This is a genomic window from Acinetobacter calcoaceticus (assembly GCF_900520355.1).
GTDB classification, from domain to species: Bacteria; Pseudomonadota; Gammaproteobacteria; order Pseudomonadales; family Moraxellaceae; genus Acinetobacter; species Acinetobacter calcoaceticus_C.
In genome coordinates, this window is the sequence record NZ_LS999521.1 from 749,434 (window position 1) to 980,119 (window position 230,686).

The window sequence follows — 230,686 nt, forward strand, 5'->3', positions numbered from 1 at the left end:
TGAGTTCTTCATTAATACTTTGTTGACCCATAATATTAATAGTTTGATCAAGCAATCCCCACATATTAGCTGGGCGATTCCCTGCTGGACGCGCTGAAATATCAACTGCAATCACAATATCTGCACCCATATCACGAGCGGTTTTTACAGGGATTGGACTGACTAATCCGCCATCTATATATTTTTGTTTACCGATTGTGGCAGGTACAAATACATTTGGAATACTGCATGAAGCACGTACGGCTTGGCCTGCATTACCTTTAATAAAGTCTGCTTTTTGTCCATTATCAAGACGAGTTGCCACGGCTGCAAAACGGATTGGAAATTTTTCAATAGGTTTATTGCCAACGTTACGGTTCACGTAGTCTTGTAACTTTTGTCCGAGAATAATGCCCTGACGATTAAGGGTTAAATCACGGATATCAGACTCTTGTAATTTCAGAGCCAGACTTTGCAATTGATAAGGTGTTTGCCCACTCGCGTAGATACTTCCAACAAAGCTACCAGCGCTGGTACCCGTTACAATTTTAGGTTTAATTCCATGAGACTCTAAAACCTTGATCACACCAATATGTGAAAATCCTTTTGCTCCACCGCCACCTAAAGCAAGTGCAATGACAGGTTCACGGGCTTTAATTGAGGTAGTCGGCGTTGGTGTTTTGCTAAATTTATCACAGCCAAATAGTGCTAGAGAGATAAATCCAATACTGGCAAATTGAGCAATTTTCATCTTTAAAAATAATCTATGTCGAGATAAATTAAGAAGGGCAATAAGACCAGATTCGCTCAATTTTTGCTAGGTTTTTTTCACTAGATTTTGTAAAGGTTCAGCAAGCCAATTACGATTTTTGGGTGAAATTTTTCCTTCATAGCGGTCAAAAATCTTTTGTAGATCTTCATCATAGTTTCCACTTGGGTCTAAGTGACCTAAGCAGTGAATCGTCTTATGGTCATAATCAAAAGAAAACATCACAATTGGAATATTGGCTTTTGCTGCAATGTGGTAAAAACCACTTTTCATTTTTTTTGCTTTTTTACGAGTACCTTCAGGGGCCATCCCAATCCAGATTTTGTCATATTTTTGAATAGTGGTAACAACTTGCTCAGTAAGACCATTTGCTGTGTCACGTTTAACGGGAATGACTCCGGCCCAATCTAAAGCTCGCTTAAAAGGTGGTTTAAAAAGAGCATCTTTACCTAAAACAGTAATTTGAATACCCAACCCGAAAATAGCAAGAAAACCATACCACCCATCAATATTAGACGTATGGGGTGAAATAATGGCAACAGCTTTTGGATAATTAGGAATTTCACCTTCAATTGTCCAACCTTGCGCTAAAAATAGTTTTTTAAATAGTGCTCGGCTTAAAGCAGTACCACGCTGGGGAACCAAATGAGGTAGATTAGGGAAATGTTGATCCATGTTTTTTTAAATTTTAACTTGTCCTTGTTTTATCTTAGTCTTTTGAAATATATGCTTCATTGGCAAAATGTAAGAACAACATAACATTTGATGTTATTCCTCATTAAAGAAATAAAAAGTAGGTATCTATGTGGCGGCAGCAAAATCTGTATCTTCTGCTATTTTCCTTATATTGGGCACAAGGGCTGCCTGTCGGTTTTATGACCCATGCCTTACCCGTTATTTTAAGGGCGCAAGGTGTTTCACTGGCTCACATTGGTGGTTTTGGCTTACTCATGTTGCCTTGGTCAATCAAGATATTTTGGGCGCCGTGGGTTGATCGACATGCACTTTCGCGTTTAGGACATTATCGTAGTTGGATTCTACCCGCTCAGTTTTTGACTGTGGGTGTACTTTGCATTTTGTCTTTTTTCCCTATTCAAACTTTAGACCAGCCTCTTTATTTATTTGCCTTTTTCATTTCACTACTCTTAATGAACTTAACTGGAGCGACACAAGATATTGCAACCGATGCTTTAGCAGTTAATTTGCTGCAACATGACCAGCAACATTGGGGCAATACATTTCAGGTGATTGGTTCCCGACTAGGTTTTATTGTCGGGGGAGGAGCCGTACTCTGGTGCTTAGACTGGTTGACGTGGCAACCCACTTTTTTGCTATTAGCGGCTTTGGTGTTTTTAAATACTTTACCCGTTTTATTATTTAAAGAACCTAAACACAATTCTCATTCAAATAATGAACCTCAACTTAACCAACAAAACTTAGTCATAAAGATTAAGGCCTACTTGAGTTATTTCTCTCAAAATAAAGAGCTTCGTTCTTGGTTGGTTGTACTCATTACTTTTAAAGTAGCAGATGGTTTAGCTGGACCATTACTTAAACCTTTAATGGTTGATATGGGCTTAAGTTTTACTCAAATTGGTGTTTATATCACGATGCTCGGTGCGGTAGCTGCCCTGACAGGGGCGACAATAGCAGGTGGAGTGCTTAAATACTTTTCAAGACCCACGGCTTTAATTGTTTTTTCAGTATTTAAAATTATGAGCTTAGCGGCTTATAGCTATTTAGCTTATGCCTACGAACAGAAAATACCCCTCAATGTTTGGGGCGTTTATGCCGTAAATGCTTTAGAAGATGCATTCTCGGCAATGTTGTTGGTTGTTATGTTGACCTTAGTTATGCATTACAGTCGAAAAGAATATGCGGGTACAGATTTTACCTTTCAGGTTTCAGTCATGGCGACTGTGAGTGGTGTTCTTTATAGTTTCAGTGGAGTGCTTGGAGATGCCTTCGGTTATTTCCATTATTTGATAGCTATTGTCATTATTGGCGTTGTTACTTTGCTTCCTATTTATCTCTGGAAACATGCAAAACTACATGAAAAATAATGTTAACTAAATGAAATAAAGAAATTTAATATCGCTTAAGGAGTGATCTAAGCTTTATCTAATACCTTGGTCTATATTTGTAAAAATGTATGTTTTTAGCTATTTAAATGCTCTATTAATTATGCCATCTTGTTTGGGTAGCAAATGGAAGCTAAAAGGAGAAAAAATGGATCTCGTTAACAAGAAAAATCATGTGAATCAATCAAAATGGATAGAAAAGTGTTCAATTAGATTGGATGTTAGCCTAAAGTCTAAAAAAGAATAATGAAATAACGATTTAATCATTCTATAAGATAAGAGAGTTGTGTAGGATTCGTTACAACATGAAGTTAAGGTAAAAATCTGTAACTCAAAGTAGGTTTTTTATGTCTTTGGTTATTAGGTTTTGGTCTTGCACAGCGTTGAAATTGGTTTTGGTTGCGGTAATAAAATTAATGTAACCAAAGTGGAGGAGAGTTGATTTTTTAGCCCCTAATTTAATGGCGTAAATCAACTTGGCATGGATAGGCAACATAAAATATATTTTTAGGAGTTTTTGATGGATCTATTCCTTAATCGTAAATCTTTCGTTATTAAAAGTTTAGCTCTTACAGTTACAGCTTTAATGATGAGTGGGGCACATGCTGCGACTTCCGACAAAGCGGAAATTCAACAGCTTCGTAAAGAAGTTGAAGCTTTAAAAGCTTTAATTCAACAACAAAGCCAAGTACAGCAACAACAACAGCAAGTACAGCAACAACAGCAAGTTCAATTGGCTGAAGTTAAGGCACAACCTGTTGCTGCACCAGTTTCACCTTTAGCATCATTAAAATCTAAAGCGGGCGCTGATGTGAACCTATATGGTTTTGTTCGTGGGGATGCTAACTATATTATCGAAGGTGCAGACAACGACTTTAATGATGTAAGCAAGTCAACTGGTGAAGCGAAAGATAAAATCCGTGCAACAGCTAAAACGACACGTCTTGGTTTAGATTTTACTGCTCCAGTAAATGACGCTAAAGTTGGTGGTAAAATCGAAGTCGACTTTGCGGGTACAAATGATGGCTTACGTATTCGTCATGCTTACTTGACTTATAACAACTGGTTATTCGGTCAAACAACTTCAAACTTCTTATCTAACCATGCACCAGAAATGATCGACTTCTCGACAAACATTGGTGGTGGTACAAAACGTGTTCCACAAGTGCGTTATAACTTTAAACTTGCTCCAGCAACACAACTATTAGTTTCTGCTGAAGAAGGTGATAGTTCAGGTAATGCTAAAGATAAAGATGATAAGTGGGCAACTGATGGTGTCAAATATAGCTTACCTGTATTAACAGCTAAATTAACCCAAGGGTATGCAGGCGGCAAAGGTTCGGCTTCCGCTCGTGTTTTAGTTGAAAATTATAAATCACAAACTACGGGTGACGACAAAACAGGTTGGGGTGTTGCTGCTGGTACCGACTTTAAAGTATCTGATCCTTTAAAACTATTTGCTGATGCTTCATATGTTGTAGGTAATAATACTTACTTATATGGTAGTAACAGTGCTTATGCAGTAGTAAATAACGATATTGAACAAAATGAATTTGTAGCGGTACAAGTGGGTGGAACTTATAAAATTTTACCTAACTTACGTTCTACTCTAGCGTATGGTGCACAATTCGCTGATGACGGCACTGACTACGCTAAAGCAAATACATCTGCGAATGAAAAAGTTCAACAAGCATGGCTTAATGTGATTTATACACCAGTAAAACCAATTGATTTAGGTCTGGAGTATGTAAACGGTAAGCGTGATACCTTTGCTGGTAAGTCTTACAAAGATAACCGTGTTGGTTTAATGGCTAAATACAGCTTCTAAACCTAGCAAAAAAATTATGTTTTGAAGAGTCGAGGTTCATGTGAATCTCGACTTTTTTCTTTTTATATAGAATTTAACAATGAGTATTTCTAAAAGCAGCCATTTAGGACTGCTTTTTTATTTAAGTGATTTTTAAGTTTTAATTTCTAAAGTGAAGCATCATAAAAAGATTGTAGTCGTCCGAGATGCTTAATTTTTTTTCTAAATTAAGGAATAAACAGATTTCACTGTTTATGTTTAATCTAATTTTAGCTATTTGGTTAGGAGCCATTCTCAATATTGGTTTCTTCCATAGCATTAATCTTTTAACTCCATATTTTGGAGTAAAGGCTATTCTGTTCTTGGCTGCTACAGTCATTATTCTTGTCACTGCTTATTATGCTGTTTTACAAATTTTAAATTGGAAATGGACTGCTAAATTTATTGCCATTATTTTGGTGATTGTTGGGGGATTTAGCGCATATTTTGTAAATACACTCGGAATAGTGATTTCACCAGATCAAATTCAAAATATGGTACAGACCGATGCAGCTGAGATTTCTGACTTAATCTCATTGCGTTTTGGGTGTTGGATAGTTTTTTTAGTAGTTTTACCTATCATTTTCATTTCTCAAGTAAAGCTTAAAAAAGAAAAAGCATCTCATTTATTGATTAAAAAAGTCGGTTCAATTGTTGCTTCTTTTGCGATTGTCTGTATTTTGCTTTTTACATACTATATTGATTTTGCATCTATCTTTCGTGAACATCGTGATTTAAAAGGAATGGTTTCACCACAAAATAGTATTTCATCTTTAATGTCTTACTATCACAAGATGGCACCTAAGAAGAACTTACCATTAATCCATTATGGTGAAGATGCTCATCAAGTTCAGCAAGTACAAAATAACTTACCTAAATTGATGGTACTCGTTGTGGGTGAGACAGCCCGCGCTGAAAGTTTTGCATTAAATGGCTATGCCAAAAATACAAATCCAGAGCTTTCTAAACAAGATGTTTTAAATTTTTCTCAGGTAAGTTCTTGTGGTACGGCCACAGCTGTATCTGTGCCATGTATGTTCTCTGGCATGCCACGTGTTGGCTATGATGAGCAGTTAGCAAGTCATCGTGAAGGTTTATTAGACATCGCAAAGCGTGCAGGTTATCAAGTGACTTGGATTGATAATAATTCTGGTTGTAAAGGAACTTGTGATCGTGTCGAGCAGTACCAAATACCAGAAAAGTTAAAGCAAAAATGGTGTAAAGATGGCGAATGCTATGATGATATTTTAATTGATAGCTTAAAACAGTATTTGGCTACGATTCCCAAAGAAGACATGCGCCCACGTCTGATTGTTTTACACCAAGTTGGAAGCCATGGTCCAGCTTATTACAAGCGTGCACCAGCTACATATCAACCATTTAAACCGACTTGTGATACTAATGCCATACAGGGTTGTTCTCGAACAGAATTACTCAATAGTTATGATGACACGATTGTGTATACAGACCATGTTTTAAGTCAGATGATTAATACTTTAAAAGAAGTATCGAATTATCAAACTGGTTTATGGTATTTGTCTGATCACGGCGAATCTACAGGTGAACATGGTTTATATTTACATGGTTCACCTTATGCAATCGCACCAAGCCAACAGACACATGTACCAATGATGATGTGGTTCTCTGATAGTTGGAAAAGACATAATCTTACTCAAGTGAGTTGTTTAGGCCAACAGACTAAACAAGCCCTAAGTCAGGATAATTTATTCCCAAGCTTATTAAGTTTGCTAGATGTAAAAACTCAAGTCATCAACCCCCAACTGGATATGTTGCACTCTTGTGCCCATGTAAATTAAAGCGAGCCTGAAATATGACAAAAATCTTGATGATTGAAGATGATTTTATGATTGCCGAGTCAACAATAACGTTGCTGCAATATCATCAATTTGAGGTGGAATGGGTCAATAATGGCTTAGATGGTCTGGCTCAATTGGCTAAAAATAAATTCGATTTAATTCTTTTGGACTTAGGCCTCCCTATGATGGATGGCATGCAGGTCTTAAAGCAAATTCGTCAAAGAGCTGCAACGCCAGTGTTAATTATTTCAGCACGAGATCAATTACAAAACCGTGTTGATGGATTAAACAACGGAGCAGATGATTACCTGATAAAACCTTACGAATTTGATGAGCTATTGGCTCGTATCCATGCTTTATTACGCCGTAGTGGAGTAGAGGCTCAGCTTGCGAATCAGGACCAGTTATTACAGAGTGGTGACTTGGTTTTAAATGTTGAACTACATATTGCAACCTTTAAAGGTCAACGGATTGATTTGTCGAACCGTGAATGGGCGATTCTTATTCCTTTGATGAACCACCCAAATAAAATCTTTTCTAAAGCAAATCTTGAAGATAAGTTATATGATTTCGATAGTGATGTGACTAGTAATACCATCGAAGTATATGTGCATCACTTGAGAGCTAAACTTGGGAAAGACTTTATTCGAACTATTCGGGGATTGGGTTACCGTTTAGGACAATCATAGCTTAAGTTGTGGAACTTTATAAAAGTGCATTATTCATTAAAAAAACGACTGATTTGGGGCACCTCAATTTTCAGTATCATTTTAGGTTGTATATTAATTTTTAGTGCCTATAAGGTTGCGCTTCAAGAAGTTGACGAAATTTTAGATACTCAAATGCGTTATTTGGCAGAAAGAACAGCTGAATATCCCTTAAAAACGGTAAGTAGTAAGTTTGATTTTCATAAAACCTATCATGAAGAAGATTTATTTGTAGATATCTGGGCGTATAAAGATCAAGCTCATTTATCGCACCATTTACATTTATTGGTTCCACCTGTTGCACAAGCTGGCTTTTATTCGCATAAAACCAACCAAGGTTTAATTCGTACCTATGTTCTGCCTTTAAAAGATTATCAGATCCAGATTAGCCAACAAGAAAAGGTCCGTGAGGCTTTTGCTTGGGAACTTGCGGGGAGTATGTTTGTTCCCTATTTAATTATTTTGCCATTTGCCATTTTTGCTTTAGCCGCGATTATTCGTCGAGGTCTCAAGCCGATTGATGATTTTAAAAATGAACTGACACACCGCGATTCAGAAGAACTGACGCCTATTGAAGTTGCGGACTATCCTCAAGAGTTATTGCCAACCATTGATGAAATGAACCGTTTATTTGAGCGTATATCTAAGGCTCAAATGGAGCAAAAACAGTTTATTGCAGATGCTGCACATGAACTCCGAACTCCTGTCACAGCTCTAAATTTACAAACTAAAATTTTAATCAGTCAACTTCCTGAACATGAGTCTTTGCAAAATCTGAGTAAAGGGTTGGCGCGTATTCAGCATCTGGTCACTCAGCTTTTAGCTTTGGCAAAGCAAGATGTGTCCTTGAGTGTGATTGAACCAACCAAATATTTTCAGCTTAATGATGTCGCTTTGAACTGTGTTGAACAGCTTGTTAATTTAGCCATGCAAAAAGAGATTGATTTAGGACTGGTTCGTAATGAACCTATTGAAATGCATAGTGTTGAACCGACAGTACATTCTATTATTTTTAATTTAATTGATAATGCAATCAAATATACGCCCCACCAAGGTGTAATTAATATTTCAGTTTTTACAGATATAGATGGCTATGCGTGTATTCAAATTGAAGATAGCGGTGCGGGGATTGACCCTGAACAGTACGATAAAGTGTTAAAACGTTTTTATCGTGTACATCACCATCTGGAAGTGGGGAGTGGTTTAGGTTTATCTATTGTTGATCGTGCAACTCAACGTTTAGGTGGAACTTTGTCGCTAGATCGAAGTTTAGAGCTTGGTGGACTTTCGGTTTTGGTTAAACTACCTAAGATTCTACATATTCATGAAACAAGAACTTGATTTATACAAGTTCTTGTTTGATTCGTTTTTCAAATTCCAAGCGATGAATAAAAATCGCATAAAGTAAGATATTTACTGCCCAAATGACCCAAGCTGTCCATAAATTATGGCTAAGAAAATGAGCTCCACGCATCATTTGTCCCCAACCCATCAGAAAGCCTAAGATGATGCCTGCGATAAGATAAAAATAGGCATGTTTAGGTCGCTCAAGACGATAAACAAAATAACCTGTCATTAAGATGAAACCAGCACTTGCATGACCGCCCGGAAAACAGTGTCCATGCTTGGCGGTAAAATCCCATACATATCCTAAATTGGTAGGATGAACCATATTCCAAGGGCAAGCATACGCAGTTTGTGATTTTAATATGCCGACAATACTGCTACCTAACATACTCACAAAAACCATATAGCCATATTGCCAGCGATAAAGCTTCAATTTTTCTACTTTGAATGACGCAATCCACAGACCTAAAAAGATGACATAAACAGTGGTAATGATTTGTTTTACGATTTCATGGTTAAGGCGTACAAGATACCAATTGTCCCGATTGAAAAAATGACCTGTTGAATCCATCCAAGGCTGGATAAGGTACATATCAATTTTTCCGCCGACTGGAAAAACGATTAAAAGCAGAAAAAAACTTAAAAAAAGCAAGATAAGATTAATTTGGAAAAAACGTTTTTGCTTAGTCATTCTGATGAAATATCAATCGACAATGGATGCGACTAATTACATAAAATTAAGCTTAAATTGCTCTTAAACTTAATTTAATTTCGTGACAAAAATGATGAATGGGTGTGTCCATTCACAACCTGTTGAGCATAAGAAGTTTAAAGTTTTTGCAATTTGTTTGGATGATAATAAATAGGGAACAGGTTTTGTGAATGGAAATGGTTTTGGTCTTGCGTAGCTTTAGACGCTACTCATGCCGAAACAAAAGTAACGTAATTGGCTGATGTTATTTGTTATTACAGAAGAAAAGACTCTGTCGTGCCTACACAGAATTAAAACATACCTTCTTCTGAGTTAGCAGAAATTTTATGAATGGATAAATCTGCACCACGGAACTCATCTTCTTGCGATAAACGAATGCCAATGGTCGCTTTAAGTAAGCCGTACACAATAAAGCCGCCAGCAAGTGCAATGGCAATTGCAAGTGTTGTACCAATGAGTTGCGAGATGAAAGACACACCGCCTAAACCACCAAGCCATTGTTGACCAAATAGACCTACTGCAATGCCACCAAATGCACCACACACGCCATGTAAAGGCCATACCCCAAGCACATCATCAACTTTAAGTTTGTTTTGAGTATAGGTAAATAAATACACAAACATCGCACCAGCTGCACCACCAATAACAAGCGCGCTGATTGGATGAACAATGTCAGATCCTGCACAAATTGCCACTAAACCTGCAAGTGGGCCGTTGTGTAAGAAACCCGGGTCATTTTTTCCAATCGCATTTGCTGTAATGGTTCCGCCGACCATTGCCATGAGTGAGTTAATTGCGACTAGACCAGAAATAGCATCAACACGCTGAGCACTCATCACATTAAAGCCAAACCAGCCTACAATTAAAATCCATGAACCGAGCGCCAAAAATGGAATAGAAGATGGCGGATGAGCACTTACGCGACCATCTTTCTTATAACGACCAGAACGCGCACCCAATAAAATTACGGCAGCAAGTGCAATCCAACCACCCATGGCGTGGACAACGACTGAACCAGCAAAGTCATGAAAAGCTGCGCCAAAGGTTATTTCTAACCATTTTTGTAGGCCGTAGTTACCGTTCCAAACCATGCCTTCGAAAAATGGATAAACCAGTGCAACTAAAGCGAGTGTTGCAATGGCTTGAGAACGCATTTTTGCGCGCTCCGCAATGCCACCTGAAATAATGGCAGGAATTGCAGCAGCAAAAGTGAGTAAAAAGAAACAACGCATGAGGTTGTAGCCATGATCACCAGATAAAACCGTACTATCATGGAAGAAATGCTGGCCATAAGAAATGTAGTAGCCAACAAAGAAATATGCGATTGCAGAAAGGGCAAAGTCAGTCAGAATCTTACTCAGTGCATTCACCTGATTTTTATGGCGAACTGTACCAAGTTCCAAGAATGCAAAACCTGCGTGCATGGCAAGAACCAAAACAGCACCAAGTAATAAGAAAAATAGATCTACATTTTGCATAGCATGCTCGAAAAAAGTGCTAAATTCCATTTTGGAACAAATCTGGGTCTGTAAATTGCACCAAAATAGATTTAAGGAATCTAAAAACCTAAGTTTGTCGAAACAAACTCAATTGCATAAAAGTGAATATGCAATAAGCGCACCAATTTAGATGTGGTAATAGTTTTTTGGCGACAAATGGTGCGTTGATTTAATCAAGATAGAGCAGTTATGGCTCTTTTTATGTTACAAGTCATCTAATACGCTCGCAAATTGACCTGAAATAGTTCGTTATTAAAATTTAAAAGAGTGGTTTGTATTTGAATTAATGATCTGACCAGACCGATTGAGCAACTTCAATAAATGCTTTCACGGCTGGACTCATATGCTTTTTATTTTTCACTGCGAGTCCAATAGAACGTTTAAGGTTCGGTTTAAAAGGGCGCTTCACTACATTTGGATAGAGTGAGAGCAATTCTTTGGTAATCACCATATCAGACACAATCGAAACGCCTAACTGGTTATGTACCATGCTAACGATACTTAGAATTTGTGAAACATAAAATTTGATGTCTGGTTTCACATTAAAGTTTTTTAAAATTAATTCGACCTGATGTCTACTACCTGCCATTGTCATGATAAAAGGGCAGTTTTCTAGCTGTGCTGGATCAATATAGAGTTGTTGTGCGAGCGGATATTGGTTGGGAATTAAGGCCACGAAACGGTCTTCAATTAAAGGGAAAGTATCGAATCGCTCATCTGGCATAATCAACAAACCAACCTCGATGCGCCGTTCTAATAACCACTGAGCAACTTCTTTATCCTCACCTTCATCAATATAAATTTCGATTTTAGGGTAGCGCTGCCGAAAGCTTTCTAAAATTTCAGGCAATAGATAAATAGATGATGATGCCCCAAAAGACCCAATGCGTAATGTGCCTTCATTTAACCCATGGATCGCAGCCACTTCTTTTTCTAAAGTGTTTGAAATACTCAATAGCTCTTTTACATGAGTCAATAACTGCTGACCTGTTGTAGTCAGCTCAATATCACTTTGGTTTCTTGAAATGAGGTTAATGCCCCATTGTTGTTCTAATGACTTAAGCGCATGAGAAACTGCCGATTGTGAAATTCCCAGCTTTTCTGCTGTTGCAGTAAAACTTTTTAGTTCAGCAATGAGTGCAAAAATTTCAAGCTGGGTAAATGTCATGTTGTACTTATTATGAGTAAAAACTCATTTTATCATGAGTTTTCATTATCTTTAATATATGAGTAAGCCAAGGTAATTGTCAACACAGCAAGCCCTTCAACCAAACTCGAGTAAAGAAATGAATAGCATTGTTTTATCTCTATTTCCTTTAGTTGCATTAATTGCATCGGGATACCTGTTTAAAAAATATCGTTTTTTTAGTGAGGAGTTTTGGGCTGGGGCAGAGAAGCTCAATTATTATATTTTATTTCCCGCTTTGCTTTTTAGTACGCTGTCGACCGCGAAAATTAACTTACAAAGTTTGGGTACAGCCATTATTGCCATGTTGATTGTAGTTTTGGCAGTCACCATTTTCTTGTACATACTTCGCGTGTTTTGGCACATACCATCTGCACGTTTTGGTGTGCACGTACAAAGTATAGTTCGCTTTAATACCTATATTGGTTTGGCTTTAGTGACTTCGCTTTTTAAAAGTGAAGGAATGGCAATTCTGGCAATTTTATTAGCGCTTTGCATTCCACTTGTGAACGTTATTTCGGTGCTTGCTTTAACTTCTAAAGAACACATGGTAATTAAACCTGTTTTGATTGCGCTTCTTAAAAACCCTTTAATTGCATCGTGTGTGGTCGGGGCAGCAGTCAATGCACTTCACATCCCGATTTGGGAAGGCTTTTCTAGCTTTATTAAGCTTTTTTCAGCATCAAGTTTGCCACTGGGGTTGTTATGCGTAGGTGCAGCTTTACAGTTTATGCAAATTAAAAAAGATATTGTGGTATTGGCAGCAGACACTTTTGCACGACTTTTAGCAGTGCCTGCTTTAGCCTATGTGGTCTGCATGTGGTTTGGTTTACCAAGCCTACAAACACAAATTTTAGTCATTTTCTTTGCATTACCGACTGCGTCTGCATCATACATTTTAACCAAGGTATTGGGTGGCGACAGTCAACTCATGGCAGCCGTGATTAGCTTTCAAACCTTATGTGCAGCTGTGACGTTGCCAGTGGTGATTTGGTGGATCTCTTAAGATATAAACATTTAGGTAAGTCATATTCTATTCTCTAAAAATTAATAGGCTGGTTCTTATTTAAAGAATGCTTTGCTACCTTCCTCATCTGATTATTGCTACACTTTTTTCTTTTTCAGGTGGATGAGTATGTCCTTTGATCTCAAAGTGAGCTTGCAGCAAAGGTCTGAACCGTCTGCACAGCAGAAAAAACTGAATCGCCTGATTGATAAAATAGAACAGCAAAAAGTTAGCCTTAGCACATGGCAAAATGCGCAAGCTGAGATTCAACAGCACATACGTCAAAAACTGATGCCTGTGTATAGCGATTTGCATGAAGTGCTATTTCAGCAGTTAGAGCAGCTTTGGAATATGTTGCATAGCCACGAGTTTTCCAAAGCGGATATGCAACAATTAGATGAAAAAATTGCCCAGTTTGCACAAATGTTGAAGCGCTCAAAAATGCTGTCTGCTAAACAGTTGGAGTTAGTAAAGCAGGTTGATACCTTCTATCAGCAACATGCGAGGGAAGCGGTAAAAAAGAATAAAAAAGCTCAGTCAATAAAATCCGAATACGGTGAAAATACTGATCAAAGTGCAGAATTTGATGAAGACTTTGAACAGTATGCTGCCGAGCAACAACAAGCGCGAGAACAAGCCAAACAGCAAAGGCAGCAACAAAAACGTGAACAAGCAGAGCAAATGGCAGCGCAGTCGTTAAAAACAGTTTATTTAAAAATTGCCGCGATGATTCACCCAGACCGTGAGCAAGATGAAACAAAGAAAGTAGAAAAAACTGAGTTGTTCCAACAGGCAAGTCAGGCCTATGAAAAGCAGGACTTGTTCTATTTACTCAAACTCCAGTTACAGCTCGAACAGAATAAAGGGGTAGGGGCTAAAGAATTATCTGCTGAGCAATTGCGGTTTTATAAACTGGCTTTGGATGCACAAAGTCAGCAGCTTGAAAACCAAATTGCTGAGATTTTGGATTCTTTTCAGTTAGCGAAGAATGTGAAAGCAGAGCATGTACATATCAGCGATGTTTATAAAGCCATAGATGCCGACTGTGCTGAGTTAAAGCAGCAGGTGAAATGGGAAAAGGAACGTTTAAAGCACATGAAAAAAGTGAGTGGGGTAGAGATGTTGTTGGGTGGTGGGGGGGTATAAATTTTGACTTAGTTCGCTTCTGGTATGAGAAGGCTATAGATGACTTGAAAATTAATTAAATAACCTTATAAAAGTCTAATATTTAAAATTAAATTGAGTAGATTAAAAATGTCAGATAAAAAAACGGAAGCTATAAAACTTTTAAATGATTCTTTAAATGAGCTTGAATCAGCAAAAGGCAGTGTGACAGTTGCAGTTCAAAAGATGTCACGTGCTTCGTTATTACTAGATGAAAAAAATATATATGTTTGGTCCGAAATTCAGCTAGGAAATCAAAAGTATGTTTTTTATGTAAAGGAGCTTTTGACATTAATTAATCAAGAATATGAAAAAAAACAAAAACCAGTTAGCCTTACCTCTTCTGTTTTTAAAGCAAAAGTTCAAGAATTAAAAGATAAGGGGATTGATACTGATTTTATATTCTCTTCACAGTTCGTAAATATAAAAAATTTAACCTCTACAGGAGGTTTAGACCATTCAATTAATATATTGGAAGATCAATTACCATATTTAAAAAAGAATGGAAATGACAAAACTCTTTATTTAAAAAATGTACAGGATCATATTGATTATATAAAGAAAAAAGCCCATGAATATTGTGTTAAGTTAAGCAATAAATATAAGTATTCAGATACCTCAAGTAGCTGTTTTGATTTACTAAAGAATGCTGTTGATGATAAATTGCTTGATTTAGAGCCTGAGCTGGCACAACAATTAATGCTTGCATTCAAAGGAATATCATCAAAAAGTTCAGAAGAGTGGTCACAAGCATTAACATCGTGTCGTAGATTACTAGAAGCTTTAGCCGATAAGCTCTATCCACCAAATGATAAGATTATTAATAAAAGAATATTTAAAGCTAATCAATATATTAATCGTCTTTGGCAATTTATGTCTGAATCAATTGAATCGGAAAGTAATAGAGATTTAGCTAAAATACATGTTGATTATTTAGGTTCATGGCTAGAAAAAAACTACAAAATGACCAATAAAGGTGTTCATGCTGATGTTAGTCAATTGGAAGCAACTCGTGTTGTTTTTCATCTATATTTAATGCTTTCTGATATTTTAGATTATTTAGATTCTTCACAAGTAAGCACTAACTCTAAGCCTTCATTGAAGACAGCAACATTGGATGATTTTGAAGTACGATTGAATATTAAACGTGAAATTGCTAAAGCTATATATAAGCTCAGAATTGAAAACAATGGTTTAGTTACTTTCGATGATTTAAAAACTATTCGAGGGATAGGACCTAAAACTTTACAATTAGCACAAGAGCAATTTTCTGAATAAAAAATCCCCTCACTAAGAGGGGATTTTTTGAATCAAATCACAGCATTAAAGCGCAGCAATTTGCTCCATATTCGCTTTAACTTTCTCTAACTGAGCAGCAAACTCAGCAAGCTTCGCTTTTTCACCTTCAACAACTGCTGCTGGTGCTTTAGATACAAAGCCTTCATTTGCAAGTTTACCCGCAATTTGGTCGTGTTGCTTTTGGATTTTATCCAAGTCTTTTTGCAAACGAGCAAGCTCAGCTTTAGGGTCAATTAAGCCTTTCATTGGTACAAATACCGATGCATGGCTAACAACGCTAGAGCAAGATAATGGCGGTTCTTGGTCTTTATTCAAGAATTCAATGCTTTCAACTTTAGCCAATGCTTTGAACAACGCTTCAATACGAATAATTTGTTCACGTTCTGCGTCAGACGTATTTTGAAGTAATACTGGCAATAAACGCGCATTACCTAAGCCCAACTCACCACGAATGTTACGTACCGCACCAATTAAACCTTGAAGCCATTGCATGTCTGCTTCAGCTTGTTCATTGATTTTTGCTTGCTCAGGAATAGGGTATTGAGCAGTCATAATCGTTGGGCCGCCTTGACCAAGCATTGGTGCAAGAGTCTGCCAGATTTCTTCTGTCAAATACGGCATTAACGGATGAGCCAAACGTAAGGAAGCTTCCATCACTGCAAGCAATACACGACGTACTTCAGCTTTACGCTCTTCTGCAACTTCTGCATCGTTCAGAACTGGTTTTGTTAATTCAACGTACCAGTCACAGTATTCATTCCAAATAAAGTCATAAATCGCTTGTGCAGCAAGGTCTAAACGATACGTTGCAAACGCTTGGTGTACGGCAGCTTCTGCTTTTTGCAGACGGCTCATAATCCATTGTTCTGGAAGTTCCCAAAGATCAGGACGAGCTTCTTGACCAACAGTTTGACCTTCAACATTCATCAGAACGAAACGAGTCGCGTTCCAAATTTTGTTACAGAAGTTACGGTAACCTTCAACACGTTTTAAGTCGAACTTGATGTCACGACCAGTGTTTGCAAGGGCACAGAACGTGAAACGAACTGCGTCAGTACCGTAAGCATTGATACCTTCTGGGAACTCTTTGCGCGTTGATTTTTCAATCTTCGCTGCATCTTTCGGGTTCATTAGGCCAGTAGTACGTTTTGCAACCAAGCTTTCTAAATCAATACCATCAATCAAGTCTAATGGGTCAAGTACGTTACCTTTAGACTTAGACATTTTTTGACCTTCACCATCACGTACCAAGCCGTGAACGTAAACAGTCTTAAATGGAACTTGAGATGAACCATCTTCATTTTTCATGAAGTGTAAGGTCATCATGATCATGCGGGCAACCCAGAAGAAAATGATGTCAAAACCAGTCACCAAAACATCTGTTGGGTGGAAAGTTTTTAAGAAATCATTTACTTCATCTTGCTTCGCATCGCCAGTCCAACCTAAAGTTGAGAATGTCCAAAGCGCAGAAGAGAACCATGTATCAAGAACGTCTTCATCTTGTTTAAGTTCAACGTCAGCAGCGATATTGTTCTTCGCGCGTACTTCTTCTTCATTACGACCCACATAGATGTTGCCATTCGCATCGTACCAAGCTGGAATACGGTGACCCCACCAAAGCTGACGTGAAATACACCAGTCTTGAATGTCACGCATCCACGCCATGTACATGTTGCTGTACTGTTCTGGAACAAACTTAATACGGCCATCTTGAACTGCTTCAATTGCAGGTTCAGCAAGCGGAGCAATTTTTACATACCATTGGTCAGTCAATAATGGCTCAATGATCACGCCTGAACGGTCGCCACGTGGCGCTTTTAAGTCATATGGTTGGATTTGGTCTAACCAACCTTCGGCTTCAGCTTGAGCAACTAATTTTTTACGTGCTACGAAACGTTCTAAACCAGCGTATTCCGCAGGTGCAGTAATGGTTTTAGAAATTTGTTCACCAGCTTTTGCAATATATTCAAACTCACCTAAAACTTCGGCGTTTTTGTTGAAGATATTAATGATTGGCAAGCTATTGCGTTTACCTAGGTCATAGTCGTTAAAGTCGTGAGCAGGCGTGATTTTTACACAGCCAGTACCGAAGTCTTTTTCAACGTAGTCGTCAGCAACGATCGGAATTAAACGACCAGTAATTGGCAATACAATATTTTTACCAACAAGGTGTGCATAACGCTCATCTTCAGGGTGAACAGCAACTGCAGTATCACCGAGTAAAGTTTCAGGACGAGTCGTTGCAACGACTAAATAGTCTTTACCATCTTGAGTTTTAACTGATTTGTCTTCAAAGAAATATTTAAAGTGCCAAAGTGAGCCTTTTTCTTCTTTGCTTTCTACTTCAAGGTCAGAAAGAGCAGTTTGAAGTTTAGGGTCCCAGTTTACAAGGCGCTTACCACGGTAAATTAAACCGTCTTCGTGTAAACGAACGAATACTTCTTTAACTGCGTTTGATAAACCTTCATCCATCGTAAAGCGTTCGCGAGACCAGTCTACAGATGAACCTAAGCGACGAATTTGTTTCGTAATTGTGCCGCCAGATTGTTCTTTCCATTCCCAAACTTTTTCGATGAACTTATCACGGCCCAAGTCATGACGAGTCACACCTTGCAAGCCAAGTTGACGCTCAACAACCATTTGAGTTGCAATACCCGCATGGTCAGTACCTGGTTGCCACAAGGTGTTTTTACCCATCATACGGTTATAACGGGTGAGGGCATCCATAATGGCATTGTTAAAGCCATGGCCCATGTGCAAACTACCAGTGACGTTTGGTGGCGGAATCATGATACAGAATGATTCACCGTGACCAGAAGGTTTGAAGTAACCTTGTTCTTCCCACGTTTGGTACCACTTCTTTTCGATCTCGGTTGGATCGTATGTGGTCGCAATATTTTGAGCGGTTTGAGCGTCAGTCATAGTAGCTTAGATCGAATATGCATAAAAAATTGCACCTATTGTAGCAAAAAAATGCCTCGAAATTAATGTGCTGAAAACAGATAAACGGTTTTGTATTTTTTTCAAAAAACGGTAGATTTATGAAAGATGGATCACAATTTAATCGTGTAGGCACACGGCACAAAAATTACAAAAGAATTGAAAAAGGATGCTGCTCATGAGTTATGAAGTTTTTTTGAAAATTTCCGATTCAACTTATACCCAATTCGAGACCATTCGGCAGAAACTGCATGATGGGGTAAGTCAAAGTCAGGCAAAACCCTTAGGGGATGTATTGTCTGACCTTTCTTGTGAAATTATTGAGCAGGTTTTTTCTGTACTCTTACAGTCAGGGAATACAACCATGTCCCCAAAACAGCAAGCTGAGTCTGAAAAAGTAGTTCAGCAAGTTTTAGAGACTTTTCGAAAATACATGCCATGGTCGGTTTCATTCTTTGGCAATGAACGTCTTTTACCTTTAGTCGATTACATGACATCTCTAATGAAAGAGCAGGGACAGCAGGTCTATATTACCTATCCAGTTACGCTTCAACTCGTGCAACAAGCTGAAACTCTGACTCAGCAAATTCGTGATGGGAACATGCAGAGTGTTGCAGCTGCTTTTGATACTCTCATTCAAATTGTAGATTTAGGCGTAACAAGCCTAGTACGTGAACCTAAAAAGCGTTTAAAATTTAATTTAGTTGTCGATAAAACCCTGAATGGGGTGATCAACATGACGACGCATTTAGGCTATAAACGTTTGGAAAAGTTAGGTACACAGGTCGATCAGACCACAGCAACTCATTATATCAACCACTTTTTGGCCTTCATGCATCAAGCAGCATAATTTAAAAAGATAATAGGAACATAAAGCATGGCCAAACTTGATACTTTAAAAAATAAGGTGGTATGGATTACGGGTGCATCTTCTGGTTTAGGTAAGGCCTTGGCAGGGGAATTAGCCTTGCAAGGGGCAGAAGTGATTTTGACCTCCCGTCGTTTTGAAGAGTTAGAAGAAGTTCGAGTTGGTTTGTTAAATCCAGAGCAACATTTGTCTGTGGTTGCAGATATTACCAATGAAAAACAAGTTCAAGAGGCCTATGAGCAGATTTTAAAAGCGAAAGGACGAATTGACTGGCTCATTAATAATGCAGGTTTGAGCCAACGTGCATTAATCGAAGACACGACCATGGCAACCGAACGGGCCATTATGGAAGTTGATTATTTCTCGCAAGTAGCTTTAACCAAAATCGTATTACCTACCATGCTAAAACAAAAGTCTGGCCGAGTTGTATTTGTGTCGAGTGTGGCGGGTTTATTAGGAACACAGTACCGGGCAAGTTATTCGGCTGCTAAAGCGGCAATTCATATGTGGGCTAATAGTTTACGTGCTGAGGTCGCTGATCAGGGCATTGAAGTTTCCGTTATTTTCCCTGGTTTTGTAAAAACAAACGTTTCTTTTAATGCGTTAAATGGTGCAGGGCAGCCTCAAGGCCATCAAGATGAAGCAATTGAAAATGGTTTAGAGGCAGATACTTTTGCAGAAAAGTCGGTTAAAGCTTTAATGCATGGCCAAGAATATATTGTTGTTGGGGGAACAAAAGAAAAACTTGGAGTAATGGTTTCTCGGATGTCACCAAAACTTCTCTATAAAATGATTCGGAAAACAAAAGTAAAATAAAAAAGAGATTTCGCCGTGCTAAATTGGTGAAAAACCTGCATAGAAGGTTCACCATGGATCAAGATTATCACCGTGTTTTAGAGGTCATCACACGTTTTCAATTGGTCTTTGACCAGAAAAATTGGGACGCTTTTGATGAGTTATTGGCCGATCAACTTGAGGTGGACTATTTCCAGTTTAGGGGAGAGCCTTTATGTGTTGTGACTTGTCATGAATATAAAGGTTCTCGGCAGCAAGCTTTATCGCATTTACGACTACAGCACAATTTGAGTAATCCCATTATCCGCATTGAACAAGATCGGGCATGGTTAGAATGCAATTATCAAATTTATCGTTTTTCAGAAAATGATTATTTTCATTCATTTGGTCGTTATTATTTTACTTTGGAAAAACAACAGGGCAATTGGAAAATTACCGGAATTTGCCAACATTTAACTAAAAATATTGGCAATCCACGGATACATTTTTCTAGCGTGGGGCAGTGTTAATCTTTTACTGCGGTACCGTAGGCAAAGACTTCGACCATTCCACCCTGCATTCCTAGTTCGGTTGTACTCAGCCGAACTCCCATAATATGGTTAGCGCCTGCGGTATGGGCTTGTTGCTTTAAGCGGACAATCGCTTCACGGCGAGCACGTTCAACAATACTTTCATAACTGGTCAGCCGACCGCCTAAAATATTTTTGATTGATGCCAGCACATATTTAAAGTAGTCATTAGAAATCACGACATTACTGCTAATAAATTGGCCTAATTGATCACTCGTCGCAAAACGATTCGTATCAATTCTGATATGGGCCAGCCGTTGCTCTTTTTCTAGAAGTTCTTTCAAATGTTTTTGTTCAATATGGCGCCCAAAACCCCAACCAATACTGAAAAGAATCAGAAAAATAACAAGCTGAAAAATAAGATTTTCCATTTTCTACCTATGCACTAAATGGATCTGGTAGATGGGGTGCTTGAGGTTGTACGACCACAGCTGTGCCATAGACAAATAGTTCGGAAGCACCTTGAGCAATATTTGAAGTTGAAAAACGAATACCAACAATTGCATTCGCACCCAGTTGCTGGGCTTTGGCAATCATACGATTCATGGCTTCTTGGCGGGATTCTTCTAATAATTCGGTATAACCTGTAAGTTCACCACCCACAATATTTTTTAAACTCGCCATCAAGTCACGGCCAACATGCTTACTTCGGACTGTACTTCCATAAACAACATCAAGCTGTTTTAAAATCTGGTGGCCCGGAACGCTTTCTAAATTACTCAGTAACATTATTTTTTATCAATCTAAATCTTTTAAGGTTTCAAGATAAGAAATATTCACATGAGATGCAATAAAAAAGCCCACCGAAGTGAGCTTTTATAGATAAGTTATTTAAAACTTATTGCTTTTTAAGTTCAGCACTTGATGGTTGATTAACTACTGTATCTGAAGAATTTGCTTTTAAACCGCCACCTAGAGTTTTGTATAACTCAATTTGGTTGTTTAAGTTAGCTTGTTGAAGCAAGAGTAGACCTTGTTCTGCTGAATAAGATGAACGCTGTGCATCAAGAACGGTCAAGTAACTATCAATACCTGCACGGAAGCGGGCATTTGAAAGTGTGTAGTTGCGGTCAGTCGCTTCTACTAGACGTTGTTGAGCTGTTAAACGTTCACCAATATTGGCACGCGTTGCAAGCGCATCATTAACTTCGCGGAATGCAGACTGAACTGATTTTTCATAATCAGATAATGCAATTTTCTGATCAGTTTCAGAAATTTTTACATTGGCACGACGCGTACCCCAGTCAAAGATTGGTAAATCTAGGCTTGGTCCAACTGACCACACAAATCCACCAGACTTAAATAGATCACTTAAGTCAGTCGATGCGTAACCTGCAGAACCCGTTAAGCTAATTGTTGGGAATAAACGTGCTTTTGCAGCACCAATATTCGCACCAGCAGCGCTTAAGTTATATTCAGCAGCTTTTACATCTGGACGGTTGTTAAGCAAGTCGCTTGGTAAACCAGCTGTATATACATTCTGTTGAGTAATACGTTTTACAGGTTGGTTTGGCAACAAGTTTTGCGGAATCGATTGACCTGCTAACAAGTTCAACAAGTTTTGTGCTTGAGCCATCTGAGTTTTGTAGTTCGCTACATCGTTACGCGCAGTTTCTACAGAAATCTGTGCCTGACGTAGTGGAACTTCGCTGTCGATACCCACATCAAAACGTTTTTTGTTGAGGTTGTAAGAGTCTTGCTGTGCTTTTAGAGTTTGCTCTGCAAGCTTTAGATTCGCCGATGCAAAAGAATAGTTCAACCATGCTTGAGCAACCTGACTAATCAGACTGATTTGTGTCGAATCACGTGCACTTTGCGTTGAAAGATAACTATCTAATGCAGCATCTTTCAAGCTACGAACGCGGCCCCAAAAATCAAGCTCATAGGCAGTTACACCCAAACCCACCTGATAGGTAGAGTAGGGGTTATTCGGATCACGGCTTTGAGAAACCTGACGAATTGCACTACCACTTGCTCCGATGGTTGGAAGCTGGTTGTTTTGAGTAATTCGATATTGCTGTTGAGCACGTTCAATATTGAGCGTTGCTGTACGTAAGTCACGGTTGTTGGCAAGAGCCAAATCAATCACTTCGAGCAAACGAGGGTCAGAAAAGAACTGTTTATAACCCTGTTCTGCAATAGACGTACCAGAAGCGCTGTTATATCCATAGCTTTGTGGTATATCGGTTTTCACGACTGGTTCTGGGCCGCGCATGCTTTGACAAGCTGTCAAAGCAAGCGCAAGTGCAGATACCGCAATGCTACGACCTGAAATAGACCATACTTTTTGCATCACGATTTATGCTCCTGAGTGTTTATGGTTTTTGGTTTGTACTTAAAGATACTACGAATCCACACATAGAATACAGGGATAAAGAAGATACCTAAGAACGTTGCACTGAGTACGCCACCGAGTACACCGTAACCGACAGAGTGCTGACTTCCTGCACCTGCACCTGTTGAAAGAGCAAGTGGAAGTACACCAAAACCGAAGGCAAGGGTGGTCATAATAATTGGACGTAAACGCATTTTTGAAGCATGTAAAGTTGCATCAATGAGGTCTTCACCTTTTTCCTGCAGCTCTTTTGCGAACTCAACAATCAAGATCGCATTTTTTGCAGAAAGGCCGATGACTGCGATCATCGCTACCTGGAAGTAAATGTTATTTGAGAGATTTGGATCTCCTTTAATAATCATACCCAAGTAAGTCAATATGATTGCACCAATAATACCGAGTGGTACTACAAGTAAAACCGAGAACGGAATAGACCAGCTTTCATATAATGCAGCTAAGCAAAGGAAAACGATTAACAATGAAAGAGCATAAAGGAATGGAGCTTGAGCACCAGACTCACGTTCTTCAAGTGATAAACCTGTCCATTCATAGTCGAAACCTTGTAAGCCCATAGATGGTAACTTAGCAATAATTTCTTCCATTGCTTTCATAGAATCACCAGAACTTACGCCTGGTGCAGGTGTACCTTGAATGTTAACCGATGACACGCCGTTATAACGTTCAAGACGAGGAGAACCATATGTCCATTCGCCAGTAGCAAATGCAGAGAACGGTACCATTTCGCCTTTGCTATTACGCACATACCACTTGTTTAAGTCTTCAGGCATCATACGGCTACCCGAATCACCTTGAACATAAACTTTTTTCACACGACCACGGTCAACGAAGTCATTAATGTATGAACCACCCCATGCAATACGCATAGTGTTGTTAATGTCAGCAATGCTCACGCCCATAGCGCCAGCTTGAGCCTGATCTACATTAATTTGATACTGAGGTGTATCTTCTTGACCATTAGGACGTACTCCTACAAGACGCTTATCTTGTGAAGCCAAACCTAAAATTGTGTTACGTGCGGCAATCAGTTTCTCATGGCCTTGACCACTTGAATCTTTAAGCTGCAAGTTAAAACCAGCTGTTACGCCTAATTCAGGCATTGCTGGAAGCTGTAATGGCATGATGTAAGATGCGTCTTTAACGATCATGTTTAATGCCATACCACGTTGAATTAACGCGCCAATCTGAGACTCTGGTGAAGTACGTTCACTCCAGTCTTTCAATTTAACGAAGCCAATACCAGCATTTTGACCAACACCTGTGAATGAGAAGCCTGAAACGGTGAAAATAGATTCCACTGTATCTTTTTCATTCATGAAGAAATTCGTCATGGTATCAACGACTTTATTGGTACGATCAAGCGTTGCATTTGGTGGTAATTGTACAAGTGTCATGACCACACCCTGATCTTCTTCTGGTAAGAATGAAGATGGGAGTTTTTGGAACAAGAACACTAATAAGCCAATCACTACAGCGTAAAGTACGCCAGAGAAGATTTTGCCTTTAAGCATGCGGCTAACACCATTTTGGTAGCTATGCGACATGCGGTCAAAACCGTTGTTAAATCCTCTGAAGAAACGAGCAAAAATATTATTGCTTGGCTCTTTGTTCGGATCATGCTGTTTCAAAATTGTTGCACAAAGTGCAGGGGTAAAGGTTAACGCCACAATTAACGATAAAACCATTGCTGTTACAAGGGTAATCGAGAATTGACGGTAAATTACACCAGTCGTACCACCAAAGAATGCCATTGGTACGAATACCGCTGTCAATACGCTTGTAATACCGATTAACGCACCAGAAATCTGTTCCATTGATCGTGAAGTCGCCGTGACCGGATCGGTATGTTCTTCACTCATCACACGTTCAACGTTTTCTACTACAACAATGGCATCATCGACCAGAAGACCAATTGCCAATACCATAGCGAACATGGTCAAGGTGTTAATTGAGAAGCCAAAAATATTGATGACTGCAAATGTACCTAATACAACAACAGGTACAGCAAGTGTTGGAATAATCGTTGCACGCCAGTTCTGCAAGAACAGGAACATGACAATAAATACCAAAACTACGGCTTCAATTAATGTGTGTACAACACTCTCAATTGAAAGACGAATAAATGGGGTAGTGTCATAAGCCAGTTTATCTGCAAGGCCTGTTGGATAGTTCTTACGTAATTCGGTTAAACGATGTTCAACAGCATCAGCGGTATCAAGTGCGTTGGCACCCGTTGCAATTTTAATTGCAAGACCACCAGCAGGTTTACCATTAAACTTCGAATCGAATTGATAGTTATCAGAACCTAATTCAACACGAGCAACATCTTTTAAACGAACCTCAGCACCTGATGCTGTGTTCTTTAAGAAGATATTTTTAAACTGCTCAGGTGTTTGCAACAAACTTTGTGCATTCACTGTTGCGTTAAGGACCTGACCTTGTACGGCTGGTGCTCCGCCTAACTGACCTACAGCAACTTGTGAGTTTTGCGCTTGCAAAGCAGTCGCAATATCACTTGGTGTTAACTGGTAATTAGTCAATTTTGCAGGGTCGAGCCAGATACGCATTGCGTATGAACCACCAAAAACTTGTACTTCACCTACACCAGCCACACGGCTAAGTGGTTCTTTAATTGATGAGTTTACATAGTCTTTAATGTCTGAGTCTGAAAGGGTGTTATCTGGTGAATAAAATGCAATAACTTGTAAGAAGCTTGCACCAGATTTTGTAACAGTCACACCTTGACGTTGAACATCTTCAGGTAAAAGAGCAGTTGCAGATTGCAGTTTGTTTTGAACCTGAACCTGTGCAATATCTGGATCAATACCTTGTTCAAAGTTTAATTGAATAGAGGCCTGACCGTTACCCGCACTGTTAGATGAAATATAACGTAAACCATCTAGACCATTCATTTGTTGTTCAATGATCTGGGTTACGGTATTTTCAACAGTCTCAGCCGATGCACCAGGATAAGTTGCAGCAATTGTAACTGTCGGCGGTGCAATCGTCGGATACTGAGCAATAGGCATTTTTGTAAGCGTGAGAATACCCGCCAACATAATGACTAATGCAATCACCCAAGCAAAAATGGGGCGATGAATAAAAAATTGTGCCATTCAATCTACCCCTTATGCATTTGAAGATGCTTTCTGTTCTGCTTGAGGTTTACCTGATTGAGCCGGTTTTGTCGCATTTGGCGCTGCACCTTGAGGAGCTGCTGGTTGAGCTTGGTAAGGTTTTGCTGACACTTCTTGCCCTTCTTTAACTTTGGCAACACCGTCAACAATTACTTTATCACCAGCTTTAAGACCATTGGTCACAATCCAGTTTTGTCCTTGAACACCAGAAGTTTCAACAGGACGACTCTCAACAGCACCTTTTGCATTTACAGTCATCGCCATGGCTTGACCTGTCGGTAAACGTGTAATTGCAGCTTGAGGAATCAGATAAGCATTTGGAACTACACCTTGAACAATCTGCGCAGTTGTATACATACCAGGAAGTAACAGATGATTCGGGTTTGAGAATACGGCACGTAAAGTAACGGTACCTGTATCTTGATTTACAGAAGCATCAGAGAAAGCAAGTTGTCCTTCGATAGGATAGGTTGAACCATCTTCGAGCTTCAATTTCACTTTCGTGTTGTTACTATTATTTAAACTGCCTTTACTGAGTTGTTGACGTAAACGTAATAACTCGGCACTAGACTGGTTAATATCAACATAGATTGGATCTAATTGTTGAATCGTCACTAAAGGATCAGTTTGGTTTGCAGTAACTAAAGCACCAGCTGTTACAGAAGAACGTCCAGACTGACCAGAAATTGGTGAGCGAATTGTAGAATAACCAAGATCTACATTTGCATTCGTTACTTGCGCTTTCGCAGCAGAAACTTGTGCTTCTGCAACATTAACCTGACCAAGTAAGTCGTCATATTCTTGTCTAGATACAGCATTACTCGAAACAAGTTGCTTATAACGGTTGAGCTTGGTACGCAGTGAAGCTAGATTTGCCTGTTGTTGTAAAAGTGATGCTTTTGCATTTTCAAGCGTTGCACGGTTAGTTCGAGAGTCCAGTTCATAAAGAGCCTGACCTTCACGAACATAACTTCCTTCAGCAAACAAGCGTTTTAAAATTACGCCACTTGTTTGAGGGCGAACTTCAGAAATTTGATATGCTGAAGTACGGCCGGAAAGCTCAACGCTTTGTTCAACACTTTGTGGTTGAGCAACAATAACACCTACTTCAGCAGGCGGCATTTTCTGAGCAGCAGCAGCTTGCTGTTTCTCATCGGAGCCTTTGCCACAACCAACAAGTGCGATACTTGTTGCTAATGCGCAAGCAGTAAGGGCAGGAGCCCAAAGCTTAGCCGACATCATTGTTCCACCTCGTTAGATAAAATCTAAAAATATATTTGTTTTTTACTTAACCTACTTTGTGTTTGTAATAACCAGAGCCAAAGCAGTGCAATCCAAATAAAACCTATGCCCCAACCGGCGAGTACATCTGTTGGAAAATGAACTCCAGCATATATTCTTGAAAGCCCCATGCAGATAAACCAAAGACAGGAAATCAAAATGATATAAGGAGAGTTAGTGTTGGGCTTATGGCATAACATTATCATTGCGAAACAAGCCAGTGTTGATGCATAAACACTGTGTGCACTTGGGAACGATGCACCATAACTTTCGACAATATGATATACCTGTGGGGGTCTTGGGCGGTCAACACACCACTTGAGCAGCCAACCCATGGTGATACTGCCAATAACTCCCACGCTAATGAAAATAACAGTAATATATTTTTTATACCATGCCTGATGTACACACACCAGAAAGGATAAAAAACATACAAAAGGCATACCACCTACACGAGCCAGAAAGATCGTAATAAAGTTAAGATAATCTAATCGGTGTTCACTCAATATTTGAACGCTCAGGAGATCCATAGATTGAAGTCTTGGTACAAAAAGACCAAGCACACCTAATCCGAAAAAAATACAACCAATAAAAAGCAACATATAGGGCATGTATATACCTTTGCTTATTCAAGCAGTGTCCACTACTGAAAGCCGTTAAAAGTGTACTTGTCAGTACACTTTTTTTCAAGCCTGATAGATCATCGTAAATTCATTTTGAAAATTTTTTAACATTTGGAAAAACAATCACAACAAAATTGACGGAATTCACATTTTGTGTACAAAGCAAAATTGTTAGTGTTCTGTCTTTTTTCCATTATTTGTAGTGGTATTTTCTTCAAGTTCTAGAGGTTGTTTTGGTGGCCAGAAAAAATCGCTTGGACGAGTCAGAAAATGGGTCATTACCAGTTTAGCTAAAGGTTTCCATTGTTCGAAGCGAACTCGACGTGCCCGTAGTGCCACAATAATGGTTAAGGTGAAACTAACGAATAAGTTAGTGAGACCAATACATAACACACCTAGGAAGGACACAATAATCAGTCCGATATCTGGGCTACCGTTAATGGTCATTAAACCTTGAATAAAGTTAGCTGATGCAAAGGCAATATGGCGAATATCTAAAGGTAAACCTAAAATAAAGCCTATGGTGCCCATACTTCCTAACATAATCCCGAATAAGAAGTTACCCGCTAAGGCTCCTAAGTTACGCTCAATATATTCAGCAAAACGGTTTAAGCGATCTTGCCCAAACCAGTTTGCTAAGCGGTGATGTGCTCTTAGGCGTGGACCGACTTTCCGATAAACAGCCATGTTGTCGAAATATCCCGCAATGAGACCTGACAAAAATAAGCAAACTCCGGCTACGGCTGCATGTGGAACAGCCAAAGAGGTGAAGGGATTTAAGCTGTGCAACAAATAAGTCGCTTTAGTATGAGTTAATAAAGGCTCATCAAGATAGAATTGCCAAGCAAAAGTAATGAGTGCGGCTGTAGGAATCGCAATTGAAATATTGCCTAAAATAGCAATAAATTGTGTTCGAATAATATTAATAATAAGAGCTGCTAACTCTGCAATTTGAGCTGTTTTAGAGCCTTTACGCTGTTGTACTGTTGCAGCAAGAGCCGCAGCAGTCATCGCAGGTTGTTTGGTTGCAACTGTGAAATGTAGAACATGGATCAGAATGAACCCTAGGGAATAATTCATACTGAAAGTAAAGGCTTGCATGAGCGGAGCCATAGTCATTCTTGCTGCAAGAATTTTTAAAGATGCCATACAAGCGATAATAACGCCCGCTCCAGCGGCAGCTTTATACATGCCCCAGAAACCTTTGGTATCAGTACTTACATAATGTTCACCTGTTCGGCTGGCATTTTCAGTCACTTGAAAGGCAATAAGTTCACTTGTCGTACTTAATAAAGAACGAACACTTTTTTCACTGTAGTGCGCCTTGGTTAAATCGGAAATAAGATGCCCTAAAGAGACATATTTTCCTTTACTGTTATCTACAACCAAATAAAGCAGTAATTCAATTCGGTCGAGGCACTGCTCAAGTAACGACAATAAATAAGTTAAGCTTAAGCTGACACCGATTCTTTTTGTGGCACGACGAATCTTTAAAACAACATCCCGGCATTGTTCCAACATCACAAATGCTTGTGATGCATCGGGAGGAGAAATAACCGCAATTTCATGTTCAGAAAGTTCTTGTTTTTTGTACTTTTCGATAAACTCAATAATTTCACGGTTCTGAACTAAAAATGGTGATTCATATTCAGTTAATTCGGGTTGAGCATTAATAAATTCAGGGTAAAGACCAATTCCACTAATTCGATAAGTTAAGACGGTGATTGCTTTAATCATTTCACTTTGAATGACAAGCTTTTCGTCTACATTACTTTGGCTTTGTCCAATAAGGCTAAATAAGTTTGCCCAATCTTCATCATCAATATTATTAAGCCAGATTTTGTCACTTTCTAAATAGAAAATTCGACCAATTAATATTTTGAGTTGGCTTGCATCTTCGATTAACGGTAAAAAATGTGCTCCGAGTCTTTGTCCCAGTTGGTTCCAGAAACCATCTAAAGACAAAATTCCACTATCTGCATATAAACTTACTTGCTTATAGCGATTAATTAAACGTAATAAAAAAGTTTGTAGTAGGAGGGGAGCTGTAGGTGTACGTAATAGACTTTCAATGAAAGCCTGTATTTTTTGCTTGATCTCAATCGTATCATTAGGATCGGATGGACGAATGGCATTGACTAATTCAATGAGTGAATTTTCATCAATAACAGCTTGAGTATCCTCAAGCTGTTTCTGTATTTTTAAAAAATGATCTGAAAAATTTATATGCATAGGCAAAATAATATCTATTGTATTCGATGTAACGCAAGCTGAGTTAAGTTAATCAAAGCCTGACGATATGGTGTATCGGGAAGGTTTGATAAAGCTTGCAGTGCTGCTTCTGTTTCTTCTTGGGCACGTTGGTGGCAGTAATCTAAAGCACCAGACTTCTGTACAATTTCAATAACCTGAGGTAATTGGTCCACACCACCAGTTGCAATACTGCGACGAATAATCGCATGTTCTTCACCAGTTGAATGGGCTAATGCAGAAATTAACGGTAAAGTTGGCTTACCTTCCATTAAATCATCACCAATATTTTTACCTAATGTTTCAGCATCTGAAGTGTAGTCTAAAATATCATCAATAATTTGGAATGCATTACCAAAATGACCAGCAAACAATCTCAATGGTTCACGATACGCTTCTTGTCCAGCTAAAATAGCAGCGCCTTCTGTAGCGAGTTCAAACAGGCGAGAAGTTTTACCGTGAATAATTTTTAAATAAGTTTCTTCTGTTGTATCGGGTTGATGCTGCGATTGAAGTTGTAATACTTCACCTTCAGCAATTTCACATGTACCTGTTGAAAAATCTTTCAATAAAGTCATGTTATTTAAATCGACTAGTAAATCGAAAGCACGGGCAATGAGGAAGTCACCGACTAATACGGCTGTCTGATTGTTCCATGTCGCATTTGCTGTAGGTCGACCACGACGAAGCCCAGATTCATCTACCACATCATCATGGACTAATGTCGCGGTATGCAACATTTCAATGATTGCGGCCAGACGCTGTGCGTTTGCCATATTATCTAAACCACATGCACGAGCAGCGAGTAAGCACATGATTGGGCGCATACGTTTTCCGCCAGCTTCAACAACATGTTTGCTGACAGACATGACTAAACCGACTTTTGAGCTAATTCCTTCATTAATCAAGTGATCCATCGCAGCAAAGTCTGAGGCAACAGGCGCAAGAATATCTTGCTTGAAATCGATGACCATATGAAGAAAAACCCCGTATTGGTAGATAAGTCGCGTTAGTGTATCAATTAAAGATGTGTTGCACAGGTGAACAAGTGGCTGATATTAATCATTTCTATTGTCTTTATGCGTTCTTTGTTCTTTATTTAAGCAAAACATGATATTTCCGGCAAAACAATAAATTTAATGACATCAGCATTAATACAACTTGTTCTTGTCGCAATTTGTGTCTGGAACTGTATTTTAATTTTCATTCAGAATCAATGAAAACTGATAAATTCCAATCTAAGCTGCTTGTCGATTTTGTAAAAATAGGAGAATAGGCATCACTGATAAATAGAAAATACTTGTCGTTTGATCAAATTTCACTTAAAATCTGTCGCCTTATATGATCCCAGTGGCGTTCGTTTTAAGCTCGGTATATCCCTTTATCGACACGACGACACGGGCTGATTGGAGTACATTATGTACGCAGTAATCCAAAGCGGTGGTAAACAGCACCGTGTAGTTGAGGGTGAAACCCTTAAAGTTGAATTATTGAAAGCTGAATCTGGCGCGACTATTACATTTGATGATGTATTAATGGTTGTAAACGGTGACAGCATTCAAATCGGTGCTCCAGTTGTAGCTGGCGCTAAAGTAACTGCAGAAGTGGTTGGTCATGGTCGTCACGACAAAATCCGCATTATCAAAATGCGTCGTCGTAAACATTACCGTAAACAACAAGGTCACCGTCAATGGTTCACTGAGTTGAAAATTACTGGTATTTCAGGCTAATCACGAGGAGTAAGAGACATGGCAACTAAAAAAGCCGGTGGATCGACGAAGAACGGTCGTGATTCAAACCCAAAAATGTTAGGTGTTAAAATTTACGGCGGTCAAGCTGTAACTGCTGGTAACATCATCGTTCGTCAACGTGGTACAGAGTTCCACGCTGGTGCAAATGTTGGTATGGGCCGTGACCATACTTTATTTGCTACTGCTGACGGCGTAGTAAAATTCGAAGTGAAAGGTCAATTTGGCCGTCGCTACGTAAAAGTTGAAACTGTTTAAGTTTTAGCTTCAAAAAAAGCCCACATTTTGTGGGCTTTTTTTATGGAATCTAATCTGGTTTATCTTCATCATGATGAATGAAATTCTACAAACAACATGAATAACATAACAAAATATCTTATTTTCTCAATGATTAGCACAGAGTTTGTCGGTTAATATGAGTCTTGAATTAAGAGCTTGCTAATTTTTCATAACTTTGAAAGATGGCAAGTTGTCTTACAGCAACTAAAAAGGTGATGACATGAATATGCTTCGTAAAACTATGTGTGCTATTACACTCAGCGCGTCAGTGCTTGCTCCTGTAATGAGTACTACAGTGTTTGCTGCGCCTGTAGCAGCACCGGAGCAACAGGCAATTGGGAACCTGGTAAATCAGTTATCAGGATTACAGCGTTTGACTGCCGATTTTGAACAAACCACTAAAGCCAATACAAAAACTGTGGCACAGAAAAAGAGTTTAAGTGCCCAGCATATGAACCAGACATTTAAAGGTTCAATGAAAGTTGAACGTCCGGGGAAGTTTTATTGGGAAACTGTGAGTCCGTCTAAACAGACGATTGTAACGAGCGGGAAAACAGTTTGGATTTACGATCCAGATTTACAACAAGCTGTACGCCAAAGCTTAGATGATCAGGTTGCAGATACGCCAGCGTTATTGCTCTCTGGTAATACCAATCAAATCATGAAGTCTTATCGTGTAACACAGCCAGATAAATCAAAACTCTATTTCACATTATTTCCTAAAAAAGAAGATGGTGCTTTCCAAAGCTTAACGATTAGTTTCGGAGCAAATAAAGCGCCTACACTTATGGTGTTACAAGACTCATTAGGTCAAACCACCTATGTGCGTTTCAAAAATGTGAAAGTGAATGCTTCAATTCCAGCATCGGTATTTAACTTTACACCACCAAAAGGCACAGATGTTATTGACCAATAATTAATGCCTTCTCAAAAAAGCTACCTTACACGGTAGCTTTTTTTATATATGAGAGATAGATACATTTTTTAACCCCGTCTTATTCTTACGCTTTGTATAGTGATAGGGGTAAATTCATGGGGATTATTATGCGACTTTACGATAAAAAAATTATTTGTATTCTTCCATTAATGGCTGCAATGGCAATTGTGAGTGGTTGCCAACCGAAATCGGCAGCTAAAGAGGAGCAAGCCGCTTCGACTGCAAAAGTTAAAGAAACAAAAGAGGCAGGTGTTCCTGTAATTCAGGCAAAAGTAATCCCAGTAAAATTGCCGAAATCAAAAGTTTGTTTAGAAGATGGTTGTACAGAGTATGACTTTCAAACAGTACAAACCAATCAAAAGTGGATTAATGATTACTTTACTAATCGTATAAAGAAAGCAGATCCAAATGCTTTTGCAAATTTAGCTGATCAGCCAGTCGATGTACCTGAAAGTGAGCTTCGTTCGAGTCAAAGTGCAATTTATGTCCGTTATTTAGGGCAAAATTATAACCTTGCAACTTTTGCATTACAGACTTATTCGTACTCAGCTGGTGCAGCACATGGAATGTCTCATCAAGAATTTGTGAATTTTGATTTATTAAGTAAAAAGCATATTACTGTTGCCGAACTCATTCAGCCAGATGTTGAAAAAAAATTAGTTGATGCACTTTTTGATGCGAATACAAACTGGCTTCAAGAGCACAATATCAGCCGTGAAAAACTGCAACTCAGTGATAATTTTTACTATGGCGCAAATGGTATTGTTTTTGTCTATCCGATCTATGAATTGGCTTCTTATGCCGAAGGGATGAGTGAATTAACATTGCCATATTCTGAAGCAGCTAAGTTCATTAAACCTGAGTATTTGCCAAGTGTGCCAAACTATAACTTGTAAAATAGGTGATCTCTTCTAACAATTGTGTGAAAGCTATTCGTTATGAAGATGATCACTATATTTTTTAGTGTGAAGGCCTTACACTATAGCCAGTTTTTTACCCATATTATGATTGATTATGATCGACCCTAAGTTACTCAGAAATAATATTGAAGCCGTTAATGCGGCTTTGGCAAAACGTGGTGTTCAATTAGATGTTCAAGAATGGGCTTCTTTAGAAACTCGCCGTAAAGACTTGCAATCAAAAACTGAAAAATTGCAGGCAGAACGGAATGCCGGTGCAAAACAAGTGGGTCAGATTAAAAAATCCGGTGGTGATGCTTCTGAAACCATGGCGCGTATGCAAGCGATTGGTGATGAAATCAAAGCTGCTGAAGTTGCTTTGTCAGAGCTACAAAATGAAATTGAGCAAAAAGCGCTTAGCATCCCTAACTTACCAGATGAATCTGTTCCTGCTGGTAAAAATGAAGATGATAACGTTGAAATCTCAAAATGGGGTACACCTCGTCAGTTTGATTTTGAAATCAAAGATCATACCGATTTAGGCGAGTGGATGGGTGGACTCGAGTTTGAAACTGCAACTAAATTGACCGGTTCACGTTTTAGCGTGTTGAAGGGCTCTTTAGCGCGTCTACAACGTGCTTTAACGCAGTTCATGCTTGATACCCATACTTTAAAGAATGGCTATACAGAGGCTTATGTGCCTTATTTGGTAAATGCTGATTCACTGCGTGGTACGGGTCAGTTACCAAAATTTGAAGAAGATTTATTTAAACTTCAAGGCGAAAAAGAATATTACCTCATCCCTACAGCAGAAGTTCCAGTTACTAACTTCGTTCGTGATGAAATTATTGATGCAGATCGCTTGCCATTAAAATACGCTGCGCATACACCATGTTTCCGTAGTGAAGCAGGATCTTATGGCCGTGATACGCGTGGTTTAATTCGTCAGCACCAGTTTGACAAGGTTGAAATGGTGCAAATCGTTAAACCTGAAACTTCTATGCAGGCACTTGAAGACCTTACTGCACATGCAGAGGGCATTTTGCAGGCACTTGGTTTGCCATACCGCAAAATTTTGCTCTGTGGTGGTGATATGGGGTTCGGCGCGACTAAAACTTACGATTTAGAAGTTTGGGTTCCAAGCCAAAATACTTACCGTGAAATCTCAAGCTGCTCTAATATGGGCGATTTTCAAGCACGCCGTATGAAAGCACGCTACAGAATGGATCAAAAGAAGACCGAATTGGTGCACACTCTAAATGGTTCAGGTCTTGCCGTTGGCCGTACTTTGCTTGCCGTGATGGAAAATTACCAACGTGAAGATGGTTCTATCGAGATTCCAGAAGTATTACGCCCATATATGGGTGGTTTAACATTTATTGATTAAGCTTTGCATCTAAATTGTGCACGGTTTTTGCTTAACCAAAATCAGATAATTAATGTAGAGGTTTAAGGTGGATATTTTTCCAATCTCTTTAAAGTTGCAACAGCAACGTTGTCTGATTGTGGGTGGTGGGCATATTGCTTTGCGCAAAGCAAATCTTTTAGCCAAAGCTGGAGCAGTAATTGATATTATTGCTCCAGCAATTGAAGATCAGCTTTTACCGTTGATTCAGGCGACTGGAGGACGGTATTTTGCTGAGACCTTTGTCGAAAAAATATTAAATACACCTTATCGCTTAGTGATTGCTGCGACTAATGATGCGCAAGTGAACAAAGCCGTTTTTGAACAATGTGAAGTGCGTAATTTGCTGGTTAATAGTGTCGATGATATTCCGCACTGCCGTTTTATGGTTCCAGCGATTATTGACCGTTCTCCATTGATCATTTCTGTTGCCTCAAATGGTGCATCGCCAGTCTTATCTAGACAACTTCGTACTCAAATAGAAACAATAGTTCCACATGGTATGGGTAAGTTGGCTGAATTTTCAGGTCAATGGCGTAAGCAGGTAAAAGAAAAGATTACTAACCCCGATGAGCGCCGAATCTTTTGGGAAAACCTATATGCTAGTCCATTAAAAGAACAAGTTTTTAATGACAATCTAGATGTAGCAAATGATTTGATTCAGCAAGCCTTAACAGAGTGGACAGCGCCTAAAGGCGAGGTTTATTTGGTAGGTGCTGGACCGGGTGATCCTGAGCTACTGACATTAAAAGCACTACGTCTTATGCAACAAGCAGATGTTGTGATTTATGACCGTTTGGTGTCTGAACCCATCTTAGAGCTTTGTCGCCGTGATGCCACTAAAATTTATGTTGGTAAAGCCCGTTCAAACCACTCGGTTCCCCAAGATGGTATTAATGCTCTACTGGTTGAATATGCTCAACAGGGAAAACGCGTTTGTCGTTTGAAAGGTGGTGATCCCTTTATCTTTGGCCGTGGTGGCGAAGAGATTCAAGAGTTAGTTGAAGCAAATGTCACTTTCCAAGTAGTACCAGGTATTACTGCAGCATCAGGCTGTTCGGCTTATGCGGGGATTCCACTTACACACCGAGACTATGCACAAAGTGTTCGTTTTTTAACTGGACATTTAAAGGAAGGTTCTCCTGAACTACCTTGGAATGAACTGGTTTATGAAAATCAAACTTTAGTTTTATATATGGGATTGGTTGGATTGGAACGTATTTGTGAGCAACTTATTGCTCATGGTCAGCGTGCAGACATGCCAGTGGCTTTAATCTCTAAAGGAACTACACCAGAACAGAAAGTTATCGTTGGAACATTAGCCGATATTGCGACTAAAGTGTCTGAACATCATATCGTAGCGCCGACTTTAACCATTATTGGTGAAGTAGTGAGTTTACGTGAACAGTTAAAATGGCAATAAGTTCATCTGAATTTATTGTTTGTTATTAAAGTCGAGAAAATTTGTGATTCATGTTGTCCTTTACGAGCCTGAAATTCCTGCCAATACAGGCAATATCATTCGTTTATGTGCTAATACGGGTGCACAGTTACATTTAGTTAAACCCTTGGGTTTCGAGCTAGATGATAAAAAGCTTAAGCGTGCAGGCCTTGATTATCATGAATGGGCACGTATGCAGATTTGGGACAATATTGAATTGTGTCTTGCAGATTTAAAAGCTAAAGGTGTTGAGCATGTTTTTCCTTTAACCACTAAAGGTTCTGCAACTCCTCACACGGTTGATTTAAACCGACCTGTGGCTTTATTGATGGGGCCAGAAACACGTGGTTTGCCTGAGCATGTTCGCTTAATGTTTCCACAAGAGCAGTGGATTCGTTTACCAATGGCTGAAAATTCAAGAAGTTTAAATTTATCGAATGCAACGGCTGTGATTGTTTATGAAGCATGGCGTCAGCAAGGTTTCAAAAATCTAGGATAATTAGTTAAATTTTTAAAATAAAAATAAGGCCATCATTGTGGCCTTATTTGTTTTTGGATTTCTTATTTAGGGAAAATAACCCCACTTGCTAAATCATAGTTAGTCGGTGAGTTGGTATAGACCGATCCAAGTTTAACCGCAAAGAACCATCCTAACTTACCTTGATCTTGAATACGGTTTTCAACGATATAAGGCTCATCTAATTGAGATGCTGCATCTTCAATAAATACTTTATATTCAATAGGCCCTGTATTTTCACTGTCACGTTCAAATAAATAACCATCAACATTAAAGAAGCCAATATTATTACTTGCATCGACAAGTCTATAGCCTTCGGTTGCTTGTTCTTTTAGAAGTTTTTCAAGTTTTATTGCATCATCTTTGTTAAATGGAATATGTTTTGGAACTTCGAAAAAACGATAAGCATAGGTCCCGTTATGTGTACTACTATTTACACATGTTGGAACATAGAATGTGCCATTTGTTGTACCGTTATTGGTAAATGTCGAGTTTGCGTAGAGTAATTTGCACCCTTGAGCTCCAAGTTCATTGAAGGCATTTAAGATACTAGTCCGAGATGTATTTGTTAAGAATCGGTTGGAGTAGGCGTAGGTTGCTGGTTTTTTATCATTTTTTACAAATAAATATTTGTTTGTATTTGATGCTACTTCTCCAAATGAGAGTTTATATATATAGCCTAAGCTACCTTGTTTATTTAATTCACTGACCCATAGTAAATAACGGTTAGCTACTGAAGTGGTTTTTACATCAACCGTTTTATAGGTATATGTGTCAGTGGATTTGTTGTTTTTTACATACAGATTTTTATACAGCGCAAAGCTACCGTCAGGGTTATCTAAACTGACTGATGGCGCAAGAAGGGCATAGCCTTGGCGTCCTTGATCATTAAGTTGATTTAATACGTCTGCCCAAGATTCTTTATTATCTGCAAGTCTATAACTTGCTGTTGCGAGTACTTGGGTTGGTTTTTGCATGCTTGCTGATGGTGTAGTTTTGGTGAAACATGTATTTATGAGATCGAAATTTGCTTGCTGTAGATAATTATGAATCGCACTAGGTTGATCTGTAGGTACTAAACAGAACTGATTTGCATTTTTAAAGCCCAAAATAGCTGGTTGTTTTTGATTTAGTTTTCCAGCTACTACAAGTTGCCAATCTACTTTGTTGTAACTTGAAGTTTGTACAGTTTGTGGGGCTCCAATATTTGAAACCAGACTAAAATCTTCAGCTTGGCGATAGCTCGCCACAATGTTACCTGTACAGTTTTCTTCATTTTCATAGCGTACCGTTTCGCTAGTGAAACGCACACTGTTATCTGACACCTTAATCACATTCATTTTTAGAGCAGAGCCGTTAATACATGCTCCTTTACCTGCTAACCAACTTCCAACGAAGCGATCCGCTACAGTTGTTGGTGTTGGTGTTGGTGTTGGTGTTGGTGTTGGTGTTGGTGTTGGTGTTGGTGTTGGTGTTGGTGTTGGTGTTGGTGTTGGTGTTGGTGTTGGTGTCGGTGTCGGTGTTGGTGTTGGTGTTGGTGTTGGTGTCGGTGTCGGTGTTGGTGTCGAATCATTATCATCGGAACCACAACCACTTAATGCTATGAAAATCAAAGCAATACTGCTTCCTTTTACTATATTATTCATCACATGAGCCCTTTTTTTATAAAAATGTGAAAATTTAACATTTTTAAAATAGATCAATTATAATGCAGTTGTAAAGATCAAATTTGAAAAAAGGTTCAACATGGCAGCTTATAATCAAATTGAAATATTCCAACAAAGCCAAAAATGGTTTGACCAGTTGCCATTTGAATGGAAAAAATGGCTTGAAGAAAATATAGAAAAAGGGTGTGCGATCGAGCAATTAGTCGATGTTTTAAAAGAAAATGGATTTGGGCTAACTTTTCAAACGAGTGAGCCGAATTTCCTAAGCTTATCTGATCAAGATCAAGAATGGATCATCGAACAAATTTTGAATGAGGTACCATCTGCGGAAATAGTAAAAAGATTAGTAGAGCAGGGGCTTCATCGGCAAAAAGTAGAAGAATATTTAGGTAATTTAGAAAATAATCAGTTATATAAAATTCTTAAGAAAAAGCACCACAAATTTAAGAAACGTGAGTGGCTAATAGAAACTTTAGATCAATTGGCCCAGCTAGATTCTAATTACTGTAAAGAAATACCTTTAATCACGGCTCCAGTTTTCTCAGACTTTATTAAAGATTATTACAGTCAGCATCGTCCTGTGATTTTGAAAAAAGGAGTAGATCACTGGCCAGCTCTACATAAATGGTCACCTCAATATTTTGCAACTCGATTTGGCCAGCATTTAGTTGAAGTTCAAATGAATAGAAATAAAGATGAGCAATTTGAAAGGCATTCACCTTTGTTAAGGCAGACTATGAAAATGTCAGAGTTTGTATCAAAAATCATGTCTGTCGAAGCAAGCAACGATTTCTATATGACTGCAAATAATGCGACCAATAGCCATCAAATGCTTCAGGAATTATTTTTAGATATAGGCGATTTTGCAGAAGGTTATTGTAACTTGGACCTAAAAGATGAACGTAGTTTTTTATGGTTTGGCCCCAAAGGAACCTTTACGCCTTTGCATCATGATTTAACCAATAATATGTTAGTTCAAATTTATGGACGCAAAAAAGTAACTTTGATTCCAGCCTTGCAAGTACCTCATCTATATAACGATCATTGGGTGTTTAGTGAGTTGAGCGATGCCAATAAAATAGATTTAAAAAAATATCCTTTAGCAAAGTCGATTACCCCATTAGAGTGCATTTTGAATGCTGGGGAGGCTTTATTTATCCCTATTGGTTGGTGGCATAGTGTAGAAAGTCTGGATGTTTCAATAAGTATTTCTTTTACCCATTTTAATGCCCCAAACCATTTTGTTCATCGGTTTCCAAAGGAGGCCTGATAATGGAAATTGCATCTTAAACCGTTCAGTGTGACAATTGCTCGGCTCATACTGCTTTTCAAAGATGAAGGAAAATTATTGCCCTATGTCCACACTCCAAACGAATAATGCAGAACTTAACCAAAAGCAGGTATTGCTGTTAATGGAATATCTGACTCAGTGGTTAATTCGTTCGGGAGTAGGATATAACGATTTTGTCACGGCATTAAAACCGGTTTTTTATCAAGAAGCTTTAGCCGAATTGGAACGTATAGAACAAAAGCCTACGGACTCGGCAGTAAGTTTACTTTCAGGACTACACCGTAAAGATGTAAATGCATTTAAAAAAGCGGCACAAACTGGACAGCCTTTAACTGAAGCAAACGTTGCAGAACCAGTAAGTGTTCCGGCTCGGGTGATTGGTTTATGGCTTGCAGAAGGTTTATCAGAAAAAATTCCTTTTGTTAGCAATGAGCAAATTAGCTTTGAAAATCTTGTAAAAAAAGTCTCAACTGAAAAGCATCCGCGGTCGATTTTGAATGAACTTGAGCGTTTAAATATTGTGAAAGAAGAAAATGGCATTGTGTCGTTACAGCAACGCAGTTTTATGCCGGATGTAGAGCAATTCGAGGTTCGAAAATTATTAACGAATAATTTAGAGGCACATTTAGCTGCTGGAGTTCATAATTTATTTCAGCCAGAAAAAGAGCCATATTTAGAACAAGCAATTTTTGCTGATGAATTAACAGATGAATCGATTACTTTACTCAAAGAAGCAAGTTTACGCTTATGGGAAGATCTATCACTACAAGTACTCAAGTTAGCCATTGAACGTTGTGCACTCGATGAAGGAAAAGAGGGTGCAATCAAAACTTTCCGTTTCGGAGCTTATCAATATGACTAAAACAACTTATAAAAAATTAATAATATCTATGAGCTTTATTTTGATAGGTGGTCTTTTGACTGCTTGTGGTGAGGATTTATTCGCAGGCGGTGCCAGTTTAGGTGGATCAGGATATCCAACTAAACCCGGTAAACCAGGCGATTACGAGACACCAGCCGATGGAAATAAAGGTGACTCAAAAGATAATGAAATTTGGTTACCTGCACCAAGTGAAGATGACTGTAATGGCTTACATCGTAAATTAGAATTTCTTAATAATGTAACAAGAGAACCGATTGAAAAAGAAACAGTTTTTAAATATGCACAGCAGTTAACTTTGAACGGTACTCTTGCTTTACAGATTACTCAAATGAATGTGGGCTTAGAAAAAATACAAGAACGGCAACCTGCTTGTTATGTACCTTTAGAACTCTATTTACTTGGAAATACCAAACGTTCTTATCCGGAAAATGATTGTAAAGAGACTCAAATCTACGAATATCAACCAGGTGAAACAAAAACTTTTATTGTCAATTATCCAGCATTTGAAGTCATGAATGGTACTTGGAAATATGGCCTAGAAAGTGCCTATTTGAAAAACAATGAAGAAGTAAAGCAATGTGAGCCTTTAACTATTCAATTTAAAATAAGTGCGCCACCTGAACCGATTAAAATCAATTAAGTTGAGTCACCTTTAATAGAAGAAAAAAGCTTAATCGATAATATTCAATAAAATTTTAAAGAGAGTATGAGTTAAGCTTGCTCTAGCATTTTTTCGTCATAGACGATTTGTGCTGCTAAAACCTGTTCAATATTGGTTTCAGCCCACTCTTTTAGCTGATAAGCCATTGCAGATACATTGTGTCCTAAAGGCGTAAGTGAGTAATCAACGCGAATTGGGGATGTATTCTGGATTTTACGTTCAATAAAGCCATCTCTTTCCAGCATTTTTAACTTCTGTGATAAGACTTTAGGGGAAATGCCTTGAATATTCTTTTTAAGCAAATTGAAGTGCTGAGTTTCTTCTTCAAGAACATTTAAAATCAATAAAACCCATTTATCTGCAATCTTTTCAAAAAATAAACGAGCAGGGCAATGTTGCTGAAAAATATTATATTTTAGACATTCATTCATACCATTTACCTATAATTTTTTGAAAAATTACACTAGTTACCAACTAGTAACTAATTGACACCTAGTTTCTAAAATATATCATAAAGTGGAATTTAATAAAATAAAGGTTTTCTCCCATGTCTAACTCTAATATCGCGGTTGTATATTTCTCTGGTTATGGCCACACAAAAGTTGTTGCTGAAACGTTTGCAAACGAGATTAATGCTCAGCTCATTCAGATTGATCAGGAAGGTAATATTGCTGATCAAGATTGGCAGACATTAAATGATGCAAAGGGGATTGTTTTTGGTGCTCCGACTTATATGGGGACAGCGCCATGGCAGTTTAAAAAGTTTGCTGATGCAACTTCAAAAGTGTGGTTTACACGCGGCTGGCAAGATAAAGTATTTGCAGGTTTCACAAACAGCGCGAGCTTAAATGGGGATAAGCAAGTAACTCTTATTCAACTACAAACTTTAGCATCACAGCATGGTGGGATTTGGGTAAGCCTTGGTTTATTACCAGCAAATACAAAAACTGCAACACGTGAAGATGTAAATAACTTAGGTGGTTCAGTGGGGCTTTTAGTTCAATCGCCTTCTGATGCAAGTGCGGAAGAGGTTCCGACAGGTGATCTTGAAACAACAAAACTTTATGCTCAACGTGTACAAAGCATTGTGAATAAAATTTACGGTTAATTTGACCATAAAAAAGGCGCTTTAAGCGCCTTTTTTATTACTCATGCTCGTTATGTTGCGGAGCATTATATTTGAAGCCTTTGGTTTTATAGGCAAGATAACCTACACCAATAACGGCCCAAGCTAAGCCAATTTGTAAGGCAAGCTTATCAATCTCTAACCACATCATAAATACACTGGCAAAACCAAGCGTTGGTATAACAATATAATTGATGATGTCTTTAAGCGTTTTATTCTTGCCATCTCTTAATGCATAGCGAGAAATCACAGAGAAGTTAACAAAACTAAAAGCAGTTAAGGCACCAAAACTAATCAAGTTAACAATATGCTCAAGATCTAAAAAACCAGCAGATAAAGCAACTACACCAACAATAAGAATGTTGTAAGTTGGAGTATGCAATTTTGGACTGATATGACCAAATAATTTCTTGTTGATGACTCCATCGCGCCCCATCACATACATTAAACGTGATACGCCCGCATGTGCAGAAATACCTGATGCCATCACAGCGACTACAGCAAAATATAAAACCAAAGTTTTAAACATCAGACTACCAATCGCAGCGACCATCACAGGTTGTGATTCATCTAAAGGATTAAAGTAAGTGTTTGGATTACTTGGGAAATATAGTTGGATGAAGTAAGTACTTACAATGAAAATAATACCTGCAAGTAATGCTGTAGAAAAAATAGCCTTTGGTAGCGTTTTTTCTGCATCTTTTGTTTCTTCAGCAAGAGAAGATAGAGCATCAAAACCGGTAAAAGAGAAGCATAGTACGGTCGCGCCAGCAATTAAAGAACTGACAGACGTCATATCATTCCAAAAAGGAGTTAATGACCACAATGCCGCTTTATCTGGATTTAAAGTTCCATCTGCATATACACCTTGAGTAAGTAAAATATATACCTGATAAACAAAATAAAAAATTACGCCAAGCTGAATAATAACGATCGTGCTGTTAAAACGTGCAACGAACCGTGCACCAAATAAATTAATAACAGTCATGAGAGTTGTTAAACCAATCACCCATAACCAGTTATTTACTTCTGGAAAAAGAGCTCTTAGATAAATATCTGCCAAGATAATATTAACAAGCGGTGACAGTAAATAGTCTAACCAAGAAGACCAACCCACCATAAAGCCAACATTAGGGTGAATTGATTTTTGAGCATACGTATAGGCCGACCCAGAAGAAGGGTAGCGCTTAATCATATGTCCATAACTGATCGATGTTAATAAAATTGCGACTAATGCAAAAATGTAGGAAGTTGGTACATGACCGCCACTTCGTTCTGACACTAAACCAAAAGTATCAAACAAAGTTAATGGCTGAATGTAAGCTAAACCAATAATAATAATATGCCAAAGCACAAGATTCTTTTGAAGCTTAGCTGTTGGTTTAGTCCCAGATAAATTTGTCAACGGCGTTATCCTCATAATCGTTGATCAAGGATCAGCTTGGTGTTAAGGATCGTTTGAGACGAACGATCCCCCCTACAGAAACAGATAAAGTGCGCCAATCTATCCTAAATTGATATAAATTGTCATTACTTTCATCTATTTTTTAGCAAATTTTTTGCCATGTATTTTAAATAAAATAATGAATAAAAATTCTTAGTCATAAAAAAGGTCTGATTTAATATATAAATCAGACCTTTATGAGTTTTTTGGAGTTTAACTTATCGAATTACCAAGCTTTTTCTAAGATATCTCGGATATCTTTTAAGCTTGCTTCTTTCGGGTTGTAAATAATTGAGCCATCATTTAGTGCTTTTTCTGCAACTTCATCAAGCTGTGCTTCAGTTACTTTACCTGTTTCACGTAAAGTGCGGGGTAACTTTGTTAAAGTAAACAGGCGATCACGCATTGCTAAGATAGTCGTAATTGCCCTATCTGCGCGCTGGCTTGCTGGAGTTTGTGCATAAATATCTGCACCAGCGAGTGGTAATAATAACTCGCCAATTTTCTGACCATTTACTTGCTTGTTATATTCAAGCACGTAAGGTAAGAATAAATTCATGCATAAACCGTGGGGCAGGTGAGCAACAGCGCCTAAAGCATGTCCTAAAGAATGGACTAAGCCGACCATTGAGTTAGAAAATGCAATACCCGCCATTGTTGAAGCTTGTGCTAGCTCTAAACGGCCCTGTGAGTCATTTGGGTTTTCTAATACATTGAACAGATTTTCACTAATTTTTTTAATGCCGGCACTTGCATAAGCATCGCTCAGTGGGTTAGCCGCCAGACATGTATAGGCTTCAACACAATGCGTTAAAGCATCCATGCCAGTCATTGCAGTTAAATGAGGAGGCAATGTAAGTGTCATGCGTGGATCTAAAATCGCTGCATGTGGCATTAAATAATAAGAAGCAAATGCTAACTTAACATTCTTTTGAGTATCTGAAACCACAGCAACCATAGTCACTTCCGAACCAGTGCCAGAAGTTGTTGGAATTACAAAAAATGGTTTTAATGGTTTCGGTAGGTTGTGAGCCCCTGCATATTGCAATAAGTCATTTCCACCTTCAGATACTAAAATGTTAGTTGCTTTAGAAGTGTCTATGACTGAACCACCACCTACAGCAATAATCGCATCACATTTGTTTGTGCGATAAGCTTCTGCTGCAAGGCGTACGACCTCTAAACTCGAATCGGGTGGTACATCATCAAAAACATGACCAATAACAGCATCAGTCGTACTAAATGCAGCTTCAATCGGATTTAATAAGCCATTTGCTCGCACACCTTTATCTGTAATGATAAGAGGGCGTTTTGCACCTAAAGTTGCAAGCTCAAACGGAATATGTTCTAGCGCAGCATTACCAGCAATGACTTTTACAGGACAAAAGAATTCGTAATATGGTTTGGCCATGTTATGCGCTCCGCTTGAAATAGGACTTGGCTACTTTTAAGTAAATGTTTGCAGCCTCGTTGAATTTTTCTTTTAGGGTAAGTTCGGTTGGGTATTCTTTGACTGCTAGTGAAGCAACCAATTTAGGTAAAATAAGAGATTCCATTTTATTTAGGCAGCGTACCAAGCGGATAGCAGCCGATACATCACCATCGGCAATCATTCGGTCATTGGCAAATGCTTGAGCAGTACTTTCTTGAAAAGAAAACACTAAAAAGGCATGAGTGACATGTTTGAATGTAATCGTTAAATCTGGTTTTTTTTCAGCTCTTTGAAGTAGCTCTAACTGTTTGTCTTCTGTCACTCGAGCAAAAAATGCTGGTCCATTCGGAAAAACATTCATTGAAAGTACAAAGTGAACAGGAAATTTAGATACTTCTTCTTGTATTTCAGTGTCCACTTGACTTGCCATGACTAAGCCACGACCAATAACATCCATCATGAGCTTAACGTAGGCAAGTTGCAGAGTCGGCTTTACCGCTTTTGTCGAAATCACTCGCGTATCCCTTGTTAAAATTATGCGAAAGCAAATTTAGAGTAATTACTCTAATCCATTTTTATTTCATCGCAAAGCGATTTATTCATATTTGACTTTAGGGTCATTAAAGTACCCAGTGCTATTAATATACTCAATAAAGTCCTGACAAAGTTGATCAAATGATGGACAAGGAGTCACTAAATCTTGTATACGCACCATTTCTAAACCCGCATAACCGCAAGGATTGATGGTCTGGAATCCATTTAGGGCGCAGTCCAAATTTAGTGCTAATCCATGGTAACTACGACCACGACGGATTTTGAACCCTAAGGAACCGATTTTACGACCATCCACGTACACCCCTGGGGCATCGGGTTTGGCGTAAGCTTCAATTCCATATTTTTTTAAAATATCTATCATAAATTGTTCAGCAAAACTGACCAATGTCCGTACATTCCATTTTAGCCGATTAAGATCAAACATAAAGTAAGCAACCAGTTGACCTGGTCCATGCCAAGTCACTTGGCCACCACGGTCGGTTTGTACTACCGGAATGTCTGATGAAATTAGAATGTGTTCAGGTTTGCCTGCTTGACCTTGGGTTAAAACATTATGATGTTGAAGCAACCATAACTCATCAGGCGTATCTTGATCACGCTCGTTTGTTAAGAGTTTCATGGTTTCAAACTTGCTTTGATAATCTTGTAAATCGTTCCATTGTCGAATGATCAAGTTAGGTTTATCAAGGCTCATCACAATATATTCCTATGAGTTAATTCAGGCGGTGCCCAGTTAATATCTATAAGATAGAAGCCGAAAACCTTGTAATTTTAAAGGATTTTATAAGAGGAATTCTAAATATTTGTATGGTTTTTTCGAGGGTAATTGGCTTAAAAATTTCCAAAAAAATACCACAGTAAGAATTTCTGACTGTGGTATTGATTTAAGAACTTAAAGTTAAAGCGCAGTTCGAATCTGCGGACAAGCAGCCAAGTCAGCATAAAGTGCATGAACTTGTTCTAATTCTTCAAAGCGCAATTGTGCTGTTAAAGAATGATACTTGCCGGTGCGAGATTCTTGAACTTTTAGTGATGAGTGATCGAAATCTGGAAAATGTTTTACCAAAATATCGACTACAGCAACACGTAATTCTTCACCCGCATCACCAATAAGTTTAATTGGATAATCCATCGGAAATACCCAAAGATGTTCTTGTAGTTCGCGAGATGGAGTGCGGTCTAACATAAGTTACCTCATGATTTGAAACGCCTGCATCATCGCAGGCGTTTATAGCTCTTTCTATTAAATGGGGCTTGCTTTTGAAATTTCAAGCTTTCAAAACTTAGTCATTTTCCAAGAAAGAACGTAGGTGTTCAGAACGAGAAGGGTGGCGTAATTTACGCAACGCTTTCGCTTCAATCTGACGGATACGCTCACGTGTTACGTCAAACTGCTTACCCACTTCTTCTAGTGTATGATCGGTTGGCATATCAATACCAAAACGCATTTTCAATACTTTTGCTTCACGTTCAGTTAAGTTTTCAAGTACTTCGCGTGTTGCTTCTTTTAAGCCTTCTGAAGTCGCAGCATCAATTGGAGAAGTGATGTTTTGGTCTTCAATGAAATCACCAAGATGCGAATCTTCATCATCACCAATAGGCGTTTCCATTGAAATCGGTTCTTTGGCAATTTTAAGTACTTTACGAACCTTAACTTCGTCCATCTCTAAACGTTCACCTAGTTCTTCAGGTGTCGGTTCACGGCCCATTTCTTGTAACAATTGACGAGATACACGGTTGATCTTGTTAATCGTTTCAATCATATGCACAGGAATACGAATTGTACGAGCCTGATCGGCAATTGAACGGGTAATCGCCTGACGAATCCACCAAGTTGCATAAGTCGAGAATTTATATCCACGACGATATTCAAACTTGTCTACAGCTTTCATCAAACCAATGTTCCCTTCTTGAATCAAGTCAAGGAACTGTAAACCACGGTTGGTATATTTCTTCGCAATCGAAATCACCAAACGAAGGTTGGCTTCTACCATTTCTTTCTTAGCACGGCGTGCTTTTGCTTCGCCAATCGCCATACGCTTAGAAATATCTTTAATTTCAGCAACACTTAAATTAAGTTCTTTCTCAATATCTGCAATCTTTTGCTGGAATGCTAAAATATCCGGACGAACCTTTTCTAAATGCGCCTTGATCTCAGCAGGGGCTTTGGCAATCTGTTCATCTAACCAAGCTGGATTGGATTCTTGCTTAGGGAAAGATGTACGGAATTGAGTGCGATCCATACGGCCACGGCGTACTGCGTAACGCATAACTTCACGTTCGTTGGCACGAATTTGCTCATGTGTACCACGAATCATTTCAGAAATGATGTCAAATAAACGCGGTGTAAACTTAAACATCATAAATACAGTAGCTAAAGCTTCTAAAGCTTCATCTGCTTCTGGGCTGTTACGACCATGTTTCTCAATAATAGCTTTTGTTTTAGTCCATGCAGCTTCAAGTTCATTAAAACGAACCTTTGCAACTTCAGGGTCTGGACCAGATTCACCTTCAGAGTCATCATCGCTTTCTGACTCTTCATCTTCTTCATCGTCGTCAAGCTTAACTTCTTTTACTGGTGTAGCTGGCGCTGCTTCTTCCTCAAGCTCTGTTTCTTCTTCTAGAACTTCAGGAATTTCTGCGTCAGTTTCCGGATCAAGATAGCCAGATAAAATATCGGCAAGGCGACGTTCGCCAGTCAAGAAATCATTATATTCTTTTAATACAACTTCAACAGCATTTGGCCAATACGCAATTGAATTAAGGACATCACGAATCCCTTCCTCAATACGTTTTGCAATGCTGATTTCACCTTCACGGGTTAACAGTTCAACTGTACCCATTTCACGCATGTACATACGTACAGGGTCTGTCGTACGCCCAGGCTCATTTTCAACCGATGCAAGTACGGCAGCAGCTTCTTCTTCAGCAACTTCATCGGCTGTGTCAGTTGACTCACCGAACATGGTATCGTCAGATTCAGGTGCACGCTCGTGTACAGGAATACCAACGTCTTGAAGCATTTGAATAATGTCTTCAATCTGTTCGCTTTCAGTAATCGAGTCCGGCAGATGATCGTTAACCTCAGCGTAAGTTAAGTAACCTTGTTCTTTGCCTCGGCTAATCAGAGCCGCTACTTGAGAAGTAGGGGAATGCATATCGCTCATCTTTGCTTACTCTTCGTTGAATCTGTGGCAGTGAAAAACCGTGCATGATAGCACAATTTGCTTGAAATATTTTGGATTTGATCGGTAACCGTTAAATAAAAAATATCTTTGAATTCACGTCTGTTTTTTGGATATTGGGCTAAATTCATTTTTTTCAAGCTTAAATCATGGAAAAGATCATAGAATTTTTTCTTGATCACAAAAATAGTTCAGTTTTATAAATACACAATTTTTTGGGTGAAAAAAAGTACAAATATGCAGTTTAATGAAAAAAATATAAATAAAACTTGACATGATTCTGTAAGAGAGATAAATAGCGGCTAGACCCATTCACATTTTTTCATTAGAGGTAGTTTTAGTGTCTTCTACAGATTTTGAACTAGATGATAGCTACGGTGATGATGATGATGTCGGTTTTGATGAGTCATCAGGCAAAATCACTGCGAAAGAATCATTAGAAAAACGTAGATTAATCGATGATCTATTAGCTCAACGCCGTTTAGAGCGTGAGTTGAAGGATTTTGATTATGATTTAGACGATGATGATCTTGATGATGAAGACTAATCAAATCTGAATAGGGCATCGTCAGCTTAAATGCTATGCTATCGTAGATTTCTTTTTTATAGTCAGGTAACACAATGAGTGCGTTAGATTTAGACCAATTAAGTGAATATCTAGATGGAGACCACAATGAGTATGGTCTAGATTTCGCTGCAACTCATGGTTTTCTGTGTGCAATTGCAGTAGGCCCTCAGTTTGACCGTTGGTTAGATGAGCTGTTTGATAATAACCATAAGAAGGTTCCTGCTGAAATTATTCAGCAAATCAATGCGTGGTTGGAGTCAATTCGACAAGATTTAGCAAATGAAAATGGAATTGCATTTCCATTTGAAGTTGAAGAAGCTGATGTTGAATCTAGCTTAGGCGACTGGAGTGTGGGATTTGTTGATGCAATGTTCTTAAATGAAGAGGCATGGTTTGCTCCTGAATATGAAGAACAATTAATTGATTTAACTTTACCAATGATGGTATTTAGTGGAATTGATGAAGAAGATCCGCAGATGGAATCTTTCCGTCGTAATGGACAGCTAATGGATGAACTGGCAGAAGAAATTCCAGATAATTTGAATGAATTATACTTGATGTATCATACGCCAAATTAAACTTTAAAAACTAAGTAAATAACGTCCTTTCTAGGGCGTTTTTTATGCTTTCAGTATTTTAATACATAATTGAATATAATATTTTTACATTAATTTTATTTGTATATAATTACCCGCAATATTTTTGAAAACTCTCTCTTAATCATAAATTAATTTATTTCGTCATATGTATATTTCATGGGCGATATGAAAATCTTTAATGCTATAACAATGCGATTTAATATGAATATAATTTTTAAACTTACTGGATTATTCTCAATAATATTACTAGTTGCCTGTGGGGGCGAAAATAGTGATAGCGTAAATGAAATGCAAATTGTGGAATCTAAACAAGCAGAAGTTACCTATAAAGTAGTTGTCGGTACAGCTTTTTCGAATTCCGCTTTGAATGGTGCAAATGTAACAGCAATTTGTAAAGACGGAGCTGGTTTTAAAAGTTCTGTAGTTGTTAATGCACAAGGGCAATGGCAAGGTGAACTAGACAGTAGTAAGCTTCCTTGTCGTTTACAGGTAAAAGCTAATGGGCAAAGCTACCATAGTTATATTGATCAAGAGAGAGATGTAAATATTAATCCGCTGACAGATATGGTAATTGCTTATGCAAGTAACCAAATTCCTGTAACGTGGTATCAATCTGGAATTATGACTACAGAAAAATTAAAATCATCAAATTCTGCTTTTGTAGCTGAGCTTATTAAAAAGGGCTATGGTATTGATAATGATGTGGATCTATTTAATGTTGAGGTGAAAGCTAATAGTTCTATTCATCAAGCTATTCAAGAGTTGTTGGAGGCTATTGAAAATATTAAAGACTATGAAGCATTATTAACTTTAATTAAAGATGGAAACTTATCTCAATTGCCTAAGAATGTTGAGGTTTTGGATAATTCGATACCAATTATTTTTAATTTTAATACGAATGCCTGTCAAATGCTGCCTGCATCGGAGAATATGCAACCATACAATAAATGTTCAGATAAGGTTCTTAACGATTTTGTTGAAAGTAATTTGGTAGCTGCGGACTCAGATGAAAAGTGTGTTTTGGTAAAACAAGGTAATAAAGTGAGTTTAACTAAAGGGAACCAAAAAGTATCAGCATTATTGGATAAAGAACAAGAGGATGGTGGAGCATTTGTTTTTGATGAGGATAAACTTGATATTGTAGATCTTGTGATTAATACAGGACCTTATGCAGATATTAATACTTATAGTCAGATTGGGTTGAATTTTTCTAATGATGGGAGGTTGAGAGCGGTTGTTGGGAAATCTCCAACAGTGTCTTCAATGAATTGCGTGAGCTTAGAGTTCAAGAAACTTATGGAACTTTATAAATAAAATTAAAAAAGGGCATCATTTGATGCCCTTTTTATAAATTATAAACGTTTACGTTTTGCAGCCGCAATTTGTGACTGGCGCATACGAAAACCAGCTTTTTGTTTTTCCGTTGTCTTGTCGATGCAATACACGCAAGAAACACCATGTTCATAGCTTGGTAAAGCAGACTCTTCTGGAGTTAGCGGCCAGCCACAAGCATGACATTTAATATTTACGCCTTCTTCAACACCATGAGTTACGGCAGTACGTCCGTCAAATACGAAACATTCGCCTTCCCATAAGCTTTCATCAGCAGGGGTTTCTTCTAAATATTTAAGAATACCGCCTTTAAGGTGGTAAACCTCTGTAAATCCTTCTTGGAGAAGTAAAGAAGTTGATTTTTCACAGCGAATACCGCCTGTACAGAACATCGCAATTTTTTTATCTTTATGTTGCTCTAGCTCTTTTTTAACATATTCTGGAAACTCGCGGAATGTCTCAGTTTTAGGGTCGATTGCACCTTTGAAAGTACCCGCCTTATATTCATAATCATTACGCGTATCGACTAAAATTACATCATCGCGTGCAATTAAATCATTCCATTCTTTTGGATCAAGATAGTGGCCCACTAAGTCGCGGGGTTTAACTTCAACACCTAAAGTCACAATTTCTTCTTTAAGTTTAATTTTCATTTTACGGAAAGGTTTGTCGGAGCTAAAAGACTCCTTGTATTCCATAGAGGCAAAACCTTCATTGAGCAAAAATTGATAAAGACTATCAATTGCTACACGGTCGCCCGCCACAGTACCATTAATTCCTTCACCTGCTACAATCAGAGTTCCACACAGATTAATTGTTTTCACTAAGTTTAATAGACGTTGCTGAAGATCCGTAGGATCTTGAACTTCTTTAAATTGATATAGTGCGGCAACAACCCAATCTGCGGTCGCTTGCTGTTCTACAGGTGCAAGCTGTTCTACAGTAGCGTTCATGGAAAACTCCAAATGTATTAAGATAGAAATTTAAGGCGCACATTTTAGCGCGAAAATTTGTAATAAGCGAGAAAACCATAAAAAGTATATGGTTTATTTAAGGAGTCTGTTTTGAGTAGTGATCATCGAACGCTCTCTCTCACCCCATGTGCAGGGCGTTGTTCAACAGTTTTTGGTGATCAGGTTTGCCGTGGTTGTCGTCGTTTTAACCATGAAGTGATTCAATGGAATACTTATACAGCAGAGCAACGTTTGGCTGTATGGAAGCGTTTAGATGATCAATTGAATCAAATTCTAGTACCCATGTTACCTCATGCAAACTTGCAGCATGTAGAAGGATTTATTTTAAGTAAACGTGTTCGGCTGATGGAAGGGGCGAGCAAAGGTCGTAAGCTCTATCACGCTTTAAAAATATGTGAAAAAAATAAGCAACTGGCAACAGAAAGTGGTTTGGGTATTTCAGAGTCTCAAGTCAAAACAATATGGGTTGAATTCGAAAGGCGCGTTTTAGCTTTAGCTAAAGCGAGTTATGAGTTAGCTTGGTTGAGAGCTGATGGAATTAGTCATCACTTATTAAGTGTGTTTGATGAAGAATAAGTTTGTAGATTGAATTGAAGATAACTCAATAAAAAAAGCTGCCAAAAGGCAGCTTTTTTATCACTAATTTTCTTTCGAATATTAACGTTTGATATCGCGTTGAGTCGGGCCAGTATAAAGCTGACGAGGACGACCGATTTTGTATGGTGCGCTGTGCATTTCTAACCAGTGGCTGATCCAACCTACTGTACGTGCAAGTGCAAAGATTACCGTAAACATTTCTGTTGGGATACCAATCGCTTTAAGGATGATACCTGAGTAGAAATCTACGTTAGGGTAAAGTTTACGTTCAACGAAGTACGGGTCGTTCAATGCAATACGCTCAAGTTCCATAGCAAGCGCTAATTGAGGATCATTGATATTTAATGCTTCAAGAACTTCGTCACAAGTTTGTTTCATGACTTTTGCACGTGGGTCGAAGTTTTTGTACACACGGTGACCGAAGCCCATGAGTTTAACTTCTTTACGTTTTACTTTTTCCATGAACTCGGCAACGTTTTCTACACTACCGATTTCATCAAGCATTTTAAGTACAGCTTCGTTTGCACCACCGTGAGCAGGTCCCCAAAGCGCAGAAATACCTGAAGAGATACATGCATAAGGGTTTGCACCAGTAGAGCCGGCAAGACGTACTGTAGATGTCGAAGCATTTTGTTCGTGATCAGCATGAAGCGTGAAGATACGATCCATCGCGCGAGCAAGAACAGGATTTACTTTGTAATCACGGTCAGCAGGGGTAGCAAACATCATGTGTAAGAAGTTTTCCGCGTAATTTAAGTCATTACGTGGATAGATGAATGGTTGACCTACTGTATATTTGTAACTCCAAGCAGCAAGTGTTGGAATTTTTGCAATGAGACGAATCGCAGTGATTTCACGGTGATTGATGTCTTCAATGTCAAGGTTGTTGTGATAGAACGCAGATAATGCACCAACAACACCAACCATGATTGCCATTGGGTGAGCATCACGACGGAAACCATTGAAGAAACGGCTAACTTGATCGTGAACCATAGTGTGAGCACGAACTTTAGCATCAAATTCTGTTTTTTGTTCAGCAGTTGGAAGCTCGCCATTTAATAGCAAGTAGCAAGTTTCAAGGTAGTCTGCTTGAGTTGCTAACTGATCAATTGGGTAACCGCGGTGTAATAAAATACCTTTGTCACCATCAATGAACGTAATTTTAGACTCGCATGCAGCTGTCGCCATAAAACCAGGATCGAAAGTAAAATGACCTTCTTTCAATATGCTGCTGACATCAATTACATCTGGACCTAAAGTGCCACTGTAGATTGGTAATCCAATTTCTTTGCCATCAAGATGTAATACGGCTTTTTTGCCATTTGCTTCAGACATTCAATAGATCTCCTGTCCTGGTGAATGTTGATCTGACCCGAAATCCTAATGTTCTCATGTGCGAATCAGACGCTGTCAAAATTTGCTATAAGATTAGTGAGTACTGAAATTTTGTCAATTATACTTATGGATAAAAAATGACGATCCCACAGAGAGTTAGTCATCAAGACCCGAGCAAAAAAAGTCAGTAAAATCACTGCATCGGGATCGTATAATAAGTCAATTCAACAAGAACGTGCAGAAAAAAAATGAAGTATGAGTACAATTGTAAGCAAATCTTTAAATTAAAATTAGAAATGACAAGTCGGTAGAAAATGCCAATCCAATTAAAAAAATCATAAAACTCATGGTGTAATTTCAAATTGCTAATCAAAAAAAACTCTATTTTTATTGAGTTGTAACAAAGAATATTGATGTTTTTTTAAGTTTAATTGTATAAAAAATAGCTAATTGAACTGCATTAGAATAATAAAAACTCTTGTTTCCAATAAAAATTGCTTTCTCAAACGTGTTTTAGATTGGCTGATTTGGGTCCAATGTAAGTACGTTCACTTATTTGAATTACAGCTTTATATTGAAAATATGAGGTGTTACTAACATTTTTCTATTTATATGATGAATTTATAACTTTATCTTTAGTCTAAAACTCACTTATTTAAAAGAAATTTCAGAAAAAATGAAATTAAATAAAAAGTTATTTTAAACAACAACATGATAGAGCTATGTATACCTTTTTTGTAGGGTTAATAGGGTGATATCATTGTGAATGATTCTTATTTAATTGTTTTTTACTTAAATGGGAAAGTGGATTGTTTGTATTTTGATACTTCGCGTTTTATAATTCAGTGTCGTTTATAGGTTAGGCATGAGCTGTGCTTGCCTAACAATGCCAGCTTTCCTTGGAATTAATTCAACAAACTCCGGTCGGAGTTTCTACCTACAGGATGCCCGCTGTGAAAAGCAACAGACCTGTCAATTTGTCCATGGGTCAGGTGTTAGCGGTAAATTTACGCTCACCCGTGGCTATTGCATCAATTTTACACCGTTTATCAGGTGTCATCGTTTTCTTATTAGTACCAGTTCTCTTATGGATTCTAGATAAATCATTATCTTCACCAGAAGGATTTGACTACGTTAAAAATGTCGTGTTTGGAAATATCCTTGTACGTTTTATCGTTTGGGTATTTGTAGCCGGCTTATTATTCCATTTTATTTCTGGAGTTAAGCACTTACTTGCAGACTTGGGTTTTGCTGAAGAACTGCAAAGTGGTCGTATTGCAGCGACAATTTCATTGATCTTGTCTGTGGTAGCTATTATCGCAGCCTTTGTATGGATTATGTTCTAATGAAAAGTGCTACAGGTTTAACTGGTTCGGGTTCTCGTGATTGGTTTATCCAGCGTGTAAGTGCGGTTGTATTAGCAGCTTATACTGTTGTTCTTTTAGGTTGGATTCTCTGCAAAGGCGGGTTTGACTATCAACAGTGGGCTGGTTTTATGATGACATTACCAATGAAGATTTTTTCTTTGTTGGCAATTTTATCGCTTATCGCACACGCATGGATTGGTATGTGGCAAGTTTTTACTGACTATGTCACTACTCGTCAAATGGGTCCTTCAGCGAAAGGTTTACGCCTTGTACTGACGACGGCTGTCATTATTGCAGTGTTTGTGTACGCAATCTGGGGTATCCAGATTTTCTGGGCGAATTGATAGGAAGACATCATGGGCGCGATAACCCCTAAAGAAGATTATTCAAATATTCAAAACCTCACTTTCGATGCAGTTATCGTTGGTGGTGGTGGTTCTGGTATGCGTGCATCTTACCAACTTGCTCAAGCAGGTTTGAAGGTTGCAGTACTCACTAAAGTTTTCCCGACACGTTCGCACACTGTAGCTGCTCAAGGTGGTATCGGTGCGTCGTTAGGTAATATGCAAGAAGATAACTGGCATTTCCATTTTTACGATACGGTAAAAGGTTCTGACTGGTTAGGTGACCAAGACGCAATTGAATTTATGTGTCGTGAAGCGCCAAAAGTTGTGTATGAACTTGAACACATGGGTATGCCGTTTGACCGTAACGCTGATGGTACAATTTACCAACGCCCGTTCGGTGGTCACTCTGCTAACTATGGTGATAAGCCAGTTCCACGTGCTTGTGCAGCTGCGGACCGTACAGGTCATGCATTATTGCACACGCTTTATCAAAGCAACGTGAAAATGGGTACTCAGTTCTTCGTTGAGTGGATCGCTCTTGATTTGATCCGTAACGAAGCTGGTGATGTTCTTGGTGTAACAGCGATTGACCAAGAAACTGGTAACATTTCAGTATTCCAAGCAAAAGCGACATTATTTGCTACTGGTGGTGCTGGTCGTGTTTATCGTGCATCAACGAATGCTTATATCAACACCGGTGACGGTCTTGGTATGGCTGCTCGTGCTGGTATTCCATTGCAAGATATGGAGTTCTGGCAGTTCCACCCAACGGGTGTTGCGGGCGCTGGTGTATTGCTGACTGAAGGTTGTCGTGGTGAGGGTGCAATCCTTCGTAATAAAGACGGCGAACCGTTCATGGAACGTTATGCACCGACTTTAAAAGACTTGGCTCCACGTGACTTCGTTTCACGTTCTATGGACCAAGAAATTAAAGAAGGTCGTGGTTGTGGTCCAAAAGGTGATTATATCTTACTTGATATGACTCACTTGGGCGCTGAAACAATCATGAAGCGTTTACCATCTGTATTTGAGATTGGTAAAAAATTCGCGAACGTTGATATTACAAAAGAAGCAATTCCTGTAGTACCAACAATCCATTATCAAATGGGTGGTATTCCTACGAATATGCATGGTCAGGTATGTTTGCCTGAAGTGGGTACAGATAACTACACTAAACCTGTAAAAGGTTTCTATGCAATTGGTGAATGTTCTTGTGTATCTGTACATGGTGCAAACCGTTTAGGTACTAACTCACTTCTTGACTTGGTTGTATTTGGTAAAGCTGCTGGTGAGCACATTATCGATTACGTAACTAAGCATCATGGTGATGAATATGCACCACTTCCAACAGACGTATTAGGGCAAACACTAGCTCGTGTACGTAAGTTGGATGACTCAACTGCTGGTGAGAATGCTCAAGAAGTTGCTGATGCAATTCGTGATATCGTTCAAGATCACGCTGGTGTATTCCGTACCCAAGCTTTGCTTGATAAAGGTGTAAAAGAGATTCTTGCTCTTGAGCCACGTGTGCGTAATATCCACTTGAAAGATAAATCTAGAGTATTTAATACTGCGCGTGTTGAAGCACTTGAAGTTGAAAACTTGTATGAAGTTGCAAAAGCAACTCTGATTTCAGCTGCTGCACGTAAAGAGTGTCGTGGTGCGCATACTGTAGTTGATTATGAATTACCAGCTGATCACCCAACTTATTCATACGGTCGCCGTGATGATGAGTGGATGAAACATACGTTATGGTATTCATCAGATAACCGTTTGGAATATAAGCCAGTGCGCTTCAAACCGTTGACTGTTGATGCAATTCCGCCAGCACCACGTACATTCTAATCGGGAGTATAAAGATGAGTAGAGGTACTCGTACATTCGAAATCTACCGCTATGATCCTGATAAGGATAAAGCGCCGTACATGCAAACTTTTAAGCTTGAATTGACTGATAAGCACCGTATGTTGCTTGATGCATTGCTTGCATTGAAAGTTCAAGACGAAACGTTAACATTCCGTCGTTCTTGCCGTGAAGGTATTTGTGGTTCGGATGGTGTGAATATCAATGGTAAAAATGGTTTGGCTTGTTTAGAAAACCTGAATGATTTACCAGAGAAAATCGTAATTCGTCCATTACCAGGTTTGCCGGTAGTTAAAGATTTGGTTGTTGATATGAACCAATTCTATGATCAGTATGACAAGATTCAGCCATTCTTGATTAATAACCAACCAGCTCCACCTAAAGAGCGTTTACAATCTCCAGAAGAGCGTGAACACTTAAACGGTTTGTATGAATGTATTCTTTGTGCATGTTGTTCAACTTCATGTCCATCATTCTGGTGGAACCCTGACAAGTTCTTGGGTCCTTCAGCATTGTTGAATGCATACCGTTTTATTATTGATTCTCGTGATACTGCTACTGCAGACCGTTTGTCTCGTCTTGACGATCCATTCAGTTTGTTCCGTTGTAAAGGTATTATGAACTGTGTGTCAGTATGTCCTAAAGGTCTAAATCCTACAAAAGCAATCGGTCACATCCGTAATATGCTATTAGATCAAGCGGGTTAATTCTGCACAAATAGAGAGCGCACATCCTTGATGTGCGTTTTTTTTTAACTTTATAATGTAAACTTTAGACTTTGGTTGAAAAAGATGAGGTTTTTATATATTGCACCATATATTAAAAGATAAAATCGCATATGTATTTCGCCAATTTATAGGTGGTATGTGTCAAAAAAATCAATCGTTCGTTAAGAACATGATACGATTTGCCACAAAGTTATAGGTAAAAAAAGCGTATACTAGTGGAATTAATTTAAATAGCACGATCTTAGATCTGTGCTTAATTTTTATGGTTAAAGTCATTTTAGAAAAGTTAATTTTAAAGTTAATTTTTCTAAAAAGATTTGCAAAAAATTGCTCGGTTTTAATCGAGTATAAGGTGAGTGATGATGCCATTGAGGGTGTTGTGATTCATTAATTACCTATGGAGTTCCTCTCTAGGTAGTATGACGCCCCATGGTCGTAAAGACCTGTTGGGTAAGTAATGCCTTTTTTACCAATTCGGCATTATGCATCATGGGTGTGCTTAAAAGGCAGCCTGTAATATTTTTTGCAATAGGAAATGGGTCCACAAATGCAAGAAGTTGCTGACGCATTGCGTCTTGACACTGAACTTTCCGCTGATAGTGCAGCGTATATTGAAGAACTTTACGAGCAGTACCTGTCTTCCCCAACCTCTGTAGCTGAGGACTGGCGCCAATATTTCGATAAATATCCAAAGGGTGACCAACCACACGGCGCTGTGCGTGAGCAATTCCTATTACTAGGACGTAATGCTAATCGTGTTCAACCTGTTGTACAAAGTACGGTAAGTACTGAGCATGAACGTCGTCAAATTGGCGTTTTACAACTTATTGCTGCTTATCGTAATCGCGGACATCAAAAAGCTAAATTAGATCCATTAGGTCTTGCTAAGCGTGAAGATATTCCTGATTTAGAACTTTCAGCACATGGTTTAACCAAATCAGATTTAGACACAGTATTCAACACAGGCAATCTTGAGATTGGCAAAAGCGAAGCAACGCTTGGTGAAATGATTGAAGCAATGGAAGCAATCTATTGTGGTTCAATCGGTGTTGAATATATGCATATCGTGGACACAAAAGAAAAGCGTTGGATTCAGCAACGTCTTGAAAGTGTTCGTGGTCAGCTTAATTTTACAAATGATCAAAAGAAAGGGTTCTTGGAGCGTTTAACCGCTGCAGAAGGGCTTGAAAAATACCTAGGTAATAAATACGTTGGTGCTAAACGCTTTGGTGTGGAAGGTGGTGAATCTTTTATTCCTATGGTGAATGAAATCATTCAACGTGCTGGTACTGTTGGTTGTAAAGAAGTTGTTATTGGTATGCCACACCGTGGCCGTTTAAACCTTCTTGTTAATATTATGGGTAAAAACCCTGCAGACTTGTTTGGCGAGTTTGAAGGTAAAGCTATTCATAAGAAAGGTTCTGGTGACGTTAAATACCATCAAGGTTTCTCAAGTAATGTAATGACTCCTGGTGGCGAAGTTCACTTGGCATTAGCATTTAACCCATCTCACTTGGAAATCGTTGGTCCTGTAGTTGAAGGTTCTGTGCGTGCACGTCAAGTGCGTCGTAGAGATATCGGCGGTGATGATGTATTACCAGTAATTGTTCATGGTGATGCTGCATTTGCAGGTCAAGGTGTGAACATGGAAACCTTCCAGATGTCACAAACTCGTGGCTATACGGTTGGTGGTACTGTACACATTATCGTGAACAACCAAGTTGGTTTTACAACTTCTGATCCACGTGATGCACGTTCTACTGAATATTGTACTGACGTTGCAAAAATGATTCAGACGCCAATCTTCCATGTGAATGGCGATGATCCTGAAGCAGTAATCTTTGCTACTCAATTAGCACATGATTTCCGTCACGAATTCCGTAAAGATGTTGTGCTTGATTTGTTCTGTTACCGTCGTCGTGGTCATAACGAAGCAGATGAGCCATCTGGTACACAACCATTGATGTACCAAGTGATTGCTAAAAAAGCAACAACTCGTACACTCTATGCAGATCAGCTTGTTCAAAACAAAGTAATTGATCGTGCTGAAGCAGACCAAATGGTTGAAGATTACCGTGCAGATTTAGAAGCCGGAAACCATGTTGCAAACGCTTTAGTACTTGAACCAAATACAAAAATGTTTGTTGATTGGACGCCTTATTTAGGCCATGACTATACAGATGATTGGGATACTTCATTTGACTTAAATCGCTTAAAAGAATTAGGCGAGGGCATGAGCAAACTTCCGGAAGGATTTGTTATGCAGCGTCAAGTGCAAAAAGTTATTGAAGATCGTGTGAAAATGCAAACTGGTGAAACTGCATTGAACTGGGGTGCTGCTGAAACTTTAGCTTACGCAACCTTGATTGATGAAGATTACCTTGTTCGTATTACTGGTGAAGACGTTGGGCGTGGTACATTCTCACACCGTCATGCAAAATTGCATAACCAAGTAGATGGATCAACGTATATTCCACTTTGCAATGTCAAAGAAAACCAGTCTCGTTTTGCAATTTATGATTCTTTATTATCTGAAGAAGCTGTTCTTGCATTTGAATATGGTTATGCAACTACAATTCCTAAGAGCTTAATCATTTGGGAAGCGCAATTTGGCGACTTCGTAAACTGTGCTCAGGTTGTAATTGACCAGTTTATTGCTTCTGGCGAGACTAAGTGGGAACGAGTTTGTGGTTTAACAATGTTGTTACCACACGGTTTCGAAGGTCAAGGTCCAGAGCACTCATCAGCTCGTTTAGAACGTTTCTTACAGTTATGTGCTGAAGATAACATGCAAGTGATCACTCCAACGACACCTGCACAGATTTTCCATGCATTACGTCGTCAAGCTGTACGCCCAATTCGTAAGCCGTTGATTGTAATGTCACCGAAATCTTTACTTCGTCATAAACTTGCGACTTCTACTTTAGAAGAGCTTGCAAATGGTTCATTCCAGACTGTAATTGATGAAGTTGATCAAATTAACAAGTCTGATGTAACTCGTCTTGTACTTTGTGGTGGTAAAGTTTATTACGACTTACTTGAAAAACGTCGTGAACAAAACTTAACTAACGTTGCAATCGTACGTATTGAACAGTTATATCCATATCCAGAACAACGTCTTGCGGAAATCTTGGCTGCATATCCAAACGTGAAAGAACTTGTTTGGACCCAAGAAGAGCCGAAGAACCAAGGCGCTTGGTTATTTATCGCACCGCGTTTATACGACGATATTTTAAAATCTGGCAAACAAATCCGTATCAGTTTTGCAGGTCGTGAAGCTTCTGCTGCACCAGCTTGTGGCTCACCGTACTTGCATGCAAAACAACAAGCTCAGCTAATTAATGATGCATTGGCACTCGAAGCTGAACAATCAGGAGATTCTCAATAATGGCAACCGAAATTAAAGCACCGGTATTCCCAGAGTCAGTTGCAGATGGAACCATCGCAACTTGGCACAAAAAGGTGGGTGAACCTGTATCACGTGATGAAGTGATCTGTGATATTGAAACCGACAAAGTTGTTTTAGAAGTGGTTGCTCCTGCAGATGGTAGCTTAGTTGCAATCATTAAAGGTGAAGGCGATACAGTTCTTTCTGACGAAGTAATTGCTCAGTTTGAAGCTGGTGCTGGTGCTGCAGCTGCTCCTGCAGTAGAGCAAGCAGTTGCTCAAACTCAAGCTGGTGCAGCTCCTGTTGTTGAGCGCACTGAAGCTGTATCTGGTCAAGCTCCTGCAGTTCGTAAAGCTTTGTCTGAAACTGGTATTGCTGCTGCTGACGTACAAGGTACTGGTCGTGGTGGTCGTATCACTAAAGAAGATGTGACAAACCATCAAGCTAAACCAGCTGCTAACGTTACTCCGTTAAGCGTAGCTGTTGGTGAGCGTATCGAAAAACGCGTTCCAATGACTCGTTTACGTAAGCGTGTAGCTGAGCGCCTTCTTTCTGCAACTCAAGAAACTGCAATGTTAACTACATTTAACGAAGTTAACATGAAGCCAATCATGGAATTGCGTAAGCAATATAAAGATGCGTTTGAAAAGCGCCATGGTGCTCGTTTAGGCTTCATGTCATTCTTTGTTAAAGCTGTAACTGAAGCACTTAAGCGCTATCCTGCGGTAAATGCTTCAATTGATGGCGATGATATTGTTTATCATGGTTACTATGACATCGGTGTTGCAGTATCTTCTGACCGTGGTCTTGTTGTTCCAGTATTACGTGATACTGATCGTATGAGCTATGCAGAAGTTGAAGCAGGTATTGGTGCTTATGCTGCTAAAGCGCGCGATGGTAAATTATCTATCGAAGAAATGACTGGTGGTACTTTCACTATCACTAACGGTGGTACTTTCGGTTCATTACTTTCAACTCCAATTTTGAATCAGCCGCAAACTGGTATCTTGGGTATGCACAAAATCCAAGAGCGTCCTATGGCAGTAAATGGTCAAGTTGAAATCTTGCCAATGATGTATTTAGCGCTTTCTTATGACCACCGTATGATCGATGGTAAAGAAGCAGTAGGTTTCTTGGTAGCAATCAAAGAATTGTTAGAAGAACCAGCTAAACTCATCCTTGATCTTTAATTTCTTCGAATAATATTACCGAGATAGAGTGATCCTCTATCTCGGACCATGGAGATAAACAATGTCTCAACAATTTGATCTTGTTGTTATTGGCGGTGGTCCTGGTGGTTATGAAGCTGCAATTCGTGCTGCTCAACTAGGTTTTAAAGTCGCTTGTATCGAAAAACGTATTCACAACGGTAAGCCATCTTTAGGTGGTACATGCTTAAACGTAGGTTGTATTCCTTCTAAAGCATTACTTGACTCTTCACATCGTTATGAAGATACAGTGCATCATTTAGCTGATCACGGTATTACTACAGGTGAAGTGAATTTTGATCTTGCTAAGCTTCTTGCTCGTAAAGACAAAATTGTTGACCAATTAACTGGTGGTATCGATCAATTGCTTAAAGGCAACGGTATTGAGTGGTTAAAAGGTACTGGTAAATTACTTGCTGGTAAAAAAGTTGAGTTTATTTCACACGAAGGTGAGACTCAAGTTTTAGAACCTAAATATGTGATTCTTGCGTCTGGTTCTGTACCTGTAAATATTCCAGTAGCTCCTGTAGATCAAGATATTATTGTTGATTCAACTGGCGCATTAAATTTCCCAGAAGTACCTAAACGTTTAGGTGTTATTGGTGCTGGTGTAATCGGTTTAGAGCTTGGTTCTGTTTGGCGTCGTCTTGGTTCTGAAGTTGTTGTATTTGAAGCAATGGATGCATTTTTACCAATGGCTGATAAAGCTTTGGCAAAAGACTACCAAAAACTTTTAACTAAGCAAGGTCTTGATATTCGTATTAGCGCTAAAGTTGCTGGTACTGAAGTTAATGGTCGTGAAGTGACTGTTAAATACATTCAAGGTGGCGAAGAAAAAACTCAAACTTTTGACAAATTAATCGTTTGTGTAGGCCGTAAAGCTTATGCAGAAGGTTTATTGGCAGATGATTCAGGCATTAAATTGACTGAACGTGGTTTAGTTGAAGTAAACGATTACTGTGCAACTTCTGTAGAAGGTGTATATGCAATTGGTGACTTGGTTCGTGGTCCAATGCTTGCTCATAAAGCAATGGAAGAAGGTGTAATGGCTGTTGAGCGTATCCACGGTCATGCAGCTCAAGTGAACTATGACACAATCATTTCTGTTATCTATACACATCCGGAAGCGGCATGGGTTGGTTTAACTGAAGAACAAGCTAAAGAAAAAGGTCATGAAGTTAAAACTGGTCAATTCGGTTTTGCTGTAAATGGTCGTGCTTTAGCTGCGGGTGAAGGTGCAGGTTTCGTTAAGTTTGTTGCTGATGCAAAAACTGACCGTTTATTAGGTATGCATGTCATTGGACCTGCTGCATCTGATATCGTACATCAAGGTATGATCGCACTTGAATTTGTATCTTCTGTTGAAGACCTTCAGTTAATGACATTTGGTCATCCAACATTCTCTGAAGTTGTTCATGAAGCTGCACTTGCTGTAGATGGTCGTGCAATTCACGCGATTCAACGTAAGCGTAAATAAAATAAAGAGCGGTTCTCCGCTCTTTTTCACATTTGATGGTGTGATTAAAAAAACATCAAGGTGATAGAGGTAGACAGCAATTTGCATATACAACATGAGAATGTTGCGCAAATTGAAGACAACAAACAAAGTTAAGTAGGTAACTAAATGAACTTACATGAGTATCAAGCTAAAGCGTTATTGAAAGAATATGGTATGCCGGTACAAGAAGGTATCTTGGCAACCAATGCAGACGAAGCAGTTGCTGCATTCGAACAGCTTGGTGGTAAATTCGCGGTAATGAAAGCGCAAGTTCATGCTGGTGGTCGCGGTAAGGCTGGTGGCGTTAAAGTTGCAAAATCTAAAGAAGATGTTATCGAATTTGCAAACAACATTATTGGTACTCGTCTTGTAACGTATCAAACTGATGCAAATGGTCAACCTGTAAACAGCATTATTGTTGCTGAAGACGTATACCCAGTTGAGCGCGAGCTTTACTTGGGCGCGGTTGTAGACCGTTCTAGCCGTCGTATTACTTTCATGGCTTCTACAGAAGGTGGTGTAGAAATCGAGAAAGTTGCAGAAGAAACTCCAGAAAAAATTATCAAAGTTGAAGTTGATCCATTAGTTGGCTTACAACCATTCCAAGCGCGTGAAGTTGCGTTTGCATTAGGTTTGAAAGACAAGCAAATCAGCCAGTTTGTTAAAATTATGGCTGCTGCTTACCAAGCATTTGTTGAAAATGACTTTGCCCTATTCGAAATTAACCCACTTTCAGTTCGTGAAAATGGCGATATTTTATGTGTAGATGCAAAAGTTGGTATCGACTCTAACGCGCTTTACCGTTTACCTAAAGTTGCTGCTTTACGTGACAAGTCTCAAGAGAATGAGCGTGAATTAAAAGCATCTGAATTTGATCTTAACTATGTTGCTTTAGAAGGTAACATTGGTTGTATGGTTAACGGTGCTGGTCTTGCAATGGCAACTATGGACATCATTAAACTTTATGGTGGTCAGCCTGCAAACTTCCTTGACGTTGGTGGCGGCGCGACTAAAGAACGTGTAATCGAAGCGTTCAAAATCATCCTTGCTGATACATCTGTACAAGGTGTTTTAATTAACATCTTTGGTGGTATCGTACGTTGTGACATGATTGCTGAAGCGATTATTGCAGCGGTTCAAGAAGTAAACGTAACTGTTCCAGTTGTTGTTCGTTTAGAAGGTAACAACGCTGAATTAGGTGCTAAATTACTTGATGAATCTGGTTTGAAATTAATTTCTGCGAACGGCTTGTCTGATGCCGCAGAAAAAGTTGTAGCTGCAGTTAAAGCGTAAGGGGAGTATCAATCATGAGCGTATTAATTAATAAAGACACTAAAGTATTGGTACAAGGTTTTACTGGTAAAAACGGTACATTCCACTCTGCACAAGCTTTAGACTACGGTACAAAAGTTGTTGGTGGTGTTACTCCAGGTAAAGGTGGTACAACTCACCTTGACTTGCCAGTATTCAATACAATGAAAGAAGCTGTACGTGAAACAAATGCAGATGCATCTGTAATCTATGTACCAGCTCCATTCGTTTTAGACTCTATCGTTGAAGCGGTTGATTCAGGTGTTGGTCTAATCGTTGTGATCACTGAAGGTGTTCCAACAATTGACATGCTTAAAGCAAAACGCTACTTAGAAACTAACGGTAACGGTACTCGTTTAGTTGGTCCTAACTGCCCAGGCGTGATCACTCCGGGTGAATGTAAGATTGGTATTATGCCTGGTCACATTCATCAACCCGGTCGTATTGGTATCATCTCACGTTCAGGTACATTGACTTATGAAGCTGTTGCTCAAACAACTAAGCTTGGTTTAGGTCAATCTACTTGTATCGGTATTGGTGGTGACCCAATCCCAGGTATGAACCAAATCGAAGCTCTTCAATTGTTCCAAGATGATCCAGATACTGATGCAATCATCATGATCGGTGAGATCGGTGGTACAGCGGAAGAAGAAGCTGCTGAATTCATCAAATCTAACGTGACTAAGCCTGTAGTAGGTTACATTGCTGGTGTAACTGCACCTAAAGGTAAGCGTATGGGTCACGCTGGTGCGATCATTTCTGGTGGTCAAGGTACTGCTGAAGAGAAATTCGCTGCGTTTGAACGTGCGGGAATGGCTTACACTCGTAGCCCTGCTGAACTTGGTTCAACAATGTTGCAAGTTTTAAAAGAGAAAGGTTTAGCTTAATCGCTTTATTCTGAATCTTAAAAAGCACCGCATTTGAAAATGATGCGGTGTTTTTTTATCTATTGAATTAAAAATAAAGAATCAAGAAGATAATATCTCTAAAGAAGACAAAATATTTAAGCAAAAAAATACGCAATGATTGGGGTGATCATTGCGTAGAACAACGAATCTGTAAAAACAGTTTCGGTTTAAGGAGAAATGTCGTGAGGTTCATACGAAATAACCTACATAGTGAATAATAGAGATAGTTAAGAAATTCTTCATCGCTATTAGCGTTAATAAGTGTTACTTCACGTTAATAGGGTAAAAGCATGTGAATGACAGTGGATACATTAGTAATTCTAAAAAAGTGAGCCTTATAAGCCAAAAAAAGCCCCGAAGGGCTTTAAGTTTTTAAGAGAATTAGAATTTAAATAAACCTAAACCGTCTTTAACTTCATCTAAGGTTTGTTGAGTAATAAGACGACATTTATCTGTACCTTGGCGTAAAACATCCATAATGTAGTCAGGATCTTTAGCAAGTTCTTCACGACGTTCGCGGATAGGGCTGATCAATTCTTTCAAAACAGCTTCAAGGCGTTTTTTAACAGTTCCATCGCCTAGACCACCGCGACGATAATGCGCTTTTAATTCTTCAACTTCTTCTTTATTTGGATCAAATGCATCTAAATAAGTAAATACAATGTTTCCTTCAACCTGACCTGGATCTTCAATACGAAGATGATTTGGATCGGTATACATTGCGTTTACAGCTTTTTTAATGTCTTTATCAGAAGCATTTAAAACAATGGTATTACCTAATGATTTAGACATTTTTGCCTTACCATCAAAACCAGGTAAACGTGCCATATTTGAAAGTAAAGCTTTACATTCTGGTAAAAGATCTTGGCCAATTTGACGGTTTATCCGACGTACAATTTCATTGGTTTGTTCAATCATTGGAATCTGATCTTCACCCACTGGAACAACAGTTGCTTTAAAAGCAGTAATGTCAGCAGCTTGTGCAACAGGGTAGCAGAGGAAACCAGCAGGAATGTCACGCTCGAAACCGCGCATTTGAATTTCAGACTTAATGGTCGGGTTACGTTCTAAGCGTGCAACCGTCACGAAGTTAAGATAGAGCATGGTGAGCTCATTAAGTGCTGGCAAGCATGATTGTACGCAAATCGTGGTTTTTGTTGGATCAATGCCTACAGCTAAATAATCTAGAGCAACTTCCAAAATATTGCGACGGACTTTATCTGGATTATCTGCATTGTCTGTTAATGCTTGTGCATCTGCTAATAAGAGATGTTGATGATGGCTATCCTGTAAACCTACACGAGAACGCAAAGAACCGACAAAATGCCCGAGATGAAGTTGTCCGGTTGGGCGGTCGCCTGTCAAAATAATTGGACGCTGATCAACATTACTCATTATTTATTCCACTGTCTTATTGGCTTAATCAGGGGTAGTAAGCCCTGCAATATAAAAGATTGGCATTATTGTACGGGAAATAAAAAAATTTCGTCAGCGATTGGATAAACTTTTCTTAAAATAATATTGTGAATTTATTCAGTAAAATTACAGAAATTAAAAAAAATCATCTTACAATAGTCTCAATAAATACAAACTTGGATAAGAAATGGCAAGTGGCTTACTTTTACTATTAGATGATATTGCAACGATTTTAGATGATGTTGCTTTAATGAGTAAAATGGCAGCAAAGAAAACTGCCGGAGTTTTAGGTGATGATTTAGCCTTGAATGCTCAGCAAGTTACAGGTGTCCGCTCAGACCGAGAGTTACCTATCGTTTGGAAGGTAGCGAAGGGTTCATTTGTTAACAAACTCATTTTAGTACCTTTAGCACTATTAATTAGTGTGATTGCGCCTTGGCTCATTAACCCTTTGTTAATGCTAGGTGGTTTGTTTTTATGTTATGAAGGTGTGGAAAAAGTTATTCATACTTTTATGCATAAAAAGTCCTCAACTCCTGAGGAGGCCAAAGCAGAGCTTGAAAACGAAGAATTAGACTTAGCAACATTTGAAAAAGATAAAATTAAAGGTGCTGTTCGGACAGACTTTATTTTATCTGCAGAAATTGTCGTAATTACCCTCGGTACAGTTGCTACAGCTACTTTAATGACTAAGGTAAGCGTCCTAAGTGTTATTGCAATTGTGATGACGATTGGTGTTTATGGCTTGGTTGCCATGATTGTTAAGATTGATGATCTGGGATTATATTTAACAAATCAAACGGCTTCTTTTAAGCAGACTTTAGGCCGTGGCTTGCTTGCATTTGCACCTATTTTGATGAAATTACTTTCGATCGTGGGCACTATTGCGATGTTTTTGGTAGGGGGAGGGATCATTAACCATACCATTCCATTACTTCATCATCTGACTGAAAGTACAGTGGATCATGTAGAAACTATACCAGCGGTAGGAAATATCATTGGTGCTTTAACACCAACATTGATTAACTTTGGAATAGGATTGGTTGCTGGTGCAATTGTTCTATTAATCGTAAGCTTAATACAAAAAATGTGGCCTAAAAAAGCATCGGGTTCATGATGCCATTCTAAAAAGAAGAGGGAAATTATGCGCTGGAAAGGTCGTCGAATTAGTACCAATGTTGAAGATCGCCGAGGTGGTGGCGGTGCTAGAGCAGGTGGTATCAGTATTATTGGTTTGGTTGTTGCATTTGTTGCGTGGAAGTTTTTTGGGGTTGATCCACAACAAGCTTATCAGGCAACTCAGCAGGTCACTGCATCACAGCAGTCAAATGCAACTGCACCGGAAAGTTTAACAGCCGAGCAAAAAGAAGCCTCTGATTTTGTTGGAACTGTTTTGGCTGATACAGAGGATACGTGGACTCCTATATTTAAACAGTTAGGTAAAACCTATACGCCGCCAAGATTAGTGTTGTTTAGTGGAATGATTCAGTCTGGGTGTGGTACTGCTCAATCTGCCATGGGACCATTTTATTGTCCGGCGGACCAGAAGGTTTATATCGATACAGAATTCTTTAAAGATATGCGTCAGCAAATGGGAATTTCTGGTGAGCAAAATCAAAGTGAACTATCTAGGCAAGATCAAGCTGGGGATTTTGCCCAAGCGTATGTTGTCGCACATGAGGTAGGACACCATGTTCAAACCTTGCTTGGTATTTCTTCACAAGTACAACAAGCCCGTGCGCAAGCAAGCCAAACAGAAGGTAACCAATTATCTGTTCGTCAAGAATTACAAGCTGACTGTTTAGCGGGAATTTGGGCGAGTCATAATCAACAGCGAACTCAATTTTTAGAGCAAGGCGATATTGAAGAAGCGATGGATGCTGCTCAAAAAATTGGAGATGATTATTTACAGAAGCGCTCTACTGGTCAGGTTGTTCCAGATAGCTTTACTCATGGTAGTAGTGAACAGCGAATGCGCTGGTTTCAGGTTGGTTTAAAAACTGGTGATATTAACCAATGCGATACTTTTAATAATCCAGTTTAATCTTTTATAGGATGAGTCTTTTTAAACATATTTAAGAAGCTCATCCATTTTTCTTTAGCTTATAACTATAAATAATGTTAAGAAATTTAACAGAGTGATAGATTGTTCATTCAATTCGTTAAACTTGTGTCCTAATTTCTGTTTTTATGATTATGGCATTCTTCATGCCAGTTTTTTTATTAAGTTTGGTCGATCTAACAAAGTTTCTCTTATTTGGTCGTTGACCCAGAAGAAGGGTATTCATGGGTAATTTTTTTCTACTACAAGCATTCACAGTGGTTTTTGCGCTATCAATAGCAACCACAATCTTTAATAAGCGCATTTTAGGCTTTCCACAGGCTATTGGTGTACCGCTGGTCTCAGCAATTTTTGTCTTTATTCTGCAATGGGGGGCTAGTCTGTTAAATGGTAACGAATTTATTACCATCAATATCCACCATATTGAGGAAGTAGTACGCCAGATCGATTTTTATGATTTTTTAATTAATGGGGTCATCTGTTTTATTCTAACTTCTTCAGCACTTAAATTTAAAATTTCTGATTTAAGAAGTTACTGGAAGCAAATTAGTATTTTGGCCACCATTGCATTAGTCATTTGCGCCGTTTTATTTGGTGGATTGCTCTACGGGTTCCAACTACTGGTTGGATATCATGTGCCAATTTTGGTGCTTTTACTTTTAGGTGCAGCTTTAGGAGCAACAGACCCAATTGGTATTAAAGGTGTGCTTAGTTCGATACGTGCACCACATCATTTGATTGTTAAGCTAGAAGGTGAGTCACTATTTAATGATGCGATGTGTATTGCATTATTTATGACTTTACTCAACGTTTTACAGGGTGAACATTTCTCGTTAGTGGCAACATTAGAGGCTTTACTCTATGAAATTGTTGTCGCTGTCGGGATTGGTTGGGCATTTGGGGTAGGGGTGTTACGTCTATTACGTGGTAAACACGAAATGGAGTCCCTAATTTTAACAACAGCTTTGCTCGCGAGTGGAGCATATTTGGTTGCTTTGTTTGCGCATGCATCAGCACCAATTGCTTGTGTAATCGGTGGTTTAATTGTTGGAAACAAATGGAAAGAAATACGAGAAGAGCGCGAGATTCAAGAAGTTAATCATTTTTGGCATACCGTAGAAGGAATCATCAACTCATTCCTGTTTACTTTAATTGGCTTAGAGTTATTTATTCTTGATTTAAACTTCAGCCTAATTTTAGGCGGTATTGTTGCGTTCTTTATTTTACATATCTCTCGTTTTGCGGCCAACTTTATGGCTTTTGCCTTTTTCCCGAACATGCGAAAAATGAAAAGTTATAATGGTAGTTTAACCATTTTATCTTGGGGTGGGGTACGAGGGGGGATTTCACTTGCATTGATTTTGGCAGTTGCCAATATTCCCGCATTAAGTCCATATAGCAGTATCTTGATTGGCTATACTTTTATTAGTGTATTGCTATCGGGCATTGTGTGCGGTCTGGGTTTGCCAGCTGTGATGAATGCTTTTTATTACAATCCCAATGAAGAAACCGAAGGCTTAAAAGGTCTATATCAAAGATTGTGTCATAAGATGAATCGGAGAGGCTTTCAATATATTGTTGGAGAGGATGCGCTGGGTAGAGAAACAATTACCGTTTTTAATCCAGATATTCTGGTAGACCAAAAAACTGAAGATGGAATTGCAACAATGCATGACCCGAATAAGTTACAAGAAGTAAAACGATTTGAGAGTCCTGATAATTTCTAAATATTTGCAGTTTTAAATTTTATAAGATATTTAAAAATTAGGTTTTAGTGTAATAGTAAAATATTACCTAAAGCCTTTTTTTTCTATATGTATCATTAATAATATATTTTATTTTATTAAGATATTATTAATTGTTATATGAATATTTTAATTAAATGATATTTCAACAAATGGTAAATAATAAAATAAGAAATTTGTTTTATATATAAAACATTTAAGGTGGTTTTTCCTTAAATTAACACAAGATAAACTTAAAAAAGACTTATATATAATTTGTATTAATTAAAATTTTTTCTGTAGGTACTTTAGTATTTGTTTTTTTTATTTTAAAGTGGTTAATGTAAAAATGATCACATTACTTAATGTTTTTAAGTTGTAGGTCAAAAACTTGAAAACATTAAGTAAAAAGAATTATACATAAAATCATTTAAATCAATAATATAAAAGGAATACAGATATGCCTGAAATACAAATAATTGCCAAGGATAGTCACGACACCTTGTCAACCATCAAGGGAACTTCTGCTTCGCTTACAGAAGCATCGGTCGTATTGGTAAAAGTGGCTGCCAGTGATGTATTGGTAGTGAATAGAGAGGGAACCAATGCAGTCATTCGCCTGAAAAATGGTGAGACTATTGTTATTGAAGGCTTTTTTAGTGGAACAGCTGAGCCTAAAGATAACAGCCTTGTTTTTCAAGACGAAAATGGACAGCTAATCTGGGCAAAATTCAAAGATGCTGAAAATGATGCAGACGCGGATGCGGATGCCGATGCGGATGCCGACAGTGATGTTGACCCACAAGCACTCGTAGCCGAAGATTTACCAGCGGCTTTACCTGCAGAGGCACCACAAGAGTTGGTGTCTGATGTTATTTATCAGCCTATTTCTTCAATTGAACCATTGCTTTACCACGATGCGGGCATAAACCCATGGTTATGGGCTATCCCATTAGTTGCGGGTGGTATCATTGCAGCAGCATCAAACAGTGATAGCGATGATGACGACTCTTCAACACCTACCGACACAACACCACCAAATACAGATGGGGTAACTTTTTCGGTTAATCCAGTTACATCTGATAATGTAATCAACTCATCAGAAGCAGCTGGTAACGTTACGATTACTGGTATTCTTAAAAATATTCCAACAGATGCGGCGAATACAGCCGTTACAGTTGTTATTAATGGGGTGACTTATACCGCAACTGTAGACAAGGTTGCAGGTACATGGACAGTAAGTGTGCCGGGCAGTGGCTTAACGACAGATGCAGATAAAACGATTGATGCGAAAGTAACGTTTACAGATGCAGCAGGTAATAGCAGCACTGTTAACGACACACAAACATATACAGTTGATACTACCGCACCAGCAGCACCAGTGATTGACCCGGTTAACGGGACAGATCCAATTACAGGTACAGCAGAACCTGGTTCAACAGTGACAGTAACTTATCCTGATGGCAGTACAGCAAGTGTTGTAGCAGGACCGGATGGTAACTGGACTGTGCCAAATCCAGGTCTTAATGATGGCGATGAAGTTGAAGCGATTGCTACAGATCCGGCAGGCAACCCGTCATTGCCGGGCACAGCTATTGTTGATGCAGTTGGTCCAAATACGGATGGTGTTGACTTTGCAGTTGACTCTGTCACAGCGGACAACTTGATTAATGCGTCAGAAGCAGCTGGTAACGTTACGATTACAGGTGTTCTCAAAAACGTTCCGGCGGATGCGGCTACTACAGCCGTTACAGTTGTTATTAATGGGGTGACCTATACCGCAACTGTAGACAAGGTTGCAGGTACATGGACAGTAAGTGTGCCGGGCAGTGGCTTAACGGCAGATGCAGATAAAACAATTGATGCGAAAGTAACGTTTACAGATGCAGCAGGTAATAGCAGCACTGTTAACGACACACAAACATATACAGTTGATACTACCGCACCAGCAGCACCAGTGATTGACCCGGTTAACGGGACAGATCCAATTACAGGTACAGCAGAACCTGGTTCAACAGTGACAGTAACTTATCCTGATGGCAGTACAGCAAGTGTTGTAGCAGGACCGGATGGTAACTGGACTGTGCCAAATCCAGGTCTTAATGATGGCGATGAAGTTGAAGCGATTGCTACAGATCCGGCAGGCAACCCATCATTACCCGGAACAGCTATTGTTGATGCAGTTGGCCCAAATACGGATGGTGTTAACTTTGCAGTTGACTCTGTCACAGCGGACAACGTGATTAATGCGTCAGAAGCATCAGGTAATGTCACAATTACAGGTGTTCTCAAAAACGTTCCGGCGGATGCGGCTACTACAGCCGTTACAGTTGTTATTAATGGGGTAACTTATACTGCAACTGTAGACGGTGTAGCGGGTACATGGACAGTAAGTGTGCCGGGCAGTGGCTTAACGGCAGATGCAGATAAAACAATTGATGCGAAAGTAACGTTTACAGATGCAGCAGGTAATAGCAGCACTGTTAACGACACACAAACATATACAGTTGATACTACCGCACCAGCAGCACCAGTGATTGACCCGGTTAACGGGACAGATCCAATTACAGGTACAGCAGAACCTGGTTCAACAGTGACAGTAACTTATCCTGATGGCAGTACAGCAAGTGTTGTAGCAGGACCGGATGGTAACTGGACTGTGCCAAATCCAGGTCTTAATGATGGCGATGAAGTTGAAGCGATTGCTACAGATCCGGCAGGCAACCCATCATTACCCGGAACAGCTATTGTTGATGCAGTTGGCCCAAATACGGATGGTGTTAACTTTGCAGTTGACTCTGTCACAGCGGACAACGTGATTAATGCGTCAGAAGCATCAGGTAATGTCACAATTACAGGTGTTCTCAAAAACGTTCCGGCGGATGCGGCTACTACAGCCGTTACAGTTGTTATTAATGGGGTAACTTATACTGCAACTGTAGACGGTGTAGCGGGTACATGGACAGTAAGTGTGCCGGGCAGTGGCTTAACGGCAGATGCAGATAAAACAATTGATGCGAAAGTAACGTTTACAGATGCAGCAGGTAATAGCAGCACTGTTAACGACACACAAACATATACAGTTGATACTACTGCACCAGCAGCACCAGTGATTGACCCGGTTAACGGGACAGATCCAATTACAGGTACAGCAGAAGCGGGTTCAACCGTAACTGTGACCTATCCTGATGGCACGACTGCAACTGTAGTGGCAGGCACAGACGGAACATGGTCAGTACCAAACCCGGGTAACCTGGTGGATGGTGATACTGTTACAGCAACAGCGACTGACCCTGCAGGCAATACTTCATTGCCAGGCACCGGTACAGTCTCTGCCGACATCACGGCACCTGTGGTTGCGCTTGATGACGTGTTGACTAACGACAGCACACCAGCACTCACCGGTACAGTGAACGATCCGGCAGCAACAGTAGTGGTGAATGTGGATGGCGTTGACTATCCGGCGACTAACAATGGTGACGGCACCTGGACGCTTGCAGACAATACACTGCCTGCACTAACAGACGGTCCACACACCATTACCGTGACGGCAATTGACCCTGCAGGCAATGCAGGAACAGATACTGCAGTGGTGACGATTGATACCACCGCACCAAATGCACCGGTACTTGATCCAATCAATGCAACTGACCCGGTGAGCGGTACAGCAGAACCTGGTTCAACCGTGACTGTGACCTATCCTGATGGCAGCACTGCAACAGTGGTGGCAGGCACAGACGGCAGCTGGTCAGTACCAAACCCGGGTAACCTGGTAGATGGCGATACAGTGACTGCAACAGCGACTGACCCTGCAGGCAATACATCATTGCCGGGCACAGGTACAGTCTCTGCAGACATCACACCGCCGGTGGTTGCGCTGGATGATGTACTCACTAACGACAGCACACCAGCACTCACCGGTACAGTGAACGATCCGACAGCAACAGTAGTGGTGAATGTGGATGGCGTTGACTATCCGGCGACGAACAATGGTGACGGCACCTGGACGCTTGCAGACAATACACTGCCTGCGTTAACTGATGGTCCACACACCATTACCGTGACGGCAACTGACCCTGCAGGCAATGCAGGAACAGATACTGCAGTGGTAACCATTGATACCACAGCACCAAATGCACCGGTACTTGATCCAATCAATGCAACTGACCCGGTGAGCGGTACAGCAGAACCTGGTTCAACCGTGACTGTGACCTATCCTGATGGCAGCACTGCAACAGTGGTGGCAGGCACAGACGGCAGCTGGTCAGTACCAAACCCGGGTAACCTGGTAGATGGCGATACAGTGACTGCAACAGCGACTGACCCTGCAGGCAATACATCATTGCCGGGCACAGGTACAGTCTCTGCAGACATCACACCGCCGGTGGTTGCGCTGGATGATGTACTCACTAACGACAGCACACCAGCACTCACCGGTACAGTGAACGATCCGACAGCAACAGTAGTGGTGAATGTGGATGGCACTGACTATCCGGCGACGAACAATGGTGACGGCACCTGGACGCTTGCAGACAATACACTGCCTGCGTTAACTGATGGTCCACACACCATTACCGTGACTGCAACCGATGCAGCAGGCAATGCGGGTACCGATACGGCAGTGGTGACCATTGATACCACAGCACCAAATGCACCGGTACTTGATCCAATCAATGCAACTGACCCGGTGAGCGGTACAGCAGAACCTGGTTCAACCGTGACTGTCAGCTTCCCTGACGGTACCACTGCAACTGTAGTGGCAGGCACAGACGGAACATGGTCAGTACCAAACCCGGGTAACCTGGTGGATGGTGATACTGTTACAGCAACAGCGACTGACCCTGCAGGCAATACTTCATTGCCAGGCACCGGTACAGTCTCTGCCGACATCACAGCACCTGTGGTTGCGCTGGATGATGTACTCACCAACGACAGCACCCCAGCGCTTACCGGTACAGTCAATGATCCAACAGCAACTGTGGTGGTGAATGTGGATGGTGTTGACTACCCGGCGACGAACAATGGCGATGGTACCTGGACGCTTGCAGACAATAGCTTGCCTGCACTAACCGATGGTCCACACACCATTACCGTGACGGCAACTGACCCTGCAGGCAATGCAGGAACAGATACTGCAGTGGTGACGATTGATACCACCGCACCAAATGCACCGGTACTTGATCCAATCAATGCAACCGATCCAGTCAGCGGTACAGCAGAAGCGGGATCAACCGTAACTGTGACCTATCCTGATGGCAGCACTGCAACTGTAGTGGCAGGCACAGACGGAACATGGTCAGTACCAAACCCGGGTAACCTGGTGGATGGCGATACTGTTACAGCAACAGCGACTGACCCTGCAGGCAATACTTCATTGCCAGGCACAGGTACCGTCTCTGCCGACATCACGGCACCTGTGGTTGCGCTTGATGACGTGTTGACTAACGACAGCACACCAGCACTCACTGGTACAGTCAATGATCCAACAGCAACTGTGGTGGTGAATGTGGATGGCACTGACTATCCGGCAGTAAACAATGGCGATGGCACCTGGACACTTGCAGACAATAGCTTGCCTGCACTAACAGACGGTCCACACACCATTACCGTGACGGCAACTGACCCTGCAGGCAATGCAGGAACAGATACGGCAGTGGTGACGATTGATACCACCGCACCAAATGCACCGGTACTTGATCCAATCAATGCAACAGATCCAGTCAGCGGTACAGCAGAAGCGGGTTCAACCGTGACTGTGACCTATCCTGATGGCAGCACTGCAACTGTAGTGGCAGGCACAGACGGAACATGGTCAGTACCAAACCCGGGTAACCTGGTGGATGGTGATACTGTTACAGCAACAGCGACTGACCCAGCAGGCAATACTTCATTGCCAGGCACCGGTACAGTCTCTGCCGACATTACAGCACCTGTGGTTGCGCTTGATGATGTACTCACCAACGACAGCACACCTGCGCTTACCGGTACAGTCAATGATCCAACAGCAACTGTGGTGGTGAATGTGGATGGTGTTGACTACCCGGCGACGAACAATGGCGATGGCACCTGGACGCTTGCAGACAATAGCTTGCCTGCACTAACAGACGGTCCACACACCATTACCGTGACGGCAACTGACCCTGCAGGCAATGCAGGAACAGATACGGCAGTGGTGACGATTGATACCACCGCACCAAATGCACCGGTACTTGATCCAATCAATGCAACCGATCCAGTCAGCGGTACAGCAGAAGCGGGATCAACCGTAACTGTGACCTATCCTGATGGCACGACTGCAACTGTAGTGGCAGGCACAGACGGAACATGGTCAGTACCAAACCCGGGTAACCTGGTGGATGGTGATACTGTTACAGCAACAGCGACTGACCCTGCAGGCAATACTTCATTGCCAGGCACCGGTACAGTTTCTGCCGACATCACGGCACCTGTGGTTGCGCTTGATGACGTGTTGACTAACGACAGCACACCAGCACTCACTGGTACAGTCAATGATCCAACAGCAACTGTGGTGGTGAATGTGGATGGCACTGACTATCCGGCAGTAAACAATGGCGATGGCACCTGGACACTTGCAGACAATAGCTTGCCTGCACTGACTGATGGTCCACACACCATTACCGTGACGGCAACTGACCCTGCAGGCAATGCAGGAACAGATACGGCAGTGGTGACGATTGATACCACCGCACCAAATGCACCGGTACTTGATCCAATCAATGCAACCGATCCAGTCAGCGGTACAGCAGAAGCGGGATCAACCGTGACTGTGACCTATCCTGATGGCAGCACTGCAACTGTAGTGGCAGGCACAGACGGAACATGGTCAGTACCAAACCCGGGTAACCTGGTGGATGGTGATACTGTTACAGCAACAGCGACTGACCCTGCAGGCAATACTTCATTGCCAGGCACAGGTACCGTCTCTGCCGACATCACGGCACCTGTGGTTGCGCTTGATGACGTGTTGACTAACGACAGCACACCAGCACTCACTGGTACAGTCAATGATCCAACAGCAACTGTGGTGGTGAATGTGGATGGCACTGACTATCCGGCAGTAAACAATGGCGATGGCACCTGGACACTTGCAGACAATAGCTTGCCTGCACTAACAGACGGTCCACACACCATTACCGTGACGGCAACTGACCCTGCAGGCAATGCAGGAACAGATACGGCAGTGGTGACGATTGATACCACCGCACCAAATGCACCGGTACTTGATCCAATCAATGCAACAGATCCAGTCAGCGGTACAGCAGAAGCGGGATCAACCGTAACTGTGACCTATCCTGATGGCAGCACTGCAACTGTAGTGGCAGGCACAGACGGAACATGGTCAGTACCAAACCCGGGTAACCTGGTGGATGGCGATACTGTTACAGCAACAGCGACTGACCCTGCAGGCAATACTTCATTGCCAGCTACAGGTACCGTCTCTGCCGACATCACGGCACCTGTGGTTGCGCTTGATGACGTGTTGACTAACGACAGCACACCAGCACTCACTGGTACAGTCAATGATCCAACAGCAACTGTGGTGGTGAATGTGGATGGCACTGACTATCCGGCAGTAAACAATGGCGATGGCACCTGGACACTTGCAGACAATAGCTTGCCTGCACTAACAGACGGTCCACACACCATTACCGTGACGGCAACTGACCCTGCAGGCAATGCAGGAACAGATACGGCAGTGGTGACGATTGATACCACCGCACCAAATGCACCGGTACTTGATCCAATCAATGCAACAGATCCAGTCAGCGGTACAGCAGAAGCGGGTTCAACCGTGACTGTGACCTATCCTGATGGCAGCACTGCAACTGTAGTGGCAGGCACAGACGGAACATGGTCAGTACCAAACCCGGGTAACCTGGTGGATGGTGATACTGTTACAGCAACAGCGACTGACCCAGCAGGCAATACTTCATTGCCAGGCACCGGTACAGTCTCTGCCGACATTACAGCACCTGTGGTTGCGCTTGATGATGTACTCACCAACGACAGCACACCTGCGCTTACCGGTACAGTCAATGATCCAACAGCAACTGTGGTGGTGAATGTGGATGGTGTTGACTACCCGGCGACGAACAATGGCGATGGCACCTGGACGCTTGCAGACAATAGCTTGCCTGCACTAACAGACGGTCCACACACCATTACCGTGACGGCAACTGACCCTGCAGGCAATGCAGGAACAGATACGGCAGTGGTGACGATTGATACCACCGCACCAAATGCACCGGTACTTGATCCAATCAATGCAACCGATCCAGTCAGCGGTACAGCAGAAGCGGGATCAACCGTAACTGTGACCTATCCTGATGGCACGACTGCAACTGTAGTGGCAGGCACAGACGGAACATGGTCAGTACCAAACCCGGGTAACCTGGTGGATGGTGATACTGTTACAGCAACAGCGACTGACCCTGCAGGCAATACTTCATTGCCAGGCACCGGTACAGTCTCTGCCGACATCACGGCACCTGTGGTTGCGCTTGATGACGTGTTGACTAACGACAGCACACCAGCACTCACTGGTACAGTCAATGATCCAACAGCAACTGTGGTGGTGAATGTGGATGGCACTGACTATCCGGCAGTAAACAATGGCGATGGCACCTGGACACTTGCAGACAATAGCTTGCCTGCACTGACTGATGGTCCACACACCATTACCGTGACGGCAACTGACCCTGCAGGCAATGCAGGAACAGATACGGCAGTGGTGACGATTGATACCACCGCACCAAATGCACCGGTACTTGATCCAATCAATGCAACAGATCCAGTCAGCGGTACAGCAGAAGCGGGGTCAACCGTGACTGTGACCTATCCTGATGGCAGCACTGCAACTGTAGTGGCAGGCACAGACGGAACATGGTCAGTACCAAACCCGGGTAACCTGGTGGATGGTGATACTGTTACAGCAACAGCGACTGACCCTGCAGGCAATACTTCATTGCCAGGCACCGGTACAGTTTCTGCCGACATTACAGCACCTGTGGTGGCACTGGATGATGTACTCACCAACGACAGCACACCTGCGCTTACCGGTACAGTCAATGATCCAACAGCAACTGTGGTTGTGAATGTGGATGGTGTTGACTACCCGGCGACGAACAATGGCGATGGCACCTGGACGCTTGCAGACAATAGCTTGCCTGCACTAACCGATGGTCCACACACCATTACCGTGACGGCAACTGACCCTGCAGGCAATGCAGGAACAGATACTGCAGTGGTGACGATTGATACCACCGCACCAAATGCACCGGTACTTGATCCAATCAATGCAACCGATCCAGTCAGCGGTACAGCAGAAGCGGGATCAACCGTGACTGTGACCTATCCTGATGGCAGCACTGCAACAGTTGTGGCAGGCACAGACGGAACATGGTCAGTACCAAACCCGGGTAACCTGGTGGATGGTGATACTGTTACAGCAACAGCGACTGACCCTGCAGGCAATACTTCATTGCCAGGCACCGGTACAGTTTCTGCCGACATCACAGCACCTGTGGTTGCGCTTGATGATGTACTCACCAACGACAGCACACCTGCGCTTACCGGTACAGTCAATGATCCAACAGCAACTGTGGTTGTGAATGTGGATGGTGTTGATTACCCGGCGACGAACAATGGCGATGGTACCTGGACGCTTGCAGACAATAGCTTGCCTGCACTAACAGACGGTCCACACACGATTACCGTGACGGCAACTGACCCTGCAGGCAATGCAGGAACAGATACGGCAGTGGTGACGATTGATACCACAGCACCAAATGCACCGGTACTTGATCCAATCAATGCAACTGACCCGGTGAGCGGTACAGCAGAACCTGGTTCAACCGTGACTGTCAGCTTCCCTGACGGTACCACTGCAACTGTAGTGGCAGGCACAGACGGAACATGGTCAGTACCAAACCCGGGTAACCTGGTGGATGGTGATACTGTTACAGCAACAGCGACTGACCCTGCAGGCAATACTTCATTGCCAGGCACCGGTACAGTTTCTGCCGACATCACAGCACCTGTGGTTGCGCTTGATGATGTACTCACCAACGACAGCACACCTGCGCTTACCGGTACAGTCAATGATCCAACAGCAACTGTGGTTGTGAATGTGGATGGTGTTGATTACCCGGCGACGAACAATGGCGATGGTACCTGGACGCTTGCAGACAATAGCTTGCCTGCACTAACAGACGGTCCACACACGATTACCGTGACGGCAACTGACCCTGCAGGCAATGCAGGAACAGATACGGCAGTGGTGACCATTGATACCACAGCACCAAATGCACCGGTACTTGATCCAATCAATGCAACTGACCCGGTGAGCGGTACAGCAGAACCTGGTTCAACCGTGACTGTCAGCTTCCCTGACGGTACCACTGCAACTGTAGTGGCAGGCACAGACGGAACATGGTCAGTACCAAACCCGGGTAACCTGGTGGATGGTGATACTGTTACAGCAACAGCGACTGACCCTGCAGGCAATACTTCATTGCCAGGCACCGGTACAGTCTCTGCCGACATCACAGCACCTGTGGTTGCGCTGGATGATGTACTCACCAACGACAGCACCCCAGCGCTTACCGGTACAGTCAATGATCCAACAGCAACTGTGGTGGTGAATGTGGATGGTGTTGACTACCCGGCGACGAACAATGGCGATGGTACCTGGACGCTTGCAGACAATAGCTTGCCTGCACTAACCGATGGTCCACACACCATTACCGTGACGGCAACTGACCCTGCAGGCAATGCAGGAACAGATACTGCAGTGGTGACGATTGATACCACCGCACCAAATGCACCGGTACTTGATCCAATCAATGCAACCGATCCAGTCAGCGGTACAGCAGAAGCGGGATCAACCGTAACTGTGACCTATCCTGATGGCAGCACTGCAACTGTAGTGGCAGGCACAGACGGAACATGGTCAGTACCAAACCCGGGTAACCTGGTGGATGGCGATACTGTTACAGCAACAGCGACTGACCCTGCAGGCAATACTTCATTGCCAGGTACAGGTACAGTTTCTGCCGACATCACAGCACCTGTGGTGGCACTCGATGATGTACTCACCAACGACAGCACCCCTGCGCTTACCGGTACAGTCAATGATCCAGCAGCAACTGTGGTTGTGAATGTGGATGGTGTTGATTACCCGGCGACGAACAATGGCGATGGCACCTGGACGCTTGCAGACAATAGCTTGCCTGCACTGACTGACGGTCCACACACCATTACCGTGACGGCAACTGACCCTGCAGGCAATGCAGGAACAGATACTGCAGTGGTGACGATTGATATCACCGCACCAAATGCACCGGTACTTGATCCAATCAATGCAACAGATCCAGTCAGCGGTACAGCAGAAGCGGGATCAACCGTGACTGTGACCTATCCTGATGGCAGCACTGCAACTGTAGTGGCAGGCACAGACGGAACATGGTCAGTACCAAACCCGGGTAACCTGGTGGATGGTGATACTGTTACAGCAACAGCGACTGACCCAGCAGGCAATACTTCATTGCCAGGCACCGGTACAGTCTCTGCCGACATTACAGCACCTGTGGTTGCGCTTGATGATGTACTCACCAACGACAGCACACCTGCGCTTACCGGTACAGTCAATGATCCAACAGCAACTGTGGTGGTGAATGTGGATGGTGTTGACTACCCGGCGACGAACAATGGCGATGGCACCTGGACGCTTGCAGACAATAGCTTGCCTGCACTAACAGACGGTCCACACACCATTACCGTGACGGCAACTGACCCTGCAGGCAATGCAGGAACAGATACTGCAGTGGTGACGATTGATACCACCGCACCAAATGCACCGGTACTTGATCCAATCAATGCAACAGATCCAGTCAGCGGTACAGCAGAAGCGGGATCAACCGTAACTGTGACCTATCCTGATGGCAGCACTGCAACTGTAGTGGCAGGCACAGACGGAACATGGTCAGTACCAAACCCGGGTAACCTGGTGGATGGCGATACTGTTACAGCAACAGCGACTGACCCTGCAGGCAATACTTCATTGCCAGCTACAGGTACAGTCTCTGCAGACATCACAGCGCCAGTGGTTGCGCTGGATGATGTACTCACTAACGACAGCACACCAGCACTCACCGGTACAGTGAACGATCCGGCAGCAACTGTGGTGGTGAATGTGGATGGTGTTGACTATCCGGCGACGAACAATGGTGACGGCACCTGGACGCTTGCAGACAATACACTGCCTGCGTTAACTGACGGTCCACACACCATTACCGTGACGGCAACTGACCCTGCAGGCAATGCAGGAACAGATACTGCAGTGGTGACGATTGATACTAGTGTTCCAGTTGTATCTTTAGATGATGTGACTACCAACGACACCACTCCAGCTTTAACAGGAGCAGTCAACGACCCAACAGCAACAATAGTTGTGAATGTTGATGGCACTGACTATCCGGCAGTGAACAATGGTGACGGTACTTGGACACTTGCAGATAATACATTGCCTGCATTAACAGATGGTCCACATACAGTCACCGTAACTGCGACAGATCCAGCTGGAAATATTGCAACTGATACTGCAACACTCACTATTGATACTGTACCGGCAGACCTGATCGGTGCGATCACGATCCCTGAAGACTTAAATGGCGACGGCATCCTGAATGCAGACGAACTCGGCACAGATGGCAGCTTCAATGCACAAGTGGCATTGGGACCAGATGCAACCGATGGCACAGTCGTGAATGTGAACGGTACTAACTACACCGTGACTGCAGCTGATATTACCAACGGCTTTATCACCGCAGCGATTGCTGTGACAGGCGAAGGCCCAGTCGCGATCCATGCCGAGGCAGTAGATGCACAAGGTAACGTGGATGTTGCAGATGCAGACGTCACAGTCACTGTAGATACCTTACCTGCAGACCTGATCGGCGCGATCACGATCCCTGAAGACTTAAATGGCGACGGTATCCTGAATGCAGACGAGCTAGGTACAGACGGCAGCTTCAATGCACAAGTGGCATTGGGAGCAGATGCAATCGACGGCACAGTCGTGAATGTTAACGGTACCAACTACACCGTGACAGCAGCTGACCTGACTAACGGCTTCATCACCGCAGCGATTGCTGTGACAGGCGAAGGCCCAGTCGCGATCCATGCAGAAGCAGTTGATCCACAAGGTAACGTGGATGTTGCAGATGCAGACGTCACAATCACTGTAGATACCTTACCGGCAGACCTGATCGGTGCGATCACGATCCCTGAAGACTTAAATGGCGACGGTATCCTGAATGCAGACGAGCTCGGTACAGACGGCAGCTTCAATGCACAAGTGGCATTGGGTGCAGATGCAATCGATGGCACAGTCGTGAATGTGAACGGTACTAACTACACCGTGACAGCAGCTGATATTACCAACGGCTTCATCACCGCAGCGATTGCTGTGACAGGCGAAGGCCCAGTCGCGATCCATGCAGAAGCAGTTGATCCACAAGGTAACGTGGATGTTGCAGATGCAGACGTGACAGTCACTGTAGATACCTTACCTGCAGACCTGATCGGTGCGATCACGATCCCTGAAGACTTAAATGGCGACGGTATCCTGAATGCAGACGAGCTCGGTACAGACGGCAGCTTCAATGCACAAGTGGCATTGGGAGCAGATGCAATCGATGGCACAGTCGTGAATGTGAACGGTACTAACTACACCGTGACAGCAGCTGATATTACCAACGGCTTCATCACCGCAGCGATTGCTGTGACAGGCGAAGGCCCAGTCGCGATCCATGCAGAAGCAGTTGATCCACAAGGTAACGTCGATGTTGCAGATGCAGACGTGACAGTCACTGTAGATACCTTACCTGCAGACCTGATCGGTGCGATCACGATCCCTGAAGACTTAAATGGCGACGGTATCCTGAATGCAGACGAGCTCGGTACAGATGGCAGCTTCAATGCACAAGTGGCGTTGGGACCAGATGCAATCGATGGCACAGTCGTGAATGTGAACGGTACTAACTACACCGTAACAGCAGCTGACCTGACTAACGGCTTTATCACCGCAGCGATTGCTGTGACAGGCGAAGGCCCAGTCGCGATCCATGCCGAGGCAGTTGATGCACAAGGTAACGTGGATGTTGCAGATGCAGACGTGACAGTAACGGTTGATACCTTACCGGCAGACCTGATCGGTGCGATCACGATCCCTGAAGACTTAAATGGCGACGGTATCCTGAATGCAGACGAGCTCGGTACAGATGGCAGCTTCAATGCACAAGTGGCGTTGGGTGCAGATGCAATCGATGGCACAGTCGTGAATGTCAATGGTGTGAACTACACCGTGACTGCAGCTGACCTGACTAACGGCTTTATCACCGCAGCGATTGCTGTGACAGGCGAAGGCCCAGTCGCGATCCATGCCGAGGCAGTTGATCCACAAGGTAACGTGGATGTTGCAGATGCAGACGTGACAGTCACTGTAGATACCTTACCTGCAGACCTGATCGGTGCGATCACGATCCCTGAAGACTTAAATGGCGACGGTATCCTGAATGCAGACGAGTTAGGCACAGATGGCAGCTTCAATGCACAAGTGGCGTTGGGAGCAGATGCAATCGATGGCACAGTCGTGAATGTCAATGGTGTGAACTACACCGTAACAGCAGCTGACCTGACTAACGGCTTTATCACCGCAGCGATTGCTGTGACAGGCGAAGGCCCAGTCGCGATCCATGCAGAAGCAGTCGATCCACAAGGTAACGTCGATGTTGCAGATGCAGACGTGACAGTAACGGTTGATACCTTACCTGCAGACCTGATCGGTGCGATCACGATCCCTGAAGACTTAAATGGCGACGGTATCCTGAATGCAGACGAGCTCGGTACAGACGGCAGCTTCAATGCACAAGTGGCGTTGGGAGCAGATGCAATCGATGGCACAGTGGTCAATGTTAACGGTACCAACTACACCGTAACAGCAGCTGACCTGACCAACGGCTTTATCACCGCAGCGATTGCTGTGACAGGCGAAGGCCCAGTCGCGATCCATGCCGAGGCAGTTGATGCGCAAGGTAACGTCGATGTTGCAGATGCAGACGTCACAGTAACGGTTGATACCTTACCGGCAGACCTGATCGGTGCGATCACGATCCCTGAAGACTTAAATGGCGACGGTATCCTGAATGCAGACGAGCTCGGTACAGATGGCAGCTTCAATGCACAAGTGGCGTTGGGTGCAGATGCAATCGATGGCACAGTCGTGAATGTCAATGGTGTGAACTACACCGTAACAGCAGCTGACCTGACCAACGGCTTCATCACCGCAGCGATTGCTGTGACAGGCGAAGGCCCAGTCGCGATCCATGCCGAGGCAGTTGATGCGCAAGGTAACGTCGATGTTGCAGATGCAGACGTCACAGTAACGGTTGATACCTTACCGGCAGACCTGATCGGTGCGATCACGATCCCTGAAGACTTAAATGGCGACGGTATCCTGAATGCAGACGAGCTCGGTACAGATGGCAGCTTCAATGCACAAGTGGCGTTGGGTGCAGATGCAATCGATGGCACAGTCGTGAATGTGAACGGAACCAGCTACACCGTGACAGCAGCTGATATTACCAACGGCTTTATCACCGCAGCGATTGCTGTCACAGGCGAAGGCCCTGTGGCAATCCATGCAGAAGCAGTTGATCCACAAGGTAACGTGGATGTTGCAGATGCAGACGTCACAGTAACGGTTGATACCTTACCTGCAGACCTGATCGGTGCGATCACGATCCCTGAAGACTTAAATGGCGACGGTATCCTGAATGCAGACGAGCTCGGTACAGATGGCAGCTTCAATGCACAAGTGGCATTGGGAGCAGATGCAATCGATGGCACAGTGGTCAATGTTAACGGTACTAACTACACCGTGACAGCAGCTGATATTACCAACGGCTTCATCACCGCAGCGATTGCTGTGACAGGCGAAGGCCCAGTCGCGATCCATGCAGAAGCAGTTGATCCACAAGGTAACGTCGATGTTGCAGATGCAGACGTCACAGTAACGGTTGATACCTTACCGGCAGACCTGATCGGTGCGATCACGATCCCTGAAGACTTAAATGGCGACGGTATCCTGAATGCAGACGAACTCGGCACAGATGGCAGCTTCAATGCACAAGTGGCGTTGGGTGCAGATGCAATCGATGGCACAGTGGTCAATGTTAACGGTACTAACTACACCGTGACTGCAGCTGATATTACCAACGGCTTCATCACCGCAGCGATTGCTGTGACAGGCGAAGGCCCTGTGGCGATCCATGCAGAAGCAGTCGATCCACAAGGTAACGTCGATGTTGCAGATGCAGACGTGACAGTAACGGTTGATACCTTACCGGCAGACCTGATCGGTGCGATCACGATCCCTGAAGACTTAAATGGCGACGGCATCCTGAATGCAGACGAGCTAGGCACAGATGGCAGCTTCAATGCACAAGTGGCATTGGGTGCAGATGCAATCGATGGCACAGTGGTCAATGTGAACGGAACCAGCTACACCGTGACAGCAGCTGATATTACCAACGGCTTTATCACCGCAGCGATTGCTGTCACAGGCGAAGGCCCTGTGGCGATCCATGCAGAAGCAGTCGATCCACAAGGTAACGTCGATGTTGCAGATGCAGACGTGACAGTAACGGTTGATACCTTACCGGCAGACCTGATCGGTGCGATCACGATCCCTGAAGACTTAAATGGCGACGGCATCCTGAATGCAGACGAGCTAGGCACAGATGGCAGCTTCAATGCACAAGTGGCATTGGGTGCAGATGCAATCGATGGCACAGTCGTGAATGTGAACGGAACCAGCTACACCGTGACAGCAGCTGATATTACCAACGGCTTTATCACCGCAGCGATTGCTGTCACAGGCGAAGGCCCTGTGGCAATCCATGCAGAAGCAGTAGATGCACAAGGTAACGTGGATGTTGCAGATGCAGACGTCACAGTCACTGTAGATACCTTACCTGCAGACCTGATCGGCGCGATCACGATCCCTGAAGACTTAAATGGCGACGGTATCCTGAATGCAGACGAGCTCGGTACAGACGGCAGCTTCAATGCACAAGTGGCGTTGGGAGCAGATGCAATCGATGGCACAGTCGTGAATGTTAACGGCACTAACTACACCGTGACAGCAGCTGACCTGACCAACGGCTTTATCACCGCAGCGATTGCTGTGACAGGCGAAGGCCCAGTCGCGATCCATGCAGAAGCAGTTGATCCACAAGGTAACGTGGATGTTGCAGATGCAGACGTGACAGTAACGGTTGATACCTTACCTGCAGACCTGATCGGCGCGATCACGATCCCTGAAGACTTAAATGGCGACGGTATCTTAAATGCAGACGAACTCGGCACAGATGGCAGCTTCAATGCACAAGTGGCATTGGGACCGGATGCAATCGATGGCACAGTCGTGAATGTTAACGGCACTAACTACACCGTAACAGCAGCTGACCTGACCAACGGCTTCATCACCGCAGCGATTGCTGTGACAGGCGAAGGCCCTGTCGCGATCCATGCAGAAGCAGTTGATCCACAAGGTAACGTCGATGTTGCAGATGCAGACGTGACAGTAACGGTTGATACCTTACCTGCTGACCTGATCGGTGCGATCACGATCCCTGAAGACTTAAATGGCGACGGCATCCTGAATGCAGACGAGCTCGGCACAGATGGCAGCTTCAATGCACAAGTGGCATTGGGACCGGATGCAATCGATGGCACAGTAGTCAATGTTAACGGCACTAACTACACCGTAACAGCAGCTGACCTGACCAACGGCTTCATCACCGCAGCGATTGCTGTGACAGGCGAAGGCCCTGTCGCGATCCATGCAGAAGCAGTAGATGCGCAAGGTAACGTCGATGTTGCAGATGCAGACGTGACAGTCACGGTTGATACCTTACCTGCAGACCTGATCGGCGCGATCACGATCCCTGAAGACTTAAATGGCGACGGTATCCTGAATGCAGACGAGCTAGGCACAGATGGCAGCTTCAATGCACAAGTGGCGTTGGGACCGGATGCAATCGATGGCACAGTAGTGAATGTTAACGGCACTAACTACACCGTAACAGCAGCTGATATTACCAACGGCTTTATCACCGCAGCGATTGCTGTGACAGGCGAAGGCCCTGTCGCGATCCATGCCGAGGCAGTAGATGCGCAAGGTAACGTGGATGTTGCAGATGCAGACGTCACAGTCACTGTAGATACCTTACCTGCAGACCTGATCGGTGCGATCACGATCCCTGAAGACTTAAATGGCGACGGTATCTTAAATGCAGACGAACTAGGCACAGATGGCAGCTTCAATGCACAAGTGGCATTGGGACCGGATGCAATCGATGGCACAGTGGTCAATGTTAACGGCACTAACTACACCGTAACAGCAGCTGACCTGACCAACGGCTTTATCACCGCAGCGATTGCTGTGACAGGCGAAGGCCCAGTCGCGATCCATGCCGAGGCAGTAGATGCGCAAGGTAACGTCGATGTTGCAGATGCAGACGTCACAGTCACTGTAGATACCTTACCTGCAGACCTGATCGGTGCGATCACGATCCCTGAAGACTTAAATGGCGACGGTATCCTGAATGCAGACGAGTTAGGCACAGATGGCAGCTTCAATGCACAAGTGGCATTGGGACCGGATGCAATCGATGGCACAGTGGTCAATGTTAACGGTACCAACTACACCGTAACAGCAGCTGACCTGACCAACGGCTTTATCACCGCAGCGATTGCTGTGACAGGCGAAGGCCCAGTCGCGATCCATGCCGAGGCAGTAGATGCGCAAGGTAACGTCGATGTTGCAGATGCAGACGTCACAGTCACTGTAGATACCTTACCTGCAGACCTGATCGGTGCGATCACGATCCCTGAAGACTTAAATGGCGACGGTATCTTAAACGCTGCGGAACTTGGTACAGACGGTACTTTCAATGCACAAGTGGCATTAGGACCGGATGCAATCGATGGCACAGTGGTCAATGTTAACGGTACCAACTACACCGTGACTGCAGCTGACCTTACAAATGGCTTTATCACAGCAACTCTTGCGGCAACAGCGGCAGATCCTGTGACTGGTCAGATTGTGATTCACGCTGAGGCTGTAGATGCGCAAGGTAACGTAGATGTTGCAGATGCAGACGTGACCTTAACCATCGACACAACTCCACAAGACCTGATTACAGCAATTACGGTTCCTGAAGACTTAAATGGCGACGGTATCTTAAACGCTGCGGAACTTGGTACAGACGGTACTTTCAATGCACAAGTGGCATTAGGACCGGATGCAATTGATGGCACAGTGGTCAATGTTAACGGTACCAACTACACCGTGACTGCAGCTGACCTTACAAATGGCTTTATCACAGCAACTCTTGCGGCAACAGCGGCAGATCCTGTGACTGGTCAGATTGTGATTCACGCTGAGGCTGTAGATGCGCAAGGTAACGTAGATGTTGCAGATGCAGACGTCACAGTCACGGTTGATACCTTACCTGCAGACCTGATCGGTGCGATCACGATCCCTGAAGACTTAAATGGCGACGGTATCCTGAATGCAGACGAGTTAGGCACAGATGGCAGCTTCAATGCACAAGTGGCGTTGGGACCGGATGCAATCGATGGCACAGTGGTCAATGTTAACGGTACCAACTACACCGTAACAGCAGCTGACCTGACCAACGGCTTTATCACCGCAGCGATTGCTGTGACAGGCGAAGGCCCAGTCGCGATCCATGCCGAGGCAGTAGATGCGCAAGGTAACGTAGATGTTGCAGATGCAGACGTAACCTTAACCATCGACACAACTCCACAAGACCTGATTACAGCAATTACGGTTCCTGAAGACTTAAATGGCGACGGTATCTTAAACGCTGCGGAACTTGGTACAGACGGTACTTTCAATGCACAAGTGGCATTGGGACCGGATGCAATTGATGGCACAGTGGTCAATGTTAACGGTACCAACTACACCGTGACTGCAGCTGACCTTACAAATGGCTTTATCACAGCAAATCTTGCGGCAACAGCGGCAGATCCTGTGACTGGTCAGATTGTGATTCACGCTGAGGCTGTAGATGCGCAAGGTAACGTAGATGTTGCAGATGCAGACGTGACCTTAACCATCGACACAACTCCACAAGACCTGATTACAGCAATTACGGTTCCTGAAGACTTAAATGGCGACGGTATCTTAAACGCTGCGGAACTTGGTACAGACGGTACTTTCAATGCACAAGTGGCATTGGGACCAGATGCAATTGATGGCACAGTGGTCAATGTTAACGGTACCAACTACACCGTGACTGCAGCTGACCTTACAAATGGCTTTATCACAGCAACTCTTGCGGCAACAGCGGCAGATCCTGTGACTGGTCAGATTGTGATTCACGCTGAGGCTGTAGATGCACAAGGTAACGTAGATGTTGCAGATGCAGACGTGACCTTAACCATCGACACAACTCCACAAGACCTGATTACAGCAATTACGGTTCCTGAAGACTTAAATGGCGACGGTATCTTAAACGCTGCGGAACTTGGTACAGACGGTACTTTCAATGCACAAGTGGCATTAGGACCAGATGCAATCGATGGCACAGTGGTCAATGTTAACGGTACCAACTACACCGTGACTGCAGCTGACCTTACAAATGGCTTTATCACAGCAACTCTTGCGGCAACAGCGGCAGATCCTGTGACTGGTCAGATTGTGATTCACGCTGAGGCTGTAGATGCGCAAGGTAACGTAGATGTTGCAGATGCAGACGTAACCTTAACCATCGACACAACTCCACAAGACCTGATTACAGCAATTACGGTTCCTGAAGACTTAAATGGCGACGGTATCTTAAACGCTGCGGAACTTGGTACAGACGGTACTTTCAATGCACAAGTGGCATTGGGACCGGATGCAATTGATGGCACAGTGGTCAATGTTAACGGTACCAACTACACCGTGACTGCAGCTGACCTTACAAATGGCTTTATCACAGCAAATCTTGCGGCAACAGCGGCAGATCCTGTGACTGGTCAGATTGTGATTCACGCTGAGGCTGTAGATGCGCAAGGTAACGTAGATGTTGCAGATGCAGACGTGACCTTAACCATCGACACAACTCCACAAGACCTGATTACAGCAATTACGGTTCCTGAAGACTTAAATGGCGACGGTATCTTAAACGCTGCGGAACTTGGTACAGACGGTACTTTCAATGCACAAGTGGCATTAGGACCGGATGCAATTGATGGCACAGTGGTCAATGTTAACGGTACCAACTACACCGTGACTGCAGCTGACCTTACAAATGGCTTTATCACAGCAACTCTTGCGGCAACAGCGGCAGATCCTGTGACTGGTCAGATTGTGATTCACGCTGAGGCTGTAGATGCGCAAGGTAACGTAGATGTTGCAGATGCAGACGTGACCTTAACCATCGACACAACTCCACAAGACCTGATTACAGCAATTACGGTTCCTGAAGACTTAAATGGCGACGGTATCTTAAACGCTGCGGAACTTGGTACAGACGGTACTTTCAATGCACAAGTGGCATTGGGACCAGATGCAATTGATGGCACAGTGGTCAATGTTAACGGTACCAACTACACCGTGACTGCAGCTGACCTTACAAATGGCTTTATCACAGCAACTCTTGCGGCAACAGCGGCAGATCCTGTGACTGGTCAGATTGTGATTCACGCTGAGGCTGTAGATGCACAAGGTAACGTAGATGTTGCAGATGCAGACGTAACAGTAACACTTGATGTTACTCCACCAGATATCACTACAACAGTGTTAGCAATTGACCCAGTTACTGCTGATAACATCCTAGATGCCACCGAAGCTGGCGGAACTGTGACCTTAACGGGTACGTTGACCAACATACCTGCGGATGCGGTCACAACAGGTGTTGTGGTAACTGTAAATGGTGTTGAATACGTTGCGACAGTAGATACAGCAGCAGGTACTTGGACCGTTGACGTAGCAGGTAGTGGCCTTGCAGTGGATACAGACTTAACAGTTGATGCTACGGCTACCTTCACAGACCTCGCTGGAAACAGTAGTACTCTTCAAGATACACAAACTTATACTCTTGCAAGTTCTATTGTTGCCTTTGATAACACTGATACAGCCGTACTTGCTCCTCAACCATTGCTTGTACAAGATGATGCCTCTTTAGGTAGCGAAACTTACCTAGCCTTGGTTTCACTTGCTGGACTTGATTTACAGCTTGGTTCTGAAGCAATTGATTTTACAGTGGGTGCTGGTCAAGAAGGCAATGCGACCTTTACCTACAGTGCCTTAATTGGTGTAGATGCACTATCTGACTATTCACTAGTTGTTCAGAAATTTGACACCGTAACAGGCGAATGGACTTCGGTCTATGGCGGTGGTGAAGCTGATATCCTTGATCTTACTTTACTAGGCTCAACTCCTGGTGTGGTTCTTGAAGGTCTAGAAGAAGGTCAATACCGTGCATTCATGACTTACAACGGTCTTCTAGGCATCGGTTTACTTGGTACCTTAACAGGGACAATGGATGTCTATGATACGACACAAGTAGGCGGATACTACACCGAAGTTGCCGATGGTAATGTTATTACTGATATTAATACCAGTGGTGAAATAGACATCGTAACTCCTACGACTGTAGTCACAGCGGTAAATGGTCAGCCTGTTACAGCGGTAGATACAGTGATCAACGGGTTGTATGGTACTTTGGTAATTGATCCAGACGGTACATACACTTACACACCTAACTTAGATTCCGCTGGAGTTGGTCAAACAGATGTGTTTGTCTACACATTAACTGATCCTCTAACTGGTGATACTGCTCAAGCAAATCTCAATATTCAATTGAGCTCTGTGAAAGCGGTAGACAATGTAGTAACGGCAGAAATTAACCCAGAGCCATTGCTTGTTGCAGATGATGTAGCTCTTGGAGATGCATCTTATCTTGCAGCCGTATCGTTGGCTGGTCTGGATTTACAATTGCTTGGTAACGAGGCAATTGAATTTACTGTTGATCCAAACCGTGAAGGTACAGCAACGTTCACATTCGATGCGATAATCACTGCCGATTTACTCAGTGATTATGCGATTGTTGTTCAGAAGTTTGATGAAGCAACAGGGCAATGGGTATCGATTGGCGGAACTAATCCAGAAGCTTCGCTTATCGATCTATCACTCATCGGTGGTACACCAACAGCCGTGCTTGAAGGATTGGATGCTGGTCAGTACCGTGCATTTATCGGATATGAAGGTTTGCTAGGCATAGGCTTAGGCGGAACATTAACTGGTACGATGGATGTCTATAATCCATACATCGTGGCTGGTTACTCTGTTGAACCGATCTCTGGTAATGTCATCAAAGATGCAAGCCTCATTGGTGAAGTTGATGCGGCAAGCAGCAGTGCTGTGATCTCTCAAGTTAACGGTGTTGCTGTTGATCCAGCTACTGGTGCAACAATTGTCGGTACTTACGGTACCTTGGTGATCGATCAAGATGGTAACTATACATATACACCAACTGTAAATGGGGAAAACCTTGGTCAGGTAGATCAATTTACCTACACCTTGCTTGATCCAGTAACAGGTAACACTTCTGAGGCAACACTTTATGTCCGCCTTGACAGTGACAGTGTAGATATGACTTGGAACGATGCAGATCCATCTCAACCAGCTGTAATTACTAGTCCGCTTCCAGTAGATGCAATGGATAACGTTGCTTCGGCTGAAATAGACATGGTGTACCCAGTAACAACTGAGGTACTTGATAATGCGATCAGCTATAACTGGTTACTCGGTGTAGGTGGAATTGTTATCGGTTCTAAAGAAGGTACTGCAACATTTACAGTTGACCCAGGTAACCTTACTGATGCCATTATTGCAGTGAACTTTGGTTCGGTTGCAACGGTTGTTGATGGTTTACATGTGGTATTAACACGATTAAATCCAGATGGCACGCGTACTGTAGTTGCTGATAGTTCTGATACTGGCGTGATTGATTTGTTAGGTATCTTTGGTTCTGAAGTTCAATTCAAGATTGATAACTTAAGTGCCGGTACTTATGAATTGTTCATGGAAAGCAACACACTTCTAACAGCTTTAGGTAGTGTTACTGCGGATATCACACTAAATCATGGTGATATTACTCAGCCTCCTGTACTGGTTGTTGATCCTGTGATTGGTAATGTACTTGCTGATGATAACTCTGCTGTTTACGGTACAAACTATGTACCAGACTACATTACGACAACTTCAGTAGTAACTACAGTTACAGCTGAAAATGGTAATACGTCTGCGGTTGTAGCAGGTACCCCAGCAACGATTGTTGGTGCATACGGAACTCTGACTATTGGCGCAGATGGTACTTATAGTTATCAGGCAACTGCAAATATGGCGAATGTAGGTAAAGTTGATAGCTTCACTTACACCGTCACAGATCCAGCGACTGGTAGAACAGATACCGCGACATTACATGTTCAAGTTGGTTCGCCTGATGTTGATGTAACCTGGAACACAGCGGATCCTTCGGTAGATGCTACGCTTCCAACACCTTCGGTAGTAGCTGATACAGATGATGCAACGATCAGTATGGCACCAGTGGTAGATCCACTTGTGGATGTAACAAGTCCGAATGTTTCAATTAGTCTTTTTGATAATAGTAATACTGTGTTGTCAAATAACTTTACCGTAGCTGCTAATACTGTAGCGGATGTTAATCTACAGATGCTTTATACAGCTACTTTAAGTTTATCAGCCTTGCCAACTGTAGGTTATGTAATTCAACGTTCTACAGATGGTGGCACAACTTGGGTAGATACAGTGTACTCTGGCTCTCAAACTGCTTTAGCTGGCGTTCTTGGTGCACCTGCTTTATCTGATTCAGTGGCTCATCTGTCAGAAGGCCTATACCGAGTACAATTCAGCTTATCTAGTTTGATATCAATTGGTAACGTAACTCTAGATACTGTAGTGAATACCACTGCTACGCATCTAGACCAATACACGCCAGATGGACAAACAGACTGGATTACTGGCAACGTACTTACTAATGATGTCGTAGAAGGTACTCAGCTCTATGTAATGAACTCAACAACTGGCACATATGAGCTAGCTGCTGGTCAAGGAGTGAATACTGGTGAAGGCACATTGTATCTATACAATGATGGCTCTTACTTCTACAAACCATTAGACAGTGCTGCTAATGCGACAGTTGATGTGATTGATTACAAATTAGTTTCGGTGATTGATGGTACTGAATATCCTTCTTCATTGACAATTAACTTGAGTCAAGAGTTGAATAGCCTTGCAGTAAGCACTGCGGCAAATGACACATTTGCTCTTGGTAACGGATCGGATACCTTGATCTACAACACATTAACAGCTGCGAGTGTCACTAACGCAACTGGCGGTAACACAACAGGTGGTGGTGTAGATATATGGACTGACTTCCATGTAGGGGATACTACAACTGATGATCAGGCTGATAAGATTGACTTGAGTAACTTGTTAATTGGTTCTCAATCTAACTTAACAATCGGTCAATATGTGTCAGTAAGCTACGATGCTGGTACGCAAACTGCCACAATCAGCGTAGACCGTGATGGTGGACTAGTATTAGAAGGTACTTATACTGAAACACCATTGCTTCAATTGACTAACCTCACAGGCCCAGTCACATTGAATGACTTGATCAACAATGGTCAAATCATTTTCTAATCTGACAATCGACTTATAGAAAAAAGGGCCTTCGGGCTCTTTTTTTATGTTTAAACAATACGTTAACTTTGCTTTTAGAAGGGGCATGATATGATGCTTGATTAGCGCTTTATAGAACAACAAACAATTAGGGACTGAATTCGAGTGACGGCATTTTTAAATTTCCAAAGACAACTTAACCTTTGGTTAGAACAAGTTGTTAAGCACGTTCCGAGTCTTAAACAGGATATTATTTTATTTTTATCTTATGGCCCCAAAGACCAAAGATGTAGCGTATGGCACAGTGAGAAAACCAATTTAGAGCAGGCTAAAAAACAATTATTAGATTTTATTAATGACCAATTTACACAGGCACCACTCGCTGATTATATAAAAATCGATATCACATATAATTTAATGCAACAGGTGTGGAAAGAAGTAGAACAACAGGTCCACCATCAATTTCACAACAACCATTACCGTAAAGGCATTGGCTTTGATGAACACTGTTCGGTGGCTTTTCTTGAACAAGAGATCTATGGAAAAGCAATTATTCGAGGCTTGAGCTACGACAAGCCGAACTTCTTTGATGAAACCAATCTGAATTATGCAGTTAAGCAAAAATATAACGCTACAAAACCGCAGATTAAACTACAAGAGTTGCAAGACATTTGGACTTTTGATACCTACGGAGGATTTTATGAAAATGGTCAATTCATTAATTTAGCGAGTCGCTATGATGTAAATGGTATTAGAGGAATTTCAAACAATAAGGAACAGCATTTTAAGCAGTTAATTGAGCAAAATTCAGCATTCCTGCATGACCAGATTCAAGAAAATGGCAAATTTATTTATGGTTATTTTTCTGCCTATAATCGAGACATTCGTAACTATAATACGGTACGTCACTGTACCTCGGCGTATGCCTTACTAGAAACATTTGAGGTGCAAAATAAGCCTGAATATTGGCCTAAAATTCATGCCGCGATTCACTATGCACTGACCAACTTTTATAAAGAAAAAGATTCATCAACCGCTTTTATGATTGATGGAAAAGAAGGGGAGTTGGAAATTAAACTGGGTGCTAATGCGGCAGCTATTTTAATGCTAACAAAATATCAAGAAATTACCCAAAAAACTGATTATCAAAAATATGCAGAGAAACTCGCAAAAGGTATTTTAACGCTAGTAGATTCAAATGGATCAACGAATCATGTATTAAATTATCCAGATTATGATTTAAAAGAAAAATTCAGGATTATTTATTATGACGGTGAAGCTGCTTTAGCTTTATTACGTTTATACCAAATTAACCATGATTCTAGATTATTAGAAACGGTTAAGTTAATGTTTGAATATTTTATTAAAAATAGATATGAGAAATATCATGATCATTGGTTAAGTTACTGTACCAATGAACTCACTAAAATATGTCCTGAAGATAAATATTTTATTTTTGGTTTAAATAATTATTTAAAACATTTTATTTTTATTCGAAATCGAAAAACGACATATGCAACTTTGTTAGAGATGTTAATGGCTGCTTATAAAATGGTGAGCCGTTTAAAAGAGCAGGGGCGTACAGCGCTTTTTGAGCAAGCTTATATGCCTGAGCTTCAAAAGCTAATTGAGTTTAGAGCTGATTTTCAAACCACAGGATTTTTCTATCCAGAAATGGCTATGTATATGGCGCGGCCAGATAAAATCTTGCATGCGTTTTATATTCGGCATGACCGTTTTCGCGTACGGATTGATGACCAAGAACATAACTTGTCGGGTTACATCGCCTACGTTAAAGATTACAAGGGTGATGAGCCATGAAGTATCAACCCGTTGAGATCAAATTATTAGCACATGTCGATACTACAAGTTTTGATGAAACTTTATGGCAATTCGAATTTGATGATGATATTTCAACGCTATTACTTATCGACTATGCATTAGAGCAATTTCAGCAAAAAAGTGTACAGGCTCAAGATGTTTATGTTGTACCTGAATATATATTTGAGAAAGTAGGTCAGCAAACTCTGGGCTTAAAACCCTCTGAACATTACACCTTTACTGAGCTATTACAGTTCTTAATTTTTACCCAAGCAGCAGATGTAAAAGCTGCGTTAAGCAATATGCTTTTTGGTACAACTGGACAAGCAACTTTAATTTTATCTAAAAGAGCCGCCTCCTATAACTTAACCATAAAAAATGAAGGTATCCAAAATCAGTTAAAGCATTTGTTTTTATTAGTCAAAAATATTTATACCTATCCAGCTGAAATCAGAAAAGTTTTCTTTATTAAAGAGCTTATTTTTAAGGGAAAGCCTTATCTTCCCCAAATACCATTAATGGCTCAGTCAGTCGTAACGGTCTTATATCTTACTAATTCATTTAGAACAATTTATCTGACGTTCTTTGAAGAAAACCAGACCATTGGTTTCTTTTCATTTTTAGATGATATTCATCGAATTGAACATTTGGTTCCTTACTATCACTGCTTTCAATCGCAAGATGTTAAACCTAAAGTTTGCTCCACTCAAAGTGGCATGATCAACATTTTGGGAGATACTTATTTTGGGGAGATCTATACAGAAAAGCGTAAGTCTAAGGGGCAAAAAGATGCTCTACAACAATATGGATACGGCTATTCATTCGAAAAAATAAAAGCCTTTTTAGGCGAAAATGACTTAAATATTGCTAACTTTGAAGCAGTATTTTCTTTAGAAGATCAATCACCATTAGCACATAAAAAGCCGTTTATTCTTAAAGCTGAAGCTGAAAAAACATTAGCAGAATTCAAGAATATTCACCTTAACCATGTTGTGCTGGCCAATAATCATCTAAAAGATTATGGGGATCGCGGATTAGCTTATACATTACAACAATTTGATCAGGCCAAAATTTCTTATATTGGCGCAGGATTAAACCAAAAAGATGCCCATAGCTACTTTGAAATCACGTTTAATAACAAGCACTACGCTATTTTTAATGGCTATTGGCACAGAGATACAGCCTATTTAGATTATGATTTTTACGCTTTAGGCGATAAGAGTGGAGTGGCTTGTCTAAATGGAGTTTTAATTGAACAGATAAGCCGTTATAAGTTGGCTCATCCTCACCATAAAGTCATTGTTATTTGTCATTGGGGCATCGATTTTAAACCGATTACAAAAGAACAAACTAAACTTGCCAATATTTTAACCCAAGCTGGGGCCGACCTTGTGATTGGCCATGGTGCGCATACTGTTCAACCCATTCAATCCATTCATGAAAAGCCTGTGGTATTTGGTATTGGCAATGCTGTTTTTAATAGTAACGGTGAATATGCTGAGCACAACGCTTTACCGTATGGATGTATAGTACGGCTAGATTTGTCAAAAGATCGCCTTCGTTTATATCCGATCAATACCAATAATTTGAAAACATTTTGGCAGCCGTATCCAGTCAATGAGCAAGATTTCTCAAAGGCCAGCAGTTATATGACTTCATTACTGGCCCAAGAAAATTATAGTTTGGCTCAAGATAAATTAGGTTTTTATGTAGAGCTTGGTTTTTAAAATATTTTAAGGATAACTTTGATAATTCGATAAAATTGTTTGAAGTTGCACAGGTGTAAAACCTAAATTCCTTAATCCACCACTACCGCGTTTACATTCAGCACTTGCCATAATATTTGTTGGCGTACGTTTTGTAGCATTCGGTGCACAAACATGTTTTAGTCCAAACACATGTCCCATTTCATGTACGCTACCAGCTTGAATATTATAATTTAGGCGGTTCCAGTCTAACAAAACAAAGGGTTCACCATTGTTGCGAAAAGCTCTACTCGTTACATCTGCAAATTTCCATTTGGTCGAATAGGCATCATAAATGAAAACGATGACTTCCTTGCTGGCAGTCCGTTTAGGAAAGCAGGTATTTACACTTGCAGGAATTGTTTCGAGGGAAATAGGATAGGGCTGATTAATCTGCTGCTTAAGGTCACATCGTAACTGAATGAACTCTTCATATGGGATATAACGGTTTAATTTGAACTTAAAAATCTTATTATTTTTATCATCTACATAATATTTATTTAATATTCTAATTTCTTTCCGCATTTGTTGGTAATTATCAAACTTTACAGCTTCCGGAGAATTAGTGGTAAAAACGAAAGTGACTGGAACAATAGGCCGGCCATCTATAGATACTTTAGGTACTTCTCTTGAAGGAAGAATAGGGGGGCGAGTAGTACAAGAAACACATAGTAAAGTCCCAGTTACTACCAGTATGGCTTTTTTCATGCAGTTCTCCCTCAAACCTACCTTGGATTATATTTAATTTTAGTCAAATTTTTTTATATGATATGAAGAATGTCAATTTTTATGGAGTCCATTTTGACAACTCAGTATGAACTACATCGGCAGATTTTAGAAGTCATTGCTTTGATTCCTTACGGAAAAGTTGCAACTTATGGGCAGGTGGCTCGTATGGCAGGGTTACCTAAACATGCGAGGCTGGTGGGCTATGTTTTGAAACATCTTGAAGCAGATCATCAAGTACCATGGTATCGAGTTATTAATTCTCAAGGCAAAATTAGCCTAAGTAAATTTAATGAAAAGGGTGAAAATGTTCAAGAGTTAAAGCTAGAAGCTGAAGGCGTCTATTTGTTAAATGGCAAAGTCAATTTAAAGCAATTTGCTTGGCAGCCTTAAATTGACTTAAAGGTTGTTGATTAAAAATAATTGCCTAAATTATTAAGATCAACAAGATAGGCAATATGGAAATTATCGAACAATCAAAACAGGAATATGACTTTCGCCTAAGACTTTTTGTGCAACGCTACCCAGCACCAGTTTTCGGACACCAGTACGACCATGTGAACCCATAACAATCAGATCTGCCTTTAAGTCTTGAGCAGCCTGAATAATTTCTTCATGTACGACAAAACCTTCAAGTAGTTTGGCTTCGACAGTAATGCCTTCATTAGCAAATTTTTGTTTTGCTTGTTCTAAAATGTCGAGTAAATAAGTTCTTGTGCGTTCAATTAATTCGTTAGTTTGACCAGTTTTCACATAAGCATCGGCAATATATGGGTCAAGAGCCATAACTTGCACTACGGTAATTTTGCTATTTATAGCTTTTGCGAGTTTAATCGCTTCATTCATGGCGACTACAGAAGTTTCAGAACCGTCAATTGGTACAAGAATATGTTGATATAACATGAGTGTTTTCCTTATTCTAATGATGCTTATTTATTCAATACTTTATACTTATTTTTTGACGATTTAAATTCAAGCACGTAATCATTTGTGTTTTATAACATTCAATTTTATAGCTCTATTTTTATAAAGTCCGCAAATTTTCTATATGGCTAGATAAAGCATCTATATCATCAGTTTGTAAATATTCACGTATTTTCAGAATTTGCTTCTCATCTAAATCGTAAAGTTTTAAAGCAAGCAGTTTATCGATTTGTTCTTGAGGAAAGCGATATTTAATAATTTTCGCAGGCACGCCACCTACAATTGCATAGGGCGGAACATCTTTAGTTACTACAGCTCCAGTTGCAACCACTGCACCTTCACCAAGTTTGACACCTTGCATAATCATTGCGCGACTGCCAATCCAGCAACCATCAGCAATAATTGTATTACCAGCCGCTAAGAAGCTACGCGTATCAAAAGGGAAAGACGAAATCCAGTCTGGTCGATGAAGTTGGTTACCGCCCATCATGATTACACATTCAGCGCCAAAGCAAACGAAATTACCAATATGAAGTTGATCAATTGGTTTATCAGGTGTTGAGGCTTTGTCATGTAAATAACGTACCACACAACGCTCAAAACCTTGGTCCCAATAGGCTGAATAATAGGAATAATTGCCTTTAATATGAATATTCGGGTTTTTAACCGTTTTATGGATAAACTCAAATTCACACCAATGACGAACTGGGGTGTTAATTAATGAAGTATCCATTTGTGATTTCCCAAAAATATATCAATGGTATTGAATAAAAACCCCTCATAAAGAGGGGCTAGTTGTGTATTATCTTAGAGATATTCTACACTTACGATTTCATATTCGACTTCGCCTTGAGGAGTCACGATTTTTACTTCATCGCCTTCACTCTTACTCAAAAGACCACGTGCGATTGGTGAGTTCACAGAGATTTTATTAATTTTAAAATCTGCCTCGTCATCGCCTACAATTTTATAAGTCTTACGTTCTTCGGTATCTAAGTTTTCAATGGTGACAGTCACACCAAATACAACACGACCATTTTGCTCAAGTGTTTTGACATCAATTTCTTGAACTGCACCCAATTTCCCTTCGATATCTTGGATGCGTCCTTCACAGAAACCTTGCTGTTCACGAGCAGCATGATATTCTGCATTTTCTTTTAAATCGCCATGTTCACGTGCTTCAGCAATCGCCTGAATAATACGTGGACGTTCAACAGATTTTAAATGTTGTAATTCTTTCTCTAAGGCAATTTTACCTTCAGGGGTCATTGGATAACGTTGCATTTTGGTCCCTCTTAAGTTGAGAAAACACAGTAAAAAAAATGAAAAAATCCCGCCACCGATAAGGTGGCGGGACTTATCGGTAATAAATTAACCTACAGTTAAATCTTGCAAGCGGTATACATCCATTGGCAATTTCACAGCAAAGGCTTGGCAAACAGCTTCAGCACCATTGATAGTCGTTGTGTAATACACTTTGCCTTGTAGGGCAGCACGACGAATCATGGCAGAATCATATTGAGCTTGTTTACCTTCAGTTGTATTGACAATAAGGTGTATTTCACCATTTTTCAAGCGGTCAACAATATGTGGACGACCTTCAGTTACTTTATTCACAGATTCACATTCTAAACCTGCTTCTTTAAGTACTTGGTATGTACCACCTGTTGCAATAAGCTTGAAGCCATACGCAACTAATTTCTTAGCAATATCTACAATGTATTTCTTGTCAGATTCACGTACAGATAAGAAAGCATTTTTTACTTCGCCTTCGGTTGGTAAACCAGGTAAGCGTTCATTTGAGCCTAAAACAGCTTTATAGAATGCTTCACCAAATGTTTTACCCACACCCATCACTTCACCTGTAGATTTCATCTCAGGTCCAAGCATTGGATCTACGCCTTGGAATTTAGCGAATGGGAAAACAGCTTCTTTCACAGCAAAGTGTTTTGGAATGATTTCTTTAGTAAATCCTTGAGATTCAAGTGATTGACCCGCCATACAACGTGCAGCAACTTTAGCTAAAGAATCACCAATACATTTCGATACGAATGGAACTGTACGTGAAGCACGTGGGTTAACTTCAAGAATGTAAACATCATCACCTTTAACAGCGAATTGAACATTCATCAAACCAACCACACCAAGTTCTTTTGCCATCGCAACAGTTTGACGACGCATTTCATCCTGAATTTCTTTTGATAAAGAATAAGGAGGAATCGAACATGCAGAGTCACCTGAGTGAATACCAGCTTGTTCGATGTGCTGCATGATACCGCCGATCACAACGTCTTTACCGTCAGATACACAGTCAACATCAACTTCAGTTGCATCATCTAGGAAACGGTCAAGAAGGACAGGGGCTTCATTCGACGCTTGAACTGCTTCACGAAGATAACGCTTAAGTTCTTCTTCGTTATAAACGATTTCCATTGCACGACCACCTAATACATAAGATGGGCGAACAACTAACGGATAACCTACTTTTGCAGCTTCAGAAATACCTTCTTCAGCAGATTTTACAATACTGTTGTTTGGTTGACGAAGCTGTAAACGCTGAATCATTTGCTGGAAACGTTCACGGTCTTCTGCACGGTCAATAGCATCTGGTGATGTACCAATAATTGGTGTACCTGCTTCTTCTAAAGCACGTGCCAATTTAAGAGGAGTTTGACCACCGTACTGTACGATCACACCTTTTGGCTTCTCTGTACGTACAATTTCAAGCACATCTTCAAGTGTTACAGGTTCGAAGTACAAACGGTCCGATGTATCATAGTCAGTAGAAACAGTTTCAGGGTTACAGTTAACCATGATTGTTTCATAACCATCTTCACGCATAGCAAGCGCCGCGTGTACACAGCAGTAGTCAAATTCGATACCTTGACCAATACGGTTTGGACCACCACCAATGACCATGATCTTGTCACGATTTGATGGGTTTGCTTCACATTCTTCATCGTAAGTTGAATACATGTATGCAGTACCAGATTCAAATTCGGCAGCACATGTATCAACACGTTTGTAAACTGGATAAACACCCAAATTCCAACGTTGTTTACGGAATTGCTTTTGTGAAATACCCATGAGGTCAGCAATACGCAGGTCAGATAAACCTTTGCGTTTGAAAGCACGGATATTGTCAGCGTTTAAGTCACCAAAACCTAAAGTTTTTACTTCAGCTTCAGTTTTAACAATGTCTTGAATTTGAATGAGGAACCAACGATCAATTTTGGTTGCTTCAAACACTTCATCTAAAGAGAAGCCATGACGGAAAGCATCTGCTACATACCAGATACGCTCAGGGCCTGGAACTTTAAGCTCTTTTAAAATGGTTTCTCTTGCATTTGTTGCACCAGCTTCGATTTTTTCATCAAAACCGCTTACACCAACTTCAAGACCACGTAATGCTTTTTGTACAGATTCCTGGAAGTTACGGCCAATTGCCATTACTTCACCAACAGACTTCATCTGAGTGGTTAATACAGGTTCTGCTTGTGGGAATTTCTCGAAGTTAAAACGAGGAATCTTCGTTACAACATAGTCAATCGATGGTTCAAAGCTTGCAGGAGTCACGCCACCAGTGATGTCATTTTTCAATTCATCAAGGGTGTAGCCAACAGCAAGTTTTGCTGCGATTTTTGCGATTGGGAAACCTGTTGCTTTAGAAGCAAGAGCAGATGAACGAGATACACGAGGGTTCATCTCAATGACAACCATACGTCCATCTTTCGGGTTAATACCGAACTGAACGTTAGATCCACCTGTTTCAACACCAATTTCACGAAGAACTGCAACCGAAGCATTACGCATCAATTGATATTCTTTATCTGTTAATGTCTGAGCAGGAGCAACGGTAATTGAGTCACCAGTGTGGACGCCCATTGGATCGAAGTTTTCGATAGCACATACGATAATACAGTTGTCGTTTTTGTCACGAACAACTTCCATTTCGTATTCTTTCCAGCCAATTAAAGATTCATCAATCAATAACTGGTGAGTAGGAGAGAGGTCAAAACCACGTTCACAAATTTCAAGGAATTCTTCGCGGTTATATGCAATACCACCGCCCGAACCACCCATTGTAAATGATGGACGGATAATTACTGGAAAACCAAAGCGTGACTGGATTGTTAAAGCTTCTTCCATTGTTTCAGCAATGGCAGCTTTTGGACATTCCAAGCCAATTTTACGCATAGCGATATCGAAGAGTTTACGATCTTCGGCTTTCTCAATCGCTTCTTTGCTTGCACCAATTAATTCAACATTATATTTAGCAAGAACGCCGTGCTCATCAAGTGCGAGGGCACAGTTCAATGCAGTTTGACCACCCATAGTTGGTAATACTGCATCTGGACGTTCTTTTTCAATAATCTGTGCAACTGTTTGCCAAGTAATCGGCTCAATATAAGTTGCATCAGCCATTGAAGGGTCTGTCATGATGGTTGCTGGATTAGAGTTAACCAAAATAACACGATAGCCTTCTTCACGAAGTGCTTTACACGCTTGAGCACCTGAGTAGTCAAACTCACATGCCTGTCCAATCACAATCGGGCCAGCACCAATAATTAAGATGCTTTTAATATCCGTACGTTTAGGCATTATTCGCTCCGTAATTACTGTTTAGATGCTTCGATAAGTTCGATGAAATGATCGAACAAAGGTGCACAATCATGTGGACCAGGGCTTGCTTCAGGGTGACCTTGGAAGCTGAAAGCTGGTTTATCTGTACGGTGGATACCTTGTAAGGTGCCATCGAACAATGATTTATGCGTTGCTTTTAAGTTAGCCGGTAAAGTTTCTGCATCTACAGCAAAACCATGGTTTTGTGAAGTAATCATCACTGTACCATCTTCAAGATCTTGTACAGGATGGTTAGCGCCGTGGTGACCATGGTTCATTTTTACAGTTTTTGCACCAGAAGCGAGTGCCAGAATTTGGTGACCTAAGCAGATCCCAAATACAGGTAATGTTGTGGTTTCAACAATAGTTTTTACAGCTTCGATCGCGTAATCACAAGCAGCTGGATCACCAGGACCATTCGAGAGGAATACGCCATCCGGATTAAGTGCCAATACTTTTTCAGCCGGAGTTTCTGCAGGAACAACGGTTAGTTTGCAACCGCGATCTGCAAGCATACGCAAGATGTTGGTTTTGACACCGTAATCGTATGCAACTACATGGTATTTTAATTCAGGTTGAGAGAAGCCTTGGCCTAAGGTCCATGAACCTTCAGACCATTCAAAACCTGTTGGATCACAACATTCTTTTGCAAGGTCTAAACCATTTAAGCCACCAAAAGCACGTGCTTTTGCAATTGCTTCTTCTTCCGTAATATTTTCGCCAGCAAGGATACATCCGTTTTGAGCGCCAGTCTGACGTAAAATACGAGTCAGTTTACGAGTATCGATATCTGCAATAGCAACAACATTATGCGCTTGCAAATATTCACTCAACGACTGCTCAGCACGGAAATTGCTGTGTAGTAGTGGAAGGTCACGAATAATTAAACCATTCGCCCATACTTTATGGATACGACCAGATTCAACGTCTTCCGCGTTGCAACCAGTGTTACCAATATGAGGGTAAGTTAATGTCACAATTTGTTGTGCATAACTTGGGTCAGTCAAAATTTCTTGATAGCCTGTCATGGCTGTGTTAAAAACGACTTCTCCAGTCGTACTTCCCGATGCGCCGATTGACGTTCCTTTAAAGATCGTTCCATCTGCGAGGGCTAAAATGGCGGGGATGCTCAAACCAAAGCTCCTGAATTTCGGCTGTAAAAAAGCGAGTAGACCCAAAAAAGATCGGCAATGCTTTGATAAAACATGCCCTCCCTATCGGTCTGCCCGCTTGTAACTTAACAGCGCATTATACGCATGGAACCCTCTAAAGTCTATTTCTTTTCTGCTAAAAAATATAATTCATCGCTTGCTTTTTACAAAAAAATATCCGCTTATCTGAATTAGATACTTTTGATAAATTGTCTAACAATTTGCATGAGGAATTCTTGGAACTGGATTTATTGTATTGCTAGTTAAAAAATAAACAATATGAGGAAATAGTATGAGCAATAATGAAGTTTCAAAAGATGTGAGTGAAAAAACTCAAGCAGTAGTTGAGTCGGTAAAAGCTGAGGTTAATGAAGTGAAAGAAACCATAGCTGCTACTACAACTAAGGCTAAAAAAACAGTAACCGCTAAAACTGCACAGGTAAAAGAAACTGTTGCTGAAAAAACTGAGCAAGTTAAAGAAGTTGCTACAGAAGCAAAAGCTCAGGTAAAAGAAGCAATTACTGAAACTCAAGAACACGTCAAAGAAGTTTTAAGCGAGACTCAAGAGAAAATTGAAGCTGAAACTCAAGAATTAAATAAGAATATTCAAAATCAACTTGTTCAGATTAAGCAAGATATTTTACAACGTCTTGATGTAATTAAAGCTCAGTTTAGCACTTCACAAGAAGGGTTATCTGACCTTAAAAATGCTTTGAAAGCAGAAATTAATGCACTTATTGAAGATTTAACGAAAGTGAGCAAAGAGCTTAAGGGTGATATTAGCCAGATCTCTTTGAAACACAAAGATTCTTTAAGTGAAAGTATTAAACGTACTAAAAATAATGCAGTCGAAGCTTGGAATAAAGCACGAGACAATTAATGATCTCTGCTTTGATCCAGCTATAAAAAAGCGAGAATTAATTTCTCGCTTTTTTATTTTTAGAACTGATGTAACCAGTCACGTTTATTATGGAAATCTGCACTTTTTCCACTATGCTGCATTGCATAGTACTGCATACCTTCTTTAGTCTTTAAAACTGTAGTTAAACCTAAATAAAGGTTTGACCATTTCAAGCGATGCTGTTGCATAAATTGCCCTAAATCGAGACTAACATTTAAGCCATAGTGAGTGCGCTTGAGATGATTCAGTTCAATATCGTAAGCAGCAAGGGGAGGTATACTTTCTGGATAGCGATATTCTTCAAACTGATATGACTGCCATGCTTGAGAAGGGGAGAGATTAATTTCCCGATAATAATCTTCATCATGCACGCCAACAAAAATTTCGAAACAAGTTTCTTCCCACAAAAAATCTTGACGTGGATGAGCCGAGACTTCTTGAGGCCAGACAATAAGTTGATTTGGATCACGAATCCAAAAACCGATATTTAAAGTAGAGGATGCTTGCTGTTCAATTGCGCCAACAACGGAAACAGCATAAAAACGATCAAAAGCTGAAAGTTCGTAACTTGCCATAGTTTGTCAAATTAAATTAGTTTGCTAGGTGAGCGTGACGAACAAGATTAGACAAATGTTGGTTTTGTTTAGCTGCCTTTTTGTAAAGCAAAACAATTTTACCAATTTTTTGTACAGCTTGAGCACCTGTTGCTTCTACAATTGCATCAATTGTTGCAGTACGCGCTTCACGGTCTTCACCAGCAATCTTAACTTTAATAAGCTCGTGGTCATTTAAAGCACGAAGTGTTTCTTCGATTACTGCGTCTGTTAAGCCTTGTCCACCAATCATGACAACCGGATTAAGCACATGACCAATTTGACGTAAACGTTTACGTTCATGGATAGATAAAGCGGCCATTAAAAATACCTGATTTTAAAAACGGCTTAGTATAGCAAAAAACTTAAATCCAGATGTACGAAAAACTGTATAAATAATCGATCAACATTATTGGAAAAAAACTGTAAAACTTAGTGAGATTACGCTACATCCGTACTGTAATGAGAGTAATTTTCACGTACAATGAACGATCAGAAGTTTTTTTGATATTTAGTGAGTTATGGCAACACGCATTACAAACCAGAAATTGTCGAAAAGTAGTCGTGTATGGATGAGGGAACATCTAGACGATCCTTTTGTAAAAAAAGCACAAAAGGAAGGATATCGTGCTCGAGCAGCCTATAAACTTCTTGAAATTCAAGAAAAATATAAGTTGATCAAGCCAGGCATGACTGTAGTGGATTTAGGTGCAGCTCCTGGTAGTTGGTCTCAAATCGCTGGGAAACTCGTTGGTAGCAAAGGTTTAGTGATTGCTTCCGATATTTTACCCATGGATGCTTTGCCTGATGTCACTTTTTTACAAGGCGACTTTAGAGAAGAAGATGTATTTGAAAAATTGTTAAATATTTTAAATGGGCGACAAGTAGACATTGTAATTTCTGATATGGCCCCCAATACATCAGGTAATAGGGCCGTTGATCAACCTAGACAGATTTACTTATGTGAACTGGCTTTAGATTTTGCTCAAAAGGTTCTGGCTCCTCATGGACAGTTTGTTGTTAAAGTGTTTCAGGGCACAGGATTCGATGAGTTTCGTAAACAAGTAGTTGATAGTTTTGATGTGTTAAAGACAGCAAAACCAGCAGCTTCTCGGGCGCGGTCTAAAGAGGTTTTTTTGATTGGACAAGGGCGTAAGAAAGCATTGCGATAAAGTTTACTTGCCAAGCTCCTAAAAATTGTGCATTTTGTACTTTTAGGTTATCCGCAAGCAATACAGTTGCTGCTTTTATGACGATCGGCCAAGATTGGGCATGATCAAATTAGATCGATATGGGAATAAAGCTTTGAGCGATTACTTCAAGAATGCCGTATTGTGGCTAATAATACTTGGTGTTCTGATTTTAATTTTCAGTAATATCAGTGACCGCAATAAGCCTACTGCGATGAAATATTCAGATTTTGTTGCAGCGGTGAATAGTGGTCAAATTAAGCAAGTCACAATTGACGGTTTAAATATTAATGGTGAAAAAACTAACGGATCACAGTTTGAAACTGTTCGTCCGCAAGTTGAAGACACTGAGCTTATGCCAAGCTTAAATAAACAAAATGTTGTTGTAGAGGGAACAGCTCCGCAACGTCAAGGCATTTTGATGCAACTTCTCATTGCTAGTTTCCCTGTACTGTTAATCATTTTGTTATTCATGTTCTTTATGCGTAACATGGGTGGTGGTGCAGGCGGAAAGAATGGACCGATGAGTTTTGGTAAATCAAAGGCAAAAATGCTTTCTGAAGACCAGATTAAACTCAATTTTTCTGACGTCGCCGGCTGTGATGAAGCAAAACAAGAAGTTGTTGAAATTGTAGATTTCTTAAAAGACCCTGCAAAATTCAAACGTTTGGGCGCTACTATTCCTCGTGGCGTACTTATGGTTGGCCCTCCGGGTACTGGTAAAACGTTATTAGCTAAAGCAATTGCTGGTGAAGCCAAGGTTCCTTTCTTCAGCATTTCAGGTTCTGACTTTGTAGAAATGTTCGTGGGTGTGGGTGCGTCCCGTGTCCGTGATATGTTTGAGCAAGCGAAGCGTCACGCGCCATGTATCATCTTTATTGATGAGATTGATGCAGTGGGTCGTCACCGTGGTTCAGGTACAGGTGGTGGTCATGATGAGCGTGAACAAACCTTAAACCAAATGCTTGTAGAGATGGACGGTTTTGAAGGTAATGAAGGCGTAATTGTTATTGCTGCAACTAACCGTGCTGATGTGCTTGATAAAGCATTATTGCGTCCGGGTCGTTTTGACCGTCAAGTCATGGTTGGTTTACCTGATATTCGTGGTCGTGAGCAAATTCTGAATGTACATTTGAAAAAGTTACCTTCAGTCACGGGTGTAGATATGCAAGTCTTAGCGCGTGGTACACCAGGTTTCTCTGGTGCGCAGTTGGCAAACCTTGTTAACGAAGCTGCATTATTTGCTGCACGTCGTAATAAGAATACTGTTGACATGCATGACTTTGAAGATGCAAAAGACAAAATCTACATGGGTCCAGAGCGTAAGTCGATGGTTCTACGTGAAGAAGAGCGTCGTGCTACTGCTTATCATGAAGCTGGTCATGCAATTGTGGCAGAGATTTTGCCTGGTACAGATCCTGTTCATAAAGTAACGATCATGCCACGTGGTTGGGCTTTGGGTGTTACTTGGCAGTTACCTGAACAAGACCAGATTAGCCATTATAAAGACAAGATGCTAAACGAAATTGCGATTTTGTTTGGTGGTCGTATTGCTGAAGAAGTGTTTATCCAACAGCAATCTACCGGTGCCTCAAATGACTTTGAGCGAGCTACTAAAATGGCGCGTGCAATGGTTACTAAGTACGGTATGTCTGACAAAATGGGCGTAATGGTTTACGAAGATGAAAACCAGAGTGGTTTCTTTGGAAATGTAGGTAGTCGTACGATTTCTGAGGCAACTCAACAGTTGGTTGACGAAGAAGTGCGCCGTATTCTTGATGAGCAATATAAAGTTGCGCGTAATATCTTGGAAGGTAATAAAGATATTGCACATGCAATGGTAAAAGCTTTGATGGAATGGGAAACTATTGATCGTGATCAAATTCGTGACATTATGGAAGGTCGTGAACCACAACCACCTAAGGTCTATGTTGCGGAAAATCCAGTGGCTGCATTTGAACCACCAAAAGATGGTCCATCTACACCACCACCATTGCCAGCAATGAACTAAATAATTTAAAAAAGAGTCACAGTCATGTGGCTCTTTTTTTTATACGTGTATTTCAGGCAAAGCCGAAAAGAAATCAGCAGTATATCGAGCAGAGACTTGTTAAAATATTGCTGAACATTAAATTGGAGCTTGTCATGCAGCTAATGCCTTTACCTCATCAAATTCTACAATGTGGACAACTTCAGTTAGATTTATCACATCCTCACATTATGGGTATTTTAAATGTCACTCCAGACTCTTTTAGTGATGGTGGAAAGCATAATCAGTTAGATCGGGCCGTGGCGTATGCATTAAATATGATTGAACAAGGCGCCACAATTATAGATATTGGTGGGGAGTCTACTCGACCAGGTGCATCTGAAGTAAGTGTAGAAGAAGAGGTACGACGAGTTGTTCCTGTAGTTGAAGCTTTAGCTAAATATGACGTGGTTCTTTCGATTGATACAAGTCAGCCAGATGTTATCCGTGTAGCGAAAGAAGCGGGTGCGCATATTTGGAATGATGTACGTGCACTTACTCGACCAGATGCATTAAAAACGGCAGCAGAGTTAGATATACCTGTGGTGATCATGCATATGCGTGGTGAGCCCACTACGATGAACCAGCTAGATCAATATACGGATGTTACATTGAATGTGATGCAAGAGCTTCAGCAGCGCATTAATGAGGCTCTAGCTGCTGGTGTAAAAAAGCATAATATTATTATTGATCCGGGATTTGGTTTTGCAAAAAATGCTCAGCAGAATTTAAAACTATTAAAAGAGTTTTGGAAGCTTAATGATATGGGTTATCCAATTTTATCGGGTCTTTCTCGTAAACGTTTTATTGGTGAAGCTTTACAGGGTGCAGCAGCAGATCAGCGTGCAGTAGGAAGCGCTACGGGGCATTTGCTTAGTATTCAGCAAGGAGCATCCATTGTTCGTGCACATGATGTAAAAGCCATGCATGATGCAATTCTCGTTTGGAAAGCGATGGAACAAGCTTGAAAAATAAGCTTTTATAAACAAATCATGATTAATTAATTTCATAGATTGGATGATTGAGTCAGGGAAAATTGTCGTTATTATTTTGAAAATATGTTATAAGCGGCAGGTTTCTGCTGCTGTGTAAACTTTTGTATGTTCGAAGACTTACTTCTCCCAATGTTTGATGATGAGTATTATCCAGATATTTTAGTCGCTGAACTCAAGCAGTTAATTGAACAATTTGCCAAAAAAGTTCAAAAGTCTGCTTTAGCTGATCAGGATATCTATCGATATGCTCATCAAACTGTTATTGAAATTAATGAAATGAAACCACAGTTCGAAGATCTGGATTCTTCACTAGATGATAGTGCTGCTGACTATATTGCTGAGGCAATGATGATGGTGGCGCAGGGTGCAGGATATTTAGATCTTGAGATGGAAGAGCTGGTTGTGAATCGAGAGTGGTGATTACTCTCGATTCTCAATATTTTCAAATGCATCTAATAAATGACAAGATGCCTTTGAATGAATTTCGTTTATTTCTTTAATTTTTAACACTAAAACACCATTCTCTTGATAATCGGCATCTGCTAATAAACTGATCCAATAGGGTTCTCGTTCTTGTTGTAATGCTTTGAATTTATCTATGATCTGCTCAGGTGCTTTAATTAAGTAATCATCTTTGATAATAGAACAGCGTGAAAAGTACCAGTTGTCATCTTTGAAAGAAATAGTGCCAGAAAAAAGATCTGTAGCGTAAACCTTGGATATAGAAAGGATGCTACACAGAAGTAATAATATTCTTATCATAAAATTCATTTTAATTAGGTATAAAAAAACCAGCTTACGCTGGATTCTTTGTAACACCAAATTCAATATTAGAAAATGGTGCCCGGGGCCGGACTCGAACCGGCACGCTTTGTGGGCGGGGGATTTTAAATCCCCTGTGTCTACCTATTTCACCACCCGGGCATGTGCGCAATAATAGATGACAAGACGGGGATTGGCAAGAGAAAATCAGATAGTTTGCTTTATTTTCAATCAGTTCGTACATGTATTTAAAAATAAGGTCTACTTAAGTCATAATTTCTTCATCAAATTGATATCAGTTGTTCATCTTATCTACTTAAGTTTAAGGCACTCATTGCTTAAAACTTAGGTAGTTGTATGTCAGAGAAAATTTCACGCCGAGAATTAATTCAAAAAAGTCTATTCGGTTTTGGGGCGCTGTCTTTGCCTGTGGCTTTTACGGGTTGTAATGATGGCTCAGACGATGAAAGTGCAGAGGCACAAGCAGATTTTTTACATGGAGTTGCGAGCGGCGACCCTTTGCAGGATAAAGTGATTTTATGGACGCGATTAACACCAGTAGATCTTAGTGCGCGCCTTAAAGTTATGTGGGAAATTGCCACTGATAACCAGTTTAAGCAGAATTTAAAGACGGGGATGGTTGAAACGACCAAGACTGACGACTTCACGGTGAAGGTGGATGCAGCAGGACTACAGGCGAATACCATTTATTATTATCGTTTCCGTTTTGGTAATAAAATTTCATCTGTCGGTCAAACTAAAACACTACCAATAAGCACCAATAAAGTTAGTTTTGCCGTATGTTCTTGTTCGAATTATCCCGCTGGTTACTTTTATGTTTACCGTGAAATGGCAAAGCAGAATGTTGATGTCATTATTCATTTAGGTGATTATATTTATGAGTATGGGGCAGATGGTTATGCGGCGGAAGATGCAGAAAAACTTGGTCGAACCTTACCAACAGATAATAATAAAGAAATTATAAAACTAGAGGATTATCGCAAACGTTATGCACTTTATCGTCAGGACAAAGATTTGCAGGTAGCTCACCAGCGTCATCCTTTTATTGTAATTTGGGATGATCATGAGTTAGCAAATGATACTTGGCGTGATGGGGCCGAAAATCATGAAAGTGATGAAGGGTCTTTTTCTGATCGTAAATTAGCTGCTCTACAAGCTTATTTTGAATGGATGCCTATTCGCCCAGTTTCTAGCACAGATCATTTAAATATTTATCGACAGTTTAATTTTGGCTCACTGGTTGAGTTGACGATGTTGGATACACGTATTATTGCGCGTGATAAACAGCTTGAATATGCTGATTATATGACAGCTGTTGGTTTGGATGCTCAAAAGTTTCAGGCTGACTTAACTGATCCAAAGCGTACTTTAATGGGTTATACACAAAGGGATTGGTTGATTGATAGATTGAAGCAATCTACAGCAACATGGAATGTGATTGGTCAGCAAGTTCTAATGAGTAAAATGTGGATTCCTGCCGAGTTATTGTTGTCTTTAGGACAAATTACTTCGGGTGGAGCTTCGGCTGAAATCTTGGCTAAAATGAATGCTCAAATTACAGAGCTAGTCACCTTGAAATTACGATTGGAACAGGGCGATCCAACTTTAACTGTTCAGGAAAAGACACGAGTCACAACAGTAGTGCCATATAATCTTGATGCTTGGGATGGTTATTATGCTGAACGTGAAACCGTATATGAAAACTTAGCTAGTTTGAATAAGAAAGTTATTGTTCTGGCAGGCGATACTCATAATGCTTGGGCATCTTATTTGTATAGTCAAAAAGGTCAATATGTAGTTGTTGAACTAGCAACGAGTTCCGTTTCTTCGCCAGGGCTAGAAAAATATTTAAGTATTCCAATGGCTCAATTACAACAATTTGAATTTGCTTTTACTACGCTTATTGATGAGTTAGCTTATTGTAATTTAAACCAGCGTGGCTATTTGGTGGTTACACTAGATGATAAGCGGGTGCAGTCGGACTGGATATTTGTAGATTCAATTAAAAATGCAGAATATAAATTAGATACAAGTAGGCAATATCAATTGGTGTTAGATATGAATTTGACGCCTGAAAAAGATAAGCAAAAAACTGCTTAAATAGACGGGAGAGGGGTGCTAATAAGTACCCTTTTTTATAGACATAAAAAAACCAGCTTACGCTGGATTTTTTATTGCACCACTTTCAGTATTAGAAAATGGTGCCCGGGGCCGGACTCGAACCGGCACGCTTTGTGGGCGGGGGATTTTAAATCCCCTGTGTCTACCTATTTCACCACCCGGGCTTTACCAAATTTGGAGGCGGAGGTCGGAATCGAACCGGCGTCCACGGAGTTGCAGTCCGCTGCATGACCACTCTGCCACCCCGCCTACATTTGGTGATGCACATATTAGCAACCTTTACAGAAAAAACAATACTGTTTTTAGAGAAGATGAACATAAAAGCAACATCTAGAATAAAATTGTCCAAATAATCATGTATTATTGGCACATTGAATTCATGTCTACCTTGGAGATGTGCTGTGGCATTGGTTTTAGACGGTCGTGCATTAGCAAAGCAAATTGAAGAAAATTTGTCGGTACGTGTTGAAGCTTTAAAAGCTAAAACAGGTCGTACCCCGATTTTAGCGACTATTTTGGTTGGGGATGATGGCGCATCTGCAACTTATGTGCGCATGAAAGGAAATGCTTGCCGTCGAGTAGGCATGGACTCTTTGAAAATTGAATTATCACAAGAAACAACAACAGAACAATTATTAGCAGAAATTGAAAAGCTTAATGCCAATCCAGATGTACACGGTATCCTTTTACAGCATCCAGTACCTGAACAGATTGATGAACGCGCATGTTTTGATGCGATTTCGTTAGCTAAAGATGTAGATGGCGTAACTTGCCTCGGCTTTGGGCGTATGGCAATGGGTGAAGCTGCATATGGTTCAGCGACTCCAGCAGGCATTATGACCATTTTAAAAGAAAACAACATTGAAATTGCTGGCAAACATGCAGTTGTTGTTGGTCGTTCAGCAATTTTAGGTAAACCAATGGCAATGATGCTTTTACAAGCTAATGCAACGGTAACGATTTGCCATTCACGTACTCAGAATCTACCTGAGCTTGTGAAACAAGCTGATATTATTGTTGGTGCTGTGGGTAAGGCGGAACTTATTCAAAAAGATTGGATTAAATCAGGTGCAGTGGTTGTCGATGCTGGTTTCCATCCTCGTGATGGCGGTGGTGTAGGCGACATCCAACTACAAGGTATCGAAGAAATTGCTTCTGCTTATACACCAGTACCAGGTGGTGTAGGTCCAATGACAATTACAACTTTGATTCGTCAAACTGTAGAAGCTGCTGAAAAAGCTTTAGGTTAATTTAATTAACGCTAGGTAGTTATTGATACGCGTAACCGTCATCCGCAATTGTTTGAGGCAGGATTACATTAAAATTTAATGTTTTTGCGATGCTATCGAGTGTAGATAGTATTTGTCGAGTTTTGCGGATGACAATGGTTTTGCCTACTTTTCCCGAAAGCCTTGCGAAGCAGGGCTTCTCAGGTCTAACAGAAGGTTATTCTAAAAATTCAAATCATAATGGAATGACTCTGTTATGCTTGTTATATAAACGAATTAAAAGAACTCTGATGAGCTGCACCTTTCAACTTACCAAAGCCCCTGAACATTTACTTCAAGCCTTGCATGAAGTGATCCCTCATTGTGAGTTAATGGCACAGCAGTTGCCTGAAACGCTTATTTCTTTATGGTTGATTCCACCAGTTTTTCCAACTGATCGCTTAGATGATGAGGTGATTCGCCGAATCTGGAATGACACGCCGTACTGGATTTTTTGCTGGGCATCTGGTTTAGCAATGGCGCAGTGGTTGCTTGCAGAGCCGCATCATGTCAAAGGTAAAGTCGTACTGGATTTTGGTGCAGGCTCAGGTGTGGTTGCAATTGCAGCAAAAATGGCTGGTGCTAAAAGAGTAATTTGTTGCGATATTGATCAAATTAGTCTTGCAGCTTGCCGTGAAAATGCTTTGTTAAATGATGTTGAACTGGAATATTTAGACGATTTATATAAAGCAGAGCAAGTTGATGTTTTATTGGCAGCTGATGTGTTATATGACCAATGTAATCGTTTCTTTTTAGATGAGTTCTTGAAATTCGCGCCAGAAGTCTGGGTCGCAGATAGCCGTGTTAAAAACTTTAGCCATCCTAAATATCAAAAGATTGATGAAAGAAGTGCATCAACATGGCCAGACCTTGATGAAGCTAAAGAATTTAGAAATGTAAGTTTTTATAAGACGCTGTAAGAGAACAGCGTCTTATTTATATTATGAGCAGGTATAACGAACGACTTTTAGCGTACTTGGGCGTGCTTCAAGCGCTTGGCGAGTTGCATAATCTTCGCCATTGTTTAAACTTGGCGTATTAGATAAACCAAATGAGGCACGAGTTTCCCCCAATTGAACACCATAATGTTCTTGTTGAGCAGGGTTTGAAATCTCATTAATGCTTAGAACTGATAATTTATAAACTTTTTGAGCACCTAATACATTTTGACAAGCACGTTGTAATTTACGTTCATCTAACTGCTGATTAGTGCGGCTAGCCAATGTATAAGCTAAAGTTGCCGAAGTTTTTGTTTGGTTTTCAATTTGATAGCCAGTTGAGCCATTATATTGTCGAGGGGTGGTCTGACAAGCACTTAAAATAAACATGCTGCTTAATGCCAAACATAAAATACTTCTATTCATCAGTATCATCCTTATATTCTTATCTCTAGTATCTCATAAAACACAACGATTGTTGGGGCTTAATCGCACGATTTAAGCTAACATCGACTGGCGATATTAGCTCTTATTGCTAAAATATTAATGTTCTTTAATTTTTGAATGATGCTTGGTATCTTTCATAAAAATATAAATAATAAGTGAAATGAAGATCATAATACTGACATAAATAAAGTACCAAGATTCATGTCCAGCTTCTTTAAAACTTAAAGCAAAGAACTCTGCTGTGCCGCCAAACAAGGTATTGGCAATCGCGTAGGGTAAAGCTACCCCTAAAGCCCGAATATGCGCAGGAAAGAGCTCAGCTTTAACCACGGCATTAATTGAAGTATAACCTGTTACCATGACTAGGCCTGCCAAGCATAACCAGAAAGCAGTCCAATAGTTATGTGTGGTGGCAAGAGCATTGAATAAAATATAAGTGAATAAAACCCCAGTCACACCAAAGGCAATCATAAGTGGTTTACGCCCGATTCGGTCTGATAAAGCGCCGGCTACTGGTTGTAAACACATAAAAATGAACAGCGCTAGAGTGGTGATTTGGGTTGCTTCCGGTTTGGTAAAACCTGATGTATTTACTAAATATTTTTGTAGATAAGTAGTGTAAGTATAAAAAGCTAAAGTACCACCGGCTGTTAAGAACAATACTGTAAAAGCTTCTTTAGGATAATGCTTGAATAAGGCAAACATACCTGATTTTGGTTGGTCTGTTTCAGCTTGAGCATTTTTAAAAGATTGTGTTTCTAATAAGCCACGACGAATACGGAAAACAACAATTGCAAGTAAAGCGCCAATAAAGAATGGAATGCGCCATCCCCAATCATGCAACTGTTGTTCGGTTAATACCATTTGTAAGATTAAAAGAACACATAAAGCCGTCAGTTGTCCTGCAATTAAGGTTACATATTGGAAGCTTGAGAAAAAACCACGCCGATTTTTTTCAGCCATTTCACTTAAATAAGTGGCGCTCGCGCCATATTCACCACCTACGCTTAAACCTTGAATTAAACGAGCGACGACTAATAAAAGCGGGGCAAATACACCAATACTTTCATAACTTGGTGTCACAGCAATAAGAAGTGAACCTACACACATTAACGTGACAGAAAGTGTAAGTCCGGATTTACGGCCTTTACGGTCTGAATAAATCCCCATAATCCATGCACCGATTGGGCGCATTAAAAAACCTACAGCAAAAATGGCGGCAGCTTGAAGTAGTTGTGCAGTTTGGCTACCTTTGGGGAAAAAGGCATGAGCAAAATAGAGTGTAAATGCAGCATATACATACCAGTCATACCATTCGACGAGGTTACCGGCAGACCCACCTAAAATTGATTTTACGCGGGTTTTTGTATCTAAATGACTTTGTGGAGTTGTTGCGGTAGAAGGTTGATCAACCATGGGTCGCTCCATGTTTCGCTTGGGTTGAATATTAAAGAGAAAAAATTATTCCGTTTTACATAGTTATCTAGAGGAGTATTCCACTTTATTTTTTTTATGTCTGTAAAACAATGTTTATTATTTAAGCAAAGAAATATGTTGAATATTCATGTGATTTTAAATTAGACAGTCAATATTTTTAGCAGCAAAACTTTGCCAATATCTTGAGTGAACTTTAAGTTTGATAAAAAATCGGCAACGAAAAGAGGTGGATTAACGTAAAATACATATATTCGTTAAAATCAATGATATATTCCAAAGAAAATTTTAAAGAATACAGTTAGGCATGGTTCCCTTGGTGACATGAACTAGATGTATATGTGTAAATATAGAAAGGGACATTCAGATGTCAAACTGCCCGAAAAAATATATTGTTGCTTTTGATCAGGGAACGACTAGCTCGAGAGCAATAGTTTTAGATCACGATGCAAATGTTGTAAGTATTGCTCAAAAAGAATTTACCCAGATTTATCCTCAACCAGGTTGGGTGGAACATGACCCCATGGAGATCTGGGCAACACAAAGTGCAGTGTGGGTAGAAGCATTGGCACAGGCTGGAATTAAAAGTGAGCAAGTTGCTGCAATAGGTATTACAAATCAGCGAGAAACCACCATCATATGGGATAAAAAAACAGGAAAACCTATTTACAATGCCATTGTCTGGCAAAGCCGCCAAACTACAGAAATATGCAATCAATTACAAAAGGCAGGTTGGCAAGATCATGTTCGCAAAGTAACAGGTTTAGTGATTGACCCGTATTTTTCTGCTACTAAAATCAAATGGATTTTGGACCATGTAGAGGGAAGTCGTGAACGTGCCGAGCGGGGAGAATTGCTATTTGGTACGGTTGACACATGGCTAATCTGGAAACTGACCAATGGCGCCGCACATGTAACTGACTTTACCAATGCATCACGCACTATGTTATTTGATATTGAAAAGCTAGAGTGGGATGAATCACTTTTACAAGCTTTAGATATTCCTAAAGCAATCTTGCCTGAGGTCCGTAGCTCTTCAGAAGTTTATGGTTATACCCATACAATTAGTGGTCAGGAAGTCGGAATTCCAATTGCAGGTATTGCCGGTGATCAACAAGCTGCTCTTTTTGGGCAAATGTGTGTAGAACCGGGACAAGCAAAAAACACTTATGGTACAGGCTGCTTCCTGTTAATGAATACGGGGAAAAAAGCTGTCAGATCAGAGCATGGATTACTGACCACAATTGCGTGTGGTGCAAACGGTGAAGTGAACTATGCTTTAGAGGGCGCCGTATTTAATGGTGGTTCTTGTGTTCAGTGGCTTCGTGATGAGCTGAAAGTGATTAAGAATGCTAAAGACTCGGAGCTTTACGCAACACGTGTAAAGGATAGTAATGGCGTATATGTTGTACCTGCCTTTACGGGGTTAGGTGCACCTTATTGGGACCCGACTGCTCGGGGGGCGATTTTTGGTCTCACACGTGGAGCGAGTATAGAACATATTATTCGTGCAACTTTAGAGTCAATTGCTTACCAGACAAGAGATGTACTTGATGCGATGCAGCAAGATGCAGAAGAAGAATTACGTACATTAAGAGTTGATGGTGGCGTAACTGCGAATAACTTCTTAATGCAATTTCAGGCTGATATTTTAGCAACGCCAGTTGAAAGACCAACCATGAAAGAAACAACGGCTTTAGGGGCTGCGTTTCTTGCTGGATTGGCAACAGGTTTCTGGCTAGATTTGAATGAATTAAGGAATAAGTCTGCGATAGAGAAAGTTTTCGAACCACGTATGAGCCTTGAAGAAACTGAAGTCATGTATAAGGGGTGGTTGAAGGCAGTTCAGCGTAGTCAAAATTGGGCAGAGGATTGATGTCTTCTTGAATTAATTAAAGAGCAGAGTAATCAATGAAGAGCTAACCTAGTAGGTATTTAAAATTGATTATTCTGCTTTTTTGATTGTTGTTTCATCAATTTGATGTTTTAATTTTTAATAACATAAACAATAAAAAGAAAATGAGAAATGACAGTACAAGCTAATGATTATTCAAAAATATATGATATTGCTGTGATTGGTGGCGGTATTAATGGTGTCGGAATTGCTAATGATGCGGCAGGCCGCGGATTATCCGTATTTTTATGTGAAAAAGACGATTTAGCTAGTCATACCTCATCTGCGAGCAGCAAATTAATTCATGGCGGTTTACGCTATTTAGAACATAAAGAATTTCGGTTGGTTAGAGAAGCTTTAGCAGAGCGTGAAGTCTTGTTGGCTAAAGCACCTCATATTATTAAACCAATGCGTTTTATTATGCCTCATCGACCACATTTACGTCCTGCATGGTTAATTCGGGCAGGCCTATTTTTTTATGATCATTTAGGAAAACGAGAAAAATTATTAGGGTCAAATCTCATTTATTTCAAAGAAGATAGTCCTTTAAAACCAGCTATAACCCGTGGCTTTGAATATTCTGACTGTACTGTAGATGATGCACGTCTTGTCGTATTAAACGCATTACAAGCGAAAGAGAATGGGGCTAAAGTTGTAACACGAACCCGATGTATTAAGGCTTATAGACAACAAGAGTTGTGGCATCTGGAATTACAAAATGGGACTGAATTTTATCAAATACGTGCAAAAGTCTTAGTGAATGCAGCAGGCCCTTGGGTCGAAGAAATTGTTAGCAAAAACCTACAGTTAAAATCGCCATATCAAGTTCGGCTTATACAAGGAAGTCATATTGTTGTGCCTAAACTGTATGATTGCCATAAAGCTTTTATTATGCAAAACGAAGATCGACGTATTGTGTTTGCCATTCCTTATTTAGAAAAATACACATTAATAGGTACGACAGATCAGGAATATTTGGATGATCCACAGAAGGTAGAGATTACGGAAGTTGAAGTAGATTATCTTTTAATGGTGACAAATTCACATTTTAAAAAGCAGCTCACCCGTGCAGATATTGTAAGTCAGTTCTCGGGAGTCCGAGCGTTATGTGATGATGAGTCAGATAACCCTTCGGCAGTTACACGTGACTATACTGTGGCGTTGCAAGTGGAAGATAAAACCACTCCCTTGCTGTCCGTATTTGGTGGAAAGATTACGACCTACCGGAAATTAGCGGAATCAGCTCTGGAACAACTTAGCCCATTTTTCATAGAAATGGGAGAGGAGTGGACCGCAAATGAAGTATTACCTGGTGCAGAGAATTGGACCACACTTGAAGATTTAGTTATAAGGATTCAAAACCAAGTGGAAGGGGTAACTGAGCAGCTTGCTACGCGCTGGGCAAATGCGTATGGCTCTAGAGTTTGGAATATTTTGCATGAGCAAAAAACTCTTGAACAGTTAGGACAAGATTTTGGTCATGGTTTATTTGAATCTGAAGTTCAGTATTTATGTGAAAATGAATGGGCAAATACGGCAGAAGATATATTGTGGCGTAGAACTAAGCTAGGTTTGGCATTTGATGAAAAACAAGTAAAATATTTGGAAAGCTATTTGGCTGGACGTCGACAAAAAGATGATGCCGCATAATAAAAAAGGCCGCACATGGCGACCTTTTTTATATTTAGCAATTAGAAGCCAGTTTTTACAGCTTCAAGTAAAGCTGTTTGACGTTCTTTTAATGCTTTTGGTAAGCGTTCACCAAGTTTATTGAATAATTCAGTGTGGCTTTCAATTTCAGTAACCCACTGATCTTTATTTTGAGCTGTGATAAGGTCAAATTCTTCTTTAGAGAAATCAGTACCTTCCCAGTTCAAGTCATCGTAAGTTGGAACAAGACCAATTGGTGTTTCAACAGCGTTTGCACGACCTTCACAACGGTCAATGATCCACTCAAGAACACGCATGTTTTGACCGAAACCAGGCCATACGAAGTTGCCTTCAGCATCACGACGGAACCAGTTTACGTTGAAGATTTTTGGTAATTTATTACCAGCAGCTTCAGCTTTTGTACTTACTTCTTCACCAAGGCTTAACCAGTGATCGAAGTAGTCAGCCATGTTGTAGCCAGCAAATGGAAGCATCGCGAATGGGTCACGACGAACGATACCTTGTTGACCAACAGCAGCAGCAGTGGTTTCTGAACCCATAGTTGCAGCTTTATAAACGCCATCAACCCAATCAAAAGCTTCAGAAACTAAAGGAACCGTATCTGCACGGCGACCACCGAAGATAAATGCAGAAATCGGAACGCCTGCTGGATTTTCCCAGTCAGCATCGATAGAAGGGCATTGACCAGCAGCAACAGTGAAGCGCGCATTTGGATGAGCAGCTTTTTCACCATTTACGTGAGGTTGACCTTTCCAGTTAGTTAAGTTAGTTGGAATTTCTTTAGAAAGACCTTCCCACCATACTTGACCATCATTAGTTACCGCAACGTTTGTATAGATAACATCTTTGTGAAGAGTTGCCATACAGTTAGGGTTAGTTTTGGTATTTGTACCAGGAGCAACACCAAAGAAACCAGCTTCTGGATTGATTGCGTATAGACGACCATCTTCACCTGGTTTGATCCAAGCAATATCGTCACCTACAGTCTCAATTTTCCAGCCTTCATAGCCTGCTGGTGGAATTAGCATTGCAAAGTTTGTTTTACCACATGCAGATGGGAATGCTGCAGCGATATAGTGTTTTTCACCTTGTGGATTAGTTACACCAAGAATAAGCATATGTTCAGCTAACCAACCTTGTTCGCGTCCCATAACAGAAGCGATACGAAGTGCTAAACATTTTTTACCAAGTAATGCGTTACCGCCATAACCAGAACCGTAAGACCAGATTTCACGAGTTTCTGGGTAATGAACGATGTATTTTTCAGGGTTACAAGGCCATGCAACGTCTTTTTGCCCTTCAGTGAGTGGAGCACCTACGGTATGAATACAAGGAATAAATTCGCCGTCTGTACCTAACACGTCGTAAACTGCTTTACCCATACGTGCCATTTTGCGCATGCTAACAGCAACGTAAGGAGAGTCAGTTAACTCAATGCCGATATGAGCAATATGGCTTCCAAGTGGACCCATAGAGAAAGGCACAACGTACATTGTACGACCTTCCATTGACCCTTCAAACAAACCATTTAACTTTTCACGCATAACAGCTGGTTCTTCCCAGTTGTTTGTCGCGCCAGCATCTTCTTTCTTTTGAGAGCAAATGTAGGTACGATCTTCAACACGTGCAACATCAGATGGATCAGAATTTGCAAGATAAGAACCAGGATGTTTTTCTTGGTTTAATTTCTGCATGGTGCCGTTAGCGATCATCAAGTCGATTAGACGTTGATACTCTTCTTCGCTTCCGTCACACCATTCGATTTTTGCTGGTTTGGTTAAGTTTGCAATTTCTTCAACCCATGCGATAAGCTTAGGATGACGAACGAATTCTGGTGCGTTCACTGTGGTCATGGTGAGGCCTATTCAAAATATGTACAACAATGTACAAGTCATTCATTGAGGTACAATGAAAGATCAAATAAAAAAGTGGCTGTATTAAAGCATAAAATCATAAAAAAAATAAGACTAAAGAATAAGAAATAGATATTTTGGTTTTAAATTTTTCTTGATTAAAATCATCGTCTTATTGTTTTTTAGGGTGTTTTATTCTTTACATTTTTATGTTGTATGTGTGTTATTTATATTATTTATTTATTTTAAAATCAATGACTTGATGTTTAAATTTTTCTTGAGAATTATTATTGATTAAACAAATGATCATCATTCGAAATTTACATAAAGAGACTTTTATTAGGCGATTTTCTATACAAAATATAGGGTAAATCTTCTTTAAGATAATAAAAATGCGGACTTTAAAACCTCTCTCTATCATCTATAACCAGAAATCGGGTTTTCATGCTTCAAAACATGAAGATATGTATGAACAATTAATGACTGTACTTACCGAATTTGGTTTTGAAATACAAGTTTTTGAATTAGCAGAGGAGGTCACCTTTGATGATTTGATGGATAAAGTCATCCATCGGCATAGTCAAAGTGCAAATTTAGGCGTTGTTGTTGCAGCTGGTGGGGATGGGACGTTAAATGCAGTAGCTTCAAAACTTCGACATACCAATATCCCTATGGGAATTTTACCTTTGGGGACTTTTAACTACGTCGCTAAAGTTTTAGATATTCCTTTAGATTTGTTAGAAGCGGCTGAAGTCATCGCTATAGGTACACCTAGATCAGTACATGTGGCAGCAATTAATGATCATATTTATTTGAATAATGCGAGCTTAGGTCTTTATCCATTATTTATAAAAAAACGCGAGCTTTATAATCAATATTTAGGAAGATTACCCTTACATGCATATACATCTGCTTTGGATGTTTTATTAAGAGAAAATAAATCCATGAAACTCTCCGTCACGGTTGATGGAAATAAATATCCAGTTAAAACACCACTAATTTTCTTTGGTAATAATCAATTGCAACTATGTGATATGAAATTAAGAATTGCTGATTGTGCTGCACAGGGGAGAGTTGCTGGAGTGGTCATTACGAAAAGTGATAGGCTTAGTTTATTACACATGTTATGGCAATGGATTCAGGGCAAAGTTGAAGATGCACAAGATGTATATAGCTTTTGTGCAGATCATGTTGTTGTAGATTGTGCAAAAAAATCTAAACTCACAGTTGCATTGGATGGTGAAATAATAGAGATGAAAACACCTTTAAATTTCACTGTAGAGAAGAATGCTTTAAATATTATGGTGCCAAATGTTATTACATCTGTCTGATTTACACTTTGGGACAGAAAAAGAAGAGTGTTTAGATGCAATAAAAAGTTTCTGTATTCAGCAACAGCCTGAAGTTATTGTGGTGAGCGGTGATATTACTCAACGTGCTCGATATGAACAATTCTTTAAATGCCGACAGTTTTTAGATAGCCTTAATATTCCTTATCTTATTGTACCGGGGAATCACGATATTCCTTTGTATCATGTCTGGAACCGGTTTTTTTCTCCGTTTACCCGATATCAGTATTTTTTTGGTCAGCTTGAGCCTACATTAGAAACTGAGCATTTTTATATTGTTGGCGTAAATAGTATACGCCGCCGTTATCATACTCGTGGTCATATTTCGATTGAGCAAATTCAGAATACATATGAACGGCTAGAACAAGGACCAGCTCATAAACTTAAGTTAGTTGTTTTTCATCAGCCTTTTTATACTCCACCTGATGACGAGCACGGTATTAAAGATTGCCCCGTATTAGGGAAAATGGCTTTAGAAAAATGGAGTACAACAGGGCTATTTGGGATGTTGCATGGGCATCTGCATAAAACGGCTGTATATGATTTAACACAGATTTATCATCTCGGAATAGATCATCCTATTTATGATATTCACGCAGGTACAGCCACATCTAGCCGTTTGCATTATCATGTTCCTAATAGTTTTAACGTCATTTCAAATGAAGGGAAAATTGACCATTATTGGTTTAATTACGATTTAAAGATTTTTCAATTAATTTAATTTATAAAAATTATATAAGACACTTAATTTAAGAGTAGATTGATAAAATTTTATCCATTACAATTCCTAAGCTTTAAATTCTATATATAGGGAATAGGAAAACATTCTAAATGTTTTATCATTTTAAAATAATATTAATGGATACATAAAAATTTTTAACTATATAAAAAGCCGCGATTTTTAAGCAGCTATAATAAAGGGTTTAGTATTTTATGGAATTTAATAATATTTTATAAAAATGAGTTCTATTTTACTTAATATTTTAGAAAAACTTAATAATTATTTAAAATTTCATGGTGGAAAAATGGTACAAGTATCATTAATGGCAAATAACGCTTCAAAAAATAATACAGTTGATATTCATATAGGCCAGACAAAAAATATTGTAATAGATCCCCAAACAATCGCAAAATTAGATATAAGTCCAGACAAAATTTCCTCAATAACAAGAGAGGGAAATAAAGCAATTATTCATCTAAAAGATGGAACTGAAATTGTTTTAGAAAACTTTTTTATCAGCGAAAACCCGCAAATTCTTTTAAATGAAGGGCAGAGTTATTGGACTGCCAGTTTAGGTGAAGATGCTACCGGACAGACTACTGTTAATTATTTAGAAATAAAAGATGCAGCAAAGTTTATAGACTCATCATCTTCTGTACCTCTCTGGACTGGGGTGGTCAGTGCTTTAGCGGGCGCAGGAACAATTGCTTTATTGTCGCGGAAAGATGCTAAAGATACGACGCCTCCTGAGCCGGGTAATTTGAATCTCAAAAATCTTTTGGATTCAGGGGCTTCAACGACCGATCAGATCACTCAAGATAAAAACTTCAATTTAAAGATTGAGGGACAAGAAAGTGGTAGTAGAGTAACGTATTTGGTTTCTACTGATGAAGGAAAGACTTGGCAAGAAACAACAGTAGCTCAAAAAGATTTAGCTGATGGAATTTATCTTTACAAAGCTATCGTGACAGATCGAGCTGGGAATGCATCTGAAACTGCTGTACAAAAAGTAGTTGTGGATACTACAGCACCTCAAGCAGGTGAAGTGACTTTATCTGATTTGTCCGATACAGGTGTTTCGGCAACAGACCAGATCACACAAGATAATAGTTTTACTTTGAAGTTAGCCCAACCGGTTGTTATCGGCGAACAAGCAGCTTTACTAGATCATTATGAAATTTCTAAAGATGACGGAAAGACTTGGCAGGTAACAACAGCTGATCAAAAAGATTTAGCTGATGGTGTTTACCAATATAAAGCTGTGGTGACAGATCTTGCAGGGAATACCTCAGAAACCGCTGTACAAAAAGTAGTTGTTGATACAACGGCGCCGAAAGCAGGTGAACTAACTTTATCTGATTTGTCCGATACAGGTGTTTCAGCAACAGACCAGATTACGCAAGATCAAACTTTTGATTTAAAGATTAGTGGACAAGAAGTAAATAGCCAAATCACTTACTGGATATCGAAAGATGATGGTAAGACGTGGCAAGAAACAACAGTAGCTCAAAAAGATTTAGCTGATGGAAGTTATCTTTACAAAGCTGTAGTAACAGACATTGCAGGTAATATCTCAGAAACTGCTATACAAAAAGTGGTTGTGGATACCACAGCACCGCAAGCAGGTGAACTAACTTTATCTGATTTGTCCGATACAGGTGTTTCTGTAACTGATCAGATTACGCAAGATAATAGTTTTACTTTGAAGTTGGCTCAACCGATTGTTATCGGCGAACAAGCAGCTTTACTAGATCATTATGAAATCTCTAAAGATGAAGGAAAGACTTGGCAGGAAACAACAGCTGATCAAAAAGATTTAACGGATGGTGTTTACCAATATAAAGCTGTGGTGACAGATCTTGCAGGGAATACATCAGAAACTGCTTTACAAAAAGTAGTTGTTGATACAACGGCGCCGAAAGCAGATGAACTAACTTTATCTGATTTGTCCGATACAGGTGTTTCAGCAACAGACCAGATCACACAAGATAATAGTTTTACTTTGAAGTTGGTTCAACCTATTGTGATTGGAGAACAAGCTGCTTTATTAGATCATTATGAAGTTTCAACAGATGACGGAAAGACTTGGCAGGTAACAACAGCTGATCAAAAAGATTTAGCTGATGGTGTTTACCAATATAAAGCTGTGGTGACAGATCTTGCAGGGAATACATCTGAAACCGCTGTCCAAAAAGTAGTAGTAGATAATTCTTTAAATATTCAAGCAAGTACAGTAACTGTTAAACCAATTACTGAAGATAATAAGATAAGTCTAGTTGAAAAAGATCAGATTATTTCGATAAAACTGGAAATCGATAATCTACCAACAGATTTAAATAGCTCACTGACTTCAATAAATACGACATTAAATGATGTTGTTTATAACTTTCATTTTGATGAAGCAACCCAAGAATGGGTTGCCGAAATTCCAGCAGATCTTCTGTGGTCAGAACAGTTGGAAACTAATATATCAGTTGATATTAGTCTTACTGACCAAGCTGGCAATACAGCGATTATTCAACAGGTACATAGTTATAGTGTAGACCATACTCCAAATTCGCCAATACTAGATTCTTTAACTTTCAACAATATAGATGGAGCTATTATTTCAGGTAGTGGTTATAAAGGAAGCAAGATTGATATCTACAATAAAAATGGTGATTGGCTTGCAAGTACAATAACTAATGATGAGGGTAAATTTACTCTACAAGACCTTTCAATTAGTTCAAATCAAGAAGTTTATGCAGTTGCTACTTATAATGGATACAGCAGTGAAAATTCATTAATTGGTCTAGTTACTGAAGTTCCAGCTCTTAGTATTTTACGAATTAGTCCAGAAGGTGTAATCAGCGGTTATGCGACTGAGGGTAGTCATTTTATTGTAAAAGATCAGAATGGAAATATTTTACAAGAATTTAATTCTACTGCTTTTAATGACTCAGGTATTATGCCATTTAGTATAATGGCATTAGGTGAAGTAAGACCATTTACTTTGTCTCTCGATCAGCCTTTAAAGGAAGGGACTCAAATTATTATCTCTACAGATAAAGATAATATTTCAGGCCATCCGCAATATATTACAGCAGACTATACCCCCGCAGTATTTTTAGAAACTCCACAATTTGATATCAGTGGTGAAACTTTATCAGCACATGTTAATGAACCTAACAGCTTTATCCTTGTATTTTCAGGAACAGGAAATCTAATCGCTAACGGTGTTACAGATGAGCAAGGTTTTGCAAGTTTACATGTGTTCCAATTTTTAAAAGAAGGCGAATCGGTTACCGTACAAGTAGTAGATAAAAATCAGAATATTAGTGAAGTTGTAATCGAGGTTCCAAACTTTGCTTATATTCCACATGTTGAACGTATTACACAAGAAGGTTTAATTTCTGGGGTTGCTGAAGATAATAGTACGGTCATTGTGCGTGATGCTGAGGGTAATGAATTAGGAAAACTTACATTAGGCGATGACAATAGTGGGAGTGACTTTAGTCATTTTAGCTTGAGTGTAAACCGTCCTTTAATTGATGGAGAGCAGATTTTCGTTCAAATTATTGATAATAAAGGCCTAATGAGCCCTGAACAGAATATTATTGTAGATCTGACTCCGCCACCTGTTCCAACAGATTTAAATTTCAATGATGCTGGTGATTTAGTTTATGGTCATGCAGAACCTTTCTCTGAAATTTTAGTTAAAGATGGGCAAGGAAACATTCTTAATAAATGGTTTTGGAATAACTGGACCGACGAGAGTGGAAGTTTCTCAATAGAATTAGGTATGTTTTTAACCAATGCTGAGACAGTTTATGTCACGGCTACAGATGTAAATGGAAATGTAAGTTTAGCTGCTCAGATACAGGCGCCTAACTATGCTTTTGCCCCATATGTAGATAGCTTTACTTCAGACGGAGTGATAAGTGGGCAAGCTGAAAATAATAGTACTCTTGTTGTTAAAGATGCCAAAGGTGAAGTCGTAGCTGAAATTAAAGTCGGTGAAGATAACGGTTGGAATGGATCGATTTATTTCAGTCTCCAACTTGACCGTCCTCTTGTTGATAGTGAACAGCTTTTTTTATCAATTACGGATGCTCGTGGGCAAGTAAGCGCCGATACTGTAATTACCGCTGATACTGTTGCTCCTACAGCAGCCAGCAATTTAGTTTTCTCAGAAGACGGTTCATATCTGACAGGTGTAGCAGAACTAAATACTACGATTCAGGTTTTTGATCAAAATGGTCAGCTCGTGAATATATGGAATAACAGCATAAATTCGGACGGTACATTTACTATTTTCTTAGGTAGCAACAATTTACATGGAGAGGCATTCACGGTCACTGTTAAAGATCAAGCCGGAAATGTGAGTGAAGCTGTTTCAATAAACGCTCCACTTGATAATATTGCGCCGAATCCAATTAAAAATCTTTTACTTGATGCAAACGGTCAAAACTTTACAGCACAAGCAGAAGCAAATAGTCAGATCGAAGTTTTTGACTCATTGGGTAATCAGACAGGTTGGGGCTCTACGGATAGTGCTGGTAATGCCTCTGGTTCTTTTAATCAAATCTATTTACATGGTGAGGAACTTACTTTTGTTGTTATAGATCGAGTAGGTAACCGCAGTGTCGAATTTAAGCAAAATGCTTTAATTGATACCGTTGCACCAAATCCGGTTGAAAATATAATCTTCAGCGAAGATGGGCAAAGCTTTACAGCTCATGCAGAAGCTGGAAGCTCTATTGATGTATTAGATCAGGCTGGAAATAAGATTGCTTCTGGCTATGCGGATAGCTCAGGTAATGTATTTGGTTATTTCCCGCAAGTTTACTTACACGGTGAGGAACTTACTTTTGTCGTGATAGATCGAGCGGGTAACCGCAGTGCAGAGGTCAAGCAGAATGCTTTGAATGATGATATTGCGCCAAATCCGATTGAAAATATTGTATTTGATATCAATGGTCAGAACTTTACAGCTTTGGCCGAAGCAAATAGCCAAATTGAAATTAAAAATACCAATGGCGACATTATAGGTTATGGATCAGCAGATAGTACAGGCAATGTTTTTGGTCACTTGTATCAGGTCTATTTACATGGAGAAGAATTAACTTTCATCGTTGTAGATCGAGCGGGTAACCGTAGTACAGAAGTTAAGCAGAATGCTTTGATTGATGATATTGCACCAAATCCGATTGAAAATATTGTACTTGACTCAAACGGTCAAAACTTTACGGCACAAGCAGAAGCAAATACTCAAATTGAAGTTAGAAATGCTGCAGGTGAGGTCTTAGGTTCAGGTTATGTAGATGGTGCTGGTAATGTGTCAGGTTATTTATATCAAGTCTATTTACATGGAGAAGAACTCACTTTTATTGTCGTTGACCGAGCGGGTAACCGTAGTGCAGAAGTTAAGCAGAATGCTTTAAGTGATGATATTGCGCCAAATCCGATTGAAAATATCACTTTCAACGAAAATGGGCAAAACTTTACAGCTCAGGCAGAAGCAAATACTCAAATTGAAGTCAAAAATGCTGCTGGTGAAGTCATAGGGTATGGTTCAACCGATAGCATGGGTAATGTTTCAGGCTACTTATATCAGGTTCATTTACATGGAGAAGAAATTACTTTTGTTGTAATTGACCGAGCTGGTAACCGCAGTGCAGAGGTTAAACAAAATGCTTTAAATGATGACATTGCTCCGAATGTGATTGAAAACATCATTTTCAATGAAAATGGTCAAAACTTTACAGCGCAAGCAGAAGCAAATAGCCAAGTTGAAGTTAAAAATGCTGCGGGTGAGCTGGTAGGATCTGGTTATGTAGATAGTGCTGGTAATGTCTCAGGATACTTGAATCAAATTTACTTAAAAGGTGAGGAACTTACTTTTGTTGTGATTGACCAAGCTGGTAATCGCAGTGTTGAAGTAAAACAAACAGCCTTTCTTGATAATACTGCACCAGAAAATGCGACTAATTTAGTATTTAGTGAAGATGGCTCATATCTAACTGGTATGGCTGAGCCAAATGCTACGATTCAAATATTTGATCAGAATGGTCAATTTGTCACCCAGTGGAATAAGAACGTTAATTGGGATGGAACATTTAGCATCCATTTAGACAGCAACTACTTGCATGGTGAAGAGTTTAAAGTAGTTGTAGTTGATCTGGCAGGTAATATGAGTGGTGGGATTACTGTAAAAGCACCGCTTGATGATATTGCTCCTGTAGCTGCAAGTAATCTGGTATTCAATGAAGATGGTTCATCCCTTTCTGGTGTAGCTGAGTTAAATACCACCATCCAGATTTTTGATCAAAATGGTCAACAAATAAATACATGGGTTAATAGCATAAATGCTGATGGTGAATTCACTATTTCCTTTGCTACTTACAATTTACGAGGGGAAGAATTTACAGTCATTGTTAAAGACCGAGCAGGAAATTTGAGTGAAGCTGTTTCGATTAAGGCTCCACTTGATTATGTTGCGCCAAATCCAATTAAAAACATTTTACTTGATGCAAATGGTCAAAACTTTACAGCATTAGCAGAAGTAAATAGTCAGATCGAAGTTTTTGACTCATTTGGTAATCAGATAGGTTGGGGGGCTACAGATAGTGTTGGTAATGTCTCTGGCTCTTTCAATCAGACCTATTTACATGGAGAAGAACTCACTTTCGTCGTCATGGATCGAATAGGCAATCGTAGTGGAGATGTCAAGAAAAATGCTTTAATTGATGATATTGCGCCCAATCCAATTGAAAATATTGTGCTTGATATCAATGGTCAAAGCTTTACAGCCCAAGCAGAAGCCAATAGTTTTATTGGTGTCAAAAATGTTGCTGGTGACTATATAGGTTATGGTTATGTCGATAACATTGGTAATGTGACAGGTCACTTCAATCAGGTTCATTTAAAAGGTGAGGAACTCACTTTTATTGTTATAGATAAAGCAGGTAATCAAAGTGTTGAAATTAAGCAAAATGCTTTGATTGATAATGTTGCGCCCAATCCAATTGAAAATATCATCTTCGACCAAAATGGTCAGGACTTTACAGCACAAGCAGAAGCAGATACTCGAATCGAAGTTAAAAATGCTGCAAGTGAGGTTGTAGGTGCTGGTTATGTCGATGCTGCTGGTAATGTGTCAGGTTATTTGAATCAGATTTACTTACATGGTGAGGAACTTACTTTTGTCGTTGTAGATAGAGCTGGTAATCGCAGTGAGGAAGTGAAACAAAATGCTTTAAATGATGGCATTGCACCCAATCCAATCGAAAATCTTCTGCTCAACGAAAATGGTCAAAACTTTACAGCTCAAGCCGAAGCAAACACTCAGATTGAAGTCAAAAATGCTATTGGTGAAGTCATAGGGTCTGGTTCAGCAGATCACACCGGCCATGTGTCAGGCTATTTTAATCAGATTTACTTAAAAGGTGAGGAACTTACTTTTGTTGTAATTGATCGAGCAAGTAACCGAAGTGTTGAGGTTAAACATAATGCTTTAATTGATGACGTTGCACCATCAGTAGCTGTGAATGTTACTTTAACTTCAGACGGATTCTTTTCTGGTCAGGCTGAGCCAAATGCAACGATTGAAATTATTGATCAATATGGTGCAGTTATTACAAAAACTTATGTTGGAAATGATGGAACTTTTAATCTACAGATAGGTCTAAGCCAATATCAAACACAAAATTTAAGTATTGTTGTCAAAGATAAAGCTGGTAATCGCAGTGAAGTTACTCATGAATTAGTACCAGTATTTACCAACTCACCAATTGCTGCAACAGAGCTAAAACTGGATGTAGATGGTCATATTTTGGCAGGTAAAGCAACGGCTGGAATGATGATGGCTGTTACATCCACCGATGGTCAAAGTCTTAATTGGGTGGGGAACAGTATAGTTAATGAAGATGGTAGTTTTAATATTCAGTTAAATGACTATTATCTACAAGGGCAGGTATTACTAGTTCGAGTTTATGATCAGAATACCAATCAATTTAGCATAATCACTGAAATTATTGCGCCTTTAGACAATATTGCTCCAGTGATTGATGAAGTAGTGATTAGGAATGACGGTTATGGCATTACTGGACAAACTGATCCAAAAGTAATCATTAAAGTAATAGATGCTGATGGAGATTTACGAGCAGAATTTCAATCGGATGAAGCTGGACATTTCAATGCTAATATTTCTCCACCTCTATTACGTGGAGAGCAATTATTTATCACGGCAACGGATTTAGCTAAAAATATAAGTGCTCCATTTAATATTACTTTTAATGCTGACACTAATGCACCGCCATCAGCAGATCATGTTGTTGTTTCTGAAAATGGTTTCTTTATTGAAGGAACTGCTATAGCAAGTAGTTATGTATATATTTTTGATGTGCATAGTAATTATATTGGTGATGGTTCTGCAGATGAAACGGGGCATTTTAATATTCAGTTATACTCCCCTCAGGCGAATGGACAGACTTTACGTATTGTTGTGGAACAAAATGGCTATCAAAGTGCTTACACCGAAATTACCGCACCTATAGACATCGTCGCGCCAAATGCAGCAACACAGCTTGTCTTAGAAGATGGAAATGTACTTTCAGGGCAGGCGGAAGCATATTCAACTGTTAATATTTTTGATGCTAATAATAATCAGGTTGGCCAAACCACTGTCGGAAGTGATGGAACCTTCACAATACACTTATGGTCACAATATTGGCATGGCGAAACATTGACGGTAAAAGTAGTTGATGGCAATCAAAATGAGAGTGGGGGTACAACTGTTGTAGCTATAAATGATACAACAGCACCGAATGTAGCCACACAGCTTGCCATGAATGGATGGGGCGAGCTCACGGGGCATGCAGAAAGTAAGGCTACTCTTGAAGTTACATATTATTTTGCTGATCAAGAACCTTTTGTAACAAATACTATGGTCATGGCAGATGGAACTTTCTCTACTTATATGTATGAGAATGCGACATCATTTGATATTACTGTTATTGATCGTGCAGGAAATCGTAGTGAAACTATCAGCAAAGCGATTAGTGACTTACATACGATCACGGTTGATCAGTTTATAGGTGATGCTACAGATAATATTTATATAGTTGATCATATAAGTGATTTTGTTCAAGAGTATGGGGTTGCTGTTGTTGATGTATTTCAGGATGTCTGGATAGATACAAGTCATTATGAGGAGCAATGGGTAGCTTCTGGTTATACTGATAATATATGGGTAGATACAAGCCATTTTGACAATGTTTGGATTGACACAAGTTACTCCCAAGATATTTGGATTGATACAAGCTATTATCAAGATATATGGGTCGTTGATGGCGTAATAGACGTCTACATGGACTCAAATGGCATAAATTACTATTCAGATGATGGTTCTTATAATCAATATGTGAATACCTACTATGATTATAATTTAAATCGATGGCAGTCAGGATATGAACTATCAGGTCCTAATACTCTAGAGGTTGGACATCTTGAACAACAACTCGTTCAAGATGGGCACTATGAATCTCAATGGATTGAACAAGGTTATTATGAGCAACAATATGTGTTTGATGGTCATAATGAAGAGACTTGGATTGATACAAGTCATTACGAAAGTGTTTGGGTTCAAAGTGGTTATTCGGAAACACAAATAGTTGGGTCTGAACTTAAAGATCTAGATTTAGGAGGACATGATAAAATAATTAGTTCTGTGAGTTATAGTCTGGTTGGATATTCTGATTGGTCGACAGGTCTAGAAAGCGGGCGTTATGTAGAAGACTTGGAGTTGGTTGGTTCTGCTCATCTAAATGCAACAGGCAATATTTTAGATAATCTTTTAACAGGTAACTCTGGTAATAACGTTTTGAATGGGCGTGAAGGTAACGATACCTATATGACTAATGACGGTGCTGATACCATTTTGTTCCAATTGCTAAACAGCCAAGATGCGACTGGCGGGAATGGACATGATACGGTATTAGACTTTACTTTAGGTGATGTAAGAACTGATACTCAAGCAGACAAAATCGATTTAAGTGAACTATTAATTGACTATTCTAAAGATGTGAGCACATTGGCGAAATTTATTAGCGTAGAACAAGACGCTGGAAACACAACTATTAGTCTTGACCGAGATGGTGAAGGTACAATGTTTAGTAGTATTTCATTGATTACTTTGAATCATGTAAATACAACATTGGATGAATTGTTAAATAACCAACAACTTGTTGTTTAATATTGTTATTTTTATTAATAAAAGGGGCTATGAAAATAGTCCCTTTTATTTTGTGCTTTAAATTTAATAAAAACTCTTCACAACCTGTTAAAAAATGACCAAAAAAGATAAGTTTTTTTTCATTTTCCCCTTGAAGCGTTTTTTTTCATCCCCACAAAAGTGACATCTAAATATTTTGTTATTGCTCTGGATTAAGGCAATAGCAATTAATCAAAAAGACTAAGTCTGGTGGAGTTAATTATGAGCAACATTCGTCCATTACATGATCGCGTTGTAATTCGTCGCGTAGAAGAAGAAACCAAAACTGCTGGTGGTATTTTACTTCCAGGTTCTGCTGCTGAGAAACCATCGCAAGGTGAAGTCATTGCAGTAGGTAATGGTCAAATCACTGAGAATGGCGTACGTGCTTTAGATGTTAAAGTTGGTGACAAAGTATTATTTGGTACTTATGCAGGTACAACAGTGAAAGTAAGTGGTGAAGAACTCTTAATCATGAAAGAGTCAGACATTTTAGCTGTGTTGGAAGGCTAATTAATCCATAACTCAATTCATTATCAGATTCAGTATTTAAAAAGATTCGGAGTTTAATATGTCAGCTAAAGACGTAAAATTTGGTGATTCAGCTCGCTCAAAAATGATTGCAGGCGTAAACGTACTTGCAGATGCTGTTAAAGTGACTTTAGGCCCTAAAGGTCGTAACGTTGTTATTGACCGTTCTTTCGGCGCTCCCCACATCACTAAAGACGGTGTAACTGTTGCTAAAGAAATTTCATTAAAAGACAAGTTTGAAAACATGGGTGCTCAACTTGTTCGTGAAGTTTCAAGCAAAACTAACGACATCGCTGGTGACGGTACAACAACTGCAACTGTACTTGCTCAAGCAATTTTAAATGAAGGGATCAAATCTGTAACTGCAGGTATGAACCCAATGGATTTAAAACGTGGTATTGATATCGCAGTAAGAACTGTGGTTGAAAATATTCGTTTAAATTCAAAACCTGCTGATGATTTTAAAGCGATCGAACAAGTTGGTTCTATCTCTGCTAACTCTGATACTACCGTTGGTAAACTTATCGCTCAAGCGATGGAAAAAGTAGGTAAAGAAGGCGTAATCACTGTAGAAGAAGGTTCTGGCTTTGAAGACGCATTAGACGTTGTAGAAGGTATGCAGTTTGACCGTGGTTATATCTCTCCGTACTTTGCAAATAAGCAAGATACTTTAACGGCTGAGCTTGAAAACCCGTTCATTCTTCTTGTTGACAAAAAAATCGGTAACATTCGTGAATTGATTTCTGTTTTAGAAGCTGTTGCCAAAACTGGTAAACCACTTCTTATCATCGCTGAAGATGTTGAAGGCGAAGCGCTTGCTACACTTGTTGTAAACAACATGCGCGGTATTATCAAAGTATGTGCTGTTAAAGCTCCTGGTTTTGGTGATCGTCGTAAAGCAATGCTTCAAGACATCGCGATCTTGACTGGCGCAACTGTTATTTCTGAAGAAGTTGGTATGTCTTTAGAACAAGCGACTCTTCAAGATTTAGGTACTGCACACAAGATCACTGTTTCTAAAGAAAACACTGTGATTGTTGATGGTTCTGGCGATGCAGCTGCTATTGCTGAGCGTGTTCAACAAATCCGTGCTCAAATTGAAGAATCTTCTTCAGAATATGACCGTGAAAAATTACAAGAACGTGTTGCTAAATTAGCAGGCGGTGTTGCTGTAATTAAAATCGGTGCGGCAACTGAAGTTGAAATGAAAGAGAAGAAAGACCGTGTAGACGATGCACTTCATGCAACTCGCGCAGCAGTTGAAGAAGGTGTGGTTGCTGGTGGTGGTGTTGCGCTAGTACGTGCGGTAAATGCTTTAGACGGCTTAAAAGGCATTAACGAAGATCAAACAGCGGGTATCAATATTTTACGCCGTGCGATCGAAGCTCCACTTCGTCAAATCGTTTCAAATGCTGGTGATGAGCCATCTGTAGTTATCAATGCAGTTAAAGCTGGTGAAGGTAACTTCGGTTATAACGCTGCAACTGGCGAATATGGCGATATGTTAGAAATGGGTATTCTTGACCCTGCTAAAGTAACTCGTTCTGCACTTGAACACGCTGCTTCTGTAGCTGGTTTAATGTTAACTACAGAATGTATGATTACTGATATTCCAGAAGATAAAGCAGCTGTTCCAGATATGGGCGGTATGGGTGGTATGGGCGGGATGATGTGATAACGCATCAACGCTTGAACTAAAAAAAATCCCTGCTTAAGCAGGGATTTTTTTATTTTTTACGTGATTTTAAGAAATCGTTAAGTTCAATTGCTTATATTAAAAAAACAGGAACAGCAGCTAGAAGTTCCTCTTTGTTACAGCCATGCTTATTTTCTTATAAGCATGGTTTTTTTTATCCTAATAAAATGAACAACCATGTAATGGCAGTGATAGAAAGTGCAACAAATTGAGCCGCACTTCCCATATCTTTGGCATTTTTAGAAAGCTGATGTTTTTCAAGAGAGACTCGGTCAACCACAGCCTCAATAGCAGAGTTGAATAGCTCAACGATCATTGCAAACAAACATACAATAATGAGTAATACATGTTCACTGCGGGTTACATCAAGAAAAAAACTGACTGGAATTAAAATAAGGTTAATTAAAACAATTTGGCGGAAAGCTGCCTCATTTTTATAGGCTGCTTTAAATCCGGAAATAGAGTAGCCCATTGCATTTAATATACGCTTAAGACCAGTTTTGCCCTTATAAGGAGAATAGCTATTCATTTACTTATATTTCTGACACTTTTCATGCATTATATAGTTTGGGTCTTAAAAAATTATTAAATCTTTTTTAAAGATTTTGACTTTATAACTGAATAGAGAAGAAGAGATGAAAAAATTATGTGTAGCTTTGGGTCTTGCATTTTGTAGCATGCATGCAACTTATGCCGAGCAAGCTCCTACCCAACAAGTACCTGGTTATTATCACCATCAATTTGGCAAATATCGTGTAACCTCTTTACTTGATGGCACGATTTATCTAAATCCTAACTTGTTTAAAAATTTAAATCAGACTCAGAAAACTAAAATATTAACTAAATATGCTGCTGTGAATGAGAAGGGGATTCAAACTTCGGTCAATGCATTTTTAGTAGATGATGGCAAAAGTTTGACGCTTGTCGATAGTGGCGCAGCAAGTTGTTTTGGCCCACAACTTGGTTCGATTGCAAAAAATATTGAATTAGCAGGTTATCAACTGGCAAATATAAAAACAGTATTACTCACGCATTTACACCCAGACCATGTATGCGGTATTACTCAAAATGGAAAAGCTGTATTTCCAAATGCAACCGTTTATGCACATGAACGCGAGGCTGATTATTGGTTAAATCCAGCTTCTGAAAAAACAGTACCAGTAGATAAAAAAGAAAGCTACTTAGGTACTGTGAAAAATGTAAAGACTGCTCTTGCCCCATATCAAGCAAAAAAAGCATTTAAGACATTTAAAGATGGTAATGTCATTCAAGGCTTTGAAGTGATCGATACACGTGGTCATACACCTGGTCATCACAGCTTCCGCTTAAAGAGTAATGATCAGCAAATCATTTTTGTCGGAGATATTGTCCACTCACATTCTTTGCAATTTGATGCTCCAAAAACTGGGGTAGATTTTGACGTGAACTCTGAGCAAGCGATTAATACCCGTTTAAAAATGTTTGCTGAAATTTCAAATAAGCAGCAATGGGTCGCTGCACCACATTTACCATTCCCAGGCATTGGTCATGTTTATAAAGTAAATGCCGAGCAATATCAGTGGATCCCACTTTATTTCGATAATGTCGTAGAGAAATAAAAAAACAGGGCATTTATTGCCCTGTTTTTTATTAGAAACTTTGATTATTTTGCTGCTTTTTCATAATTAATAACGGCTTCACGGCCAAGCGCTGGGTCATCTGTAAAGACGCCATCAACACCTGCTTTGAAATAGGCTTCAAATTCTTTTAAAGCACCAGTTGGGCAGCGCTCAGCTGGTTTATCTTGACTGCATTTTAAAGGCGCTGGTAAGAAATTATTTTCTGGACGAAATGTATAAGGATGTACTTTTAAGCCAACAGTATGGGCATCAGAAATAAATGAGGTGGTTTGAACTGAGCCCTTGCTATTAAAGTTCAAAATATAACCTTTACTTGGTCCTACGCCGTTTGCATATTTAGCAACATCTTTTAAACCTTGTGCTGTGGCTAAATCAGCATAAGTTTTAGTTTCACCAGATTCAACGAAGTCGGCTGGTTGTGACGTCTTGGCATCATATAGTTGAATGATTTGTGCATGTTTAATCGTTTTATGAAGGTCCAGTTGATCTTTTAGATATTTTAAATTGCTGACTTCAAAAGACTGTAAATAGACAGGTGCAATATCACGTGTATATTTATATTTGGCTAAGGTTTTAAGAAGGTTATCTTCCATCGCCAGATTATGATTTTTAAAGTAAGTCGGATGTTTAGTTTCAATATATAAACCAATGATTTTTCCAGTTTTTTTATAATTCGCTTCAGCCAGCTCAATAACTTGTTCTAGAGTCGGGACAGGGTAGAGGTCATTATAAGCGGTGTTTGCGGGTCGGAACTCAGGAATACGTTCACGCGCTTTAAGTTGGTTTAATTCACTTAAAGTGAAGTCTTCTGTAAACCAACCTGTTAAGTCTTTACCATCAATATTTTTTGTTTTTTTACGGTCTGCAAACTGAGTTAAAGTACTTACATTGGTTGTTCCACCAATCTCATTTTCATGGCGAGTAACCAATACACCATCTTTTGTGGATACTAGATCTGGTTCAATAAAATCTGCACCATCATCTATGGCTTTTTGATATGAAGCTAAAGTGTGTTCTGGACGTAAAGCGCTAGCGCCACGGTGTCCTACTACTAGAATTTTAGGAAGTTGATATTCTGGCGTAGTTGGTGTGTTTTCAGTTTTATCATCGTCATTACAACCAACTAAGCTAATTAAACTTAAGCATAAAATTGCTTTTTTAAACATAATTCTACTCATATTGTTTTAGTCGAAACGCATTTAGTCTGCTCGTTGAGTTTGACGTGATCATGAAGAATTCATGAATTTTCAGTGACACTTGTTAAAACCTTTTTTATGGGTTTGTAGGAAATGCCCATTCTGGCTTTGTTTTTGTCTTAATTGCATTTATTGTGTTAATTCTACTTGTCTTTTATATATCGCTCGTTGATGATCAAGATGCCGAATTCGGTGTTGCCACCTGTTAATTGACGACTTAATTCTGAGCAGCCATGCTATCTAAATTTTTTATTCAGCGACCTATTTTTGCCAGTGTGCTCGCAATTATTGTTATGGCATTTGGTATTTTCTCGGTGCTGAATTTACCCGTTGAACGCTATCCCGATATTGCCCCTCCAAAAATTACAGTGTCGGCAAGTTATAGTGGGGCAGATGCGCAAACGGTTGAGCAAAGTGTTACTCAGATTTTAGAGCAGCAAATACAAGGGATTGATCACTTACTTTATTTCAGTTCGACCAGTGACTCGTCGGGCCGTAGCCGAATTACGATTAGTTTTGATAATGGAACCAATCCAGATACAGCACAGGTGCAAGTACAAAATAGCATTAGTGGTGTAATAAGACGTTTACCAGATGAAGTACAGCGCCAAGGAGTGACGGTAAGTAAGTCTCTGGGCGATACTTTTATGGTAGTAGGTTTATATGACTCGACAGGTAAAACGGGCAATATTGAGCTATCGGACTATTTAACTACGCATGTGGTAGATGACCTGAACCGTATTGAAGGGGTGGGTGAGTCAGATGTTTTCGGTTCGCAATATGCAATGCGAATTTGGCTAAATCCCGATAAATTAAAACAATACAATTTAATGCCAAGTGATGTTGCCAGTGCGATTACAGCTCAAAATACTCAAGTTGCCGCGGGTGCACTTGGTGATTTACCCGTTATCGATGGGCAATATTTAAATACTAAAGTTACAGCAGGCTCTCGACTAAAAACAGTCGAAGAGTTTAAAAATATTGTCGTGAAATCAAATCAAGCAGCGAGGTATGTCTATTTAAAAGATATTGCTAGAGTTGAGTTGGGTGCAGAAAACTATCAGTCTTTTAACACCATTAATGGTTTTCCCGCCGCAGGTTTAGGTATTTCGCTGTCTTCAGGTGCGAATGCGATTCAAACTTCTAAGCTTATTCATCAGACTTTAGATGAGCTTACAAACAAATTGCCTGCGGGTTATAAAATTGTTTATCCACGAGATAATACGCCGTTTGTTCAAGAGTCAATTAAGGAAGTCGTAAAAACGCTTGTTGAAGCGATTATTCTTGTTATTTTGGTGATGTTCCTATTTTTACAAAGCTGGCGCGCTACACTCATTCCGAGTATTACCGTGCCGGTTGTTATTTTAGGGACTTTTGCTGTCTTATATGTGCTCGGTTTTAGTATTAACACCTTAACGTTATTTGCACTGGTGCTCGCCATTGGCTTGTTAGTCGATGATGCAATTGTGGTGGTAGAAAACGTTGAGCGGCTCATGCATGAACAGCATTTAACACCGAAAGAAGCAGCCATTGAGTCTATGGGTGAAATTAGTGGAGCCTTAATAGGGATTACATTGGTTTTAACTGCGGTTTTTATTCCAATGTCTTTTTTAGGCGGTTCAATTGGGGTGATTTACCGTCAGTTTTCTATTACCTTAGTTGCCGCTATGGCGTTATCGCTTGTCGTTGCATTAGTCCTCACACCAGCTTTATGCGCCTTAATTTTAAAGCCTAACCCTAAGCCTATGCGTTGGGCAGTTTGGTTTAACCAAAAAATTGATCAACTTAAAAATCAATATATCAAGATCGTACAAACAAGTATTCGTTACAGTAAATCGGTTGTTGTGATTTTTGTGGCTCTGATTGCTGTTTTTATGCTGTTTTATAGTGGTTTAAAAAGTGGGTTTATTCCTAAAGAAGATCAGGGCATTTTAAGCGTTCAAATTAAACTCGTTGATAGTGCCCCAATTTCTCAAAGTCAGAAAATTGGAGAACAAGTTCGTCAATATTTCCTGACTCAAGAAGATAAAAATGTCGACTTGGTTTTAATCCGTTATGGCCGAAATTATTCAGGTACAGGGCAGAACTTGGCCCAAGGATTTATTGCTTTAAAACCGTGGGATGTGCGTACAGGAAAAGAGGATTCGGCAGACGCTATACAAAAGCGTGCGATGAAATATTTTAGCCGTTTTAATAATGCTCAAATCAATGTGACTTTACCTGCTTCAGTCAATGGTCTAGGTCAAACTGATGGTTTGGATTTATGGATTCAAGATTTAAATGGGCAGGGGCAAGATTTTCTAGATAGCACCTTCCGTCAGTTGCAAACTCAAAGTAAAAACTACTCAAGTTTTGAAAACTTTGATAAGCAATCAACCAACAGTAAAGCCAACCTAAATATCAAAATTGACCAGAAACAGGCATTAGCAAATGGGTTAGAGCTACCTGCGATTAATAACACCCTGTCGAGTGCGTGGGGTGGAACTTACGTGAATGACTTTATTGACCGTGGTCGTATCAAGCGTGTCATGATCCAAGGTGATGCTGAATTCAGATCGAAACCTGAAGATTTATATAATTGGTCCGTACGTAATAACCTAAATGAAATGGTGCCTTTTAGTTCCTTCGCTAACTTTAGTTGGGGTGGGGCTCCTGAAATTGTAAAACGCTATATGGGTTATAGTGCTCTACAACTACAGGCTGATGTTGCGAGTGACAGCAGTTCTGGTCAGGCCATGAAAGATGTTGAGCAACTTGTAAATCAGCAAAAGGATGTGGGTTTAGCGTGGACAGGTTTATCTTTTGAAGAACAGAAGTCGACAAATCAGGCAGTCTGGTTATATTTAATTTCAGCAGGCTTTATTTTCTTATGTTTAGCAGCTCTATATGAAAGCTTGAGCATTCCCGCTGCTGTGATGACCTCTATTCCGCTTGGGGTAGGGGGAAGCGTTATTTTCTCTTATATTTTCGGCCTGCCAAATGATGTTTATTTCCAAATCGCGCTGTTAACCACGATTGGCTTGTCGTGTAAAAACGCAATTTTAATTGTTGAGTTTGCCGCATTGGCTCAAGAAAAGGGCAAGAATGCAATTGAAGCGGCTTTAGAAGGCGCTAGCTTGCGCCTAAGACCGATTTTAATGACATCCTTGGCTTTTGGTGCCGGAGTACTTCCTTTGGTCTTTGCACAAGGTGCAGGGGCTGTGAGTCGCCAAGAAATCGGTATTAGTATTTTAGGTGGCGTTATGTTTGGTACTGTGCTGGTTTTATTCTTTATTCCAGTGATGTATGTATTATTGCGTTCATTGTTTCGATCGAAAACTTCGAGTTAACAGCAAACAATTTAAAAACAGGCATTAAATCAAGTATATTAAGTTCAACTTCTCTTCATATATTTGATTTAGATGCCTCAAGAAAAAAAATTAACAGAGCAGCAGGTCATTGCGCTAGAACGAGACCTTGCCAAGTTCGCCACCATGATGGACAGCGCAGTGCGCATTCCTTTTACAAAGCAGGGTATTGGTGCAGATGCGGCATTAAGTACCATTCCTGTTGCGGGTGATATCGCTGGTTTTGCCCTTACATGCTATGCCATTTATAAAGCTAAACAGATTGGTGTGCCACAACACAAGTTAACTCCAGTGATTAAGCTGGCTGTTGTAGATGCTGTAGTGGGTTTTGTTCCGGTTGCAGGCACTATTTTTGATATTTTTATACGTCCTAGTAGAAAAGCATTAGATGTAGTGCACGCCCACATACGTGAAGAATATGCGATCCAGAGCGATATTCATGTTGTTCATCCATATTTACATGAAAAGCTCGAAAAGAAGCAGCAGCATTCAGCCTTTTGGCGTAATCCCGTAGTTAGTTGGTTATGGTTACATATCCCCGATTTATTAGGTGCCTTTGTACTGCTTTTAATTGGCTTGGCTATTTGGTGGGGAGCAAGTTATCTCTGGGGCTTTTATCAAACCATGTCATAAAAAAATAAAGCCTCCAACTGGAGGCTTTATTACTTCACGTTAAACGTTTTATGGGCAATCTAATTGATGTAAAGCTGCCACACGTTGTTCAATTGTTGGGTGGGTCTGGAACAAGGCAGCTAGACTAAAACCTTGCTCTTTACCTTCCGCAATCGCGAAAGCTTTCATTTCTTTTGGCATTTGATCTGGCATTTCTGTCTCAGCTTGTAGACGTAATAATGCAGAAATCATTGCTTGTTTACCTGCTAAACGCGCACCTGCTTCATCAGCACGGTATTCACGATAACGAGAGAACCACATCACAATCGCAGAAGCGAGAATACCAAAGACGATATCTAATACTATGGTAATAACGAAGTAACCCATACCCGGTGCTTCACCATCTTGACGACCAAAAACATTACGGTCGATAAAATCACCGACTACACGAGCAAAGAACATAACAAAGGCGTTCACAACACCTTGGATGAGTGCTAGGGTAACCATGTCACCATTCGCAACGTGACCAATCTCATGCGCAAGCACAGCACGTAGCTCATCTTTATTCATACGTTCAAGTAGACCGGATGAAACGGCAACTAAGGCATCATTCTTATTCCAGCCTGTTGCAAAGGCATTGGATTGATATGATGGAAAAATACCAACCTCTGGCATATTAATACCAGAACGTTGAGAAAGTTCAGCGACTGTTTGCAATAACCAGCTTTCAGCTTGGTTACGGGGAGCATTCGGGTCGATCAGTTCTGTACCGGTCGTTTTCTTAGCCATCCATTTTGACATGAATAACGAGATTAAAGATCCCACCATACCAAATACAAAACAGATCACTAAAAGGTTGCCTAGATTCAAGCCACCCGCGCCATGGTAACTACCGACACCGAAGAGTGACAAAATAATGCCAGCTACAACCAGTACCGCGAGGTTGGTAAGCAAAAACAAACCAATCCGCATCATTGAGAAAACCCTCTTATAAATAAAATGTTATCTGATTTACAAATTCTAAATCATGCAGCTAATATGCGGGGCTTAGGGGAAAAATTCAAGAAAAAAATAAGGAATTGATACATTCTTTCACGTAATAGAATGTACCTAAATTTAAGGAATTATTGGCTAAATTCGCCTAAATGGTAAAGATCAGGTAATAGATCATTACAATTTAAAGCTCAGAAACCTGACGGAATACAACCGTCAGTAAATGTTCTTACTCTATTCGAATATGTGCAATAGCAGTGGCATTGTTCGTGACATAAGTACCTGTAGGCGCATCGGTAAATGTCCCATTAGATAAAGTCACAATTTGACGAGAAGAGGAATATTTAGGTGCTGGTGCTGCTGCTATTTGAGCTGTTGTATTTTCAGCTAAATTAGAAGATTGAGGAGTAACTTGCGCTGAAGTATTAGTAAAAGATGAAAAACCTGAACCAGATGAATATAAGTTTTGATATCGACTCGTTACACGGCGCACATAATCTTGTGTTTCACGAAAAGGTGGAATACCGCCGTATTTATCAACATTACCTTCACCTGCATTATAAGCAGCAAGTGCCATTTGTGTATTGCCACGAAAACGCTTGAGTAACCAGCTTAAATATTTTGCACCTGCAAAAATATTTTGCTGAGCATCAAAGGCATTGGTCACGTTAAATCGACGTGCAGTCGCAGGCATGAGTTGCATAAGACCTTGCGCCCCTACTGGAGAGCGAGCATTTACATTAAATCCTGACTCAGTATGCATGACTGCCTTAATTAAGCCTTCAGATACACCATGCTGTAGAGCAGCTTGTTTAATAATATGATCGAAAGCGTTTTTATTTTTATTGTAGCTAGGCAGAACAGAGGCTTCTGATGCTCCCCAGTTTGTATAACTATGGATATTACTGTCAGGGTAGTAAGTCACTTTTACTTTTTTAAGTGATTGATCATAACTTTTTCGATTCGTCAGCAATGTACTACCATTCTTATCTTGGTAAATATACATTTGGCCTGCTGAAGTCGACGTTATGCCGACCGAAAAAGTGGTCGTCCCCAGTAAACAAGAAAAAAGAAATTGAACCGATTTTTTCATTTTATGTTATTCACAATTTTAAGGTATTCAAAACTTGCCGAAGAGTTTATCAAAAAATATTACAGAAAGAACTTTTGTGTAATTTTTTTTATTTCGACTCTTTCAAAAAATCAAGCTGTTTTGTTCGAATGCTCATCAAAAAAAATTAAAAATTATTTTTAAAATGATTCTATTGACTTGAATAACATGTTGATATTAAAGGTTAAAAAACATTGGTTAAAAAATGATCAATTTAAATAAAACCCTTAACAGAAGGCCTCAACAGTTTGTCAAGTACGAAGAAATCCACAATTTTATCCACAGGTTTTGTGGAAAACTGTGGAAAAGTCCAAAAAGTAAGCACTTTGCACAAATTTTGAACGCTTCAGTCAAAAAATAGCAAGACTTTTGCATCATGCAGGAGCAATGTGACGGCTTCAAGAATTGAAACTATTCTTTTGATGCGATTCTCGTCCGAATCATATAAAATTGCGCGGTATTTTTATTTATGGGTATACCTCGTCTATGTACGCGCCAGTTGAGTCTAATCAGGGATTTAATTTTAAGCCTGAACTTCCAACAAGCTCGGCCTATTACCGTTTGCTCAAGAAGCTTCGCCGTCAAGTTGGGCATGCTATTCGTGACTTCAATATGCTTGAAGAGGGCGATAAGGTCATGGTGTGTGTGTCTGGTGGTAAAGACAGTTATACCTTGCTCGATATCATGTTGCAGTTTAAACGTATCGCCCCAATCAATTTTGATGTGGTCGCTGTTAACCTTGACCAAAAGCAACCGGGCTTTCCTGAAGATGTTTTACCACGTTATATGGAAGAGAATAACATTCCATATTACATTCTTGAAAAAGACACCTATACCATTACTAAGCGTTTAACGCCGGAAGGTAAAACCTACTGTGCAGTATGTTCACGTTTACGTCGTGGTTCTTTGTATGGCTTTGCTCAAGAAATTGGTGCGACTAAAGTTGCTTTAGGGCATCACCGTGATGACATTCTTGCAACATTCTTCTTAAATCTGTTTCATGGTGGTAGTTTAAAGGCGATGCCTCCAAAGCTTTTATCATCAGATAAGAAGAATATTCTGATTCGTCCATTGGCATATGTTGAAGAAAAAGACATCATCAAATATGCCGAGTTACGTCAGTTCCCAATCATTCCATGTAACCTTTGTGGCTCGCAGGAAAACTTACAGCGTGCCATGCTTAATGAAATGCTACGTGACTGGGATAAACAATATCCGAAACGCTTACACAGCATTTTCGGTGCGTTACAAAACGTATCTCCGTCTCAGTTAGCAGACCGTGAACTGTTTGATTTTGAAGCTCTAGATTCTCAGCGTGAGCTGGATTTTAAAGATCCAGAAGAGCTTAAAAACCGTTTAGATGTCGTGAACTTAAGCTTTGCTGCTGAATAAACAATAGACATAAAGAATGTTAAAGGCACTTTATAAATAAGTGCCTTTAATGTATCAAAATACTAAAAAATGAATGTTCCGTACAAAAAGTCATAGCCCTAAATTTAAATTACATGCTATAACAACGCTCAAGCAGAATTGCTTCACATGATGTTGTCTGGATAGGCAACTAGAGAAATTGAACAAATAAATTTGAGGAAGAATCATGCCTGCATTTTTAACTGAAGATTGGTTTGCTACTGTCGAAAAATTAACTGCTGAAGCAGGGGATCTTAATTTGCCACCCGCTCTTGCGAATTTGGCAATTAATTTAGTAGTTACAGATGCTTCTGGAAATACCGAATTAGCTTTAGATGGGGGTAAAATCCAAAAAGGTTTGTCTTCAAATGCCAAAACAACTTTAAATATGGATGCTGAAACTTTACGTAAAGTATTCTTAGAGTTTGATATGGCTGCTGCTATGCAGGCATTCATGACTGGTAAAATTAAAGTTCAAGGCGATATGTCTCAATTAATGGCTTTACAAACAGCTAAGCCAAGCCAAGAACAAAAAGATTTGTTCAAAAAAGTATTAGAGCATACAGCTTAAATTTAAAAGAATTCAAATAAAAAGCTTACCCATAGAGGTAAGCTTTTTATTTATACAAACAATGAATTTATCAACTTTTAAACAATAAAAATTAGATATTAATTCGCGTTTGCGCCATTTTGATATGTTCAAGATAAGCACGGATACGAGTGACATATTGAACTGCTTGCTTATATCGACCATTTCGCGTTTTATTACTTTGCAAATAGTCATAGAGATTGACCCATTTGTTCGGATCTTTCCCTTGAGATTGCAAGCGCTTCTGAATTTGACTTACCGCACCCGGTCCCATGTTATAGGCCACAAGCGCATACCAGTTCCGATCAGGGAAGGGAATATTATCAAATTCAGTTAGCATCAAATCGTAATACTTTGCTCCACCTTGAATGCTTTGAGCTGGATCACTACGATTGCTCACACCCATTGCTCGAGCAGTGCTATTGGTGAGCATCATTAAGCCACGAACACCTGTGGGCGAAACAGATTCTGGCTTTAAGTATGATTCTTGATAACCAATTGCGGCAAGTAAATGCCAGTCGAGATCATATTTCGCTGCACTTTGTTTAAAGCTCGCTTTATAAATCGGTAAACGCGTCGTTAAGTCACGTTGAATGGTCGACCAAGCTTCTGGTTTCACCACATTACGATTATAAAAAGAAGCGAGTTGCTGCGTCACACCATTTTGCTTACTTTGGCATACAAAGCCACTGGCAGTCTGGGTGAGGGGGTCATCAGCTTGTTTAAACACCCAGCTTAACTCAGGATTTAAACCATTCTTTTGCAAATTGACGGTATCACCACAACTTGCAGAAAAGGACATTAAACCTTTGTTCTCGATGGTACTTAAACCTGCGGTCGTCATTGCAAAGTTTGCTTTACCTTGCTGAACCCATCTAAGTGCAGTGGCATTGTCTGCCACGATTTTAAAGTCCAGCTTTACATTAAGGGTTTGCGCATAGTTACGAGCTAAGTCATAACCAAAACCGTGTAAAAACTGATCTTCTTTGAAAACAGTTGTCGGGCTTTCTACAGCAACAACAGTTAGAGTATTTGTATTTACTACAGTATTGTACTGTAGGGTTTTTCCTGCATTGATACTATGAAATGGAAAAAGCATAGTACTGAGTGCAAGTGCTTTTAACGGGAGAGAAGAAAATAAAGAGTTAAGGCAAAGCCTCGACTCTGAACTTGAATTACTGTGCATGTTGTCTCCGCTACAGATAATTTATGCCCAAAAAGTCAGACAATAAGCTGCCATAACTTTTAAAAGTTGATAAATTCAATAAGGGGTGGGCAGTCATGACGTCATTCAAAATGACATGAAATGAAAAAAACAAACTGTGTAGAAAATCTACATAGTTTTCTGAAAGGTTAAAAAATGCTCAACATTTAATCTGCGCGCATCATAATATTGAAAAAAAGTATTGTCAAATTTCGTACAATTAAATATTCGATATAACATCATAAACACATGAATTTCTTAAGGAAGAAAATTTATACACTTCTGATATGAGAAAATAGGGTATAAAATGCTACATCTTGTAAGCGATATGTTGTTGAACAGTGGTTTTTAATCATGAAATCTAACTTAATTACTCGGTCAGGGCATGACAAATTAGTTGCTGAATTAAAACAACTTTGGCATGAAGAACGACCGGAAATCACAAAGAAAGTGAATTGGGCTGCAAGCTTAGGTGATCGCAGCGAAAATGCAGATTATCAGTACAACAAGCAGTTACTTAGAAAAATTGATCGACGAGTACGCTATTTAGGAAAACGTTTAGAAGAATTAAAAATCATTGATTACGCACCAGAACAAGACGGTAAGGTGTATTTCGGCGCTTGGGTAGAAATTGAAAATGAAGAAGGTGAGCAGAAAACTTTACGTATTGTAGGGATCGATGAAATTTATGACCATCACCCGCAGCATATTTCGATTGAATCACCTATGGCCCGCGCACTGCTCGGCAAAGAAGTAGATGATGAGATTGAAGTGCATACGCCATCTGGAAAAAAGCTTTGGTATATCAATACAATTCGCTATGAAAAGAATGAAAACCCAGAAAAATAAATCAATTTGTATTTATTTTGAGCGTTTGAATTGAAAGTTAAATAAAAGATTTGCCAACTTGTGTTTTTGTTTATATTATAGCGCTCGTTGGAAGCGTGGCAGAGCGGTTTAATGCACCGGTCTTGAAAACCGACGAGGGTGTGAGTCCTCCGTGAGTTCGAATCTCACCGCTTCCGCCAAATTCTTAAAAAGCCCTTGTTAATGACGAGGGCTTTTTTTATGTATAGGACATAAATTACAGTAATAGTTAGCTTAAATTTTGCTAACAACTCCTGAAAATTTCATATAAATCAAATAAGTATATATTTTAATCAAAATTGTTGTATTTATATAATATATTTTTTATTTTCAGTGCCTTACCAAGCACATGTCTATATATCAGAATCGAACAAGTTATTTGTAGAATATTCACTTATTGATATATGATGATCCCATATTTAGAAACTGATTCAAAACATAATTCTATTGTTCAGCGAGCAAGATCAAGGAAGAAATTAGGCTGAATTCAGGCTTCTAAACCCTTATATATCTGGAGTTATTTCCAGCCAAATATTGCATTTCGACCCAATGGTTGGGAATGTCTCACTCTTTTGTAGAGTAGGCGTTTCCTATTTTAGGATGTATCTATGAAAAAATTATTTAGTGTCTTGTTCAGCGCATCTGTACTCACACTGACTGCATGTAATAAACAACCTGCACAAACTGAAAATACAGCACCAGCTAAAGACAAAACTGAGTCAGTACGCACCATTAAGCTTGTTTCAACAGGTTCAGATACTGACGTATGGAAATACGTTGCAACGCTTCCTGAAACTGCTCAAGCGGGCATTAAACTCGAAGTGACCAACCTGACTGACTATGTTGTGCTCAACACATCTGTAGCAAGTGGTGAACAAGACGTAAATGCGTTCCAGTCATTTAACTATTTGGCAGCTTATAACGCTTCAAACACTGCTAAAGTTGCTGCTGTTGCAACAACTTACTTGGAACCAATGGGTCTTTATGCAAATACAGTTAAAACTGTTGATGAGTTCCCACAAGGCGCTACAATCGCGATTCCAAACGATACTGCTAACGAAGCTCGTGCATTAACATTATTACAGTCTGCTAAACTGATTAAACTCAAACCAGACTTTGACCCTATAAAAGGGACAACCAATGATATTGCTGAAAACCCTAAAAATTTGAAGTTAAAACCAATTCAAATGACAACAGCAGTTCGTGTTAAAAACGATGTAGATGCAATTGTATTGGGTAATACATTGGCACTTGAAGGTGGCTTAAACGTACTGAAAGATTCTATCTTCCGTGAGCCTGTTGACCAGTCTACAAAGCTTTATGTGAACTTATTGGGTGTGGCTGAAGCGAATAAAAATGACCCGATCTATACGAAATTAGGTGAACTTTACCACTTACCTAAAGTACAAAAGTTTGTGAGCGAAAAATTTGCAGGTACAAAAGTTGAAGTCAACAAACCTGTTTCTGAGTTTACAGACATCAAATAAGTGATTTTTTAATTTAAAATTATCTTCCAAAGCTAAGTCTCGGTAATCGGGACTTAGCTTTTTTATTTAGAGCTTTAGAAAATTATAAAAGCCCTTATGAAGCAGAGCTTTTATATATTTAATTTTTCAGGTAACAACCTAAATAAAAGAAATTGTATGGAACTAAAAGAATACTTTAGAGGAGGATTTAAATTTTTTATTTGTCAGTTTAAGAATATTCTTTCCTAGAAAAATAAACTCCTAACATAAGTATAAGAGTAATGAAAACTCCCACGCCTGCGCTGATAGTTACTAGTTCTAAATTAAATATCTCTTTCCATAAACCATGTGCTCCCCAATCACCATCTACTCCTCGATTATTAGATTTTCGGCCATAGGTAGCTGCTACACCAAAACCTAAAGTGGAAAACAAGAAACAAGCTAAAGAAAGTTTCAGGGGATTAAACCTTGAAAATAAAGGAATTAATATTGTTGCAATAATAGTCACAACAAAGGCGGTGATGATATGCTTCCAGTTATCCATAACTTCTCATTAAATCTTATTGTTTATAGCGTCTAGGAGAAAACACTCTCCTAGAGATAGGGTATATTTTATGTTATATCAGGGGAGGAATATATAATAGATGGATGGATAAAAAACTCTAGGGCATAGAAATAGGAGTATATTTTCCTATAGGAAAATTCCATTTTGTTAAATAAGTAGTATAGCTACACCAGTCCTCATAGCTAGATAATTTTACTTCTAATCCCATTCCATCTTTCTCACACTGATATACAGCCCAAGCCATATTTCTAGGTTTATCAACTTTTAAGTCCACAAGCTTTGCTTCACTAAAACAGTTTTTTAAAGGAATCTCTAAAAGACCATTTCCTGATTGATCTGGATGAAATAAATTGAGTTTTTTAGCTTCTAATAATGCTTCTTTTAATTCAGGGTAACGAATTACTGAGTAATTGGTAGGGAAGCAATTTCTTCCTGGTCCACCGTTCGGTGAGTTTTTCATTCTTTCCCCCCAATTGAGAACAAATTCTTTTGGAGATATTTCAGATTCTTTTTTATTAATAAAATAAATAGCTGTAAGTGCTACAAGTACACTACTCGATACTAATAAGATTATCTTCACCTACTTTGTCCTTGTGTTTATAATTTAAAATTTTCCTGAAATACAAATACAAATACAAATACAAATACAAATACAAATACAAATACAAATACAAATACAAATACATTTTATATGAAATATGGCTTAGCTTTTGTTTATTTAGAGCTTTCGAAGTTCTAATAGTCCTTATAAAACAGGGCCTCTCATGTATTCTTTATCATATAATGAATAGAGATTATAACTTTATATATTTAATAAAATATTATGAAAAATTTAGATGGCTTACTTAACAGAATCCAAGCAGAGACATTGAGTTTAGTTACTCATAGAGATGGAGCTACTGTATACAAAGCACAAACTACTCAAGGAGAGGTCTTTGTAAAAGCCTATGCACGGAAAGTAGATAATGACAGATATTGTGAAATATTGAATGAGCTTAAGGCATTTTCCCTAGCCCCAGAGTTATTAGATAAATTTGAATGGGGAAATTATTTTATTGTTGTAATGAGTGCTTTAGAAGGGCAGCCAGTAAACAGTATTTTAAAAAATTGCTCGAGAACAGAAAAATTATTATTGCTAAAATCCGCAGGATCATCTCTAGGAAGTTTTCATCGAGAGATTAATTCTTGTCGTTTACATGAGATGAATTTCTGGAAGGGACGAGATAATTCTTCTGAATATCCAACTTTATGGAGCGAACATTTAAAATTAATGACATCAAAGTGGATGTCCCGTATTGATCCATCTAAAGCTGACTATCAAGAATTTAGTTATGAGTTGAATGTATTGCTTTCATATTGCAAAGATTTACGAGAACCAAAGCAGTTGAGTCTTTTGCATTGTGACTATATTGGTCGGAACCTTCTTGCAACTAACAGTAATAAAATCTCTGGTGTTTTAGATTTTGAGGCCGCCCGTATTGGAGATGCGGTTTATGATCTAGCGAAGATGGTCTGGGTAGATATAGATTTCTCTGATTTAGAATTAAGAAATTCATTTCTACGAGGTTGGGAAATCACTTATGGGGAAGAAGTTCCTCAAAGGGAATTTTTATGCTATGTCGGTATTCAATGTCTTGCAGCAATAGCTTGGACAGATAAAAATAAGCCTATGGAAGATTATACTATCTTTAGAACTTCAGCCATTAAGACATTAAAAATAGTATTAGAAGAGTTGCAGATAAAGTTTTAGTAAATTTTTAGTTTCATTAATAAATATTGCTAATGTGTGGTAAGTAATCTTATTTTGATTTTAGAAAAACACCTATCTAATAAATTACTATAGAACTTAACCAATTGTCTCTTTATCTGAAAAATTTCTAAACCTTAAATTTTTACCATACAATCAAAAATCACAATAAAATTAAGGTGAAATAATGAAAAAAATATATTGATTCTTAGCTTATTAATTATCAGTGTACAGAGTTGGGCCGAGTGTAAAATTGGTGATCTAGAGATTGATCCAAGTGCTTCACAAACACCAGAAGGGACACCAAATCCAAGCAACTATATAACAATAACTGGGCAGAAAGTGTTAACTAAGGCTTTGGCTAATATAAACATAGGAACACTGATAAAAACTAAATCTGATACCAATATTGCTCAGTCTAATGTAATTGCTTTTGAATATATTTTCAAGAAACCAATAAATCTAAATTCAAATGAACTAGCTTCAGGGTTTATCACAGGAACAAGTAATTTTGATGGTATTGTTTTTGCTGCACCAAGTTTTGGAAGTGCATATGGTTCACAGCAGAATTTATTTATGAGTTCTATTTCTGGAAACATAACCCCAACTCAGACACAAAATGAAGTTTTAGCAAATGAAACAGTGAGAGTTGGGATTTATTATAATCAAATCAGCAAGAAAACTGGTTATATTGTAAATGGCGTAGATAGGGGATACACATGGAGTTATACAACCCCATTAAGCAAAATGAAGTTTGCTATTGCAATTGAAGAGGGATTTTATGCTTCCAACTCTAGTGCCCTTGGTAAAGAAATATCATTTGAAATCGTATCTGATCATTCAAAACTACAATTTACCTATCCAACAGGCACTACAGATATTTGTGGAACGCCTCTTTAAAAAATAAATCACATGTCCAAATACTGCCTTACTATATTAGTGAGGCAGTTTTTAATAGTCTATTGAGTACTCTATTTCTAAATTCGGAATCAAATAAAATAACTTATACATTCTTATTTATTAATATTGAAAGGTTACTCCTTTAAAATCATTTTTTAAGTTATTTATAAAATTAGTACAAGCATTTATTAACTCTGGATATGTTACATAAATATTGTTTTGATCTTTATTGAACCAAACTGAGTTAATTCTCCATAAATTATCTTTTTCTTTTTCAAAAGTGAGAATATTTTTTTCTTCAAACTCCATAGAGGAATAAGAAAAATTTGGTTTCTCATCTCTATCAAGCCATTGTTTTATGTAAATGGCAAATTCCAATAAGAGTAGATACTCTTCATTGAAGATAATTTTATTTTTAACTTTAATTATCAAAGTACCTTCAATTTCTGATGAAACAATAGGATCTATGGTAGAGCTTTGTGGGCCATGCGTGATTGTATAGGAAATTTCCATATTACCTTTTTTGAGTTTTATATAGTAGAAATTTTGATAAATTATTTATTCTAAAGATATTTTTATTAATTCAGCTTTTAGCCAATTAAAAAAATTAATAAAATCAGTTTCAGATTGAAAGTAAATATTTGCTTCATCTGTAAAGATCTTCCAATCTAATAAATCATCATTTATTAGCTTTGAAATTTCATCAATACATATAGGAATTTCATCAGGATTTTTTTGAAAATAATTTAAAATATCTTGATTACTTTCAAGAATATCTAAATATCCCAGAAAAAATCCTATTAGATATCTATATTTATCTAAATATGTGGCCATGAAACTCCCTTTAGCTAAACCATGTACAGGTTCATCTACTTCAAAATTGACATTATATTTTTCTAGTAATAGTGTTGCAGTTTGATGTGCGCGTATATATTTGACACTATTATATGATCAATCTCGGATAATTTTGAACAAATTTCTGCTCAAGGCAATCTATGAAGAGAATAATTTTAAAAAATGGTATGGTATATCCATTAAGGTTTAGAGAAAAAGAATGACAGCTCGTGCTCTTGAACAAGCAATTAAGAATTTAGTTAAAGCTGCACAAATCGATAACTTTGGTGATGTAGAAGCTGTTGATACAGCTCTTGTAGAAGTTATGATTTTTAATGATCCTTCAGTGATTCGACCCTTAATTCGGTTAATAGAAGATAGTGCCCAATACGATGAGGCAATATTTTCGATCATACATAGTATTGAATCTTTTGATGATGATGTTTATATAACTGAATTCCTAAAAGAGTTACCTTATTTTGTGAATAAATCTCCCAAATGGGCTTTAATTTTACTTAAGAGAATATTAAATAGTGATAGTGCAAGAGAAGTCCTTACTGAAAAGCTCTATTCGACCTCTTCAGAGATTAAGTCGGCAGTTTTATGTATTGTTGCAATAATTAATAAAGAGAGTTCGAAGTTTTAGAAAAACAGTTGGTGTGATGGTTGCAGCAAAAACAGGTTTATAAATTATTTAGTGTTGAAATAAATATTCTATTTAAATGTATTTTGATGGTAAATATTTAATGAAAACACTCGCCATGGATAAAAAGTAAATAAAATATATAATGCATCTAATATATTTGTATTTTTTTATCTTGTAAATGCTATATAAAAATAATGAGGTGATAGATATGAAGAAAATTATAGATATAAAAAGTAATGATAGGATATATCTATCTTCACTCCACTCCCATTCGCTCAGATTGTAGTAGTAATGAATTTTTAGATAAAAATAAGTTAGTAGTACTAATAGAATATTAACTAAAATATTAAGAAGATGATTTATTGCTTTTATTTCAGAACTCCTTTTATTATTTTAAATCTATGTAGAAATTTTTCACTATAATTGTTTTATCGCCCTGTTATATTTTTACACTGGAAATATATTGAAACTAAGTTTTATTTTCTTGGGCGAGTATAGTATAAAAGTCTGCTAATAAATTACTTCCTATAACTACTTCTTTATCATTTTTATCTGTATATTTTAAACAAAAGTTACCCTGTTCTTTATCTAAAGAAGTAGATCCATCTATAATTCCTAAAATTGTACTCGTTGTATCAATAATAGTCTGCTGGATAATTGAAAATAGAATTTTTTGTTCTTTTTCCTCTAGTTTTTTAAATAGATATAAAGCATCTTTCCAATATTGAATTGTATTATCTGGTATATCTTTAGTGTTGAATGTTTCTATGTAAAATTCCATGGCCTCATCAAGAACACTATTTTTAAGTTTATTAATAAAATCTTCAGTTTTCATAATTAATCCTATTTTTTCTTAAACTAAGTGGGATATCTAGCTTTATTCATTTCTAAAAGTTCCTGTAGGAATTTATTAGGAATAGCAGAATATACTACTTTTTCAATTGTCTGTTTTCCATCTTAAATGAATTGAACACGCTAGCTCTAGGCTGTTTTTCTCCCCTTTATAAACCCTCATTTAACAATAACTCACTCATTATTTATCCTTACTTTTTAATGATCTATTTTAAAACAAATGTCATTTTGTGTGCTTGACTGCAAAAGGGCAGAGCACTATCCTTTGCCTGCTGGCCTACATTGCCAGTCGGTTTTAGCAGACCGTACTCAAGAGCATTGAAAAAACTCGTTTTTTTAATGTGAACTCGTTCGTCTCCCTTTTGTTGCGGTAGGACGGAAGGGGGACACCTTCGGGTGTGCTGGGTCTTGAGCCAGTCTGCTAACCCCCTTTCGTTCTGCCACCATAATTCTATAAATGTCTGGCAGAACTCCCAATAAAAAGGAGTTGGCTTTGCACATTCTTAATTTCTTGGCAGTCTTTGCCAAAAGCTATAACGACACAACGTAAATTATATTTAGCAGCTTGATGACCTTTAAGGTTCTCAGGCTTTAAGTCATTACGGCTCAAAAAAATTGCATCAACAATAAAACTTGAGATGTGCCAAGCGCAGTCTTTATGGCTTTGCTGTGCCTTTTTTTCTCCCAGAAAGGGCACAGGCTTTTTTTATCTCATTTATATACAACAAAAATTTATTTTATAACGGTAAAACTATGCCACATTCAGATCTTCCATTTCGTGCTTTAAGCGTACTTCATACCTCCCGATTTCTTTTTAATAAATACGGCTTTCATAAAGTCGGGGTGGACCGCATTATTGAATCTTCGAAAACTCCCAAAGCGACTTTTTATAATTACTTTCACTCAAAAGAACGGCTCATTGAAATGAGTTTAACCTTTCAAAAAGATGGGCTTAAACATGAGATACTTTCAATTATTTACGTTCAAAAAGAGTTAACGCTGCTTGAAAAGCTTCGCAAAATTTACTTTTTACATGCCGATTTAGATGGACTCTATCATTTGCCCTTTAAAGCCATTTTTGAAATTGCGAAAACACATCCAAAGGCGTATCAGGTGGTGGTTGAATATCGAAAATGGTTCATTAATGAAATCTATAATTTACTTTTAACAGCCAATTCAAATGCTTCAAAACAAGATGCACACATGTTTTTGTTTGTGATTGATGGGGCAATGGTTCAACTTTTAGACCCAAATAAGGCAGGGGAAAGAGAAAAATTACTAGATTATTTTCTAATTTCTTGGGGGAAGTAAGGTGAAAAGTGTAAGGATAATAAAAGATGAAATATAAATAAGCTATTTTTTAAAACCAATTTTTGATGTTGAGCTGAATTGCTAAGCACCCTGCAATGCAGGAAGATTCGCTAAATATCGAGAGTTGGTTGGTTTTTTAATTTTTATATTATTACCAATTATAAAAAATCATGGCTTAAATAATGTGACTGAAGTTATGTTATGAATTATTTCTGTGGATTGTTTTGGCATATAGTTTCATAGTCATTACATAGGTTACTTTTTGTTCAATTACTCTTACATATAGCAACGTTATATCCATCATACTTTCTTAGAAATCTGACTAACGGACAAAGTCAGAATAAGCAGGAGAAATAATAATGCCCCAATTTTTAATTATTGCGGAGAAGGTTTATAAAAAATTTGAAGATTCAAAATTGTTCTCTGACAATATTATTGAGCAGTTGAATAGTTTAGTAAGTATTATCCGACAAGAGCTAAAAGGAACACCTTATAAACTTAAGTATAATTTTATTAACTTTGAAGAGTGTCTCAGCAAGCCTTTAAGTGAATGTATGGTTAAGCTGGATATCAGTTTAATGCCTTCTTATAAGAATAAGTGCGAATATATTATGTCGTTGGGAAGCTTTATTGAAAGAATAACAACAGGCGGTCAACGGAAATTTCCTCCTTTGAAAAAGCATAAGCCGCATACGGTTTTACAAGATATGGGGAGCGAAGAAGTTAAAGCGCATAAGGTAGATCTCGGAAAAATGATTACGAATTATTTTGATTCACCTGAATTTAAGAAAGTTTTGGGAAAGAATTAAAAAAATCCTGAAGTATTAAATAGATAGAGATAGCACCACACTTTCATAGTTGATGGAGCATTTTGAATATTTCGCTTTAAATAAGATTCAAAATTAGATTTATAGTGAATCTCAAATTAAAGGCTTCCAATTGTTCATAATAGAATAAGAAGCGTATGGAAGCCTGAAATCTGACTAATAACTTAGAATGTATTTTGAATAATTACATCATCAAAAGGAAGTTTACCCACACGTGGGTACGGTTGAGATGCTGATTTACCAACGGCAATCATTAAGCACACCACATGATCTTCAGGTAAGTTAATTAACTTCGCCATTGCATCAAAGTCAAAACCATCCATTGGGCAACTGTCTAGACCATGCTCTTGAGCAAGAAGCATTAAGGTCTGAGCAAAAATACCCGCACTACGCATCACTTCGTCACGTTGGGTTTGTGGACGGTCACGGTAATATTGATCAATTGCGCCTACCATAATATTTTGCACTTCTGGCGAAGCCCCATCCCAAACACGTTTAGCATCGGCTTCCCACGAGCTTACTTTCGCGCATAACACAATCAGTAAAGAAGCTTCGGTAACTTGTGGCTGGTCCCAGGCAATGGTACGAATTTTTTGTCTGAGTTCAGCGTCTTCAATCACAACAGGGCGCCAGTGCTGCAAATTAAATGCACTTGGTGCATTTGCTAAAACTTCTTGTAATAACTGTTGTTTATTTTCTTCAGAGAGTTGAAATGATGGGTCGAAGCGTTTAATTGCGCGGCGTTGCTGAATGGCATCAATAACGTTCATAAGACATTCCTATTTGTTGGTTTAACCGTTTTAAAAATAACGAAGTAATGTTTAGCGGTGGTTCTGATTAAACTTAATTAATCTAGCAATATCAATGGTTCTCTCGAAAATGAGTTCCGATGCATGTTCGCAAGCTTGTTCTAATGTGATTGGACCGTTTGTCAGTGAAAAAGCAGCCGTAACGCCGTGTTGATAAAGCGCTTGGTAGCCTTCGCCTAAAGTGCCTGCAATCACAATAACAGGTATATTTTTCATTTTCGCGACTCGACTCACACCAAAAACTGTTTTGCCATTTAAAGTCTGTCGGTCAAATTTGCCTTCACCCGTAATGACCCAATCTGCATTAGAGACTTTATTGGCAAGCTGATTGAGTTCAGCTACAACTTCGACCCCAGCTTTAAACTCTGCATTTAAAAAACTTTTAGCAGCAAAACCTAACCCCCCAGCCGCACCAGAACCAGCTTCATCTCTTTTATCGAAACCGAGCAATTGTGCCGAGACATCCGCAAAATGGGCAAGGGCTTGGTCAAGTAGTTGTACTTGAGCAGGGGTAGCACCTTTTTGTGGACCAAAAATATGTGATGCACCATTTGGACCACAAAGTGGATTTGTGACATCGGCAGCCAATAAAAAACGTGTCTGGTGAATACGCGGGTCGAAATGAGTTAAATCAATTTTTGACAATATTTGTAAAGCAAGACCACCATCGGGTAAAAGGTGTTGGTTCGAGTCTAATAAACGTGCACCTAATGCAGTTAATAAACCAGTACCACCATCATTGGTTGCACTACCGCCTACTGTTAAAATAATTTCTTTTGCACCCGCGTCCAAAGCTTCCCTAATGAGCTGGCCTGTTCCAAATGTTGTGCTGTGACAAGCATCGCGTTGTGAGGGGGGAACTAGCTGAATACCACTCGCTTGAGCCATTTCAATTATGGCTATTTTTTGTTTTTCTAACCAACCCCATTTTGCCTGAACAGGTTGACCTAAGGGGCCAGTTACTGTTTTTTCACGCCACTGGCCATCGCAGACTTCTAATATTGCTTCAATTGTGCCTTCACCACCATCTGCCATGGGGCATAAAATCGTTTCGGCTTCAGGAAAAACCTCATTCCATCCTTTGGCAATTGCCTGAGCTACATACAACGCAGATAGGCTGTCTTTAAAAGAGTCAGGGGCAATTACGACCTTCATAAGTTCTCTAAATTTAATTTCTTTTCAAATAATTTATACTGCTTAAAGCACTAAAAGCCTAGCTAAAGTCTTGTAAATTTCAGTGTGAAAAGTAATTAGGGAACATTAAAAATATAAAAGTAATTATGTTTTTATCTGTAAAAATTAAATCTTATAAATTTTAAATTTTTGATATTTATTGATTTTTTTAAAATTATGGATGGGATTAGAATAATTGTAATTGTAACGGATATGGCACATATTATAACAAGAGATGAGTCTGCTTTTGCAAAGTCATGGATAAGATAAAAAGCAAACCCATGTTATTAATTAAGAGATGAGTTAACTAATTTTACCATAATGAAAATGTGACCAAATGGAATGAGCTGATCTCGAAAGTACAATTAAGAGGATGAACAAGTGGATAATTCAGAAGAACAAAAGCATATACAAGAAAATAATGGCTTTGCGCGAATTGAACCCTACACGCATCCTGCTGGGGGATGGGGTGCGTTACTCAGCGTTGCTCGAAATTTAAAACGACAAGATATTTTAAAAAAAGGTTCTATTACCTTACTCAACATTAACCAACCAACAGGTTTTGATTGTCCGGGCTGTGCATGGCCCGAAAAGAAAAATGCTCATGCCTTTAATTTCTGTGAAAACGGAGCAAAAGCGGTTGCATTTGAAGCGACCAGCAAAACAGTGACTCCTGAATATTTTGCAAACCACACATTAAGTTGGTTATCAGAACAAAGTGATTTTTTTCTTGAAGATTTAGGTCGCTTAACTGACCCAGTCCGCTACGATGCCGCAACTGATAAATATGTAGCAATTTCATGGGATGAGGCATTTCAACTCATTGCCAAACATCTGCATGCGTTAGACCATCCGGACCAAGCTGCATTTTATACGTCGGGTCGCGCCAGCAATGAAGCTGCGTTTTTATATCAATTGTTTGTACGTAGTTTTGGAACAAATAACTTTCCAGACTGTTCGAACATGTGTCATGAAACCACAAGTGTCGGTTTGCTTGACTCAATTGGTTTAGGCAAAGGCACGGTAACGCTGGATGATTTTGATTTAGCCGATGCTATTTTTAGTTTTGGACACAACCCAGGAACCAATCATCCACGTATGTTAGGAACTTTACGAGAAGTCTCTAAACGTGGCGGAAATATTATTGCGATTAACCCAATTAAAGAGAGAGGGCTTGAGCGTTTCCAAGACCCACAAGCACCACTTGAAATGATGACCAATGGTAGTACACCTATTAGCCGTTATTATTTCCAGCCTAAAATTGGTGGTGACTATGCCTTGATGTTAGGCATTTTAAAGCACTTAAATGAGTGGGATAAAAAAGCCATTGCTTCAGGAAAACCAAGCGTTTTTGATCGAAACTTTATTGCTGTGAATACTATTGGTTTTGATGAAATGATTGCTGAGGTTGAAAGGACTGAATGGCAAGATATCTATAAACACTCAGGGCTATCTGCCGAACATCTGGAAAAACTATCTAAACTGTTTTTAGAGTCAGAGCGTTCGATTTTCTGTTGGGGAATGGGGATTACCCAACACCGCCACGGAACTGCCAATGTTCATATGTTGGCGAACTTGTTATTGGCGCGAGGTCAAATTGGCCGACCGGGTGCGGGATTATGTCCGGTTCGAGGCCATAGTAATGTGCAAGGTGACCGAACCATGGGCATTAATGAGTTACCTAATCCTAAATTACTCGACAACATTGACCGTGTGTTTGGGATTAAATCACCAAGAAAAAATGGTTTTGGCGTGGTTGAAACGATTAAAGCGATGTATGAGGGTGAGGTCAAAGTCTTTATTGGTTTAGGCGGCAATTTCGCGGTTGCAACCCCAGATACGCCGTATACCCAAGAAGCGCTTAAAAAATGTAATTTAACGGTACATGTAGCCACTAAGTTAAATCGTAGTCATTTGATTTGTGGTCAAGATGCATTGATTTTGCCGTGTTTAGGGCGGACCGAAATTGATGAGCAACTTCATGGTCCACAGGCGATTACTGTTGAAGATTCGATGAGTAATGTGCACTTGTCGGCAGGACGTAATACTCCAATTTCTGAAAATATTTTATCGGAACCAGATATTGTGGCAAGAATGGCAGAAGCCGTGTTGCCGGACAGTCAGGTTAAATGGAAATGGTACATCGAAAGCTATGACCGTATTCGTGACTCAATCGCCGATGTGTTTGATGAGTTTCATGACTTTAATTTACGGGTCTATGAACCAGGCGGTTTCCACTTAGAACATCCAGCCAATCAACACGTCTGGAATACAAAAAGTGGTAAAGCACAATTTATGATTACACCACTGAATGAAGTCTATGGCGATAAAGAAAATCAATATGCAGCGGCCTATACGGATAGTAAGGTTTATACCTTAATGACAACCCGTTCTCATGATCAGTACAACACAACTTTATATGGTCTTGATGACCGTTACCGAGGGGTATTTGGGCAGCGCCGTGTGTTGTTTATGAACCAAGTCGATATTGATGAAGCTGGTTTTGAAGCGAACCAGTGGGTCGATATTGAAAGTGTTTTCTCAGATGGTGTGAAACGTATCGTGCATAGTTTCCGTATTGTACCGTACAACATTCCACGGGGTAGTTTAGCCGCTTATTATCCGGAAACTAATCCTCTGGTGGCATTAAGTAGCCATGATCAATATGCCAAGATTCCTGCATCAAAAAGTGTTCCTGTCATTTTGCACGCAGGCAATGCGCCTGAGCATTTTAATCTGGCAACGGCAGTTGACCCTGAAGATGCTGACAGAAAGGTGAGCAGTTTTTAAGTGCAACAGTCTATTTAATATTAAAACTCATATCCGAATGGCGCTCATTCCAAGCGCCATGAACTAAAATAAGGACGTTATTTTGACACCGCATTTATATGGGGTTGAAACCTTAGAAGTACAGCGCTTCAAAAAAACTGAATCTGAAATTGCATTAGACAATATTGTTCAAGAACACCCGATTGCTTTGGTATATAACGGTATTTCTCACGCCGTGATGATGGCAACGCCTACCGATGTGAGTTTATTTGCAAAAGGATTTAGTCTGTCTGAAGGGATTTTAACGAGTTTAAAAGAACTCTACGCCATTGAGGTGCATCAAAGTGAATTAGGTATTGAAGTCGAAATGACGATTTCATCTAGGGCGTTTTTGACTTTAAAAGAACATAGAAGAATGATGGTGGGGCGTACAGGTTGCGGTTTATGTGGTATTGAAAGTTTAGAGCAGTTTCATCTCGATGTTCCTAAAATTACCACCGAACCTTCTAAAGAATGGCTTGCGCAAATTCCGATGGCTATTTCTCACTTAAAGAATCGGCAAGAAATTACGGCTTTGACGGGAGGTGCACATGCCGCAGCTTGGGTCGTTGAAGGTCAAATCATCGCATTATTTGAAGATGTGGGACGCCACAATGCTTTAGACAAATTGCTCGGTTATTTAGCCCAAGAAAACTATGATACAAGTTCTGGTTTTGTTGTCATGACCAGTCGTGCAAGCTATGAATTAATTCGTAAATGCGCTCAGTTGAATATCGGTTTACTAGCATCAATTTCCGCTCCAACCAGCATGGCCATTCGGTTAGCAAAAATATCGGGTCTAACTTTGGCTAGTTTTTGTCGTGGGGATGGCTTTGTTTTATATACCGAATTATGAAGCCTTAAAAGAACCATTAAATAAACTCTCATTAAAAAAATGATCAAAAAGATAGAAATTTACATTTCTATTTTTTCTAATTTTAAGCTAGGCGGGAGTTTTATACTTTATTATCAGACTTCGGTAGGTCGGAGTGTGTCCCAATGTCTTGGTTGCAGTCTCTAAAAGATTGGGCAAAACATCTAAAAAAACAAATTATTATGTTGTGGTTCGCATCGAAGCACCCGCAAATGCCGTGGCTACCAAAAATTATTGCTGTTGTAGCGGTTGCCTATGCTTTTAGTCCCATTGATTTAATTCCAGATTTTATTCCTGTTTTGGGATTACTTGATGAGGCTTTAATTTTACCAATACTCATTTGGTTGGCTGTTCGCTTTACGCCTAAACACGTCATTTTAGAGGCAGAACAACAAGCTGAAGACTGGTTTGAACAACAAGAACGCCGCCCTCAAAATTATTTGGTCGCTGTGTTGATTATTCTAGTTTGGATAACTTTGGCTGTGATGGCTTATTTCTATTTTGGCGGTGATTTATAACTCATAAACGTTAAAAATAGAGAATATTAATTTCAAGGCATTAACATTGTACTTTGCTACAACTCAAAGGATAATAACGTTTTTATAAGCTATGAGTTGCAGACAATGAAAATCGTCGCAGATGAAAACTTGGCATTTACCGATTACTTTTTTTCAGAGTTTGGCGATATTCAACACCATGCAGGGCGTACTTTAACTCATGCAGATGTAAAAGATGCAGAGGCTTTATTGGTTCGTTCGGTAACAGCAGTTAACGAGAGTTTAATTCGAGACACTTCAATAAAATATGTAGGTAGTGCCACAATTGGTACCGATCATTTAGATATTCCAGCTTTAGAAAAACAAGGAATTACATGGGCAAATGCGGCAGGTTGTAATGCCCAAGCAGTTGCTGAATATGTCATTACTGCTTTACTGCATTTAGGTGCCAACCTTTTAGAACAGCAAGAAAAATTTACTCTAGGCATTGTTGGGCTTGGAAACGTGGGTAAACGTTTAGCATATATGGCTCAGTTGCTTGGCTGGCGTGTGATTGGATGTGACCCATATGTACAGTTAAATTCGATTGAGAATGTAAGCTTAGAAACGCTCTTGCAACAAGCGAATGCAATTTCAATTCATGTGCCTTTAACCAAAAATGTTGAGCATGCGACTTATCATCTTTTTAATGAGCAAGCGTTTGCAGCACTTCAACCGAACACGATTTTAATTAATAGTGCGCGTGGCCCAGTCGTTAAAGAAGCAGCTTTAATCGAAGATATTCAGCGTACAAAACGAAAAGTTGTGCTCGATGTGTTTGAACATGAGCCAGTCATCTCAAAAGAGCTTATAGACATGTTGGCTTTGGCAACACCGCATATTGCTGGTTATAGTCTCGAAGGTAAAGCCCGCGGTACGCAAATGATTTATGAAGCATTTTGCCAAAAGTTTGGTTTCGATATAAATAAGCGTTTCGAAACTCAGTTGCCTGCATGTGAAGATTATTTTTCAGGTAATGACTTAAAGACTGTGTTAAAGCAAAAATTAACTGAAATTTATGACATTGCTCAAGACGATGCCAATATTCGTGCTTGTATTAAAGACGGCAAAGTCGAGCAAAAAGCATTTGATTTATTGCGTAAGAATTATCCGCTGCGTCGGGAATGGGCAGCACATGGAGGGCCGCAGGCATGAGTTTAAGTTATCAACCTACTTGTTCAATTGATGCCTTAAAAGCACGTGCCAAACTCTACAATCAAATTCGTCAGTTTTTTGCTGAACGAGCTGTTATGGAAGTTGAGACACCTCTAGTTTCACAAGCAGGCGTAACCGATGTGCATTTAGCGTCTGTTCAGGCTTTACGTCATATTAATGGGAAATTGCAAACTCAATATTTGCAGACCTCACCAGAGTTTGCCATGAAACGGTTATTGGCGAGTGGTAGCGGGCCGATTTACCAGATTTGTAAGGTTTTTCGAGACGATGAACACGGGCGTAAACACAATAGTGAATTTACGATGCTCGAATGGTACCGCCCGAGTTTTGACCTAAAAGCTTTAATGCATGAAACGGCCGATTTATTGCAAACCTGCTTGCAGCATCGTTTTGGTGAAGTTCGTCCATTTATTTTAAGTTATAAACATGCCTTTCAGGACCGTTTAGACATTAACCCATTACAAGCAACTTTGAAGCAACTCAAAGAAACTGCAAATCGTGTGGGCTTAAACCTTGATTTAGGTGATGACCGTTTAGCTTATATCGATTTGTTATTTTCACATTTTGTTGAACCAAGTTTGGGATTTGATGCACCTGTCTTTTTAACTGACTTTCCACCAGAAATGGCATCTTTAGCAAAGGTGAAACTCGATGAAGATGGGGAAGAGGTTGCTGCTCGTTTTGAGGTCTATATTGAAGGTTTAGAGCTGGCAAATGCGTACGATGAATTGCTTGATGCTGAAGTTTTACGTTCACGCTTTGAAGCAGATAATGCCGAGCGAGCTAAGCAGGGTCTTCATGTTATGCCTTTAGATGAACATCTATTAGCTGCTTTACCTCATATGCCAGAATGCTCAGGAATTGCTCTAGGCGTAGATCGTCTATTAATGGTTGCAATGGACCAGCTTCAAATTGAAAAAGTGATTACATTTCCAGCAGACATTGCTTAAAAACTAACAAATAAAAAAGCCACAATATTGTGGCTTTTTTATTTAGAGCTTATTCAGCTTAAGCTTGTTGAATACCTGCAACAACCCAGTCTTGCTGAGAGCCAGCAGGTTTAACAAAGTGCCAGATTTCAGCAAATGGCTGTGGCAAGCTGTTTAGATCTTCACTCACTGTACCAGTGAAACGTACGCTTACTACGTATTGACCATTTTCAGTCGCACTATCTACAACCATCGCATTGAGGTTACTAAACTCGGCAACATCTTGATCTTGGTTTTCCATGATGTCGTTATACATAGAAGTATAAAGTTCTGGCGTTAAGTAACGGCGAATTTCTTCAATGTTACTTGCAGTATTCATCGATTGGATGTGGTTAAAACGTTGACGTGCAATACGCAAGAAAGAAGCTGGTTCACTACCGTCTGGAAGTTGATTGCCATTACTGGTCGTTACACCGCCAAAAGGAGCTTGGGTTGCAGCACCACCAGTCACAGACTGTCCAAAGATATTTGTATTATCTCCAGCATTACGTGGTGTCGCTTGTGGTGCAGCAGAACGGCCAAATGGATTTTGACCGCCATTGTTTGGTGCGTATGGGTTATTAGCCGTTAGTTTTTTTTTTGATCCCAATTTACGGAATACAAAGAAAGCTAAAGCAGCTGCAAGTAACACCCAAATCCAGCCCGGGATACCACCTTTTTTCTCTTGTTGAGCTTCAGCCTGAGTGGCTTGCTGTTCAGTTGATGTCGGTTTGTCGTCAGCTAAAGCATTTGCTGCAACAGCACCTACGGCAGCACCAGCCACACCAGCTGCAACCATTGAACCAACACCCGGACCAGATCTTTGAGGCGCAGTAGCAGGTTGTTGAGCAGGAGTCACTTGACGAGGTTGTTGATATGACTGGCTTGACGTAGTAGAGCGTGCCATACCGTGGCTTTTACCACCACCCGCACGTTTAGCTTCAGCAAGAGGAGAAATTGCTAAAGCAGCCATTAAAATACCGCTAATCAAGCCACGCTGGTGTACTTCCATAGGAAATTCCTGTTTAAAATTAATTTACAATAGTATTTATGCAGGCATTTACCCTAAATTTCAACTATAAAAGTATATTTTTTATGTCAATTCATCACTCAATTGCATAGCTTCGGTCAAGGCTTCATGCAAACGGGCAACGGCAATGACCTGAACCCCTGGAATTGCTTTTTGCGGCGCATTGCCTCTTGGTAAAATGACATATTTAAAACCATGTTTAGCCGCTTCTTTTAAACGCTCTTGGCCATTAGGAACTGGGCGAATTTCACCAGAAAGACCAACTTCGCCAAAAACCGCAAGCTGCTGTGGTAAAGCCTTAGTACGTAAACTTGAAGCACATGCTAATAAAACTGCTAAATCTGAACCTGTTTCAGTAATTTTTAAGCCACCTACAATATTTACATAGACGTCTTGTCCTGTTGTCTGGACGCCTCCGTGACGGTGCATGACAGCAAGAAGCATGTTTAAACGGTTTTGTTCAAGACCTAATGCGACACGACGTGGTTGGCCTTGTGCATCGTCAACCAATGCTTGTACTTCGACTAAAAGAGGGCGAGTACCTTCACGGCTAATCATGACGATTGAACCCGGAATCGCTTCATCATAACGACTCAAAAAAATAGCAGAAGGGTTAGCAACTTCACGTAACCCTTTATCTGTCATCGCGAATACACCCAGTTCATTGACTGCACCAAAACGGTTTTTAACTGCACGAATCATTCGATAGCGTGAGTCGGATTGACCTTCAAAGTAAAGTACACAATCCACCATGTGTTCTAAAACACGAGGGCCTGCAAGAGCACCTTCTTTAGTGACATGACCAACAAGAAATAGTGCCGTACCACTATTTTTTGCATAACGTGTAAGTAATGCAGCAGATTCACGAATTTGAGAAACACCACCTGGCGCCGATTGAAGGGTTTCGGTGTAAAGTGTCTGAATAGAATCTAAAATAGCCACAGCAGGCTTTTCTTGTTCTAGAACCTCACAAATTCGTTCTACGCAGGTTTCGGCCATGGCCTTTAACTTGTCAGTAGGTAAATCAAGACGTTGAGCACGAAGAGCAACCTGAGATAACGATTCTTCACCCGTAATATAAAGTGCGGAGCTTTTCGCGCTTGCCATATGGGTTGCTGTTTGTAACAGAATGGTCGATTTACCAATACCAGGATCACCACCAATCAGTACGACTGAACCGGTAACTAAACCTCCGCCAAGTACACGGTCAAATTCGCTAATACCTGTCTGTAAGCGGGTTTCATGGGAAACTGAGACTTTATTGAGTGTTGTAATATTGGCGGCTTGGCCTGCATAGCCCCCAGTTTTGGGGCGTGCTCGGTGCGCAGTGGTTGGTTCAAGTCTGACTTCGGTCAGGCAATTCCATTCACCACACTCTGAACATTGACCTGCCCATTTAAGATGATCGGCACCACATTGCTCGCAACGGTAAATAGTTTTGACTTTACTCATAAAAAATTGAAATTTTGCTCGATATTATATAAATATAGTTCTATAGAGAGTCCTTAGCTCTTTTTCCTAAATTTTTCATGTAAAAGATTAGGAATTAGAAAAGCGGAGCTTTTTAGGAACTAAAAGGGAAAGACATCAAAAATAACACGATATAGGATTTTTACAAGTCAGATAGAGTTTGTTTTCAGTGGATATAAAAAATCTAATCTATCCCCAAGGAAGGTGTTTTTACTAACGTATATATCTACCTGTTTATTATAGAGATGGCATGGATATTGCTGAAGTAAAAAACGAACAAAATAATATGAGTATTGTATTTTAAAAATACAAAAGGTTGATATCTATGAGTGCAGCAGAAATTGTTGATTGGGTAAATAGCATAATCTGGAGTAAAGGACTGATTTACTTGTGCTTAGGCGCTGGTTTATTTTTTTCTATTTTGACTAGATTCGTTCAAGTACGCCAAATGAAAGAAATGGTAAGGTTATTAATAAAAGGAACTTCTTCAGAACAGGGGATTTCATCTTTTCAGGCGCTTGCAGTTTCACTATCAGGACGTGTAGGTGTAGGTAATATTGCAGGTGTCGCGGCAGCAATTGGTTTTGGTGGTCCTGGTGCTGTCTTTTGGATGTGGCTAGTAGCATTTCTAGGAGCAAGTACAGCATATGTTGAATCGACATTAGGCCAAATCTATAAGGTTGAATATCAAGGGCAATACCGTGGTGGTCCAGCTTTTTATTTTGATAGGGGGTTAGGACAACGCTGGTTAGGAATCGTGTTTGCTATTGCTGCGATTATTTCTTGTGGTTTGTTTTTACCAGGTATCCAAGCAAATGCTGTAGGTAAAGCTTTTACTCAGATTACAGGTGAAGGCACAATTATTTTTGGAGATATTGGATTATTTAAACTTGTTGCACTTGCTGTAATTGTAAGTTTACTTGCCATCATTATTTTTGGAGGAATCAAGCGGATCGCACGTTTTGCTGAGTTCGTGGTGCCATTCATGGCTGCTGGATATATTTTAATGGCTGTCATTATTGTAATTGCCAATATCCATGAACTCCCTGGAGTAATTAAATTAATTTTTGAAGATGCTTTTTCTCCTATGGCGGGTCTTGGTGCGGCGATTGGCTGGGGAGTAAAACGTGGTGTTTATTCAAATGAAGCAGGTCAAGGAACAGGTCCTCACGCAGCGGCTGCGGCTGAAGTTCAGCATCCGGCTCAACAAGGATTTGTTCAAGCATTTTCAATTTATGTGGATACTTTATTTGTTTGTTCTGCTACAGCATTCATGATTTTAATCACAGGGATGTATAATGTACAAGGGACCTTAGAAGCAGGTCAATTTATTGTGCAAAATGTTGGAGCTACAGTTGAAATTGGTTCTCCTGCATTCACCCAAATGGCTGTTAGTACAATGTTTGGTAATTTTGGCCAAATTTTTGTGGCTTTGGCTGTTTTCTTTTTTGCTTTCACAACAATTGTTGCTTACTACTACATCGCGGAAACTAACATTACTTATCTAAGCTATATTACAAAATCTCCATCACTATTATTTGTGGTTAAGTGTTTTATTATTTTATCGGTATCTTATGGTGTGCTTAGTGCAACTGGTTATATATGGGGTATTGGTGACATTGGTGTAGGTTTAATGGCATGGATCAACATCGTTGGTATTATTGTAACTTATTTTATATGGAAACCTACTATTAAAGCATTGAAGGATTATGAGGCACAGCAAAAAGCTGGAGTAACAGAATATACATTTGATCCTATTAAATTAGGAATAAAAAATGCGACATTCTGGGAAGAAAAATTGAAAAATAAACAAAAATAGAATTTCAGAAATTTAGTTTATTTAGTTATTAAATTCCGGAAGGGTAGTCTTAGGACTACCTTTTTTATTTGTATGAAAGAATGAACTTGTCAGACAAAAGTTGACTTAAAAGTGCGTTGTTTTGAAATGAGCTTGTGCGTATTATCGGCCATAATTGTATGTAGCTTGAAATCATCGGCAATACAGACAAAAATTGGTTAGCTGAAAAGTTGTCAAAAAATATACATTTAAAAGATACCTGCAAATGGTGCGATATCAACTTTTTGATTTGATTTTGGCTAACGGACTAAAAAAATTACTGGAGTGTATTCATAAGATGTCGAATCAAAATTTGAGTGAACCTCATGAACAAGGTGAACTCCATCGTAGCCTTTCCAATCGGCATTTACAGCTGATTGCGATCGGCGGTGCAATTGGTACCGGATTATTTATGGGATCAGGTAAAACCATTAGCCTTGCTGGTCCATCTATCTTATTTATTTATCTGATTATTGGTTTAATGGTGTTTTTTGTCATGCGTGCGCTTGGTGAACTACTCCTTTCAAATTTGGCCTATAAATCATTTATCGACTTTACAACAGATTTAATTGGCCCATGGGCAGGTTATTTTGTAGGGTGGACTTACTGGTTATGTTGGATCACGATTGGTATTGCTGACCTTTCCGCGATTATCTATTACTTACAATTCTTTAATAATGGTCTGCCTTTTTCGCCTGTCGAAGGAGCAATGATTAGTGTTGCGGCTATTGTCTTTATTATGGGTTTAAACCTGTTAACAGTACGTCTATTTGGTGAGTTAGAGTTCTGGTTTGCTCTCGTTAAGATCCTTGCAATTGTCATTTTAATTGCTGTGGGTTTATGGATGATCTTTACTGGTTTTACCTCTACTACAGGTGAAGTTGCTTCATTTACTCATCTTTGGGCTAACGGTGGTTTCTTCCCAACTGGTGTGAATGGTTTCTTAGCAGGCTTCCAGATTGCGATTTTTGCTTTCGTTGGTGTCGAGCTTGTTGGAACAACGGCTGCTGAAACTAAAGACCCAGCACGTAATTTGCCAAAAGCAATTAATTCAATTCCAATCCGTATCATTATTTTCTATGTGTTGGCACTATTGATCGTCATGTCAGTAACACCATGGAACAGAATTGATCCAAGCATCAGTCCATTTGTGAACTTGTTTAGTCAGGCAGGTATTGCTGCAGCGGCAATCTTGATGAACTTAGTTGTGTTGTCATCTGTAATGTCATCAATGAACAGTGGTGTATTCTCAACCAGCCGTATGTTATTTGGTCTATCGCGTGAAGATCAGGGACCAAAAGCTTTTGGTAAACTTAACAAACGTGCAGTCCCAGCAAATGCATTGTATTTCTCTGCTGCGTGTTTATTGTTAGGTGCAGCTTTACAGTATTTTGTACCAAATACTGTTGAAGCCTTTACGCTTGCGACGACACTCTCAACTATTTTGTTTATTTGTGTGTGGTTACTCATTATCTGGAGTTATATCCGTTATTACACTACACGTCCTGAGTTACATGCTAAATCAACATTTAAATTGCCGGGTGGCTTATTTACATGCTGGATCACGATTATTTTCTTCATTGGCATGATTTACGTGTTGTCTTTAGAAGCAGATACTGCCAGAGCACTTAAAATTAGCCCGATCTGGTTTGTGATCCTGATTATTGGTTACTACTTTTTCTATAAACCGCGCCATAAAAAATAAGTTTTTTCTTGGTACTAATCAAACGCTGGCTGAAAAGCTGGCGTTTTTTTATCGATATTGTTTTTCCTGGTAAGTTTACTCTTTAGCCGTTTGCCTGATCACGGTATACTGCACCGAATTGTTTAAATCAGGTGCTCAGATGCGTCGTGCCATTTGCCTCATCAGTTTATTGAGCAGCAGTGTTTTGCTTAGTGCTTGTGGTCAGTCAGGAGTATTACAACTACCTTCTGATCCAAATTATGACAAACGTGCAAAATACTTGCTCTATCGTAATAACGAATCGAAACAAGCTGTGCAAAAACAAGATGAAGCTGAACAACCAGCCGAATCTTCAACAGCTCCAACCCAAACTACATCACCTTAAGCTTTGAAATAAGGACATATTCATGAGTTTCACTCGCATTAATGGAGTATTGCATGCAGAGCAATGTTCTCTCGAGCAGCTTGCGCAGCAATTTGGCACACCGTTGTATGTTTATTCAAAAACAGCTTTTGAAAAACATTATTTAGATATGGACCGTGCCTTTAACTTTATTGATCATCAAATCTGTTTTGCGGTGAAATCTAACTCAAATTTAGCTGTTCTTAATGTATTGGCAAAACTGGGTGCGGGTTTTGACATTGTATCTGGTGGTGAGCTTGCACGTGTTCTCAAAGCTGGCGGAGATGCATCTAAAGTTGTCTTTTCGGGTTTAGGTAAAACAGAAGTTGATATTGAAACTTCATTAAATGTGGGTATTGCTTGCTTTAATGTAGAGTCTTATGCCGAACTAGATCGTCTTCAAAAAGTTGCGGCTCGTTTGGGTAAGAAAGCTCCGATTTCTTTACGTGTAAATCCTGATGTAGATGCAAAAACACATCCTTATATTTCAACAGGTCTTAAAGAAAATAAATTTGGTATTCCAAGTGATACCGTTTATGAAACCTATCAATATGCAACGTCTTTACCAAACCTTGAAATTATTGGGATTGACTGCCACATCGGTTCGCAATTAACCGAGACTAAACCATTTGTTGATGCTTTAGACCGTGTCATGGTGATGATTGAAGAATTGAAAAAACTTGGTATCAATCTTAAACATATTGATATTGGTGGCGGTTTAGGTGTTTGTTATAAAGATGAAACACCACCAAGTGTTGAAGAATATGCCAACTCAATGAAACCTGCTTTAGAAAAATTAGGTCTCAAAGTTTATATGGAGCCGGGCCGTAGCATTAGTGCAAATGCAGGTGTGCTTTTAACAAAAGTTGATTTGCTTAAACCAACGAGCCATCGTAACTTTGCCATTATTGATGCTGCAATGAACGATTTGATTCGCCCTGCATTATATGAAGCATGGATGGATATCCAGCCTGTGGTGCCAAGTTCAGATACTGAAGAAAAAACTTGGGATCTTGTTGGTGCAATCTGTGAGACAGGTGACTTTATTGGTAAAGATCGTTCATTGGCTTTAAAAGAAAATGACTTGTTAGCTGTACTCGGTGCAGGCGCTTATGGTTTTGTAATGAGTTCAAATTACAACACACGTGGACGTGCTGCTGAAGTGATGGTGTCAGGTGATAAAGCTCATTTGATTCGTGAACGTGAAACAGTTGAATCCCTTTGGGAAAAAGAACGTTTATTGCCAGAGGAGTAAATGAGATGTTATTAGAATTTACTAAAATGCATGGCTTAGGCAATGACTTTATGGTGGTTGATCTAATTAGCCAGCGTGCTTATTTAGATACAGAAACAATTCAGCGCTTAGCTGACCGTCATTTTGGTATTGGTTTTGACCAACTTCTAATTGTTGAACCACCAGATTTACCAGAAGCAGATTTTAAATATCGTATTTTTAATGCTGATGGTTCTGAAGTTGAACAGTGTGGTAATGGTGTGCGCTGTTTTGCTCGTTTTGTACATGAGCGTCATTTAACCAGCAAAACCAATATTACTGTTCAAACCAAAGCCGGTATTGTGAAGCCAGAGCTTGGGCAAAATGGTTGGGTACGCGTGAATATGGGTTACCCAAAATTCTTGCCGAACGAAATTCCATTTGTTGCTGAACAGCCAGAAGCTTTATATACACTTGAGTTAGCCAACGACCAAAATATTAGTATTGATGTGGTCAATATGGGCAATCCTCACGCCGTAACGATTGTGCCTGATGTGCTCACAGCAGATGTCGCGGGTATTGGTCCACAAGTTGAATCACATAAACGTTTTCCTGAACGTGTTAACGCAGGATTTATGCAAGTAATTGATGAAAACCATGTGCGCCTTCGTGTGTTTGAACGTGGTGTAGGTGAAACACTTGCATGTGGTACAGGGGCTTGTGCTGCTGCGATAAGTGGTATGCGCCGTGGCTTGCTTGCTAATTCTGTGGAAGTTGAATTGGCTGGCGGTAAGTTACAAATTGAATGGCAAGATGGCGATGTGGTCTGGATGACTGGTCCAACAACCCATGTGTATGATGGGCGTTTGGATTTACGTTATTTCCAAGGCTAATAGCGTTACCTAAATAGAAGCCTCTTTTCATCAGCTAAACTGATAAAAGAGGCTTTCTTTTATATGTACAATAATATTTGATTTAACTACTTTATAAGAAATATGAATAATTTAATTTTCTTACCTGGAGCGTCAGGGAGTACTGCATTCTGGTACCCATTAATTGAAAGACTACCTCAGCATTACCATACAAAAATTATTGGTTATCCTAGTTTTGGAGATACACTAGAATCCTTTGAGGTCAAAAGTTTTGAAGACCTAACACATTATGTAGTTGATCAAATTAATGAAGAATCTGTAATTATTGCGCAATCTATGGGAGGAATTTTTGCTGTTGCCGCAGCGTTAAAGAAACCTCAAATGATTAAGGGATTGGTCTTAATTGCAACTTCAGGTGGAATCAACCTTGAACGCTTTAATGTGCAAGACTGGCGAGAAGCATACCGTCAAGCATTTTTAAAATATCCAGATTGGTTTATTACTAACAATGCTAACTACGAAGAGTTTTTATCAGATATAAACATTGAAACTTTATTAATCTGGGGCGATAACGATCCAGTGAGCCCCGTTCAGGTGGGGCAATATTTAAATCGAAAGTTTGAAAATTCGACGTTATATGTTGTTAAAGGTGGGGACCATCAATTAGCAGAAAAACATGCCGATGAAGTTGCAGTCCAAATAGAAACCTACTTAAAAAACCTAATCTAAGTTTTTAAGTCTTATTTAGCGTGCTAGATTTCAGCACGCTTTTTAGATTTATTTTTTGCTCAAAGCCAATTTCAAAGCAAACAACACAAAAATACTGCCTGTAATACGGTCCATATATTTCACAAATTTAGGTTGCTTTAGATAACGTGACAGTGGTTGCATGGCCAAAATTAATAGAGTTGACCATAACATTCCAATTACCACATGAATCATCACAAGCCCCATGACCCAAGTAACAGCCGATGCTTGCGGTGGAATAAATTGTGGAAGAAATGAAATATAAAAAATACCGACTTTCGGATTAAGTAAGTTACCTAAGAAACCTTTAATGAACCAGTTCTGTGAAGCAGAAGTGTTTGAATTATTATTTTGTATTTCTGCAAGTTGAGTACGTGGTTTTAAAATCATATTCAAACCCAGCCATGCAAGATAAGCAGCTCCCATCCATTTCAATATATTAAAAGCTAAATCAGAAGCCATGAGCAAAGCCCCCAGACCACAAGCAACCACAATTCCCCATGCAATACAGCCAAGACTAATACCTACTGCCGCTTGGAATGCTTTAGATTTGTCTTCGAGTGTGGCGGTACGAATAATTAACGTTGTATCCAGACCAGGTGTAAGGGTAAGTAGTGTAATCGCAATTAAGTAAGGAAGGAGTAAGGTAGTCATGGCAGCAAGGTTCCGACAAATACTTGAGGTAAAGTGTAATACATATATAAGATAGTTAGTTGTTATGCTGTACGATCTCAATTTTCCTGATCAACTACTTTTTGGTACACTGAAAAAAATAAAATGAGCAAATAAATGGAGAGCAATTTGGATTTTGCATTACAACTGCTCTCAATGTGGTTAAAAGAAAGAAAAATTCAGAACCAGTCTGAGCACACGATTACTGCTTATGAAAGAGATGTTAAAAGCTTTCTTGAGTTCTGTGATCTCAAACAAATTGATTTAAGAAATGTCGAAGCTTCAGATTTACGTGAATATTTGGCCCAGCGTGTTGAACGGGACCAGTTGAGTTCAAGCAGTATGCAGCGCCATCTCACCTCAATTCGCCAGTTTATGAAATGGGCTGAACAAGGAAAATATTTAGAAATTAACCCGACTGATGATTTTAAGCTAAAACGTCAACCGAGACCTTTGCCGGGCATGATTGACATAGAAACGGTCAACCAAATTTTAGATCAACCTATGCCTGAGAAGCCAATTGATCAGCAATTATGGTTAAGAGATAAAGCCATGTTGGAGTTACTTTACTCAAGTGGTTTGCGTCTGGCAGAGTTGCAGGGATTAACAATTAAAGATATAGATTTTAATAGGCAACTGGTACGTATTACGGGTAAAGGAAATAAAACCCGTATTGTACCGTTCGGGAAAAAGGCGAAAGAAAGTCTATTGAATTGGCTAAAAATTTACAAAATCTGGAAAGGCCATTTTGATCAAAATGCTTTTGTTTTTATTTCTCAAAGAGGTGGCGTGTTAACTCCGCGACAAATTGAAAAACGTGTAAAGCTGCAAGCGCAAAGGGCCGGCGTGAATGTAGATTTACATCCTCATTTATTAAGACATTGTTTTGCTAGTCATATGTTATCAAGTAGTGGTGATTTGCGATCAGTACAAGAAATGTTAGGTCATAGTAATTTGTCCACCACACAAATTTATACACATATTGATTTTGATCATTTGGCGCAAGTCTATGATCGAGCTCATCCAAGAGCGCAAAAGAATGAATAGATTTAAAAACTATCTTAATAATAAAGTTGACTAAAATGGCAAGTCTTATACGAATGTAGACATCATTTGTATTTTATTAGAAATTTGTTTAAGAAAAATAGGGAAAATAGTCAAATTGACCATTTTGATCTTTGGATATTTTGTCGGTACCCCTGAGTCAAAAACATCTAATCTCGATTATTTAAAGGCGATCTTATGTTTCTGGCTAATAAGCTAAATAAAATAAAAAGATAATAAAAATCAATATATAAAATAAAGTGTAAAAAGAATGAAATAGCACCTAATAAGGCATAATATTTTTTTTATGAACTGGGCATTTCATCTTTTTTATAGCAGTAGCGGAAATTGTGACTTGACCGAAATGCCAAACACATTGCAAGATAGGGTACCTAAAAAATTTTAATTGAAGAGTTAATATACTTTTCTCAACATTTACTTTTGCTAGAACAGCCGAGGATTACATGAAGGCTCTTGTTGCTGTAAAACGCGTGGTTGATGCCAACGTCAAAGTTCGTGTTAAGCCGGACAATAGTGGGGTTGACCTTACTAACGTTAAAATGTCAATTAACCCATTTTGTGAAATCGCAGTAGAAGAAGCGGTTCGCTTAAAAGAAAAAGGAACAGTATCAGAAATCGTTGTTGTTTCTGTTGGTCCTAAAGAAGCTCAAGAACAAATCCGTTCTGCAATGGCTTTGGGTGCAGACCGCGGTATTTTGGTTGAAACCACTGATGAAATTGGCGCTTTAGAAGTTGCTAAAATTTTAAAAGGTGTTGTTGATGCTGAAAAACCAGAACTTATCCTTCTTGGTAAACAAGCAATTGATGATGACTCTAACCAAGTAGGTCAAATGCTTGGCGCATTATTAGGTGCGGGCCAAGGTACATTCGCTTCTGAAGTGAAAGTTGATGGCGGCAAAGTACAAGTAACTCGTGAAGTTGACGGTGGTTTACAAACTGTTGAACTGGCACTTCCTGCAATCATTACAACTGATTTGCGTTTAAATGAGCCACGTTATGCAGCATTGCCTAACATCATGAAAGCTCGTAAGAAGCCACTTGATACTAAATCTCCTGCTGATTATGGCGTTACAGCTGGTACTAAGCTTAAAACTGTTAAAGTTGAAGCTCCAGCAGAACGTAAAGCTGGCGTACAAGTGAAATCTGTAGATGAGCTTGTTGAAAAATTGAAAAATGAAGCGAAAGTGATCTAATACGGAAGGATAAAATCATGAGTATTTTAGTTATCGCTGATCACAACAACCAAGTACTTAACGGTGCTACTTTAAACGTTGTTGCTGCAGCACAAAAAATCGGTGGTGATATTACTGTATTAGTTGCTGGTTCTGGTGCTCAGGCAGTTGCTGATGCTGCTGCTAAAGTTGCTGGTGTAAGCAAGGTTTTACTTGCTGACAACGCAGCTTATGCAAACCAGTTAGCTGAAAACGTAGCTGCTTTAGTTGCTGATTTGGCTAAAGGTTACAAATACGTATTAGCTGCTTCTACAACAACTGGTAAGAACATTCTTCCACGTGTTGCTGCTCTTCTTGATGTAAGCATGATCACAGACATTATTTCTGTTGAATCTGCGAATACATTCAAGCGTCCGATTTACGCGGGTAACGCGATTGCGACTGTTCAATCTGACGAAGCAATCATTGTTGGTACAGTTCGTGGTACAGCATTTGATCCAGTAGCTGCTGAAGGTGGTTCTGCTGCGGTTGAAGCAGTAAGTGAAGCGAAAGATGCAGGTATTTCTAATTTTGTATCTGAAGAAATCGTGAAACTTGACCGTCCTGAATTGACAGCTGCTCGCATTGTTGTTTCTGGTGGTCGTGGTGTAGGTTCTGGTGAGAACTACCATAAAGTACTTGACCCATTAGCTGACAAGCTTGGTGCAGCACAAGGTGCTTCACGTGCGGCAGTTGATGCAGGCTTTGTACCTAACGACTTCCAGGTTGGACAAACTGGTAAGATCGTTGCACCTGACCTTTATGTTGCTGTAGGTATTTCTGGTGCGATCCAGCATTTAGCTGGTATGAAAGATTCTAAAGTTATTGTTGCAATCAACAAAGACGAAGAAGCGCCAATCAACAGTGTTGCTGACTACTGGTTAGTTGGTGATTTGAACACTGTAGTACCAGAGTTGGTATCTAAACTTTAATCCTTACTGGTTAAAGTCAAAAAACCCTTAGTTTTTACTAAGGGTTTTTTTATTGTAGAGATGGATGTTGAAGACTAAATTGGATTTGTTATCTCATTTTAGGTTTGATTTTTATAGAATAAAAATCACATAGTTTTAATAAGGTGAACCTATGCTCATTACAGCGATATGATAAGAATAATATGCAATTAAATTATACAAATATCACCAGATTGACCCTGTAGATTCAGTACATTCCAAAGCGCTTTTGTGCTATAGTATACAGCTATATTTTTTTCGACTTTAGTTCAGTTTTCGGAACTAAATTTTTTGCAAGATCAAGACATATAAGCAGATGGAAATTTCTATCTGTAAGAAGGAGTATGCATGAGCGTATCGGAAATCCGACCGATTGCCATTGAGGATGAACTCAAGCATTCATATTTAGATTACGCAATGAGTGTAATCGTATCTCGTGCATTGCCGGATGTGAGAGACGGTCTAAAACCTGTTCACCGTCGTGTGCTATTTGCCATGCACGAATTGGGCAATGACTATAACAAAGCCTACAAGAAATCTGCACGTGTTGTTGGGGACGTAATCGGTAAATATCACCCTCATGGTGACTCAGCTGTTTATGAAACCATTGTACGTATGGCTCAAGACTTTAGCTTACGTTATTTATTGGTAGATGGTCAGGGTAACTTCGGTTCGATTGATGGTGATAGCGCAGCTGCAATGCGTTATACCGAAGTCCGTATGACGAGACTGGCGCACGAACTTCTTGCAGATCTAGAAAAAGACACTGTTGACTGGGAAGATAACTACGACGGATCTGAGCGTATTCCTCAGGTGGTTCCGACACGTGTTCCAAACTTGTTAATTAATGGTGCTGCTGGTATTGCTGTTGGTATGGCAACCAACATGGCACCACACAACATGACAGAAGTTGTGAATGCATGTTTAGCCTATGCTGACAATCCAAATATCTCGATTGAAGGATTGATGGAATATATTACTGGTCCTGATTTTCCTACAGGCGGTATTATTTACGGTAAATCAGGTATTGTTGATGCTTACCGTACAGGTAAAGGCCGACTACACATTCGTGGTAAGTACCATTTCGAAGAAGATGAAAAGACGGGACGTACAACGATCGTCTTTACTGAAATTCCATATCAAGTCAACAAAGCAAGAGTGATTGAACGTATTGCCGAGCTGGTTAAAGAGAAAAAACTTGAAGGTATTTCAGAACTTCGTGATGAGTCTGATAAAGACGGTATGCGTATTGCGATTGATTTAAAGCGTGGTGAAAATGCTGAGATCGTTGTCAATAACCTGTTCTTAAATACACAGCTTGAAAACTCATTCAGCATCAATATGGTTTGCTTGGACAATGGCCAGCCAAAATTGATGAATCTGAAAGATATTATTGCGGCATTTATTCGTCACCGCCAAGAAGTAGTGACACGCCGTACCATGTTCGAATTGCGTAAAGCACGTGAACGTGGTCATATCTTGGAAGGCTTGACTGTTGCCTTAGCCAATATTGATGAAATTATCGAAACCATTAAAACTTCTGCTAACCCGGCTGAAGCGCGTGAGCGTTTACTTGCTGGTGAGTGGGCTGGTGGTGGCGTTGTTTCTTTACTAGAAAAAGCTGGTGCAATTTCTGTACGTCCAGATGAGATCGAAGGTGAGAACCCAGATCGTCCATTTGGCTTATCTGAAACGATTTACCGCTTATCTCCAACGCAAGTGGGTGCAATTCTAGAATTGCGTTTGCATCGTTTAACAGGTCTTGAACAAGACAAATTACATGCAGAATACACTGAAATTTTAGGTCAAATTGCAGAACTTACGGCAATCCTTAATGATTTCAATTTGTTGATGGCTGTAATTCGTGAAGAGTTAGCGCAAGTTTTACAACAATATGGCGATGCACGTCGTACTGACATTATCGAATCTCGTATTGATTTCAGCCGTGAAGATTTAATTCCGGAAGAACAAGTTGTACTAACAGTTTCACAAACAGGTTATGCAAAAACTCAACCGCTTTCAGACTATCAGGCTCAGCGCCGTGGTGGACGTGGTAAGTCTGCAACTTCAATGAAAGATGATGACTTTATTCAACATCTCATTGTAGCTTCAAACCATGCGACTGTGCTGTGCTTTACTAACGTAGGTAAAGTATACCGTCTTAGAGTGTTCGAAGTGCCTCAAGCATCGCGTGGTGCAAAAGGCCGTCCAATTGTGAACTTGTTGCCTTTAGATGCGAATGAAACAGTAACAGCGATCTTGCCGCTAACACAGTTCCTTGAAAACCATTACGTATTTATGGCGACAGCTTCGGGTACTGTAAAACGTGTTGATTTGGAACAGTTTGCTAATATTCGTTCAAATGGTTTACGTGCGATTGAACTCAATGAAGAGGATACCTTGATTGGTGTTGCGATTACTGATGGTAATCAGCAAATCATGTTGTTCTCAAATGAAGGTAAAGCAATCCGTTTTGCAGAAACTGATGTACGTGCAATGGGGCGTACAGCTAAAGGCGTTCGTGGTATGCGCGTTAGCATTGCAAGTAGCATGTTAACTGAAGAAGATGCAGACGCCGTTGAAAATGATGCATCAGATGATAATGAAGATTCAACAGATTTAAATGTAGTTAGCCGTATCGTTTCACTTGTAGTCGTGCCTGAAACAGGCGAAGTTCTGTGTGCAAGTGCGAATGGTTATGGTAAGCGTACGCCTGTAAATGACTTCCCTACCAAGAAACGGGGTGGTAAAGGCGTTATTGCAATTAAGACCAGTGAACGTAACGGTGAGCTTGTAGGTGCTGTTTCTATTGATGAAACTAAAGAACTACTGCTTATTTCTGATGGCGGTACTTTGGTTCGTACTCGTGCAGTAGAAATTGCAATGACTGGGCGTAATGCACAGGGTGTTCGTCTGATTCGTTTAAGTGAAAAAGAAACTTTAGTTGGTGTTGTATCAATTGCAGCCGTTGAAGATGAAGAAGAGTTTCTCGAAGGAGAAGTTGATGCTTCAGAATTAGATGGTGAAGAAGCAGTTTCTACGAATGACGATGCGTCAGAAGAATAAGTAGAACTTAAATAAAAAAGGAAGCGTAAGCTTCCTTTTTTATTTTATGAAGAAGATTTTTTAACAAGTCGATAATAAGCTAAGCACATTAATATTAATCCAGCTATCGCAAGAAATATCAATTTTGGTACAACCGTTGCTAAAGGAACACCCATCTGATTAAGTTGTACAAACATTTGTACGGCATGTGTAGAGGGTAAACACCAAGCAAACCATTGTAACCATTCAGGCATTGCTTGATGAGGCCATGCAGCACCAGTTAGTAAGAATAAAGGTACAGAGCTAAACACAATAATATGTCCGGCACGTTCTGGCATATCTAAAAGTGAACCAATCAACATGCCTAGCCCAATCACACAACCAATAAAAATAGGAACAGCAACTAGTAAACCCGTGAAGTTTCCACCGTGTGGATAATCATTGAACCACAAGGTAAAGCCAAAAAGATAAAAACAGCCTAAACAGCCAATGGTAAATATACTTGCAAAAATTCCAGCAAAGCGAGCACTTGTGATTTTTTGGTGCTGTTCACGGTAGCTTGCGATTAGCATCGCTAAACCTAACACAATAGTTTGATGGATAATTAAACCTGCAACAGCTGGAAAGATATAGCTTCCATAGCCTGAAAGCGGGTTAAATAGAGGCACTTGATGAATAGAAAGCGCTGGTTGGAAATGCGTACGTTGTCCAAATTTTTCAATATATTCTTTTAAGGTCGCTTCAATCGATGTTGCTAGACCTAAACCAATTTCTTTAGTTTTTAAAAAATTTGTTGTGCTTAGATATAAGCCAATTCCACCTGTTTCTCCTCGGCGTAAGCTCTGCGTTAAGTTGCTTGGTAAAAGCAAAATACCATCGGCTTTTTGTTCACGAACCATTTGTTCCGCTTGTAAAAAATTGCTTGTAACGGTAACAATATGAACATGCGGGCTATTTGCACTTTGGCCGATTAATTGAGAGGTTAATAGGCTTTGTTCTTCATCAACAATCACAATTGGAATTGATTCTGCACGCTCAGCTTTATAGGCGGTAGGATAAAAAAAGCTATAAAGAATGACCGATAAAATCAGAGTTGTGAAAACCGAGCTATTACTAACAATATCTTTAAATGTTTGCCCATAAGCCTTTAAAAACTCTTTCATGGAGTTGCTCCCCGAATTAATTTTTTAAGCAGCAGAGAGCTTAAAAAGAAGTAAATAAGGCAGTAACCCAGAAGTATTAAAAAAGGAATCATTGAAATGAAAAGTGGACTACCAATCACCCATTGTTCGGTTTGCAGCTTGGCATAAGGTGTATAGGGAATAATGAGTGACCAAAATTTAGTGAAAATCGGTGCATTATTTAAAGGCAAAGTAACGCCTGCAAAACTTAAAGATGAGCCACCATAGACGGCAATAAACCCAAAAGTTTTACTTAAATTTTTGGTCGCGAGAATAACTGTGCTGCTAATCAAAGCATAGGCAAAATAAAGTAGGAATTGTGCAACCAGCAATAAACTAAGAGAACCTGCTACGAACCAGCCACGGATTTCAACTAGCCAAAACATCCATAACCAGGTCCATACACAAAAAATAAGGCTATAGAGCAAATTTTTAGCCAATAAGCCTTGAATAAAATTTTCTCGGTTCACCCATTGAGTGAGTGTGTTACGTTTTAGTTCTTGTCCAATTGCAAAAGCAACACAGCAACATAGCAACAGATGCAATACGGCAGGAACCATAAATGGCTCTAAATAAAACTCATAGCTCATGCTGGGGTTATAGAGTGTTGATATTTTTACATGCGCCGTAGGTACGTCTAAATAGGGAATACTATTTGCAAGATAACTTTGACCTGCATAGTCTGCTAAAGCATTAAGTGTACTCACTAGCATTGCTGAAGAAATCGTATTCCCGACACTAAAAAAAGACTGGTTAAAAGCAATACTGATTTGAGCATCTTGTGCTTTCACAAAACGCTTTTCAGCACCGTCTGGAATGAAAACATAACCCCAGATTTTAGTTTCGTTCAGTAATTGTTCAGCTTCAGTTGAGCTTGCCGTAATCGTTTTAATATCTACCGTATGATTTAACGAAAGATACTTTTCAATATTGCGGCTGAGTTCACTTTGGTCCTGATCAATAATCGCAATCGGTAAGTGCTCAGCTTTACCTGCGTAAAACATGCTGCTAAACAAAAAAATGATAAAAGCAGGGATGAGTGTCACCATGCACAAATCCCATTTATTGCTTTTTAGATAGTTTAGTTCACGTAATATACTGGCAAACATGCGTTATTTTTCTTCTTTAATTTTAAATAGAACACTCATACCCACTTTTAAATCTTGCACTGGTTTTTCAGGCACAAGATGAAGTTTAAAGCTACGAATATCATAGCCTCCAGTTTGGCGAGTAGTTTTAATCGTGGCAAATTCACCTTCAGCATCAATATTTTTAATTTTAAAAGTCACATTCTGATTAAGTGCAGGAATAAAACCTTCAAGGGTTTTATCTTTATAAACAGAGGCATATTGATTTTCACCTACGTTTAAACTTACCCATAAATCATCATCTTCTAAAATGCTGACAACTGGCACGCCCATAGCCACTAACTCAGAAGGCTTACCATAAGTTTTTGAAACTGTGCCGGAAATAGGGGAAAGTAAACGTGTCTCTTCCTCTAGCGCTTTTGCTTCGCCTACAGCTGCTTTTGCAATTTCAACCTGTGCATCTGCCGTCGATTTTTGCTGGCTCGTACTGCCACGTTTTGCACGTGCATATTGTTGGTAAGAGGCCTCACTTAATTCTTGGGCAGAAGTTTGTGCCGCTAGCATTTCATCTCGTCTTTGACGTGAAATTACACCTTGTTTATATAAATTTTCACCACGTTGGTAAGTGGTTTTTGCAAGGTTTGCTTGTGCTTTCGTACTTTGCCAGTTGGCATAAAGAGTATCGATATTTTCCTGTTGAGAACCGCGGTCTACCGTAGATTGAAATGCTAAAGCTGATTGTAAGGTTGCCAAGGCTTGTTGCTTTTTAGCTTCTATTTCTGGGCTAACTAAACAAACAAGTGGCTGACCTTTTGAAATTTTCTGGCCTTCTTGTACATAAATTTCTTCAATACGACTTGGAACTTTCGTACTCACATGAATAGTTTCGGCTTCAACACGACCTTGTAGTTCAATAGGTTTCGGCTGATAACTTTTCCACAAACCAAAAATAATTAACCCTAATAGCGCAATAATGATCAGACCAATAATCAGTTTAAGTTTAGAGTTTTTAGATGGTTGAGAGTCACCTTTATTTATGTTTGATTCTGGCTTATCACTCGCTTGATCATTTTCTTGAGATTGATTCGTTTCTACCGTATCCGCAGCAAGAGAATCTTGTTCTGAATGAGATGATTCTTGATTCATTTTATGCTCCTATTAACGGATATAGTCGGTATGGGGTTGATTAACGTAAGCTTTGAACTGGTCAATTGAACCGTGACTTTGCAATAGAGTCGCGAGTGACATGACATATTTATAGGCATTTAAAGCCATTTCAGTTTTTAAAGCACTTAATGCATTTTGTGCATCAATCACTTGGGTTGCTGTACCCATTCCTTCACGGAAAGACAATTCTTGAATACGCAAGTTTTCTTGAGCGGCATTTAGATTTCTTTGTAAAAGCTGATGACTTTGCTGAGCAGAGTTGAGCTCGTTATATGACTTATTCAGAAGTGCCTCAATTTCTTGTTTTGTGCGTTCAGTCATAAGTTCAGAAGCATAACGTTTGAGTTCGGCAGCATGGATATTCTTATTTTTATCAACGCCTGAAAATAGGTTGTATTTTGCCATTACACCGACAATCCAGTTTTCATTTTCATCAAGAGCATATTCACCAAAGGCAAATAGACTTGGTTTTTTTGCGGCTTGTTGAGCTTGAATGTTTACATTGGCCAGTCGAGTATCCATCTGCATTTTTTGTACAAGGCTTGATTTTTGCGAATAACTGGTCAAAAGTGATTCTAAAGACTGGCTTGGAGTGTTATTTACAAATAATGGTGTACTTAAATTTATATTATTTTGTTGATGTAAAAGATTATTAAGACTAAAGCGACTGGCATTTAAGTTGGCTTGAGTATTTTGTAAAGTCCGTTCCGCATTATTACGAGCTACTTCAAACTGCATGCGTTGCCCTTTACTAATAAACCCTTGTTGTTCGAGTTTTAGTGCATTGCTGTAATGTTTTTGCATGGCATTAAAGTTGAATAAACTACTTGCTACCAGCTGCTGCTGTAATTGAACATTAAAATAACTTTGTACCACTTCAAACCGCTGTATATCTTGTTGTTGCTGACTTGAAAGTTCCGAACGCTGCGCTTGAATGTTGGCTATTTTTTTTGCACTGCTGGTTAAACCACCTGTATAGAGTGGCATAACGACCGAAATAGAAGGACGCACGACCTGATCTTCTACAGTCAGATTCGCATAATCGGGAAATCGATTTATACCATCATGGATAGTTTGATTTGCGCCTTCTTGAACTTGCCCCAGCACATCCGATGGAATGACATTGTTCCACTGCGAAAGTTTATCGTTGAATCCCTGACTTAAATCATTCTCAAGCTTTTGTTTAAAAGAGGCGAGGGGTACGTCTGTTTCGCTATGAAAGGCATATGCTCTAACATTTAAATCAACTCGAGGTAATCCGAGTCCTTTTACTGCTTCAGCTTCTAATTGAGATGCTTGCTGTAATGCTTGATTGGCTTGAGTACTATATGAACTTTTCAAAGCTTGCTGCTCTGCTTCAGCATAGCTTAAGCTTTGAGCATATAAATGATTTGTGCAAAAAAATCCTAAAGCCAAAGCAAGATGTTTTGGTTTAAATGAAAAGGGAAAAATAGACTGTCTATATCGATGTACTGGCATTTTAAATAACAATTTCTGGCATCCCTTATAGTTTAAATTTCTTGTTATTAAATTCAATTATCATCTTGTTTCTTATACATTTGTATAAAAACAAGATAGTTTAAGCTCCCTTTAATTCTTAAATATTATAAAGCCCATATTTTGTACTACATATCAAAGTATGTGAAATCATAATCACAAGTCAAGTTGATCTTTACTCAATGAAAATGTTTTAAACTGATAAAATCGCAAATAAAAGCAAAGAAATAAATACAACAATAATTGAAAAAATGATCCTAAATACAGCCCAGCATTGAAATATTTACTTGAGAAGCTGCTGCAAGCTTAAGCAATCTGTGGTTAAATGCCATTTTTATTGTGTTTGACTTTATACAAGGGAAAAATCATGCGCGCGTACAATTTCTGTGCTGGTCCTGCTGCATTACCTACTGCCGTTTTAGAAAAAGCTCAACAAGAAATGTTGGATTGGCATGGTAAAGGTCTATCCATCATGGAAATGAGTCATCGTAGTGCGGACTATGTTGCTATGGCTGAAAAAGCTGAAGCAGATTTACGCAAGTTAATGAATATTCCAGAAAACTATAAAGTACTGTTTTTACAAGGGGGAGCGTCATTACAATTTTCTGCGATTCCTTTAAACCTTTTAGGTAAGAACACTAAAGCTGATTATATTGATACGGGCATCTGGTCTGAAAAAGCGTTAAAAGAAGCAAAACGTTATGGCGACATTAATGTTGTAGAAGCTGGTATTAAAGTAGATGGTAAGTTCGCAATTTCTGAACAAAGTGAATGGAATTTATCTGACGATGCAGCCTATGTACATTATGCAGATAATGAAACGATTGGTGGATTACAGTTTGCAGGAATTCCTGATGTAAAAGCACCACTCGTTTGTGACTATTCATCAAGTATTTTATCTGCTCCATTAGATGTGACCAAGTTTGGTTTGATCTATGCTGGCGCACAAAAAAATATCGGTCCTGCTGGTTTAACAATTGTCATTATTCGTGATGACTTACTTGATCAAGCTAAACCAGAAATTCCAAGCATCTTAAAATATGGTGACCAAGCGAAAAATGGTTCTATGGTGAATACACCATCGACTTACGCTTGGTACTTGTCTGGCTTGGTATTTGAATGGTTGCTAGAGCAGGGTGGGGTAGATGCTATCCATAAAATTAACCTCGCAAAAGCTCACTCATTATATGGTTATATCGACTCAAGTGACTTCTACAATAACCCGATTGCAATTCCAAACCGTTCAATTATGAATGTACCATTTACTTTGGCAGACGAAGCTTTAGAAAAGCAATTCTTAAAAGAAGCCGAAGCAAACCATTTGTTAAATTTGGCAGGTCACCGTTCTGTCGGTGGTATGCGTGCAAGTATTTATAACGCGGTGCCTTTAGAAGGCGTACAGGCTTTAATTAGCTTTATGGATGATTTTGCAAAGCGTAATGGTTAAGTAAATCAAATAAATAAAGCCCTCAAATGAGGGCTTTATTTTTGAATAAATTTTATAAATTAAAAAGGCACTAAACCAAACTGGTGCATGAATATAGCTGCTAAAAACATACCCAATACAAAAAAGCAAAACGCACCAGTATCGACCTTTATGCGCAGGCTACTAGATTGAATGAGGCTGGTCGTTTGTTCGGGTATAATCTTCATTCAATAACCTAATTATTAAAATATTAGTGAAATTCAATTAGTTTCACCCTTTTTAGCACAAATAGTCGCCTGAATCCAGATATTACCGCGAATATATTCGCCAATATTAAAGTTTTTATACAAATCGTTTTTGGTTGCAATACGCACTAATATGGCAGGAAGATCATCTTCTAAAACCAAAGTAACATCATAAAGGGTATATTCTGCCCCCATAAATGTCATAGAAGTTTTGCCAACAATATTACCTTGGAACCATGCTTCATCTTCTTGACCAAGATTTTCACCATATAAATAAGCAACCATTTTAGAAAAATCAACGGTTACAGGTTCTTGATCTTCTGGAGTTTTTGGTTGCCATTCATTAATGAGTTCCTGTAAATTTTCAGGAGCAACACCATTATGTTCAGTCAAAATCGCATTTAATGCACGGTGATGTTTAATTGAGGCTGGGTCATCGACAACAATTTTTTCACCGGCTGGAACAGATTCTAATTCATAAGCCCATGCATTAAATTGGACTTGATAGTCTTGGGTTTTGTCATATTGACAATAATTAACGCTAAATAAATTATCAAATGCATAAACAGTTGTATTTTTATTTAGTCTTAAACTTAAAACTGCTTGTGTTGCAGAGTCACAAGTAATGATACGTTCAATTTTCGCATTATATTGATATGGACTTTCAAAACTTGGAAAGGCTGTTTTAAGTGCTCTAGGTTTCTGATTTTCAACCGCAATAATCTGATTGATTGTAACTTTTTGGTCTTGTGGGCCTTGAATCAACCAAAAAGATTGATCCATGTCTTCTTCATGTTCACATAAGCCCATTGGCATTACAGGCGCATCAAGTGCTAGTCCTAACCATTTTGGTACATCTGTTTCAGGATGGGACGTCAATAGATTCCAATGTTCGCCATGACTACCAAAATTTTGGTCATTTACTTTAATAATTTCTGGACTGTTTTGATTTTTCATAAGCACGATGCTGTTGGGTTCACATTACTTGTTATATTAAATCGAGGGTGTTTGCTATTTTTCAAGTCACCCTATGTAAATTCTCTTGTAAAAGCACATATTTAAACATTTAAAGACAGATATTCCTTCTATTTATAAAATAAAAGGTAGATCGAGCTCGTAAAAACGTAAACAGCAAATTAAAAATAAGTTTAATACTTATTACTATTCACCTTAGAAAAGCATCTGTTAGACTTATATTTTTAGTGGAAATAGAGAATAACTTGCTGCCATTTAAGCTATGGGTAGATGCAGACGCCTTACCAAGAATATTACGTGAAGTGATTTTGCGCGCATCAGATCGTTATCATTTAGAAGTCATCTTTGTTGCTAATCAAAATGTTGGGATTACGCCCTCAGTTCGCATCAAGTCCATACAGGTTTTAAGTGGTGCAGATCAGGCCGATAAAGAAATAGTTGATCGTATGATTGAAAATGACATTGTCATTACGCAAGATATTCCACTAGCAGCTCAAGTCATTGAAAAGGGTGGCGTTGCTATTCACCCCCGAGGTGAGGTCTATACAACTGCGAATGTTAAAGCGCGGTTACATCTCCGTGATTTCATGGATACGCTTCGTGGTGCAGGTGTACAGACTGGTGGGCCGCCGCCTATTTCCGAGCGGGATAAACGTGAATTTTCGAGTGCATTAGATCAAACAATTTTAAAGCAAAAACGTAAAACAGCTAAGTGAGCATCGCATGCCATCGCAAACCAATTTGGCTTTAACCTATGCCTTGTTAGTGTTTATCTGGGCAACAACTCCATTGGCAATCGTTTGGAGCGTGTCCGATCTACATCTTATGTGGGCATTGTTGTTACGCTTTTTTATTGCATTACCTTTGGCCGTAGCCATATTACTGATTTTAAGAACACCTTTTCCAACGCATCGACAAGCTGTTCATAGTTACGTTGCCGGTTCTTTTAGCTTAATTGGTTCTCAAATTTTTACCTATGCTGCTACCCAATATTTAAGTTCAGGCATGATTGCGCTTATGTTCGGTTTAGCACCCATTATGGCTGGGCTGATTGGTCGTTTTGCATTTGGGCAGCAACTTTATAAGTTGCAATGGCTAGGTATGGCGATTGCAGTATGTGGTTTAGCGATTATTTGCTTGAATGGATCAAATCAGCATGTACATCCGTTCGGCATTGTTCTCATGCTAATGAGTGTGTTTGTTTATTCTTTTTCAATTTTTTGGGTAAAGAAAGTGAATGCACAAATTCAGCCTATGGCTCAGGCAACGGGCTCTATTTTAGTTTCTTCAATTTTAGCAAGTTGTCTTATTCCATTTATTTGGCAATATGCACCGACACATTTACCAGAAGCTAAATCTTTATTTGCTTTAATTTATACAGTACTGATGGCTTCATTAGTCGCTATGTTCTGTTATTTCAAACTTATACAGAATATTCAGGCAACGACTTTATCTTTAACAACGGTAATTACCCCAATGTTAGCCATGATGATTGGAGCGGCTTTAAACCACGAACAACTTTCGATTATGGTGTTTGTGGGGGCTTTAATTATCCTGTTTGGACTATTTTTATACTTTTATAAAGACATTCAAGCAAATCGAAATTTTGTCCGACATATTAAGCCTAAATAGGAGAAGATTTGGGTAATTTGTTGAGCTTATTCATTAAATTGTTCTAATTCGTAGCGAAATGCATGATCAAATTGATCTCCCAACTTAAGTAGTAGAAAATAGCGCAGCAATATAATATTAGGATTGTTAAGGAAAGATCAGAACTTACTGATTTTTAAACCTTAATACAGCATCTAACGATATGGTAAATAGTAGATGTGGATGCGATTGACATGAGCATCAGCTATTTTCCATCAATCACCTTGGATTTAGAAGGTATGTTTAAACCAATCTCACTGTATATAGGGTTGAGATATACTCGCGCAAGACGCAGTAATCATTTTATTTCTTTTATTGCATTGGTTTCGATGATCGGTTTGACACTAGGTGTCGCTGTGCTGATTACGGTACTTTCTGTGATGAACGGTTTTGATCGCGAATTAAAAAACCGTGTTTTAGGAATGGTTCCGCAAGCGACAGTTTCATCTACACAAATCCTCACGGATTGGCCTGAACTGGTAAAGCGAGTTGAACATCATCCACATGTAACTGGGGTTGCACCTTTTACCCAATTGCAAGGTATGTTAACCGCGCAAGGGCAAGTCGCTGGTATTATGGTGACGGGTATTGACCCAAAATATGAAAAGAATGTGTCTATTATTCAAAATCATATTGTTGCTGGTAGCTTAGATTCACTTAAAAAAGGTGAGTTTGGTATTGTTCTTGGTAAAGATATGGCCGATTCATTAGGCTTGCGTCTTAATGACAGTGTGACATTGGTTTTACCTGAAGCAACGCCATCTCCAGCGGGTGTAGTGCCTCGTTTCAAGCGCTTTAAAGTGGTTGGTATTTTTAGTGTAGGTGCTGAAGTCGACTCTATGGTGGGATATATCGCTCTCTATGATGCATCAACACTATTACGCTTACCAGATGGTGCTCAAGGTGTCCGTTTAAAACTAGATGATATTTTTGCCGCGCCACAAGTTGCAGATGACTTGGTAAAAAGTTTGCCAAGCAATTTTTATGCAACGAACTGGACCTATACGCATGGCAATCTGTTTAATGCCATTCAAATGGAAAAAACACTAGTTGGTTTGTTACTTGTACTTATCATTGTGGTTGCAGCATTTAATATCGTTTCGTCATTGGTCATGGTCGTGACTGATAAAAAATCTGATATCGCCATTTTACGTACATTAGGTGCGTCACCATCGATGATTACTAAAATATTTATGGTGCAAGGCACCGTGATTGGTGTGATTGGTACAGTTGCGGGTACGGTTTTAGGTGTAATTTTGGCTTTAACCATTAGTGATATCATTTCATGGTTTAACAATGTGTTGGGCCTAAATCTATTTGATGCTTACTTTGTGCATTACCTTCCTTCTTATTTAAGATGGCAAGATGTGACGATTATTGTGATTGTGTCTTTACTTTTAAGCTTCTTGGCGACTATCTATCCGGCGCTTCGTGCTGCCAAAGTTCAACCTGCCGAGGCACTGCGCTATGAGTAAAATTGTTTTAGAAGCAAAAGATATCTATAAACATTTTGATGATGGTAAATCTAAGGTTGAAGTCATTAAAGGTCTTTCTTTACAAGTTGAAGCAGGGCAGTTTGTTTCGATTGTTGGTGCGAGTGGTTCAGGTAAAAGTACTTTGCTTCATGCACTAGGCGGTCTAGAGCAACCAACGCAAGGACAAGTATTTTTAAATGGTCAGCGTTTTGATAATTTAGGTGAAGCCGAGCGTGGTTTTCAACGTAACAAGTACCTTGGTTTTGTTTATCAATTTCACCATTTGTTACCTGAGTTTACTGCGCTTGAAAATGTGGCAATGCCTCTTATGCTTCGCCCAGATAGCCAATACAAATCGGTAAAAGCACAAGCTGAATATTTACTAGACCGAGTGGGATTATCTCATCGTATGGACCATCAGCCAGGTGAGCTTTCAGGCGGTGAGCGCCAACGTGTTGCTTTAGCTCGTGCTTTGGTCACTCAACCTGCGGTTGTTTTGGCTGATGAACCTACCGGAAACCTAGATCGTAAAACAGCTTTAGGCATTTTTGAATTATTGACCGATCTTAAGAAAGAATTAAATATGGCGATGCTCATTGTGACTCATGATGAACAGTTAGCTCAGGCAGCAGATTCAATCTTGCATATGGAAGACGGTCTTTGGGTGAGCGGTTCTTAAAAAATTGTCATTAAATCACATTGTTAAAGCCCACTCAGTTGGGCTTTAATTTTGCCCCTAAAAAGATAACGATATGACTTTAAATGTTAAAACTTATTTTAGTGGGGTGGGTTGGAGGTATTGCATTTATGGGAATAGATTTTCCTCTAATAACGCAATATGGTTGGGTTGGTAAAGTTCTCCTCTTTATCAGCTTTATTTTTTATGTTTTTAAGCAGTACATCGTTGTAAATCGACCTATATTAAAAGCAGTTTACTATTTAGTTTGTGGGGGAAGTCTCTTTATTATAGGTCATCAATATGCTCAGCACGCCTTAAATGAAAGATTACAACTACGGGAGATGCAACCTGAGTCTTTAGACATTGTTGTGTATATAGACCGAATAAGCGAGGAAAAAGATAATAAGACACAGCAACTCGCTCAAGTTCTAGGGCGATCACCCCATGTGGTGAATTGGTTATTATATTTAAAAAATGAAAATGAGAACGCATTGATAGAAGGACCAAAATTACAATTAGGCCACTACTATCGAATTTCGGGTAAAACCAGACCAGCTCATAGTTACGCAGTATCAGGTGCTTTTGATCAGGAGCAATGGTTCATTCAACGAAATATAATGTCAGGTTTCAGTGTCCAGCATATTGAACCTTTAAGCTCTGATGAAATTTATCGATTGGGTTATCAAAAACATTTACAACAGCAACAAAAGTTTTTTACTAGGCAACAATTAAATATAGAAAAATTGCGCCTAAAATTTAGATTGATGCTAAAAAAATCTCCCTTACAGAACAAAGGACTGCTATTAGCACTTCTAACAGGAGATGAAAGCCTTTTAAATGAGGATATTAAAAATCAATTTAAGCAGTTAGGAATCTCTCATTTGTTGGCCATTTCAGGGCCTCATGTCCTTATCTTTGCAATCATGTTGTCTTGGGGAGTACATCAATTAGTACGACGTTATTATCCGCAGATTTATTTGTGGCAACCCAAGCAAATATTGGCAATGATTCCCTTATGTTTTGGGGTTTTGATTTATACAGCTTTCGTAGGCTTTGAAATTCCAGCCTTAAGAACTTTAATTTCAGTATTTTTATTTGCCTTTTTATTTTTAGTCAAACTGCCTGTTAAACCATTTTCGCTCTTAGTTTACAGCGCAAGTCTACTTTTACTTTTTGATCCATTTAGTGTTTTATCGGCAGGTTTTTGGCTCTCTTATGGTTCTTGCTTTATTTTATTACGCATTTATCAAACCATAGTACAGACTCCAAATCTTGCTTCAGTGAGTCTGCTATCTAGAATAATTCTTTTAAGCAAAACCCTCATTGAATCTCAGGGCAAAATATTTATCGCCCTATGTCCCCTAATGCTGATTTTCTTTCAACAAATTTCATGGGTTGCACCTCTCACAAATATTATTGCAGTTCCTTTGCTAGGAGGAATAATTGTTCCTTTGAATATTTTTGCTGCTTGTGTGTGGCTTATTTTTAATTCAATTGGAAATGCACTCTTTCAGATTAATGATATTTTGCTCAGTATAGTACTGACATGTTTTAGTCTTTTAGAAAAGTTATCTCTACCGTTGCAAGGTTTTAGCCTGACACCACTTGCTTTAGTGTGTCTTAGCTGTGTCATTATTATCTTATTCTTACCACGTGGTGTTTTACCGAAATCTTGGGGTCTCATATGTTGTTTACCATTAATCATTCCAAATAAGTCATCCCAGCAAATCCAATTAAATATTATAGACGTAGGCCAGGGCCAATCTATTTTTTTACAACATCCAGAGCAGACATGGTTAATTGATACGGGTGGTTCTTATGATGAGAAAGCTTTTAGTATTGGTCAAAATGTAGTGATTCCATATTTACGTCAGAAAGGTATTAAACAATTAGATCATGTGGTGTTATCTCATCTTGACCAAGATCATAGTGGTGCATTTCCTGCCATCAGTCAGGCTTTCCCTATCAAACAAGTTATATCGAATGAGTTGTGGAAAGAGCAGGTTAAAGAACCATTTACTTATTGTCATCAAGGGCAAAAATGGCAATACCCCCAGTTAGATATTGAGATACTTTGGCCTAAAGAAAATGATTTAAATTTAGTTTCTTCAAATCAAAATCAATACTCTTGTGTCGTTTATATTCATTTGAAACAGATAAAAGGTTATCAAAACTATTTAATTATGGGAGATGCTGGATGGGAAGCAGAATATCAATTGATAAAAGAATATCCTGATTTAAAAGTAGATGTTTTGGTATTAGGTCATCATGGTAGTAAACATAGTTCTGCCTATGACTTTTTAGCAACTTTAAATCCCAAGCTGGTTGTTGCTTCTGCTGGGTTTAATAACCGATATGGTCATCCAAGCAAAGAAGTCTTAGCAAGAATACAAAAACTTAATATCCCGTTTAAAAGCACAGTTGAACAAGGAACATTAAGCTTTGTATCTCGCAATCATCAAATGGTTTTATACACTTGACGTTTCGAGCGTACATGGCTTCACAGGACTTTGTGAAGCTTCGGCTTTAAGTCTATCTACAATTTGAAGTGCTTCATTTGGATCAATATTGTAAATATTATCTAAAGCAGGATTTGCTTTAAAACGTTTATAGCTCCAGTGATAATGCTCTGGGTAACGCTGAATGAGTTGTTCGATAGCCTGATGAATGACATAAGTTCCATCATCCGCACTACCTTGGTAGATTTTCTCATCCATAGGTTCAATGTGCATCGTAAAGCCGTCATTTTCGTTACGAATTGCATAAAGAAATAAGGCTTTTGCTTTAGTTTTTTGGATGAGCTTGGCACTTAAATTACTTGAAGCAAGTGGAACACCAAAATAATTGATCATATCGCCGCCTACGTTGGGCGTATGGTCAGGTAAAATTGCGGTGGTTTGACCTTGTTTTAAAGCTTTAAAAATTTGTCTTACACCACTTTCATCAGTAGGAACCAAGTTGGCTTGTTCACGACTACGGGCATCTCGAACAAAACGGTCCGCATCTTCATTTTTTACAGGCTTGTATAAAATTGTCATTGAAGTGAACTGTGAACACCAGGCATTCATGATTTCCCATGTGCCAAAATGTGGGATGATCATAACAAGCCCTTTTTTTGCTGCAAGCGCTTCGTGATAGTAATGTTCACCTTCAACATGATGAATTCTCTCGATATTCTTACTATTTGATGAACCCCAAATACTTAAAAATTCAAAGTATGAGGTGATTTCATTACGAATAGCTTGTTGCGTAATCTCTATTCGCTGCTGTGGCGTTAAATGTGGAAGGGCGATTTGTAGGTTTAGTTCTATACTTTTTGATGTTTTAGTAATTTTTAAAGTATTGATTAACCCTGCCAACATACGAGCAAGAAAACGTCCAAATTTAATTGGCTGACGGCTAAAAGTTTTAAGTAGGAAATAGTTCATGCTTTTTATATCTAATTTGGTCATCTATCGCGGAAAAAGGAAGCAATAATTAAAAAAAGATAAAATTATTATAAATGAAATCATATTATTTAGACAGTTTTTATCAAATCAACGTATATAATGACATCATTTTAGATTAATTTGGATTGGAATTTTATGTCCGATTGGCCGCCAAAACCACAAAATGAACCTATAACTCCTAAACAGAATGGACAAGAATGGCAAATTCTAGAGAAGGCTGTGCTTGCCTCTGTCGAGGAACAGCGTCGTAGCCGCCGTTGGGGTATCTTTTTCAAAACATTAACTTTTATTTATTTGTTATTCATTATTGTACTCATGGGTAAAGGCTGCTCAACCAGCAAAGAAGGCTCTGCTGTAAGTAGTAGCAGCGCTCATCTGGCAGTGGTAGATATTATTGGAACTATTGATGCTTCAAGCAATCAAGCTGTAAATAGTGAAGATACCAATAAAGCGCTTAAGCGTGCTTTTGAGGCATCAAATAGTAAAGCTGTTGCACTTAATATTAACTCACCTGGCGGTTCTCCTGTTCAGTCTGATGAAATCTGGCAGGAAATTCGTTATTTGAAAAAACAGCATCCTGATAAGAAGGTTTACGCCGTTATTGGTGATATGGGTGCATCGGGTGCATACTATATTGCTTCTGCTGCAGATGAGATTATTGTTAATCCATCGAGTTTAGTGGGCTCAATTGGGGTCATCATGCCTAATTATGGTATTAGTGGTTTGGCTCAGAAGCTTGGTATTGAAGACCGGACGTTAACCTCTGGAGCTAATAAAGACATTTTAAGTATGACAAAACCGATTGATCCTGTTCAAAAGCAACATATTCAGTCTGTTCTTGATAATGTTCATACTCACTTTATCAGTGCAGTTAAAGAAGGGCGTGGAAAGCGTTTGAAATCGAATGATCCAGCTATTTTTTCTGGTTTATTCTGGACTGGTGAACAAGCAATCCAGTTAGGTATTGCTGACCGTTCAGGTAACGTTACGAGCTTGATGCGTGAACTAAATCTTGATAATAAAGTTGACTACACGATTGAGCGTAACCCATTACAATCAATTTTAGGTCGTATGGGTGCGCAAATAGGGCAAGGGGTAAGTGAATCTATTGCTCAAGAAGTGCAGACTAGTCAAAGCGCAAAATTACAATAAAATCTGTTTTAGGATAGCGGTATGTCAATGAAACCAGTTATACACTTTGCTCATGCGAATGGCGTACCCTCAAAAGTGTATCAAAAACTGTTTGACCAATTGAAAGAGGAATATGACATTATTTATGTTCCTCTGATTGGTCCGGATAAACGCTATCCTGTGACGAATCATTGGCCTTCTTTGGTTGATCAGGTGATTGATAGTATTGTGCGGCAGGCGAAAGGACGTAAAGTCATTGGACTTGGACATTCTCTTGGTTCAGTTTTAACGTTGATGGCATCTTTTCAGCGTCCTGAACTGTTTTCTCAAGTGATTATGTTAGACCCACCTCTTATTTTAGGGCGATATTCATTTGCTTTTCATATGGCAAAATTATTTCGTCCTAAATTGGTTGATGCAATGACACCAGCGGGCTTATCTGCACGTCGTCGTGAACATTGGGACTCTAGAGAGCAGGCTGCTGAATTATTGCGTCCTAAAGGCTTCTATAAAGATTTTGATGAGGATTGTTTTCAAGCTTACATTGACTATGCTTTAAAAGAAGACTCGGTCCGCGGTGGTGTCACTTTAACTATTTCTCGTGAAGATGAAGTTGCAATTTTCCGTAAAAATCCTTCTTGGTGGTGGCTACCAATGCCAAAACCTAAGATGCCTGTGCATTTGGTCGTGGGGAAAGAAAGTGCTTTCTTAAAAAGAGGCTTTCCTCAAATGGCAAAGCGAAAAATGGGAATTCCGTTTACTGTAGTTGAAGGAGGGCATATGTTCCCTCTAGAACATCCTATTGATACTGTGAACTCTATAAAGAAATTGATTCATCAACAGCAAAGTTAATTTTTAAACTTATAAAAAAGGACATGCCAGCATGTCCTTTTTTATTTTTGCTTTTAAATAAAAAATTTACCAATTTGCAAAACGAATAGGGTGTTCAAGAACTTGATCACGGAAATAAGCTTGACCATTTTTCCATGTAAGTTGACCGTTACATAACCACTCTGCTACTTGTGGGTAGATAAAGTGCTCAAGGGTATGTACTCGATCTGCTAATGAAGCGGCAGTATCATGTTCTTTAACTGAAATAGCGGATTGAGCAATTGATTGACCAGAATCTAGTTCAGCAGTGACAAAATGTACGGTACAACCATGTAAACGATCACCTGTGTTTAAAACACGTTGATGAGTGTTCACACCTTTATAAGCAGGAAGCAGTGAGGGATGTATGTTCAGCATTTTCCCTTGCCATTTATTGACAAAGGTGGGAGTTAAAATGCGCATGAAGCCGGCTAAAATAACCACATCCACTTGCCAAGCCAAGAGTTGTTGATGCATTGCTTCATCAAAAACTTCACGAGTTGGAAAGTCTTTATGGGAGATAACAGCGGTAGCAATATTAGCTTTTTGAGCACGCTCTAGGGCATAAGCATCTGCTTTATTAGACAGTACACCTACAATTTGCCCTGATAGATTTGCATCTATCAAGGCTTGTAAATTACTGCCGTTCCCAGAGACTAGAACAGCAATTTTTATCATGCAAAGATCACACGAATTTTTTCGTCTGCACCTTCCACTGATTCAGCATTTTCTTGGATGTGTCCAATTTTCCAAGCTTTTTCACCTTGAGCATTAAGCACTTCAATTGCTTTTTCTGCATCATTGGCATCAACAGCAATGACCATACCTACGCCACAGTTAAACGTACGGTACATTTCAAAGCGTTCTACATTGCCTTCGCGCTGTAGAAGTTGGAATAACTCAGACCATTCCCAAGAAGCTTCATCAATGACAGCTTGTGCACCATTTGGTAATACACGAGGTAAGTTACCTGGTAAACCGCCACCAGTAATGTGTGCCATAGCATGTACATCAACTTGTTTGCATAGCTCAAGAACTGGTTTTACATAAATACGAGTTGGCTCCATCGCAACATCAGCAAGAGAGCGACCATCAATTATTTGAGTTAAATCAACGTTTTTAACGTCTAAAATTTTACGTAATAATGAATAACCATTTGAGTGAGCACCACTTGATGCAACACCAATAAGCACATCACCAGACTTTACTTTAGAGCCATCAATAATTTTACTTTGCTCAACAACACCAACAGCAAAACCAGCAAGATCGTAATCTTCGCCTTCATACATGCCTGGCATTTCTGCGGTTTCACCACCTACAAGTGCGCAACCTGCAAGCTCACAACCTTTACCAATACCAGTAACAACATTTGCAGCAACGTCAACATTTAAGTGACCAGTTGCATAATAATCAAGGAAGAATAATGGTTCTGCACCACAAACCAAAAGATCATTTACACACATAGCCACAAGATCTTGGCCAATTGTGTCATGACGATTAAGATTAAGTGCCAAACGTAATTTAGTTCCTACACCATCGGTTCCAGAAACTAAAACAGGTTCTTCATAACCTTTAGGAATTTTGCATAGTGCGCCAAAGCCACCAAGACCGCCCATTACTTCAGGACGACTTGTACGTTTAGCGACTGACTTGATACGATCGACCAGTGCGTCGCCCGCTTCAATGTCGACACCCGCATCTTTATAGCTTAAACCGGTATTTGGGGTAGAAGTTGAGTTGCTCATAAATGAAGTCTCCGCATTGGCGGGAGATTATAACCTGAATATACGAAACTCTTATGTTATTTATGCTCGAAAATGCTATCTTTAATAAAAATATTTTTTCATTTATAACGATTAAATCAAAAAAGGCTAGATTTTATGCAAGATCGTATACTGCGCCGTATTTTTTTACTCGCAGGTATTGTATTGCTGGTATGGGTATTGTACTTACTCAAGCCTGTAGTCATTCCTTTTATCGGCGCTTTTTTCCTGGCTTATTTATTCAGTCCACTTGTTGATGTTCTGGTAAAAATCAAATTGCCTCGCTGGTTAGCAATTAGCGTAGTGTTTATAGGAATCGGTGTAACACTAACCATTGCATTGTGGTATTTGGTTCCCCTTATCTGGAAACAATTAGTTTACGCCCGAGATAGCATTCCAGCTGGTATACATTGGATTAATGCAGAACTATTACCATGGGTTTCTTCGACATTTAATGTTCAGCAAATGGAAATTGACACAGAGCAGATGTCTAAAGCTGTGATGGAATATGTTCAAACCAATTATAGTGCCGATAGTATTCAGTCAGTGTTATTAAAATTGGCCCAGTCTGGTTTGAATTTTATTCAAATTGGTGGAACAGTTGTTTTAATTCCAATTATTGCTTTTTATTTTTTACTAGACTGGGACCGTATGCTACAAAACTTACGTCGTCTCATTCCACGTCGATATGAAGCAAATACTTTACAGATCGTTGGCGAATGCCATAGCGTTTTAGGGGCATTTGTTAAAGGTCAGTTTCTCGTCATGCTATTGCTAGGCATAGTATATGCAGTTGGTTTGCAGCTCATTGGTTTGGAAGTTGGTCTTATTATTGGTATGGTGGCTGGCCTTGCCAGTATTATTCCTTATTTAGGATTTGCAGTAGGTATTATTGCCGCCGTAATTGCAAGTTTGTTCCAGTTCGGATTGGACTGGATGCACTTATTACTTGTTGGCGTAGTTTTTATGATTGGCCAAGCGATAGAAGGCTATATTCTACAGCCATTCTTATTGGGCGATAAAATTGGTCTATCTCCTGTAGCAGTTGTCTTTGCCGTATTGGCCGGTGCACAACTTGCTGGTTTCTTGGGAATGTTAATTGCATTGCCTGTTGCTGCTGTGATTGTGGTGCTATTGAAACACTTAAGAGATAACTATGAACGAAGCTCACTTTATGCTCCACCTTCTGCGTTAGTAATACAACAGGGCGATCTTGAGCAAATTCATGTAGAAACCGAAAGCACTAAGCTTGATCTTGAGGTTAAAACACAGCAAGATACAGATAAACTGAAACCATCTGACCAGAAATAATTTCAAGGTTAATTCAATATATGCGTCAACTCCAACTGGATATAGAACCTCAACTTGATGCTCGAATCAGTGATTTTTCGGGACCAAGTTGGGGGAATGTAGTCGATGCTGTGCGTCAACTACATGCTGGTCTGGTCAGTAGGTTTTATATCTACGGTGGCGCAGGGACAGGTAAGAGTCACTTACTTTCTGCAATTTGTGACTCTTATTTAGAAATAGGCAAATCTGCAATTAAAGTTTCTTTACTTGAACTTCTTGATGCTCCTATCGAAGCAATTACTTCTTTAGAGCATTATGATCTTGTGGCTTTAGATGATATTGAATCGATTAGTGGTGTGCCGCATTGGCAAAAAGCTGTCTTTCATTTAATGAATAATCACGAAGGGCAGTTGGTATTTTCTTCGCGTGTAGCGCCTATCGAATTAAAGTTGGAATTACCAGACTTACAGTCACGACTTACCCAAGCTGTCAGCGTTAAAGTGCCGAGTGGAAGTTTATATGCGGACCGCTATGCCTTGGTTACCTCTGTAATGTCTAGACGTGGTATCCATTTTGATCAGCAAATTGTTGACTATTTATTGTTACATGGTCCTCATCAACCTTCTCTTTTATTACAGTCAGTTGCCCAATTAGAAAAATTACTTAAAGGTGAAAAAACAAAACTTTCGAATGCAACTTTAAGACAAATTTACGCTTTGATTGATGAATATCAACAATAGATATTCTTTCATTTGAGCTTATGGCTTTGTCTGAACTTTGCATTAGCCATTTAATTTTTCTGAATCAAAATATAAAAACGAATTATGAAGTAGTTTTCTTTCTATACTTCAAGCCTTCTGTTGATTTTAAAATAGTTAATTTTTTGCATTTAAAAAAGTTTTTTAAATCTAACAGGCTTTTTGTAATGTAGCTTTAAAATGACTCTACAGGCCGACCAAAATGTCTTGAGAAATTCTAGTTCCTGTGACAAAGTACGCACAAAGGATGCGGTTGCAAAAGCGGAAATTTTGCAATTTTGACAAAGAAAAATGAAAAAAAGATGTAAGGAGATGGGTATGCTCAAACGGAGCATTGCTTTTGCTTTATTGGCTGTCGCTGGACACGCTTATTCTGCCGATATTCAAGTCACAAGCTTAATTGATGAAGATAAAGATGATACGCTCTGTACATTGCGTGAGGCTGTACAATTTCTTAATTATCGAGCATCTTCCAATGCTGCTGATGTTGAAAAATATGCAACTGGTTATCATGGATGCGGAAATAAAGAGGCTTCTTCAAATATTATTTTGCAGCGTGATAAAGAATATACTTTGAATAAAAGTATAACAATTACTGTTCCTTTAGCTATTAGTACAGCAAAGAATGATTCTACATTGGTTGAGGAAGGAGCACCCAATTCTCATAATGCATTAATTAAAATGGCAGGCACGGATCAACTATTCCGTGTAGATGATGGTAGTGTTGAAAAAGCCTCTTTTACAGTTTCATTTATTGATGTCAATTTAAAAGGTGCCGGATCAAAAAGTGCAGTACCTGATGGTGATGGTGGATTAATTTATAACCATGAACAATTGGTCATTCAAAATTCACGTTTAATAGATGGGTATGCTACTCGTGGCGGGGCAATTTATAACGCGGGAATTTTATCTAATACTACAAAAACAGCAGGCTCGGTAATGATTACTAATAGCCTGATGCAGAATAATAAAGCGAGTCAGGGCGGCGTTTTATATAGTGATATGCCACTTTACTATATTGGTCGCTCTGTCGTGCGTGATAATGAAGTGACTGCTGCAGATGGCGCATTGTTCCACGCACAAACTAAATTTGCAGATGAAAGTACTGGTGGCTATTTAACCTCTCGTGCTATCGGTTTAAGTAATAGTACGATTTTTCATAATAAAGGTAGTTTTATTGCCAATGTCCGAGATGGAATGGTGATCAATAACATTACAATGATTAAAAACACGGGTGGGCTATTTTTTGATGCTCCACAAGGAAAAGCTTCCGTTTCTAATAGTATTCTAGTGGGCAATACAACCAACTGTCAGACATCTGCAACAGATAAGACGATTGTACAGAGCAATTTGGTGACTACGGAATGTAACCGTAATGCTTCAGCAACACTTCCTAATATTATTTATCCAGCCAATGAAAAACTAATAGCAGGGAATGCAGATGAAGGAACATGTGATGTACCACCTGCAGATGGATTGCTTTGTCCTTATTCAACACCAAGTAATAGTTTCTTAGGTTTCTTTAAACCCAGAATTCTCGATAAATATACGAGCTTTTCACAATCATTATTAATTAACAAAGGCCGTTTATATAGTGATGGAACTTCAGTCGGTTTAGCAAGTTGTGAAAAACAAGATCAACGTGGAAAAAATAGAAGTGCTTATGATGAGCTATGCGATTTAGGCTCAATTGAATTAACAATTAACCGAGATGATATTAGTACGCATGGTCAAGATATTAAATATGGAGAAATTGCCAAGTTTAATATTGCTGATGTTGTGGGTGATGGTGAATTAGTTTCTCCACAAACATGTGAAAAAATGTTTGGAAAAAGAACAGATGGTAAAGCATGGCAATCAGGTTGTATGAAAGTGATTCAGACAAGCACGTCATCTAAGGGAACTTTGTCGATTGATACACAAGGAAACTTAACTTATGTTCCAAATGATAACTGGCATGGAGCCGATGTATTTAACCTTTTAATCGTCACAACTATAACACGTTTTAATAATGCAGCAGATGTTTATCTAACGGTTCCAGTTCAAATCGTACAAGATCCACCATCAGGTATTGAAGATAAAACTGTAAGCACGGGTGGCGGGGGGAGTGTCAGTGGTGGCTTAATTTTAGGTTTATTTGGCTTAATTGCTTTGCGACGTTTAAAGTCATAATCAAGGATGATAAGGCTATGAAAAATTATAAAAAAGCTTTTTTAGCATTAGCTGTAATTGCTGCAATGCCATTATTTGCAGATACTACAAATGGAAGAATTGATGTTACAACTTTTGTCGATGAAGATGGTGATAATACCAATGCCTGTTCATTGCGTGAAGCGATAAAGACTGCTGAATTGCGTAAGTCTTATGGTGGTTGTACAGTTATTGATACACGTGAGACTACACAGAAATCTATTCAGCTTAAAGCAGGAATCTATAATTTAAGCAAGGAGCTAGTTCCTAATGCCAATATTGCTATTTTTGGTGCTGACCCCGTAGATTGGCAGAAGAAAAGTGTTTTAACTAATGATTATCCCGCACAGCTTGAATTACAAACGTATATTGATGCCCAAGGTAAATCACGTATTTTTAATACAACTTCCTATAAGCAACCCCTAAGCTTAAATAATGTCATTCTTACAAATGGAGTTACAACTGGTCAGGGTGGGGCGATTTATGCCGGTGCTGATATTGCTTTACAAAATAGCCAGATTTTATTATCACGAGCAACAAGTGGTGGAGCAATTTATTTAGCTTCACCTAATATTACTTTGTCAGTAAATCATTCATTACTGAAAGGTAATAGCGCAACACAAGGCAGTGTGTTATCAATGGGGTGTTTTAGTGACACCGTCTATGCGCCACGTACCATTACGTTTACATCAAATAGTATTGTAAATAATGGTAATACAGCTTCAACAAGTACATTTGAGTTTTGCGGTAAACCTACTGCGACATTGTCGATTAATACTATTGCGAAAAATATAGCGAATAGTACTAACGGCAGTGTTATTAAGTTTACTGGCGATACCAATAATCCAGCCAATACATCAAGTATTTTAAGTTCAAGCAGTAGTCTAGTACTTTTAAATAATACAATTGTTGAAAACAATGCGAACAGTACTTTCCTCTACGACAAACTGGGCACAAAAAAGCTTAGTTTTAACGTACTGGCTTATAACACTGGAAGTTATGCTTGTAAATATTTGTTAGGCGCGGCAGCAGAGCAGAAGAGTGTAGGTTTAACACTGAGCTTCAATGCCCTTGATTGGACGTCTACGATAGCAAAATGTGATGTACCAAAAGAATCTCTGCCTGATGGTCATACGAATATTAATATCAGTACACAATCATTTAATACTCTATTGAGCCTACAGGATGCAACGGCTTCTACAGGTTTTTTACCTATTTATTATCCAAGAGATATTTCTTCTGACAAAGATTTAATTGATACTGATAAAGATGGAAAAGGAGGCTGTGCTACAACTGACCAGCGTGGTTTAAACCGTTTAGCAGATGGAGCCTCTTATTATCAGTCAGAGAACCGTAATAGTTGTGATATTGGGGCTGTTGAGTTAATGAAATTAACTTCAGGCGACTTAAAGGACGTCAGCAATATCTCATTAACAACCTTAATAGATACTTATCAACAAAATTTTGATTTATTTGATAAATATATTAAAGACCCTAAAACACCCTCTAATTTTATTACTTATTATAAAGTACGTTTAGCTGAGTTTAAAAACCTGATTGATACAACCAAGGCAAATCTTAAATATCGTGCTATATATCTTGATTTAAAGAACTATGATTTACCTTTACCGGCCGAAGATGCTAATCATGTGTTGAAGTTCTTCAATACAACTGACTATCGTATTACAACAGAGGCATTGGGTATTGGATCACTTGATGACACATTTGATCAAAGCCAAATCGATGCTTTAACTGATGAGGATAAAGTATTCTGTGAGTGGAGTAGCGCTTTACAGCAAATTGTTTTTTATCGCAAGGATGATGTAGTTACTCAAGCCGGTAGCTATGCTTATTGTAAATATACGATTACAACAGCCGATAGTAAATCAAGCTCAAGCGGTTTGATAAAAGCACGTTTTAATAATATTGAACCTGTTTCTGGAGATGGAACACTTACCTTTAAGTATCTTGCAAATGAAACTATTCCATTGAATCTTCTTAAATATGCGGATGATGATGGAGATGGGCCAGTAAGCACAATTTCAAAACCTAAAACACAATTTTGGGTGAATGAAAAAGGCGTAGAGTTACCAATCTATTTACCAAGCAAAACTTCAAAAGATGGAATTTTTAAGGTTGTTAAAGCAGATCGAGAAGGACCTTGTCCGGAAGATGATAAAGATAAAACTTGTTATGGTGGGAATATTTATATTCAGGCAAATAACGTCTTTAATGTTTTCAACGATTCATTGAGCTATAACGTTTATGATGCAGATGGTAAAATCTCATCTAAAGCTGGCACAATTAATCTAGTAAGTACTGCAACTACCACGGACGATTCTCGAAGTGGCGGCGGTGGCGGTAGCTTAGGAATTTTATCTATAGCATCTTTACTGGGTTTAGCGGCCTATAGACGCTACCGTAAATAAAATATATAAAACAAAAAGCCTCCAATTGGAGGCTTTTTTATAAAATTTATGTAAGACACTAAATTCACTACATAGGAATTTTGCAGAGTTATTTAATGTTCTAAATACTTATTCATATATTCTTCCCGAATAGCTGTTTTTTCTTCACCATTTGCTTTAAGCATCCGCTGGCGCAAATCATTACGCTCTTGCGTACTCATTTTTTGCCATGCTTCACGCATTTTTTCTTTTTCAGCATCGGGAAGCTGAGTAAACCAGTCCATACGTTGCTGTAGGTTTGTACTTTGATTCGCTGGTAACTCTTTTAAGCTCTGGTAACGTTTAATAACTGCACGTTGTTCTTCTTCAGAAAGAGCATTCCATGTGTCATCAACTTGTGTATTGGCATCTTTAGAAAAAATCCAAAATCGTTCAAAACCTGCAAAACTGGTTTGCAAGAAACTTAATGAACAAAGGATAAGCGCTAATTTTTTAGCTGCCATGTTGTACTTTATCCTCACCCAAGACCATTAGCATTTCTAAATCTTCCACCATTTGTGGGGATAATTTAGGATTTACAATCACTTGATTTTGTGGCTTATCAACAATATCTGCTGAATTAGGTAAAATTACAAAACCTGTGATCGCTGCTGCAAGTGCAAAACCAGACATTTTCCAGACACTATAAAAAGAGGCTGGTTTTTGTTGAATATGGTCAAGCACATGATTCATGACCACTGTTTTATTTTTATGGTGATGTGCCAAACTATCAAGTTTAGACGTCACCTTTTTAGTGAAATCATCATGATTCATCATAACCTCCCAAGGGATTTAAATGGGCCAAATACTCTCTAAGTCCCTGAATTGCTCGGTGATAATGGGTTTTTACACTACCTTCGGTACAGTTCATGATCTGAGCTGTTGTGTGTGTGTCAAAACCTTCCCACGCACGTAACATAAATGCCTGTTGTTGACGAACTGGTAGCTTTGAAATCGCTTCTCGAATTTCTTCGATAGTCACTGCTTGATCAAGAAAATCTGCAGGATTGATGGCTTTTTCATCAACTATATCAATAATTTCGTCGTCGTCATTGTCGAGACTAACTTTTTTGAAGAATGAAAATGGGTTTGCTCTACGAGATTCTTTGCGGCGCCAATCCTGAAGTTTGTTGTTTAAAATCGTATAAAACAGGGGATACCATTCTTCAGTACTTTTATCGGCATAAGATTTGTGTAAAGAAATAAATGCTTCTTGAACCAAATCCATTGCAATACCTTGTTGACCTTGGGTAGCACTCTCCATCATCACCAAAGCACGACCAGTTACATCTTGCATGAAAACTTTCAGGCGTTGCTCAGCCGTGCTTGCATGAGCACTAGATGTTTCCGATCGAGACTTTTTCGGTGCTAAATCCATGGAGATGGAAAATCCTGTCATTGGACATACCCACCTTATCTTCAATATATCTCTTATATAACGTTGAAAAGAGGTGGGAGGTTGACAACAATCGGCTATTTTTTACTAGTGTAGTTGATTTTTTTCACAAATATGTGAGATGTAAAATAAATTAACGTTTTATTGGCGTTGACGAACCATCTCAAAAAAACAAATAGACCCTGCAATTGCTACGTTTAATGACTCTTGTCCACCTGGCTGTGGAATAGTCACTGATTGCGCGTGCTCTAAGGCGTAATCACTTGCACCTTGGCCTTCATTTCCTAAAATCCAGACACAGGGCTGAGAAAGATCTTGTGAGTAAAGGCTTGTTGAGTGATGAGAGCTTGTAACAAAAACTGGGATTCTAAATTTTGGAAGAATATCTGTAAGTTGGAAGTTTTCAAAACAATGTAAGCTAAAATGAGCCCCCATACCTGCTCTTAACACTCGTGGAGACCAAAGCGATGCAGAGCCTTGTGTGCAAATAATTTGCTTAATATTTGCTGCTGCTGCTGAACGTAGCAATGTGCCTACGTTACCTGGATCTTGTATATTCTCCAGAATCAAAGTGTCCACTTTGTAATCAATTGTTGATGCAGTTTTAGGCAAATCAATAATAGCTAAACAAGGTAAGCTCGTACCTAATGTACTCAAATCTCTATATAAGACTTCGCTAATAACAAAGATATGACCTTGATGTAGCTCAATTATTTTTTTTAAATCAGTGTGTTCTAGTGCTTGTTCTGTCGTAAATAAAGAAAAAATCTTCTTTTGCTGTTGTAACCACGTTAAACAGAGATGGGTACCTTCAAGGACTGTTTGTTGGTGCTTTTTTCGAGCGCTATTAAGTTCGATTAATCCACGCAAATGTTTAATTTTTGCATTGTCTTTTGATTCTAAAAAAATAACCGCCATGAGAAAATATCCAACAAAAGGGCACCATCATACTATGATGCCCTAAATAATTAAAATTATTAATGATAGCTTGTTACGCGTTCAACTTCATTTTTAGAGCCAATAATTACAGGAACACGTTGGTGAAGCTCCGTTGGTTCAATGTCTAAAATGCGAACACGGCCAGTAGTTGATGTACCACCTGCTTGTTCAATGAGCATACTCATTGGATTCGCCTCATACATTAAACGTAAGCGACCCGCTTTTTTCGGATCTTTTAAGTCGTATGGATAAAGGAAAATACCACCGCGGCATAAAATACGGTGAATATCACCCACCATACATGCTACCCAGCGCATGTTGAAATCTTTTTCACGAACAGATGTTTTCCCTGCAAGTAATTCATCAATATATTGTTTTACAGGTTCTTCCCAATGGCGCTGGTTAGACGTATTAATTGCAAACTCTTGAGTGTCTGCTGAAACTTGAACATTATCAGTAGTAAGCAAGAATGTTTGAGTTTCTGGGTCTAAAGTAAAGAATACTACGCCATTTCCTACAGTTAAGGCCATCATGGTTGATGGGCCATAAAGTACATAACCAGCAGCAACTTGCTGTGTACCAGCTTGCATGAAATCGTCTGCTTGAGTTACCGCATTTTTTGCAGGCAGGATAGAGAAAATTGTGCCTACACACATATTGATATCAATGTTACTTGAACCGTCTAATGGATCAAATAAAACCAGATATTTACCATTTTCTTGTGCAGGTGTGAACTCATCAAGCTCTTCAGAGGCAAGACCACCCACTTGTGGATGAACTTTTAAAGCATCAATTAAGTAGTCATTAGAAATCACATCAAGTTTTTTCTGTGTTTCACCTTGAACATTTTCATTACCAGCACTACCCAAAATACCAGCGAGCGCGCCCTTTTGTAAGGCTTGATCGATAGTTTTACAGGTGGTGGCAATAGTGTCGATGACTTGAGCCAACTCAGGTGTTAGATTCCCTTTTTGTTGTTGTAAAAATTGGGACAATGTGAGGTTGGACATATAAAATAGCTCCTGTGCTTCAAGCATCAAAATGAGTCAGATAAATACGTGGCATATTCTAGATGAGAATGTCACAAAATAAAAATTATCTTACTTTATTTGTGTTGGATTTATGCTTACAACCTCCATTTTAAATGGTATGTTGATTATATGACAACGGACTGTATATTTTTAGGAGAATCGAAATGACAACAAAGAAGTTTGATGCGACCCCCACAGCAGGTGAACCAATCAATCTAGATGAAATTTCGAAAGAGAATGTTCAGGAAGCTTGGAAAGATTATGAGGCAAAACCTGAATATAAAGATTTTAATAAGCATGATTTGATTGAATCTATGCAACATACCGAAGAAGAAAAGAAATCTTCTTAAGTTTTGTTGTTATAAAAAAACGCTCATATTATATGAGCGTTTTTTTATGCATATGCTTTATTTTAACAATGGTGGCACTGCTTCATAATTAATTTCAACGCGGCGATTTTCTTTCCACGCAGATTCATCATGTCCTGCATTAACAGGAGCTTCTTTACCATAACTTACAGCTTCAAGTTGCTGTGGGTTTACGCCATTGGTAATTAAGTAGCTTTGTACAGCTTTAGCACGACGCTCGCCTAAAGCCATATTGTACTCACGTGTACCACGTTCATCTGTATGGCCAGTTAATGCAACTTTTGAGTTTGCATTTGCCATAAGGAATTGTGCGTGAGCTTGGAGAGTTTGATAGTCTTCAGTAGATAAGTCACTGCTGTCATAATCAAAATGAACAACACGTTTAGCCAAAGCAGCTTTATTTGCTTCAGTCACACCTTTCGATGAAGCACCAGCCAAATTTTGAGCATTTAATGCAGCATCTTCACTTAAACCAGAAGTGTTTACCGTACTTGGATTTGTACCAGTCGTGGTCGTCGCTGCCGGTTTGCGACTCGCACAACCTGTCATCACGAGTGCTACGCTAAGAAAGGGTAGAGCTAAATATTTGATTGATTTCATGATCATCTCCATCAATGGAATTAAAAGTTATTTTGGTGCCCAAGCTGGTTCACGTACTTCACCTTGTTCGCTTGGTAAATTCATACGGAAACGTCCATCAGTAGACATGATAGATAACAAGCCACGGTTGCCTTCACGAGTCGCGTAGACCACCATTTGTCCATTCGGTGAGAAACTTGGTGACTCATCTAAACTGGTTGGAGTAAGAATATTGGTGATGCCAGTATTAATGTCCTGAATTGCAACTTTATAACTGCTGCCACTTGGACGATGAACAAGAGCAATCTTTTTGCCATCTGCACTCAAAGTTCCACGTGCATTAAATGAACCTTTAAACGTTAGACGTTTTACTGAGCCATCAGCAAAGGTATAACGATAGATTTGGGCAGAACCACCACGGTCAGAAGTAAAAATAAACGATTTTCCATCTGGTGTATAACGTGCTTCCGTATCAATGGCCGAGTCGTTTGTCATACGTTTGACTTGGCGAGTTGATAAATCCATTTGATAGATTTCTGGGTTACCATTCATAGATGCTGTAAATAGCATTGATTGGCCATCAGGTGAAAAACTCGGTGCGCCATTTAGGCCTTTAAAGCTTGTGAGTACTTCACGTGTCCCTGTAGATAAATCTTGTAAATAAATGGCTGGACGCTTGGTTTCAAAAGAAACATAAGCAATTTTCTTGGCATCTGGTGTCCATGCCGGAGAAAGAATTGGGTCACGAGATGACAAAACAGTTTTTGGTTGTTCTCCATCCGTATCTGCAATTTGTAATGTATAACGTTCTGCAGGAGTTGCCGGATTTCTAAGCACATATGCAATACGGCCACTAAAATCACCGGGAATGCCTGTAAGTGCCTGATAAATAGCATCACTGACCATGTGGCCAGCTTGACGTATACGTGAAGCAGGTACATTTAAAAGTTCATTTAAAATGTATTGCTGCTTTTGTACATCATAAAGTTGGTAATGAACTTCAAAACCTGTAGCTGTTTGTTTAATTTGTCCAGTAACTACATATGGAATTCCGGCAGCTTGCCAGTCAGAAGCTTGAATCTGATTGATTGCAGCATTAGCAGGTAAATTTTTAGATGAGCTTGTAAAGCGCCCAGAACGGTTTAAGTCAGTTTCGACAATAGGAGAGAGCCCATTGTCATTACTAAACGGGACAATTGCAATTTTGGGTGCCTGATCTGGTGCTTTAGCAATTTCCAGATATAACTGGGCAAAAGCAGTTGTAGAAGCAAGAGGGCTTAGTGCGGTGATCAATGCTAAAGATAGCAGGTGTTTGCGGCTCGTATTCATAAGTTTAAAGTCATAGCTGGTATTTTTGTGACTGTTGATTTTGTAGCATAGTTACATGCCTTAAACTATTTAAAGCATGTAACTCTTTCAAAATTATTGCGCTCTAAATGTAGAGGTCACGCTTCTTGCTTCACGTCTTGCATCTGGGTCCGATGGCATAGGATATGGCGCAGAGGCTTGAATTGCTGCCTTAATACTTGCATCTAAAGCATCATCTCCGCTTGAACGCGTGATTACAATTGAATTGACACTTCCCGAATCTGAGAGGGTAAAACGAACACCAACTGTTTTACCACTACTTCCTGTCGGGACATCCCACGAGCGTCGAATTTTTTGCTCAAAATCACGTCTAGCTGAAGAAGCAACTTTTTTAGCCTCAGCTTTCTTTTGAGCTGCCTCTTCTTGTGCTTTTTGAGCAGATGCAGCTTTTGCTTCAGCTTCTGCCTCAGCTTTGCGTTTAGCATCGTCAGCAGCTTTTTGTTGTTTGGCTTTTGCATCTGCTTCGGCTTTGCGTTTAGCATCATCAGCAGCTTTACGAGCTTCACTTCGTTCATGCTTAGCTTTTGAGTCGGCTTCAGCTTTGCGTTTAGCATCATCAGCAGCTTTACGAGCTTCACTTCGTTCATGTTTAGCTTTTGAGTCGGCTTCAGCTTTGCGTTTGGCATCTTCATTTAATTTTTGTTGCTTGGCTTTTGCATCGGCGTCAGCTTTACGTTTGGCGTCTTCATTAGCTTTTTGTTGCTTAGCTTTAGCATCTGTCTCAGCTTTACGCTTAGCGTCGTCATTGGCTTTTGCCTTAGCTTCAGCTTTGTGTTTAGCATCTTGCTGCGCTTGTAGTTTAGCGTTTTCGGCCTTCTGAGCCTCACGTTTCAGCTTTGCCTCTGTCTCTGCTTTTCGCTTAGCCTCTTCAGCAGCTTTACGTTGTTCAGCTGCTTGTTTAGCTTTGGTCGCTTCATCAGCTTTTGCATTTTGCTCGACTTTACGTTTTTGTTCGGCTTCAGATCTCGCTTTAGATTCGGCTTGGCGTTTTGCTTCAGCATCAGCACGTTGTTTTTGTGCTTGAGCTTCATCAGCTTTACGCTGTTCAGCAGCTTGTTTAGCTTTAGCTGCTTCATCAGCTTTACGTTTTTGTTCCGCTAATTTTGCTTGTTGTGCCTGTTCAGCTTTTTGCTTTTGAGCAGTAAGTTGCTGAGCAGTTGGCGGAGGAGGTGCGGCCGGAAGATTTTGAGGGAGAGTCTCATCTACAATAGGGGTTAACACCTCTTTTGCTTCATTTGTAGCAGTTGTCTCTTGTTCAACTGCTTTTGCTAAAGGAGGGGGTAAATCTTCTGGCTTAACTAAAATAGTTGTTAGCTTTTTTGGCTGTTCAGGTGGTTTACTCAAGCCTAAAAAAAGCAAGCCAACAATGGCAATTGCATGAACTCCAATTGTAAAGCTCAGTGCAATCGCATTTTGTTTAAAGTGCGGCTTTTGATTTTTATTCATAGCTTATTTTAAAGGCTCTGTCAGAAGGCCAACTTGAGTTAAACCTGCTTCTTGTAAACTTGCCATCAATGATACGACTTCTCCATAAGGACGAGACTTATCACCATTGACTAAAACTGTGAGTTGTTTATTTTCTTGTTCAGCTTGTTTTTGAGCATTGCTTAAAACTTCTTCAAGTTTTTCACGAGATAATGGCTCACTATCTTTATAATCTTCATACTGAAGATAAATATTGCCGTCTTTACCAATCGTTACCATGGCTGGCATGTCTTTTGATTCGATTGGATGGTTATTTGCTTGAGGTAAATCGACTTTAATTCCACTAGTAATCATGGGAGCAGTCACCATGAAAATAACCAAAAGTACCAGCATAACGTCAATATAGGGTACGACGTTCATATCACTTTTTAGTGGTTTTTTTATGCGCTCAAAGCGCCCTGAACGCTGAATTGCCATTATGCATCTTCCTGTGATGAACCCACAGACTGACGTTGCAATAAAGCAATCATCTCTTCAGCAAATAAAGCACGATCAGAGTAAACACTTTCGCTTTTAGACGTGAAATGGTTAAAAGCCAATACAGCAGGAATTGCAGCAAATAAACCAATTGCGGTTGCAATAAGTGCCTCGGCAATACCGGGTGCAACAGTTGCCAGTGTAACTTGATCAACAGCAGCTAAACCGATAAAGGCATTCATAATGCCCCAAACGGTACCGAATAGACCGATGTAAGGAGCTACAGAGCCAATACTTGCTAAACTACCTAAGCCATATTCCAGATGGCTTTGATCACGACTCAAACCTACACGTAAAATACGTTCAGTCCCTTCAATCGTTTGTGAAACAGGGGCCTGACATTTTTTAAGTTTAAAAAACTCACTCAATCCTTGATAAAAAATATCTTCAAGACCTGAGCGTTTTGAGTTGAGTTGAGCATTGTTGTAAAGCGTATTGAGTTCAGCACCTGACCAGAACATTTTCTGGAAATGTTCATCTTCTTGATGTGCTTTTTTATAACTCATATGTAACTTGGCAATCAGATACCAACTAAAGATTGATGCTAACAATAAAATTAGCATGACCAACTGAACGACTGGACTTGCCTGTAAAATAAGGTCAGAAATATGCAGGGTTGATTCAATGTTTGTTGCCATAGTTACATATGCCGGTTGTTTTTTTAGTCTTGTTCCAATTCTTTACGAATAAGATCACGTATTTCTTCTGGAAGACGACGAGCTATCAGTTCTTTGCTTAAACATGCCAACTCAACCTCACCAGAAGCAAGCAAGATTTCACCACGATAAATATTTTGTTGCAACACAAATGACGCAGCTTTACATGAAACTACACGTGCTGTAACAGTAATTAAATCATCCATTAAAATAGGACGCATGTATTTTACGTTAATTTTGTGTACGACAAAGTTGTAGTCTTTTTGATGCCAGTAATGATCAACGCCAGAAGCACGGAGCCATTCAGTACGGGTACGTTCCATATAGCGAATGTGGTTGGCATGGTAGACAATACCACCTGCGTCCGTATCTTCAATATAAACACGAATGTTGAATTCAAAATGATTCGCCATGAGAGGATTCCGTTTTAGTTCACTATAGAGCTTTGCATTTAAAATATGACTGCTGAATAAAACATCAATTTTATTCGAAGCCACGTATATGCTTTAAATACGGGGCAGTTTAGCAGATTGCATACTAAGTCCTATGGCACAACCTTTCAATTGCGGTCAAAGCATTTTTACGTTTTATAACGCTGCAAAAAAAGAAGAAAGTAAATATAGAAAGAAGACAATATTTGATTTCTTTAGCTATTATTTATAATGATATAAAATTAAAAATAATAAATTAGGAACTAAAGTAAGGAGAGACATGCTCTCCTAATCACTAGTTTTTAGGCTCAGGTGGTGTCAGTCCAAACTGTAAATAAGATTGATTAGTTGCAATACGCCCGCGTGCGGTGCGCATCACATAACCTTGTTGAATTAAATACGGTTCAATCACATCTTCAAGCGTACCACTATCTTCTGCCATGGCTGCTGCAAGTGCTTCAACTCCGGCAGGTCCACCATCAAAACGTTCCAGAAGCATACTTAAATATCGACGATCTAGAGTGTCTAAACCCGCTTTATCAACCTTAAGCATATCAAGAGCAAGTTGTGCCATTTCGTGAGTGACTTCACCGTTACCTTTAACTTGTGCATAGTCACGAACACGTCGTAATAAGCGGTTAGCAATACGAGGTGTGCCACGTGCACGGCGGGCAACTTCTTCTGCACCTTCAACTGTAATGGGTACATTCATTAGCTTTGCAGAACGTGACACAATATGTGTTAAGTCTTCTACAGAATAGAACTCAAGACGCTGAACAATACCAAAACGGTCACGTAGTGGTGAGGTAAGTAATCCCGCACGTGTAGTTGCAGCGACAAGCGTAAATGGTGGTAAATCCAGTTTGATTGAACGAGCACCAGGACCTTCACCAATCATGATATCTAATTGGTAATCTTCCATCGCTGGATAGAGGATTTCTTCAATAACCGGTGAAAGACGGTGAATTTCATCAATAAACAAAACATCGCCTTCTTCGAGGTTCGTAAGCATTGCAGCTAAGTCACCTGCACGCTCTAAAACTGGCCCCGAAGTAGATTTAAGATTACCACCCATTTCACGTGCAATAATGTTGGCAAGTGTGGTTTTACCCAAGCCCGGTGGACCAAAAATCAGCGTGTGGTCGAGTGCTTCACCACGACCGCGAGCTGCGCCAATGAAAATTTCCATTTGCTCGCGTACTACAGGTTGCCCGATGTAGTCGGCAAGAGAAGTTGGTCGAATAGCCCGATCAAAATGATCTTCTGGTTTTTCCGCTCCACTGATTAGACGGTCTTGCATAAGTGTTTTACTTCATCATTGATTTAAGAGCAGCACGAATAATATCGGCTGATTCTGTGTAATCGGCTTTAACCGCAGCAACAGCTTTTTGAGCTTCAAGAGGTTTATAACCTAAAGATTGCAAGGCTGCTTCTGCTTCTGCCACAGGCGAGTTTGCAGCAAACTGAATTTGAGGCAGGGTAGCCCCAGAAGAAGTCCCTTGAGCTAACGTTTTGAAACGGTCGCGAAGCTCGATCATTAAACGTTCAGCTGTTTTTTTGCCAACACCCGGAACTTTGACTAACGTGTTGATATCGTCATGCTCAATCGTATGCACTAATAACTCAACACTTAAGGTTGATAGAATCCCTAATGCCATTTTTGGGCCGACACCATTTACTTTTAATAAAGTGCGGAAAATTGTTTTTTCTTGAGCATCACTAAAGCCGTAGAGTTGCTGTGCATCTTCACGGACAACCAAATGCGTCCATAACGTAACTTTCTGGCCTTTTTGTAATTGGCAAAATGTTGAAAGTGGCGTATCGATTTCATAACCCACACCATTTACATTCAGTAAGACAGTAGGGGCTTCTAGGGCAAACACTTCGCCAATTAAACATCCGATCATAGAGGATTTCACTTATTTATTTTGGTAAATCTGGAAGTTCTAAATTCTTTTTAAAACTTCATACATTTCTTTAACTATAGTAAACCATACTTAAAACAGGCCAATTTTATTACCTCGTAATTCTTGAGCCAAGCTATAAGCCTGATGATCTGAGAATTTGCTGATAATATCGAGTACTTGCATAATATTACTGTAGTGATTATTGCTAAAGTCAGCACCATACAGATTAAGGATAGACATTAAACGTTGTTCTTTAAAGCTTAAAGATTTATGTGGTGTGGTCAGAGGTACAAATGCATCTAAAATCGTTTGCAAACTTTGGTGAGCAATAATTTCTAAACCAGACTTTTGTGGGTGCTCAAAAATTTTATCACGTGCCAGATTTTTGGCTGTTTCGATACCAATTGCAATATCAGGGGAGCAATATTGTAAAAGGTTGCCTTTAAGTTGACCGGTAATGATTTCATAATGATGTTTGGCAAACGCTGTGGTGACTTCATCAACCAGACGTTTCATGACACGTCCACGTAATGCCGAAATCTTTTGCTGCCAAGTACTGTTTGGATGTGACAATTCTTCTGGTTGGCCATAGTCGGCAATCAAATTAAGAAAAATAGGTTCAACTTCTTGGTAACTTAGCATATTTAAGATAATGCCGTCTTCTAAATCAATTAAGGCATAGCAAATATCGTCAGCGGCTTCTAATAAGTAGGTCAGTGGATGACGGCAGTAATGATATTCACCCAGTTGAATGAGTCCAAGTTGTTCAGCAATCTGTTTTAAAATTTCTTTTTCAGACTGATAACATCCGAATTTTGCACGTTGATGTGAGGGACGATCACCTTGTTCAGCAATGGTTTTTGAAAGCCAAGGATATTTTAAATAAGCACCTAAGGTGGCATAGGTTAATCGCATTCCACCATCATTTGGATGATAGTCAATACGGCTTAATAGACGTAATCCTTGAGCATTGCCTTCAAACTGACGGACATCTGCTTCTTCTTCTGGGCTTAATTTTTTCAAAAAATCATTATGCGAAGCATCATCAAACCATTCACGAATCGCATATTCACCCGCATGTCCGAAAGGTGGATTACCAATATCATGGGCCAGACAGGCTGCCTGAATGATTGCGCCTACATCCGCAGGAGAGATCCAGACGGGTAATTCATTTTTTATTTTCTCTGCTGCGAGCATGCCCATTGAGCGGCCAATACAGGAAACTTCAAGTGAGTGAGTTAAACGGGTGTGAATGCCATCATGCTGTGCGAGTGGGTGAACTTGTGTCTTACGGTTTAGTTGTCGAAAGCTTTGCGAAAATATAATACGGTCATAATCTTTATGGAATGGGCTACGAGCCAGTTCTGTACTGCTTTTTTTACTGCCTAAACGAACTGCAGAAAGCAGCTCTAACCAACGCATTTGTTCCATTTATCATTATTCAAAAACTATAAAACCCGATCATGCCAAAAAAAAGTTAAAAGCACTAGCTTGGTGCGACATAGTTTGTCCTAGTTCAGGTTTTATTATGTTATTGAATAAACATGAAACAATTTATTTTTAGCTAAAATGAATAAAAAAATGATTTTGAACAAAAAAGAAATTACTTCTTACAGAATTAGGTTACAGAATACTGATTCTACATCTAGCTGATTTTGGCAAGACGCAGTAGAATATGCGCTCTCTCTAAAGTCACATTGCGGTAAGGTTCACAAGACCTGCCCGTGGAGCCAAAATCAACATGTTTATCGTGGCCGGTGCAGCAGCACATTCTTCTTTTAAGAAAGCTCAACTATTAACACGTTTATCGTCAATTAGTTCTGTTCAATCTTTTGACAGCCAGTGGGTCTATTTGTTTGATCAAGCGCTCAACGAGCAGCAACGTCAATCTGCTTTGCAATTGTTAAATGACGGAGAGTCTTTTGAACTTCGTCAAACTGCAAGTGATGAGATTCAGATTTTAGTTACACCACGTGTGGGTACTATTTCACCATGGTCTTCTAAAGCAACTGATATTTTCAAAAACTGTAATACGCCAGTACACCGTTTAGAACGTGGTCTTTTATTTACGTTAAAAGGTGTTTCTGAAATTTCTAATGAAGTTAAACAAGTACTTCATGACCGTATGACAGAAACAGTTTTTGCTCAAATTGATGATGCAAAAGCATTATTTTCAGAAACTGCTCCAAAACCATTAAATTCAATTGATATCTTGGGTCAAGGTAAAGAAGCCTTGGTTAAAGCGAACAATGAATTCGGTTTTGCGTTATCTGAACAAGAAATTGATTACTTAACTGAAGCATTTGGTAAGCTTGGTCGTAATCCAAACGACATCGAGTTGATGATGTTTGCTCAAGCGAACTCTGAACATTGTCGTCATAAAATCTTTGGTTCTGAATGGACAATTGATGGTGAAAAACAACCATTGTCATTGTTCCAGATGATTAAAAATACCTATAAAGAATCTCCGAACGATGTGTTATCGGCATATAAAGATAATGCTTCAGTGATCGTGGGGTATGACACGATGCGTTTTTATCCGAAAGCGGATGAAAATGGTCACTTCGTTTATAAATATAAGAGCCAAGCTGCTCATATTTTAATGAAGGTTGAAACCCATAACCACCCAACAGCAATTTCTCCATTTGCTGGTGCTGCAACTGGTTCAGGCGGTGAAATACGTGATGAAGGTGCAACTGGTCGTGGTGGTAAACCAAAAGCTGGTTTAACCGGTTTCACCGTTTCGAACTTAAATATTCCTGGTTTTGAACAACCTTGGGAAGAAAACTACGGTAAACCTTCACGTATGGCATCGCCATTACAAATCATGATTGAAGGTCCATTAGGTGGCGCGGCATTTAACAACGAATTCGGCCGTCCTGCATTAAATGGTTATTTCCGTACTTTTGAACAGAATGTAAATGGTGAAGTGAAAGGCTTCCATAAACCAATCATGATCGCTGGTGGTTACGGTAATATTCGTCCTGACCATGTAGAAAAAGATGCGATTCAACCAGGTGATTTACTCATTGTATTGGGTGGCCCTGCAATGTTAATCGGTCTTGGTGGTGGTGCTGCATCTTCTGTAGACAGCGGTACAATGGGGGAAAGCCTTGATTTCGCATCTGTACAACGTGAAAACCCTGAAATGGAACGTCGTTGTCAAGAAGTGATTGATACTTGCTGGCGTTTAGAAGACTTCAACCCAATCGTTTCTGTACACGACGTTGGTGCTGGTGGTTTATCAAACGCTATGCCTGAACTTGTGAATGATCATGAGTTGGGTGCAGTGCTTAATCTTCGTAAGATTCCTTCATTAGAGCCGGGCATGAGCCCAATGGAAATCTGGTCAAATGAAGCGCAAGAACGTTATGTTCTCGCAATTCGTCCAGAATCTTTGGATCAGTTCGAAGCAATTTGTGCGCGTGAACGTTGTCCATTTGCTGTGTTAGGTGAAGCAACAGAAGCGCGTCACTTAACAGTTGAAGATCCATTATTCCAAAATGATGCAGTTGATATCCCAATGCAGGTAATGCTTGGTGGTACACCGCGTATGCAACGTTCTTATGAAACTATTGAGCGTAGTGGCGATGATTTCGATGCTTCAAAAGTTGATTTGAAAGACGCAATTTTCCGCGTATTGAAAAACCCTACAGTTGCGTCTAAGTCATTCTTGATTACCATTGGCGACCGTTCAATTACAGGTATGGTTGCTCGAGATCAAATGGTTGGTCGTTGGCAGGTTCCTGTTGCAGATGCAGCAGTAACAACAACAAGTTTGCAAGGTTTCACTGGTGAAGCAATGGCAATGGGCGAACGTCCACCAGTTGCTTTGTTAAACCCAGCGGCATCTGCTCGTTTAGCAGTTGCTGAAGCAATTACTAATATTGCATGTGCGAACATTGAACAAATTAGCGATATCAAACTTTCTGCAAACTGGATGGCTGCTGCTGGTCAAAAAGGTGAAGACCAAGCATTGTTTGAAGGCGTGAAAGCGATTGGTATGGAAATGTGCCCTGCTTTAGGAATTGCGATTCCTGTAGGTAAAGACTCACTTTCAATGCGCACAACTTGGAATGATGACGGCGAAGATAAAGCTGTAACTTCTCCAATGACAGGGGTAATCACTGCGTTTGCTCCAGTAACAGATGTCCGTAAGACCCTAACTCCTGAACTTAAAAATTTAGAAGACTCAGTACTTGTACGTATTGATTTATCTAAAGGTCAGTTCCGTTTAGGCGGTTCGATTCTTGCGCAAGTATATAAAGCAATTGGTTCAATCACTCCAGACGTTGATAGTTTTGATGACTTCAAAGCATTCTTTGCTTTAATCCAAGACTGGAATAACCGTGGTTTGATTCAGGCTTATCATGACATCGGTGATGGTGGTTTATTAGCCTCTGTAGCTGAAATGATGTTTGCTGCGCGTTTAGGTGTTGCATTAGAAAACCAAACTCAAGCAAGTTTGTTTGCAGAAGAAATTGGTGCAGTACTTCAAATCAAAGCAACTGATTGGGAAGCTTTACAAACAGAAATTGCTGCTTCTAGCTTGAAAGATGCAATTGCTGTAGTGGGTCGTGTAAATAACTCAGATCAATTATCTGTAAATGGTTTAACTTTAGATCGTGCTGAATTACAACAAGCTTGGTCTGAGGTATCTCATCAGATCCAACGTCTACGTGATAACGTAGAAACTGCTGATCAGGAATTTTCATTAATTACTGATAATGCGCACCAAGGTTTGATTGCTAAACCAACATTCGACTTGAATGAACCTGTTGAAGCGCCGTTTATCAACACGCGTCGTCCTAATATGGCAATCTTGCGTGAGCAAGGTGTAAACGGTCATATTGAAATGGCAGCAGCCTTTGATAAGGTTGGTTTCAATACTGTCGATGTGCACATGAGTGATTTACTTGCTGGTCGTGTTAGCCTAAGTGATTTTGAAGGTTTAGTGACTTGTGGTGGTTTCTCTTACGGCGACGTAATGGGCGCTGGTGGTGGTTGGGCAAAATCAGTATTGTTCAACGCTAAATTACGTGATCAGTTTGAACAATTCTTCCTCCGTGAAGATACGTTCAGCTTAGGTATCTGTAATGGTTGCCAAATGTTGTCACAATTAGCGCCACTCATTCCGGGTGCTGAACACTGGCCGCGTTTCCACCGCAATATGTCAGAAGTTTTTGAAGCTCGTAGCGTAAACGTTCGTGTTGAAAAATCTGTTTCTGTATTGCTTGATGGTATGGAAGGTTCGATTTTACCGATTGCTGTTGCACACGGTGAAGGTCGTGCTGTTGCAAGTGAAAGTGCTCTTGCTGGTTTAAATGCAGGTAACCAAGTGGCATTACGTTATGTTGACAGCCTTGGTAACCCAACTCAGCACTATCCATTGAACCCAAATGGTTCACCTGAAGCAATTACTGGTGTTACTTCTAAAGACGGTCGTGCAACGATTATGATGCCACACCCTGAGCGTACTTTCCGTGCGCTTCAGCATTCTTGGAAACCAGAAGAGTGGACTGAAGACGGTGCATGGTTGCGTATGTTCCGAAATGCGCGTAAGTTTATTGGGTAATATAAAGTTTGAAATAAGCCACCGTAAGGTGGCTTATTTATGTGTAATAAAATATTAAAAATAGTGGAGAAGAAAAATGAAATCAAAAATCCATTTCCGTGAGTTTGCATTGCTGATGGCATTGCTTATGTCGATTGTTTCTTTTTCGATAGATGCAGTTTTACC

At 39.6% G+C, this 230,686-nt stretch carries 177 protein-coding genes, 4 tRNA genes and 3 pseudogenes (2 of these 184 running past the window's edge); 103 read left to right on the forward strand and 81 right to left on the reverse strand.

Annotation, left to right across the window (positions count from 1 at the left end; translation table 11 throughout):
* Together AC2117_RS03670 and AC2117_RS03675 are read right to left on the reverse strand one after the other, a co-directional pair.
* Positions 1 to 730 carry the 5' portion of a patatin-like phospholipase family protein gene (locus tag AC2117_RS03670; RefSeq protein WP_133972005.1) on the reverse strand. 188 nt of this gene lie to the left of the window's left edge, so the window shows 730 of its 918 coding nt (coding positions 1-730); it begins with the start codon at positions 728 to 730; its stop codon lies beyond the left edge, outside the window.
* 66 nt (positions 731 to 796) lie between these two features.
* The gene (locus AC2117_RS03675) at positions 797 to 1,423 is read right to left on the reverse strand and encodes a lysophospholipid acyltransferase family protein (protein ID WP_042897723.1); all 627 of its coding nucleotides are present in this window, start codon (positions 1,421 to 1,423) and stop codon (positions 797 to 799) included.
* A gap of 128 nt (positions 1,424 to 1,551) precedes the next feature.
* Between AC2117_RS03675 and AC2117_RS03680 the strand changes: the two genes are divergently transcribed.
* The 6 genes from AC2117_RS03680 (at position 1,552) to AC2117_RS03705 (ending at position 8,540) form a co-directional block, all read left to right on the forward strand.
* Positions 1,552 to 2,811 carry an MFS transporter gene (locus tag AC2117_RS03680; RefSeq protein WP_197730982.1) on the forward strand — a complete coding sequence of 420 codons (1,260 nt, stop codon included), beginning with the start codon at positions 1,552 to 1,554 and terminating at the stop codon, positions 2,809 to 2,811.
* A gap of 73 nt (positions 2,812 to 2,884) precedes the next feature.
* The gene (locus AC2117_RS03685; protein WP_127493960.1) at positions 2,885 to 3,076 is read left to right on the forward strand and encodes a hypothetical protein; all 192 of its coding nucleotides are present in this window, start codon (positions 2,885 to 2,887) and stop codon (positions 3,074 to 3,076) included.
* Positions 3,077 to 3,349: 273 nt separating this feature from the next.
* Positions 3,350 to 4,657: a DcaP family trimeric outer membrane transporter gene (locus AC2117_RS03690; protein ID WP_133972007.1), complete on the forward strand. Its 1,308-nt coding sequence runs from the start codon at positions 3,350 to 3,352 to the stop codon at positions 4,655 to 4,657.
* A gap of 185 nt (positions 4,658 to 4,842) precedes the next feature.
* Positions 4,843 to 6,492, forward strand: a complete 1,650-nt coding sequence (locus tag AC2117_RS03695) for a phosphoethanolamine transferase (RefSeq protein WP_133972009.1) — start codon at positions 4,843 to 4,845, stop codon at positions 6,490 to 6,492.
* Between the two features lie 14 nt (positions 6,493 to 6,506).
* Entirely contained in the window at positions 6,507 to 7,181 is a 675-nt protein-coding gene (locus AC2117_RS03700; protein ID WP_133972011.1) for a response regulator transcription factor, read from the forward strand.
* A 24-nt stretch (positions 7,182 to 7,205) separates the two neighbouring features.
* Positions 7,206 to 8,540, forward strand: a complete 1,335-nt coding sequence (locus AC2117_RS03705; protein WP_133972013.1) for an ATP-binding protein — start codon at positions 7,206 to 7,208, stop codon at positions 8,538 to 8,540.
* A gap of 1 nt (position 8,541) precedes the next feature.
* Here the strand turns inward: AC2117_RS03705 and AC2117_RS03710 are convergent, their stop codons facing one another.
* The 3 genes from AC2117_RS03710 to AC2117_RS03720 all read right to left on the reverse strand — a co-directional run bounded on the left by AC2117_RS03710 (position 8,542) and on the right by AC2117_RS03720 (position 11,925).
* Positions 8,542 to 9,237, reverse strand: a complete 696-nt coding sequence (locus AC2117_RS03710; protein ID WP_133972015.1) for a phosphatase PAP2 family protein — start codon at positions 9,235 to 9,237, stop codon at positions 8,542 to 8,544.
* A gap of 311 nt (positions 9,238 to 9,548) precedes the next feature.
* The gene (locus tag AC2117_RS03715; protein ID WP_004639104.1) at positions 9,549 to 10,736 is read right to left on the reverse strand and encodes an ammonium transporter; all 1,188 of its coding nucleotides are present in this window, start codon (positions 10,734 to 10,736) and stop codon (positions 9,549 to 9,551) included.
* 304 nt (positions 10,737 to 11,040) lie between these two features.
* A complete protein-coding gene (locus AC2117_RS03720) occupies positions 11,041 to 11,925 on the reverse strand; it encodes a LysR family transcriptional regulator (RefSeq protein ID WP_133972017.1) in 885 nt (294 codons plus the stop codon).
* Between the two features lie 118 nt (positions 11,926 to 12,043).
* Here AC2117_RS03720 and AC2117_RS03725 point away from each other — a divergent pair, with 118 nt between their 5' ends.
* From AC2117_RS03725 to AC2117_RS03735, 3 genes are all read left to right on the forward strand, one after another.
* A complete protein-coding gene (locus tag AC2117_RS03725) occupies positions 12,044 to 12,949 on the forward strand; it encodes an AEC family transporter (protein WP_133972019.1) in 906 nt (301 codons plus the stop codon).
* A 129-nt stretch (positions 12,950 to 13,078) separates the two neighbouring features.
* Positions 13,079 to 14,095 carry a molecular chaperone DnaJ gene (locus AC2117_RS03730; RefSeq protein ID WP_197730983.1) on the forward strand — a complete coding sequence of 339 codons (1,017 nt, stop codon included), beginning with the start codon at positions 13,079 to 13,081 and terminating at the stop codon, positions 14,093 to 14,095.
* Positions 14,096 to 14,203: 108 nt separating this feature from the next.
* Positions 14,204 to 15,391 carry a helix-hairpin-helix domain-containing protein gene (locus AC2117_RS03735; protein ID WP_133972021.1) on the forward strand — a complete coding sequence of 396 codons (1,188 nt, stop codon included), beginning with the start codon at positions 14,204 to 14,206 and terminating at the stop codon, positions 15,389 to 15,391.
* A 45-nt stretch (positions 15,392 to 15,436) separates the two neighbouring features.
* On the opposite strand, the gene AC2117_RS03740 is transcribed toward AC2117_RS03735, so the two are convergent.
* Complete coding sequence (locus tag AC2117_RS03740; RefSeq protein WP_133972023.1) at positions 15,437 to 18,334, reverse strand: valine--tRNA ligase; 2,898 nt, start codon at positions 18,332 to 18,334, stop codon at positions 15,437 to 15,439.
* Positions 18,335 to 18,530: 196 nt separating this feature from the next.
* On the opposite strand from AC2117_RS03740, the gene AC2117_RS03745 reads away from it, so the two are divergent.
* Genes AC2117_RS03745 through AC2117_RS03755 form a run of 3 tightly spaced genes read left to right on the forward strand, consistent with a single transcriptional unit; the run spans position 18,531 to position 20,524 of the window.
* On the forward strand, positions 18,531 to 19,202 hold the full coding sequence (locus AC2117_RS03745) for a hypothetical protein (protein ID WP_005036445.1): 672 nt from the start codon (positions 18,531 to 18,533) through the stop codon (positions 19,200 to 19,202).
* 27 nt (positions 19,203 to 19,229) lie between these two features.
* Positions 19,230 to 20,036, forward strand: coding sequence for an SDR family NAD(P)-dependent oxidoreductase (locus AC2117_RS03750; RefSeq protein ID WP_133972025.1), 807 nt, complete (start codon positions 19,230 to 19,232; stop codon positions 20,034 to 20,036).
* A 53-nt stretch (positions 20,037 to 20,089) separates the two neighbouring features.
* The gene (locus tag AC2117_RS03755; RefSeq protein ID WP_133972027.1) at positions 20,090 to 20,524 is read left to right on the forward strand and encodes a nuclear transport factor 2 family protein; all 435 of its coding nucleotides are present in this window, start codon (positions 20,090 to 20,092) and stop codon (positions 20,522 to 20,524) included.
* Here the strand turns inward: AC2117_RS03755 and AC2117_RS03760 are convergent.
* The 8 genes from AC2117_RS03760 to sdsA form a co-directional block, all read right to left on the reverse strand.
* On the reverse strand, positions 20,521 to 20,955 hold the full coding sequence (locus AC2117_RS03760; RefSeq protein WP_133972029.1) for a YbjQ family protein: 435 nt from the start codon (positions 20,953 to 20,955) through the stop codon (positions 20,521 to 20,523). The two genes, AC2117_RS03755 and AC2117_RS03760, sit on opposite strands and share 4 nt — an antisense overlap.
* 7 nt (positions 20,956 to 20,962) lie before the next feature.
* Complete coding sequence (locus AC2117_RS03765) at positions 20,963 to 21,313, reverse strand: YbjQ family protein (protein ID WP_003655405.1); 351 nt, start codon at positions 21,311 to 21,313, stop codon at positions 20,963 to 20,965.
* A gap of 109 nt (positions 21,314 to 21,422) precedes the next feature.
* Positions 21,423 to 22,877 (reverse strand): multidrug efflux RND transporter outer membrane channel subunit AdeK, encoded by a 1,455-nt coding sequence (adeK, locus tag AC2117_RS03770; protein WP_133976177.1) that lies wholly within the window; start codon positions 22,875 to 22,877, stop codon positions 21,423 to 21,425.
* Positions 22,877 to 26,053: a multidrug efflux RND transporter permease subunit AdeJ gene (adeJ, locus tag AC2117_RS03775; protein WP_133972031.1), complete on the reverse strand. Its 3,177-nt coding sequence runs from the start codon at positions 26,051 to 26,053 to the stop codon at positions 22,877 to 22,879. The genes adeK and adeJ overlap by 1 nt, the downstream gene beginning before the upstream one ends.
* 12 nt (positions 26,054 to 26,065) lie before the next feature.
* Positions 26,066 to 27,316, reverse strand: a complete 1,251-nt coding sequence (gene adeI, locus AC2117_RS03780; protein ID WP_042897628.1) for a multidrug efflux RND transporter periplasmic adaptor subunit AdeI — start codon at positions 27,314 to 27,316, stop codon at positions 26,066 to 26,068.
* 23 nt (positions 27,317 to 27,339) lie between these two features.
* Complete coding sequence (locus AC2117_RS03785) at positions 27,340 to 27,966, reverse strand: phosphatase PAP2 family protein (protein ID WP_133972033.1); 627 nt, start codon at positions 27,964 to 27,966, stop codon at positions 27,340 to 27,342.
* Between the two features lie 183 nt (positions 27,967 to 28,149).
* On the reverse strand, positions 28,150 to 30,210 hold the full coding sequence (locus AC2117_RS03790; protein ID WP_133972035.1) for a site-specific recombinase: 2,061 nt from the start codon (positions 30,208 to 30,210) through the stop codon (positions 28,150 to 28,152).
* Positions 30,211 to 30,224: 14 nt separating this feature from the next.
* Entirely contained in the window at positions 30,225 to 31,202 is a 978-nt protein-coding gene (gene sdsA, locus AC2117_RS03795; protein ID WP_016143332.1) for an All-trans-nonaprenyl-diphosphate synthase, read from the reverse strand.
* 444 nt (positions 31,203 to 31,646) lie between these two features.
* On the opposite strand from sdsA, the gene rplU reads away from it, so the two are divergent.
* The 7 genes from rplU (at position 31,647) to AC2117_RS03830 (ending at position 37,436) form a co-directional block, all read left to right on the forward strand.
* Complete coding sequence (gene rplU / locus AC2117_RS03800) at positions 31,647 to 31,958, forward strand: 50S ribosomal protein L21 (protein ID WP_004639133.1); 312 nt, start codon at positions 31,647 to 31,649, stop codon at positions 31,956 to 31,958.
* An 18-nt stretch (positions 31,959 to 31,976) separates the two neighbouring features.
* Positions 31,977 to 32,234, forward strand: a complete 258-nt coding sequence (rpmA, locus tag AC2117_RS03805) for a 50S ribosomal protein L27 (protein WP_003655414.1) — start codon at positions 31,977 to 31,979, stop codon at positions 32,232 to 32,234.
* A 241-nt stretch (positions 32,235 to 32,475) separates the two neighbouring features.
* Entirely contained in the window at positions 32,476 to 33,171 is a 696-nt protein-coding gene (lolA, locus tag AC2117_RS03810; RefSeq protein WP_003655415.1) for an outer membrane lipoprotein chaperone LolA, read from the forward strand.
* 116 nt (positions 33,172 to 33,287) lie between these two features.
* A complete protein-coding gene (locus AC2117_RS03815; protein ID WP_133972037.1) occupies positions 33,288 to 34,088 on the forward strand; it encodes an RsiV family protein in 801 nt (266 codons plus the stop codon).
* Between the two features lie 118 nt (positions 34,089 to 34,206).
* On the forward strand, positions 34,207 to 35,478 hold the full coding sequence (gene serS / locus AC2117_RS03820; protein ID WP_133972039.1) for a serine--tRNA ligase: 1,272 nt from the start codon (positions 34,207 to 34,209) through the stop codon (positions 35,476 to 35,478).
* 67 nt (positions 35,479 to 35,545) lie between these two features.
* Positions 35,546 to 36,919 carry a siroheme synthase CysG gene (gene cysG / locus AC2117_RS03825; protein WP_133972041.1) on the forward strand — a complete coding sequence of 458 codons (1,374 nt, stop codon included), beginning with the start codon at positions 35,546 to 35,548 and terminating at the stop codon, positions 36,917 to 36,919.
* Between the two features lie 43 nt (positions 36,920 to 36,962).
* Entirely contained in the window at positions 36,963 to 37,436 is a 474-nt protein-coding gene (locus tag AC2117_RS03830; protein WP_002116042.1) for a tRNA (cytidine(34)-2'-O)-methyltransferase, read from the forward strand.
* A gap of 62 nt (positions 37,437 to 37,498) precedes the next feature.
* Here AC2117_RS03830 and AC2117_RS03835 read toward each other — a convergent pair whose 3' ends face one another.
* Positions 37,499 to 39,100, reverse strand: coding sequence for a PT dipeptide repeat lipoprotein (locus AC2117_RS03835; RefSeq protein WP_133972044.1), 1,602 nt, complete (start codon positions 39,098 to 39,100; stop codon positions 37,499 to 37,501).
* A gap of 100 nt (positions 39,101 to 39,200) precedes the next feature.
* Between AC2117_RS03835 and AC2117_RS03840 the strand changes: the two genes are divergently transcribed.
* The 3 genes from AC2117_RS03840 (at position 39,201) to AC2117_RS03850 (ending at position 41,935) form a co-directional block, all read left to right on the forward strand.
* The gene (locus tag AC2117_RS03840; protein WP_133972045.1) at positions 39,201 to 40,391 is read left to right on the forward strand and encodes a cupin-like domain-containing protein; all 1,191 of its coding nucleotides are present in this window, start codon (positions 39,201 to 39,203) and stop codon (positions 40,389 to 40,391) included.
* A gap of 85 nt (positions 40,392 to 40,476) precedes the next feature.
* Positions 40,477 to 41,274: a DUF6502 family protein gene (locus tag AC2117_RS03845; RefSeq protein WP_133972047.1), complete on the forward strand. Its 798-nt coding sequence runs from the start codon at positions 40,477 to 40,479 to the stop codon at positions 41,272 to 41,274.
* A gap of 28 nt (positions 41,275 to 41,302) precedes the next feature.
* Entirely contained in the window at positions 41,303 to 41,935 is a 633-nt protein-coding gene (locus AC2117_RS03850) for a hypothetical protein (RefSeq protein ID WP_133976179.1), read from the forward strand.
* A gap of 71 nt (positions 41,936 to 42,006) precedes the next feature.
* Here the strand turns inward: AC2117_RS03850 and AC2117_RS03855 are convergent, their stop codons facing one another.
* Positions 42,007 to 42,387: a winged helix-turn-helix transcriptional regulator gene (locus tag AC2117_RS03855; RefSeq protein ID WP_133972049.1), complete on the reverse strand. Its 381-nt coding sequence runs from the start codon at positions 42,385 to 42,387 to the stop codon at positions 42,007 to 42,009.
* Positions 42,388 to 42,503: 116 nt separating this feature from the next.
* On the opposite strand from AC2117_RS03855, the gene AC2117_RS03860 reads away from it, so the two are divergent.
* Positions 42,504 to 43,064, forward strand: coding sequence for a flavodoxin family protein (locus AC2117_RS03860; RefSeq protein WP_133972051.1), 561 nt, complete (start codon positions 42,504 to 42,506; stop codon positions 43,062 to 43,064).
* A gap of 37 nt (positions 43,065 to 43,101) precedes the next feature.
* Here the strand turns inward: AC2117_RS03860 and AC2117_RS03865 are convergent, their stop codons facing one another.
* The 6 genes from AC2117_RS03865 to rpoD form a co-directional block, all read right to left on the reverse strand.
* Positions 43,102 to 44,487 (reverse strand): APC family permease, encoded by a 1,386-nt coding sequence (locus AC2117_RS03865; protein ID WP_133972053.1) that lies wholly within the window; start codon positions 44,485 to 44,487, stop codon positions 43,102 to 43,104.
* A 265-nt stretch (positions 44,488 to 44,752) separates the two neighbouring features.
* Complete coding sequence (locus tag AC2117_RS03870; protein WP_133972055.1) at positions 44,753 to 45,937, reverse strand: iron-containing alcohol dehydrogenase; 1,185 nt, start codon at positions 45,935 to 45,937, stop codon at positions 44,753 to 44,755.
* A 1-nt stretch (position 45,938) separates the two neighbouring features.
* Positions 45,939 to 46,472: a hypothetical protein gene (locus AC2117_RS03875; RefSeq protein ID WP_042897610.1), complete on the reverse strand. Its 534-nt coding sequence runs from the start codon at positions 46,470 to 46,472 to the stop codon at positions 45,939 to 45,941.
* An 81-nt stretch (positions 46,473 to 46,553) separates the two neighbouring features.
* The gene (lipB, locus tag AC2117_RS03880; RefSeq protein ID WP_133972057.1) at positions 46,554 to 47,207 is read right to left on the reverse strand and encodes a lipoyl(octanoyl) transferase LipB; all 654 of its coding nucleotides are present in this window, start codon (positions 47,205 to 47,207) and stop codon (positions 46,554 to 46,556) included.
* Between the two features lie 204 nt (positions 47,208 to 47,411).
* The gene (locus AC2117_RS03885) at positions 47,412 to 47,699 is read right to left on the reverse strand and encodes a YbeD family protein (RefSeq protein WP_042897606.1); all 288 of its coding nucleotides are present in this window, start codon (positions 47,697 to 47,699) and stop codon (positions 47,412 to 47,414) included.
* A gap of 97 nt (positions 47,700 to 47,796) precedes the next feature.
* Positions 47,797 to 49,680, reverse strand: coding sequence for an RNA polymerase sigma factor RpoD (gene rpoD / locus AC2117_RS03890; RefSeq protein ID WP_042897603.1), 1,884 nt, complete (start codon positions 49,678 to 49,680; stop codon positions 47,797 to 47,799).
* Between the two features lie 358 nt (positions 49,681 to 50,038).
* On the opposite strand from rpoD, the gene AC2117_RS03895 reads away from it, so the two are divergent.
* The 3 genes from AC2117_RS03895 to AC2117_RS03905 all read left to right on the forward strand — a co-directional run bounded on the left by AC2117_RS03895 (position 50,039) and on the right by AC2117_RS03905 (position 52,179).
* Positions 50,039 to 50,245 (forward strand): PA3496 family putative envelope integrity protein, encoded by a 207-nt coding sequence (locus tag AC2117_RS03895; RefSeq protein ID WP_016137045.1) that lies wholly within the window; start codon positions 50,039 to 50,041, stop codon positions 50,243 to 50,245.
* Positions 50,246 to 50,319: 74 nt separating this feature from the next.
* On the forward strand, positions 50,320 to 50,844 hold the full coding sequence (locus AC2117_RS03900; protein WP_133972059.1) for a YecA family protein: 525 nt from the start codon (positions 50,320 to 50,322) through the stop codon (positions 50,842 to 50,844).
* Between the two features lie 222 nt (positions 50,845 to 51,066).
* Entirely contained in the window at positions 51,067 to 52,179 is a 1,113-nt protein-coding gene (locus AC2117_RS03905; RefSeq protein ID WP_133976181.1) for a hypothetical protein, read from the forward strand.
* A gap of 38 nt (positions 52,180 to 52,217) precedes the next feature.
* Here AC2117_RS03905 and AC2117_RS03910 read toward each other — a convergent pair whose 3' ends face one another.
* On the reverse strand, positions 52,218 to 53,150 hold the full coding sequence (locus AC2117_RS03910) for a rhodanese-related sulfurtransferase (RefSeq protein WP_133972061.1): 933 nt from the start codon (positions 53,148 to 53,150) through the stop codon (positions 52,218 to 52,220).
* A 111-nt stretch (positions 53,151 to 53,261) separates the two neighbouring features.
* Between AC2117_RS03910 and AC2117_RS03915 the strand changes: the two genes are divergently transcribed.
* Positions 53,262 to 53,747 (forward strand): DUF1289 domain-containing protein, encoded by a 486-nt coding sequence (locus AC2117_RS03915; RefSeq protein ID WP_133972063.1) that lies wholly within the window; start codon positions 53,262 to 53,264, stop codon positions 53,745 to 53,747.
* Between the two features lie 81 nt (positions 53,748 to 53,828).
* Here AC2117_RS03915 and gltA read toward each other — a convergent pair whose 3' ends face one another.
* Together gltA and AC2117_RS19215 are read right to left on the reverse strand one after the other, a co-directional pair.
* Positions 53,829 to 55,103, reverse strand: coding sequence for a citrate synthase (gltA, locus tag AC2117_RS03920; RefSeq protein ID WP_004789414.1), 1,275 nt, complete (start codon positions 55,101 to 55,103; stop codon positions 53,829 to 53,831).
* 365 nt (positions 55,104 to 55,468) lie between these two features.
* Positions 55,469 to 55,549 (reverse strand): annotated as a pseudogene (locus AC2117_RS19215) (hypothetical protein); the annotation flags it as partial.
* 498 nt (positions 55,550 to 56,047) lie between these two features.
* Here AC2117_RS19215 and sdhC point away from each other — a divergent pair.
* The 10 genes from sdhC to sucD all read left to right on the forward strand — a co-directional run bounded on the left by sdhC (position 56,048) and on the right by sucD (position 67,700).
* The gene (gene sdhC, locus AC2117_RS03925; protein WP_128814476.1) at positions 56,048 to 56,449 is read left to right on the forward strand and encodes a succinate dehydrogenase, cytochrome b556 subunit; all 402 of its coding nucleotides are present in this window, start codon (positions 56,048 to 56,050) and stop codon (positions 56,447 to 56,449) included.
* Positions 56,449 to 56,814 carry a succinate dehydrogenase, hydrophobic membrane anchor protein gene (gene sdhD / locus AC2117_RS03930; protein WP_003655454.1) on the forward strand — a complete coding sequence of 122 codons (366 nt, stop codon included), beginning with the start codon at positions 56,449 to 56,451 and terminating at the stop codon, positions 56,812 to 56,814. The genes sdhC and sdhD overlap by 1 nt, the downstream gene beginning before the upstream one ends.
* A gap of 12 nt (positions 56,815 to 56,826) precedes the next feature.
* On the forward strand, positions 56,827 to 58,662 hold the full coding sequence (sdhA, locus tag AC2117_RS03935; RefSeq protein ID WP_042897590.1) for a succinate dehydrogenase flavoprotein subunit: 1,836 nt from the start codon (positions 56,827 to 56,829) through the stop codon (positions 58,660 to 58,662).
* Between the two features lie 14 nt (positions 58,663 to 58,676).
* Entirely contained in the window at positions 58,677 to 59,387 is a 711-nt protein-coding gene (locus tag AC2117_RS03940) for a succinate dehydrogenase iron-sulfur subunit (RefSeq protein WP_003655458.1), read from the forward strand.
* Between the two features lie 283 nt (positions 59,388 to 59,670).
* On the forward strand, positions 59,671 to 59,799 hold the full coding sequence (locus AC2117_RS03945) for a hypothetical protein (protein WP_002116082.1): 129 nt from the start codon (positions 59,671 to 59,673) through the stop codon (positions 59,797 to 59,799).
* A gap of 156 nt (positions 59,800 to 59,955) precedes the next feature.
* The gene (locus AC2117_RS03955; RefSeq protein ID WP_133972065.1) at positions 59,956 to 62,796 is read left to right on the forward strand and encodes a 2-oxoglutarate dehydrogenase E1 component; all 2,841 of its coding nucleotides are present in this window, start codon (positions 59,956 to 59,958) and stop codon (positions 62,794 to 62,796) included.
* Positions 62,796 to 63,986: a 2-oxoglutarate dehydrogenase complex dihydrolipoyllysine-residue succinyltransferase gene (gene odhB, locus AC2117_RS03960; RefSeq protein ID WP_133972066.1), complete on the forward strand. Its 1,191-nt coding sequence runs from the start codon at positions 62,796 to 62,798 to the stop codon at positions 63,984 to 63,986. The genes AC2117_RS03955 and odhB overlap by 1 nt, the downstream gene beginning before the upstream one ends.
* Positions 63,987 to 64,047: 61 nt before the next feature.
* Positions 64,048 to 65,481, forward strand: a complete 1,434-nt coding sequence (lpdA, locus tag AC2117_RS03965; RefSeq protein WP_133972068.1) for a dihydrolipoyl dehydrogenase — start codon at positions 64,048 to 64,050, stop codon at positions 65,479 to 65,481.
* 147 nt (positions 65,482 to 65,628) lie between these two features.
* Positions 65,629 to 66,795 carry an ADP-forming succinate--CoA ligase subunit beta gene (sucC, locus tag AC2117_RS03970; RefSeq protein ID WP_003655470.1) on the forward strand — a complete coding sequence of 389 codons (1,167 nt, stop codon included), beginning with the start codon at positions 65,629 to 65,631 and terminating at the stop codon, positions 66,793 to 66,795.
* 14 nt (positions 66,796 to 66,809) lie between these two features.
* The gene (sucD, locus tag AC2117_RS03975) at positions 66,810 to 67,700 is read left to right on the forward strand and encodes a succinate--CoA ligase subunit alpha (protein ID WP_003655479.1); all 891 of its coding nucleotides are present in this window, start codon (positions 66,810 to 66,812) and stop codon (positions 67,698 to 67,700) included.
* A 402-nt stretch (positions 67,701 to 68,102) separates the two neighbouring features.
* Here sucD and trpS read toward each other — a convergent pair whose 3' ends face one another.
* Positions 68,103 to 69,116 (reverse strand): tryptophan--tRNA ligase, encoded by a 1,014-nt coding sequence (trpS, locus tag AC2117_RS03980; RefSeq protein ID WP_133972070.1) that lies wholly within the window; start codon positions 69,114 to 69,116, stop codon positions 68,103 to 68,105.
* 208 nt (positions 69,117 to 69,324) lie between these two features.
* On the opposite strand from trpS, the gene AC2117_RS03985 reads away from it, so the two are divergent.
* From AC2117_RS03985 to AC2117_RS04010, 6 genes are all read left to right on the forward strand, one after another.
* Positions 69,325 to 70,254 carry a DUF808 domain-containing protein gene (locus AC2117_RS03985; protein ID WP_133972071.1) on the forward strand — a complete coding sequence of 310 codons (930 nt, stop codon included), beginning with the start codon at positions 69,325 to 69,327 and terminating at the stop codon, positions 70,252 to 70,254.
* Between the two features lie 27 nt (positions 70,255 to 70,281).
* Entirely contained in the window at positions 70,282 to 71,181 is a 900-nt protein-coding gene (locus AC2117_RS03990; protein ID WP_133972073.1) for a neutral zinc metallopeptidase, read from the forward strand.
* A 242-nt stretch (positions 71,182 to 71,423) separates the two neighbouring features.
* On the forward strand, positions 71,424 to 72,926 hold the full coding sequence (locus AC2117_RS03995) for a cation:proton antiporter (RefSeq protein WP_133972075.1): 1,503 nt from the start codon (positions 71,424 to 71,426) through the stop codon (positions 72,924 to 72,926).
* Positions 72,927 to 73,383: 457 nt separating this feature from the next.
* The gene (locus tag AC2117_RS04000; protein ID WP_133972077.1) at positions 73,384 to 98,754 is read left to right on the forward strand and encodes a BapA/Bap/LapF family large adhesin; all 25,371 of its coding nucleotides are present in this window, start codon (positions 73,384 to 73,386) and stop codon (positions 98,752 to 98,754) included.
* A 144-nt stretch (positions 98,755 to 98,898) separates the two neighbouring features.
* The gene (locus AC2117_RS04005) at positions 98,899 to 100,554 is read left to right on the forward strand and encodes a poly alpha-glucosyltransferase (RefSeq protein ID WP_133972079.1); all 1,656 of its coding nucleotides are present in this window, start codon (positions 98,899 to 98,901) and stop codon (positions 100,552 to 100,554) included.
* A complete protein-coding gene (locus tag AC2117_RS04010) occupies positions 100,551 to 102,281 on the forward strand; it encodes a CapA family protein (RefSeq protein WP_133972081.1) in 1,731 nt (576 codons plus the stop codon). The genes AC2117_RS04005 and AC2117_RS04010 overlap by 4 nt, the downstream gene beginning before the upstream one ends.
* A 6-nt stretch (positions 102,282 to 102,287) precedes the next feature.
* Here AC2117_RS04010 and AC2117_RS04015 read toward each other — a convergent pair whose 3' ends face one another.
* Entirely contained in the window at positions 102,288 to 103,007 is a 720-nt protein-coding gene (locus tag AC2117_RS04015) for a metalloprotease (protein WP_133972083.1), read from the reverse strand.
* A gap of 81 nt (positions 103,008 to 103,088) precedes the next feature.
* Between AC2117_RS04015 and AC2117_RS04020 the strand changes: the two genes are divergently transcribed.
* Positions 103,089 to 103,418 carry an MGMT family protein gene (locus tag AC2117_RS04020; protein WP_133976183.1) on the forward strand — a complete coding sequence of 110 codons (330 nt, stop codon included), beginning with the start codon at positions 103,089 to 103,091 and terminating at the stop codon, positions 103,416 to 103,418.
* A gap of 72 nt (positions 103,419 to 103,490) precedes the next feature.
* On the opposite strand, the gene AC2117_RS04025 is transcribed toward AC2117_RS04020, so the two are convergent.
* From AC2117_RS04025 to carA, 5 genes are all read right to left on the reverse strand, one after another.
* Positions 103,491 to 103,928 (reverse strand): universal stress protein, encoded by a 438-nt coding sequence (locus AC2117_RS04025; RefSeq protein WP_133972085.1) that lies wholly within the window; start codon positions 103,926 to 103,928, stop codon positions 103,491 to 103,493.
* A gap of 121 nt (positions 103,929 to 104,049) precedes the next feature.
* On the reverse strand, positions 104,050 to 104,682 hold the full coding sequence (locus AC2117_RS04030; RefSeq protein ID WP_133972087.1) for a CatB-related O-acetyltransferase: 633 nt from the start codon (positions 104,680 to 104,682) through the stop codon (positions 104,050 to 104,052).
* A 74-nt stretch (positions 104,683 to 104,756) separates the two neighbouring features.
* Positions 104,757 to 105,233 carry a transcription elongation factor GreA gene (gene greA, locus AC2117_RS04035; RefSeq protein WP_003650066.1) on the reverse strand — a complete coding sequence of 159 codons (477 nt, stop codon included), beginning with the start codon at positions 105,231 to 105,233 and terminating at the stop codon, positions 104,757 to 104,759.
* A gap of 87 nt (positions 105,234 to 105,320) precedes the next feature.
* Positions 105,321 to 108,551, reverse strand: a complete 3,231-nt coding sequence (carB, locus tag AC2117_RS04040; RefSeq protein WP_133972089.1) for a carbamoyl-phosphate synthase large subunit — start codon at positions 108,549 to 108,551, stop codon at positions 105,321 to 105,323.
* Between the two features lie 14 nt (positions 108,552 to 108,565).
* Positions 108,566 to 109,705 carry a glutamine-hydrolyzing carbamoyl-phosphate synthase small subunit gene (gene carA / locus AC2117_RS04045; RefSeq protein WP_133972091.1) on the reverse strand — a complete coding sequence of 380 codons (1,140 nt, stop codon included), beginning with the start codon at positions 109,703 to 109,705 and terminating at the stop codon, positions 108,566 to 108,568.
* A gap of 123 nt (positions 109,706 to 109,828) precedes the next feature.
* On the opposite strand from carA, the pseudogene AC2117_RS04050 reads away from it, so the two are divergent.
* Together AC2117_RS04050 and AC2117_RS04055 are read left to right on the forward strand one after the other, a co-directional pair.
* Positions 109,829 to 109,986, forward strand: a pseudogene (locus tag AC2117_RS04050) (hypothetical protein).
* Positions 109,987 to 110,015: 29 nt separating this feature from the next.
* Positions 110,016 to 110,603 carry a hypothetical protein gene (locus AC2117_RS04055; protein WP_133972093.1) on the forward strand — a complete coding sequence of 196 codons (588 nt, stop codon included), beginning with the start codon at positions 110,016 to 110,018 and terminating at the stop codon, positions 110,601 to 110,603.
* Between the two features lie 59 nt (positions 110,604 to 110,662).
* Here AC2117_RS04055 and AC2117_RS04060 read toward each other — a convergent pair whose 3' ends face one another.
* Together AC2117_RS04060 and yhbY are read right to left on the reverse strand one after the other, a co-directional pair.
* The gene (locus tag AC2117_RS04060) at positions 110,663 to 111,199 is read right to left on the reverse strand and encodes a DOMON-like domain-containing protein (protein WP_042898475.1); all 537 of its coding nucleotides are present in this window, start codon (positions 111,197 to 111,199) and stop codon (positions 110,663 to 110,665) included.
* A 16-nt stretch (positions 111,200 to 111,215) separates the two neighbouring features.
* A complete protein-coding gene (yhbY, locus tag AC2117_RS04065) occupies positions 111,216 to 111,539 on the reverse strand; it encodes a ribosome assembly RNA-binding protein YhbY (protein ID WP_003650075.1) in 324 nt (107 codons plus the stop codon).
* A 199-nt stretch (positions 111,540 to 111,738) separates the two neighbouring features.
* On the opposite strand from yhbY, the gene rlmE reads away from it, so the two are divergent.
* The 4 genes from rlmE (at position 111,739) to AC2117_RS04085 (ending at position 115,851) form a co-directional block, all read left to right on the forward strand.
* On the forward strand, positions 111,739 to 112,389 hold the full coding sequence (gene rlmE, locus AC2117_RS04070; protein ID WP_042898476.1) for a 23S rRNA (uridine(2552)-2'-O)-methyltransferase RlmE: 651 nt from the start codon (positions 111,739 to 111,741) through the stop codon (positions 112,387 to 112,389).
* Between the two features lie 133 nt (positions 112,390 to 112,522).
* Entirely contained in the window at positions 112,523 to 114,418 is a 1,896-nt protein-coding gene (gene ftsH / locus AC2117_RS04075; protein ID WP_197731016.1) for an ATP-dependent zinc metalloprotease FtsH, read from the forward strand.
* Between the two features lie 134 nt (positions 114,419 to 114,552).
* Complete coding sequence (gene folP, locus AC2117_RS04080; RefSeq protein ID WP_227549225.1) at positions 114,553 to 115,404, forward strand: dihydropteroate synthase; 852 nt, start codon at positions 114,553 to 114,555, stop codon at positions 115,402 to 115,404.
* Positions 115,405 to 115,536: 132 nt separating this feature from the next.
* Positions 115,537 to 115,851: a DUF5713 family protein gene (locus AC2117_RS04085; protein ID WP_003650079.1), complete on the forward strand. Its 315-nt coding sequence runs from the start codon at positions 115,537 to 115,539 to the stop codon at positions 115,849 to 115,851.
* On the opposite strand, the gene AC2117_RS04090 is transcribed toward AC2117_RS04085, so the two are convergent.
* A complete protein-coding gene (locus AC2117_RS04090) occupies positions 115,852 to 116,193 on the reverse strand; it encodes a hypothetical protein (protein ID WP_197730984.1) in 342 nt (113 codons plus the stop codon).
* 76 nt (positions 116,194 to 116,269) lie between these two features.
* A tRNA-Leu gene (locus AC2117_RS04095) sits at positions 116,270 to 116,355 on the reverse strand.
* Between the two features lie 195 nt (positions 116,356 to 116,550).
* On the opposite strand from AC2117_RS04095, the gene AC2117_RS04100 reads away from it, so the two are divergent.
* On the forward strand, positions 116,551 to 118,314 hold the full coding sequence (locus tag AC2117_RS04100) for an alkaline phosphatase D family protein (RefSeq protein WP_133972099.1): 1,764 nt from the start codon (positions 116,551 to 116,553) through the stop codon (positions 118,312 to 118,314).
* 99 nt (positions 118,315 to 118,413) lie between these two features.
* Here the strand turns inward: AC2117_RS04100 and AC2117_RS04105 are convergent.
* Both AC2117_RS04105 and AC2117_RS04110 read right to left on the reverse strand, forming a co-directional pair.
* A tRNA-Leu gene (locus tag AC2117_RS04105) sits at positions 118,414 to 118,499 on the reverse strand.
* An 11-nt stretch (positions 118,500 to 118,510) separates the two neighbouring features.
* Positions 118,511 to 118,584, reverse strand: a tRNA-Cys gene (locus tag AC2117_RS04110).
* A 152-nt stretch (positions 118,585 to 118,736) separates the two neighbouring features.
* Between AC2117_RS04110 and folD the strand changes: the two genes are divergently transcribed.
* Together folD and AC2117_RS04120 are read left to right on the forward strand one after the other, a co-directional pair.
* Positions 118,737 to 119,585: a bifunctional methylenetetrahydrofolate dehydrogenase/methenyltetrahydrofolate cyclohydrolase FolD gene (gene folD / locus AC2117_RS04115; protein WP_133972101.1), complete on the forward strand. Its 849-nt coding sequence runs from the start codon at positions 118,737 to 118,739 to the stop codon at positions 119,583 to 119,585.
* Positions 119,586 to 119,854: 269 nt separating this feature from the next.
* Positions 119,855 to 120,523 carry a class I SAM-dependent methyltransferase gene (locus AC2117_RS04120; protein WP_133976187.1) on the forward strand — a complete coding sequence of 223 codons (669 nt, stop codon included), beginning with the start codon at positions 119,855 to 119,857 and terminating at the stop codon, positions 120,521 to 120,523.
* A 21-nt stretch (positions 120,524 to 120,544) separates the two neighbouring features.
* Here AC2117_RS04120 and AC2117_RS04125 read toward each other — a convergent pair whose 3' ends face one another.
* Together AC2117_RS04125 and AC2117_RS04130 are read right to left on the reverse strand one after the other, a co-directional pair.
* Positions 120,545 to 120,967, reverse strand: coding sequence for a hypothetical protein (locus AC2117_RS04125; RefSeq protein ID WP_042898480.1), 423 nt, complete (start codon positions 120,965 to 120,967; stop codon positions 120,545 to 120,547).
* 117 nt (positions 120,968 to 121,084) lie between these two features.
* Positions 121,085 to 122,416, reverse strand: a complete 1,332-nt coding sequence (locus tag AC2117_RS04130) for an MFS transporter (protein WP_133972103.1) — start codon at positions 122,414 to 122,416, stop codon at positions 121,085 to 121,087.
* A gap of 373 nt (positions 122,417 to 122,789) precedes the next feature.
* Between AC2117_RS04130 and glpK the strand changes: the two genes are divergently transcribed.
* Positions 122,790 to 124,298, forward strand: a complete 1,509-nt coding sequence (gene glpK / locus AC2117_RS04135) for a glycerol kinase GlpK (RefSeq protein ID WP_133972105.1) — start codon at positions 122,790 to 122,792, stop codon at positions 124,296 to 124,298.
* Positions 124,299 to 124,448: 150 nt separating this feature from the next.
* A complete protein-coding gene (glpD, locus tag AC2117_RS04140) occupies positions 124,449 to 125,966 on the forward strand; it encodes a glycerol-3-phosphate dehydrogenase (protein WP_133972107.1) in 1,518 nt (505 codons plus the stop codon).
* A gap of 41 nt (positions 125,967 to 126,007) precedes the next feature.
* Here the strand turns inward: glpD and AC2117_RS04145 are convergent, their stop codons facing one another.
* Complete coding sequence (locus tag AC2117_RS04145; protein WP_133972109.1) at positions 126,008 to 127,840, reverse strand: phosphoenolpyruvate carboxykinase (GTP); 1,833 nt, start codon at positions 127,838 to 127,840, stop codon at positions 126,008 to 126,010.
* A 392-nt stretch (positions 127,841 to 128,232) separates the two neighbouring features.
* Between AC2117_RS04145 and AC2117_RS04150 the strand changes: the two genes are divergently transcribed.
* The 5 genes from AC2117_RS04150 to groL all read left to right on the forward strand — a co-directional run bounded on the left by AC2117_RS04150 (position 128,233) and on the right by groL (position 142,368).
* A complete protein-coding gene (locus tag AC2117_RS04150; protein WP_133972111.1) occupies positions 128,233 to 129,171 on the forward strand; it encodes a diacylglycerol/lipid kinase family protein in 939 nt (312 codons plus the stop codon).
* Positions 129,152 to 129,910, forward strand: a complete 759-nt coding sequence (locus AC2117_RS04155; protein ID WP_133972113.1) for a metallophosphoesterase family protein — start codon at positions 129,152 to 129,154, stop codon at positions 129,908 to 129,910. Before AC2117_RS04150 ends, AC2117_RS04155 begins: the two co-directional genes overlap by 20 nt.
* 304 nt (positions 129,911 to 130,214) lie before the next feature.
* The gene (locus AC2117_RS04160) at positions 130,215 to 140,144 is read left to right on the forward strand and encodes an Ig-like domain-containing protein (protein ID WP_133972115.1); all 9,930 of its coding nucleotides are present in this window, start codon (positions 130,215 to 130,217) and stop codon (positions 140,142 to 140,144) included.
* 240 nt (positions 140,145 to 140,384) lie between these two features.
* Positions 140,385 to 140,675 (forward strand): co-chaperone GroES, encoded by a 291-nt coding sequence (gene groES / locus AC2117_RS04165; protein WP_002120604.1) that lies wholly within the window; start codon positions 140,385 to 140,387, stop codon positions 140,673 to 140,675.
* 58 nt (positions 140,676 to 140,733) lie between these two features.
* The gene (gene groL / locus AC2117_RS04170) at positions 140,734 to 142,368 is read left to right on the forward strand and encodes a chaperonin GroEL (protein WP_042898487.1); all 1,635 of its coding nucleotides are present in this window, start codon (positions 140,734 to 140,736) and stop codon (positions 142,366 to 142,368) included.
* 175 nt (positions 142,369 to 142,543) lie between these two features.
* Here groL and AC2117_RS04175 read toward each other — a convergent pair whose 3' ends face one another.
* Positions 142,544 to 142,918, reverse strand: coding sequence for a diacylglycerol kinase (locus tag AC2117_RS04175; RefSeq protein WP_133972117.1), 375 nt, complete (start codon positions 142,916 to 142,918; stop codon positions 142,544 to 142,546).
* A gap of 106 nt (positions 142,919 to 143,024) precedes the next feature.
* Between AC2117_RS04175 and AC2117_RS04180 the strand changes: the two genes are divergently transcribed.
* Complete coding sequence (locus AC2117_RS04180) at positions 143,025 to 143,987, forward strand: MBL fold metallo-hydrolase (protein ID WP_133972119.1); 963 nt, start codon at positions 143,025 to 143,027, stop codon at positions 143,985 to 143,987.
* Positions 143,988 to 144,031: 44 nt separating this feature from the next.
* On the opposite strand, the gene AC2117_RS04185 is transcribed toward AC2117_RS04180, so the two are convergent.
* Positions 144,032 to 145,174: a glycerophosphodiester phosphodiesterase gene (locus tag AC2117_RS04185; RefSeq protein WP_133972121.1), complete on the reverse strand. Its 1,143-nt coding sequence runs from the start codon at positions 145,172 to 145,174 to the stop codon at positions 144,032 to 144,034.
* 263 nt (positions 145,175 to 145,437) lie between these two features.
* Between AC2117_RS04185 and AC2117_RS04190 the strand changes: the two genes are divergently transcribed.
* Complete coding sequence (locus AC2117_RS04190; RefSeq protein ID WP_133972123.1) at positions 145,438 to 148,533, forward strand: multidrug efflux RND transporter permease subunit; 3,096 nt, start codon at positions 145,438 to 145,440, stop codon at positions 148,531 to 148,533.
* Between the two features lie 72 nt (positions 148,534 to 148,605).
* Positions 148,606 to 149,184 carry a DUF4112 domain-containing protein gene (locus AC2117_RS04195; RefSeq protein ID WP_133972125.1) on the forward strand — a complete coding sequence of 193 codons (579 nt, stop codon included), beginning with the start codon at positions 148,606 to 148,608 and terminating at the stop codon, positions 149,182 to 149,184.
* A gap of 48 nt (positions 149,185 to 149,232) precedes the next feature.
* Here AC2117_RS04195 and htpX read toward each other — a convergent pair whose 3' ends face one another.
* Both htpX and AC2117_RS04205 read right to left on the reverse strand, forming a co-directional pair.
* Positions 149,233 to 150,138, reverse strand: coding sequence for a protease HtpX (gene htpX, locus AC2117_RS04200; RefSeq protein WP_133972127.1), 906 nt, complete (start codon positions 150,136 to 150,138; stop codon positions 149,233 to 149,235).
* A 247-nt stretch (positions 150,139 to 150,385) separates the two neighbouring features.
* The gene (locus AC2117_RS04205; protein ID WP_227549226.1) at positions 150,386 to 151,249 is read right to left on the reverse strand and encodes a lytic transglycosylase domain-containing protein; all 864 of its coding nucleotides are present in this window, start codon (positions 151,247 to 151,249) and stop codon (positions 150,386 to 150,388) included.
* A 504-nt stretch (positions 151,250 to 151,753) separates the two neighbouring features.
* On the opposite strand from AC2117_RS04205, the gene ttcA reads away from it, so the two are divergent.
* Together ttcA and AC2117_RS04215 are read left to right on the forward strand one after the other, a co-directional pair.
* A complete protein-coding gene (gene ttcA, locus AC2117_RS04210) occupies positions 151,754 to 152,659 on the forward strand; it encodes a tRNA 2-thiocytidine(32) synthetase TtcA (protein ID WP_003650120.1) in 906 nt (301 codons plus the stop codon).
* Between the two features lie 205 nt (positions 152,660 to 152,864).
* Positions 152,865 to 153,248 carry an SCP2 sterol-binding domain-containing protein gene (locus tag AC2117_RS04215; protein ID WP_002118641.1) on the forward strand — a complete coding sequence of 128 codons (384 nt, stop codon included), beginning with the start codon at positions 152,865 to 152,867 and terminating at the stop codon, positions 153,246 to 153,248.
* A gap of 91 nt (positions 153,249 to 153,339) precedes the next feature.
* Here the strand turns inward: AC2117_RS04215 and AC2117_RS04220 are convergent, their stop codons facing one another.
* A complete protein-coding gene (locus AC2117_RS04220) occupies positions 153,340 to 154,452 on the reverse strand; it encodes a transglycosylase SLT domain-containing protein (RefSeq protein ID WP_133972129.1) in 1,113 nt (370 codons plus the stop codon).
* Positions 154,453 to 154,824: 372 nt separating this feature from the next.
* Between AC2117_RS04220 and greB the strand changes: the two genes are divergently transcribed.
* From greB to AC2117_RS04235, 3 genes are all read left to right on the forward strand, one after another.
* The gene (gene greB, locus AC2117_RS04225; protein ID WP_133972131.1) at positions 154,825 to 155,319 is read left to right on the forward strand and encodes a transcription elongation factor GreB; all 495 of its coding nucleotides are present in this window, start codon (positions 154,825 to 154,827) and stop codon (positions 155,317 to 155,319) included.
* Positions 155,320 to 155,408: 89 nt separating this feature from the next.
* Positions 155,409 to 155,498, forward strand: a tRNA-Ser gene (locus AC2117_RS04230).
* 447 nt (positions 155,499 to 155,945) lie between these two features.
* Positions 155,946 to 156,824: a MetQ/NlpA family ABC transporter substrate-binding protein gene (locus AC2117_RS04235; protein WP_133972133.1), complete on the forward strand. Its 879-nt coding sequence runs from the start codon at positions 155,946 to 155,948 to the stop codon at positions 156,822 to 156,824.
* 208 nt (positions 156,825 to 157,032) lie between these two features.
* Here the strand turns inward: AC2117_RS04235 and AC2117_RS04240 are convergent, their stop codons facing one another.
* Both AC2117_RS04240 and AC2117_RS04245 read right to left on the reverse strand, forming a co-directional pair.
* Positions 157,033 to 157,347, reverse strand: coding sequence for a hypothetical protein (locus tag AC2117_RS04240; protein ID WP_133972135.1), 315 nt, complete (start codon positions 157,345 to 157,347; stop codon positions 157,033 to 157,035).
* A 118-nt stretch (positions 157,348 to 157,465) separates the two neighbouring features.
* Positions 157,466 to 157,948 carry a hypothetical protein gene (locus AC2117_RS04245; RefSeq protein ID WP_133972137.1) on the reverse strand — a complete coding sequence of 161 codons (483 nt, stop codon included), beginning with the start codon at positions 157,946 to 157,948 and terminating at the stop codon, positions 157,466 to 157,468.
* A gap of 243 nt (positions 157,949 to 158,191) precedes the next feature.
* Here AC2117_RS04245 and AC2117_RS04250 point away from each other — a divergent pair, with 243 nt between their 5' ends.
* Together AC2117_RS04250 and AC2117_RS04255 are read left to right on the forward strand one after the other, a co-directional pair.
* Positions 158,192 to 159,118, forward strand: a complete 927-nt coding sequence (locus AC2117_RS04250; protein WP_133972139.1) for an aminoglycoside phosphotransferase family protein — start codon at positions 158,192 to 158,194, stop codon at positions 159,116 to 159,118.
* A 195-nt stretch (positions 159,119 to 159,313) separates the two neighbouring features.
* Positions 159,314 to 160,015 carry a DUF4882 family protein gene (locus tag AC2117_RS04255; protein WP_133972141.1) on the forward strand — a complete coding sequence of 234 codons (702 nt, stop codon included), beginning with the start codon at positions 159,314 to 159,316 and terminating at the stop codon, positions 160,013 to 160,015.
* A gap of 120 nt (positions 160,016 to 160,135) precedes the next feature.
* Here the strand turns inward: AC2117_RS04255 and AC2117_RS04260 are convergent, their stop codons facing one another.
* Complete coding sequence (locus AC2117_RS04260; protein ID WP_133972143.1) at positions 160,136 to 160,528, reverse strand: hypothetical protein; 393 nt, start codon at positions 160,526 to 160,528, stop codon at positions 160,136 to 160,138.
* 45 nt (positions 160,529 to 160,573) lie between these two features.
* Positions 160,574 to 160,849, reverse strand: coding sequence for a hypothetical protein (locus AC2117_RS04265; protein WP_133972145.1), 276 nt, complete (start codon positions 160,847 to 160,849; stop codon positions 160,574 to 160,576).
* Between the two features lie 220 nt (positions 160,850 to 161,069).
* On the opposite strand from AC2117_RS04265, the gene AC2117_RS04275 reads away from it, so the two are divergent.
* Positions 161,070 to 161,495 carry an Imm30 family immunity protein gene (locus AC2117_RS04275; RefSeq protein ID WP_227549227.1) on the forward strand — a complete coding sequence of 142 codons (426 nt, stop codon included), beginning with the start codon at positions 161,070 to 161,072 and terminating at the stop codon, positions 161,493 to 161,495.
* A gap of 469 nt (positions 161,496 to 161,964) precedes the next feature.
* On the opposite strand, the gene AC2117_RS04285 is transcribed toward AC2117_RS04275, so the two are convergent.
* Complete coding sequence (locus AC2117_RS04285) at positions 161,965 to 162,330, reverse strand: hypothetical protein (protein WP_133972147.1); 366 nt, start codon at positions 162,328 to 162,330, stop codon at positions 161,965 to 161,967.
* Positions 162,331 to 162,798: 468 nt separating this feature from the next.
* A complete protein-coding gene (locus AC2117_RS04295; protein WP_133972149.1) occupies positions 162,799 to 163,044 on the reverse strand; it encodes a hypothetical protein in 246 nt (81 codons plus the stop codon).
* 56 nt (positions 163,045 to 163,100) lie between these two features.
* On the opposite strand from AC2117_RS04295, the gene AC2117_RS04300 reads away from it, so the two are divergent.
* Positions 163,101 to 163,658, forward strand: coding sequence for a TetR/AcrR family transcriptional regulator (locus tag AC2117_RS04300; protein WP_133972151.1), 558 nt, complete (start codon positions 163,101 to 163,103; stop codon positions 163,656 to 163,658).
* Between the two features lie 359 nt (positions 163,659 to 164,017).
* On the forward strand, positions 164,018 to 164,467 hold the full coding sequence (locus tag AC2117_RS04305) for a hypothetical protein (RefSeq protein WP_133972153.1): 450 nt from the start codon (positions 164,018 to 164,020) through the stop codon (positions 164,465 to 164,467).
* A gap of 182 nt (positions 164,468 to 164,649) precedes the next feature.
* On the opposite strand, the gene AC2117_RS04310 is transcribed toward AC2117_RS04305, so the two are convergent.
* Positions 164,650 to 165,255 (reverse strand): nitroreductase family protein, encoded by a 606-nt coding sequence (locus AC2117_RS04310; protein ID WP_133972155.1) that lies wholly within the window; start codon positions 165,253 to 165,255, stop codon positions 164,650 to 164,652.
* Positions 165,256 to 165,306: 51 nt separating this feature from the next.
* Complete coding sequence (locus AC2117_RS04315; protein ID WP_133972157.1) at positions 165,307 to 166,449, reverse strand: glycerate kinase; 1,143 nt, start codon at positions 166,447 to 166,449, stop codon at positions 165,307 to 165,309.
* A gap of 399 nt (positions 166,450 to 166,848) precedes the next feature.
* On the opposite strand from AC2117_RS04315, the gene AC2117_RS04320 reads away from it, so the two are divergent.
* The 5 genes from AC2117_RS04320 to epmA all read left to right on the forward strand — a co-directional run bounded on the left by AC2117_RS04320 (position 166,849) and on the right by epmA (position 172,811).
* Positions 166,849 to 169,257: an FdhF/YdeP family oxidoreductase gene (locus AC2117_RS04320; RefSeq protein ID WP_133972159.1), complete on the forward strand. Its 2,409-nt coding sequence runs from the start codon at positions 166,849 to 166,851 to the stop codon at positions 169,255 to 169,257.
* A gap of 82 nt (positions 169,258 to 169,339) precedes the next feature.
* Positions 169,340 to 170,131 (forward strand): formate dehydrogenase accessory sulfurtransferase FdhD, encoded by a 792-nt coding sequence (gene fdhD / locus AC2117_RS04325; protein ID WP_133972161.1) that lies wholly within the window; start codon positions 169,340 to 169,342, stop codon positions 170,129 to 170,131.
* A gap of 143 nt (positions 170,132 to 170,274) precedes the next feature.
* Positions 170,275 to 170,667, forward strand: a complete 393-nt coding sequence (locus tag AC2117_RS04330) for a YkvA family protein (protein ID WP_133972163.1) — start codon at positions 170,275 to 170,277, stop codon at positions 170,665 to 170,667.
* A 105-nt stretch (positions 170,668 to 170,772) separates the two neighbouring features.
* Positions 170,773 to 171,840, forward strand: coding sequence for a 4-phosphoerythronate dehydrogenase (locus tag AC2117_RS04335; RefSeq protein WP_133972165.1), 1,068 nt, complete (start codon positions 170,773 to 170,775; stop codon positions 171,838 to 171,840).
* Entirely contained in the window at positions 171,837 to 172,811 is a 975-nt protein-coding gene (gene epmA / locus AC2117_RS04340) for an EF-P lysine aminoacylase EpmA (protein WP_133972167.1), read from the forward strand. Before AC2117_RS04335 ends, epmA begins: the two co-directional genes overlap by 4 nt.
* Before the next feature lie 58 nt (positions 172,812 to 172,869).
* Here the strand turns inward: epmA and AC2117_RS04345 are convergent, their stop codons facing one another.
* Both AC2117_RS04345 and radA read right to left on the reverse strand, forming a co-directional pair.
* Positions 172,870 to 173,841, reverse strand: coding sequence for a Tim44 domain-containing protein (locus AC2117_RS04345; RefSeq protein ID WP_133972169.1), 972 nt, complete (start codon positions 173,839 to 173,841; stop codon positions 172,870 to 172,872).
* Between the two features lie 81 nt (positions 173,842 to 173,922).
* Positions 173,923 to 175,311, reverse strand: a complete 1,389-nt coding sequence (radA, locus tag AC2117_RS04350) for a DNA repair protein RadA (protein WP_003650164.1) — start codon at positions 175,309 to 175,311, stop codon at positions 173,923 to 173,925.
* A 343-nt stretch (positions 175,312 to 175,654) separates the two neighbouring features.
* On the opposite strand from radA, the gene AC2117_RS04355 reads away from it, so the two are divergent.
* From AC2117_RS04355 to AC2117_RS04380, 6 genes are all read left to right on the forward strand, one after another.
* Positions 175,655 to 177,148: an alanine/glycine:cation symporter family protein gene (locus AC2117_RS04355; protein ID WP_005045747.1), complete on the forward strand. Its 1,494-nt coding sequence runs from the start codon at positions 175,655 to 175,657 to the stop codon at positions 177,146 to 177,148.
* A gap of 316 nt (positions 177,149 to 177,464) precedes the next feature.
* Positions 177,465 to 178,871: an amino acid permease gene (locus AC2117_RS04360; RefSeq protein ID WP_133972171.1), complete on the forward strand. Its 1,407-nt coding sequence runs from the start codon at positions 177,465 to 177,467 to the stop codon at positions 178,869 to 178,871.
* Positions 178,872 to 179,010: 139 nt separating this feature from the next.
* Positions 179,011 to 179,235: an LPS translocon maturation chaperone LptM gene (gene lptM / locus AC2117_RS04365; protein WP_133972173.1), complete on the forward strand. Its 225-nt coding sequence runs from the start codon at positions 179,011 to 179,013 to the stop codon at positions 179,233 to 179,235.
* Between the two features lie 22 nt (positions 179,236 to 179,257).
* Complete coding sequence (lysA, locus tag AC2117_RS04370; RefSeq protein WP_133972175.1) at positions 179,258 to 180,508, forward strand: diaminopimelate decarboxylase; 1,251 nt, start codon at positions 179,258 to 179,260, stop codon at positions 180,506 to 180,508.
* A 5-nt stretch (positions 180,509 to 180,513) separates the two neighbouring features.
* Positions 180,514 to 181,359, forward strand: coding sequence for a diaminopimelate epimerase (gene dapF, locus AC2117_RS04375; protein WP_133972177.1), 846 nt, complete (start codon positions 180,514 to 180,516; stop codon positions 181,357 to 181,359).
* Between the two features lie 102 nt (positions 181,360 to 181,461).
* Complete coding sequence (locus AC2117_RS04380) at positions 181,462 to 182,067, forward strand: alpha/beta fold hydrolase (RefSeq protein WP_133972179.1); 606 nt, start codon at positions 181,462 to 181,464, stop codon at positions 182,065 to 182,067.
* Positions 182,068 to 182,115: 48 nt separating this feature from the next.
* Here AC2117_RS04380 and AC2117_RS04385 read toward each other — a convergent pair whose 3' ends face one another.
* Positions 182,116 to 182,739: a LysE family translocator gene (locus AC2117_RS04385; RefSeq protein WP_133972181.1), complete on the reverse strand. Its 624-nt coding sequence runs from the start codon at positions 182,737 to 182,739 to the stop codon at positions 182,116 to 182,118.
* Positions 182,740 to 182,913: 174 nt separating this feature from the next.
* Here AC2117_RS04385 and xerA point away from each other — a divergent pair, with 174 nt between their 5' ends.
* From xerA to gyrA, 4 genes are all read left to right on the forward strand, one after another.
* The gene (gene xerA, locus AC2117_RS04390) at positions 182,914 to 183,804 is read left to right on the forward strand and encodes a site-specific tyrosine recombinase/integron integrase (protein ID WP_133976193.1); all 891 of its coding nucleotides are present in this window, start codon (positions 182,914 to 182,916) and stop codon (positions 183,802 to 183,804) included.
* Positions 183,805 to 184,265: 461 nt separating this feature from the next.
* Positions 184,266 to 185,015: an electron transfer flavoprotein subunit beta/FixA family protein gene (locus tag AC2117_RS04395; protein WP_003650176.1), complete on the forward strand. Its 750-nt coding sequence runs from the start codon at positions 184,266 to 184,268 to the stop codon at positions 185,013 to 185,015.
* Between the two features lie 17 nt (positions 185,016 to 185,032).
* Entirely contained in the window at positions 185,033 to 185,965 is a 933-nt protein-coding gene (locus AC2117_RS04400; protein ID WP_016137313.1) for an electron transfer flavoprotein subunit alpha/FixB family protein, read from the forward strand.
* A gap of 366 nt (positions 185,966 to 186,331) precedes the next feature.
* The gene (gene gyrA / locus AC2117_RS04405) at positions 186,332 to 189,049 is read left to right on the forward strand and encodes a DNA gyrase subunit A (RefSeq protein WP_133972183.1); all 2,718 of its coding nucleotides are present in this window, start codon (positions 186,332 to 186,334) and stop codon (positions 189,047 to 189,049) included.
* 44 nt (positions 189,050 to 189,093) lie between these two features.
* On the opposite strand, the gene AC2117_RS04410 is transcribed toward gyrA, so the two are convergent.
* Genes AC2117_RS04410 through AC2117_RS04425 form a run of 4 tightly spaced genes read right to left on the reverse strand, consistent with a single transcriptional unit; the run spans position 189,094 to position 193,943 of the window.
* On the reverse strand, positions 189,094 to 190,191 hold the full coding sequence (locus tag AC2117_RS04410) for an ABC transporter permease (RefSeq protein WP_133972185.1): 1,098 nt from the start codon (positions 190,189 to 190,191) through the stop codon (positions 189,094 to 189,096).
* Positions 190,188 to 191,318: an ABC transporter permease gene (locus AC2117_RS04415; RefSeq protein WP_197730985.1), complete on the reverse strand. Its 1,131-nt coding sequence runs from the start codon at positions 191,316 to 191,318 to the stop codon at positions 190,188 to 190,190. Before AC2117_RS04415 ends, AC2117_RS04410 begins: the two co-directional genes overlap by 4 nt.
* Before the next feature lie 3 nt (positions 191,319 to 191,321).
* Positions 191,322 to 192,443 (reverse strand): HlyD family secretion protein, encoded by a 1,122-nt coding sequence (locus AC2117_RS04420; protein ID WP_133972190.1) that lies wholly within the window; start codon positions 192,441 to 192,443, stop codon positions 191,322 to 191,324.
* Between the two features lie 12 nt (positions 192,444 to 192,455).
* Positions 192,456 to 193,943 (reverse strand): TolC family protein, encoded by a 1,488-nt coding sequence (locus tag AC2117_RS04425; RefSeq protein WP_133972192.1) that lies wholly within the window; start codon positions 193,941 to 193,943, stop codon positions 192,456 to 192,458.
* A 385-nt stretch (positions 193,944 to 194,328) separates the two neighbouring features.
* On the opposite strand from AC2117_RS04425, the gene serC reads away from it, so the two are divergent.
* On the forward strand, positions 194,329 to 195,408 hold the full coding sequence (gene serC, locus AC2117_RS04430; RefSeq protein ID WP_133972194.1) for a 3-phosphoserine/phosphohydroxythreonine transaminase: 1,080 nt from the start codon (positions 194,329 to 194,331) through the stop codon (positions 195,406 to 195,408).
* 59 nt (positions 195,409 to 195,467) lie between these two features.
* On the opposite strand, the gene AC2117_RS18835 is transcribed toward serC, so the two are convergent.
* Positions 195,468 to 195,614 (reverse strand): hypothetical protein, encoded by a 147-nt coding sequence (locus AC2117_RS18835; RefSeq protein WP_171061988.1) that lies wholly within the window; start codon positions 195,612 to 195,614, stop codon positions 195,468 to 195,470.
* 33 nt (positions 195,615 to 195,647) lie between these two features.
* Complete coding sequence (locus AC2117_RS04435) at positions 195,648 to 196,589, reverse strand: hypothetical protein (protein WP_133972196.1); 942 nt, start codon at positions 196,587 to 196,589, stop codon at positions 195,648 to 195,650.
* A 245-nt stretch (positions 196,590 to 196,834) separates the two neighbouring features.
* Between AC2117_RS04435 and AC2117_RS04440 the strand changes: the two genes are divergently transcribed.
* Both AC2117_RS04440 and AC2117_RS04445 read left to right on the forward strand, forming a co-directional pair.
* Positions 196,835 to 197,323, forward strand: a complete 489-nt coding sequence (locus AC2117_RS04440) for a YaiI/YqxD family protein (RefSeq protein ID WP_128814564.1) — start codon at positions 196,835 to 196,837, stop codon at positions 197,321 to 197,323.
* 7 nt (positions 197,324 to 197,330) lie between these two features.
* Positions 197,331 to 198,239 (forward strand): DMT family transporter, encoded by a 909-nt coding sequence (locus AC2117_RS04445; protein WP_042898533.1) that lies wholly within the window; start codon positions 197,331 to 197,333, stop codon positions 198,237 to 198,239.
* A gap of 29 nt (positions 198,240 to 198,268) precedes the next feature.
* Here AC2117_RS04445 and AC2117_RS18970 read toward each other — a convergent pair.
* Positions 198,269 to 198,349 (reverse strand): annotated as a pseudogene (locus AC2117_RS18970) (PilZ domain-containing protein); the annotation flags it as partial.
* Positions 198,350 to 198,496: 147 nt separating this feature from the next.
* Here AC2117_RS18970 and AC2117_RS04455 point away from each other — a divergent pair.
* The 3 genes from AC2117_RS04455 (at position 198,497) to AC2117_RS04465 (ending at position 202,891) form a co-directional block, all read left to right on the forward strand.
* Entirely contained in the window at positions 198,497 to 199,732 is a 1,236-nt protein-coding gene (locus AC2117_RS04455) for a lipoprotein-releasing ABC transporter permease subunit (RefSeq protein WP_045429455.1), read from the forward strand.
* Complete coding sequence (locus AC2117_RS04460) at positions 199,725 to 200,411, forward strand: ABC transporter ATP-binding protein (protein WP_004643715.1); 687 nt, start codon at positions 199,725 to 199,727, stop codon at positions 200,409 to 200,411. Before AC2117_RS04455 ends, AC2117_RS04460 begins: the two co-directional genes overlap by 8 nt.
* Positions 200,412 to 200,494: 83 nt before the next feature.
* Positions 200,495 to 202,891 (forward strand): DNA internalization-related competence protein ComEC/Rec2, encoded by a 2,397-nt coding sequence (locus AC2117_RS04465; protein ID WP_133972198.1) that lies wholly within the window; start codon positions 200,495 to 200,497, stop codon positions 202,889 to 202,891.
* On the opposite strand, the gene AC2117_RS04470 is transcribed toward AC2117_RS04465, so the two are convergent.
* Positions 202,880 to 203,863 carry a lysophospholipid acyltransferase family protein gene (locus AC2117_RS04470; RefSeq protein WP_128814565.1) on the reverse strand — a complete coding sequence of 328 codons (984 nt, stop codon included), beginning with the start codon at positions 203,861 to 203,863 and terminating at the stop codon, positions 202,880 to 202,882. The genes AC2117_RS04465 and AC2117_RS04470 overlap by 12 nt on opposite strands.
* A 132-nt stretch (positions 203,864 to 203,995) precedes the next feature.
* On the opposite strand from AC2117_RS04470, the gene sppA reads away from it, so the two are divergent.
* Both sppA and AC2117_RS04480 read left to right on the forward strand, forming a co-directional pair.
* Complete coding sequence (gene sppA, locus AC2117_RS04475) at positions 203,996 to 205,012, forward strand: signal peptide peptidase SppA (protein WP_133972200.1); 1,017 nt, start codon at positions 203,996 to 203,998, stop codon at positions 205,010 to 205,012.
* A 21-nt stretch (positions 205,013 to 205,033) separates the two neighbouring features.
* Positions 205,034 to 205,843, forward strand: a complete 810-nt coding sequence (locus AC2117_RS04480) for an alpha/beta fold hydrolase (protein ID WP_133972202.1) — start codon at positions 205,034 to 205,036, stop codon at positions 205,841 to 205,843.
* Positions 205,844 to 205,909: 66 nt separating this feature from the next.
* Here AC2117_RS04480 and purN read toward each other — a convergent pair whose 3' ends face one another.
* Together purN and purM are read right to left on the reverse strand one after the other, a co-directional pair.
* Positions 205,910 to 206,539, reverse strand: a complete 630-nt coding sequence (purN, locus tag AC2117_RS04485) for a phosphoribosylglycinamide formyltransferase (RefSeq protein WP_009393679.1) — start codon at positions 206,537 to 206,539, stop codon at positions 205,910 to 205,912.
* Positions 206,536 to 207,606, reverse strand: a complete 1,071-nt coding sequence (gene purM, locus AC2117_RS04490) for a phosphoribosylformylglycinamidine cyclo-ligase (protein WP_133972203.1) — start codon at positions 207,604 to 207,606, stop codon at positions 206,536 to 206,538. Before purM ends, purN begins: the two co-directional genes overlap by 4 nt.
* A 135-nt stretch (positions 207,607 to 207,741) precedes the next feature.
* Between purM and cxpE the strand changes: the two genes are divergently transcribed.
* The 4 genes from cxpE (at position 207,742) to AC2117_RS04510 (ending at position 214,291) form a co-directional block, all read left to right on the forward strand.
* Complete coding sequence (cxpE, locus tag AC2117_RS04495) at positions 207,742 to 208,935, forward strand: chloramphenicol efflux transporter CxpE (RefSeq protein WP_133972205.1); 1,194 nt, start codon at positions 207,742 to 207,744, stop codon at positions 208,933 to 208,935.
* Between the two features lie 20 nt (positions 208,936 to 208,955).
* Positions 208,956 to 209,654, forward strand: coding sequence for a DnaA regulatory inactivator Hda (gene hda, locus AC2117_RS04500; RefSeq protein WP_042898540.1), 699 nt, complete (start codon positions 208,956 to 208,958; stop codon positions 209,652 to 209,654).
* A gap of 330 nt (positions 209,655 to 209,984) precedes the next feature.
* Entirely contained in the window at positions 209,985 to 211,844 is a 1,860-nt protein-coding gene (gene rbtA / locus AC2117_RS04505; RefSeq protein ID WP_133972207.1) for a rhombotarget A, read from the forward strand.
* Positions 211,845 to 211,861: 17 nt separating this feature from the next.
* Entirely contained in the window at positions 211,862 to 214,291 is a 2,430-nt protein-coding gene (locus AC2117_RS04510) for a CSLREA domain-containing protein (protein WP_133972209.1), read from the forward strand.
* Between the two features lie 92 nt (positions 214,292 to 214,383).
* Here AC2117_RS04510 and AC2117_RS04515 read toward each other — a convergent pair whose 3' ends face one another.
* The 5 genes from AC2117_RS04515 to AC2117_RS04540 form a co-directional block, all read right to left on the reverse strand.
* Complete coding sequence (locus AC2117_RS04515; protein WP_133972211.1) at positions 214,384 to 214,773, reverse strand: DUF3106 domain-containing protein; 390 nt, start codon at positions 214,771 to 214,773, stop codon at positions 214,384 to 214,386.
* Positions 214,763 to 215,083 (reverse strand): hypothetical protein, encoded by a 321-nt coding sequence (locus AC2117_RS04520; RefSeq protein WP_004643705.1) that lies wholly within the window; start codon positions 215,081 to 215,083, stop codon positions 214,763 to 214,765. The genes AC2117_RS04515 and AC2117_RS04520 overlap by 11 nt, the downstream gene beginning before the upstream one ends.
* Positions 215,073 to 215,687 (reverse strand): RNA polymerase sigma factor, encoded by a 615-nt coding sequence (locus AC2117_RS04525; RefSeq protein ID WP_133972213.1) that lies wholly within the window; start codon positions 215,685 to 215,687, stop codon positions 215,073 to 215,075. Before AC2117_RS04525 ends, AC2117_RS04520 begins: the two co-directional genes overlap by 11 nt.
* A 159-nt stretch (positions 215,688 to 215,846) precedes the next feature.
* Positions 215,847 to 216,623 carry a TrmH family RNA methyltransferase gene (locus AC2117_RS04535; RefSeq protein WP_075431506.1) on the reverse strand — a complete coding sequence of 259 codons (777 nt, stop codon included), beginning with the start codon at positions 216,621 to 216,623 and terminating at the stop codon, positions 215,847 to 215,849.
* 59 nt (positions 216,624 to 216,682) lie between these two features.
* The gene (locus tag AC2117_RS04540) at positions 216,683 to 217,654 is read right to left on the reverse strand and encodes a class 1 fructose-bisphosphatase (RefSeq protein ID WP_133972215.1); all 972 of its coding nucleotides are present in this window, start codon (positions 217,652 to 217,654) and stop codon (positions 216,683 to 216,685) included.
* Positions 217,655 to 217,839: 185 nt separating this feature from the next.
* On the opposite strand from AC2117_RS04540, the gene AC2117_RS04545 reads away from it, so the two are divergent.
* A complete protein-coding gene (locus tag AC2117_RS04545) occupies positions 217,840 to 218,025 on the forward strand; it encodes an NF038105 family protein (RefSeq protein WP_009393678.1) in 186 nt (61 codons plus the stop codon).
* 57 nt (positions 218,026 to 218,082) lie between these two features.
* Here the strand turns inward: AC2117_RS04545 and pal are convergent, their stop codons facing one another.
* The 9 genes from pal to AC2117_RS04590 form a co-directional block, all read right to left on the reverse strand.
* Complete coding sequence (gene pal / locus AC2117_RS04550; RefSeq protein WP_009393712.1) at positions 218,083 to 218,643, reverse strand: peptidoglycan-associated lipoprotein Pal; 561 nt, start codon at positions 218,641 to 218,643, stop codon at positions 218,083 to 218,085.
* A gap of 27 nt (positions 218,644 to 218,670) precedes the next feature.
* Positions 218,671 to 219,951 carry a Tol-Pal system beta propeller repeat protein TolB gene (gene tolB, locus AC2117_RS04555; protein WP_017391834.1) on the reverse strand — a complete coding sequence of 427 codons (1,281 nt, stop codon included), beginning with the start codon at positions 219,949 to 219,951 and terminating at the stop codon, positions 218,671 to 218,673.
* Positions 219,952 to 220,044: 93 nt separating this feature from the next.
* Complete coding sequence (gene tolA, locus AC2117_RS04560) at positions 220,045 to 221,436, reverse strand: cell envelope integrity protein TolA (RefSeq protein WP_133972217.1); 1,392 nt, start codon at positions 221,434 to 221,436, stop codon at positions 220,045 to 220,047.
* A 3-nt stretch (positions 221,437 to 221,439) separates the two neighbouring features.
* Positions 221,440 to 221,892 (reverse strand): protein TolR, encoded by a 453-nt coding sequence (gene tolR / locus AC2117_RS04565; RefSeq protein ID WP_042898128.1) that lies wholly within the window; start codon positions 221,890 to 221,892, stop codon positions 221,440 to 221,442.
* Entirely contained in the window at positions 221,892 to 222,590 is a 699-nt protein-coding gene (tolQ, locus tag AC2117_RS04570; RefSeq protein WP_133972219.1) for a protein TolQ, read from the reverse strand. Before tolQ ends, tolR begins: the two co-directional genes overlap by 1 nt.
* A 23-nt stretch (positions 222,591 to 222,613) precedes the next feature.
* A complete protein-coding gene (gene ybgC / locus AC2117_RS04575; protein ID WP_042898140.1) occupies positions 222,614 to 223,021 on the reverse strand; it encodes a tol-pal system-associated acyl-CoA thioesterase in 408 nt (135 codons plus the stop codon).
* A gap of 313 nt (positions 223,022 to 223,334) precedes the next feature.
* Positions 223,335 to 224,339 carry a Holliday junction branch migration DNA helicase RuvB gene (gene ruvB / locus AC2117_RS04580; protein WP_133972221.1) on the reverse strand — a complete coding sequence of 335 codons (1,005 nt, stop codon included), beginning with the start codon at positions 224,337 to 224,339 and terminating at the stop codon, positions 223,335 to 223,337.
* 7 nt (positions 224,340 to 224,346) lie between these two features.
* A complete protein-coding gene (gene ruvA, locus AC2117_RS04585) occupies positions 224,347 to 224,946 on the reverse strand; it encodes a Holliday junction branch migration protein RuvA (RefSeq protein WP_133972223.1) in 600 nt (199 codons plus the stop codon).
* A gap of 90 nt (positions 224,947 to 225,036) precedes the next feature.
* Positions 225,037 to 226,377: a deoxyguanosinetriphosphate triphosphohydrolase gene (locus AC2117_RS04590; RefSeq protein ID WP_042898125.1), complete on the reverse strand. Its 1,341-nt coding sequence runs from the start codon at positions 226,375 to 226,377 to the stop codon at positions 225,037 to 225,039.
* A 310-nt stretch (positions 226,378 to 226,687) separates the two neighbouring features.
* Between AC2117_RS04590 and purL the strand changes: the two genes are divergently transcribed.
* Entirely contained in the window at positions 226,688 to 230,521 is a 3,834-nt protein-coding gene (gene purL, locus AC2117_RS04595) for a phosphoribosylformylglycinamidine synthase (protein ID WP_133972225.1), read from the forward strand.
* A gap of 76 nt (positions 230,522 to 230,597) precedes the next feature.
* Positions 230,598 to 230,686 carry the beginning of a multidrug effflux MFS transporter gene (locus AC2117_RS04600; protein WP_197730986.1) on the forward strand. Its footprint extends 1,117 nt past the window's final position, so the window shows 89 of its 1,206 coding nt (coding positions 1-89); its start codon is at positions 230,598 to 230,600; the stop codon falls past the right edge of the window.

What these genes read in the sequence shown, in the direction of transcription:
- AC2117_RS04180 (WP_133972119.1), top strand. Translation starts at nt 143,025, where the DNA reads ATGAAAAAATTATGTGTAGCTTTGGGTCTTGCATTTTGTAGCATGCAT.
- ybgC (WP_042898140.1), bottom strand. Translation starts at nt 223,021, where the DNA reads ATGGCGAATCATTTTGAATTCAACATTCGTGTTTATATTGAAGATACG.
- rpmA (WP_003655414.1), top strand. Translation starts at nt 31,977, where the DNA reads ATGGCAACTAAAAAAGCCGGTGGATCGACGAAGAACGGTCGTGATTCA.
- hda (WP_042898540.1), top strand. Translation starts at nt 208,956, where the DNA reads ATGCGTCAACTCCAACTGGATATAGAACCTCAACTTGATGCTCGAATC.
- sdhC (WP_128814476.1), top strand. Translation starts at nt 56,048, where the DNA reads ATGCCCGCTGTGAAAAGCAACAGACCTGTCAATTTGTCCATGGGTCAG.
- AC2117_RS04455 (WP_045429455.1), top strand. Translation starts at nt 198,497, where the DNA reads ATGTTTAAACCAATCTCACTGTATATAGGGTTGAGATATACTCGCGCA.
- xerA (WP_133976193.1), top strand. Translation starts at nt 182,914, where the DNA reads ATGTGGTTAAAAGAAAGAAAAATTCAGAACCAGTCTGAGCACACGATT.
- purN (WP_009393679.1), bottom strand. Translation starts at nt 206,539, where the DNA reads ATGATAAAAATTGCTGTTCTAGTCTCTGGGAACGGCAGTAATTTACAA.
- AC2117_RS04030 (WP_133972087.1), bottom strand. Translation starts at nt 104,682, where the DNA reads ATGGATACTTCATTAATTAACACCCCAGTTCGTCATTGGTGTGAATTT.
- AC2117_RS03715 (WP_004639104.1), bottom strand. Translation starts at nt 10,736, where the DNA reads ATGCAAAATGTAGATCTATTTTTCTTATTACTTGGTGCTGTTTTGGTT.
- AC2117_RS04355 (WP_005045747.1), top strand. Translation starts at nt 175,655, where the DNA reads ATGAGTGCAGCAGAAATTGTTGATTGGGTAAATAGCATAATCTGGAGT.
- AC2117_RS03740 (WP_133972023.1), bottom strand. Translation starts at nt 18,334, where the DNA reads ATGACTGACGCTCAAACCGCTCAAAATATTGCGACCACATACGATCCA.
- purL (WP_133972225.1), top strand. Translation starts at nt 226,688, where the DNA reads ATGTTTATCGTGGCCGGTGCAGCAGCACATTCTTCTTTTAAGAAAGCT.
- tolB (WP_017391834.1), bottom strand. Translation starts at nt 219,951, where the DNA reads ATGAATACGAGCCGCAAACACCTGCTATCTTTAGCATTGATCACCGCA.
- lolA (WP_003655415.1), top strand. Translation starts at nt 32,476, where the DNA reads ATGAATATGCTTCGTAAAACTATGTGTGCTATTACACTCAGCGCGTCA.
- AC2117_RS04300 (WP_133972151.1), top strand. Translation starts at nt 163,101, where the DNA reads ATGCCACATTCAGATCTTCCATTTCGTGCTTTAAGCGTACTTCATACC.
- AC2117_RS04010 (WP_133972081.1), top strand. Translation starts at nt 100,551, where the DNA reads ATGAAGTATCAACCCGTTGAGATCAAATTATTAGCACATGTCGATACT.
- AC2117_RS03835 (WP_133972044.1), bottom strand. Translation starts at nt 39,100, where the DNA reads ATGAATAATATAGTAAAAGGAAGCAGTATTGCTTTGATTTTCATAGCA.
- sucD (WP_003655479.1), top strand. Translation starts at nt 66,810, where the DNA reads ATGAGCGTATTAATTAATAAAGACACTAAAGTATTGGTACAAGGTTTT.
- AC2117_RS04250 (WP_133972139.1), top strand. Translation starts at nt 158,192, where the DNA reads ATGAAAAATTTAGATGGCTTACTTAACAGAATCCAAGCAGAGACATTG.
- AC2117_RS03680 (WP_197730982.1), top strand. Translation starts at nt 1,552, where the DNA reads ATGTGGCGGCAGCAAAATCTGTATCTTCTGCTATTTTCCTTATATTGG.
- AC2117_RS03995 (WP_133972075.1), top strand. Translation starts at nt 71,424, where the DNA reads ATGGGTAATTTTTTTCTACTACAAGCATTCACAGTGGTTTTTGCGCTA.
- adeI (WP_042897628.1), bottom strand. Translation starts at nt 27,316, where the DNA reads ATGATGTCGGCTAAGCTTTGGGCTCCTGCCCTTACTGCTTGCGCATTA.
- AC2117_RS18835 (WP_171061988.1), bottom strand. Translation starts at nt 195,614, where the DNA reads ATGAAGATTATACCCGAACAAACGACCAGCCTCATTCAATCTAGTAGC.
- AC2117_RS03725 (WP_133972019.1), top strand. Translation starts at nt 12,044, where the DNA reads ATGAATAGCATTGTTTTATCTCTATTTCCTTTAGTTGCATTAATTGCA.
- AC2117_RS04120 (WP_133976187.1), top strand. Translation starts at nt 119,855, where the DNA reads ATGAGCTGCACCTTTCAACTTACCAAAGCCCCTGAACATTTACTTCAA.
- AC2117_RS04385 (WP_133972181.1), bottom strand. Translation starts at nt 182,739, where the DNA reads ATGACTACCTTACTCCTTCCTTACTTAATTGCGATTACACTACTTACC.
- AC2117_RS04465 (WP_133972198.1), top strand. Translation starts at nt 200,495, where the DNA reads ATGTTAAAACTTATTTTAGTGGGGTGGGTTGGAGGTATTGCATTTATG.
- ruvA (WP_133972223.1), bottom strand. Translation starts at nt 224,946, where the DNA reads ATGATCGGATGTTTAATTGGCGAAGTGTTTGCCCTAGAAGCCCCTACT.
- AC2117_RS04025 (WP_133972085.1), bottom strand. Translation starts at nt 103,928, where the DNA reads ATGTTATATCAACATATTCTTGTACCAATTGACGGTTCTGAAACTTCT.
- AC2117_RS04020 (WP_133976183.1), top strand. Translation starts at nt 103,089, where the DNA reads ATGGAGTCCATTTTGACAACTCAGTATGAACTACATCGGCAGATTTTA.
- AC2117_RS04085 (WP_003650079.1), top strand. Translation starts at nt 115,537, where the DNA reads ATGTTCGAAGACTTACTTCTCCCAATGTTTGATGATGAGTATTATCCA.
- AC2117_RS04100 (WP_133972099.1), top strand. Translation starts at nt 116,551, where the DNA reads ATGTCAGAGAAAATTTCACGCCGAGAATTAATTCAAAAAAGTCTATTC.
- radA (WP_003650164.1), bottom strand. Translation starts at nt 175,311, where the DNA reads ATGAGTAAAGTCAAAACTATTTACCGTTGCGAGCAATGTGGTGCCGAT.
- AC2117_RS04285 (WP_133972147.1), bottom strand. Translation starts at nt 162,330, where the DNA reads ATGAAAACTGAAGATTTTATTAATAAACTTAAAAATAGTGTTCTTGAT.
- AC2117_RS04395 (WP_003650176.1), top strand. Translation starts at nt 184,266, where the DNA reads ATGAAGGCTCTTGTTGCTGTAAAACGCGTGGTTGATGCCAACGTCAAA.
- AC2117_RS04420 (WP_133972190.1), bottom strand. Translation starts at nt 192,443, where the DNA reads ATGAATCAAGAATCATCTCATTCAGAACAAGATTCTCTTGCTGCGGAT.
- pal (WP_009393712.1), bottom strand. Translation starts at nt 218,643, where the DNA reads ATGAAATCAATCAAATATTTAGCTCTACCCTTTCTTAGCGTAGCACTC.
- AC2117_RS04265 (WP_133972145.1), bottom strand. Translation starts at nt 160,849, where the DNA reads ATGGCCACATATTTAGATAAATATAGATATCTAATAGGATTTTTTCTG.
- sppA (WP_133972200.1), top strand. Translation starts at nt 203,996, where the DNA reads ATGTCCGATTGGCCGCCAAAACCACAAAATGAACCTATAACTCCTAAA.
- AC2117_RS04380 (WP_133972179.1), top strand. Translation starts at nt 181,462, where the DNA reads ATGAATAATTTAATTTTCTTACCTGGAGCGTCAGGGAGTACTGCATTC.
- gltA (WP_004789414.1), bottom strand. Translation starts at nt 55,103, where the DNA reads ATGTCTGAAGCAAATGGCAAAAAAGCCGTATTACATCTTGATGGCAAA.
- AC2117_RS03905 (WP_133976181.1), top strand. Translation starts at nt 51,067, where the DNA reads ATGAATATAATTTTTAAACTTACTGGATTATTCTCAATAATATTACTA.
- AC2117_RS03955 (WP_133972065.1), top strand. Translation starts at nt 59,956, where the DNA reads ATGCAAGAAGTTGCTGACGCATTGCGTCTTGACACTGAACTTTCCGCT.
- AC2117_RS04155 (WP_133972113.1), top strand. Translation starts at nt 129,152, where the DNA reads ATGTTATTACATCTGTCTGATTTACACTTTGGGACAGAAAAAGAAGAG.
- AC2117_RS04145 (WP_133972109.1), bottom strand. Translation starts at nt 127,840, where the DNA reads ATGACCACAGTGAACGCACCAGAATTCGTTCGTCATCCTAAGCTTATC.
- AC2117_RS04205 (WP_227549226.1), bottom strand. Translation starts at nt 151,249, where the DNA reads ATGAAAAAATCGGTTCAATTTCTTTTTTCTTGTTTACTGGGGACGACC.
- AC2117_RS03885 (WP_042897606.1), bottom strand. Translation starts at nt 47,699, where the DNA reads ATGTTAGACCGCACTCCATCTCGCGAACTACAAGAACATCTTTGGGTA.
- AC2117_RS03850 (WP_133976179.1), top strand. Translation starts at nt 41,303, where the DNA reads ATGAGCTTTATTTTGATAGGTGGTCTTTTGACTGCTTGTGGTGAGGAT.
- AC2117_RS03790 (WP_133972035.1), bottom strand. Translation starts at nt 30,210, where the DNA reads ATGCATATAAATTTTTCAGATCATTTTTTAAAAATACAGAAACAGCTT.
- serS (WP_133972039.1), top strand. Translation starts at nt 34,207, where the DNA reads ATGATCGACCCTAAGTTACTCAGAAATAATATTGAAGCCGTTAATGCG.
- AC2117_RS04515 (WP_133972211.1), bottom strand. Translation starts at nt 214,773, where the DNA reads ATGGCAGCTAAAAAATTAGCGCTTATCCTTTGTTCATTAAGTTTCTTG.
- AC2117_RS03990 (WP_133972073.1), top strand. Translation starts at nt 70,282, where the DNA reads ATGCGCTGGAAAGGTCGTCGAATTAGTACCAATGTTGAAGATCGCCGA.
- AC2117_RS03840 (WP_133972045.1), top strand. Translation starts at nt 39,201, where the DNA reads ATGGCAGCTTATAATCAAATTGAAATATTCCAACAAAGCCAAAAATGG.
- glpD (WP_133972107.1), top strand. Translation starts at nt 124,449, where the DNA reads ATGACAGTACAAGCTAATGATTATTCAAAAATATATGATATTGCTGTG.
- AC2117_RS04190 (WP_133972123.1), top strand. Translation starts at nt 145,438, where the DNA reads ATGCTATCTAAATTTTTTATTCAGCGACCTATTTTTGCCAGTGTGCTC.
- AC2117_RS03855 (WP_133972049.1), bottom strand. Translation starts at nt 42,387, where the DNA reads ATGAATGAATGTCTAAAATATAATATTTTTCAGCAACATTGCCCTGCT.
- rpoD (WP_042897603.1), bottom strand. Translation starts at nt 49,680, where the DNA reads ATGAGCGATATGCATTCCCCTACTTCTCAAGTAGCGGCTCTGATTAGC.
- AC2117_RS04055 (WP_133972093.1), top strand. Translation starts at nt 110,016, where the DNA reads ATGAGCAATAATGAAGTTTCAAAAGATGTGAGTGAAAAAACTCAAGCA.
- AC2117_RS03695 (WP_133972009.1), top strand. Translation starts at nt 4,843, where the DNA reads ATGCTTAATTTTTTTTCTAAATTAAGGAATAAACAGATTTCACTGTTT.
- AC2117_RS04400 (WP_016137313.1), top strand. Translation starts at nt 185,033, where the DNA reads ATGAGTATTTTAGTTATCGCTGATCACAACAACCAAGTACTTAACGGT.
- sucC (WP_003655470.1), top strand. Translation starts at nt 65,629, where the DNA reads ATGAACTTACATGAGTATCAAGCTAAAGCGTTATTGAAAGAATATGGT.
- trpS (WP_133972070.1), bottom strand. Translation starts at nt 69,116, where the DNA reads ATGAGTAATGTTGATCAGCGTCCAATTATTTTGACAGGCGACCGCCCA.
- AC2117_RS04195 (WP_133972125.1), top strand. Translation starts at nt 148,606, where the DNA reads ATGCCTCAAGAAAAAAAATTAACAGAGCAGCAGGTCATTGCGCTAGAA.
- AC2117_RS03945 (WP_002116082.1), top strand. Translation starts at nt 59,671, where the DNA reads ATGGTTAAAGTCATTTTAGAAAAGTTAATTTTAAAGTTAATTTTTCTA.
- AC2117_RS04545 (WP_009393678.1), top strand. Translation starts at nt 217,840, where the DNA reads ATGACAACAAAGAAGTTTGATGCGACCCCCACAGCAGGTGAACCAATC.
- glpK (WP_133972105.1), top strand. Translation starts at nt 122,790, where the DNA reads ATGTCAAACTGCCCGAAAAAATATATTGTTGCTTTTGATCAGGGAACG.
- epmA (WP_133972167.1), top strand. Translation starts at nt 171,837, where the DNA reads ATGAGTTTAAGTTATCAACCTACTTGTTCAATTGATGCCTTAAAAGCA.
- AC2117_RS04125 (WP_042898480.1), bottom strand. Translation starts at nt 120,967, where the DNA reads ATGAATAGAAGTATTTTATGTTTGGCATTAAGCAGCATGTTTATTTTA.
- AC2117_RS04150 (WP_133972111.1), top strand. Translation starts at nt 128,233, where the DNA reads ATGCGGACTTTAAAACCTCTCTCTATCATCTATAACCAGAAATCGGGT.
- AC2117_RS04310 (WP_133972155.1), bottom strand. Translation starts at nt 165,255, where the DNA reads ATGAACGTTATTGATGCCATTCAGCAACGCCGCGCAATTAAACGCTTC.
- rbtA (WP_133972207.1), top strand. Translation starts at nt 209,985, where the DNA reads ATGGGTATGCTCAAACGGAGCATTGCTTTTGCTTTATTGGCTGTCGCT.
- lipB (WP_133972057.1), bottom strand. Translation starts at nt 47,207, where the DNA reads ATGAGCCTTGATAAACCTAACTTGATCATTCGACAATGGAACGATTTA.
- AC2117_RS04410 (WP_133972185.1), bottom strand. Translation starts at nt 190,191, where the DNA reads ATGAAAGAGTTTTTAAAGGCTTATGGGCAAACATTTAAAGATATTGTT.
- ruvB (WP_133972221.1), bottom strand. Translation starts at nt 224,339, where the DNA reads ATGCAAGACCGTCTAATCAGTGGAGCGGAAAAACCAGAAGATCATTTT.
- rplU (WP_004639133.1), top strand. Translation starts at nt 31,647, where the DNA reads ATGTACGCAGTAATCCAAAGCGGTGGTAAACAGCACCGTGTAGTTGAG.
- AC2117_RS04535 (WP_075431506.1), bottom strand. Translation starts at nt 216,623, where the DNA reads ATGGCGGTTATTTTTTTAGAATCAAAAGACAATGCAAAAATTAAACAT.
- AC2117_RS04275 (WP_227549227.1), top strand. Translation starts at nt 161,070, where the DNA reads ATGACAGCTCGTGCTCTTGAACAAGCAATTAAGAATTTAGTTAAAGCT.
- AC2117_RS03720 (WP_133972017.1), bottom strand. Translation starts at nt 11,925, where the DNA reads ATGACATTTACCCAGCTTGAAATTTTTGCACTCATTGCTGAACTAAAA.
- AC2117_RS03760 (WP_133972029.1), bottom strand. Translation starts at nt 20,955, where the DNA reads ATGGAAAATCTTATTTTTCAGCTTGTTATTTTTCTGATTCTTTTCAGT.
- AC2117_RS04260 (WP_133972143.1), bottom strand. Translation starts at nt 160,528, where the DNA reads ATGGAAATTTCCTATACAATCACGCATGGCCCACAAAGCTCTACCATA.
- AC2117_RS04215 (WP_002118641.1), top strand. Translation starts at nt 152,865, where the DNA reads ATGCCTGCATTTTTAACTGAAGATTGGTTTGCTACTGTCGAAAAATTA.
- AC2117_RS04590 (WP_042898125.1), bottom strand. Translation starts at nt 226,377, where the DNA reads ATGGAACAAATGCGTTGGTTAGAGCTGCTTTCTGCAGTTCGTTTAGGC.
- purM (WP_133972203.1), bottom strand. Translation starts at nt 207,606, where the DNA reads ATGAGCAACTCAACTTCTACCCCAAATACCGGTTTAAGCTATAAAGAT.
- AC2117_RS04470 (WP_128814565.1), bottom strand. Translation starts at nt 203,863, where the DNA reads ATGACCAAATTAGATATAAAAAGCATGAACTATTTCCTACTTAAAACT.
- adeJ (WP_133972031.1), bottom strand. Translation starts at nt 26,053, where the DNA reads ATGGCACAATTTTTTATTCATCGCCCCATTTTTGCTTGGGTGATTGCA.
- AC2117_RS03745 (WP_005036445.1), top strand. Translation starts at nt 18,531, where the DNA reads ATGAGTTATGAAGTTTTTTTGAAAATTTCCGATTCAACTTATACCCAA.
- AC2117_RS03765 (WP_003655405.1), bottom strand. Translation starts at nt 21,313, where the DNA reads ATGTTACTGAGTAATTTAGAAAGCGTTCCGGGCCACCAGATTTTAAAA.
- AC2117_RS04160 (WP_133972115.1), top strand. Translation starts at nt 130,215, where the DNA reads ATGGTACAAGTATCATTAATGGCAAATAACGCTTCAAAAAATAATACA.
- AC2117_RS03730 (WP_197730983.1), top strand. Translation starts at nt 13,079, where the DNA reads ATGTCCTTTGATCTCAAAGTGAGCTTGCAGCAAAGGTCTGAACCGTCT.
- AC2117_RS04415 (WP_197730985.1), bottom strand. Translation starts at nt 191,318, where the DNA reads ATGTTTGCCAGTATATTACGTGAACTAAACTATCTAAAAAGCAATAAA.
- sdhA (WP_042897590.1), top strand. Translation starts at nt 56,827, where the DNA reads ATGGGCGCGATAACCCCTAAAGAAGATTATTCAAATATTCAAAACCTC.
- yhbY (WP_003650075.1), bottom strand. Translation starts at nt 111,539, where the DNA reads ATGGCCGCTTTATCTATCCATGAACGTAAACGTTTACGTCAAATTGGT.
- AC2117_RS04335 (WP_133972165.1), top strand. Translation starts at nt 170,773, where the DNA reads ATGAAAATCGTCGCAGATGAAAACTTGGCATTTACCGATTACTTTTTT.
- AC2117_RS03845 (WP_133972047.1), top strand. Translation starts at nt 40,477, where the DNA reads ATGTCCACACTCCAAACGAATAATGCAGAACTTAACCAAAAGCAGGTA.
- AC2117_RS03750 (WP_133972025.1), top strand. Translation starts at nt 19,230, where the DNA reads ATGGCCAAACTTGATACTTTAAAAAATAAGGTGGTATGGATTACGGGT.
- AC2117_RS04360 (WP_133972171.1), top strand. Translation starts at nt 177,465, where the DNA reads ATGTCGAATCAAAATTTGAGTGAACCTCATGAACAAGGTGAACTCCAT.
- tolA (WP_133972217.1), bottom strand. Translation starts at nt 221,436, where the DNA reads ATGAATAAAAATCAAAAGCCGCACTTTAAACAAAATGCGATTGCACTG.
- AC2117_RS04445 (WP_042898533.1), top strand. Translation starts at nt 197,331, where the DNA reads ATGCCATCGCAAACCAATTTGGCTTTAACCTATGCCTTGTTAGTGTTT.
- AC2117_RS03785 (WP_133972033.1), bottom strand. Translation starts at nt 27,966, where the DNA reads ATGCCCTATATGTTGCTTTTTATTGGTTGTATTTTTTTCGGATTAGGT.
- AC2117_RS03860 (WP_133972051.1), top strand. Translation starts at nt 42,504, where the DNA reads ATGTCTAACTCTAATATCGCGGTTGTATATTTCTCTGGTTATGGCCAC.
- sdsA (WP_016143332.1), bottom strand. Translation starts at nt 31,202, where the DNA reads ATGGTCATCGATTTCAAGCAAGATATTCTTGCGCCTGTTGCCTCAGAC.
- carB (WP_133972089.1), bottom strand. Translation starts at nt 108,551, where the DNA reads ATGCCTAAACGTACGGATATTAAAAGCATCTTAATTATTGGTGCTGGC.
- AC2117_RS04540 (WP_133972215.1), bottom strand. Translation starts at nt 217,654, where the DNA reads ATGTCCAACCTCACATTGTCCCAATTTTTACAACAACAAAAAGGGAAT.
- groES (WP_002120604.1), top strand. Translation starts at nt 140,385, where the DNA reads ATGAGCAACATTCGTCCATTACATGATCGCGTTGTAATTCGTCGCGTA.
- lysA (WP_133972175.1), top strand. Translation starts at nt 179,258, where the DNA reads ATGAGTTTCACTCGCATTAATGGAGTATTGCATGCAGAGCAATGTTCT.
- groL (WP_042898487.1), top strand. Translation starts at nt 140,734, where the DNA reads ATGTCAGCTAAAGACGTAAAATTTGGTGATTCAGCTCGCTCAAAAATG.
- AC2117_RS03755 (WP_133972027.1), top strand. Translation starts at nt 20,090, where the DNA reads ATGGATCAAGATTATCACCGTGTTTTAGAGGTCATCACACGTTTTCAA.
- AC2117_RS03985 (WP_133972071.1), top strand. Translation starts at nt 69,325, where the DNA reads ATGGCAAGTGGCTTACTTTTACTATTAGATGATATTGCAACGATTTTA.
- AC2117_RS03870 (WP_133972055.1), bottom strand. Translation starts at nt 45,937, where the DNA reads ATGGCCAAACCATATTACGAATTCTTTTGTCCTGTAAAAGTCATTGCT.
- AC2117_RS04315 (WP_133972157.1), bottom strand. Translation starts at nt 166,449, where the DNA reads ATGAAGGTCGTAATTGCCCCTGACTCTTTTAAAGACAGCCTATCTGCG.
- serC (WP_133972194.1), top strand. Translation starts at nt 194,329, where the DNA reads ATGCGCGCGTACAATTTCTGTGCTGGTCCTGCTGCATTACCTACTGCC.
- tolR (WP_042898128.1), bottom strand. Translation starts at nt 221,892, where the DNA reads ATGGCAATTCAGCGTTCAGGGCGCTTTGAGCGCATAAAAAAACCACTA.
- adeK (WP_133976177.1), bottom strand. Translation starts at nt 22,877, where the DNA reads ATGCAAAAAGTATGGTCTATTTCAGGTCGTAGCATTGCGGTATCTGCA.
- AC2117_RS04345 (WP_133972169.1), bottom strand. Translation starts at nt 173,841, where the DNA reads ATGGAAGTACACCAGCGTGGCTTGATTAGCGGTATTTTAATGGCTGCT.
- greB (WP_133972131.1), top strand. Translation starts at nt 154,825, where the DNA reads ATGAAATCTAACTTAATTACTCGGTCAGGGCATGACAAATTAGTTGCT.
- dapF (WP_133972177.1), top strand. Translation starts at nt 180,514, where the DNA reads ATGTTATTAGAATTTACTAAAATGCATGGCTTAGGCAATGACTTTATG.
- rlmE (WP_042898476.1), top strand. Translation starts at nt 111,739, where the DNA reads ATGGCAACACGCATTACAAACCAGAAATTGTCGAAAAGTAGTCGTGTA.
- AC2117_RS04130 (WP_133972103.1), bottom strand. Translation starts at nt 122,416, where the DNA reads ATGGAGCGACCCATGGTTGATCAACCTTCTACCGCAACAACTCCACAA.
- AC2117_RS04175 (WP_133972117.1), bottom strand. Translation starts at nt 142,918, where the DNA reads ATGAATAGCTATTCTCCTTATAAGGGCAAAACTGGTCTTAAGCGTATA.
- AC2117_RS04305 (WP_133972153.1), top strand. Translation starts at nt 164,018, where the DNA reads ATGCCCCAATTTTTAATTATTGCGGAGAAGGTTTATAAAAAATTTGAA.
- AC2117_RS04060 (WP_042898475.1), bottom strand. Translation starts at nt 111,199, where the DNA reads ATGGCAAGTTACGAACTTTCAGCTTTTGATCGTTTTTATGCTGTTTCC.
- AC2117_RS04460 (WP_004643715.1), top strand. Translation starts at nt 199,725, where the DNA reads ATGAGTAAAATTGTTTTAGAAGCAAAAGATATCTATAAACATTTTGAT.
- AC2117_RS03700 (WP_133972011.1), top strand. Translation starts at nt 6,507, where the DNA reads ATGACAAAAATCTTGATGATTGAAGATGATTTTATGATTGCCGAGTCA.
- AC2117_RS04240 (WP_133972135.1), bottom strand. Translation starts at nt 157,347, where the DNA reads ATGGATAACTGGAAGCATATCATCACCGCCTTTGTTGTGACTATTATT.
- cxpE (WP_133972205.1), top strand. Translation starts at nt 207,742, where the DNA reads ATGCAAGATCGTATACTGCGCCGTATTTTTTTACTCGCAGGTATTGTA.
- lpdA (WP_133972068.1), top strand. Translation starts at nt 64,048, where the DNA reads ATGTCTCAACAATTTGATCTTGTTGTTATTGGCGGTGGTCCTGGTGGT.
- AC2117_RS04235 (WP_133972133.1), top strand. Translation starts at nt 155,946, where the DNA reads ATGAAAAAATTATTTAGTGTCTTGTTCAGCGCATCTGTACTCACACTG.
- AC2117_RS04510 (WP_133972209.1), top strand. Translation starts at nt 211,862, where the DNA reads ATGAAAAATTATAAAAAAGCTTTTTTAGCATTAGCTGTAATTGCTGCA.
- AC2117_RS04185 (WP_133972121.1), bottom strand. Translation starts at nt 145,174, where the DNA reads ATGTTTAAAAAAGCAATTTTATGCTTAAGTTTAATTAGCTTAGTTGGT.
- AC2117_RS04330 (WP_133972163.1), top strand. Translation starts at nt 170,275, where the DNA reads ATGTCTTGGTTGCAGTCTCTAAAAGATTGGGCAAAACATCTAAAAAAA.
- ttcA (WP_003650120.1), top strand. Translation starts at nt 151,754, where the DNA reads ATGTACGCGCCAGTTGAGTCTAATCAGGGATTTAATTTTAAGCCTGAA.
- AC2117_RS04435 (WP_133972196.1), bottom strand. Translation starts at nt 196,589, where the DNA reads ATGAAAAATCAAAACAGTCCAGAAATTATTAAAGTAAATGACCAAAAT.
- gyrA (WP_133972183.1), top strand. Translation starts at nt 186,332, where the DNA reads ATGAGCGTATCGGAAATCCGACCGATTGCCATTGAGGATGAACTCAAG.
- AC2117_RS03735 (WP_133972021.1), top strand. Translation starts at nt 14,204, where the DNA reads ATGTCAGATAAAAAAACGGAAGCTATAAAACTTTTAAATGATTCTTTA.
- folP (WP_227549225.1), top strand. Translation starts at nt 114,553, where the DNA reads ATGCAGCTAATGCCTTTACCTCATCAAATTCTACAATGTGGACAACTT.
- greA (WP_003650066.1), bottom strand. Translation starts at nt 105,233, where the DNA reads ATGCAACGTTATCCAATGACCCCTGAAGGTAAAATTGCCTTAGAGAAA.
- htpX (WP_133972127.1), bottom strand. Translation starts at nt 150,138, where the DNA reads ATGATGCGGATTGGTTTGTTTTTGCTTACCAACCTCGCGGTACTGGTT.
- AC2117_RS03910 (WP_133972061.1), bottom strand. Translation starts at nt 53,150, where the DNA reads ATGAACGCTACTGTAGAACAGCTTGCACCTGTAGAACAGCAAGCGACC.
- lptM (WP_133972173.1), top strand. Translation starts at nt 179,011, where the DNA reads ATGCGTCGTGCCATTTGCCTCATCAGTTTATTGAGCAGCAGTGTTTTG.
- AC2117_RS04015 (WP_133972083.1), bottom strand. Translation starts at nt 103,007, where the DNA reads ATGAAAAAAGCCATACTGGTAGTAACTGGGACTTTACTATGTGTTTCT.
- AC2117_RS03940 (WP_003655458.1), top strand. Translation starts at nt 58,677, where the DNA reads ATGAGTAGAGGTACTCGTACATTCGAAATCTACCGCTATGATCCTGAT.
- odhB (WP_133972066.1), top strand. Translation starts at nt 62,796, where the DNA reads ATGGCAACCGAAATTAAAGCACCGGTATTCCCAGAGTCAGTTGCAGAT.
- AC2117_RS04000 (WP_133972077.1), top strand. Translation starts at nt 73,384, where the DNA reads ATGCCTGAAATACAAATAATTGCCAAGGATAGTCACGACACCTTGTCA.
- AC2117_RS04220 (WP_133972129.1), bottom strand. Translation starts at nt 154,452, where the DNA reads ATGCACAGTAATTCAAGTTCAGAGTCGAGGCTTTGCCTTAACTCTTTA.
- AC2117_RS04090 (WP_197730984.1), bottom strand. Translation starts at nt 116,193, where the DNA reads ATGATAAGAATATTATTACTTCTGTGTAGCATCCTTTCTATATCCAAG.
- AC2117_RS04520 (WP_004643705.1), bottom strand. Translation starts at nt 215,083, where the DNA reads ATGAATCATGATGATTTCACTAAAAAGGTGACGTCTAAACTTGATAGT.
- AC2117_RS04425 (WP_133972192.1), bottom strand. Translation starts at nt 193,943, where the DNA reads ATGCCAGTACATCGATATAGACAGTCTATTTTTCCCTTTTCATTTAAA.
- AC2117_RS03900 (WP_133972059.1), top strand. Translation starts at nt 50,320, where the DNA reads ATGAGTGCGTTAGATTTAGACCAATTAAGTGAATATCTAGATGGAGAC.
- tolQ (WP_133972219.1), bottom strand. Translation starts at nt 222,590, where the DNA reads ATGGCAACAAACATTGAATCAACCCTGCATATTTCTGACCTTATTTTA.
- sdhD (WP_003655454.1), top strand. Translation starts at nt 56,449, where the DNA reads ATGAAAAGTGCTACAGGTTTAACTGGTTCGGGTTCTCGTGATTGGTTT.
- AC2117_RS03675 (WP_042897723.1), bottom strand. Translation starts at nt 1,423, where the DNA reads ATGGATCAACATTTCCCTAATCTACCTCATTTGGTTCCCCAGCGTGGT.
- AC2117_RS03815 (WP_133972037.1), top strand. Translation starts at nt 33,288, where the DNA reads ATGGGGATTATTATGCGACTTTACGATAAAAAAATTATTTGTATTCTT.
- AC2117_RS04480 (WP_133972202.1), top strand. Translation starts at nt 205,034, where the DNA reads ATGTCAATGAAACCAGTTATACACTTTGCTCATGCGAATGGCGTACCC.
- AC2117_RS03690 (WP_133972007.1), top strand. Translation starts at nt 3,350, where the DNA reads ATGGATCTATTCCTTAATCGTAAATCTTTCGTTATTAAAAGTTTAGCT.
- AC2117_RS03710 (WP_133972015.1), bottom strand. Translation starts at nt 9,237, where the DNA reads ATGACTAAGCAAAAACGTTTTTTCCAAATTAATCTTATCTTGCTTTTT.
- AC2117_RS04525 (WP_133972213.1), bottom strand. Translation starts at nt 215,687, where the DNA reads ATGGATTTAGCACCGAAAAAGTCTCGATCGGAAACATCTAGTGCTCAT.